At 47.6% G+C, this 230686-nt stretch carries 191 protein-coding genes, 3 tRNA genes, 1 other RNA gene and 1 pseudogene (1 of these 196 only partly in view); 114 read left to right on the top strand and 82 right to left on the bottom strand.

All coding sequences use genetic code 11. The features are described 5' to 3' along the window. The 3 genes in view from PHG53_01560 to PHG53_01550 are tightly spaced (at most 24 nt apart) and all read left to right on the top strand, a layout consistent with a single transcriptional unit that may run on beyond the window. Positions 1–1588 carry the 3' portion of a UDP binding domain-containing protein gene (locus PHG53_01560; protein MDD5380313.1) on the top strand. The gene continues 56 nt to the left of window position 1, outside the view, so the window shows 1588 of its 1644 coding nt (coding positions 57–1644); its start codon lies beyond the left edge, outside the window; its stop codon occupies positions 1586–1588. Positions 1589–1612: 24 nt separating this feature from the next. Continuing rightward, positions 1613–3850, top strand: coding sequence for a tetratricopeptide repeat protein (locus tag PHG53_01555; GenBank protein ID MDD5380312.1), 2238 nt, complete (start codon positions 1613–1615; stop codon positions 3848–3850). 8 nt (positions 3851–3858) lie between these two features. Then, positions 3859–5652 (top strand): tetratricopeptide repeat protein, encoded by a 1794-nt coding sequence (locus PHG53_01550; GenBank protein MDD5380311.1) that lies wholly within the window; start codon positions 3859–3861, stop codon positions 5650–5652. 132 nt (positions 5653–5784) lie between these two features. Here PHG53_01550 and bcmE read toward each other — a convergent pair whose 3' ends face one another. Both bcmE and PHG53_01540 read right to left on the bottom strand, forming a co-directional pair. Continuing rightward, positions 5785–7122 carry a thiamine pyridinylase gene (gene bcmE / locus PHG53_01545; GenBank protein MDD5380310.1) on the bottom strand — a complete coding sequence of 446 codons (1338 nt, stop codon included), beginning with the start codon at positions 7120–7122 and terminating at the stop codon, positions 5785–5787. A gap of 425 nt (positions 7123–7547) precedes the next feature. Further along, the gene (locus PHG53_01540; protein ID MDD5380309.1) at positions 7548–8447 is read right to left on the bottom strand and encodes an MBL fold metallo-hydrolase; all 900 of its coding nucleotides are present in this window, start codon (positions 8445–8447) and stop codon (positions 7548–7550) included. A 98-nt stretch (positions 8448–8545) separates the two neighbouring features. Here PHG53_01540 and PHG53_01535 point away from each other — a divergent pair, with 98 nt between their 5' ends. Then, a complete protein-coding gene (locus tag PHG53_01535) occupies positions 8546–9262 on the top strand; it encodes a DUF434 domain-containing protein (GenBank protein MDD5380308.1) in 717 nt (238 codons plus the stop codon). A gap of 118 nt (positions 9263–9380) precedes the next feature. Here PHG53_01535 and PHG53_01530 read toward each other — a convergent pair whose 3' ends face one another. Then, positions 9381–9638 carry a hypothetical protein gene (locus tag PHG53_01530; protein MDD5380307.1) on the bottom strand — a complete coding sequence of 86 codons (258 nt, stop codon included), beginning with the start codon at positions 9636–9638 and terminating at the stop codon, positions 9381–9383. Positions 9639–9889: 251 nt separating this feature from the next. On the opposite strand from PHG53_01530, the gene PHG53_01525 reads away from it, so the two are divergent. Beyond that, on the top strand, positions 9890–10426 hold the full coding sequence (locus tag PHG53_01525) for a sigma-70 family RNA polymerase sigma factor (protein ID MDD5380306.1): 537 nt from the start codon (positions 9890–9892) through the stop codon (positions 10424–10426). A gap of 2 nt (positions 10427–10428) precedes the next feature. Next, a complete protein-coding gene (locus PHG53_01520) occupies positions 10429–11604 on the top strand; it encodes a hypothetical protein (protein MDD5380305.1) in 1176 nt (391 codons plus the stop codon). Between the two features lie 49 nt (positions 11605–11653). Here PHG53_01520 and PHG53_01515 read toward each other — a convergent pair whose 3' ends face one another. Beyond that, the gene (locus PHG53_01515; GenBank protein ID MDD5380304.1) at positions 11654–12772 is read right to left on the bottom strand and encodes a DegT/DnrJ/EryC1/StrS family aminotransferase; all 1119 of its coding nucleotides are present in this window, start codon (positions 12770–12772) and stop codon (positions 11654–11656) included. Positions 12773–12965: 193 nt separating this feature from the next. Between PHG53_01515 and PHG53_01510 the strand changes: the two genes are divergently transcribed. Further along, positions 12966–14495, top strand: coding sequence for a YifB family Mg chelatase-like AAA ATPase (locus tag PHG53_01510; protein MDD5380303.1), 1530 nt, complete (start codon positions 12966–12968; stop codon positions 14493–14495). Between the two features lie 11 nt (positions 14496–14506). On the opposite strand, the gene PHG53_01505 is transcribed toward PHG53_01510, so the two are convergent. Then, positions 14507–15841, bottom strand: coding sequence for an MFS transporter (locus tag PHG53_01505; protein MDD5380302.1), 1335 nt, complete (start codon positions 15839–15841; stop codon positions 14507–14509). A gap of 160 nt (positions 15842–16001) precedes the next feature. On the opposite strand from PHG53_01505, the gene PHG53_01500 reads away from it, so the two are divergent. From PHG53_01500 to PHG53_01430, 15 genes are all read left to right on the top strand, one after another. After that, entirely contained in the window at positions 16002–16820 is an 819-nt protein-coding gene (locus PHG53_01500; protein ID MDD5380301.1) for an SDR family oxidoreductase, read from the top strand. 47 nt (positions 16821–16867) lie between these two features. Next, positions 16868–18142: a lactate racemase domain-containing protein gene (locus PHG53_01495; GenBank protein ID MDD5380300.1), complete on the top strand. Its 1275-nt coding sequence runs from the start codon at positions 16868–16870 to the stop codon at positions 18140–18142. A gap of 24 nt (positions 18143–18166) precedes the next feature. Continuing rightward, complete coding sequence (locus PHG53_01490; GenBank protein MDD5380299.1) at positions 18167–19249, top strand: sugar kinase; 1083 nt, start codon at positions 18167–18169, stop codon at positions 19247–19249. A 41-nt stretch (positions 19250–19290) separates the two neighbouring features. Beyond that, complete coding sequence (gene gnd, locus PHG53_01485; protein MDD5380298.1) at positions 19291–20742, top strand: decarboxylating NADP(+)-dependent phosphogluconate dehydrogenase; 1452 nt, start codon at positions 19291–19293, stop codon at positions 20740–20742. A gap of 32 nt (positions 20743–20774) precedes the next feature. After that, the gene (locus PHG53_01480) at positions 20775–21998 is read left to right on the top strand and encodes a glucuronate isomerase (protein ID MDD5380297.1); all 1224 of its coding nucleotides are present in this window, start codon (positions 20775–20777) and stop codon (positions 21996–21998) included. Between the two features lie 62 nt (positions 21999–22060). After that, positions 22061–23174 (top strand): peptide chain release factor 2 gene (prfB, locus tag PHG53_01475; protein ID MDD5380296.1). Its coding sequence is split into 2 segments (ribosomal slippage): positions 22061–22120 and positions 22122–23174, totalling 1113 coding nucleotides; the frame shifts between segments, so codons are not numbered across the junction. A gap of 5 nt (positions 23175–23179) precedes the next feature. Beyond that, positions 23180–24712 (top strand): leucyl aminopeptidase, encoded by a 1533-nt coding sequence (locus PHG53_01470; protein MDD5380295.1) that lies wholly within the window; start codon positions 23180–23182, stop codon positions 24710–24712. 12 nt (positions 24713–24724) lie between these two features. Next, on the top strand, positions 24725–25312 hold the full coding sequence (gene folE, locus PHG53_01465; GenBank protein ID MDD5380294.1) for a GTP cyclohydrolase I FolE: 588 nt from the start codon (positions 24725–24727) through the stop codon (positions 25310–25312). 13 nt (positions 25313–25325) lie between these two features. Next, positions 25326–26123 carry a 6-carboxytetrahydropterin synthase gene (locus PHG53_01460; protein MDD5380293.1) on the top strand — a complete coding sequence of 266 codons (798 nt, stop codon included), beginning with the start codon at positions 25326–25328 and terminating at the stop codon, positions 26121–26123. A gap of 48 nt (positions 26124–26171) precedes the next feature. Beyond that, positions 26172–27689, top strand: a complete 1518-nt coding sequence (locus tag PHG53_01455) for a glycosyltransferase family 39 protein (GenBank protein ID MDD5380292.1) — start codon at positions 26172–26174, stop codon at positions 27687–27689. A 354-nt stretch (positions 27690–28043) separates the two neighbouring features. Beyond that, entirely contained in the window at positions 28044–29330 is a 1287-nt protein-coding gene (locus tag PHG53_01450; GenBank protein ID MDD5380291.1) for a glycosyltransferase family 39 protein, read from the top strand. A gap of 9 nt (positions 29331–29339) precedes the next feature. Further along, complete coding sequence (locus tag PHG53_01445) at positions 29340–30248, top strand: hypothetical protein (GenBank protein MDD5380290.1); 909 nt, start codon at positions 29340–29342, stop codon at positions 30246–30248. A gap of 495 nt (positions 30249–30743) precedes the next feature. Next, positions 30744–31724, top strand: a complete 981-nt coding sequence (locus PHG53_01440) for a GDP-mannose 4,6-dehydratase (protein ID MDD5380289.1) — start codon at positions 30744–30746, stop codon at positions 31722–31724. Positions 31725–31750: 26 nt separating this feature from the next. Continuing rightward, positions 31751–32761 carry a GDP-mannose 4,6-dehydratase gene (gmd, locus tag PHG53_01435; GenBank protein ID MDD5380288.1) on the top strand — a complete coding sequence of 337 codons (1011 nt, stop codon included), beginning with the start codon at positions 31751–31753 and terminating at the stop codon, positions 32759–32761. Next, entirely contained in the window at positions 32758–33711 is a 954-nt protein-coding gene (locus tag PHG53_01430) for a GDP-L-fucose synthase (protein MDD5380287.1), read from the top strand. Before gmd ends, PHG53_01430 begins: the two co-directional genes overlap by 4 nt. A gap of 43 nt (positions 33712–33754) precedes the next feature. Here the strand turns inward: PHG53_01430 and PHG53_01425 are convergent, their stop codons facing one another. Further along, a complete protein-coding gene (locus tag PHG53_01425; protein MDD5380286.1) occupies positions 33755–34276 on the bottom strand; it encodes a DUF255 domain-containing protein in 522 nt (173 codons plus the stop codon). Positions 34277–34386: 110 nt separating this feature from the next. Here PHG53_01425 and PHG53_01420 point away from each other — a divergent pair, with 110 nt between their 5' ends. From PHG53_01420 to PHG53_01315, 22 genes are all read left to right on the top strand, one after another. Beyond that, a complete protein-coding gene (locus PHG53_01420; protein MDD5380285.1) occupies positions 34387–35415 on the top strand; it encodes a Gfo/Idh/MocA family oxidoreductase in 1029 nt (342 codons plus the stop codon). Beyond that, on the top strand, positions 35415–36080 hold the full coding sequence (locus tag PHG53_01415) for an acyltransferase (GenBank protein MDD5380284.1): 666 nt from the start codon (positions 35415–35417) through the stop codon (positions 36078–36080). Before PHG53_01420 ends, PHG53_01415 begins: the two co-directional genes overlap by 1 nt. Before the next feature lie 14 nt (positions 36081–36094). After that, complete coding sequence (locus tag PHG53_01410) at positions 36095–37195, top strand: DegT/DnrJ/EryC1/StrS family aminotransferase (GenBank protein ID MDD5380283.1); 1101 nt, start codon at positions 36095–36097, stop codon at positions 37193–37195. Between the two features lie 105 nt (positions 37196–37300). Further along, positions 37301–38695 carry a hypothetical protein gene (locus PHG53_01405; protein ID MDD5380282.1) on the top strand — a complete coding sequence of 465 codons (1395 nt, stop codon included), beginning with the start codon at positions 37301–37303 and terminating at the stop codon, positions 38693–38695. A 76-nt stretch (positions 38696–38771) separates the two neighbouring features. Further along, a complete protein-coding gene (gene wecB, locus PHG53_01400; GenBank protein MDD5380281.1) occupies positions 38772–39872 on the top strand; it encodes a UDP-N-acetylglucosamine 2-epimerase (non-hydrolyzing) in 1101 nt (366 codons plus the stop codon). Positions 39873–39915: 43 nt separating this feature from the next. Continuing rightward, positions 39916–41016, top strand: a complete 1101-nt coding sequence (gene wecB, locus PHG53_01395) for a UDP-N-acetylglucosamine 2-epimerase (non-hydrolyzing) (GenBank protein MDD5380280.1) — start codon at positions 39916–39918, stop codon at positions 41014–41016. Between the two features lie 46 nt (positions 41017–41062). Further along, complete coding sequence (locus PHG53_01390; GenBank protein MDD5380279.1) at positions 41063–42316, top strand: polysaccharide pyruvyl transferase family protein; 1254 nt, start codon at positions 41063–41065, stop codon at positions 42314–42316. A gap of 7 nt (positions 42317–42323) precedes the next feature. Next, positions 42324–43667 carry a Coenzyme F420 hydrogenase/dehydrogenase, beta subunit C-terminal domain gene (locus PHG53_01385; GenBank protein MDD5380278.1) on the top strand — a complete coding sequence of 448 codons (1344 nt, stop codon included), beginning with the start codon at positions 42324–42326 and terminating at the stop codon, positions 43665–43667. 32 nt (positions 43668–43699) lie between these two features. Then, a complete protein-coding gene (locus tag PHG53_01380; protein MDD5380277.1) occupies positions 43700–45172 on the top strand; it encodes an oligosaccharide flippase family protein in 1473 nt (490 codons plus the stop codon). Further along, complete coding sequence (locus PHG53_01375) at positions 45169–46560, top strand: glycosyltransferase (protein MDD5380276.1); 1392 nt, start codon at positions 45169–45171, stop codon at positions 46558–46560. The genes PHG53_01380 and PHG53_01375 overlap by 4 nt, the downstream gene beginning before the upstream one ends. A 73-nt stretch (positions 46561–46633) precedes the next feature. After that, the gene (locus PHG53_01370) at positions 46634–47419 is read left to right on the top strand and encodes a class I SAM-dependent methyltransferase (protein MDD5380275.1); all 786 of its coding nucleotides are present in this window, start codon (positions 46634–46636) and stop codon (positions 47417–47419) included. Between the two features lie 149 nt (positions 47420–47568). Next, positions 47569–49008 carry an O-antigen ligase family protein gene (locus PHG53_01365; GenBank protein MDD5380274.1) on the top strand — a complete coding sequence of 480 codons (1440 nt, stop codon included), beginning with the start codon at positions 47569–47571 and terminating at the stop codon, positions 49006–49008. Next, complete coding sequence (locus PHG53_01360; protein ID MDD5380273.1) at positions 48980–50191, top strand: glycosyltransferase; 1212 nt, start codon at positions 48980–48982, stop codon at positions 50189–50191. Before PHG53_01365 ends, PHG53_01360 begins: the two co-directional genes overlap by 29 nt. 76 nt (positions 50192–50267) lie before the next feature. Continuing rightward, positions 50268–51314: a D-glucuronyl C5-epimerase family protein gene (locus PHG53_01355; protein ID MDD5380272.1), complete on the top strand. Its 1047-nt coding sequence runs from the start codon at positions 50268–50270 to the stop codon at positions 51312–51314. A gap of 401 nt (positions 51315–51715) precedes the next feature. Beyond that, positions 51716–52834, top strand: a complete 1119-nt coding sequence (locus tag PHG53_01350) for a glycosyltransferase family 4 protein (protein MDD5380271.1) — start codon at positions 51716–51718, stop codon at positions 52832–52834. Beyond that, positions 52815–53780, top strand: coding sequence for a GNAT family N-acetyltransferase (locus PHG53_01345; GenBank protein MDD5380270.1), 966 nt, complete (start codon positions 52815–52817; stop codon positions 53778–53780). Before PHG53_01350 ends, PHG53_01345 begins: the two co-directional genes overlap by 20 nt. After that, positions 53780–54586, top strand: coding sequence for a hypothetical protein (locus PHG53_01340; GenBank protein MDD5380269.1), 807 nt, complete (start codon positions 53780–53782; stop codon positions 54584–54586). Before PHG53_01345 ends, PHG53_01340 begins: the two co-directional genes overlap by 1 nt. 3 nt (positions 54587–54589) lie before the next feature. Continuing rightward, a complete protein-coding gene (locus tag PHG53_01335; protein ID MDD5380268.1) occupies positions 54590–55819 on the top strand; it encodes a glycosyltransferase family 4 protein in 1230 nt (409 codons plus the stop codon). Beyond that, positions 55819–56850 carry a glycosyltransferase family 2 protein gene (locus tag PHG53_01330; protein ID MDD5380267.1) on the top strand — a complete coding sequence of 344 codons (1032 nt, stop codon included), beginning with the start codon at positions 55819–55821 and terminating at the stop codon, positions 56848–56850. Before PHG53_01335 ends, PHG53_01330 begins: the two co-directional genes overlap by 1 nt. A gap of 208 nt (positions 56851–57058) precedes the next feature. After that, on the top strand, positions 57059–58129 hold the full coding sequence (locus tag PHG53_01325) for a hypothetical protein (GenBank protein MDD5380266.1): 1071 nt from the start codon (positions 57059–57061) through the stop codon (positions 58127–58129). Positions 58130–58267: 138 nt separating this feature from the next. Beyond that, positions 58268–58885, top strand: coding sequence for a sugar transferase (locus PHG53_01320; protein MDD5380265.1), 618 nt, complete (start codon positions 58268–58270; stop codon positions 58883–58885). Positions 58886–58913: 28 nt separating this feature from the next. Then, positions 58914–60170 (top strand): TIGR03790 family protein, encoded by a 1257-nt coding sequence (locus tag PHG53_01315; protein ID MDD5380264.1) that lies wholly within the window; start codon positions 58914–58916, stop codon positions 60168–60170. Here the strand turns inward: PHG53_01315 and PHG53_01310 are convergent. Then, on the bottom strand, positions 60167–60898 hold the full coding sequence (locus PHG53_01310; GenBank protein MDD5380263.1) for a VanZ family protein: 732 nt from the start codon (positions 60896–60898) through the stop codon (positions 60167–60169). The genes PHG53_01315 and PHG53_01310 overlap by 4 nt on opposite strands. A 110-nt stretch (positions 60899–61008) precedes the next feature. Here PHG53_01310 and PHG53_01305 point away from each other — a divergent pair, with 110 nt between their 5' ends. After that, on the top strand, positions 61009–61356 hold the full coding sequence (locus PHG53_01305; GenBank protein ID MDD5380262.1) for a lipid-A-disaccharide synthase N-terminal domain-containing protein: 348 nt from the start codon (positions 61009–61011) through the stop codon (positions 61354–61356). Between the two features lie 4 nt (positions 61357–61360). Here PHG53_01305 and PHG53_01300 read toward each other — a convergent pair whose 3' ends face one another. Next, complete coding sequence (locus PHG53_01300) at positions 61361–63004, bottom strand: NAD+ synthase (protein ID MDD5380261.1); 1644 nt, start codon at positions 63002–63004, stop codon at positions 61361–61363. A gap of 665 nt (positions 63005–63669) precedes the next feature. Here PHG53_01300 and rsmH point away from each other — a divergent pair. After that, positions 63670–64761: a 16S rRNA (cytosine(1402)-N(4))-methyltransferase RsmH gene (rsmH, locus tag PHG53_01295; GenBank protein MDD5380260.1), complete on the top strand. Its 1092-nt coding sequence runs from the start codon at positions 63670–63672 to the stop codon at positions 64759–64761. Between the two features lie 25 nt (positions 64762–64786). Here rsmH and speB read toward each other — a convergent pair whose 3' ends face one another. Continuing rightward, a complete protein-coding gene (gene speB / locus PHG53_01290; GenBank protein MDD5380259.1) occupies positions 64787–65650 on the bottom strand; it encodes an agmatinase in 864 nt (287 codons plus the stop codon). 20 nt (positions 65651–65670) lie between these two features. Beyond that, complete coding sequence (locus PHG53_01285; protein MDD5380258.1) at positions 65671–66222, bottom strand: arginine decarboxylase, pyruvoyl-dependent; 552 nt, start codon at positions 66220–66222, stop codon at positions 65671–65673. Between the two features lie 485 nt (positions 66223–66707). On the opposite strand from PHG53_01285, the gene PHG53_01280 reads away from it, so the two are divergent. From PHG53_01280 to PHG53_01270, 3 genes are read left to right on the top strand one after another with little or no spacing between them, the layout of a single operon-like run. Then, positions 66708–67199: a TraR/DksA C4-type zinc finger protein gene (locus PHG53_01280; GenBank protein MDD5380257.1), complete on the top strand. Its 492-nt coding sequence runs from the start codon at positions 66708–66710 to the stop codon at positions 67197–67199. After that, positions 67156–68289: a hypothetical protein gene (locus tag PHG53_01275; protein MDD5380256.1), complete on the top strand. Its 1134-nt coding sequence runs from the start codon at positions 67156–67158 to the stop codon at positions 68287–68289. Before PHG53_01280 ends, PHG53_01275 begins: the two co-directional genes overlap by 44 nt. A 27-nt stretch (positions 68290–68316) precedes the next feature. After that, positions 68317–68547: a DUF2905 domain-containing protein gene (locus tag PHG53_01270; GenBank protein MDD5380255.1), complete on the top strand. Its 231-nt coding sequence runs from the start codon at positions 68317–68319 to the stop codon at positions 68545–68547. On the opposite strand, the gene PHG53_01265 is transcribed toward PHG53_01270, so the two are convergent. From PHG53_01265 to PHG53_01240, 6 genes are all read right to left on the bottom strand, one after another. Further along, positions 68532–72356 (bottom strand): 4Fe-4S binding protein, encoded by a 3825-nt coding sequence (locus tag PHG53_01265; protein ID MDD5380254.1) that lies wholly within the window; start codon positions 72354–72356, stop codon positions 68532–68534. The genes PHG53_01270 and PHG53_01265 overlap by 16 nt on opposite strands. Further along, positions 72353–73924 carry an AmmeMemoRadiSam system protein B gene (amrB, locus tag PHG53_01260; protein ID MDD5380253.1) on the bottom strand — a complete coding sequence of 524 codons (1572 nt, stop codon included), beginning with the start codon at positions 73922–73924 and terminating at the stop codon, positions 72353–72355. Before amrB ends, PHG53_01265 begins: the two co-directional genes overlap by 4 nt. Before the next feature lies 1 nt (position 73925). After that, positions 73926–74105 carry a hypothetical protein gene (locus tag PHG53_01255; GenBank protein MDD5380252.1) on the bottom strand — a complete coding sequence of 60 codons (180 nt, stop codon included), beginning with the start codon at positions 74103–74105 and terminating at the stop codon, positions 73926–73928. Continuing rightward, a complete protein-coding gene (gene amrS, locus PHG53_01250) occupies positions 74102–75073 on the bottom strand; it encodes an AmmeMemoRadiSam system radical SAM enzyme (protein ID MDD5380251.1) in 972 nt (323 codons plus the stop codon). Before amrS ends, PHG53_01255 begins: the two co-directional genes overlap by 4 nt. A 191-nt stretch (positions 75074–75264) precedes the next feature. Then, positions 75265–75741 carry a hypothetical protein gene (locus PHG53_01245; protein MDD5380250.1) on the bottom strand — a complete coding sequence of 159 codons (477 nt, stop codon included), beginning with the start codon at positions 75739–75741 and terminating at the stop codon, positions 75265–75267. A gap of 79 nt (positions 75742–75820) precedes the next feature. After that, positions 75821–75909, bottom strand: a tRNA-Ser gene (locus tag PHG53_01240). Positions 75910–76083: 174 nt separating this feature from the next. Between PHG53_01240 and hisA the strand changes: the two genes are divergently transcribed. From hisA to PHG53_01190, 10 genes are all read left to right on the top strand, one after another. Then, on the top strand, positions 76084–76797 hold the full coding sequence (hisA, locus tag PHG53_01235; protein ID MDD5380249.1) for a 1-(5-phosphoribosyl)-5-[(5-phosphoribosylamino)methylideneamino]imidazole-4-carboxamide isomerase: 714 nt from the start codon (positions 76084–76086) through the stop codon (positions 76795–76797). A gap of 270 nt (positions 76798–77067) precedes the next feature. Further along, entirely contained in the window at positions 77068–80505 is a 3438-nt protein-coding gene (locus PHG53_01230) for a hypothetical protein (GenBank protein MDD5380248.1), read from the top strand. Between the two features lie 34 nt (positions 80506–80539). Beyond that, positions 80540–83941, top strand: coding sequence for a hypothetical protein (locus PHG53_01225; GenBank protein ID MDD5380247.1), 3402 nt, complete (start codon positions 80540–80542; stop codon positions 83939–83941). A 39-nt stretch (positions 83942–83980) separates the two neighbouring features. Continuing rightward, positions 83981–87229 (top strand): glycoside hydrolase family 30 beta sandwich domain-containing protein, encoded by a 3249-nt coding sequence (locus PHG53_01220; GenBank protein ID MDD5380246.1) that lies wholly within the window; start codon positions 83981–83983, stop codon positions 87227–87229. Between the two features lie 39 nt (positions 87230–87268). Next, positions 87269–89413 (top strand): endo-1,4-beta-xylanase, encoded by a 2145-nt coding sequence (locus PHG53_01215; protein ID MDD5380245.1) that lies wholly within the window; start codon positions 87269–87271, stop codon positions 89411–89413. 214 nt (positions 89414–89627) lie between these two features. After that, positions 89628–91001, top strand: coding sequence for an MFS transporter (locus PHG53_01210; GenBank protein MDD5380244.1), 1374 nt, complete (start codon positions 89628–89630; stop codon positions 90999–91001). 2 nt (positions 91002–91003) lie between these two features. Continuing rightward, complete coding sequence (locus PHG53_01205; GenBank protein ID MDD5380243.1) at positions 91004–93841, top strand: endo-1,4-beta-xylanase; 2838 nt, start codon at positions 91004–91006, stop codon at positions 93839–93841. A gap of 173 nt (positions 93842–94014) precedes the next feature. Next, positions 94015–95229 carry a carbohydrate kinase family protein gene (locus PHG53_01200; protein MDD5380242.1) on the top strand — a complete coding sequence of 405 codons (1215 nt, stop codon included), beginning with the start codon at positions 94015–94017 and terminating at the stop codon, positions 95227–95229. 27 nt (positions 95230–95256) lie between these two features. Continuing rightward, complete coding sequence (locus tag PHG53_01195; GenBank protein ID MDD5380241.1) at positions 95257–97080, top strand: glycoside hydrolase family 3 N-terminal domain-containing protein; 1824 nt, start codon at positions 95257–95259, stop codon at positions 97078–97080. Positions 97081–97187: 107 nt separating this feature from the next. Beyond that, positions 97188–98318 carry a hypothetical protein gene (locus PHG53_01190; protein ID MDD5380240.1) on the top strand — a complete coding sequence of 377 codons (1131 nt, stop codon included), beginning with the start codon at positions 97188–97190 and terminating at the stop codon, positions 98316–98318. Here the strand turns inward: PHG53_01190 and PHG53_01185 are convergent. The 4 genes from PHG53_01185 to PHG53_01170 all read right to left on the bottom strand — a co-directional run bounded on the left by PHG53_01185 (position 98225) and on the right by PHG53_01170 (position 101850). Then, positions 98225–99154 (bottom strand): hypothetical protein, encoded by a 930-nt coding sequence (locus PHG53_01185; GenBank protein ID MDD5380239.1) that lies wholly within the window; start codon positions 99152–99154, stop codon positions 98225–98227. The genes PHG53_01190 and PHG53_01185 overlap by 94 nt on opposite strands. A 316-nt stretch (positions 99155–99470) precedes the next feature. Next, positions 99471–100019: a hypothetical protein gene (locus tag PHG53_01180; protein MDD5380238.1), complete on the bottom strand. Its 549-nt coding sequence runs from the start codon at positions 100017–100019 to the stop codon at positions 99471–99473. 11 nt (positions 100020–100030) lie between these two features. Next, the gene (locus tag PHG53_01175) at positions 100031–100435 is read right to left on the bottom strand and encodes a hypothetical protein (GenBank protein MDD5380237.1); all 405 of its coding nucleotides are present in this window, start codon (positions 100433–100435) and stop codon (positions 100031–100033) included. Between the two features lie 656 nt (positions 100436–101091). After that, positions 101092–101850: a DUF3313 domain-containing protein gene (locus tag PHG53_01170; GenBank protein MDD5380236.1), complete on the bottom strand. Its 759-nt coding sequence runs from the start codon at positions 101848–101850 to the stop codon at positions 101092–101094. Positions 101851–102052: 202 nt separating this feature from the next. Here PHG53_01170 and PHG53_01165 point away from each other — a divergent pair, with 202 nt between their 5' ends. From PHG53_01165 to PHG53_01155, 3 genes are all read left to right on the top strand, one after another. Beyond that, a complete protein-coding gene (locus PHG53_01165) occupies positions 102053–104647 on the top strand; it encodes a GH116 family glycosyl hydrolase (GenBank protein MDD5380235.1) in 2595 nt (864 codons plus the stop codon). Positions 104648–104743: 96 nt separating this feature from the next. Next, positions 104744–105102, top strand: a transfer-messenger RNA (tmRNA) gene (gene ssrA / locus PHG53_01160). A gap of 101 nt (positions 105103–105203) precedes the next feature. Further along, positions 105204–106556, top strand: coding sequence for a tetratricopeptide repeat protein (locus PHG53_01155; protein ID MDD5380234.1), 1353 nt, complete (start codon positions 105204–105206; stop codon positions 106554–106556). Positions 106557–106574: 18 nt separating this feature from the next. Here the strand turns inward: PHG53_01155 and PHG53_01150 are convergent, their stop codons facing one another. Continuing rightward, positions 106575–107354: a hypothetical protein gene (locus tag PHG53_01150; protein MDD5380233.1), complete on the bottom strand. Its 780-nt coding sequence runs from the start codon at positions 107352–107354 to the stop codon at positions 106575–106577. 92 nt (positions 107355–107446) lie between these two features. On the opposite strand from PHG53_01150, the gene PHG53_01145 reads away from it, so the two are divergent. Further along, the gene (locus PHG53_01145) at positions 107447–109393 is read left to right on the top strand and encodes a glycoside hydrolase family 97 catalytic domain-containing protein (protein MDD5380232.1); all 1947 of its coding nucleotides are present in this window, start codon (positions 107447–107449) and stop codon (positions 109391–109393) included. On the opposite strand, the gene hemL is transcribed toward PHG53_01145, so the two are convergent. Then, on the bottom strand, positions 109394–110680 hold the full coding sequence (hemL, locus tag PHG53_01140; GenBank protein ID MDD5380231.1) for a glutamate-1-semialdehyde 2,1-aminomutase: 1287 nt from the start codon (positions 110678–110680) through the stop codon (positions 109394–109396). Positions 110681–110895: 215 nt separating this feature from the next. On the opposite strand from hemL, the gene PHG53_01135 reads away from it, so the two are divergent. Genes PHG53_01135 through PHG53_01125 form a run of 3 tightly spaced genes read left to right on the top strand, consistent with a single transcriptional unit; the run spans position 110896 to position 113778 of the window. Then, positions 110896–113121 (top strand): hypothetical protein, encoded by a 2226-nt coding sequence (locus PHG53_01135; protein ID MDD5380230.1) that lies wholly within the window; start codon positions 110896–110898, stop codon positions 113119–113121. Continuing rightward, positions 113121–113525 (top strand): hypothetical protein, encoded by a 405-nt coding sequence (locus PHG53_01130; GenBank protein MDD5380229.1) that lies wholly within the window; start codon positions 113121–113123, stop codon positions 113523–113525. Before PHG53_01135 ends, PHG53_01130 begins: the two co-directional genes overlap by 1 nt. A gap of 1 nt (position 113526) precedes the next feature. After that, entirely contained in the window at positions 113527–113778 is a 252-nt protein-coding gene (locus PHG53_01125; protein ID MDD5380228.1) for a hypothetical protein, read from the top strand. Between the two features lie 66 nt (positions 113779–113844). On the opposite strand, the gene rnc is transcribed toward PHG53_01125, so the two are convergent. The 3 genes from rnc to PHG53_01110 form a co-directional block, all read right to left on the bottom strand. Continuing rightward, positions 113845–114555: a ribonuclease III gene (rnc, locus tag PHG53_01120; protein ID MDD5380227.1), complete on the bottom strand. Its 711-nt coding sequence runs from the start codon at positions 114553–114555 to the stop codon at positions 113845–113847. Between the two features lie 147 nt (positions 114556–114702). After that, positions 114703–115038 (bottom strand): STAS domain-containing protein, encoded by a 336-nt coding sequence (locus tag PHG53_01115; protein MDD5380226.1) that lies wholly within the window; start codon positions 115036–115038, stop codon positions 114703–114705. 257 nt (positions 115039–115295) lie between these two features. Continuing rightward, positions 115296–115610: a hypothetical protein gene (locus PHG53_01110; protein MDD5380225.1), complete on the bottom strand. Its 315-nt coding sequence runs from the start codon at positions 115608–115610 to the stop codon at positions 115296–115298. A gap of 150 nt (positions 115611–115760) precedes the next feature. On the opposite strand from PHG53_01110, the pseudogene PHG53_01105 reads away from it, so the two are divergent. Beyond that, a pseudogene (locus PHG53_01105) lies at positions 115761–115952 on the top strand (hypothetical protein). A 314-nt stretch (positions 115953–116266) separates the two neighbouring features. Beyond that, positions 116267–117958, top strand: a complete 1692-nt coding sequence (locus tag PHG53_01100) for a hypothetical protein (protein MDD5380224.1) — start codon at positions 116267–116269, stop codon at positions 117956–117958. A 630-nt stretch (positions 117959–118588) separates the two neighbouring features. On the opposite strand, the gene PHG53_01095 is transcribed toward PHG53_01100, so the two are convergent. Continuing rightward, complete coding sequence (locus PHG53_01095; protein MDD5380223.1) at positions 118589–119428, bottom strand: alpha/beta hydrolase; 840 nt, start codon at positions 119426–119428, stop codon at positions 118589–118591. Between the two features lie 158 nt (positions 119429–119586). Here PHG53_01095 and PHG53_01090 point away from each other — a divergent pair, with 158 nt between their 5' ends. The 3 genes from PHG53_01090 to PHG53_01080 are packed head-to-tail and all read left to right on the top strand — an operon-like array spanning position 119587 to position 122004. After that, positions 119587–120324: a C4-type zinc ribbon domain-containing protein gene (locus PHG53_01090; protein ID MDD5380222.1), complete on the top strand. Its 738-nt coding sequence runs from the start codon at positions 119587–119589 to the stop codon at positions 120322–120324. Positions 120325–120383: 59 nt separating this feature from the next. Further along, a complete protein-coding gene (gene purN / locus PHG53_01085) occupies positions 120384–121466 on the top strand; it encodes a phosphoribosylglycinamide formyltransferase (protein ID MDD5380221.1) in 1083 nt (360 codons plus the stop codon). 40 nt (positions 121467–121506) lie between these two features. After that, on the top strand, positions 121507–122004 hold the full coding sequence (locus PHG53_01080; GenBank protein ID MDD5380220.1) for a hypothetical protein: 498 nt from the start codon (positions 121507–121509) through the stop codon (positions 122002–122004). Positions 122005–122037: 33 nt separating this feature from the next. On the opposite strand, the gene PHG53_01075 is transcribed toward PHG53_01080, so the two are convergent. Together PHG53_01075 and PHG53_01070 are read right to left on the bottom strand one after the other, a co-directional pair. Continuing rightward, positions 122038–124554 carry an ATP-dependent Clp protease ATP-binding subunit gene (locus PHG53_01075; GenBank protein MDD5380219.1) on the bottom strand — a complete coding sequence of 839 codons (2517 nt, stop codon included), beginning with the start codon at positions 124552–124554 and terminating at the stop codon, positions 122038–122040. Positions 124555–124904: 350 nt separating this feature from the next. After that, positions 124905–125180, bottom strand: a complete 276-nt coding sequence (locus tag PHG53_01070; protein ID MDD5380218.1) for a hypothetical protein — start codon at positions 125178–125180, stop codon at positions 124905–124907. Positions 125181–125678: 498 nt separating this feature from the next. Here PHG53_01070 and PHG53_01065 point away from each other — a divergent pair, with 498 nt between their 5' ends. Continuing rightward, positions 125679–126671 carry a hypothetical protein gene (locus tag PHG53_01065; GenBank protein ID MDD5380217.1) on the top strand — a complete coding sequence of 331 codons (993 nt, stop codon included), beginning with the start codon at positions 125679–125681 and terminating at the stop codon, positions 126669–126671. Between the two features lie 41 nt (positions 126672–126712). On the opposite strand, the gene PHG53_01060 is transcribed toward PHG53_01065, so the two are convergent. Both PHG53_01060 and PHG53_01055 read right to left on the bottom strand, forming a co-directional pair. Further along, entirely contained in the window at positions 126713–127258 is a 546-nt protein-coding gene (locus tag PHG53_01060; protein MDD5380216.1) for a DUF2617 family protein, read from the bottom strand. 218 nt (positions 127259–127476) lie between these two features. Beyond that, positions 127477–128412, bottom strand: coding sequence for a CPBP family intramembrane metalloprotease (locus PHG53_01055; GenBank protein ID MDD5380215.1), 936 nt, complete (start codon positions 128410–128412; stop codon positions 127477–127479). A 120-nt stretch (positions 128413–128532) separates the two neighbouring features. On the opposite strand from PHG53_01055, the gene PHG53_01050 reads away from it, so the two are divergent. Further along, positions 128533–129198 (top strand): endonuclease III domain-containing protein, encoded by a 666-nt coding sequence (locus tag PHG53_01050; GenBank protein MDD5380214.1) that lies wholly within the window; start codon positions 128533–128535, stop codon positions 129196–129198. Between the two features lie 95 nt (positions 129199–129293). Continuing rightward, positions 129294–130835, top strand: a complete 1542-nt coding sequence (locus PHG53_01045) for a glycosyltransferase family 39 protein (GenBank protein MDD5380213.1) — start codon at positions 129294–129296, stop codon at positions 130833–130835. A gap of 6 nt (positions 130836–130841) precedes the next feature. On the opposite strand, the gene PHG53_01040 is transcribed toward PHG53_01045, so the two are convergent. The 6 genes from PHG53_01040 to PHG53_01015 all read right to left on the bottom strand — a co-directional run bounded on the left by PHG53_01040 (position 130842) and on the right by PHG53_01015 (position 140248). Next, positions 130842–131192: a hypothetical protein gene (locus PHG53_01040; GenBank protein MDD5380212.1), complete on the bottom strand. Its 351-nt coding sequence runs from the start codon at positions 131190–131192 to the stop codon at positions 130842–130844. Between the two features lie 11 nt (positions 131193–131203). Then, positions 131204–133207 (bottom strand): methionine--tRNA ligase, encoded by a 2004-nt coding sequence (gene metG / locus PHG53_01035; protein MDD5380211.1) that lies wholly within the window; start codon positions 133205–133207, stop codon positions 131204–131206. Between the two features lie 9 nt (positions 133208–133216). After that, complete coding sequence (ricT, locus tag PHG53_01030) at positions 133217–134194, bottom strand: regulatory iron-sulfur-containing complex subunit RicT (protein MDD5380210.1); 978 nt, start codon at positions 134192–134194, stop codon at positions 133217–133219. A gap of 35 nt (positions 134195–134229) precedes the next feature. After that, a complete protein-coding gene (locus tag PHG53_01025; protein ID MDD5380209.1) occupies positions 134230–135342 on the bottom strand; it encodes a DNA polymerase III subunit delta' C-terminal domain-containing protein in 1113 nt (370 codons plus the stop codon). A 6-nt stretch (positions 135343–135348) separates the two neighbouring features. Further along, positions 135349–135969: a dTMP kinase gene (tmk, locus tag PHG53_01020; GenBank protein ID MDD5380208.1), complete on the bottom strand. Its 621-nt coding sequence runs from the start codon at positions 135967–135969 to the stop codon at positions 135349–135351. A gap of 826 nt (positions 135970–136795) precedes the next feature. Further along, the gene (locus PHG53_01015; protein MDD5380207.1) at positions 136796–140248 is read right to left on the bottom strand and encodes a DNA polymerase III subunit alpha; all 3453 of its coding nucleotides are present in this window, start codon (positions 140246–140248) and stop codon (positions 136796–136798) included. 311 nt (positions 140249–140559) lie between these two features. Between PHG53_01015 and PHG53_01010 the strand changes: the two genes are divergently transcribed. Next, entirely contained in the window at positions 140560–140874 is a 315-nt protein-coding gene (locus PHG53_01010) for a hypothetical protein (protein ID MDD5380206.1), read from the top strand. Positions 140875–141413: 539 nt separating this feature from the next. Beyond that, positions 141414–141776, top strand: coding sequence for a hypothetical protein (locus tag PHG53_01005; protein MDD5380205.1), 363 nt, complete (start codon positions 141414–141416; stop codon positions 141774–141776). A 122-nt stretch (positions 141777–141898) separates the two neighbouring features. Here PHG53_01005 and PHG53_01000 read toward each other — a convergent pair whose 3' ends face one another. Together PHG53_01000 and rimO are read right to left on the bottom strand one after the other, a co-directional pair. Continuing rightward, complete coding sequence (locus tag PHG53_01000) at positions 141899–142519, bottom strand: CDP-alcohol phosphatidyltransferase family protein (GenBank protein ID MDD5380204.1); 621 nt, start codon at positions 142517–142519, stop codon at positions 141899–141901. A gap of 37 nt (positions 142520–142556) precedes the next feature. After that, the gene (rimO, locus tag PHG53_00995; protein MDD5380203.1) at positions 142557–143930 is read right to left on the bottom strand and encodes a 30S ribosomal protein S12 methylthiotransferase RimO; all 1374 of its coding nucleotides are present in this window, start codon (positions 143928–143930) and stop codon (positions 142557–142559) included. A 136-nt stretch (positions 143931–144066) separates the two neighbouring features. On the opposite strand from rimO, the gene PHG53_00990 reads away from it, so the two are divergent. Beyond that, on the top strand, positions 144067–144444 hold the full coding sequence (locus PHG53_00990) for a hypothetical protein (protein ID MDD5380202.1): 378 nt from the start codon (positions 144067–144069) through the stop codon (positions 144442–144444). A gap of 41 nt (positions 144445–144485) precedes the next feature. Here the strand turns inward: PHG53_00990 and trxA are convergent, their stop codons facing one another. The 6 genes from trxA to PHG53_00960 all read right to left on the bottom strand — a co-directional run bounded on the left by trxA (position 144486) and on the right by PHG53_00960 (position 148508). After that, entirely contained in the window at positions 144486–144812 is a 327-nt protein-coding gene (gene trxA / locus PHG53_00985) for a thioredoxin (protein MDD5380201.1), read from the bottom strand. Between the two features lie 131 nt (positions 144813–144943). Then, positions 144944–145867, bottom strand: a complete 924-nt coding sequence (locus tag PHG53_00980; protein ID MDD5380200.1) for a segregation/condensation protein A — start codon at positions 145865–145867, stop codon at positions 144944–144946. Beyond that, positions 145868–146119 carry a DUF2007 domain-containing protein gene (locus PHG53_00975; protein MDD5380199.1) on the bottom strand — a complete coding sequence of 84 codons (252 nt, stop codon included), beginning with the start codon at positions 146117–146119 and terminating at the stop codon, positions 145868–145870. Between the two features lie 2 nt (positions 146120–146121). Beyond that, the gene (trpS, locus tag PHG53_00970) at positions 146122–147087 is read right to left on the bottom strand and encodes a tryptophan--tRNA ligase (GenBank protein ID MDD5380198.1); all 966 of its coding nucleotides are present in this window, start codon (positions 147085–147087) and stop codon (positions 146122–146124) included. A 106-nt stretch (positions 147088–147193) separates the two neighbouring features. After that, a complete protein-coding gene (locus PHG53_00965; GenBank protein ID MDD5380197.1) occupies positions 147194–148189 on the bottom strand; it encodes an SDR family oxidoreductase in 996 nt (331 codons plus the stop codon). A 106-nt stretch (positions 148190–148295) separates the two neighbouring features. After that, positions 148296–148508, bottom strand: a complete 213-nt coding sequence (locus tag PHG53_00960; GenBank protein MDD5380196.1) for a hypothetical protein — start codon at positions 148506–148508, stop codon at positions 148296–148298. Between the two features lie 211 nt (positions 148509–148719). Between PHG53_00960 and PHG53_00955 the strand changes: the two genes are divergently transcribed. Continuing rightward, positions 148720–150522, top strand: coding sequence for a homoserine O-acetyltransferase (locus PHG53_00955; protein ID MDD5380195.1), 1803 nt, complete (start codon positions 148720–148722; stop codon positions 150520–150522). Positions 150523–151053: 531 nt separating this feature from the next. Continuing rightward, positions 151054–151653, top strand: a complete 600-nt coding sequence (locus PHG53_00950) for a hypothetical protein (protein MDD5380194.1) — start codon at positions 151054–151056, stop codon at positions 151651–151653. A 40-nt stretch (positions 151654–151693) separates the two neighbouring features. On the opposite strand, the gene PHG53_00945 is transcribed toward PHG53_00950, so the two are convergent. The 4 genes from PHG53_00945 to PHG53_00930 form a co-directional block, all read right to left on the bottom strand. Then, positions 151694–152419, bottom strand: a complete 726-nt coding sequence (locus tag PHG53_00945) for an ATP-binding cassette domain-containing protein (GenBank protein ID MDD5380193.1) — start codon at positions 152417–152419, stop codon at positions 151694–151696. Between the two features lie 9 nt (positions 152420–152428). Continuing rightward, complete coding sequence (gene cbiQ / locus PHG53_00940; protein ID MDD5380192.1) at positions 152429–153205, bottom strand: cobalt ECF transporter T component CbiQ; 777 nt, start codon at positions 153203–153205, stop codon at positions 152429–152431. A gap of 46 nt (positions 153206–153251) precedes the next feature. Beyond that, on the bottom strand, positions 153252–154280 hold the full coding sequence (locus PHG53_00935; protein ID MDD5380191.1) for an energy-coupling factor ABC transporter permease: 1029 nt from the start codon (positions 154278–154280) through the stop codon (positions 153252–153254). A 74-nt stretch (positions 154281–154354) separates the two neighbouring features. After that, positions 154355–155632 carry a carbohydrate porin gene (locus PHG53_00930; protein MDD5380190.1) on the bottom strand — a complete coding sequence of 426 codons (1278 nt, stop codon included), beginning with the start codon at positions 155630–155632 and terminating at the stop codon, positions 154355–154357. Positions 155633–155814: 182 nt separating this feature from the next. Between PHG53_00930 and nikR the strand changes: the two genes are divergently transcribed. Continuing rightward, a complete protein-coding gene (nikR, locus tag PHG53_00925; protein ID MDD5380189.1) occupies positions 155815–156234 on the top strand; it encodes a nickel-responsive transcriptional regulator NikR in 420 nt (139 codons plus the stop codon). Positions 156235–156279: 45 nt separating this feature from the next. Continuing rightward, positions 156280–156353, top strand: a tRNA-Val gene (locus PHG53_00920). A 22-nt stretch (positions 156354–156375) separates the two neighbouring features. On the opposite strand, the gene polX is transcribed toward PHG53_00920, so the two are convergent. After that, a complete protein-coding gene (polX, locus tag PHG53_00915; protein MDD5380188.1) occupies positions 156376–158103 on the bottom strand; it encodes a DNA polymerase/3'-5' exonuclease PolX in 1728 nt (575 codons plus the stop codon). 121 nt (positions 158104–158224) lie between these two features. Between polX and PHG53_00910 the strand changes: the two genes are divergently transcribed. Continuing rightward, positions 158225–158938, top strand: a complete 714-nt coding sequence (locus PHG53_00910) for a 2-oxo acid dehydrogenase subunit E2 (GenBank protein MDD5380187.1) — start codon at positions 158225–158227, stop codon at positions 158936–158938. A gap of 7 nt (positions 158939–158945) precedes the next feature. On the opposite strand, the gene PHG53_00905 is transcribed toward PHG53_00910, so the two are convergent. From PHG53_00905 to ribH, 3 genes are read right to left on the bottom strand one after another with little or no spacing between them, the layout of a single operon-like run. Beyond that, the gene (locus tag PHG53_00905) at positions 158946–159851 is read right to left on the bottom strand and encodes an AAA family ATPase (GenBank protein ID MDD5380186.1); all 906 of its coding nucleotides are present in this window, start codon (positions 159849–159851) and stop codon (positions 158946–158948) included. Between the two features lie 10 nt (positions 159852–159861). Then, entirely contained in the window at positions 159862–160278 is a 417-nt protein-coding gene (gene nusB / locus PHG53_00900) for a transcription antitermination factor NusB (protein ID MDD5380185.1), read from the bottom strand. Between the two features lie 55 nt (positions 160279–160333). Then, positions 160334–160798 (bottom strand): 6,7-dimethyl-8-ribityllumazine synthase, encoded by a 465-nt coding sequence (gene ribH / locus PHG53_00895; GenBank protein MDD5380184.1) that lies wholly within the window; start codon positions 160796–160798, stop codon positions 160334–160336. 332 nt (positions 160799–161130) lie between these two features. Here ribH and PHG53_00890 point away from each other — a divergent pair, with 332 nt between their 5' ends. The 6 genes from PHG53_00890 to PHG53_00865 all read left to right on the top strand — a co-directional run bounded on the left by PHG53_00890 (position 161131) and on the right by PHG53_00865 (position 168073). Next, positions 161131–162522 (top strand): tetratricopeptide repeat protein, encoded by a 1392-nt coding sequence (locus PHG53_00890; protein ID MDD5380183.1) that lies wholly within the window; start codon positions 161131–161133, stop codon positions 162520–162522. A 194-nt stretch (positions 162523–162716) separates the two neighbouring features. After that, a tRNA-Leu gene (locus PHG53_00885) sits at positions 162717–162799 on the top strand. Positions 162800–162884: 85 nt separating this feature from the next. Next, positions 162885–164216, top strand: coding sequence for a 2-isopropylmalate synthase (locus PHG53_00880; GenBank protein ID MDD5380182.1), 1332 nt, complete (start codon positions 162885–162887; stop codon positions 164214–164216). 5 nt (positions 164217–164221) lie between these two features. Then, complete coding sequence (locus PHG53_00875; GenBank protein ID MDD5380181.1) at positions 164222–165046, top strand: HAD family hydrolase; 825 nt, start codon at positions 164222–164224, stop codon at positions 165044–165046. Beyond that, positions 165043–166395, top strand: a complete 1353-nt coding sequence (gene thrC / locus PHG53_00870) for a threonine synthase (GenBank protein MDD5380180.1) — start codon at positions 165043–165045, stop codon at positions 166393–166395. Before PHG53_00875 ends, thrC begins: the two co-directional genes overlap by 4 nt. A gap of 34 nt (positions 166396–166429) precedes the next feature. Further along, complete coding sequence (locus PHG53_00865) at positions 166430–168073, top strand: glycosyltransferase family 39 protein (GenBank protein MDD5380179.1); 1644 nt, start codon at positions 166430–166432, stop codon at positions 168071–168073. Positions 168074–168083: 10 nt separating this feature from the next. On the opposite strand, the gene PHG53_00860 is transcribed toward PHG53_00865, so the two are convergent. Genes PHG53_00860 through menA form a run of 4 tightly spaced genes read right to left on the bottom strand, consistent with a single transcriptional unit; the run spans position 168084 to position 171438 of the window. Further along, the gene (locus PHG53_00860) at positions 168084–168632 is read right to left on the bottom strand and encodes a hypothetical protein (GenBank protein MDD5380178.1); all 549 of its coding nucleotides are present in this window, start codon (positions 168630–168632) and stop codon (positions 168084–168086) included. A 2-nt stretch (positions 168633–168634) separates the two neighbouring features. Beyond that, positions 168635–169633, bottom strand: a complete 999-nt coding sequence (locus PHG53_00855) for a glycosyltransferase family 2 protein (protein MDD5380177.1) — start codon at positions 169631–169633, stop codon at positions 168635–168637. Then, positions 169620–170465, bottom strand: coding sequence for a ChbG/HpnK family deacetylase (locus PHG53_00850; protein ID MDD5380176.1), 846 nt, complete (start codon positions 170463–170465; stop codon positions 169620–169622). The genes PHG53_00855 and PHG53_00850 overlap by 14 nt, the downstream gene beginning before the upstream one ends. A gap of 37 nt (positions 170466–170502) precedes the next feature. Beyond that, positions 170503–171438, bottom strand: coding sequence for a 1,4-dihydroxy-2-naphthoate octaprenyltransferase (gene menA, locus PHG53_00845; protein ID MDD5380175.1), 936 nt, complete (start codon positions 171436–171438; stop codon positions 170503–170505). Positions 171439–172855: 1417 nt separating this feature from the next. On the opposite strand from menA, the gene PHG53_00840 reads away from it, so the two are divergent. Both PHG53_00840 and PHG53_00835 read left to right on the top strand, forming a co-directional pair. Next, positions 172856–174040, top strand: coding sequence for a protein kinase family protein (locus PHG53_00840; GenBank protein ID MDD5380174.1), 1185 nt, complete (start codon positions 172856–172858; stop codon positions 174038–174040). A 177-nt stretch (positions 174041–174217) separates the two neighbouring features. Then, positions 174218–174412, top strand: coding sequence for a hypothetical protein (locus PHG53_00835; protein ID MDD5380173.1), 195 nt, complete (start codon positions 174218–174220; stop codon positions 174410–174412). 525 nt (positions 174413–174937) lie between these two features. On the opposite strand, the gene PHG53_00830 is transcribed toward PHG53_00835, so the two are convergent. After that, positions 174938–176371, bottom strand: a complete 1434-nt coding sequence (locus PHG53_00830; GenBank protein ID MDD5380172.1) for a catalase — start codon at positions 176369–176371, stop codon at positions 174938–174940. Between the two features lie 416 nt (positions 176372–176787). On the opposite strand from PHG53_00830, the gene PHG53_00825 reads away from it, so the two are divergent. The 7 genes from PHG53_00825 (at position 176788) to PHG53_00795 (ending at position 182804) form a co-directional block, all read left to right on the top strand. Beyond that, the gene (locus PHG53_00825) at positions 176788–177462 is read left to right on the top strand and encodes a DUF5752 family protein (protein ID MDD5380171.1); all 675 of its coding nucleotides are present in this window, start codon (positions 176788–176790) and stop codon (positions 177460–177462) included. Between the two features lies 1 nt (position 177463). After that, a complete protein-coding gene (locus PHG53_00820; protein MDD5380170.1) occupies positions 177464–178675 on the top strand; it encodes a glycosyltransferase in 1212 nt (403 codons plus the stop codon). A gap of 9 nt (positions 178676–178684) precedes the next feature. Next, positions 178685–179821, top strand: coding sequence for a DUF4922 domain-containing protein (locus PHG53_00815; protein ID MDD5380169.1), 1137 nt, complete (start codon positions 178685–178687; stop codon positions 179819–179821). A 192-nt stretch (positions 179822–180013) separates the two neighbouring features. Then, the gene (locus tag PHG53_00810; GenBank protein MDD5380168.1) at positions 180014–180424 is read left to right on the top strand and encodes a response regulator; all 411 of its coding nucleotides are present in this window, start codon (positions 180014–180016) and stop codon (positions 180422–180424) included. A gap of 74 nt (positions 180425–180498) precedes the next feature. Continuing rightward, entirely contained in the window at positions 180499–180789 is a 291-nt protein-coding gene (gene groES / locus PHG53_00805; protein ID MDD5380167.1) for a co-chaperone GroES, read from the top strand. 44 nt (positions 180790–180833) lie between these two features. Next, positions 180834–182456 (top strand): chaperonin GroEL, encoded by a 1623-nt coding sequence (gene groL / locus PHG53_00800; GenBank protein MDD5380166.1) that lies wholly within the window; start codon positions 180834–180836, stop codon positions 182454–182456. Positions 182457–182519: 63 nt separating this feature from the next. Then, a complete protein-coding gene (locus PHG53_00795; GenBank protein ID MDD5380165.1) occupies positions 182520–182804 on the top strand; it encodes a hypothetical protein in 285 nt (94 codons plus the stop codon). A 3-nt stretch (positions 182805–182807) separates the two neighbouring features. On the opposite strand, the gene PHG53_00790 is transcribed toward PHG53_00795, so the two are convergent. The 5 genes from PHG53_00790 to PHG53_00770 form a co-directional block, all read right to left on the bottom strand. Continuing rightward, positions 182808–183329, bottom strand: coding sequence for a GDYXXLXY domain-containing protein (locus PHG53_00790; protein MDD5380164.1), 522 nt, complete (start codon positions 183327–183329; stop codon positions 182808–182810). Further along, complete coding sequence (locus PHG53_00785; protein MDD5380163.1) at positions 183322–184671, bottom strand: DUF2157 domain-containing protein; 1350 nt, start codon at positions 184669–184671, stop codon at positions 183322–183324. The genes PHG53_00790 and PHG53_00785 overlap by 8 nt, the downstream gene beginning before the upstream one ends. An 83-nt stretch (positions 184672–184754) precedes the next feature. Continuing rightward, on the bottom strand, positions 184755–185894 hold the full coding sequence (mraY, locus tag PHG53_00780) for a phospho-N-acetylmuramoyl-pentapeptide-transferase (protein ID MDD5380162.1): 1140 nt from the start codon (positions 185892–185894) through the stop codon (positions 184755–184757). A 55-nt stretch (positions 185895–185949) separates the two neighbouring features. Beyond that, on the bottom strand, positions 185950–187329 hold the full coding sequence (locus PHG53_00775; protein MDD5380161.1) for a UDP-N-acetylmuramoyl-tripeptide--D-alanyl-D-alanine ligase: 1380 nt from the start codon (positions 187327–187329) through the stop codon (positions 185950–185952). Beyond that, a complete protein-coding gene (locus tag PHG53_00770) occupies positions 187326–188759 on the bottom strand; it encodes a UDP-N-acetylmuramoyl-L-alanyl-D-glutamate--2,6-diaminopimelate ligase (protein ID MDD5380160.1) in 1434 nt (477 codons plus the stop codon). Before PHG53_00770 ends, PHG53_00775 begins: the two co-directional genes overlap by 4 nt. A gap of 133 nt (positions 188760–188892) precedes the next feature. On the opposite strand from PHG53_00770, the gene PHG53_00765 reads away from it, so the two are divergent. Further along, the gene (locus PHG53_00765; GenBank protein ID MDD5380159.1) at positions 188893–190386 is read left to right on the top strand and encodes a transglutaminase-like domain-containing protein; all 1494 of its coding nucleotides are present in this window, start codon (positions 188893–188895) and stop codon (positions 190384–190386) included. 23 nt (positions 190387–190409) lie between these two features. Here the strand turns inward: PHG53_00765 and recJ are convergent, their stop codons facing one another. The 5 genes from recJ to PHG53_00740 all read right to left on the bottom strand — a co-directional run bounded on the left by recJ (position 190410) and on the right by PHG53_00740 (position 196411). Continuing rightward, a complete protein-coding gene (recJ, locus tag PHG53_00760) occupies positions 190410–192245 on the bottom strand; it encodes a single-stranded-DNA-specific exonuclease RecJ (protein MDD5380158.1) in 1836 nt (611 codons plus the stop codon). Positions 192246–192334: 89 nt separating this feature from the next. Then, a complete protein-coding gene (locus PHG53_00755; protein ID MDD5380157.1) occupies positions 192335–193126 on the bottom strand; it encodes an SDR family NAD(P)-dependent oxidoreductase in 792 nt (263 codons plus the stop codon). After that, positions 193111–194508, bottom strand: a complete 1398-nt coding sequence (locus PHG53_00750; GenBank protein MDD5380156.1) for a hypothetical protein — start codon at positions 194506–194508, stop codon at positions 193111–193113. The genes PHG53_00755 and PHG53_00750 overlap by 16 nt, the downstream gene beginning before the upstream one ends. A 333-nt stretch (positions 194509–194841) precedes the next feature. Further along, the gene (locus tag PHG53_00745; protein ID MDD5380155.1) at positions 194842–195387 is read right to left on the bottom strand and encodes a TlpA disulfide reductase family protein; all 546 of its coding nucleotides are present in this window, start codon (positions 195385–195387) and stop codon (positions 194842–194844) included. Further along, positions 195377–196411: a DNA recombination protein RmuC gene (locus PHG53_00740; GenBank protein MDD5380154.1), complete on the bottom strand. Its 1035-nt coding sequence runs from the start codon at positions 196409–196411 to the stop codon at positions 195377–195379. Before PHG53_00740 ends, PHG53_00745 begins: the two co-directional genes overlap by 11 nt. Here PHG53_00740 and PHG53_00735 point away from each other — a divergent pair. Next, positions 196411–196953, top strand: coding sequence for an ASCH domain-containing protein (locus PHG53_00735; protein MDD5380153.1), 543 nt, complete (start codon positions 196411–196413; stop codon positions 196951–196953). The two genes, PHG53_00740 and PHG53_00735, sit on opposite strands and share 1 nt — an antisense overlap. A 35-nt stretch (positions 196954–196988) precedes the next feature. Here PHG53_00735 and PHG53_00730 read toward each other — a convergent pair whose 3' ends face one another. Beyond that, positions 196989–197528 (bottom strand): N-acetylmuramoyl-L-alanine amidase, encoded by a 540-nt coding sequence (locus PHG53_00730; protein ID MDD5380152.1) that lies wholly within the window; start codon positions 197526–197528, stop codon positions 196989–196991. 281 nt (positions 197529–197809) lie between these two features. Beyond that, positions 197810–199003 (bottom strand): peptidylprolyl isomerase, encoded by a 1194-nt coding sequence (locus PHG53_00725; GenBank protein ID MDD5380151.1) that lies wholly within the window; start codon positions 199001–199003, stop codon positions 197810–197812. A 196-nt stretch (positions 199004–199199) separates the two neighbouring features. Between PHG53_00725 and PHG53_00720 the strand changes: the two genes are divergently transcribed. The 5 genes from PHG53_00720 (at position 199200) to PHG53_00700 (ending at position 204861) form a co-directional block, all read left to right on the top strand. Next, a complete protein-coding gene (locus PHG53_00720) occupies positions 199200–199661 on the top strand; it encodes a thioesterase family protein (protein MDD5380150.1) in 462 nt (153 codons plus the stop codon). Positions 199662–199729: 68 nt separating this feature from the next. Continuing rightward, positions 199730–201175, top strand: a complete 1446-nt coding sequence (gene purF, locus PHG53_00715) for an amidophosphoribosyltransferase (protein MDD5380149.1) — start codon at positions 199730–199732, stop codon at positions 201173–201175. Further along, on the top strand, positions 201168–202235 hold the full coding sequence (purM, locus tag PHG53_00710; GenBank protein MDD5380148.1) for a phosphoribosylformylglycinamidine cyclo-ligase: 1068 nt from the start codon (positions 201168–201170) through the stop codon (positions 202233–202235). The genes purF and purM overlap by 8 nt, the downstream gene beginning before the upstream one ends. Positions 202236–202297: 62 nt before the next feature. Then, positions 202298–203785: an amidophosphoribosyltransferase gene (locus PHG53_00705; protein ID MDD5380147.1), complete on the top strand. Its 1488-nt coding sequence runs from the start codon at positions 202298–202300 to the stop codon at positions 203783–203785. Positions 203786–203853: 68 nt separating this feature from the next. Then, positions 203854–204861 (top strand): hypothetical protein, encoded by a 1008-nt coding sequence (locus PHG53_00700; protein MDD5380146.1) that lies wholly within the window; start codon positions 203854–203856, stop codon positions 204859–204861. Between the two features lie 6 nt (positions 204862–204867). Here the strand turns inward: PHG53_00700 and PHG53_00695 are convergent, their stop codons facing one another. Then, on the bottom strand, positions 204868–205155 hold the full coding sequence (locus tag PHG53_00695) for a DUF503 domain-containing protein (protein MDD5380145.1): 288 nt from the start codon (positions 205153–205155) through the stop codon (positions 204868–204870). 129 nt (positions 205156–205284) lie between these two features. Here PHG53_00695 and PHG53_00690 point away from each other — a divergent pair, with 129 nt between their 5' ends. Then, a complete protein-coding gene (locus tag PHG53_00690; protein ID MDD5380144.1) occupies positions 205285–205659 on the top strand; it encodes an STAS/SEC14 domain-containing protein in 375 nt (124 codons plus the stop codon). A 298-nt stretch (positions 205660–205957) separates the two neighbouring features. Here PHG53_00690 and PHG53_00685 read toward each other — a convergent pair whose 3' ends face one another. The 7 genes from PHG53_00685 to PHG53_00655 form a co-directional block, all read right to left on the bottom strand. Then, on the bottom strand, positions 205958–206767 hold the full coding sequence (locus PHG53_00685; protein ID MDD5380143.1) for a DUF4190 domain-containing protein: 810 nt from the start codon (positions 206765–206767) through the stop codon (positions 205958–205960). 179 nt (positions 206768–206946) lie between these two features. Next, positions 206947–207528: a hypothetical protein gene (locus tag PHG53_00680; GenBank protein ID MDD5380142.1), complete on the bottom strand. Its 582-nt coding sequence runs from the start codon at positions 207526–207528 to the stop codon at positions 206947–206949. A 102-nt stretch (positions 207529–207630) separates the two neighbouring features. Then, the gene (locus PHG53_00675; GenBank protein MDD5380141.1) at positions 207631–207837 is read right to left on the bottom strand and encodes a hypothetical protein; all 207 of its coding nucleotides are present in this window, start codon (positions 207835–207837) and stop codon (positions 207631–207633) included. 19 nt (positions 207838–207856) lie between these two features. Next, on the bottom strand, positions 207857–208513 hold the full coding sequence (locus tag PHG53_00670; GenBank protein MDD5380140.1) for a hypothetical protein: 657 nt from the start codon (positions 208511–208513) through the stop codon (positions 207857–207859). A 108-nt stretch (positions 208514–208621) separates the two neighbouring features. Further along, entirely contained in the window at positions 208622–209776 is a 1155-nt protein-coding gene (locus PHG53_00665; protein ID MDD5380139.1) for a DUF5309 family protein, read from the bottom strand. 55 nt (positions 209777–209831) lie between these two features. After that, positions 209832–210362 carry a hypothetical protein gene (locus PHG53_00660; GenBank protein MDD5380138.1) on the bottom strand — a complete coding sequence of 177 codons (531 nt, stop codon included), beginning with the start codon at positions 210360–210362 and terminating at the stop codon, positions 209832–209834. Between the two features lie 26 nt (positions 210363–210388). Continuing rightward, positions 210389–211906 carry a phage portal protein gene (locus PHG53_00655; GenBank protein ID MDD5380137.1) on the bottom strand — a complete coding sequence of 506 codons (1518 nt, stop codon included), beginning with the start codon at positions 211904–211906 and terminating at the stop codon, positions 210389–210391. A 530-nt stretch (positions 211907–212436) separates the two neighbouring features. On the opposite strand from PHG53_00655, the gene PHG53_00650 reads away from it, so the two are divergent. The 3 genes from PHG53_00650 (at position 212437) to PHG53_00640 (ending at position 216068) form a co-directional block, all read left to right on the top strand. Next, positions 212437–213108, top strand: a complete 672-nt coding sequence (locus PHG53_00650; GenBank protein MDD5380136.1) for a hypothetical protein — start codon at positions 212437–212439, stop codon at positions 213106–213108. A 242-nt stretch (positions 213109–213350) separates the two neighbouring features. Beyond that, positions 213351–215156, top strand: coding sequence for a cysteine peptidase family C39 domain-containing protein (locus tag PHG53_00645; GenBank protein ID MDD5380135.1), 1806 nt, complete (start codon positions 213351–213353; stop codon positions 215154–215156). A gap of 111 nt (positions 215157–215267) precedes the next feature. Beyond that, complete coding sequence (locus PHG53_00640; protein MDD5380134.1) at positions 215268–216068, top strand: prepilin-type N-terminal cleavage/methylation domain-containing protein; 801 nt, start codon at positions 215268–215270, stop codon at positions 216066–216068. Between the two features lie 12 nt (positions 216069–216080). Here the strand turns inward: PHG53_00640 and PHG53_00635 are convergent, their stop codons facing one another. The 3 genes from PHG53_00635 to PHG53_00625 all read right to left on the bottom strand — a co-directional run bounded on the left by PHG53_00635 (position 216081) and on the right by PHG53_00625 (position 219048). Further along, entirely contained in the window at positions 216081–217757 is a 1677-nt protein-coding gene (locus tag PHG53_00635) for a hypothetical protein (GenBank protein ID MDD5380133.1), read from the bottom strand. Next, a complete protein-coding gene (locus tag PHG53_00630) occupies positions 217754–218305 on the bottom strand; it encodes a sigma-70 family RNA polymerase sigma factor (GenBank protein ID MDD5380132.1) in 552 nt (183 codons plus the stop codon). The genes PHG53_00635 and PHG53_00630 overlap by 4 nt, the downstream gene beginning before the upstream one ends. 467 nt (positions 218306–218772) lie before the next feature. Then, positions 218773–219048: an acylphosphatase gene (locus tag PHG53_00625; protein MDD5380131.1), complete on the bottom strand. Its 276-nt coding sequence runs from the start codon at positions 219046–219048 to the stop codon at positions 218773–218775. Positions 219049–219175: 127 nt separating this feature from the next. Between PHG53_00625 and PHG53_00620 the strand changes: the two genes are divergently transcribed. The 6 genes from PHG53_00620 to PHG53_00595 all read left to right on the top strand — a co-directional run bounded on the left by PHG53_00620 (position 219176) and on the right by PHG53_00595 (position 226156). Continuing rightward, positions 219176–220468, top strand: coding sequence for a SpoIIE family protein phosphatase (locus PHG53_00620; GenBank protein ID MDD5380130.1), 1293 nt, complete (start codon positions 219176–219178; stop codon positions 220466–220468). Between the two features lie 17 nt (positions 220469–220485). Then, positions 220486–221799 carry a (d)CMP kinase gene (gene cmk, locus PHG53_00615; protein ID MDD5380129.1) on the top strand — a complete coding sequence of 438 codons (1314 nt, stop codon included), beginning with the start codon at positions 220486–220488 and terminating at the stop codon, positions 221797–221799. Positions 221800–221817: 18 nt separating this feature from the next. Continuing rightward, positions 221818–222669: a 4-hydroxy-3-methylbut-2-enyl diphosphate reductase gene (gene ispH, locus PHG53_00610; protein MDD5380128.1), complete on the top strand. Its 852-nt coding sequence runs from the start codon at positions 221818–221820 to the stop codon at positions 222667–222669. A gap of 106 nt (positions 222670–222775) precedes the next feature. After that, positions 222776–224572 (top strand): 30S ribosomal protein S1, encoded by a 1797-nt coding sequence (locus PHG53_00605; protein MDD5380127.1) that lies wholly within the window; start codon positions 222776–222778, stop codon positions 224570–224572. A gap of 151 nt (positions 224573–224723) precedes the next feature. Beyond that, complete coding sequence (locus tag PHG53_00600; protein ID MDD5380126.1) at positions 224724–225578, top strand: sigma-70 family RNA polymerase sigma factor; 855 nt, start codon at positions 224724–224726, stop codon at positions 225576–225578. A 65-nt stretch (positions 225579–225643) separates the two neighbouring features. Further along, on the top strand, positions 225644–226156 hold the full coding sequence (locus PHG53_00595; protein ID MDD5380125.1) for an adenine phosphoribosyltransferase: 513 nt from the start codon (positions 225644–225646) through the stop codon (positions 226154–226156). 83 nt (positions 226157–226239) lie between these two features. Here the strand turns inward: PHG53_00595 and PHG53_00590 are convergent, their stop codons facing one another. Further along, positions 226240–226860 carry a PEP-CTERM sorting domain-containing protein gene (locus PHG53_00590; GenBank protein MDD5380124.1) on the bottom strand — a complete coding sequence of 207 codons (621 nt, stop codon included), beginning with the start codon at positions 226858–226860 and terminating at the stop codon, positions 226240–226242. A 290-nt stretch (positions 226861–227150) separates the two neighbouring features. Further along, positions 227151–230686: autotransporter domain-containing protein (locus PHG53_00585; protein ID MDD5380123.1), on the bottom strand; the 3536-nt coding region annotated here is incomplete at its 5' end.

Here is a 230686-nt window from a genome sequence, read left to right as displayed (position 1 = left end):
CGAATACGTCAAAGAGTTTAAACGCATAGAGTCCATGGCAAAGGCGGCGCGCGACGAAGGCAAAGAAGTCGTCGTAGTGATGGGCGTCGGTTTTGTCGGCGCGGTGATGGCGGCAATTGTCGCCGATACCGTCGATAAGAAAAGCGGCAAGGCCTCTAAGTTTGTCATCGGCTGTCAGCGTCCCAGTCCACGAAGCTACTGGAAGATTCCGATGCTTAACAAAGGGCTGTCACCTGTGAAAGCGGAAGACCCTGAGGTCGAGCCGATGATAAAGCGCTGCGTGCTGGAGAAGAAGACGCTCGTAGCCACCTACAACGACGACTGCCTGACACTTGCGGACTGCGTGGTGGTGGACGTTCAGTGCGATTATACAAAGAACGACCTCGGCAACATGCGGACCGGCAGGACGGAAATGGCCGCGCTGGAGGCGACAATAAAAACCATCAGCGAAAAGGTGTCGGCAAAATGCCTGACACTGATTGAGACGACTGTTGCGCCCGGGACGACGGAGTTCGTGGCCTGGCCGATTATGAAGAAGGCATTTGCGGCGCGCGGCATAAAGTCGGAGCCGCTTCTGGCGCACAGCTTCGAGAGGGTGATGCCGGGCAGGAATTACGTTTCATCGATACGGGATTTCTGGCGGGTTTGTTCCGGCTGCAACGCGGAAGCGAGAAAACGCGTCGAAAAATTTCTGCGGGAAGTACTCAACACAGAGAAATTTCCGCTGACAGTTATGGACCGGCCGATCGAATCAGAGACCACAAAGATTGTCGAAAATTCCTATCGTGCGACGACACTGGCATTTCTCGACGAGTGGAGTTTGTTTGCCGAGCGCAACGGCGTTGACCTGATTAAGGTCATAAATGCAATTAAGGTCCGGCCAACACACAGCAACATGATATTTCCGGGGCCCGGCGTCGGGGGGTACTGCCTGCCGAAAGACGGCGGCTTAGGATACTGGGCATACAAACACATACTCGGCTTCAATGACGATATATTCAAGATAACACCGATGGCAATCGATATCAACGACACCCGCGGCCTTCGCGCAGCGACATTGGCGAGAGACGCGCTTCGGAATATAGGCCGGCAGGTAGCGGGAGCGCGCATACTTTTGTGCGGGGCCAGCTACCGGCAGGACGTTGCCGACACCCGCTACAGCGGGTCGGAAATAATCGTTCGTAAGCTGACCGAGATGGGAGCAGAGATGCGAGTGCACGACCCATATCTCGAACACTGGTATGAGCTGGAAAGTCAGGAGACATATCCGTCAGCAGGACACTCGCTGGCAAGATTCTTCCGCAATCAGGACGAGCTGGTTAATATCCGCGTTCAGCACGACCTTGCATCTGCGCTTAAGGGCGCCCAAGCAATTATACTTGCTGTCGGGCACGAGCCATATTTGCAGCTCGACCCGGAGAAGATAGTTAAATGGGCAGGCGCACCTTTAGCGGTGATTGACTGTTTCGGCATACTGGACGACGAGAAAATCCGGCGGTATTTTGAACTCGGCTGCGAAGTAAAAGCCTTAGGCCGGGGACATATCCAGCGAATCAAAAAAGAAGTGAGAAGAAAAGCAGTGGGCTAAACAAAAAAAACAAATCCTCTGCCGATGAAGCAAGAGCGCAACAAACTTTATGCCATTCTAATTTGCGTGGTATTAGTCCTGACCACCGTTATAGCTTATGAGCAAGTTCGATACAATGACTTCGTCGGCTATGACGACTATTCATACGTTACTGAAAACCCGAATGTTACCGGGGGAATAACCAGTGAGTCAATCCGCTGGGCATTTACCACACCTTACGCTTACAACTGGCACCCGCTGACGTGGCTTAGCCATATGCTGGACTGCCGGCTTTTCGGGCTGAATCCCACAGGGCATCACATAATTAATCTACTTTTTCACATCGCGAATACTTTGCTGCTGTTCTGGGTTTTAAAAAGGATGACGGGGGCGATTTGGCAAAGCGCCTTCGTGGCCGCGGTTTTTGCTTTGCATCCGCTGCACGTTGAATCTGTCGCGTGGGCGGCTGAACGCAAAGACGTATTGAGCAGTTTTTTCTGGATGCTCACTATGATAGCTTACGTGCGGTATGCGGAACAGCCCAGCATAAAAAGATACCTGCCGGTAGTTCTGGCATTTAGTCTGGGACTATTATCCAAGCCAATGGTGGTGACATTACCATTTGTTCTGCTTCTGCTGGACTGGTGGCCTTTAGGCCGGGGCAAGTGGGGCCGTTTGATTGCGGAAAAAATACCATTGTTTGCACTCGCGGCAGTATCAAGTTTAGTTACATACATTGTTCAACAACGGACAGGAGCTATGGCCGGGGCAGATTTATTACCTGTAACTATCCGCACAACCAACGCCCTTGTTTCTTATATCAACTACATAGGCAAGATGATTTACCCAAGCGGGCTGGCGGTTTTTTATCCCCATCCGCTTAAACTACAGATTTGGCAACCGATAGTTTCTGCCGTGATGTTAACGGTCATATCGACGATTGTGATTTATATGGGCAGGCGACGACGTTATCTCGCGGTCGGCTGGCTATGGTATCTCGGAACTTTAGTACCTGTCGTCGGCCTGGTCCAGGTCGGCTTACAAGCGATGGCCGACCGCTATACTTACCTGCCACTGATTGGAATCTTTATTATGGTGAGCTGGGGAGCAGCCGAGCTTACCGCAAAATGGCGATATCGAAATGCAGTGCTCGGAATAACAGCAAGCGTAATACTCGTTGCGATGCTGATTTGTACCCGAACGCAGATGCACTACTGGCAAAACAGTCTAACTCTATTCGGACGCGCGCTTGAGGTGACGGAAGATAATCAGGTTATGCAAACTAACTACGGGAACGCGCTGCTCGAAAAGGGGCAGTTTGAGGAATCTATCACACACCTTAAAGAAGCACTGAAGCTGAGGCCGGAAGACTTTGAAGCGCGCTATAATCTCGGCTTAGCGTTTCTCAATCTGGGAAAGATTGACGAAGCTATTGTGTGTTTTACAGAGTCACTTAAAACCAGCGATAAAGTATACAAGGTGCACAGCGATTTAGGTTTGGCTTATGCTGAAAAAGGCAATCTTGACATGGCCATCGGACACTACAAGGAGGCATTGAGACTACAGCCGGATTATGTCAAGGCCATAAATAATCTCGGCTCGGCCCTGAAAAAGCAGGGCAAAATCGATGAAGCAATAAAACAATGGGAAAGGGCGCTGCAACTGCAGCCTGATTTCGCCAACCCTCATTACAATCTGGGCGTGGCGATGGCCGAGCAGGGAAAATACGATGACGCTGTTAATCATCTTAAGGAAGCTTTGCGGATACGACCGGGGTGGGCCGAGGCACACTATGAGCTCGGCGGTGTTTATATCCGGCAAGGCAAACGCAAGCAGGCGGCTGAGCAATTCGCCGAGGCGCTAAGGTTAGACCCCAACTACGTTGAGGCACGAGTCAGTCTTGCCCGTATTCTGCTCGAAGCGGGCCAAGTTTTGCCGGCCATCGGGCACTACTACAAGATACTGCAATTAGAACCAGACAATATTGATGCGCTTAATAATCTCGGCTGGTTTTTGGCAACCACGAAAGATACGAGCATCGCGAATTCGGCTGAAGCTATAAAACTTGCTCAACATGCCTGCGAGCTTACCAAATATGAGCAAGCCGAATTGCTGGACACGTTAGCCGCTGCTTATGCTTCGGCGGGGAAATTCAACGAGGCAGCAGAAACCGCAGAGAAAGCGGTCAAGTCGGCCGAGGCCGGCGGTAAAAAAGAGCTGGCAGATGAGATTCAAAAGCGGCTGGAGCTTTATAAAGCAGGCCAGCCGTATCAGCAAAAATAAAGGGTAAAATGATTAAGCAAAAAAAGGTTTTGTTTTTTATAAGCTTAGCACTCGCTGCATCGACGCTTATTGCGTATGAGCAGGTGCGCCTAAACGGGTTTGTCAACTATGATGATGATTTATATGTTACCGAGAACCCAAATGTTAATAAGGGCATAAGTGGCAATTCAATTATCTGGGCATTTACCACCGGCTACTGCAATAACTGGCACCCATTAACGTGGCTGAGTCATATGCTGGACTGTCAGGTTTTCGGGCTGAAGCCAGCGGGGCATCACATAGTCAATCTGTTCTTTCATATAGCAAATACCTTGCTGTTATTCTGGATTTTGAAAAAGATGACAGGGGGAATTTGGCAAAGCGCATTTGTAGCAGCGGTTTTCGCTTTGCATCCGCTGCATGTTGAATCCGTCGCATGGATAGCTGAACGCAAGGACGTGTTGAGCGGGTTTTTCTGGATGCTGACTATAGCCGCTTACGTGCGATACGCAAAACGACCGGATATAAAAAAGTATTTATTGGCAGTTCTATTTCTTTGTCTGGGTCTAATGTCGAAACCAATGACAGCGACTCTGCCTTTTGTACTGCTTCTGCTTGACTGGTGGCCGCTGGACAGGTTCCAAAGCAAGGGGGGAATTTCGCCAAAATCCAAGTCAGCAAAAGCCGGCTACCAAAAGGCATCTCTCGGGAGTCTAATCAAAGAAAAGATTCCTCTGTTTGCTCTTGCAGTGATTCTGAGCGTAATTACCTTCGCTGTTCAACAAAAGGGAAAGCCGACAGAAATATCGGCAGCAGTCCCCGCGAGCATTCGCATAACGACCGCCCCTTTAAATGTCCGCATATCAAACGCCCTTGTTTCTTATGTCAGCTATATGGTTAAGACGGTTTATCCGAAGCGATTGGCGGTTTTGTATCCCCATCCGACCGACAGCCTGCCGAAGTGGGAGCCGATAGTTTGTTTTGTGTTACTGGCAGCTATAACAGCAGGAGTAATTTATCTTGCCCGACGGCAACGATATCTGGCAACGGGATGGCTGTGGTATCTCGGAACTTTAGTGCCGGTAATCGGGCTGGTCCAAGTGGGGGCACAGGCAATGGCTGACCGTTATACATATTTACCGTCGATAGGGATTTTTATTATGGCTGCGTGGGGCGCAGGTGAACTTTTGGCCAAAAGGCGATATCAGAAACTCGCGATGGGAACAGCAGCGGGGATAGTGCTTGCTATATTAATGATATGTACCCACAAACAAGTAAGCTACTGGCAGAACAGCAGCACGCTATTCGGTCATACCCTTGCGGTGACAGAAAAGAATTTCATAATGCACGACAACTATGGAGTGGAACTGCTTAACGCAGGCCAACTCGACGAAGCAGCCAAGCAGTTTGACAAGTCGCTGCAAATTAATCCGGAGTACTTAAAGGCCCTCAGCCACAAGGGAAAAGTTCTTCTCGAACAAGGGAAATTTAACGAAGCAATCACCTGGTTTACCGAGATGGTGAGGACTGTACCTGACTATCCCGATGTACAATATCTTCTGGGAGTAAGCTACGCCCGAAAGGGTGAGTATGAAAAGTCTGTCCCGCTATTCGAAGCTGCTCTGCGTCTGAAACCTAACTGGCCTGATGCATACAACGACTTGGCGCTGGCATATCTGCTAATTGGCAAATATGAGCCTGCGATTCGAAACTACAATGAGTCACTTAGGCTTAAACCTGACAATCCGGCGGCGATTAACAATCTGGGAATAGCCCTGAAGAAGCAGGCCGATATTGAAGCTGCTGGAAGAAATAAAAAATAGCCGCTGAAATCTGATTATTTGTTTCTTTTCCATAAATAGGATAATTCTATTATGCACATTTACCAGCAGCGCGGATATATCCGCGCTGCTGGTATTATGTTCAATCTTTAATACTGCGTTATTCGTAAAAGGTCAATGAAGTCCGCAGAAACAACCGCAAACAGAATGGTCGCCTATGTTAGTCCACTGACCATTCCAATTATCACTGCCGCACACTCCCGGGCAAACGGTCTGGGCCTTTGCATTATCCATAGGAGGGCCAGCCGTTTTGTCACAGTAGCATTGCAGTTCGTCGATAACCATGTGCTTAATGGGGTCTTTCATGCTGGCAAGCCAAGTTTTTGCATTCGGGCCCAAATCAAGCAGGATTGGTTCTCCTGCAGCTTCCACGGCGGCCTTTATGGAGACATACATAGGATACATAGAGGCAAGCTGCATCATAGCGGTGGCGCGAACCGGGGTGAGATACTGGGGCCCATCGGATCCCTGGGCCTTGAAGCAATTTACAATGACCGGGGCAGAGGCCATAAGATTTGCCAGCTTGACGGCAAGGTCAGTGGTTCCTCGCTGTGAGGTCTTCGGATTCACAGCAATGGCATCGCAGTAAAAGAGAGGGTGCTGCAAACCTGCTATGTTGTCGGCCCAGGGCATAACCTTCATCGCCAGGGCGGGCAATTGCCCTGAAGGGATTCGCGTCAAAGATTCGGAAAAACCTACATAGGCACGGCCGTGATTCTGGCCGTACCAAAGTCCACGCTGATAGTCATCGCCGCCGGAGAACCAGGCGTTACGCAGACTGGCTGTCGCCAAGATGGTGCGCAGGTTACGCATAGCGGTCATATTAACATCACCCGTGCCGGCCGGCAGTGGCACCGGAAAGGTATTGTTTATCACCTCCAGACTCTTCACATAACTGATGGCATTTGTCGTACCGCCGGAAAGGTCAATCATCAACCCAACTGTCGGCGGCGGTGTATCCGCGTGGTAGGTACATCTTGTAAGGGCAGCAATGACTTCGGTCATAGTAACGGAGCTGGTTAAAGACTGGTCGCTTCCTCTGTAGATCAGGTACTCTGTGCAGCCTAACTGCGGAATGGCCCAGACTTTATCCTCCTTAAGTACACCGTTCCTAGCAAAGGGCAGAAAATCGGCAAAATTGTCAACCTGAGCCTGATTCAGGCCCATAAGCCAGCCCTGATTTTTGAAATAGGTAAGGTAGGTAGCATCGAAAACAAACAGGTCGTAACTGTCCTGCGGGTTATTGTTATAGCCGCCATCCCAACCGTCGACCCAGACGATTGGCACATCGGGCTCAACCTGCTTCCAAGCATCTTCTATAACAGTTCTGAACTGTTTAATGCGCGGTACATAGGGATACAACGCCACATTCAGACTGGCAGCTATGGCTATGGATACCCACTGCGTTAAGACCGCGACAAAAACACATAGCAGAAAACGTTTCCGGAACATAATATTCTCCTGTATTAAAAAGTTTACTTTGATTTTTACTCTTCTTACGTAACCTTAGTACGGATTATGTGTTGTCATAATATCCCGAACTTTTAACAGACTACGAGGTAACAAGGACTCCTGATACCTTGGCCGCCAACGTTCAGGATATGAGCGTGTATCACTTCGACAGTTCGCGTTTTACGAATGACGGCCTTTATTGCCCTGCTAATAACAGGCACATCTGTTTGGTGTCCTCTCTGTCCGCACATTCTAAAATTTGCCCCCGGTTTTCCAGCAGAGAAATCCTCTGCAAATGCCATTTTACAGCATCACTGGCATATTCTTTCCAATACGTAAGTATTAGACGCGATTGTGCTTTTCTGTCAACCCCATGTTTACGGGGTATTTTCAACTTTTTTCCGGCGTTAACCTGAGGGACTTTATCAATTGCCGCTCTGGCGTTGCACATCAGGTTTGTACAAAAGCCTGCGAGGCTGTTTTGGCATTCTGTCCATCAGCAGAATAATCTTCCGGTATATGCCGGCGGGCAGAGTCTCCTTAAGCATCCTGCGGATTTCGCTCATAGGAGTCCGCTGCGTGGTGTGAGTGATAATAATATGCTGATTGTTGAGCTTGCTGACTAACTGGGCGAACTCGGCGATATGCATATGGCGGCCCGCCAGCGCCCTGTCGGCGTGCTCGTCGATATAGAAGGTGCACTCGGCGATAAGTATTTTGCTGTCGGCGACGTAATTGAGCTGGGAGAAATCGACGTACTGGGTGTCCCCGAGGTAAGTAACGATTGGAATCTCAAGGGGATAGTCGATTTCAACGCCCTGCTTTTTTAACTCGACGATTTGCGGGGCAGTAAGGGCGGCGTATTCTGGTTTAATTTTTTTTCGCTTTTCAATTACGCAATAGCCGACAGAACCCCTGCTGTGCTTTGTTGGAAATACCCTCGTGAAGAGATTCGGCTTTATCTGGAACTCATCGCCTGGTTTCACGCCAACAAGGTTAGCAGGTATTTTATTACCGTCCAGGCGAGACCAGGCATCTATAACTTCTCTCATCGGGCCCAGCAGATTCTCCGGGGCCAAAATCGTTCCCGGCGACTGGCCGCAAAAATTCCGGTGGGACAGATAATACGCAATGCCGGCGGCGTGGTCCATATGCCCGTGCGTGAGCAAGACATTGTTTATGGGAATAACCTGGTCAGGGGCCTTGCCGATGTCGAAGCAAACGTCCAACTGCGGCATCGCGACGACGGTCTCCTCGGCGGCGACCGAATAGCCGAGGATTTCCAGCTCATCTATTTTGATATACGCTAAGTTATGGCTCGGCATTAGTGATTGACTATTTACAATTTACGATTTACAATCGACCGTTAAGAAACAAACCAGACGTCAATAGTAAATAGTTAGTAGCAAATAGTCAATTTAATATGCCCGATAAACGAACTCACAGAGGGCCGCATCCGGCAGACGCCAAATTATTTGCCGAGGCTGTAATTTCGGATTTGCGGTCGGCCCTTGCCGATTTTTCACTTTTATTGACAAAAGATTACGCAGCAAAAAGCGCCCTTAAATTAGTCGGAGACAAGTTTTCGCTTACAGAAAGACAGAGAACAGCGATTATGCGAAGCGCCTGCTCGGACCAGCAGCTAATAAGCCGAAAGAGCCGGGAGGTTAAGTTGGCCGAGCTTGGCGGAAAGCCCATAGCCATCGACGGATACAATGTCCTGATAACCATTGAAGCAGCGATGAGCGGCGCCTTTGTTTTTAAGGGCCGTGACGGCTGCTTCCGGGATTTGGCAAGCATACACGGGACCTACCGCAAGGTTGCCGAAACGATACCGGCTGTGCGACTCATAGGTGAATTTCTGGAAGAGCACAATGCGGGCAATTGCCTGTGGCTGCTGGACAGCCCGGTCTCGAACAGCGGGCGACTGAAAACATTGATCGGCAAGCTGGCACAGAAAAACAATTGGAACTGGGAGATTGAACTTTTGCCAAGCCCTGACGCCAGACTGATAAAGACCGACTTAATCGCAGCCAGCAGTGACAGTGTCGTGCTCGATAGGTGCAAGATATGGGTCAATCTGGCGAGGGCGATTATCGAGGAGAAAGTACCCAAAGCCCGCCTGGTAGATTTGTCATAACCTTGTTAGATTTGCGCAAAGGGTGGCCGTAGGTATCCGATACCCACGGCCAATATTATATACAAGCCCCCCTCCTGTCTCCGACTTGTATCAGGTACTTTTCAGAAGCCTTTATCCGTTATCCATCATCAAACTTTTCTTTCAGGTAAGTGTTCATACGCTTAGCAGCGTCTTTGCTGTAATCAAGGCACTTGTGCATTTTAACGTTAAAAGATTTTGCGAACTCATCCGATTTTACCGCTGAATGTGCAAAGCCCCTGTTGGAAGACCGGCGGATGTGTTCATCGGAAACGGGCACAATGCAATAAATCGCGGTTGCAAAACCAGCGAAATAGACTATCAGCAAGAATATGAGCTTACCTCTCCAGCCCCACATAAAATCCCCCCCGTATAAAGGAATTATCGGCCGTTTCTCCAGCGACCGTCCTTATATCCCTCATTACTAAACTTAAGATACAAAACCACAGATGCCAAATAGAAAATGAATGAAAAAATGGGTTTTTGAGGCGGCGTTTTTCCCCTGCACTTTTTAGTGAATAAAATCAAACTTTATTTATACTAAAACAAGAAGTATAAGCGTGTTATTGGTAAACAGCAGCTGTTATCAAGTAGTTCAACCGGTGCCGGATGATAGAAGATGAAATTTTGAAATGGCGGTTCAGACAAGGCAGTAAAGAGGCGTTTTGCCGCATCTATGAGAAATACCTGGATTATCTGCTGACGCTGGCGATAGGCCTGTCGAGTGATTTCAATACTGCCGAAGACATTGTGCACGATGTCTTTGTTCGGCTCGCATCCTCGCGGGGAAATTTCAGGCAACGAGGAAACCTTAAAAGCTATTTGACAACCTGTGTTGTGAATCAGGCGCGCGACCAGATTCGCAGAGACGTGCGCCAACGGGACAGGCTGAATCAGGCCGCCATTGCTATCTCTGAACGAGACCATCCCGAAAAGGCGATAATAAGCGATGAGTTATCGCAACGGCTGAACAAGGCGGTATCCGAACTGCCATACGAGCAGCGCGAAACGGTGGTCCTGCATTTGAAAGGCGGGATGAGATTCAGAGAGATAGCAAAATTGCAGGGCGAGTCAATCAATACCGTTCAGGGCCGATATCGATACGGATTAGATAAACTGCGGTCAATGTTAAATGATGAGGTGTAAAAATGAGGCCGTCAGAGAACATAGAAAATACGATTAAGAAGATGAATTTTACAGCCGGCGCCGAACTGCGGGAGCAAATTTTAGCCGACGCATTGAAGGCACACGAGCAAACAGAAACACAACCGGCTATTGAGAAGCCGAATATATGGAGAACCATTATGAAGAACAGAACAACAAAATTAGCCGCTGCTGCGGTGATAGTTATAGCTGTAATAGCAGGCGTTAGTCAATTTTTCGGCGGGACGGTGACATTTGCGGATGTTATTAAGCCGATACTTAACGCCCGCACGGTGGTTTTCGATTTCGTTATGGGCAAAGAGGAAACTGGGATTGTCGTTCACGATATAGTTGTCGGCAACAGAATCAGAAGAACATTATCGAACATCGATACTATCATGGTAATGGACCTCGATAACGCCAAGATGCTCACATTAGACCCAAAGCACAAAGGCGCTATGTATATGGACATTGGCGGTATGATTCAGGAAGGGACAAAAAACATCATCGGGCTTGTCCGTAATATCGTTAATGACATAGAAAAACATCCCGATTGGCCGATAGAGGAACTCGGACAGCGGGAGATTGACGGTCAAAAGGCCATCGGATTTATGGTCCGCAGCAAAAATGAAGAGCTTACGATATGGGCTGACCCGGTTACGGCCAAGCCTGTCCGCATCGAAGTGCTTTTTGGCCAGTTGTCTGCCATAATCAAGAACATCGAGTTTGATGTGCCGGTCGATGAATCGCTTGTCAGTATGGAGCCGCCTGCCGGTTACACGCTGGGCAATATGGAATATAAAATGAACCAATTCACCGAGGAGGACTTCGTTGAAAGCTTGCGTACATGGGCCGAGATTCTTCGCGATGGTAGTTTCCCCGAAACCCTCACCGCAGAAGGCTACCTTAAAGTTACCTCTCTTTTCACAGAAAAACTCGATCAATTAAATCTATCCCCGGAAGAAGGGACGCACATCGGTATGACCTTTGGGAGAGGATTGATGTTCTTCCAAGTCATCGCAGGAAGCAACTGCGACCTGCACTATGCCGGTGGCGGCGTGAAACTCGGCGACGCTGAAAAGGCGATATTCTGGTATCAGCCTAAGGGAGCGGAGACTTATCGCGTTATTTACGGTGATTTGCACGTCGAAGACGTTAAAGCAGACCAACTGCCGAAGTAATCATCGCAACTAAGATACGCCGCCGGGTATTTACCCGGCGGCGTTTTTTTTATAAATGGCTGACTGCCTTGCGAAGCTCGTCGCAGACGAGGGCGATGTCGTCTTTTGTCAGGTTGTTGTAGAAAGGCAGGGCGATTGTCCTTTCGGCAACGGATTCGGTAACAGGAAAGTCGCCTTTTTTGCAGCCGAACTGTTCGGCCATAAACGGCTGGAGGTGGACGGGCGTAAAATAGACAGCGACCTGAATGCCTCCGGCTTTCATCGCTTCGATAACTTTATCGCGATGTTTCTGGGAGAAGCTGCCGGCCAACCGAACAACAAATACGAACCAGCTTATATCGCAGCCGGGCGGTTCTGTGGGGACAACCAAGCGGTCGTCGCCGGCGAGCATTTCCTGATACCATTTCGCTACGGCAGCGCGTTTGGCTTTTATTTCGTCGATTCGAGAAAGCTGGACGATGCCGAGGGCACAGTTGATGTCACTGATGCGGTAATTATAACCCAATCGTTCGTGGCTGAGCCAGGCGCCCGTTGTTCCTCTACCCTGATTGCGAAGGGAGACGCACATATCAGCCAAATCGTCGTCGTCGGTCAGAATAATACCGCCTTCGCCGGTGGTGATTTGCTTATTCGGATAAAATGCGAAGGCCGACATTTTTCCGAAGGTGCCGGCTTTTTTGCCGTTCAGTTCGGAACCAAGGGCTTCGCAGCTATCTTCGATGATAGTTAGGTTATTCTTTTTGGCGATTTGGCAGATTTTGTCGAAGTCGGCTGGGCTGCCGAATGCCTCGACCGGCATAATAGCTTTGGTCTTTTTGGTGATTGCTGGTTGGATTTTCGTAGGGTCGATATTAAGCGTCTTCGGGTCGATATCGACAAAGACAGGTTTTGCGCCGGTCATCATAATAGTATTCGCGGAGGCGATGAAGGTGAAGGGCGGGACAATGACCTCGTCGCCGGGGCCGATTCCCAGAGCGGAGGCACATAGAAACAGGCCGCTTGTGCCGCTATTGACGGCAACGGCGCGTTTTCTGCCGATGTATTTGGCGAAGGCAACTTCAAATTCCGGGACCTTGGGGCCGAGCGAAAGATTAGGGGTGCGAAGCACCTCACAAACCGCTTCGATTTCTTTTTCGGTGATATCCGGCCGGGATAAATGTACACGCATAAGAAAAACCTTACAAAAGAGCATAAGTGCATAAGAGCACAAGTGCATTTTTTCGTATTGTAATGCCTGCGGGAGGTAAATCAAAGGATTTTCTTGCAGCGGTGGCGAGTTGACCTTAAAATGCGGCTTTTTGGATTCCCGCGTAAGCGGTAATGACAGGGAAAAGCGATAATAACAAATTCAGGGTAAAGATATGTTGGCCAGATTATACAGCGTAGCACTGGTTGGGATTGACGGCGTTATTTGCGAGGTTGAGGTCGACGTCGCACGGGGCGGATTCGAGAAGTCACTAATCGTGGGGCTGCCGGATGCCGCAGTAAAAGAAAGCACCGAACGGGTAAAGAGCGCGATTATCAATTGCGGCTACAAATATCCCAAAACCCAATCGTTAATAAATCTGGCACCGGCTGATGTCAAAAAGGTGGGACCTGCATTCGATTTACCCATCGCATTAGGTATGCTTACGGGCGCGGGCGCTTTGGTCAGCACTGTATTAAAGGATTTTGTTATCGTCGGTGAATTAGCCCTGGACGGGCGCGTTCGAGAAGTCAACGGTGTATTGAGTATGGCGATGACCGCTGCTGCAAACGGTTTTAAACGAATGATTGTTCCGATGGAGAATGCTGAAGAGGCGGCGGTTGTCAGCGACGTAGAAGTTTACGGCGTCGGCTCGCTGACGCAGGCGGCGAGTTTTCTTTCGGGGCAGCTTGCACTTGAGACAACTACGGTCGATATAGACAAGCTTTTTGACGCAGCATCGAATTATGAAGTTGATTTTGCGGATGTTAAGGGACAGGAAAGCGTCAAGCGAGCGCTGACAATAGCGGCGGCAGGCGGGCATAATATAATGATGATAGGTCCGCCGGGGGCAGGCAAGACAATGCTGTCGCAAAGATTAGCAACAATCCTGCCCGGACTGAGCCTGGAGGAATCACTCGAAACGACCCGTATATATTCGTCCGTGGGCCTTTTGGGTAAAGGCAATGCGCTGCTGGCGACCCGGCCTATCCGGGCACCTCATCATACGGCCAGCGGGCCGGCATTAGTGGGCGGCGGGACAAACCCACGGCCAGGCGAATTGTCATTGGCACATTTCGGGATATTGTTTCTCGATGAGTTTGCGGAATTTCCCAGACACATTCTCGAAATGATTCGCCAGCCGCTGGAGGACGGATTCGTTGCGGTCTCACGCGCCAAAGGCACGATACGCTTTCCCGCCAAGTTTATGTTAGTCGCGGCGATGAATCCATGTCCCTGCGGTTATTTCGGCACAGATGCGCGAAGATGCAAATGCACACCCAGGCAAATCGAACGGTACCTGTCAAAAATATCCGGGCCTTTGGTGGACAGAATCGATATTCACATCGATGTGCCCGCGATAAGTTTCAGCAAGCTGCGCAGTAAATCAGGCCAGCTTGATTCGGCCACGATGAGAGAGGACGTTATCCAAGCAAGAGCTATCCAGGGGAAGCGGTTCGGCAGTGACAAGCCTATGACAAACGCAAGGATGAGCCATAAACAGGTCCGCACATTCTGCGAGCTTGACCAGGCCTGCGAGATGCTGCTCAAGCAGGCGATGACCGAGTTAGGCCTGTCCGCCCGCGCGCACGATAAGATTTGCAAGGTTGCCCGAACGATAGCGGACCTGTCACAAGCTGAAAACATTCAGGGTGAGCACATTGCAGAGGCCATAAGCTACCGGAAGTTAGACAGGAAATTATAAACGCACTTCATTTAGTCTTCCGGAGGGACACTTAATTCTGTCGCAGCCTGAATTCCTTTGGTAACCACGGGAATAATACCTTTTCTCGCATAAACCGGATGTATCATTTTTCTTAATGCCGGTATTTTTATCGCAAATAGGACAGAACCCAGCATGCAAAAAGCACCGTTTACCAACAACGTATTCGCGGCCCCTATCCTGTGCGCCAAACCGCCGGCCAACAGGCTGCCAAACGGCATTACTCCTATAAAAGCCATTATATAAAAGCTCATAACCCGACCACGGACGTCATCATCCACCATTGTCTGCAAAACAGTGTTGCACGACGCCATTTGCACCATCATTCCAAGACCTGCCAACAGCATAAAAAACATAGAAGTCCATATCGAGGCGGAGAGGGAAAAGCAAATAAGCCCGATTCCAAAAAGCCCTGATGATATTGCTATTATTTTTTCCAGGCCTAAAACGGTTTTTCTTCCCGCAAGATACACGACGCCTGTTAAAGCACCGATGCCCGAAGCACCCAAAAGAAACCCCATGGTGCGAGGCCCTCCATGAAGAATATCTTTGGCGAAAACGGGCATAAGAACTATGTAAGACATTCCAGTCAAGCTGACTAACACCAGAAGCGCTATAATGTATTTGATAGGCGCAAAACCAAAGGCATAAACAAATCCGCCCTTCAATTGCTGCCAGGCGGTGGTAGAGCTTGATTGGGTTTTAACTTTGTTCACTTTCATTAAAAACAGAGAGGCAATCACCGCCAAGTAACTGACGGCGTTAAGAAGAAAGCACATACCTTCGCCGACTGCGGCGATGAGGATTCCGGCTATCGAGGGACCCAACATCTTGGCAGTATTTACCATAGACGAGTTCAAGGCAATGGCATTGCCTAAATCCTCCCTTTTTTCAATCATTTCAACAACGAAGGCCTGACGTACCGGCATATCAAAGGCATTTATCGTACCGAGAAAAATATTCAGGAAAACCAGGTGCCAAATAGCGACACTATCGGTTAAAACAAGCAGCGACAAGATGGCGGCCTGTATCAGCGACAGAATTTGAGTGATAATAAGCAGTTTATGCCTGTTATACCTGTCAGCTGCCACGCCGCCAAACGGAGTTAAAAGAAAACCCGGGATTTGACCTGCAAATGCGACAACACCCAAGACCAATACAGAATTGCTCAGACGATACACCAGCCAGCCTATGGCAACTCTCTGCATCCATGTGCCAATCAATGAGATGCTCTGGCCGCCAAAAAACAGCCGGTAATTTTTGTGTTTTAACGAACGAAAAATATCATTCGCCCCCCTGCCTGCCAGCAGAGACGAAAGCAAACCCATTTTTTTGACTTTCTTTTTAATCAAATGACTCCGAATTATAAAGCTTACAATAGTACTGAGTTAGCTATAATAATCAATGATTTGCCGGAAAGGGCAACTTGACATACGAGCATTGACAAAGTATTTTAATTGCATATTAAACTGATTATTAAGGTGAAATATGAAAGAGCTATTTGATTTGACAGGAAAAATCGGGGCGATTACAGGTGCGGGCGGGGTGCTTTGCGGAACGATGGCAAAAGCGCTGGCCAAAGCCGGGGCAAAAATCGCCGTGCTGGATTTGGGAAAAGAAGCAGCTGAGAAAGTAGTCAATGAAATCAAGGCCGGCGGAGGTGAAGCAATTGCCATCAAATGCAATGTGCTCAAGAAAGACGACCTGGAAGCCGCCAAAAAAGAAGTGAATGACAAATTCGGCAAAATAGATTTTTTGATCAACGGCGCAGGCGGGAATAAGAAGGAAGCGACGACTTCGCCTGAGATGCCGTTTTTTGATTTGCCGGCGGAGGCTATCCGGTTTGTTTTCGAGCTGAATTTCATCGGCACTTTGCTGCCGTCGCAAGTCTTCGGCAAAGAAATGGCGGAGAACAACAACGGCATCATATTGAATATCTCCAGTATGAATGCTTTTCGGCCATTGACTAAAATAGCCGCGTATTCAGCAGCAAAGGCGGCCGTGAGTAATTTTACACAATGGCTTGCGGTGCATATGTGCCAGAACTTTTCGAAGGACATCCGTGTCAACGCGATTGCGCCTGGGTTTTTCCTGACAGAGCAAAACCGATTCCTATTGACTGAGGAAAAAAGCGGCCAACTGACCGCCCGCGGCAAAACAATAATCGAACATACGCCGATGGGTAAGTTCGGCCAGCCGGATGAATTGGTTGGAACGGCATTGTGGCTGTTAAGTGACGCGGCGAAATTCGTTACCGGCATAGTTGTCCCCGTCGATGGCGGGTTCTCTGCCTTCAGTGGTGTATAGCCACAAAGACACCAAGGTTTTTTAAGTCAAAAGATAAAAACAAAAAGATGCTGTATTTCAAACGAGGACATAAAGGAGACAGTTTATCGGCGCAAGACCTGCGGGAGGGGCTGTTTGCCGCCTTTGAGAAGCTCGGGGCGAGAAAGAAGGTCTTAGCGGTCCCGCCTGATATTACCCGATTTCATTCGCGGGCCGGGGAGATTACAAACCTGGCGTGGAAATACTACAAAGATAAGCTTACGGACATTCTGCCTGCAACGGGCACACATTACCCGATGACGGATGATGAAATCAACGTGATGTTTTCAGATACGCCACACGGTCTTTTTAGAAATCACAATTTCCGGGGCGATTTAACGGTACTCGGCAGAGTTCCGGCTGATTATGTTAAAGAGGTAAGCGGCGGATTGGTAGATTACGACTGGCCCGCCGCGACAAATAAGCTGATTGCGCAAGGCGGATTCGACCTGATACTATCCATAGGGCAGGTAGTCCCGCACGAAGTCATCGGGATGGCCAGTTATAACAAAAATATTTTTGTCGGGGCAGGCGGAGCAGAGGGAATAAACAAGAGCCATTTTTTAGGCGCGGTATATGGGATGGAAAATATAATGGGCAGAGCTGATTCGCCTGTGAGAAGAGTTATAAATTATGCCTGCGACCATTTCGCAAAGGACTTACCTGTTGTTTATGTTCACACAGTCGTCGGCACATCGGATAACGGACAGCTCGCGATACGCGGGCTATTTGTAGGAGATGATATCGAGTGCTTCAATTTGGCGGCGAAGCTGTCTCTCGAAGTTAATTTCCAGATGCTGGATAAGCCGCTTAAAAAAGTTGTGGTCTATCTAAGCCCAAAAGAGTATAAAAGCACGTGGCTCGGAAACAAAAGTATATACCGGACACGAATGGCGATAGCCGACGGCGGCGAACTGATTGTTCTGGCGCCGGGGCTGGCCGAGTTCGGAGAAGACCCGCAAATTGACAGGCTTATAAGAAAATACGGCTACGTGGGAACGCCGAGGGTGCTTGAACTTACAAAGGAGAATGATGACCTGAAAGAAAATCTTAGCGCCGCGGCACACTTAATTCACGGCTCGTCGGAAGGACGGTTTTCGGTCACGTATTGTCCGGGCAAAGTTTCAAAACAGGAAATCGAATCTGTTAATTTCAAATACGCAGATATGAAAAAGATGATGGAAAAATACAACCTGCAAAAATTAAAAGACGGGTTTAATCCCGTCGGCGGCGAAGAGATATTTTTTATTTCCAATCCCGGCCTTGGATTATGGTCGTGGAGAGAAAAATTTAAACAGTCATAATTTATACGCAGAAAGGAAGATGTAATGAAGTACGGACTTAATATTCCGCAGAAGGGCGAGCTGGATATCGTATCGCTGGGCGCGATGGTAAACCGGCTCGACCCAGGGATTGTGCCATTTCGAAAAGCGACGAGATTTGATATTCACGTCAGCGGCGGAGAATTTAATGTCGCGGCGAACCTGTCGGACTGCTTCGGGATGCGCACCGGTATAGCAACAGCGATGGTAGATTATCCACTCGGCGATTTGATTGCACAGCGGGTGCGAATGATGGGCGTTAAGCCTTTTTATAAACATTTCAAACATGACGGCGTTCAGGGGCCTAATATGGCGACTGTTTACAGCGACCGCGGCGGCGGAGTGCGGGCGCCGGTGGTATTTTATAACCGCTGCAACGAAGCGGCAGCACAACTTAAAAGCGGCGATTTCGACTGGAAGGCCGTTTTTGCCGGCGGCGTGCGATGGTTCCACAGCGGCGGAATCTTTGCTGCGCTTTCGCCGACGACGAGCGACGTGATAATCGAAGGAATGCAGGCCGCGAAGAAAGCAGGCGCTATTGTATCGTTCGACCTTAATTACAGGGCGAAACTGTGGAACATATCCGGCGGTCACGAGCGGGCAGTCGCGGTTCTCGACCGCATCGTGAAAAACGTCGATGTGCTCGTCGGCAACGAAGAAGATTTGCAAATGGGGCTGGGTATGCCTGGGCCGGAAGTAGCGGCTAAATCCAAACTGGACCCAAGCGCATTTATCAGTATGATAGACAAAGTCATCAAGAAACATCCGCAGATTAAAGTTCTGGCGACTACGCTGCGTCAGGTCCATTCGAGCAACCGGCACAGCTGGAGCGCGGTCGCGTGGATAGACGGGAAAACACATCAGGCGCCGACGGCAGAGCTTGACGTATATGACCGGGTCGGCGGCGGGGACGGTTTCGCTTCCGGTTTCTTCTATGGCCTTCTGGCAGGTCTCGAACCGGAAGAAGCGGTGAAAATGGGCTGGGCGCACGGAGCGCTTTTAACAACCACACCCGGCGATACTACGATGGTTACGTTAGACCAGGTAAAGGCATTTGCCGGCGGCGGTTCGGCGCGAATACAGAGATAATCAGAAAATCAAAGGCAATTTAAGAATCGAGGAAAAACACAATGGCACAAGCAGATATTGGTCTGGTGGGTCTGGCGGTGATGGGTGAAAACCTGATACTTAATATGGAAAGCAAAGGATTTACGGTCGCGTGTTTCAATCGCACCGTTTCAAAAGTTGACGATTTTATAAACGGCCGTGCTAAGGGCAAAAAAATCATCGGCTGCAAGACAATCGAAGAGTTTGTCGCATCGTTAAAGACGCCTCGCAAGATAATGCTGATGGTCAAAGCCGGGCAGGCGGTAGATGACTTTATCGAACTGCTCTTGCCTCATCTTGGAAACGGGGACATCATAATCGACGGCGGCAACAGTCATTTCCCCGATACCATTCGGCGGACACAGTATGTCGAGAGTAAAGGCAAGCTATATATCGGCACGGGAGTCTCCGGCGGAGAAGAAGGCGCGCTGCGAGGGCCATCGATTATGCCGGGCGGTTCGCCGGCGGCGTGGCCACATGTCAAGCCGATATTCCAGGCGATATGCGCCAAGACAGACGACGGCAGCCCGTGCTGTGACTGGGTCGGTGAAAACGGGGCAGGACATTTTGTGAAAATGGTGCATAACGGCATAGAATACGGCGATATGCAGATGATATGCGAAGTCTACAGTATGATGAGAGAGGGATTGGGCCTATCTAATCAGGAAATGCACCAGATTTTCGCAGAATGGAACGAAGGCGAGCTGAAATCATACCTTATCGAGATTACAAGGGACATCCTCGCATACAAGGATGAACAGGGCAACGAGGTTATTGATACTATTCTTGATACAGCCGGCCAGAAAGGCACGGGCAAGTGGACGGTTGTCGCAGCCCTTGATGCAGGCCAGCCGTTGACGCTTGTGGGCGAGGCGGTTTTCGCGAGATGTCTTTCGGCCATAAAGGAAGAGCGCGTCGAAGCGTCGAAAATTCTCAAAGGGCCGAAGGCGAAATTCAAAGGGGATAAGAAAAAATTCATCAACGACCTGCGAAGCGCCCTTTACGCGTCGAAGATTGTAAGTTACGCACAGGGCTATCAGCTGATGCGTGCGGCGGCGAAGGAATACAAGTGGAACTTAAATAACGGCGGCATCGCGCTTATGTGGCGAGGCGGGTGCATTATACGCTCGGTATTCCTCGGCGATATAAAGAAGGCCTTCGACAAAAATCCAAACCTCGTCAATTTACTGATTGACCCGTTCTTCAAGAGAGCGGTAACGAAGACACTGCCAAGCTGGCGACGGGTTGTTTCCGCGGCGGTCAAATTCGGCGTCCCGATGCCGGCCATCAGCTCGGCCCTTGCATATTATGACGGTTATCGCCACGAGCGACTGCCGGCAAATCTGCTGCAGGCACAGCGGGATTATTTCGGCGCACACACATACGAACGAGTCGATAAGCCAAGGGGCCAGGTCTTCCACACGAACTGGACCGGACGAGGCGGCCAGACAGCGGCGTCAACTTATACGGTTTAAAAGAAACAATTAAAAAGTCAGAGGAGACGATAATGGAACTAAAAAATGTCAAAGAACAGGTAGCTAAAATCATCAAAGAAACCCAGATAGCCGACATTCATACGCATACATACAGCGAGGCCTTCGGCGATTTACTTTTATGGGGCATCGATGAACTTCTAACATATCACTACCTCATCGCGGAGCTGTTCAGGTATAAGCCGGAGCTGGATTACAATGAATTCTGGAATATGCCGAAGCAGAAACAGGCGGAGCTTATATGGGAAGAGATGTTTATAAAAAATTCTCCGATAAGCGAAGCCGCACGCGGGGTGGTGACAGTACTGAACTCGCTCGGGCTGGACGTGAAAGATAAAAACCTCAGCAAAATACGCAAGTATTTCGCAGGGATTCCGACCGGTGAATATGTCGATAAAGTTTTCGAACTCGCCAATCTTAAGTATGTCGTTATGACAAACGACCCGTTCGATAAAACAGAGCAGAAGGTATGGAACAACGGCGGCAATCCGGACAGCAGATTTAAGGCGGCGTTGAGAATAGACAACATACTCAATAATTTCAAACAGTACGGTAAAGAAATAAACGGGCAAATAACAGGCGACAAGGCGGACGCAAAAACGGTAAGCCTGGTTAAAGATTTCCTCAAGAAGTGGATTGAGAAGATGAATCCGATGTATATGGCGGTTTCGCTGCCGCCTGATTTCCGCATAGATGACGGCGGGACAAGGGCGAAACTGATTCTCGAATGCGTGCTTCCGATTGCGCGTGAACATAAGCTGCCATTTGCAATGATGATAGGGGTCAAGAGGTCGGTAAACCCGGCATTGAGGGTCGCAGGCGACGGCGTAGCGAAGGCGGACGTCGAGCAGGTAGAGAAGATTGCGCGTGACTGGCCGGACGTGAGACTGCTGGTGACGATGCTGTCTCGTGAAAACCAGCACGAGCTTTGCATTGTCGGCCGCAAGTTTAAGAACTTGATGATATTCGGGTGCTGGTGGTATTTGAATAATCCGAGCATTATCAAAGAGATGACGTACGAACGCATCGAAACTCTGGGACTGACGATGATACCGCAGCACAGCGACGCCCGCGTGCTCGACCAGGTCATATATAAATGGTCGCACTCGCGGAAGGTCATTGCCGAGGTTTTGGGCGAGAAGTATTCGGACATTGCCGGGGCGGGATGGCCTGTTACGGAAGCGGACATTAAAAGAGACGTGAACCGGATTCTCGGCGGTCAGCTTCTGACTCAATAAACTTGTCCGGACGGCCAAACAATCGGTTGCATAACGCGAGGGAATGTGGTATAGACGGGTGCGTGGAAACCGCAGAATTAAAATCTACGATAGCAGAATTGTTGGCCCGGGTGGCAAAAATCCGGGACTGGCTTTGATTTGCCCGGCAAGAAGGCGCAACGGGGGCAATTAGAAGAGAAGATGAGCAAGCCGGGGTTTTGGGACAATTCTGATTCGGCACAATCGGTAGTCACACAATTAAGCGCACTTAAATCAATCATCGAGCCGGTGGAGGAGCTTGCCCGCGAGGTCAAAGATCTGGCGGAGCTGTTCGAGCTGGCGGCGGCGGAGTCGGACAAAGAAGAGCTGGCACAGGTAGAAGATGATTTAGCGGCACTGGTAAAGCGATGCGAACAAATCGAGCTGCAGGGGCTATTATGCGGGCCTGATGACGCGAAGAACTGCTTTTTCAGCATTCACGCTGGGGCGGGCGGGACAGAAAGCTGCGACTGGGTCAGTATGCTGCTGCGGATGTACGGGCGATATTTCGAAGCAAAAAAATACAAGGTCGAGGAGCTGGATATTTCGCCGGGCGAAGAGGCGGGGCTGCGGTCGGTGACGCTAAAGGTAAGCGGGCCGTTCGCGTTCGGCAATCTTTCATGCGAACTGGGCGTTCACAGGCTGGTGCGAATAAGCCCATTTGACTCCAACAAAAGACGGCATACGAGCTTCGCAGCGGTCGATGTCGTGCCTGAAACCGATGATATTGATATTGACATAAACGAAGAAGACCTCAAAATAGATTTCTATCGCGCGGGCGGGGCAGGCGGCCAGCACGTCAATAAGGTAAGCTCGGCAGTAAGAATTGTGCATATACCCACAGGGGTCGCGGTGCAGTGCCAGAACGATCGGAGCCAGCACCGCAACAAGGCGGAGGCAATGAAGATGCTGAAGAGCAAGCTGTATATGCTTGAACAGCAGAAACGCGACGCAGAGCTTGCGAAAGTGTACGGCAATAAAGGCGAAATAGCGTGGGGAAACCAGATACGAAGCTATGTGCTGCAGCCCTACCAAATGGTCAAGGACCATCGAACTGATATTCAGACGGGCAATGTGGATTCGGTGCTGGACGGAGACATCGACATCTTTGTTGAGGGCTATTTAAGATACAGGGTCAAAAACAAAAATAAGGATTAACAAAAATGAAGGAAATTATCGAGATCGAACTAAAAACACGCAAGATTGATTTCAGCAAATGTAAAACAGATTTGCTCGCAACAGGACTATTCAGCGACGTTAAAGGGCTGGACAAATTAAACGCAGAACTGGATGAAAAGCTCGGCGGCGCAATTGAGCAAGTAATGAAACTCGGGGATTTCAAAGGCAAAGCAGGGACAAGTGCCGTCGTTTACGGAAACGACAATATAGGAGCCAAGAGGGTACTGCTGGTCGGCTTAGGCGAGAAAAAGAAGGCGACGCTTGATACGGTCCGCAAGGCGGCGGCCAACGCGGCAAAGAAATCGGTGGAACTAAAAGCAGAAAATCTAAGCTTAGCACTGCATCGGGCATTCGACGGCAAATTTGATTTGGCAGCGGTGGGCAGAGCGATGGCTGAGGGGACATATCTCGGCAGCTACCGGTATGATGAGTTCGTTACTGGTAGCGAAAACGGACGATTGAAATCGCTGAGCGTTGAGGTAATCGATTCGGATTCAGGTAAGGAGGCGAAATTAAAGAAAGGCCTTTCGATGGGTATCATCATCGGCAAGGCACAAAGTTACGCGAGGACGCTGGCGAATAGGCCGGCCAATGTAATAAATCCTGAGACACTTGCGGCGGAAGCAAAGAAAACAGCAAAGGTAACGGCGGGACTGACGTGCACAATTTTAGATGAAAAGCAAATGGCCGCGAAGGGGATGGGCGGAATTCTCGCGGTAGGTTCGGGGTCGAAGAATCCTCCGAGATTTATCGTTTTGAAATACAGCCCAGCAGGTAAAGCGGCGAAAAATAAGCCTACAATCGCACTTGTCGGCAAAGCTATAACTTTCGATTCCGGCGGGATTTGCATTAAACCATCGGCCAATATGGATGAGATGAAATTCGACAAAAGCGGCGGAATCGCAGTGCTGGGAACAATGAAGGCGGCGGCGGAACTGAAGCTGCCGATTAACATTTACGGGATAATACCGGCGGCGGAAAATATGCCCAGCGGGACAAGCTACCGGCCGGGGGACATTATTACCACGTTCAGCGGCAAAACCGTCGAGGTGCTGAACACCGACGCCGAGGGCAGAATGATACTCTGCGACGCCCTTGCATACGCCGTGAAACAAGACTGCGATGTTATCATTGACATAGCGACGTTAACAGGGGCATGCGTGGTCGCTTTAGGAAAATATATGGCGGGGCTGATGGGAAACGACGAGAAACTAATGAAACAATTACAAACAGCGGCGGAAGAAAGCGGAGAAAAAGTCTGGCTTATGCCGAGCGGCGATGAATACGCGGAAGAAATGAAGAGCAAGATAGCCGACCTGAAAAATACCGGCAGCAAATGGGGCGGGGCATGCACGGCGGCGGCTTTCCTGCGGCAGTTTACAGGTGATGCGAAATGGGCCCATGTGGACATCGCAGGAATGGATATGTTCGAGGCGGCCACGGAGCATACGACGCAAGGCTCAAGCGGGTTCGGCGTGCGGCTGCTGACTACTTATCTTATGAACATTGCCAAATAACAAGGTAAAAATATGAACTCGAAAGATAAAACGAAAGTAGATATCGAACGGATTGAGAAAGCGGTCAAAGAAATACTCTTGGCTGTAGGCGAAGACGTTGAGCGTGAGGGACTAAAGAAGACGCCGACGCGCGTAGCAAAAATGTACGCCGAGCTGCTGGCCGGGATGAATGAGGACCTCAAACAGCATATCCAAAGTGTTTTTAGCGAAGATTACGACGAGATAGTTCTGCTGCGTGACATACCTTTTTACAGTGTTTGCGAACATCATTTAATGCCGTTTATAGGCTCGGCCCATGTTGCATACCTGCCTGCAGGCGCGGTGCTTGGAGTCAGCAAACTAGCCCGTATTGTTGATTGTTTTGCCCGCCGGCTGCAGGTGCAAGAGCGGCTTACGAGCCAAATAGCTGATTTTATAATGAAAGAGCTAAAGCCGCGGGGTGTTGCGGTGGTGCTGGAGGCGTCACACAGCTGTATGACTATCCGCGGCATAAAAAAGCCCGGGTCGGTAATGGTAACTTCTGCGCTTCGCGGGATATTCAGAAGAGACCCAAAGAGCAGAAGCGAGATTATGAGTCTGATGCACCAGGGTAATAAGTAGAAGATTTTTATTTATGCATAATCTATCAAGACTTGTGCGGTTTTCGATAAATCCTTTTCTGCCGGAGGACAGTATCGGTTTTAACTCGTTCGCATCAAAACCGGCAGGCGAAGGGCTGTCAATATTTTTCGAATTGACTGTTGCGCTGGCGGGTGAGGTCGAGCCGACTACGGGATTTGTCGTCAACGTAAGTGATGTTGACAAGAAAGTGCAGGAATACGTTGTGCCGATTTTTGCCCGGCAGATAAGAGAAGACTTTCGGCAGGGCAGACATATAGGGTTTGCCGGAATAACAAAACTTTTAAACTCGGCGTGGGGACAATTAGCCGACAAATTCGGGACGGCAAGATTGAAAGAATTGAGCCTGGCGATGAATCCTTTCAGAAAGGCAGCGATTGACTGCGAAGACTGCAAGATGAGCTATTTTAGCGAGAAATTTGAATTTGCGGCGACACATAAGCTTTGGAACTACGATTTTTCAGATGAACGCAACCGGAAGGTCTTCGGCAAATGCGCAAACCCGGCCGGTCACGGGCATAATTATGTTGTCGAGGTTACGATAAAGAGGCCGACAGGAAAAAATGATTTTTGTATCAGTGATTTTGAAAAAGCAGTGGATGACGAGCTTATAAAAGTGGTTGACCACAAAAATCTGAACGCAGATGTGCCGTATTTTGCCAAAGCGATTCCGACCGTAGAGAATATCGCAGCTTTTGCGTGGGAGAAGCTGGCGGGCAAATTCGGCGAAGCGGCGCTGCATTGCGTAACAGTCTGGGAAACCGATAAGACATCCTGCTCATACTGCGGATAGCGATTATAAAGAAAAACCACGCTTAGAGAGGAGATGCCGAGGCAAGTTATGTTCGGTAGTAAGCGAAACTTAGCTATTCTTGTTGTTTTACAAATTGTTCTGGGGCTGGTGTATCTTAACTCTGTTCCCCGTACTCACATAGATGAAGTGTGGGATTCATCACTGGGCTATAACTTGGCCCATCAAGGCAGCCTTAAACATCCATTTATTGAAGGCTTCGGCGGGATGGATATACACTTTATCCAAAGTCGTGTTGTGCTGCCGCTGGTTAACGCCGCAATTTTTAAGATTGTTGATTACAGCATTGCAACCAGTCGCATAGGTTCGGTGCTATTTGGAGCACTTGCTGTTGTTAGTATCTATGCGGTTACGCGTCGCTGGTTCGGAGAAAAGCAGGCTTTCTGGATTGGCCTGGCAACCATTATTCATCCATGGTTCTTTGACGCCAGCCGGCGTGCCCGACCTGAAATTTATTACACTGCCTTGGCATTAGTGTTCTTATGGCTAATGGTAGTTTTTTTTGATTCCGGCTCAAGACGAAGCGCTTTGTTTGCAGGAGTCTTCGCCGGTTTATCCAGTCTGGCACATCCAACCGGTTTAATCATAGTTTTCATAATTGGCTGCGTTATTATCGTCCGGCAAAGAGGCAAGTTAATTGGGCGTCTGATTCCATGGGCAGCCGTTGGGTTTGTTGTAACTATTCTGCCGTATGTCATCTATGTTTTCTGGGCTATACGAAACCCGCAAGTCAGTTTCACGGAACAAATGCAGATTGGCATGTTACATAAATTGCTTTTACGCGGTGAAATCAATCGCTGGAAAAGTTTTTTACAGTGGCCCGAGGGGGCTCCGCTTGCAATCATTATGTTAGCTTCATGGGTCCTGGCGTGGTATCGGTCAACTGCTGCAGATAAAATTCTCGCTTCTATCATTGTCTTACTCGCACTGATTCTACCTTTTGCTACTGTCAGCCCTACTGCACGGTATCTGGTAGTGATTACTCCTTTGCTCTGCGCTCTGGTAGTTCGCCTGATATGGCGAGTTATAGAAGATAAGGGTGTAATTCTGCAGAACTGGTATAAATTGCGTTTCGCGATTAGTGTTGGTACTGCGGTTATCTATTTGTCAACAGGCGCTGTGTTCATTGGACTAATGTTTTATTGTCTGCACGGAGCTGATTTTAACAAGGTAATAAATCATGTGGCATCGGCAGTCGGCCGGGAAAGCCGCATCTACGGCAACCCGATTTTCTGGGTGGGTCATGACAAATACAAGTATGGTCCTTATCCAGTAATCTATAAAGACTTTCTACTAAAAGATGGTCTCAAGATGGCCCGCAAACATCATTTTGATTATGCAGTAAGAACCGCCTGGTTAGTAGCCCCCCCTGACGCGTTTGGTCGGCCATCTGAAGTAATGCCAATGTTCCGGGACGATTGCCTCGGCGACTGGATTTGCCGCAGATTCGGCACCAAAATAGATGAGTTCTATGACCCTTATTACGGACCGATTGAGATATACAAGCTTAATTGGGAAAGTTCTCCTAAAATTCTGAAAGTGAAATAATGACAGAAAGACCTTTCGTAAATTTAGCCGGAACCACATGTTGTGTTACTATTCTGAAAGCCGATGAAGCATTCTATTCCCATTAGGGGTAACATTCAGATAACTGATATACTCAAAAGGCAAATATAGGGACAAAGAATGTTGGGTTGGAAGCGTAATATAATTTTTCTGGTTCTACTGCAACTTTTGTTGGGGTTGGCCTATCTGGAAAGAATCCCGCGTATTTATATAGACGAAATTTGGGATTCCTCGCTGGGTTATAGTTTGGCAAATGAGGGGTCGTTAAGGCACCCCTCTATCGAAGGTTTTGGCGGGTCGGATATTCACTATGTTCCGCCTAGAGTAGTTTTGCCTGTGGTTTGTGCTGCAATTTTTAAGGTGACCGGCTACAGTATTACAGCCAGTCGGATTGGCTCGGTACTATTCGGGACATTAGCAACGGTAAGCTTTTACGCAGTTATGCGTCGTTGGTTTGGCGAGAAGCAGGGGTTCTTTATTGTATTGGCATTCATTATTCATCCGTGGTTTTTCGAAGTTAACAGGTGTTCCCGGCCTGAAATTTATTGCACGGCGCTGGCATTAGTGTTCTTATGGCTAATGGTGGTTTTTTTTGATTCCGGTTCACGACGAAGCGCTTTCTTCGCAGGAGTCTTTGCCGGTTTGTCCAGCTTATCGCATCCAAACGGTTTAATTCTTGTTTTTGCGATTAGCTGCGTTTTAATTGTTTGGCAGAGAGGCAAACTGTTACTGCATCTAATTCCCTGGGCAATTATGGGCTTGGCGATAACAGTTTTGCCGTATGTCATTTATGTTCTTCGAGCTATACAGGACCCACAAGTTAGTTTCACAGGGCAGATGCTAATCAACGCATTACATAAATCTCTTGTTCAAGCTGAAATAACTCGCTGGAAGATTTTTCTGCAATTGCCAGAGGGAATTCCCCTTGCAATTATTATGTTAGTTTCGTGGATTATGGCGTGTTACCGGTCAACTGCTGCGGATAAAGCTATTGCTGCTATCGTTGTTATTTTCGTTTTAATACTGCCTTTTGCTACTGTTAATTATATAGGACGGTATCTTTTTGCGACAATTCCATTCTTTAGTGCTTTGATAGTCCGTTTGATTTGGCGGTTAACAGCAGACAGGAATTTACTTTTACAGAATTGGTGTAAATTACGTTATGCAATTAGCACGGGTATAGCGGCAATCTATTTGTTAACGTGCCTTACGTTCATCGGATTAATGTTTTATTGTTTGCGAGGAGCTGATTTTACCAGAGTAATAAATCGCGTTGCATCAGTTGTTGGTTCCAAGAGTAGTGTTTACGGCAACCCGATTTTCTGGCTTGGTCATGACCAATATAAGTATGGTCCTTATCTAATAACCCACGAAGATCTTCTCTTACAAGATGCTATTAAGATGGTCAGCAAACATCGTTTTGATTATGCAGTAAGAACCGCCTGGTTTGGGGCGCCACCTGTAGGGATTGCTCGACCGCCTCTTGCAATGCCTGGCTTTAGAGATAATTCCATTGATGACTGGGTGTGCCGTAAATTTGGCACCAAAATAGATGAATTTCAGGACCCTTATTACGGACCGATCGAGATATATAAGCTTAATTGGGAAAAGGGACCGCATTGAGATAACGCAATGACAAAAGCACACGAACTATCCAATATAAAAAATGATGCTGTAAAGAAACGTCCGGTTCTTCGTAAAACGGTCATAATTGTTCTTGTTCTGATTGTTCTCACAGCCATCATTGGTGTCGCGGCGTTAATTCATAATAATGTATCTTTCACCAGTGATGAGGTCTTTGCTGAACAGATGGACACAGCGATAGCATCGGCAGAGAAATGGGTAAGCAGCAACAAGATGGATATACTGGAGAGGAGAAATATAGGGCTGCTGAAAATGCTTCGTGAATGCGATGCGATGAAACCTAATCCGGTATTCGAGGAAATAGTCAAAAGCTTTTTGGCAGCAAGGTGCCAACCAGAATGCTGGAAGCGTTTGATAGACCCAAACTGGCCTGTGAACGAGATGGAATTGAATCAAACAATTAAGAATGAGAACACAGATAATAAGTGGGTTTTGTACGCGATGGCGCCAGATAAAGCAAAGATTACCCCCGAAGAGATGCACTTGTTTGAGCCGGAGCGATGGAGGGGACGGAAGCTTGCACATCAACTCGACGCATTGACTGCCTTGAGAAAAACCAAGGGCGCGACCAAACAGCTGGATGAGCTCATTGAGCATCTCTCCAATAGGGTAAGCAACGAGCTTTTTTTTGACGTGCTGAAGATAGATATTGGGCAGGTTGCGTTTGTTCTAAGGGCGGGCTTCCCGGAGAAAATTAACAGGCGATGGGTTGAGAGGATAGTCGCCAGCCAACTGCCTGACGGCGGCTGGAACAACAGGTGGTGTTATTTTGTTTCAGAGAGGAGGTCTGTCTTTGATTTTAGCATCCCACCAAGTAACCAACACGATACACTTCTAGCGCTTACAGTGTTGTACCTGGCAAGATACGAGTATCCGGAACACTTCGGCTTGAAATAAAGCTCATCAATTATGTCCATGTAAACCAGCTAAACGGCTTTTGGCCACAGCTCCTCCCGAAAAACATTCTCCTAATATCGTCCATTTTGCGTGCGTTTTTGTTGCATGGAACACGGTGGCCGGTATAATTCAATAGCAAAGGTGATTTCTAAGTAAAGACCTATAAAAACGGCCTTTTTAGCATTACAAAGAGGGGTCGCAGCGGCACTTTGCCCAAGGGAAATAGATGTGAACCCATATGATGTTAAACACGTATAATTTTTGCCGCAAAACTCGGCTGATAATACTTGTTGGAGGAGTGTCTTACTAAAGCTATCTCCTTTATTTGCCGATACTTATGTTATAAGAAGACCGGCGTGCAAAGTTGCATGCTCTGCCTTCCATAAGAGGCCGTCCCAAAGAAGGTTGCCCCAGCACTAAGGGAGTACTTGCTGTTACAGCGCAACCGACAGGGACGGAGTCTATAAAAGCTGATTACATACCATTGAGGCCTATATGAAAGCACTTATTACAGGAGGGGCGGGATTTATAGGCTCCCATCTGGCAGAACGGTTACTAAAAGACGGGCACAAGGTCGCGGTTATTGATAACCTCAGTACCGGCAGTTTAAAAAATATTGCCCCCCTGCTTTCCTGCGAAGGCAAGAATGGGGGCAATTTTAATTTTGTAGAAGGCGATATCCGCAATGCCGAATTGATGGAGCCACTAACAGAGCAATGCGACGTAGTCTATCATTTAGCTGCGGCCGTCGGCGTCAAGTTGATAGCTGACAGACCGGTCCATACGATAGAAACCAATATCGGCGGCACCGAGGTGGTGTTAGAGACAGCCAATAAGTTCGGCAAAAAAATTCTGATTGCCTCAAGCAGCGAAGTTTACGGAAAAAATGAAACAGTGCCCTTCAGCGAAGATGACGACATTGTTCTGGGCAGCACACGAATGTCACGATGGTCATACGCCTGCAGCAAGGCGATAGATGAATTCCTGGGTCTGGCTTTCCACCAGCAGTATAAACTGGACGTGATAATCGGCAGGTTCTTTAACACAATCGGGCCCAGACAAACAGGTCAATATGGAATGGTGGTGCCCCGTTTTGTTCAAAGAGCATTAAAGAACGAGCCAATTTCGATATACGGCACAGGCCAGCAAAGGCGCTGCTTTTGTTACGTGGAAGACCTTATCGACGCTGTCACGGGTTTGATGAACTGCAAGGAGGCGGCGGGACAAGTGTATAACATCGGCTCAAGTGAAGAAATTACCATCGAAAGTCTTGCTGATAAAATCATCGAGATGACGAACAGCAAAAGCAAAAAGGAATTTGTATCATACGAAAAAGCCTACGGCAGGCCCATCGAAGACATGATGCGGCGCGTACCCAACCTCGAGCGGATAAAAAATATGACCGGCTGGGAGCCCAAAACAAGTCTGGACGAGGGGCTGCGGGCGATTATAGAAAATTTTAAACAGGCAAAATAGAAGAATTGTCAGAGAGGCAAGATATCATGAAGAAAGCACTGGTTACCGGTATTACAGGACAGGACGGCTCATATCTTGCGGAACTACTGCTGCAAAAAGGATATCAGGTTTGGGGGATTGTTCGTCGAAGCTCCTCGTTCAACACGGACAGAATAGACCATCTTTACAAAGACCCACACAATCAGCCGGACCTTCGGCTGATTTATGGAGACCTGACCGACGGCAGCAATCTTCATTCGATATTAAATGATATTAATCCTAATGAGGTTTATAATCTCGGCGCACAAAGTCATGTCCGAGTAAGTTTCGATACGCCTATTTATACAGTCGATACAGACGCAGTTGGTACGCTTCGGATGCTTGAGGCGATTCGTGCCACCAAAAAGCAGGTGAAGTTTTACCAGGCCTCCAGCAGCGAGATGTACGGCAAGGTTGTCGAAACGCCGCAAACAGAAAAGACGCCGTTTTATCCGCGGAGTCCCTACGGCTGCGCAAAGGTGTACAGTTTCTGGCAAACGGTGAATTATCGCGAGGCTTACGGCCTGTTTGCATGTAACGGAATCCTGTTCAATCACGAATCGCCGAGGCGCGGCGAAACGTTCGTTACAAGAAAAATCACACGAGCGGCGACGCGAATCAAACTGGGTTTACAAGACAAGCTGTATTTAGGCAACCTGGACGCAAAACGTGACTGGGGATTTGCAGGCGATTACGTCGAGACGATGTGGCTGATGCTACAACAAGACAAACCCGACGATTATGTTATCGCCACAGGCGAGACACATTCAGTAAGAGAATTCTTAGATGAAGTGTTCGGCCATCTTGATTTGGACTGGCAGAAATATGTTGAGATTGACCCGCGATATTACAGGCCAAGCGAAGTTGATTTTCTGCAAGGCGACTCGAGCAAAGCCAGAAAGGTTCTAAAGTGGGAACCAAAGGTAACATTTAAGAAATTGGCAAAAATGATGACCGATGCTGATATGAAGCTCGCCGAGAATGAAAAGATTTTGAAAGACCACGGCAAGAGACAATGAGTGAATTTTTCGAAGACAAACGAATTGTTGTTACCGGCGGAGCAGGTTTTCTCGGCGGGTATGTTGTCGAAGGGCTTCAAAAACGGGGCTGTAAGAATATTTTAGTGCCGAAAATCGAAGACTATGACCTAGTTAAGATGGACGACATCGTTCGGATGTACGACGATATGAGACCTGACATTGTTATCCATCTTGCAGCGGTTGTCGGCGGCATCGGAGCCAACCGCGAGCATCCAGGCGAGTTTTTTTATAAGAACCTGATGATGGGTACCCAACTAATAGAGCAGGGACGAATTCATAACGTCAAAAAATTTGCGGCACTTGGGACGGTTTGCGCATACCCGAAATTTACGCCGGTGCCGTTTAAGGAAGAGGACCTCTGGAACGGATACCCGGAGGAGAGCAACGCGCCATACGGATTAGCTAAAAAGATGCTATTGGTGCAATCACAAGCCTACCGGGCCGAATACGGTTTTAATTCGATATTCTTATTGCCTGTAAATCTATACGGTCCCGGCGACAATTTCGATCCTAAAAGCAGTCACGTAATACCGGCGCTAATAAAAAAATGCGTCGATGCAATCGAATCTGGCGCCGACCATATTGATTGCTGGGGCACCGGCAAGAGCTCCCGAGAATTTATCTACGTTGCTGATGCTGCTGAGGGAATCCTGCTGGCGACAGAGTATTATAATGGAGATGAGCCGGTCAATATCGGGGCCGGATTCGAAATAACAATAAAGGAACTGGCGGAAAAAATCGCAAAAATAACGGGCTTTAAGGGAGAGATTCGCTGGGACAGCTCTAAGCCGGACGGTCAACCAAGGCGATGTTTGGATATTTCAAGAGCCAAAGAATATTTTGGTTTCGAAGCCAAAACCAGCTTCGAAGAGGGTCTTAAGAAAACAATTAAATGGTACAGGGAAAACCGCCCGCGAAAGATGGCTTAAAGATGGCTAAGCGTTTGGAAAAAACAAAAGGGAACTATTTCTTTCACTGTAGCGAACTGTTTTGGGAGGTGAAATTTCGAGGTCTTTTGATGAACTCGACCAAGCGGTGCGCACCAATGAAAGGGCCATCTGTTTGATTGGTGTTTGGGTTTTCAACATAATGAGTAGGATAATAAGTAACGTTGTAGCGTTTGGCAAGTTCGGGCTGTTTATCGACGTCAATAAGAATTGGAATAAAATTGGCCACGACATATTTTTGGACGTCGGGTTTGTTGTAGACCCCCTGCCACATATCTGAACTAAAGCGCGTACCTTGTCTAAAAAAGCAAATCAAAGCAGGTTTGTTTTGTTGTTTCGCCAGCTTGATGCCGGTGTGATAATCTTTTTCCCACCAACTAGTCGGGTCTCCCTTGTTTTCGGTCAAAAAGACAGCTACTACGAATATGGCAAAAACCAGAATAATTATCCATAAAGATCGAGAATGTTTTTGGCCGACGGGAGACGAAGATTGGTTCGGCGTCAAGCCTGTCGAGTCATCGTGATTACCGGCCTGTGTCTGTGCCACATAGACCTCCATATAAGACTGTTAGAATAAGTGTTTATTATAGGTAAAGCTGTCGACCAGTCAAGCTTTGCCGGCGTATTTTTTTCTTTAGTTTCAGAGGAGATAATAGTATGAGTGAGAATGTTTTAACTGTTGCAGTTGTCGGCGCCGGATATTGGGGCAAGAACCTGGTCCGCAATTTTGCCACAGCCAAAAGATGCAATTTGAAGTACGTCTGCGACCTCAACAAGAAAGTTCTGGCTTCCCAAAAGAAAAGTTTTCCTGCCGTTACAACCACATCCGAGCTGGATGAGATTTTAAACGATGCCGAAGTTAATGCGGTGATAATTGCTACTGAAGTGCCCACGCACTTTGAGATTGCGCGAAAGTCTTTGGAGGCCGGCAAACATACTTATGTTGAAAAGCCAATGACGTTAAAAGCTGCTGATGCGAAGGTGCTGGTTGAACTTGCAAAAGACAAGAAATTGAAATTGATGGTTGGCCACCTGCTGGAATATCATCCTGCGGTCAATTACCTCAAAGATATGATAGACAAAGGCCAGGTGGGTCAGCCTTATTATATGTATACTCAGCGGGTTAATTTGGGTATTGTTCGTAAAAATGAAAATGCCTGGTGGTCGCTGGCACCACATGATATTTCGATTATCTGCTACTTGCTCGGCTCCGAGCCGGTATCGGTGACAGCACACGGACAGTGCTATTTACAGAAGGACATTGAAGACGTGGTATTTGCCACGATTAAATTTGCAGACGGCAAAGTGGCAAACGTCCACTGCAGCTGGCTCGACCCTCACAAAATCAGGAAGATGACGGTTGTCGGCTCCGAAAAGATGGTAAGCTTTGACGATATGGAAGCGACGGAAAAAATACGAATTTATGATAAGGGTGCGGCAATAAAGCATGATATAACTACATCATACGCAGAAGTAATATCGCTCCGGTTCGGCGACATAGTGATGCCGAAGGTGCCGGGCGGCGAACCGCTCTCGCTGGAATGCAAGCACTTCGTAGATTGTGTACTTGACGGAACACCGATACGAAGTGACGGCATCGAAGGTTTAAGAGTTGTCAGGGTATTAGAGGCCGGGCAGAAGTCGTTAAAGAATAACGGCGAGCCCATTAATCCGGAGGATTTCTAATGAGCAAAGAAAAAGATTATTTCGTTCACGAGTCAGCGTATGTTGATGAACCTTGCGAGATAGGCAAAGGGACAAAGATATGGCATTTTTCACACATAATGAAAGACGTCAAAATTGGTGAAAGATGTATATTCGGCCAGAATGTCAATGTGGCCAATGAAGTTGTAATCGGCAGTAATGTGAAGGTCCAGAACAACATTTCAATTTATACAGGCACAATCATTGAAGACGATGTGTTTCTCGGCCCTTCGTGCGTCCTGACAAATGTTACGAACCCCCGCTCGCAGGTTATTCGGCACAGCATTTATGAAAAGACAATCTTTCGCCGCGGAGCAACTGTAGGTGCGAACGCAACTATTGTCTGTGGAATCGAGCTCGGACGTTACTGCTTTATAGCTGCCGGCGCCGTGGTGGCCAAGGACGTTCCGGATTATGCGCTGATGATGGGCAATCCAGCCAAGCAAAAGGGATGGATGAGCCGACATGGAATCCGTCTGCCAAAGCCGGATTCGGACGGCATTATGGTCTGTCCGGAGAGCGGCTATCATTACAAAGAAGTTACCCCCGGGGTGGTCAGGTGTCTCGATTTGGATGAGGAAGCACCCCTGCCACCAGAAAAAGCAATCGGCAAAATACCGTATGATGATTTTAAAAAACCTAATTAGCAGGAGACAATACAATGAACGTACCACTTTTGGATTTAAAGGCACAGTATGCAACAATTAAAGACGAAGTTTTAGCAGCTGTTTCGGAAGTGCTGGAAACTCAAATATGTATAGGCGGTCCGAAAGTTGCTGAACTGGAAAAGCAAGTAGCAGAAATAAGCGGATGTAAATTCGCAGTAGGAGCCTCCAGCGGCACCGATGCTATTTTGAACAGCTTAATGAGCCTGGATATCGGCCCCGGTGATGAGGTTATAACCACACCGTTTACTTTTTTCGCGACCATCGGCTGTATCTCCCGCACTGGCGCAACGCCGGTGTTCGTAGATATCGACCCGCAGACTTACAATATCGATGCCGAGCTCATCGCTTCGGCTGTTACAGAGAAAACCAAGGCGATTATGCCCGTCCATCTGTACGGGCAGATGGCGGATATGGATCCTATTATGGAAGTTGCCAGGAAACATAATCTTGCAGTGATAGAGGACGCCGCCCAGTCGATCACGAGCGTCTATAAAGGTAAAAAGGCAGGCAGTATTGGGACCGTGGGGTGCTTTAGTTTTTTCCCGAGCAAGAACCTCGGCGGCGTCGGGGACGGCGGTATGATAGTTACCAATGACGAGCAGCTTTATAACCGCCTGGTTATTATGCGTAATCACGGCAGCAAGCCGAAGTATTACCATAAATACATCGGCGGTAATTTCCGCCTTGACCCAGTACAGGCGGCGGTGCTTTTGGTCAAGTTGCCGCATCTGGACGACTGGTCTGAGGCCCGACGGCGCAATGCAGCCTATTACGATAAAAAATTCAAAGGAACCGTTGTAAAGACTCCTTATATCAGTCCTGACTGCGTGACCATTTATAACCAATACTGCATCCGGGTACCGAAACGCGATGAGCTGCTGGCGCATCTTCAAAATAATAAAATCGGCCGCGAAGTCTATTATCCCGTGCCAATGCATGTTCAGGAGTGCTTCAAGCACCTTGGTTACAAAAAGGGAGACCTGCCGGAATCTGAAAAGGCAGCCAATGAGATTATGGCTATTCCGATATATCCCGAGCTTACGGATGAAATGAAGGATTTTGTGGCAGAGACAATACTGGCATTTCTGGGATAGAAGCAGCAGATTTTAAGCAAATTGATTGTCGAAGAATAAATTTCGCAGATGACCAGGAGCCGGTAAGAGTAATATGTTGACCGGCTGGGAAATGGTGGGGTGATTATGACAAAGAAATCAGCAAAAATTTTGCGGGATGTTAGAATTACAGCAACGATAACGCTTATTTCTGTTATTCTTTTGAAGTCCGCCGCAGGGACAAGCACCGATTCTTCAGTGAATGATGTCGCGGACAAGACTTCCACAGATAAAGTTTCAGATTCGCAGACGGCCAACTCGCCCCCCAACCTGCCTTCGCCGAATCCTGGCTATCTATCGCCGGATGACCAGAACAAGGTCGCCCGGCTTTACCGCTTAACTACGGCATTTGACCAATACTATCAGGACAACTTCGATTCATCACGCAACTTTGCGAAGGACAACAAAGTTTATGGTTTACGCCGGGAACTCCAAGCCCTTCTCGATATGTACCGTGCAACAAACAAGCTCGACTATCTTGAAACCGCTAAAGGGCTGGTTTTAAAAGCAATAGCAGATGCCAAATCAAACCAGCGTACATTACTATGGTATGGCCAGGAGAGAGGAACTTGGCCCTGCTTCTATGTTAAGGAGGTTGCTGGCATGGGTGGTCACAACCAACTTAACGATTTCCAAGGTTCACACGGCTTTATGATGGTTGCCTCTGTACTTAAACAGGCAAATGTGAGCGGCTGGCAGGAGATTGCTGATTTTGTTGAACAGAAAATCATCAAAAAATGGTGGTACTACAATCCAAATTTAACTTTTGAAAAGCTCACTGGTTCCCAATCCAATATATACCTGCTTGCGAACATAGCGAGAAGTCGCGACGTACGAGAACAGTTCGCCGGCATCTGCCTTGACTTGAGTGAACTGGGATATCAAAAATACCCCTACCGCAACTGGTCAAAGTTATTGTTTGACATTTATCTTACAGAAAAAACCAGTTTGGATGAACCTTACCCAGATGCTCTTTACCGCAGTAAAGTGCCTAGCGACTGGGGGCTTTATCATCAGGCAGATGGTACTCTTATATGGTCATGGGGGGCAAGCGATTTAGTAAAATACGGTACTTTAGATACCTCACATGCCAATCGAACCATCTGGGCAGCCTGCCAAGCCTTTGAAAAGGGGCTGTTGCCCCAAAAAATAACCTTAAATAATCTGATTGTATCCTTTAAGAAAAACATCTGGGTTGCCCAGAAAGAGCCCCTGTTTTACTTTAACAACATGATAGATGGAACAGACCCCACACTAAGTATGGGGCCGGGCCGACAAGGTAATGTGTGGTTTGGATGGCATCGGCTCGCTGCTTATGATGAAAGCTTAAAGGCACTGTTTATCTCACTGGGGGAGGACCTAGCCAATGGCGGCCTAAATGTCATCGGTCAGAACAAAGGGATGAAAGAAGCACCTATCTGCCTAATCGCCTGGGCCGCAAGACTGATTTCTTCGCAGGGCAAACCAGAAGTATTCCCGTAAATAGCTTCAAGTTGCGACCAATATTTGAAAAAGTCATTGTAGCAACGAGAAAATATTTTGGCGGATTAACTAAATGATGAAAATTATCTGTGTATGTGGCGCCAGACCTCAGTTCGTAAAGGCGGCGGCTGTCAGCCGAGCTATCGTCAAATATAATACCGAAAATCCCAATTGTATAATTGACGAAAAGATTGTGCATACCGGCCAACATTACGATGAGAACATGTCGAAAGTATTTTTCGATGAATTAAAAATTCCCAGACCATATGTTAATCTTGAAGTTGGCTCAGGGCTACACGGAAGGCAAACGGGGCTTATGCTGGAAAAGGTCGAAGAAGTCCTTCTGGAGTTAAAACCTGATATTGTTTTAGTTTATGGCGACACGAACTCGACCCTGGCAGGCGCTTTGGCGGCAGCCAAGCTTCATATTCCGATTGCTCATGTCGAAGCCGGTTTAAGGTCATTTAACCGCAAAATGCCGGAAGAGATTAATCGTCTTGTAGCAGACCATTTGTCGAGTATTTTGTTTTGCCCGACAGATACTGCGGTTGAAAATCTGCAAAAAGAAGGCATCACCGATGGTGTGCATCAAGTAGGTGATGTTATGTATGACTCGGTACTGTTCAATGTCAATCTTGCGGAACAGTCCAGCCAAATAATGTCGAGGCTTGAACTGCCGTCCAAAGGTTATTATGTTGCCACAATTCACCGAGCAGAAAATACCAATGACACCAAACGTATGGATGACATCTTATCCGCATTCGGTCAAATCGATTTCCCCGTTGTCCTGCCGATGCATCCCCGAACCCGCAAGATATTGGGCAAAAAATTGACCAATATCAGTAAAAACGTCCGTGTCATTGATCCGGTTGCATATTTTGACATGCTGATGCTCGAAAAGAACTCTCGGCTGATACTGACCGATTCCGGAGGCATCCAGAAAGAAGCCTACTGGTTTAGCGTTCCCTGCGTTACTTTGCGTGACGAGACTGAATGGGTTGAAACTGTCGAGGCCGGCTGTAATATTTTAGCCGGGGCGGAGCGGCAAAGAATCGTAGATGCGGTCAAGCAAAATGAAAACAAGTCAACCGCTTATAACAGTATGCTTTATGGAGATGGACACTCAGCAGAACGAATCTGCAGGATTCTCCTTGAATCACAGGTAAATCAGATCTAAGGCCGTCCGGGCCGTTAATCACTCACTTGAGAAACAAGACCAAATGATAAAAATTATCTGCGTATGTGGCGCCAGACCCAATTTCATGAAGATTGCGCCGATTATACGGGCGTTTGAGGCAGCAGGCAATTTTGAGACACTGCTGTTACATACAGGCCAGCATTACGATAAGAATATGAGCAGGTTGTTTTTTGATGAGCTCCGGATTCCCAAACCGGATATAAATCTGGAGGTAGGCTCAGCAAGTCACGCCATTCAGACGGCCGAAATTATGAAGCATTTTGAGCCCGTTGTTCTGGATTTCAAGCCGGATTATGTGTTGGTGGTCGGTGATGTAAACAGCACGATTGCGTGCGGACTTGTTGCGGTAAAGCTCGGAGTCAAGTTAATTCATGTAGAGGCAGGATTGCGAAGTTTTGACCGAACGATGCCCGAGGAAATTAATCGTCTCCTTACTGACTCCATCTGTGATTTGCTCTTTGTAACCGAGCAGGCAGGTCTTGATAACCTCGCCAGAGAAGGAATTGATTCGAACAAGGTGCACTTTGTCGGCAATGTTATGATCGACACCCTGATGGAAAATCGTGAAAGGGCAAAGAAATCAGATATTCTGAGCAGGCTTGGGCTTATGAAAAAAGGTTATGCAGCAATTACGCTTCACAGGCCAAGCAACGTCGATGACTTCGATAAATTTGCTGAGATTATAGCCGCATTTGAAGAAATCCAGAAGGATTTAAAGCTGGTTTTTCCGATGCACCCTCGCACACGAAATAATATCAGACGTGGTAAGCTTGAGAAGCGGATAGAAGCAATAACAAACCTTATTCTGCTTGAGCCGATTGGCTACGTGGATTTTCTGCATCTGATGAGCAACGCTGCTTTGGTCATAACCGATTCCGGCGGCATTCAGGAAGAAACCACAATACTCCAAATACCGTGCATGACACTGCGTGAAAATACGGAACGGCCTGTAACTGTAACCGAAGGCACAAATTGCCTTGTACATATCGAGACTGAAGACATACTTAAACATTACAATGAAATAAAAGCTAACAACTTCGAAGCAAAAGGCAGAATTCCGAAATTCTGGGATGGCAAAGCAGCTGAAAGAATTGCGGATATACTTCAGCGGTTCTCCCTTTGATTTTTTGAAATCGTCTTTGGCCCCATAAGCATCTCGGGGTGAAATTGTGGATACAAATAAAATTATCAATATTATGATCGTTGGCGGTAATTATATCGGCAAAGGTGCCGAGGCAATGATGCTTGTTGTCAGGGATCAGGTAAAAAAGGTATTTCCGAATGTAAAGTTTTGGACGACACCAATTAATGAATCCGAAGCTGAAAAACTAAAAAAAGACGGGTTCAATCTTATATACCCAGAGCGCAGAAGCCGCTTGAACAAGGTGTTGAAATTGGCTGCAGCTGTACTCGGAATGAAACAACGTAAGAAATATGGAACTATCGAGTCCCGAGATAAGCTCGATAATATCTTTCGGACAACCGATTTTGTAATCGATATTGCCGGTTTCGTCTCAAGTGACCAGTTCGGTCCGCGTGCGTCCTTCCAGCGATGGTTAAATTACATGTGGGCTTATTATGCAGACAATAAGGTTATTTTTATGCCACAGTCTTGGGGACCGTTTAGAAATATATGGGTTAGGGTGTTTACCCGCTGGACTCTGAAAAAAGCAAGCTTTATCTGTGCAAGAGAAAAGGTTAGCTACGACTATCTTGTCAATGCACAATGTGCAAAAGCATCGGATGTTCATTACTGCAATGATATTGCCTTTCTCTTTGAAGTAGATAATACCCAAGCTGTTAGTCGTCAGTTATTAAATGGGATAGGCCTGCGAAGTAGCGAGTTGCCGGTAATTACTATAACACCTAATATGCGAATTTATGAGAGAGTCGAAGGGGAAGATGCAAACAATCGCTATGTGCGAATCCTCCTGGAAGTCATTCATTATTTCCTGGAAAATACCGACTGTAATGTCGTGTTGATTCCCCACGAGGCATCATATAATCGCCGCAATGATCCGCAGTTATGTGAATTACTGCTGAAATTGATGGGACCTAATACCCGTTTGGGAATGTTTTCCGGCAGTGAATCTGCACGACAGGTCAAATCGGTGATAGGAAATTCTGAACTGTTGATTGCAAGCCGGTATCACAGTCTCGTAGCTGCCCTCTCCATGCGTACGCCGGTTGCTGTTATAGGCTGGTCTCACAAATATGACGAGTTGATGGAACAGGTTGAATTATCTGATTTTATAGCCGATCCAGTCAGAAAAAAAGATGACGGGAAAACTCTTGAAATGATAATAAGAGCTTGGAAGCAGCGGGAACAAATCCAAAAAAAGCTCCAAGAGAAAGTTCCTGAGATAGAAAACAGCATGCAAAATACTTTTAAAAAAGTCATTAATATCATAAAACAGAAATAAGCTATCAGTGTCAAAAAATATCTTAACAGTTGTAAATAATCATATTTGCACTGGTTGTGGAACTTGTGTAGGGGTGTGTAGTAATGTTGCTCTTCGTATGGTAGAAACTCCACAGGGTTCGCTGGTTCCGCAAATAACAAAAGAGCTTTGTAATGAGTGTGGTCTTTGCAGCAAGGTATGTCCGCAACTTCATACTCTCAATAAAATGCGTGAAAACATCGGATGTCCCTATGTTGGTCAATTTAACTATGCCTGTCTGGCTAAGAGTCAAGACCAGACGTTTATTTCCAAAGGGCAAACCGGCGGATTTGTCAGGAGCATGCTTGTTTATTGCCTTGAAACGGGTTTTGCCAAAGCTGCCTTGTGTGTGTTGGATAACCCCGAAAAGCCATTGAGGCCGATGGCTCAAATAATTACAACACCTCAGATGGCAATGAACGTCTCGCAAAGTAAATACTGTCCTGTTCCAGTAAATCAACTCATCGCTCAAGTCCGCGAAACTGAAGGCCCTATTGTTTTTGTAGGTCTTGGCTGCCATATGCAGGGACTCGAACTCGCGACAGAAGTAATCAAACCGCTTGGCCGTAAAATTATTTTGAAAATAGGTTTGTTTTGTGATCGTGTTTTGACGTATGCGGCCGCCGATTATTTAGTTCGAGCCGCAAGAATCCGCAGCGAAAATGTTAAAACCTTTGACTATCGAAACAAGCAATGGAAAGGATGGCCCGGCGATATTCGTATAGAAGATAATACCGGTCATATCTTCAATGTTCCAAGAAACAGACGAACTAGTGCAAGAGAATTTTTTACACCTATCCATTGCCGTTTGTGCCTTGATAAACTAAATGCTCTCAGCGATATGTCTGTAGGTGACCCTTATGGACTTGTTGCCGACAAAACTGTGCCAAGTGCGGTTATTGTTCGCTCGCAAACCGCTCATGAAATATTGTTGCAAGCAGAGAAAGCTGGTAAAATTCACATTGAAAAGGCCGATGCTGATTTAATAATACGGGGCCAGCGACTAGATTTGAACACAAGCCAAGCATTTTCTTTCGCCAATGAAATGCAACGTCGTAACTTTATTTTGCCAAATTATTTCAAGCTCAAAGAATTTCGGTCCTTTAAGAATCATAGATCTCTCAAAGTCCGTTTTTTATTTGCTTTTACCTTATTTACCGATAAACCTCTTGGTTCCAAACTAATCCCAAGAGTCCCCCTCTGGCTGCCTCTTGGGATATCGCATTTTCGTAACTTTATCCGGTTGTTTCCACGGGCTATTTGGAAGATATACCGGATGCTGAGGGGAAGGAAAAAAATTTGTTCGAAATTTCAAAATGAGGGTTTGAATTAAACGTGCGAATTAGAACACGCAGTATTCTTATAATGTTGTTTCAGGGTCTTACCCAAGCCACTCAGTTGATAATAGGCATTGTTCTTGTCCGTCTTATCAGCAAGGAAACGCTCGGAAGTTACCGACAGGTACTGCTTGTGTATGGTCTGCTAACGGGCATATTAACCATACAAATTGAAAGCAGCCTTTACTACTTTCTTCCAAAGTATGGGCCAGAAAAGCGGCGAAATCTTGTAGCCCAGACTCTTCTGATAACAGGTATCATTTCTTTGTTGACCGGACTAGCAATGTTCTTTTCAGCAGGTCTATTTGCAAAACAGTTTAATAATCCTGAGATAGCGCCGCTGATAAAGATTTTTGCCTGTTTTCCATTTTTCGATAGAATTGTTCAGTTGATACCTTCCTTCCTTATTAGTTTGGATAAAGCGCTATTCTCCGGTCTTTACAGCATGTTTAACTCCATCTTAATGATTCTTACTGTCGTTATGATTTTTGCTTTGGGGTATGGGATAGCCGAAGCTCTTTGGAGTAAAATACTGATTGGAGCAATATTTGCGGTTATCGGTACCCTGATGATGATATACTTTTCGCCGTTCGGGCAGTGGCATATCAATAAGAGTCTATTGCTTGAACAGTTGAACTATTGCTGGCCGTTGATGGCTACGACGACCATTGGGATTGTGAACCTTAAATTAGACGGTATATTGATTTCATACTATTTCTCAAAAGAAGTTTATGCGGTTTATTCCACAGGCGCATTAGAGCTGCCGCTTATTGCACTGTTTACCGCCAGTCTCAGCTCGGCGATTATGCCCAATATGGTTGTGGAAGCAGAAAAGGGTCGGCTCCTGAATTCTCTTAATCTTTGGCATGAGGCTACTCGCAAGAGCAGTCTTCTGATTTTCCCGACCTTTGCTTTTTTTCTGGTCTGCGGCTACGATTTCATCGTTTTAATGTACACACAAGCTTACTCTCAGGCAGCCTGGCCGTTTTTGATTTATTTGGCAAGATTGCCGATTAGAGTGGCGATTTACGGGGCTATTTTTCGGGCAATCGGATACACAAAACCAATTGCTATTGCCGCATTGTTATCTTTTATTGTGAATGCGTTCGTTAGTGTAATTCTTCTGTTCGCAGGCAGGCACGGATTTCTTTCCTATATCGGCCCAAGCATTGGCACTTTTTGCGGTTCTTTAGCTGCTGTCTTGTTTATGCTCGTTGTTTTGCGCAGGAAAATTAATGTGGGATTTGGAAACGTAATGCGATGGAAAGACCTGGGGCGCATACTTGGGCTAAGCCTTTTTTGCGGCGTGCTTTTATGGCTGATTCCTGTTCCCGTGTCAAATTTGCTTATTAAGCTTATAATTAGATTTATTATTTATGTGGGATTATTTTTTACTTCTTTAGCGCTGACGAAAAGCATCCACGCGGACGAATGGGAACTATTGCGGATGCCACTGGCTATGATACGAAAAACCATAGGCAGAAAAAAACCTTTAAAATGAAGAAAAACAGGGATTACCTACAAAAAAGAGTTCTGATGATTTGTTATTATCTCCCACCGGCTCCGACTGTAGGGGCACTGAGGTCGGGGAAGTTTGTTAAGTACTTAGGTCGGTTTGGATGGCACAGTGAAGTCTTAACCGCTTACAGGGGAGGGACAAAAGAATACGAAGGTAATCAGGGTGTAAAAATACGTCCTACAATCCGAATCAATTTAGATGAAGTGATATCGAAATTAGCTTCGGCATTTTACTTATGTCGAAATCTTCTGGTAAAATATGTCCATCTTTTTAAGAGCGGTAAACGTGCGGACAAAAATATATCTACTCGAAGCAACTTGCAGCCAGAAAATACCTTGGGGATAGCCACTTATATACAACGGTGGCTGCTGTTGCCTGATGGTCAGGCTATCTGGATACTTTTGGCTCTACCAAAGGCGTTGTGGCTAGCGCGTAAATGTGATGTTATCTACAGCTCTTTGGTGCCGTATTCTGCACATATTTTGGGGCTTTTAATCAAGAAACTGACGCATAAGCCGTGGGTGGCCGATTATCGGGATGAGTGGACGATGAATACCCAGTGGTTTCCGCCGACGCGGTTTCATCGTTGGCTGGGTGAAAAACTCGACGCCACCTGTGTCCGCAATGCTCGATTTGTCGTCAATACCACCGAAGTCCGTACCCAAAATTTTATTGATAAGTTTGGCGGCAACCCTGACAAGTATCTGACGATTCACAACGGCTATGACGAGCAGGACGTTGCGCCGTACCGTAAGCTTCGTCCACCGACCGAGACGTTGGTTATGACGAGTATCGGCTCTCTTTACGGCGGGCGCGATGCCAAGCCATTCCTGCGTGCTGTGGCTCGACTGGTCAAGGGTGGTGTTATAGAAAGGCAAAAGTTGAACATAAAACTGATAGGCGGACAGAATCCTGACTTGATAAAGGAAGTGGAGAAGCTTGAAATCAACGATATAGTTCAGATTGTACCCAGGATACCACAGGAGGATGCATTTATGACACTTGCCCAAAGTCATATTGCGGTTTTGGTTGGCTCGGGTATGGAAAAAGCGGCGATGACGACAAAAGTTTATGAATACGCGGGTATGGGCAAACCTATTTTGGCTCTGGTTCCGCAGGGCCCGGTACATGATTTTGTGAGCAAGTGCGGCGGGTGGTGTGTTGATGGTTCGAATGAAGAAGAGATTCTAAAGATGATTATGGCCGCTTTCGAGCAATATAAGCGCGGTGAGTTACAGAGTTATAATTTGCCCGAGTTTATCAAGAAGTATGAGCGTTCTGCTTTAACAGGGCAATTGGCCTATTGTTTTGATGGTTGTATCAAGCGGGGTAGTAACCCAAGAGAAAAGAGTAATCTATTTGGAGGTTGAAACCTCATTATGTATACCGGATATGCAAATGAAATAAGCACAGAGGGCTTGCTTTACGACAGGAGGTTTTGGGATGGATCCTACAAACAAACTCATCAGTAATTTGTATTCAGAAGATGAATACATCGCCAAGAATCCGTTGCTTCACAAAGAGGATTCCTCTTGGAAAGTCAGCAAAATTATTCCTTTTATCGATATATTTGCTGCTGCAATTGGTAAAAAAGAAATTAATTTACTGGATGTGGGAGGGGGAGCAGGCTTAATTCTGAATGCAGTTGCAAGGTATATTAAAGAAAAGCATCAAATTAAAGTTAATAAATTCGCTTTGGATCTGAGCCCTGGTATGCTCGAACTTCAAAAGAAAGAGAACCCTGATCTTCAGCAAGCTTTAAATGAAAATATTAACAAAACCTCTTTCCATGATAAACAAATAGACCTCACTCTAATGATTGACGTACTCGAACACGTCCTCGACCCGGAAAAAGCTCTCGAAGAGTTAAGGAGGATCTCCGCGTTTGTTTTGTTTAAAGTTCCTTTAGAAAATAATCTTTTCCTTGAAACATTAAATCTGTGCAGACGAGGCGAACAAAGGAAAAAAGGAATGAGCTCATCAGGGCATATCAACTTTTACAACTTTCGCAAGCTTAAATGCCAAATCGAACAGCATATGGGGCAGGTGACAGATTTCTGCTTTACAAATGTATTCGACTATTATCTAAAATCAGATGACTACAAAAATAAGTTAAGCAGAAAAATGAAGCTGTTGCATACAATTGCATCGAACATGTTTAAAATATCCCCAAAATTGTGCTCTTTATTCTTCACTGATTTCGCAATGATGCTGGCCAAATGTGATTAAACTAACTTTTAATCCAAAGTTTGTCTAGTCCTGTATCTTTTGCCTTGAAAGGTTAAAAGAAAAATAATTCTTTTCAAGATAACCTTAAGTTAAATAATGACATTATTTATACTGGTGAATGGCAATCTATTCAGAGGTTTGAGGTAATTATGTATACCGCATATACAAACGAAACAAGCAAAGAAGACTTGCTTTATGAGCCGTCTGAGCGGACTTCGGATATCCAATTGCCGCCGATAATAAATACACTGCTTCTTGTGACTTGGACTGTAATATCTTTGTTCGGGCTCGCGATAATTTACTTTACTAAAAGTCCTTTGCTGGGAGCATTGATTATAGCGATACCGACTTTTATCGGAATGGTGATAAAGCCCACGTTTGCGCTGTGTATGATGATGCTGGTGCTGCCGACTGGGGCTGGAGTCGGTTATGCAACAACATTCAGTCTTGACCGAGGAGTTGGTATAGCTCTTGCTGTTAGTTTTTTGTTAAACCTAATGATAAGTCAACCCTCCCTGCATGTTCGAAATAAAGCGTTATGGGTGTTAGTCATATACACAATCTGGATATTTTTCTCATCGCTGGCAGCACCCTACATTGGCTTGGAATTACAGCGTGCCTTTACCCAGTTCCAGTCTCTGACACTTGTATTTATTGTATATTGGATACTACAAACAAATGGTGAAAAAACCTTTCACTGGGCACTAAGAGCATACATTGTTGGGACATTAGGCACGATTATAATAGCATACAAAAGCGGCGCAGCGATGATAGCAATGGAAGAAGAAAGCGGAAGATATTCAGCGACCGCTGGGGAAGCAATTGGTGCGAATCTGATGGCAGTCTTGCTTAGCATGGCCTTTTTTGCTACGCTCTATCTGCTCATTCGTGACAAACATATATTCTGGCGAATTATATATCTCATCGCACTGGTATCTCTGCCGATTATGGTAATAAGAACCGGTTCTCGCGGCGGTTTAATTTCCCTGGTTTTTACGATTTCGTCGCCGCTATTATTCATCAGGCAGGTATTGCGCAGGCCTGCACTGGCGGCACTACTATTAGTGATTATTTTGATAGCTTCCGCCTCTACGTCGCTGCTGATTAAGAAAAAAGGACTAGAAACAACGGTTGCTACCCGATTAACAGATATTTCATACGCAGAGCAAAGTCTTGGTTACAGAATCAATCTTATAAAGAAAGCGATTGAAGCTGCTGGAAAATACCCAACAGGAACAGGTAGTGTAGGATGGTTTGAACGAACGGGCGAAAATCACATTCCACACAATGATTTCTTTTATGCCCTCGGAATTTATGGAATACCTGCCGCTATGCTTTTTACGGTTTTTGCAGTTATAATGATGCTAACTGTAAAGCGTATGCCGCTTGGAATAGAAAAACTATATGCCAGAGCGGTATTAACGTTTTTGTTAGTAATGGGTTTGGATATGGTGCAGTTGTACCAGAAGGACCTTTGGATATTCCTGGCAATCATTATGGGCATTGAACATATAAGTAGGCTTAAAAGCAATGTAACCAAATATATAGATGAGCAAATAGATGAAGAAGCTGCGGATATTAACTATTAGTCATATGTTTCCGAGTCAGCAGTTAAAACAGCACGGGATCTTTATATGTCGCGAGGCCCAGCAACTGGCTAAATACAATATTGAATGTGACTTCCTAGTCCCGAGACCCTGGATACCCTGGCCTTTGTATCGCTTGTCCAGATGGGAAAAATACGGTCCTGCAAATCCGCTATCCGGTCCAAAAGAACTCCAGGCCAAGCTGGTCGGATACATCCGGCCACCAGGGATGTGGTTTCGCAGATTTGAAGGTCTTTCAATGGGCACAGCTTTAAGAGCTACAGTCCGAGACTGGCATAAGCAAAATCCTTTTGATGTTATCTTAGGTGTTTCTATGATACCAGATGCCGAAGCAGCGGTAATTCTCGGCAAGAAATTGAATCTACCGGTAGTCAGCTTGGCTATTGGCAGTGACATAATGATGTATCCGGAACAGTTGCCGGCGTTGTGGCGGAAGCTCGGGGATATTTTGGAAAGAGTTGATCTGCCTATCGGCGTCAGCGAATCAACTTGCAAAAAACTGACCGAAATAGGAAAGTGTAAGCGAAAGCCACTATGCGTGTATCTTAGCAGAGATAGCGAGAAATTTTCACCGCCCAAGAACAAAAGAAAACTTCGCCAGGAGCTAGGTTGGGCAGATGGTGACATTGTTGCAGTGTATGTTGGTTCTATTGCACGTACAAAGGGTATAAACGAATTGACGACGGTTGCAGGGAGACTCTTTGAGAAATATCATGATTTCAGATTGGTCTGTGTCGGGGCGGGTCCTGCAATGGAAAAACTTGTTCAGCTTAGGACAAGGGCAGACAAAGATGGAGCGGTAGTACTCCCGGGACTGCTTTCGCCGGAGGAGGTGCCGAAGTATTTGCAAGCATCAGATTTTATGGTTTTCCCATCGCACAGCGAAGGTATGCCCCAATCAGTTCTTGAGGCGATGAACTGTGGTTTGCCCGTTGTGGCTACACGGGTCGGCGGTACTCCAGAGGCTGTGGTTGATGGAGAAACAGGTTTGCTTATTGACGCAAAGGATACCGGTCAGCTTCGGCAGGCAATGGAGAAGATGATTACTGATAAAGAGTTTCGATTATCATCCGGACAAAACGGCCTTGCTTATGTACGTAAGCTCTTTGATGCTGAACAAAATGCGGAGAAACTTGCAAAGGCCTTGTGGTCATTAGTGGCGTAATATAAGGTGCTATACACTTTAGCAAATCTCATACCGTGGTCGGCTTTTTAACGAAAGAAATGGAGGTATCAGACGAATGAAAAAATGGAAAGGTGTCTTAAAGAGGATAATATTAGCAACCTTTGTTTTTCTAATTCTTTTTACCGCTCTTGTCTTATGCATCGAAATCAAGCGTATACCTATACCGAAGCCATGGGCACTCAATGAAGAATTTCATCTACAAAACTCTTCTTTAGGGCGTTATTTCATTGACCTCAGCGAGAGAAAATACCTGATAGGAACAATACCCTTAGACAGAAACGGTGTGCCGCTACATAGAGGCTGCTATCATCCGGTATACATCAGTCAGTATGCCCTGGGGGCTTTCGATTACTATCTTAACACAGGGAACAAGGAAGCTAAACAGGCCTTTCTAACGTGCGCGGCGTGGTTGAGAGATAACTTAGTCAAACGAAATGGTTTCTTCTATTGGGAATACACATTCGAAATTGACTATCCTGGTGGATTATATAAAAATCCATGGTACTCCGCTATGGCCCAAGGAGAAGGGGTTTCGGTTTTATTGAGGGCATTTTGTGAAACGAGACAGCGAGAGTATCTAAGTGCAGCCAAAAAGGCAATAGAGCCGATTTTCCATGACCTTTCCGAGGGGGGGATTAGCGTTGTGAAACAAGATGGCTATGTTTTCCCACAGGAATATCCGACAACTCCCATCTCTTCTGATATCCTTAACGGAGCAATATTCGCATACATCGGTGTTTACGAATATCACAAAGTTACAAAAGAACCAAAAACGAAACAATTTTGTGACAGAATTGCCAAAACATTCTTGTCCGTTGTAGATGAGTATGATGCCGGCTATTGGTCGTTGTATTCCCGCTGGCCCAGAAAACATTTAGCATCTCCCAGCTATAATTCTCTGCACATAGCTCAACTGAGAGCACTATATTTGATCACTGGAGAGGAAAAATTTCTGGAATATTCGAAAAAATTTGAAAGCTATCAAAGCAATTGGACTGATAAAGCAAAGTATGTCTTTCTAACCAACTGGAGACAAACAAAAGAGTTCGGATTAAAAGATGTTAGAAAAATACCTACGTTTTTAAAAAAAATATTATTTTAAGATTAAGTTGATACAGAGAGATTTGCTAAAGTCTTGTTGTCCTTAGCAAAACAAGCTTGATAACTTTCAAATAGAGATTCAACAGGTAATTTTGGTGAAGATTAGAGCGTAAGGTAAAGTGAACTTATGGGAACCTTTGTGGTTGACCATTGGGTGAAAGTAGCCTTGCCGCCCATGCAAAAAGGCACAGCGGTGCACTTTCCATTGTTTTGTTCTGGGCACCCTTGGGTATATTGGGACCGTCATTAGTCAAATCATACGCAAGAGAAATAAAGAGGCTTTTCATAGCCTGCTTAATCTCCTGCTTAAAAGCCTGCTTATGAAACACGGATAGTAAGGCTACACCACATACAGTTTAAATATTATGCGATATAATGTCGAGTTGGTTCTTACAGGATAAAATGCAAATTAAAGTTTGTCATCTCAGTTCCGCCCATTCAGCTTTTGATGATAGAGTTTTTCACAAAGAAGCAAAAACTTTATCGCGGGCAGGATATAATGTCACTATTATTGTCCAGCATAACAAAAAGGAAACTATTGATGGCGTAGAGATTGTTCCGTTACCCATGCCCACGAGCAGATTTGAGAGGATGACAAAAATAGTATGGAAATCATTTAGACTGGCGTCGAAGCAGAAAGCGGTGATTTATCACTTTCACGACCCTGAGCTTATACCTATTGGATTAGCATTAAAACTTTTTGGCAGAAAAGTTATTTACGATGTACACGAGGACTATCCTGAACAGATATTGAATAAGGAATGGATTGGCAGCTATACACTCAGGAAAATTATGTCCGTGCTTTTCAACATATTTGAAAAACTCTCTGTTAAGATATTTGATGGCGTTGCAACAGTAACACCTGATATAACAGCAAAATTTCCTGAAAATAAAACCATAACATTGAGAAATTTACCTATTTTGGAATTGATAGATAAAGCTAAGCCCTCTAATCGGAAGAAAAATAAGCCAACTGTTATATATAGCGGAGGATTAAGCAGGATAAGAGGAATTAAAGAAATTATCCAAGCGATGGATTTCATTGAAAATAAAGCGAATTTGTGGCTTTTGGGGGAATGGGAAAGCGAAAAATTTAAGCAGGAATGTGAAAATCTCACAGAATGGAATTATGCCACTTATTTGGGCCAAATTCCTTACGGGCAGCATTATTCTCTGATAAAGACAGCGGATGTAGGACTGATTAACTTTTTCCCAGTACCTAACCAAGAAAGAGCGATGCCTAACAAACCTTTTGAATATATGGCTTGCTCCTTACCAATGGTTATGTCGAATTTCCCATACTGGCAGGAACTTTTTGGGGAATGCGCCCTGTTTGTAAATCCTTATGACGCTAAGGATATTGCGGAAAAGATTCTACATCTTTTGGACAATTCTAATGAAGCAAAAAAGTTAGGTGATAAGGGCCGAGAGTTAATTGAAGAAGAGTACAATTGGGAAGCAGAAAGTCAAAAACTAATCGATTTATACAAAGGCCTTCTTAATGGAAATAAACCTTCTTAGCAATAGTGGAAAGTCCAGATACGATGAACTGGCGGAAAAACATGGAACGGTTTTTAGCCGCCTTGATTGGCTGAAGATATTCGCGGATAAGGTGCGTATATACGGCATCTACGACAAAAACGGCGGCATAATCGGAGGTTTTCATATATATACAGAGAGAAGATTGGGTTTTAAACTATCCCGTAACCCGCTTTTTACACCCATGATAGGACCATTTCTTGAGGTAAAAGCCAAAAATCCCGTGGCGATTATGGATTACTGGAAAGAAACCTTGTCTTTGCTGGCGGATTTTCTGGATAAGCTGCCCTGTTCGATTGTTTCGGTTTCTCTGAGTAAAGAGATTGTGGATACTCAGCCTTTTGTGTGGAAAAAATTCAAAGTGGTTCCGGGATACACCTATGTGCTGGATTTGGAGAGCTCTGTCGACGATATTCGCAGTGATATGTCTGCCGAAAGGAGAAACGATATAAACAAAGCTTCGCGAGACGGTCTGGTCGTCAGACAGGTTAATGACTTTAAGATAGTCAAATCTTTGGTGTTTAAGACTCTATCAAGACAGGACCTGGCTGTTGATGAGGTTTATCTGGACAGGGTGCTTTTTGAGTTTGCAAACAAGAATAACTGTTTTGCCTTTGCCGCCTTCAGAGAAAATATTCCCATAGCGGTCTCTTTTTGCATCCGCGACAGCAGGACCGCTTACTATCTGCTTGGCGGCTATGACGATAAAAATAAGCATCACGGAGCAGGTGCTCTGGCTGTGTGGGAGGCGATAAAGCATGCTCAAAGCTTAGGATTGAAACAATTCGACTTTGAAGGCTCTATGGTACCGCAGATTGAAAGGTACTTTAGAGGATTTGGCGGGAAATTGACACCATATTACCGGGTAAACAAGGCAAAATTACCCTTAGAAATTCTGTTAAAGTTATTCAAGCGAGAGCTGTTCTGATGAAGATTATAATATCTCATGATGTTGACCACATTACAGCATGGGAGCACAAAAAGGACTTAATAGTCCCTAAATTCATAATTAGAAACTCTATAGAATTAGTTATCGGCAAAATAAATTTTACGGAGTATTTTTTAAGATTCAAGGAACTCACAAAAAACAAGTTCCATAATTTGGAGGAATTAATGGGATTTGACAAGGAAAACAAGGTGTCTTCTGCTTTTTTTGTTGGAGTAAATAATGGTTTAGGTCTTTCCTATTCACTTGAGGACGCTGACTACTGGATAAAAAAGATTAAAGAGAAAGGATTTGATGTAGGTGTGCACGGGATAGAATCTGACAATTTTGACGGAATAAATAGGGAACATGAAATTTTTAAAAATTTATCAGGCTTGAAAAAATTCGGTATAAGAATGCATTACCTGCGGAATTCCAGAGATACACTCAAATTTCTAAATGAGGCCGGGTATATATTTGACAGCAGTCTGTATAAGCTTGAAAATCCCTACAAAGTTGGCAACCTATGGGAGTTTCCGCTGCATATTATGGATGGGCATCTGTTTTGCAACAATAGCCGCTGGCAAAACCAGAACCTCGGACAGATTAAAGATAAAACAAAAAGAATTACAGAAGAGGCCTATACAAAAGGCATAAAGTACTTCACCGTTTTATTTCACGACAGATATTTTAATAACAGCTTCAAAAGTTGGAAAGATTGGTATGTTTGGATAGTTGACTATTTGAAAAGCAGCAGATTTGAATTTATAAGTTACAGAGAAGCTATCCGGGAGTTAGAGAAAAAATAGTATATGCACATACTCTATATTCACCAGTATTTTGCAACACCTTTTGGCGCCACTGGTACCCGTTCATATGAATTTGCCAAGCGATGGGTTAAAGCCGGGCATAAAGTTACAGTCATAACCGGGTATTATGATATAGGCGGTTTAGAGATGGGGAAGGGAATCTTACAAAAACAAACTATAGAAGGAATAAATGTGGTCGTTGTTGGAACCAAGTACAGCAATAAGCAATCGTATTTTCGGAGAATAATATCATTTCTGTCCTTTTGTTTTTTCAGTATTTACACGGGCCTGAGAATTAAAAAAATAGACGTAATATACGTAACGAGTACTCCGCTGACAGTGGGAATTCCCGCTATAGCGCTAAAATGTCTGAAACGTGTCCCCTTTGTTTTTGAAGTTCGTGACCAGTGGCCGGAGACACCAATAGAAATGGGCATAATCAAGAACAGGGTTCTCATAAAGATTCTTCTATGGCTTGAAAAGACCATATACAAACAAAGCTCGGCGATTGTGGCTTTATCAGTGCCTATGGCCGAAGATATAAGGAATATACTAACTCAAAACAAAAGCATAACAGTGATTCCGAACAGTTGTGACGCAGAACTGTTCCGACCCGATATCGATGGCAGCGCAATTCGGCATCAAAAAGGTTGGGTGGATAAACTTGTACTGCTACATGCCGGCGCAATGGGGAAGATTACTGGCCTCGAATTTATCATTGAGGCTGCCGACAAACTTAGAGGTTATCAGGACATTCTGTTTGTATTGGTAGGAGACGGCTTTAGAAAAGGTGCCCTGCAAGACAGTGTCCAAAAGCTTGGTTTGAAAAATGTGGAAATTTTACCTTCTGTGCCGAAACAGCAGCTCCCTCCGATTATAGCGGCAGCGGACGTCATTATGGCTGTGATTGGGAAATTCCCTATTATAGAAAGGCACGCCTCGCTTAATAAATTTTACGATGGTCTATCAGCAGGTAAGCCGCTGCTCCTGAACTATTCAGGCTGGCAGAGAGAGCTGATTGAAAAACACCAGGCTGGATTCGGATGTAAACTTTGTGATGTGGATGAATTTGTTGAGAAGGTGTTGTATCTTAAATCATATAGAAATAGATTAGCTGAAATGGGACAGAATGCCCGACTAATCGCCGAGGAGCTGTTTGACCGAGATAAATTAGCCGACCGTCTCAAAGCCGTTTTGTTAATCGCGGCAAAACAGGGTGAGGTTATAAGCTGATGCTTGTATCTATCATTATCCCTACACGGAACGAAGAGAAATTCATCGGTAAGTGTCTCGACTCTTTTCTCGCCCAGACGGGAAACAAAAAAGATCATGAAGTTTTGTGTGTCGACGGTATGAGCACCGACAGAACTGTTGAGATAATTAAGGAGCATTCAACTCGTGACAATAGAATCAAATTAATAACAAATACCGCAAAGATTACTCCTGTTGCTATGAATCTTGGGGTAAAACAGGCAAAAGGTGATTTCATAATGGTCGTTAGCTGTCACGCTGAATATGCACCAGATTATATTGATAAATGTCTTGAGGTGGCTCAACGTACTGGAGCAGACCAGGTTGGCGGCTATATGATTACACGTCCTGCTGAAAATACGGCGGTTGGTACGGCTATCGCCGCGGCCACCAGTTGTCGATTTGGGGTGGGAAATTCTGCGTTTAGAACCGGAGGACCCGAACAGGAAGTTGATATTGTTCCGTTCGGAATGTATCGCAGAGAAGTGTTTGAAAAAATCGGTCTTTATGATGAAAGACTGGTACGCAATCAGGACCTTGAACTTAACAAACGCCTGCTTAAGGCTGGCGGCAAAACTATTATCTCCCCCGAAATTAAACTGAAGTATTACAATCGTTCCACTTATATGGGGCTTTGGCAGCAGGCTTTTAATAATGGTTTATGGATCCCCTACACCATCTGGCTCTCCGGCTCAGGATTCAATCTGCGACATCTAATACCTATGTTTTTTGTTTCAGGCCTGATCACTTTTGCTATAGGAGCCTTTTGGGTGCGGTTTCTTGGCTGGATACTGCTCGGATACATCATGTTGTATCTTTCCACTGCTTCTGTAGTTACAATTCAAATCGCCAGGCAGACAAAAACATCCGCCATTCTTGTTTTGTGGTCATTTGTCGTGTTGCATTTAGCTTATGGCCTCGGGTCAATATGGGCAATTATAACGATACCATTCAAGTTTCCTAACCCTCGCAGAGGAATTACAGGCCAACCTCCGGCGTATCGAAAAACGTAGGCTGTAGACTGTCGCACAAAGTGACAATAACAACGTACGCAGTAATATCTGCGTGGCTAAAAAAGATTTTTGTCTGCGGTTGAGAACTCTTTGAGAATATCCCTATTTAAGGAAAAATATCATGTGCTCTGAATCCAATCTCAAGCAACCTTCCAATATTTTTTCTGAGAACCAGTTTTTTGGAAAAAGCAACAGGTGCACCCTTTGCGTGCTTCCACAATCTTTGAAGTCTATTACTTTTTCCAAAGATGGCGTATGCAATGTATGCACTGCCGCCAAACAATCTGCTCAAAAAAGTGGCGAAACAGAGCCGTCCGAAGATGAACTCAATAAAATCATCGAAAATATACGAGCCCGAGGACGAGGAAGCGATTTTGATTGTCTTGTCGGTCTAAGCGGCGGGCGAGACAGCTCCTATCTGATGTACCTCTTAACACAGAAGCACAAGTTGAGAGTTCTCGCAACTTACTATCGAACGCCATTTACCCCAGATGTGATTGAAGAAAATGTCAGAAGAATTGTCAAACAATTAAACGTGAAGCTGGTAGAAATCAAACTTCCTTGGGATCTCCACTTAAAAGTAGCTAAGAAGTATTTTCTTTTATGGCAGAAAAAACCGCTGCCGGAGATAGCTAATCTTACCTGCGTAGTCTGCAAATTAGTGAATAGGGAAGTTTTTCGAATCGCAAAGGCGCATAATATCAAATCCATTGTCTGCGGCGGCAACAGATATGAAGAGCTCCAAATCCTGCCTGCTTTTCGTGATGAAGACCTGACAGATAAGGCTCATTCCTTTAGGAATCAATTACTAAAGATGCTGCAAACTTTCAAAAAGGGATTATCTTTGCTCTCCAAATGCCCTTCTGTTATCAGATACTTGCCTATTTCCGTCAAGGTTTCCTTGCTATACATTACCCTCCACACTCCCTATTTACGCCTTCGTTACCATGACATATATTGTGTGGATTACTTTTTTAACGCTGAATGGAATGAAGCCGAGTGTATCGAAACAATTCAATCGAAACTTGGATGGCAGCCTCCGCCTGGCAGCCTCGGTACCTGGAAGGCCGATTGCGACTTTGCTGATATAAAAAATTATATGTTCCAGAAAACGACCGGTGCAACATATGCAGAGGCGATGCTAAGCAACCTGATTCGCGATGGGCAAATAACCAGGGAAGAAGCACTGAAACGATTAGGAGACACCTGCGGTATTTCAAAGATAAAAATCCAGCGCGCATTAGACAAATTGGGCCTGCCGCCAATTGATAAGGCATAAAGGCATAACAGCCCTGTTTATTAATAACACATAAATCCGACATTGAAAGATTAGTGTTTTTGGGCCTGTCAGGTTGATTTGAGTATCGCAAGGCTATCAGCAATATTTGTGATGCTAAAGCAGATACAAAGTGAATTAATGAAGAAAGTTTTTAAACAGGTTCTTGATATATCAATTTCTCTGCCGGCGATAGTATTACTGTTGCCGGTTTTCGCTGTTATAGCAATAGCTATAAAACTGAATAGCCGTGGACCCGTTGTTTTTAAACAGGAAAGAGCAGGCAAAAATGGCAAGCCGTTTATATTCTACAAGTTTCGCACGATGAGAGTTGATGCCGACTCGTTTGGGCCAAGTCCAAAGGCAGGCGATGACCCACGCCTGACAAAAACAGGAAAACTCCTTCGCGAATATTCACTTGATGAACTGCCTCAATTGTTCAACGTATTAAAAGGAGATATGAGTATTGTTGGACCTCGACCGCTGTATGTTTCACAGATGGCCGAGTGGAACGAAAGGCAAAAAAAACGGCTGCTTGTCAAACCAGGACTGACAGGCTTGGCGCAGATTTCCGGCAGGGGTGAACTTACACGTGAAGAAAAACTTGAGCTTGATGTAAAGTATGTTGAAACAGCCGGTCTATGGCTCGACTTAAAGATAATTCTCACAACTGCCGCACAGGTGTTTAGTCGAAAGAATATATACGAAAAAAAATATTCACAGGCGGAATTTACAAGAGGAGAGCAGAATAAAAAATAAACCGATGTTAGGATATCTGACACAGCAAATGAAAACCATCCTGCGCAAGCTAATCACGGGATGGTTTTTGGTTTATATCCTGTGCAGTGCTTCGGCTTTTGCGCTTGAGCCGGATGAGATTCTGGTAATAGCAAACAGCGACATTGAAGCATCTGTACAGCTTGCCCAATATTACTGCGCAAAACGAGGCGTACCGGCAGAAAATATTCTCACCTTGCCTTTAGGAGCATCCCTTAACGACACAATCGACAGAAATAATTATAAAAAACAGCTTGTTGAGCCTATTTGCAAAAAATTAGCTGACTTTGACTTTGCCATTAAAATCAAATGCCTCCTGACAACCTACGGCGTGCCAATAAAGGTAGGAAAACGCGGGCAGTTAAAGAACCAGCAGGATAATCTAACGCAATTGAAAAATCTGGCTGAGCAGGAAAAAACCAGGATTGAACAATTAAAGCACAATGGCACAGTCGACACTCCCAAGAAGATGAAAGATGCCAAACTCAAACTGGCTCAGTTGCAAGTAGAAATTGACCATATCATCGGCAAAGAAACAGATGCGTCAGTGGATAGTGAGTTGTCAATGGTTCTGTTCAGCGATTACGAACTGTATCGCTGGCAGCCTAACAGACTAAAGGATAATTCGCTTGGTCTTTATACTAACACGCTTATGGTTTCCCGCCTTGATGGGCCGAGTTTCGAGATTGCAAAAGGCCTTATCGATAAAGCAATAATGGCAGAAAAAACCGGCTTAAGAGGCATTGTTTACATCGATTCACGGGGCAGGAAAGATAACAAAAATCCTTATTCGTACGGCCATTTTGACCAATCTTTGCGGGATTTAGCAGCACTTACAAGACTGCAAACAGGAATGACCGTTGAAGAGGAGCGAACAGAAAAACTTTTCGAACCAAATTCATGTCCGCAGACGGCCATTTATTGCGGCTGGTATAGCCTGGGCAAGTATGTTGACGCTTTCGACTTCGTTCCTGGCGCCATAGGGTATCACGTTTCGAGTTGGGAAGCTGTTGACCTTCGCGACCCGAACAGCAGCCAATGGTGCCCGGCTATGCTCAAAGACGGAGCAACCGTCACGCTCGGACCGGTGGCCGAGCCGTATCTTCATACATTTCCGCCGCCAAAAGATTTTTTCCAGGAGCTATTCAATGGCCGCTGTCTTGTCGAGGCATACTATCGCACAAACCCCTTTAATTCCTGGCAAATGGTTTTAATAGGCGACCCCCTCTACAAACCTTTCAAAAACCGCCAAAGTCGTTCTGGCTAAGCCGCCCGCGAAACCCCTTTACGGCATAAAGCAATTAGATAAGTTGTGGCAACAACTGCTGTTATCCCTGCGACAGCGACGATTATATCTTTCACCCCGAAATCCTTGCCGAAAATTACAGAAAATAATCTCACCGTTAATAAAAAACATAAGGGCAGGGCTAACGCTGTTATTATCCATTTAAACTTCGGAGCTTTCATCCGCAGGAAAATAGATATATTTTGAATCCACAGCATAGTAAAAAATCCGTAGCCAAAAAGATTAAACATCGCATTTGTAATCGGAACCAGGTCAGCCAGATTCGCCCGTGTAAAATTCGTTACAGTAAAGATAGTAGTGCCCGCTACTACAAGTGCCACCGGCCAAAAAGTGAAAAATGAAAACAAGACCAGTCCCGCAAGTGTGCCCGTCAAATCTGCTATAAAATCCATAACGTCACAACTGCGTCCGACATACTTCTGAAGCACCTCGTCGACAACCCCATACCAAACCACCACAAAAAGCACCCACCAAACAGCAGCTCTGCGCCAGTTCACTTTTTTGTCGGGACTGATTGCGAACCACAGTAGAAATACAAGAATAAGATATACAAGAAAATGAAGGCTTTTGTCGGACACGCCGGCCCTGTAAACCACTTGCGGAATAGGTATATGTGCGAGGATAAAAATACCTGGCCAATAAAGCAGCAGCGAGATTATAGTCAGCTTTGGTCGACGAATTAAAGCCATTTACAATTATCAATCATCAATATATCAATTAAAACCCATCTGGTTCTTTAATTTTACCAGAGATTGGTTTATGATGTAACTGGTAACTTATTAAAAACTGGAGAAAAGTTATGTTACATTCAGTAATTGAATTTTTGAAAAGCGCGATAGCCGAGCAAATCGTGGGCGACCCCGTTTGGGCGTCCGTGGCCCTGGTAGGACAAGTGGTGTTCGGCGGAAGATTTGTACTTCAGTGGATAGTCAGCGAATACAAAAAAAAATCCCACGTGCCGACCTCTTTCTGGTTCGTATCGCTAGTAGGCAGTCTCATCCTGCTTAGTTACTCCATCCACATAAAAAATCCCATATTCATGCTGGGCTTTTCACTAAATACCCTAATATACATCCGCAATCTTCATTTGATTTATAACCATTCCAAAAAAGGCGTGGTAACCGTCGTAGAAAAAAATGGGGATTGAATAGCTACATTGCATCATCACAGCAGCTGTAACGATTCGTAATCGGCAGTCTTCTGTCTTTACCAAAGGCCTTTGGCGTAATTTTTACCCCCGGCGGCGATTGTCTCCTCTTGTATTCGTTCCGGTCAACCATACGAATAACTCTGTGCACGTCCTTGGCCGGTAGCCCTCCTTTGATAAGTTCGCCAGCGGACTTATCTTCTTCCACGTACCCTTTGAGGATCTTATCGAGCAAATCATAATCAGGCAGACTATCGCTGTCCTTTTGCCCCGGCCTCAGCTCGGCGCTCGGAATCCTGGTTATTATGCTGGCTGGTATTACCTGCTGGCCTGCTATTTTGTTTATATGGTCGGCCAGCTTGTAAACAAAAGTTTTCGGCACGTCTTTTATTACCGCGAAGCCCCCTGCTGTGTCACCATATAAAGTGGCATAGCCGACCGCTGTTTCGCTTTTGTTGCCGCTCGTCAGCACCAATGAGCCGGTGCTGTTGCTAAGCGACATCAGGATACTGCCGCGGATTCTGGCCTGCAGATTCTCATAAGCAATGCCTTTGCTGTCCCAGCCGGGGGCCTGTTTTAATGCCAAGTCAAACTGTGCCAGCGCCGGCCCAATAGGAATGTTCAGAAGCTCGATGCCCAGATTTTTCGCAACTTTCCCGGCATCAGCTATTGTCTCGAGGCTGTTGAATTCCGACGGCATCGTAATGCCGACAACATTTTCAGCGCCAAGCGCGGCTGCGGCAATAGCAGCGGTAACGGAAGAATCTACTCCTCCGCTAAGGCCCAGCAGGACCTTCGCAAAATCGTTCTTGCGGGTATAATCTCTTACCCCGAGCACAAGCGCACGGTAAATCTCATCAATCGAATCAGCCGGCTGAGGCGAGGGGGCCGTTTGGGGCTTCACCTGCACAGCTTTACCAGCGGCGGTGACATCTACAATCAGCAAATCCTCATCGAATGCCTTAGCGCAGGCAACAATTTTGCCGCTCGAATCGGCGAACATACTCCGGCCGTCAAAAACTATTTCATCCTGACCGCCGACAAGGTTGCAGTAACAGGCAGCGCAATTAAATTCTTTTGCGCACCGGCTGAGAATCGCCTGCCTCTGTTCGGTCTTGCCCATATAAAAAGGTGATGCCGAGATGTTTAGAACAATTTGGATTTTACCGGCATCACCGAGGAAATCGGCCAGCCAATCAATGTTCCACACGTCCGCACAAATGGTGACCGCAATATTTAGTCCCGCAACCTCGATTACCATTGGCTCGGTACCGGCGCGGAAATACCTTCGCTCATCGAAAATGCCGTAATTCGGCAGCAGCACCTTTCGATAAATTTTGCTCACTTTCCCGTTTTGCAGGATAGCGGCGGAATTGTAACAGTCGCCTTCGTATGTATCCGCGAAGCCGACTATTATGGTCCCTTTCGGGCAGTCGGCGGCCAGCTTTTCGACAGCCGAATGGCAGTCTTCTAAAAAATGCTTCTTATGCAGCAAATCCTCCGGCGGATAGCCGCAAACAGCCAGTTCCGGAAAGATAAGCAAATCCACATTCGAGGCAAGAGCCTCGGCATACATACTGCGCATCTTCTCGGCGTTTCCCGCCAAATCCCCAACCACCGCGTTAAATTGTCCTAAAGCTATACGCACCGAATAAATGTCTCCAAACTACCGATTGGCAATTACCAATTACCATCCACCATTTAACCAATTGTCCTCTGTACTATCAATGACTTTTCATTAGGGGCGATTTTGAGTTACGCGGTGTCGCCGGAGGGTATTGGTAAAAATCAATCAAATGCGCAGGGGTTTATGAACAAAAATCCATTTTCTCAAAATTTTTCTATCCCTTTTCGTATAACTACTTACAAATTCATTGCCTCCAAAAACGCTGGAATTTTCGCATCAATAGCGCATGTTCTTCCAATTGTAGAGAGGCAGTCTCTCTTGAAAGGAATAACTAATGAGTGGTTCCCAATAACTAATTAATACTTACAATTTGTTTTTCTTTTTTCTCTGCCTGTCTTAGACAGATGCGGAGATTTTCTATTTATAAGGGAAAAATCAATCAAAATGAATAAATTATGCAAAACGAACCCAATTTACGAAATGCCTAAAATGATTGTAACTGTAGTTTTCACAACAACTAACAACTACGAACAACGAACTATGAACTACTTAAAACGAACCCAAACGAACCCAATCTCATAAGTCTCACCCACTCAAGGCCGGCAGGACAAACTTGTTGGGATTTGGCTGTAATTGCGTATAATGCCTGCGCAATTAGAAAATAATGCAAAGAGGGATAACGGACAATGCGTTTTAACGAAACCGGTAATGGCGGTCCGCCGCCGAAGAAGCATCAACGGCGGCGGAGATACAGCGGAACTCACCCTAAAAACTTCGGGGAAAAATACAAGGAGCACAACATCTCGGCCTACCCGGAGATAAAGGAGTATCTGCGAGCAAAAGGCAGGACGCCGGCAGGCAGTCATATTCCCATCCTGACAAAAGAAGTTATAGCGTGCCTGAAGCCAAAGAGAGGCGAGGTAATAGTTGACTGCACCGTCGGCTACGGGGGGCATACATCGGAGTTTATCAAGCACATAGGGCAAAGCGGGAAATTGATTGCCTTGGATGTCGATAACGCCGAACTGGAGCGCACCCGCAACCGGCTAAGCAAAGAGAACGTGCCTGTTAGTTTCCATCGGAGCAACTTTGCAGGGATAGGCAAGGTGCTAAAAAAAGAAAATCTCGACGGCTGTGACATTATCTTTGCCGACCTTGGGGTTTCGAGTATGCAAATAGACAATCCAGAGCGTGGGATGAGCTATAAGAACGATGGGCCGCTGGATATGCGTATGGACGACCGGCTGAAGCGAACCGGAGTGGATTTGCTCAATAGTCTTTCAGAAAAGGATTTGTCCGAGGCATTTTTGAAGCTGGCGGATGAACCTGACCATCGGAAAATCGCCCATGAGATAATTACGCAGCGAGCCGAGCAGGCGATTACGCAGACTTCACAGTTAGTTGATTTGATTTTTGACGCAAAGGGGATTGATAAGAAAATCTGGCGCCAGGAACGCCGCAGCTCAAAATCCAATTCGCTGCATCCTGCTGCGCTGGTCTTTCAGGCGCTGCGGATATTAGTCAATGATGAGCTGGGCTGTTTAAGGGAGCTTTTAAGAGTTGCGCCATACTGCCTGCGTCCGGGCGGGCGAATCGGGATAATAAGTTTTCACAGCGGCGAAGACCGCCTTGTAAAGCAATCGTTTCGCGATGGCGTCAGAAACGGCATATACCAAACGGCGGCTGAGGAGGCAATAGTGCCGCAATTCGAAGAAATTCACTCAAATCCCCGCAGCGCATCGGCCAAGTTTCGCTGGGCCGCAATAAAATCTCTATAGAAACAAAATCCTGCTGTTGAAGAGTTTATTTATTACCAGATTCAAACTTATAGCTTAGGAGCTTGTAGATGAGCTTGGCGGCGAGGAAGTCGGGGGCCTTGTTCTCTTCGCCGGGGCATAACTCGACGACATCGAAGCCGACGATATTTTTCTTGCCGGCAACTGCCTTCAATAAAGCAAGCACATCATACCATAATAATCCGCCCGGCTCAGGGGTGCCGGTGGAAGGCATTATGGAAGGATCGAACACGTCGAGGTCGATTGTTATGTACACATTATCGGAGAGTTTGGAAATAACTTTCTTAATCCAGTCGGTGTTGTCGTATATGTCCTTTGCAAAAAATACCTTTGACGTATCCATAGATTTTTTTTCGGAGTAATCCATACTCCTGATACCAACCTGAACAACCGGGCAAAGCTCTTTGGCGCGGGCCATAACGCAGGCGTGGTTAAATTTTGAGCCGTTGTATTCCTCTCTTAAATCGGAGTGAGCATCCAGCTGCAAGATGGTCAAGTTATCATATTGTTCCGCATAGGCTCTAATCGGGCCGATGCTGACCGAGTGCTCCCCGCCTATGACCACCGTGAACTTGCCTTTTTCGAGATAATACTTTGTTATTTCCGTAGCTACTTCAACCATCTCCTTAGTAGAGATTTCTCCGCCTATAATGTCTTCGGTAAATATGCCTTTTTTGTAAACCTCCGAATCGGTCTCTATATCGTAAAGCTCCATGTTGGCAGAGGCTTCCATTATCGCCGCCGGCCCTTCGTCTGCGCCTTTGAGCCAGGTGCTTGTTCCGTCGTAGGCGACGGGAATAATAACAATGCCTGCATTTTCCGGATTAGAATGTTCTTCAGGCAGAAACCCGAAGTTAATCGCTTCTTTCATAGTAAATCCTATCGACGTGTTTAATCAAACAAAAACATTGCTATTGCCACTGTTGTCGTCCACAGCCCTTCCTGTCCTTTTGCGGTCTGTGTAATATTGGTGGTTTTAACAAACAGGCCGCTGGATTTGTAAGCCTGTTCTTTTTCCGACCAGGCCTGGTCAGGGTCAAGCTCCAGTCCTAAAGTTGTTCCCAGCATACCAGCTGCCAAGTCTTCAGCGAGGTCTCCGGCCTGCTGGCTGTTCTTACCGTGGCCGTGCACCTCGCTGAGGTATCCCCACTGGTCTTCATCTTTGGGCAGTGCGACTCCTATCGAAGAAGCTATTAAACGTCCGTGCTCATCGGTATCGGCCCTTGCCAGCACGCAGTAGGATATTTGTCCCGGAATCAGTTTTTTCAATCCGTTCTCCAGACTGATAACCTTGCACCTCGGCGGCAGAATTGAAGATACCTGCACTAAATTCTGCTGTGCTACGCCGGCTTGTCTTAACGCCACCTCGAAGGACTTCAACTGGTATTTATGCTGTCCGACTCCTTTGGTCAGGAATATCTGTGTAGGAACAGGGTTGTTCATTTAATACTCCTTCTATTTTAATTTAACTTTATAAAAATGGTTGATAAAAAAAAACAATTGCCAAACATTGCTCCTCTTGCCGATACTAAATCCAAACGTCGGAATCTGCTGGCCGATTACAACATCCGCCACCAGCTTTGTTTGAACTGAAGTAACGATAATAATTTCCGAGTGAAAGTCAATTTTTTTCCTTGACCATTTGTCCTGTTTTGACTAAATAGTCAAAACCTATGAAAATCAGGACAGAAAACCCAGGAAAAGCAGGTCGCAGAAAAGAGCCAAAATGACCCTTAAAGAGTTGAAAAAGGCTGTTTTGGACGCTTTTAGCGAAAAAAGCATCAACGCTGCAACGGCCCGGAGCATATTCGGCCGCCAAGACAAGTTTTTTGTAAGGAGTTTATGGACATTTCCCGTGCGATGACTTTTATCTGAAAGTTACGCTATAAAAAAAATAACACAACGCACTTTTGGACGGCGAAACCGCTATGAGCAAAGAACGAAAAAGCAAAACCAATCTGACACCAGATGAAATAAAAAAATTCAAGGCACTGCTGCTGGCAAAACGAGACGAAATACTGAACAACGTAACTCATATGGAAGATGAGACGCTGCGGAAACAAAGAAGCGACTTGTCAAATATGCCCATTCACCTGGCCGACGCAGGAAGTGACACTTTCGAGCTGGAAAACACTTTAGGGCTTGTCGGCAGTGAACGGAAACTCCTTCAAGAAATTCATGATGCGCTGGATCGGATTGAAAACAAAACATACGGGATTTGTGAGGGTGAGGGAGGGCCCATCGCGAAGGTTCGATTAAAAGCGATTCCTTGGGCTCGATACTGCGTAAAGTGCGCGAGTTTGTCGGAAAAAGGTCTTCTGGCCAGAGAAGAACCCCAGCGAGACTCAGACTACGGCCGAATCAGCGAGGAGCAAGATGACAATTTTGACAATATCACCGACGAGCAAAATAACGACTAAGAAAATAAGCAAAGGGTTTATTTTCCCAAGCGCTGCGCTCACGATAAAACCAAGCCAAATCAAATACTACCGGCTTTTTGATAAGCCGCCGCAGGCAGGAGACCTCGTTTACGGAATAATCAACTGTATCGGGCAGCACTCGTCCATGGAAAACGCCTTGGGGCGCATACATATGATTCACGACGGCACAAAAGCAATTTTTGTGTTTGGAAACAGGTATGCCCCCGATTACTACGAGGGTTTAGTGCCTAGCGAGATGACAGAGGAGGTTGACCTCATTGCCCGCTCGGGAGTGGTCGGCGTCGTCAAAACCAAAAATTCGATGATAAAAGACCCGACAAAAGTGAGACTTTTAGGATACGTTTGTGATGAAAAAGGCGATGTTTTAAACACGCGGGATTTTCCCCTTATAAAGCCCAGAAAGACGATAAAAAAAGAGCCTCGGTCGCGAATGATTTTAGTATGCGGGACATCGATGAACAGCGGTAAAAGTATGGCAGCGGCGGCCTGCTGCTGGGCATTGACAGCCATCGGCTACAATGTAAGGGCCTCCAAGATTACCGGGACAGCCAGCCTTAAAGATATTCTTCATATGAACGACGCCGGCGCCAGTCGCTATGCCGATTTCACACATCTGGGTTATCCATCGACATATCTGACGACAAGGGAGGAACTGTTAGGCATTTTCAACCAGCTTGACCTGAAGTATGCAAACAATCCCAAGAATTTCTGGGTCGTTGAGATTGCTGATGGTGTCATTCAGCGCGAGACCGCAATGCTGCTCAGTTCGCCGGAGGTAACGTCGAGGATTCACAGACTGATTTTCTGCGCCAATGACGCGTTCGGGGCAATCGGCGGACTGCGGACCTTGAAGGAAAAATTCAATTTAACGCCCGATGCCATATCGGGTATATGCTCAAGCTCTCCTTTGCATATAAGGGAGCTGTCAGAATTTACAAATATCCCCGTATTCAACAGCGCACCTGATACAAGCCGATTAAAGGATATTTTAGTCAACGCCCGCAAGCCATCTCCGCAAATCATCACGGCAGCCCTGAGTATCAAGTGCAATAAAAAGAAAACAATGTAATTTGCCGGTCTTTAAGGCGGGGGAATAATGGAATTTGGTCCGCAACAAATCGGTAAATGGCTAATACTGATGGGAATTACCATAGCGCTGGCCGGGGGGGTGGTAATGATATTAGGCCGGACGGGATTATTCAAATTGCCCGGCGATTTGGATTTCGGCGGCAAAAACTGGCGGATTTATCTACCCATAGCGAGTTGTATAATAATCTCGATTGTCCTGACGGTTATTTTATGGCTTATCAATTATTTCCGCCGTTGATTATCCTCAGCCTTTTTATAAAATTCAGCTTCTTTGTCGGATAGTTTTCTCTGCTGAATCATTGTGCGGACGCGCTGCAAATCGACATCCCTCGGCTGGCCGGCGCCTGATATTGAAACAACAGGCTGGCTGATGCCGGCGGGAATGACATCCCGGAATCTATTCAATGAAGCCATTGATACAAAAATTCCCACCACGATAACAATCACTACGAGATAACGAGACAGAAAAGACGCAGAACCGGAAGCAGAGGCAACCTCCTGGGTCTGATAGCGGCACCTGTCACAATATAAACAATCAGTGTCTTTTGCAGTAAGGCCGAACTCGCATCTGCCGAACCTTTTTACGGGTAAAAACCGATTCAGTAGAGCTACCTTGTTGAGCAGAGACAGGAAAGCTCCCACCGGACACAAATACCGGCACCAGAAGCGGGTATAAAAAACCGAGCCGACTAAAGCTATCGCTATTATCAAGCCTGCGACGGCCGTATATAACATGGAACTACCTGAAAAGGCAGCGATAAGCGGGTCTGCCGCCAGCGTCGCCCGATTTCTGGAGACAAAGAACATCATTATCAAAACAAAAAGGATAACATATTTGACGAAACCTGCCTTTTGTATCGATTCGACGGAGAGGGCAGGTTTAAATCTGCGAGGAATAATATAACAGAGCAGTTCCTGCGCAGCGCCGAAAGGACAGACGTAGCCGCAATAGATATTACCAAAGATTATCACCAAAAGCGGGACTCCCACAACCAGCAAAAAGGTTCCCGATAATCCTATTGGAGGAACGTGCAAAGACAACAGTGTCACTATCTGGTCGCTTGAATACTGGGCGTTCAGGATAATGCCGCCGACGATAAGATTGAAGCAAAGGACGGTAAGGCGACCCCAGAACCCGCCACGGTAGATTACAATAATGGCGAGGATGAAAGCGGTTATCAAATATAATCCTGCGGCGCCGGGCCATCTCGCCTGTTGCGCAAGCGGCAACGCGGGCGGGGTATTGCCGAGGATTTCGCCGGCGAACCTGACACCGGATTTTTCCAACGCAGAGAGAATCGCCTTAGAGCTAAAGGTTGCACCGGTTGTCGCATTAATACCGGTGAAAGGTCCCGGCTGGAAAAGCTGACGGCCTGTGAGAAACTGCCGCCAATTGGTAAGAAGCTCAAGATACGAAGGAGTTTCATTGGACAATGTTATATCGAACTTAATTAACCTGCCAGCGGTATCCACGTAAATGGCCAGATTAATCTTTCCGCCGAAACCTGTAACCTCCGGCGCCAAATCTGCGGAGCTGAAAATATAGCCGTTTAGTTTTTCATCAGCATCATAAACTCTAAAATAATTAATCTTGCGGGCATTATCGCCGATGGTCGCCGAGACCAGTTCAAGGTGTGCCCGGCCGACCAGCGCATGGGCAACATCCTGCGGCAGAGATGACCTTAGCTGACCACTTGTTTTATTAAGCAGATTCGAGCAGATGGTAACAGACAGTCCAATACCAAACAGGATGTAGCCGAGCCTGCGCAGCTTAAAAACGGCTGCAGCCGAATAGCGAACTTTTTCCGGCGCATATAGTCTCAGGACGACAGTGGGAATATTAGCCAGAACGAGCAGAATAAATATAAATAACGTGACCTTCGTCCCAAGCACAGGAACAAGAGCAAGGCTTGTCAGTAATCCTCCTACTGAAGCACCAATGTGGTCGGCAGTTTCCAATTTGCTGCCGATCTCGCCCGTTTCAAAAGCGGAATCAGCAAGCTGTCTTGCAGCAAGCGGGAAGAAACAGCCTGCGCACAGGCCGCAAAGAACAAACGCAACGGCAAAGTACGGATGCGTCCATTGCTGCCCCGGCCAAAAGATGATTGCGGTCAAAACTGCCGTATAAACAAATATTGATGCGAATAACAGGATTTGCGGTTTTAACCTCCATTTGCCCGAAAGTAAATACCTAACCAGAACAGCCCCCACGCTCAAGCCTGCCATAAACAAGGAAGAAATAACACCGATATAAAGGTAAAGCGAACCGAAGTAAGTTTGATATAAATACATCAGAACAATCACGACACCGATGCCGACCCAGCCGGCTGAGAAAACCAAAAACGAACTATCGAAACTCGAGGGACTACCTCGCTGAGCTGTTTTCAAAATGTAAATAAGACGCAAAACTATAAAAATCAGGATGGGGACAACAAATACGAGGGAGCCTGCCAGCACAAGGTATTTAATAAATTTTGTTCCCGGCGCTCCTGATTGTTTGGCCGCGAGCAACAAACTGTATAAATACGTCAGCGGTCTGGAATCGCGATTAATAAGCAGTCTATCAGGCAAATCCGCACCCGAATAATTCTCCATCGCAATTGAGGCCCTATCCGGCAGATAAACAGAAAGCAGAGCCCGCGGCGGGAAAATATCTGGGCCGCCCTTTATGGCCGCAAAGCGGTCCCGTAAGCTGCCGGGGTCGCCGGTGAGTTTTCCGGAGTCAGATGCGATAAACCATGTATCATCGCCGGGCGCCAAGACAAGCTGTGAGAAAACCTTCTGAAGCGTCAATTTCGTCGAGGCGCCGAGGTTAATCAGCTCGGTACCCATAATGTTTTCCCCGCCCGCTATTCGGACTGCCAGCACACCATCTGGGCGCATCGCATTTTTAATCTGACGATAAAATTCGAGAGTGTAATACCGGTTTAGAACTGAGCTGGTCGCATCCGGCAGATTAAGAATCACCAAGTCGTAATATTGTTTCTCTCCGGCAAGCGACGAGCGAATGTCACCGCTTAGCAGATTTAACCGCTGGTCATCAATTCTAAATTTTAGTGGTATAAAATCGCTGACCTTCTGAACATATTCGCTGTCACTATTTGCCCAAGTCACTTTTTCTATTTGTCTCAAATTCAGAAACTGGTAACACAACCCCAGCCCGGAACCGACGACCAAAACCCTTTTAGCATCAGGATTTTGACAGAGGCCGATGGCCGCTATTCGGCCGGCGTTAGTTTTGTCAGGCAAGACCTCGCAAGTGCTGCCTTCGCGGACAGCCACCCACTGATCATGATAGACACCATATAAATACTCCGCCTGGGCTGTTTGAAAGGAACCTTGCAGAGTATCTTTCGGAAGCAGCTTTTCCCACTTTATAATCTGGAGCTGTCGTGACAGTTTATTGTCAACACCGGCGAATAGGCAAACGAAGATACACGCCGGCACCAAAGCCCACGTCATGTTCTTCGACTTCGCAAAACGTACTAAAAAGAATGAAAGAGAAATAATAAAAGCAAGTATGAAGAAAATCCTTGCCGAGCTTACACCGAAAGCCAAGAGCAAAGTTGTCCCCAGCCCGCCGAGAAAACTTCCCGCCGCTTCGAGAATATACACTCGTGAAACGGCGAGCTCATCCTCACTTCGAACCCAGCGGCAGGCAATTGGAAACAGCATTCCCGTAATGATGCTGACCGGCGCATTAACAGCGATTGATAAAAGCACGATTGCCTTTATGGGTATCAGCACATAAGGCGCGATGCCCGCAAGCTGGCGCGCATGAATAATCAAAACAAGCTCCGCGATAAAGGCAGGCAGGTAACATAAAAACAGGAATTCAATATTTTTAAGGAGCTTGCCGGCAAAGGTCGTGTTTTTATATACGAGCAGCGCCCCCATGCCGACCCATAAAAACCACGAACTGAAGAATACACCGACGCTTATGTCACTGCCTTCGAAGGCGGTTGTGAATTCTCGAAAAAGCAAAGACTGGGCGGCGATAGTAAACAACCCGTAACTGAAAACAAGCAGGCCTCGGGCAGATTTCATTTCTCATCCTCGCCAAAAACATCCGCCTGAAAAACAAGAAAGCTCGCGCCTTCCTTCCAAGCGTCTGAGGGCAGCCCCGCTTTGAGAGACAACTGTGTGAGCATCTGGCTTATATTCCAGCCCTGTTCGGGCGCAACTTGAGGCAGGAACACGGCCCCGTAACCATTTTTATTCAGCACCACGCCGTCTATACCAATTCTGATTTCATCCGATGAAGCAATTGGTTTAGGCGCTGTCAGCGCCGATATCTCGATTTTAATATCGTTACATTCGGCTTCCGTTACCGGGCGGAAACGTCTGTCATTGACGCCGGCGTTAATGGCGTTGGAGATGACCGATTTATACAAAGGCTGTCGCGGAAAGATATCGCCTATACAGCCTCTAAGCTGAGAATTTTCTTCAAGCGTTACAAACGCCGCCCGCCGAAGTTTCATTGCGTCACTGGCCGTGACATTCAGCTCCGATACATCGGGGACCTTTCGGTTACGCAAAAAATAAACCAACGATTTGCGGGCCAGGGTCAAAAGCTGCTTTTTGTCTTCTTTGCTCAATTCACTGACATTCGCCTCCGGTTTAATTTGGGAAGAGTGTCCCCACTTACCCGAAAAAGCAATCGAAAAGTAGCTGACCGAGTTGGAGAAATCTCCCGTCAGTTCGCCGGAAGTCGTATATTTAATCAATTTAGTCTCAACGGTTTCGTCTAACATCGAAAGCAATATCGATATCGGCACAAACCCGCATATTGTTGCACCGGTTTTACTACGATATTCCAAAAAGCCTTTGTAATCCAGGGCCTTGATATACTCGAACGCACCCATATCGAGCTTTTTTAGCTGTTCAGGTATCTTTTCCCTGAATGGGACGTAGCCATAGTTCGGACCATAATGGGTAAAATCGGAGCTTGCAATAACGAGCGTGTCATCATCAACCAAACTCTTCAAGATAGCGCCGGCCTGTGCAATTGTTTCCACCGAGCAGTCGCCGGCCACAATCAGCACAAGCTTAAAATCTTTCTGCACATATTGCAGCAGCGGCACCTCTATCTGGGTGCTGTGTTCATATTCGTCCGCCTGCGGTATGTTCTGAAATATCGGATGCTCCAAAAGCTTATTTATAAATTCCACATCAAGCGGCACCTGTCCGAGCGGCGTTTCGTAATGCGTCGCCATGGGGACACTGAGCACATCTTCCATAGGGACACGATGACTGGGGCCAATTACAATCACCCTTTTATATTGCCTGCCGGCAGACTTCAATCCAAAAGCGGCGGTCCGGCCGGAGTACTGGTAGCCGGCGTGCGGAAGGATAAGGGCGATAACATTATTTATCGGCTCAACATCGGCTTTTTCGAAAATCCCCTCGATTTGTTCACTCAGTGTTTTAGCGTCGGCAGAATACCAGCTACCCGAAAGTGTTGACCTGAAAACAACCTTGGCATGGGCCGCAGGTTCATCTGCTTTAGCTCTCGCTATTTCTTTAACCGGAGCGACAGGTTTTGGATCGCACCCTCCCAATAAAAATATGCCAAGCATAAAACCCGGTAAAAAAAATTTTGAGTATCTATCCATATTAACCACTCCATTTACCCTGTTCGTGAATATCCTTTAAGGGCCTTAAGACGCCGGGATACTTCCCAAATCTCGCTCGAATAAACTTGCGGGGTGAAGCTTTTTCTGCCAGCCAGTAAACGCCGACAGCAACAGCCGCCCCGGCTTTTAGAAATTGCTGAATGAATTTTCTTCGCGTCATTTCCAAACTCCGTAAATTTCCCTGCCGCAATCAGGACAGGAACCGTCTTTCAAACGGTTTTGGATAACAGTATAACCAACACGTTCGATGAGTACTTTTTTGCAGCCGGGACAATATGTGTTCTGGCCATTTTCACTCTGAACATTTCCTATATAAGCAAAGTCAAGCCCTTCTTCCATAGCGATGTTACGAGCCATATCCAGTGTTTCCGCCGATGTCGGCGGCAGATGCCGCATCTTGTACTGCGGATAAAATCCTGAAAAATGCAGGGGGATTTCGCTGCCGAGGTTTGCCCTGACCCAGCGCGAAAGCTCGCGCAATTGTTCGGGCTTATCGTTCAGCGTTGGGATAACGAGGTGTATCACTTCAAGATGAACGCCGCTTGCTCTTGTCTGAATGATGGCATCTTGCACCGGCTTTAGTGTCGCGGAGCAAACATCCCGATAAAAATCATCCGACATTGACTTCAAATCAATTCTGGCGGCATCCACAACGTTCAGTAACCGCTGCCACGGCTGGCGGTTTATATAGCCGGCCGTTATCAGCAGATTTCGTATTCCATTTACCCTCGCAAGCTCGGCAGAATCATAAGTATATTCGTAATAAACAACCGGGTCTGTATAGGTATATGCCAGCGACTGGCAATCATAGCTTCTGGTCAGCTCGACAAGTTTTTCAGGCGGGCATAATGACGCAACGCTGTCTTCGGGATTGGCCTGTGATATTTCCCAGTTCTGGCAGTTTTTGCAGTGAAGGTTGCAGCCGACGGTCGCAAGTGAAAACGTTTTGCTGCCGGGCAGGAAATGGAAAAATGGTTTCTTCTCGACAGGGTCAACGTGCGCTGAGCACGGGTAGCCGTATACTACCGTCCGTAATACGCCGTCGATATTAATTCTGACCCGGCACTCGCCGCTCTGGCCGGGCTCAATCAGACAGCTTTTCGGGCATAGCTCGCACTGAACTTTCAATCTGGGCCTCGCTTTTTAACAGCTATAGCAGGTTTCCTTATAATTATAACAAATTATTATACCCCCGCTATTGTCTGAAAGTTCTATTGAGATGCAAGAGCTTATATTGTCTTTATCTGATATAGCAAAACTAAGGACGGCGTGTATTCGAAAAATCCAAACTGACTTACCTTTTTATCGGCAAATTACCTTCACGCAACCTGGTCGATAATCACAACGTAATTCTTCCCGTACTTTTTAGCGCACTTTGGACAAGTGGTATACCACATATACCACTTTTTTATTTCCAGTCCCTTGCTTTTGGCGAGGCCCTCAAAATCTTTGCACCACTTTCCTGTCTCTTTAAAATTTCCCTCATAAACTTTGCTGAAAAACTTGCCGGAAAGCGTAACATTTTCCGAATCCGGAATTTCTCCGTCCACTGCCAAATAAATATCCATATTCCACCTGGAGGTATGATCCGACAGGGCCAGCGAACCCGGCATCCGAGCTCCGGCTTTTTTTACTTTTTCGTCGAGCCTTCTCATGACCGAACCAAAATTCATTGGTATGTAGAACAGAGTAAAAACTTTGTCTTTAATGAATCTTTTATTCTCCCAATAAAAAATCTTATCATCCCATGGTACGGGGGCAAATTCGGGGCAGCATTCTGCGCTTTTGTCACTCATATATCTCTCCCTTTCAGCGTATAGTTTTACTCTCTCTTTTAGGGTTCGAATCCAGCCTGCCCCAAAGTAAGCAACATAACGGAGAGGGCGGGATTCGAACCCGCGGTACTCAATAAAGAGCACACCGGTTTTCGAAACCGGCTCGATCAGCCGCTCCGACACCTCTCCGTAACGACTTTTCTATCCTATACACTCAAAAAACCGAAATTGCAAGCTTTCGAATAATCCGGCATATTTATTTTTTGGCAGAGCGTCCTGTTCCCAAAGGCCGCAGCGCCAAATCTTTTCTTTACAAGTTCGGTATACACGCTTAAAATCCGGGCACATATTAAGGGTTTAAAAATGTATATCATACCGGCTATTGATTTACGAGACGGCAAATGCGTCAGACTTATCCAAGGTCAGTACCGCCGACAGATAACCTACAACGATGACCCCGTCAAGCAGGCCGAGGAGTTCATCTCGGCCGGAGCAGAGTGGCTGCATATCGTCGATTTGGACGGAGCCAAAGCAGGCAAGCCCGTCAATACCGATACAATATCAGCCATAGCAGCTCTGGGGAAACTGAAAATCGAGGTCGGCGGCGGATTGCGCGATGAGGTATCCATAAAACAACTGCTCGATATGGGAGTAGGGCGGGTAATAACAGGCACTAAAGCCGTAAGCGATTTCGAGTGGTTTAGTGAAATGGCTGAAAAATTCAGTGGTAAAATTGTGCTCGGCCTCGATGCGCGGGACGATAAGGTAGCCACTGATGGCTGGACAAAAAATGCTTCCGAACCGTTATTGGAGTTTGCGGCCAAGGCGGCGAAATTACCAATAGCGGCGATAATATATACCGACATTGCCAAAGACGGTATGATGGAAGGTCCTAATTTTGAACGAACAGAAGCGGTGGCTGCGGCGGTTGGGGTTGCCGTTATAGCTTCGGGCGGGGTAAGCACGATAAGCGATATCAGAAAACTATCCGAAACGGGGGTTAAAGCTGTAATAATCGGCAGGGCTTTATACGAAGGCACGCTAAGCCTCGCGGATGCGATAAAGGCAGCAAAATAACTTTTGGCGGTGTTTTCCAACCTTTATCACGAAAATCCGCCTTTGGAGAGCCAAAATGCCTATTTTAATCCCCAAAAAGGGCGAAAATTGGTTGAAAATCCGAAGCAAATGTGGTATAATTGGAAGAAATTGGAATTTTGCGCTTAAAATATACCCATTGTTTCAAGGTACGATTCATTGGGCTTGGGCGGTTTGCTCCTGGCAGAGTAAGAGGGCGAGGATGATTAGAACCGGTAAAACCCTCAGAGTTTTACCCTGATAAGGAGGCGTATGAAGATGTCTGTTAGATATTTTCCCCTGTATTTGCTTTTGATTTCAGCCCTTGTTTTATCACCCTGTTACGGCGCAGATACCACTGCTCCAAGGCCGGTCCCGGCGAAGTGGCGGATTGTCCCGATAACACTTGGGCCAAATTCAATTCAGATGGCTGCAATAACTGCTCTGGATCAAGCCGGTAGTGTTCCCATACAGTACTTGTTTGAGTGCTCCGATAACCCCGCAGCCAGCAGCACATGGCAAACAGACACCAATTACATTGCTACAGGCCTTACCCCGAGTACTGTGCATACATTCAGGGTTAGGGCACGTGATAGCGCTTTGAATATGACCAGCTGGGCGCTTGCTCGCTCCGCAACCACCGACGCTGTAACTACACCACCAGTACTGCGGCTGGACCTTAACTACTCCCAAGACAATAACGAACCAAACACACAGACCAGTTTTGTTCAGTTTAGCACTACAAACACCGGCAGCGAGGTAAATGGTATTATAATTGACCTAAGCGGCAGCATTAACACAGTCAGACGTGATGACCCCTGCGGCGGATGGTCGAGATACGCCGGCACTCCCGTGATGCCTGGCGACCCGTGCTATTATTCCCCGCGGGCAGGCGAAAAAATATATCGCGATTTTGTCTACGGTGTTAATCCGAGCGGAGTTACAATCACGCTATGGGGACTTGGCATCAACCGGGACTGCAACATAACCATATGGTCATGGGACAGCCAAAGCACCGGAGATGCCAATCGGGTCGCTGAATGGTATGCCAACGGCACACATCTTTTTGATGCCGATTTCATCGGCGGAGCGGCAAATCAGCCTCTGCAGGACAACTATTCTTCCAGCTCCTCTAATGATTTCTGGAAGTGGGCCTTTAGCGGAAGAGCCACATCGGATGATTTAGGCAGAATTATCCTGACGAGCGAAAGGGGCCCAAGCAGTCCGGAAGACCAGCCCTTTGCTTTTGTCAACGCCTTACAGGTAGAGCCGAACGCCCTGATACCGTTCATCCCTACAAAATATGCCCAGCGTCCGGTGCCGTTTAACGAAGCAGAAGACGCACCAATAGATGCGGCCCTTAACTGGTTAAAGGGCGGACTTGCTGAAACACACGATGTATATTTCGGAACAAATGAAACAGCAGTAACCAACGCTAACAGAAGTAATCCGCTGGGCGTACTGGTTAGTCAAGACCAGGAACCTAATACTTATGATCCTTATGGCGCTGCGGGTTTTTTCCAATTAAACACAACCTACTACTGGCGTATTGATGAGGTCAATTCCGCACCAGACAACACAATCTTTAAAGGCGAAACCTGGAGTTTTAGGACATCGCCGACTGCCGTTGTGGAGGATTTTGATTCGTATGAGGACCACGCAGCCCTGCGGAACATATGGCAAAACAGCGGCACCGGCGCGGAAGTTTCTGTCAAGACTTCTATCGCCCGCAGCGGCAACTCGATGAGGTATCTTTATAATAATAATCTCCCGCCATACTATTCCGAAGTTAGCACGGATGTTGCTGATTTGGGAATAAATGACCCCAACTGGCTTGGCCTCGGCGCTAACACATTAGTGTTGTATTTCTACGGCAAACCATCCAACCCCATAGATGAGCAGATGTATGTTAAGCTGACCGACGGTGACAATCCTCCGCATACCGCAACCGTAACATACAGCAATATGAACGATGTCAGGCTGAAACAATGGAACAACTGGAGCATTGAGTTGACGGAATTTACCGGCGTAAATCTGTCAAATGTTGCGAAGATTACCATCGGCTTCGGCAACGGCAGCCCCGGAGATGCAGGGACCGTGTACTTCGAAGATATCACGCTGGATAGTAGATTCGATAGATACCAGAGTGCTGCTGGCGAGGTATATGCTAACACCGTTTACCAGGAACTCGAAGGTTTCGGAGCCGCCGCCAGCTGGCATGAATACGAGGTACTGGATACTCTGTCCCAGACCGAGAGAGAGAAGCTCTATGATGCTGTGTTTGATGAGCTTGGTCTTGACATTTACAGAGTACGGAATAGTTACGGTTACGACAGTGGTTACCTAAACCGTTCGGCCCAAATCATCGCAGGCGGGAAGGCACGTAATCCATCGTTAAAGGTTATGATTTCCTCATGGTCACCGCCGACCTCTTTCAAAAGTAACGGCATATTGGAAAACGGCGGCACCCTTATAAAAGACGCTACTGACCCCAATAACAGCGCCCCCCACTATTATATATACAAAAGGTTTGCAGAATGGTGGGCGGACAGTCTGGAAGAATGGGGCAATCAAGGCGTAGTTGCCGACTATATAAATATACAAAACGAACTTGACTATGTAGCAAGCTGGGCATCCTGCAGATTCGAACCTTCAGAAAACGCGGACTTTGCCGGTTATCGTCAGGCCTTCGAAAAAGTTTACGAAGAGCTGTATTCGCGAATGGGACCGAATATGCCGAAGATGCTTGCTCCCGAAACCGCCGGTTTTTATAGACTCTACCAATATATCGATAGTCTTGCAAATCTGAGTCATGTTTACGGTTATGCTCACCACCTTTACAACGGCGGCGGCAGCTACTACAACCCCGACGGCTACATCACCTCTATGCAATATTACCGCGATTATTACAATAATAAGCCACGGATGATGACAGAGTTCTCGAAGGGTGACGACGACGGAGATGTAACTACTTTCCCTGAGGCAATGAACCTGGCACAGCTGATGCACAATACCCTGGTTTTCGAGAACGCATCGGCGTATGTTTATTGGGAGCTATTCTGGACACCGCCTAAAGGCCTCATAAATTACGTGGGAAGCCCCACGGGAGGAGCTACCTTCGCCCCTAATCCTATTTATTATGCCTTCAAGCAATATGCGGCATTTACCGACCCAGGATGGCATCGCGTCAGAACCTGGACTGATTTGGGCGACCGGGGCGACTTACGTATTTCAGCCTACAAAAGCCCAGATGGCCAGCAGCTATCTATTGTGCTGATAAACCTCTCCTATGACAATATGGGCTTAACGCTTAATTTGAATGGTTTCCCGCTAAATAATTCCGGAATATACCGCACCAGCGAAACAGAGAATACCGTATATATCGGTCCTTTCGATGAAAACAGTGTGCTGATTCTACCGAGGCGGTCAATCACCACTATAAGCAATGCCTCTTGCTCAAACTGTGATAGTGTCCTCGCTGCAGGCCATGGCCTGACCTCAGACATCAGCGGTGATTGCTACGTTAATTACGAAGACCTTGAAATAATAACCGATAACTGGCTGGACGACTGCACCGAGCCGGAAAACTGTGAAGGTGCTGATTTTGCACCAACGGACGGCTATGTTAACTTTTTTGACTTAGCACGTTTCGCCGAGCAGTGGCTGCTGTGTAACGATCCTGCTGACACGGCCTGTATAGAAAACTGGTAAAATTCCAAATACGCTCTTAAGGAGGAACATGAAGATGTCTGTTAAATATTTTCCCCTGTATTTGCTTTTGATTTCAGCCCTTGTTTTATCACCCTGTTACGGCGCAGATACCACTGCTCCAAGGCCGGTCCCGGCAAAGTGGCGGATTGTCCCGATAACACTTGGGCCAAACTCAATTCAGATGGCTGCAGTAACTGCTTTGGATCAAGCCGGTAGTGTTCCCATACAGTACTTGTTTGAGTGCTCCAATATCCCCTCAGCCAGCAGCACATGGCAAACAGACACCAATTACATTGCTACAGGCCTTACTGAGAGTACTGTGTACACATTCAGGGTCAGGGCACGTGACAGCGCTTTGAATATGACCAGCTGGGCGCTTGCTCGCTCGGCAACCACCGATGCTGTAACTACACCACCAGTACTGCGGCTGGACCTTAACCACACAATAAACAATGATGAACCCAATACTCAGGCCGGCTTTATGCCGCTTAGCATTGCAACCAGCGGCAGTGAAGTAAATGGTATTATAATTGACCTCAGCGGCACCATTAACTCAGCCAGACGCGACGACCCTTGCGGAGGATGGGCGAGATATGCCGGCACACCCTTGCTCCCGGGCGACCCATGCTATTATTCCCCGCGGGCAGGCGAGAGGATTTATCGCGATTTTGTCTACGGTGTTAATCCGAGCGGAGTTACAATCACGCTATGGGGACTTGGCACCAACCGGGACTGCAACATAACCATATGGTCATGGGACAGTCAAGTCACAGATGTCAATCGAGTCGCTCAATGGTATGCCAACGGCACACATCTTTTTGATGCCGATTTCATCGGCGGAGTGATAAATCAGCCTCTGCCTGATAACTATTCTTCCAGCTCCTCTAATGATTTCTGGAAGTGGGCCTTTAGCGCAAGAGCCACATCGGATGATTTTGGCAGAATTATCCTGACGAGCGAAAGGGGCCCAAGCAGTCCAGAAAACCAGCCTTTTGCCTTTGTCAACGCCATACAGGTGGAGCCGAACGCATCGATAGCATTTGCCGAGACACCATATGCCCAGCGTCCGGTGCCGTTTAACGGAGCGGAAGACGCACCGATAGATGCTGTCCTTAGCTGGTTACAGGGCGGACTTGCTGAAACACACGATATATACTTCGGAACAAATGAAACCGCAGTAACTGACGCTAACAGGAGTAATACGCTGGGCGTACTGGTTAGTCAAGGCCAGGAATCCAACACTTATGACCCTTATGGCGCTGCGGGTCTTCTCAAATTAAACACAACCTACTATTGGCGGGTTGACGAAGTCAATGCTGCGCCTGACTACACAATCTTCAAAAGCGAAACCTGGAGCTTTAGAACATTACCGGATTTTGTTGTGGAAGATTTTGACTCGTATGAGGATAACTCTGCCCTGCGGAATGTATGGCAAAACAGCGGCACCAGCGCGGAAGTTTCTGTCGAGACTGCTATCGTTCGCAATGGTAACTCAATGAGGTATCTTTATAAAAATAACCTCCCGCCATACTACTCCGAGGTCTGCGCAGACATCGCTGATTTGGGAATGGACGACCCTGACTGGCTCGGCACCGGTGCTAAAGCACTGGTAGTGCGATTCCACGTTGAACCAAATAATCCTTTTAGTGAACAACTGTACGTGAAGCTGACCGACGGTGACAGCCCTCCGCATACCGCGACTGTAATATACAGCAATATGAACACTGTCTGGCTGAAACAATGGAACGAGTGGAGCATTTCGCTGACAGAATTCGCCGATGCGAACCTTGCCAATGTTGCGAAGATTACCATCGGCTTCGGCGACGGCAACCCAGGAGATGCAGATACCGTGTACTTCGAAGACATCATGCTGGATAGTATAGAAGCCGAGGAATTGCCTGAGATTAGAGGTGAGGCGAATGTTAACATCGTTTATCAGCAGCTCGAAGGTTTCGGCGGTTCCGCTTGCTATGAATCAGGAACTCTTGCAAACTACTCGAGCAGGGAAGCAGTTTACGACCTTCTGTTCAGAGACCTCGGTCTCGACGTTTTAAGGATAAAAAACACATATGAAATCAATTACTACGAAATAAACGCCACAGGGCAAATCGTCGCAGCAGCAAGGCAGGCGACGCGTAACCCGAATTTAAAGCTTCTACTGGTTCCCTGGTCGCCCGCGGCTTATCTTAAAAGCAGCGGAGATTTAGGAACACTGAACTCAACCCTCGCAGGCGGTCCAAGTAATTATGTGTATGCCGACTATGCGACGTGGTGGCTCAACAGTTTGACAGGTTTATACGGCTGGAACAGCGTCGGTATTTACCCCGATTACATAAGTATTCAAAACGAGCCGGATTGGGGGCAGCAGGATCAGGTCTGTAGATTCAACCCGGTAGAAGATGCAAACTACGCCGGCTACGACCAGGCGTTTGAGGCGGTCTATAACAGGCTAAATGGAAGCGTTTCGCCTATGCCGAAGATGCTCGCCCCGGAAGCAATGGGCTTCGGCAGTTCGCGGGCATATATCAATGCGTTAGTCAATAGAGGTCAGATAGACCACGTCTATGGATTCTCACACCATCTTTACAGCGACGGCAGCTACTACAGCCCTGACGGCATGATTCAGGGAATGCTAAATTATAACGCCCTCTATGGCTATAAGCCGTTGTTCCAAACGGAATATTCCGCCGACGCGGTTCCATCATTCGGCGATGCCGTATTGCTCGCACAGCACATTTACAATTGCCTGGTATATGAAGGTGTAACTTCGTATTATCACTGGTCCTTGTTCAGAGGCTGGGGCGAAGGCGGTATGATTAATATTACCAACCCTTCTACGTATATAGTTCGTGACCTCTACTGGTTCTTCAAGCATTACGCATACTTTACCGACCCCGGCTGGTATATGGTTGATGTATTTCTTGAGGGGACAGGTTCGGACGACCTGCGAATAACCGCCTTTAAGAGCCCTGAGAACGACCAATTGACGATAGTGATGCTCAACACATCCGCAGCCGGTGCAGACTTGATGTTTACGCTGAAGGGATTTATACCGAGCAGTTCGGAGATTTACCGAAGCAGCGAGACGGAACATTGGTTATATCTCGGACCGTACAGTCCCGGGTTGACGCTGCCGGCGTATTCAATCACCACCATCCACCTGACGGGCACAACCTCGCCTGATTGCGACGCAATCCTGGACGCAGGCTATGGCCTGACCTCGGACATCAGCGGTGATTGCTACGTTAACTACGAAGACCTCAAAATCATAGCCGACAACTGGCTGCATACCGATTGCGCCGAGGAGGAAAACTGCGAAGGTGCTGACTTTACGCCGACGGACGGCAATGTTGACCTCTTCGATTTCGCCCGTTTTGCTGAGCAGTGGCTGCTGTGTAATGACCCGGAGGACACGGGTTGTATGGAAAATTGGTAAAGCTTAAATAGTTTACTAAGATAAGGAGGAATACAAAAAATGACTGCTAAGCATTTTTCCTTGTATTTACTTTTTATTTCAGCCCTTGCTTTATCACCCTGTTACGGCGATACCACTGCTCCAAGGCCGAGCCCGGCGAAGTGGCGGATTGTCCCGATAACACTTGGGCCAAACTCAATTCAGATGGCTGCAGTAACTGCTTTGGATCAAGCCGGTAGTGTTCCCATACAGTACTTGTTTGAGTGCTCCAATATCCCCTCAGCCAGCAGCACATGGCAAACAGACACCAATTACATTGCTACAGGCCTTACTGAGAGTACTGTGTACACATTCAGGGTCAGGGCACGTGACAGCGCTTTGAATCAGACCAGCTGGGCGCTTGCTCGCTCGGCAACCACCGATGCTGTAACTACACCACCAGTACTGCGGCTGGACCTTAACTACTCGCAAGACAATAACGAACCAAACACACAGACCAGTTTTGTTCAGTTTAGCACTACAAACACCGGCAGCGAGGTAAATGGTATTATAATTGACCTAAGCGGCAGCATTAACACAGTCAGACGCGACGACCCTTGCGGTTCATGGTCGAGATACGCCGGCACTCCCGTGATGCCTGGCGACCCATGCTATTATTCCCAGCGGGCAGGCGAGAGGATTTATCGTGATTTTGTCTATGGGGTAAGCCCAAGCGGAGTTACTATCACGCTGTGGGGACTTGGGACCAACCGGGACTGCAACATAACCATATGGGCTTGGGACGCCCGAGTCACCGGAGATGTCAATCGGGTCGCTAAATGGTATGCCAACGGCACACATCTTTTTGATGCCGATTTCATCGGCGGAGTGATAAATCAGCCTCTGCCTGATAACTATTCTTCCAGCTCCTCTAATGATTTCTGGAAGTGGGCCTTTAGCGGAAGAGCCACATCAGATGATTTTGGCAGGATTATCCTGACGAGCGAAAGGGGCCCAAGCAGTCCAGAAAACCAGCCTTTTGCCTTTGTCAACGCCATACAGGTGGAGCCGAACGCATCGATAGCATTTGCCGAGACACCATATGCCCAGCGTCCGGTGCCGTTTAACGGAGCGGAAGACGCACCGATAGATGCTGTCCTTAGCTGGTTACAGGGCGGACTTGCTGAAACACACGATATATACTTCGGAACAAATGAAACCGCAGTAACTGATGCTAACAGGAGTAATACGCTGGGCGTACTGGTCAGTCAAGACCATTCAACTACGAGTTATGACTCGCTCGGCCTTCTTAACTTGAATACAACCTACTACTGGCGTATCGATGAGGTCAATGACGCGCCCGACTACACAATCTTTAAAGGCGAAGTCTGGAGCTTTACGACATCATCGTACTTCGTAATGGAGGATTTTGATTCTTATGGTGATGATTCAGAATTAGAAGCAGTATGGGATACTGACAGTACCGCAGCTGAGATTTCCGTTGAGACAACCATTTCTATCGACGGCAACTCAATGAAGTACTCGTATGACAACAATCTGCCGCCCTATTATTCTGAGGTCTACGCGGATATCGCTGATTTGGGGATAAACAACCACGACTGGCTCGGCCTGGGCGCGAATGCATTGGTACTGAACCTCCATGGGCAGATGACCAACCCGATTGGTGAGCAGATGTATGTGAGACTGACAGACGGTGACAACCCCGCGGGGACCAAGACCGTGTACGACAATATCAACTATGCCAAATATGAACAATGGAATGGGTGGAATATAGCGCTAACGAAATTTAATGATGTGAACCTGGCCAACATTGCGAGCATTACTATCGGCTTCGGTGATGGCCGCCCCGGAGACACAGGCACGGTGTATCTTGATGATATAACACTTGATACAGAGGTGGTGACGGTTGAGCCAAAAACCGTAAACATTGATTTAAACACTACGCACCAGACTATCAGGGGCTTTGGCGGCATGCATTTTCCCAGATGGAGCCATGGTTTATTAAATGATGCCGATGTTGATACGGCTTTTGGCAACGGTCCCGGACAAATCGGCATGACCATTATGCGCATCGATGTTCCACCGAACGATACCGACTGGAGCGGCCAAGTTTGGGCTCCATATAGAGCTATAAACACCCACGGGGCGATTGTGTTCGCATCACCATGGTCACCCCCGGCATCTATGAAAACTAACAATAATCTCGTCGGAGGTCAATTGAGTACAGGTTCATATGGTGCTTATGCTACTTATTTAAGTGATTTTGCTGATTATATGTCAGATAATAATGCCCCTCTGTATGCCGTCTCCCTTCAAAACGAGCCCGATGTCACTGTAAGCTACGAGTCATGTGACTGGACGTCGACACAAATGAGAAATTTTCTTGTAAATAATGCGTCAGTAATTCCAACCCGGGTGATGGTTGCTGAGTCGTATCGTTTCGCTCGTAGTTTTACTGACCCGATACTAAACGACCCATCTGCCGAAGCGCAGACAGATATCATCGCCGGCCATATTTATGGAGGAGGCCTCGCTGATTATCCTTTGGCAAGAAGCAAAGGTAAAGAGATATGGATGACCGAGCATTATACTGAGAGTGCACATGATGCGGACGAGTGGCCCCTTGCTTTGGGTGTGGGCAAAGAGATTCATGATTGTATGGCTGCTAACATGAATGCATACATATGGTGGTATATAAAAAGATACTACGGCTTAATGGAAGAAAATGGCGGAAATATCACCAAGCGCGGTTACTGTATGAGCCATTTCGCTAAATTCGTCCGGCCGGGATACGTCAGGGTAAGTGCGACAGCCAACCCCGCTTCTGGTGTTTATATAACTGCGTATAAAAGCGACGACACTGTGGTTATTGTTGCTGTAAATCAGAACTCCTCTTCCCAGACCGTGACTTTTTCGCTCTCTGGGGGCAGCGTGGATAGTTATACAAAGTATGTAACCTCAAGCAGTAATAACGTAGATAACATGAGCGCTGTAGGCCGTATTAATTTTTTGGCTGGGAACAGCATAAACACTTTCGTTGGCACCATCATCTCCAACTGCGCTGACGTTCTGTCTGCAGGCTATGGCCTGACCTCGGACATCAGCGGTGATTGCCATGTTGATTATGAAGACCTTAAAATTATGTCCGATAATTGGCTGCGTATCGATTGCGCCGAGGAGGAAAACTGCGAAGGTGCTGACTTTACGCCGACGGACGGTAATGTTAATTTCTTTGATTTCGCCCGTTTTGCCGAACAGTGGCTGCTGTGCAATGACCCCGAAGATGCGGGATGTATGGAAAATTGGTAAAACCTGAGTGTTTTACACCAATTAAGAAGGAGTATAGAGATGGCTGTTAAGCATTATTGGCTGTATTTAGTTTTTATTGCAGTCCTCGGCTGGTCGCCCTGTTACGGCGACTGGGAATCCGATGCAAATGCCAGAATTGAGCAGATACGCAAGAGGAACGCAGAGATTACGGTGGTCGACTCATTAGGTGCACCAGTACCCGGCATTAACGTGCAAATAGAGCAGATTGGACATCGCTTCGCATTCGGCACGTGCATCACCAACACGAAAATGACAGACGCCAGCTATAAGGATTTCATTCTGGACCATTTCGAGTGGGCGGTGTGCGAAAATGAGACAAAATGGCCTGACAATGAGCCATCGCGGGACAGCGAAACATATACATACGCAGATAATATCTACCAATGGGCTAACTCCAACGGACTCAATTTCCGGGGTCATTGTCTTTTCTGGGAACAGCCAAGTAAGGTGCAGGATTGGGTACAGCTTCTGGGATACGCAACATATCCGACTCCGAGCGACCTGCTTGGCGAAGTTGACGAGCGGATTGACAGCGCGGTAAACAAATACAAAAATAAATTCCGTCACTGGGACGTTGATAACGAAATGCTTACCGACTCATTCTACGACCGCCTCGGCGAGGGGGGAAGGGTCCATATGTATGAGCGGGCCAAGCTGAGAGACCCTAACTGCTTAATGTTTATGAACGAATATAACGGCAATTCATTCGGCGGCTATAACTCCACCCCTTATGCGGCCCGCGCCACCAGCCTGATTGGGATGGGAGCGCCGATAGATGCTCTCGGCATTCAGGGCCACTTAGGGGCAAATTTAACCTTTGACCCCGCATTATATTACAGTGATGTCCTCCAGCCGCTGGCGGCGCTGGACCTGCCTATATGGGCCACTGAATTCGACGCCAGGCACACCGACGAAAATATATCGGCCGACAATATCGAGAACTACTTCCGTATATGCTTCAGCCATCCTTCCGTTGAAGGCATAATAATGTGGGGCTTCTTGGAGGGTTCAATGTGGCGCGCCGACGCGTACCTTGTAGATGCTAGCTGGAACCTCACCGTAAGGGGCGAAAGATACGAGGACCTGATGGACGAATGGACAACAAATGACTCCGACACCACAGACGCATCAGGCAAGGTATCTTTCAGAGGATTTCACGGCACTTATCAGATAACGCTTTCCAAAACCGGCCAGCCCACCGAAATATACACAATAGAGCTGGAACCGGGCCAGACGCCTGCGCAATTCGTGCTCAAAAGATATGCTTCAGACGTCGGAATCCTCGGCTCATGGGTATCAGGCACAAGCCATACGAAAGAGTCAGGCACCAACCGCGCCCTGGTCTTTATTGCGCACGCCAGGCATAATTCCACTTCCGCTACAAGTTTGAACTCTGTAACTTATGGCGGAAGAGCGATGACGAAAGTCGTTGAAAAAATCACATCAAGCGCAAGCAATCCGCGAATATACACCGCGGCATTTATCCTTAACGATGCGAACATTATCGCCGCAAGCAATACTACCTTTGTACCCACGTGGAGCGGCACACCTACATATACTGCATACGGCAGTGCATTCCTTCAAAATGTAAATCAGTCATCTCTTACCGGAGCGACAGCCGGCGATGAAATAACAACCGGCTATATGCTGACAACTCCGATGCTCGCCACGAGCGCCGGAGATATGGTTATCGACGCTGCGACCTCCAGCGGTACAGGCGCATATACAACAAATAACGCTTTTACCGAAGCTCTCGATTTCACATTTACCAGCAGCCGTGCTGTGGAGGGTTATAAACAAGCGAATGGGGCCAGTGAAATACCAAGCTTCACAAATCTTACCAGCAACACCCACCAGACAGCCATCGGATTTGTGGTCAAGGCCCCGGCAAACGAGTTCATTCTTTCAAACTGCGGTAACGTCCTTGCCGCCGACTACGGCCTGACCTCGGACATAAGCAGCGATTGCCATGTCAATTATGCGGACCTCAAAATCATAGCCGACCACTGGCTGGATACCAATTGCATCGAGCCGGGCAACTGTGAAGGCGCAGATTTTGAGCCGACGGACGGCATAGTTGACCTGTTCGACTTCACCGACTTTGCCGTGCAGTGGATGATGTGCAACGACCCGACAGACCCGAACTGTACGCCGAACTGGTAGGATAAAATATATAAAAACCGCTGCCAATATCACTGCGTAACCGGACATAATCTGCAGAAAAAAAGGTTGCGTGAACCCTGTCTTTGCTGTATATCTGTCTTCCTAATGGAAAAGCTCATAATGTCACAGTTATTATGGGTCGGCAATAAGGCCATTCAGGGCAGAACAAACTGCCCTGCGGGGTAAACTTCAACTTAAATAGAAGGAGCCATTTATGCAGGAAGGAACGCAAAAACTCTCCATAGTGGAGAAAATAGGCTACAGTCTCGGCGACAGCGCCGCCAATTTCATCTTCCAGACGGTGATGATGTTTTTGATGATATTCTACACTGACGTGCTTGGAATATCAGGGGTAGCTGCCGGTTGGATATTTCTGGCAACAAGAATTTTCGACGCAGTCAACGACCCGATGATGGGGGCAATAGCCGACAGGACAAAAACCCGCTGGGGCAAGTTTAGGCCTTGGGTATTAATTACCGCGATTCCCTTCGGAATAATCGGCGTTCTTATGTTTACGGCGCCGGATTTCAGCCCGACGGGCAAAGTCATATACGCTTTCATAACATATAACCTTATGATGATAATGTACACTATCAACAACGTCCCGTACTGCGCAATGACCGGCGTTCTTACCGGCGACTCGGTAGAACGGACGGGATTGTCGCAATATCGCTTCATTTTCGCAATGCTGGCAACACTTGTTGTGCAGAGTTTTGCGCTGGACCTGGTCAAATTTTTCGGTAACGGCAATCAGGCCAAAGGGTTCCAGATGACAATGACGGTTTTCTGCTCATTTGCAGTGTTATTCTTCATAATCACATTCTTTACAACCAAGGAACGCGTCAAGCCGGACCCCAAACAGAAAACTTCCCTGAAAATGGATATCAAAGACCTTGCTTTAAATCCAGCGTGGCTTGCTATAGCATTTTTGACTGTTTCTATATTTATTACCCTTGCGTTGCGAGGAGCAATGATACCTTATTATTTTAAATATTACGTAAAACGGGAAGACCTTCTGGGCTGGTTTAATATGCTTGGTATGATTGTCACGCTCGCATGCATCCTTTTAGCCAAGCCTCTTTCGATTCGATTCGGGAAGCGCAATACCTTTCTTGTGTGTCTATTTCTTACGGCTGTTTTCGCTGCCGCATTCATCTTCCTGCCGCGGGACGCGATTGTTCTTATGTTCGTTTTCAATATTTTGTATTCGGCCTTTTATGCCCCGACAATACCGATGCTGTGGGCGATGATGGCTGACGTGGCCGATTACGGCGAATGGAAGACAGGACGTCGGGCCACGGGTATGACTTTCTCAGCGACGACCTTCGGGCTGAAAATGGGTCTTGCTTTAGGCGGGGCGATAACAGGATGGCTGCTGTCCTACTATGGATACATTCCGAACCAGGAGCAAACGGAGTTTGCCCTTAAGGGAATTCGCTGGATGATGAGTATTTATCCGGCGATACCGTTCTTCATTGGGGTTGGTTTACTGCTCTTCTATAAAATTACAAAACATACGGAACTGCAGATGACGCAGGAGCTAATCGAACGCCGCAAGCATTACGAACCCGAAACCCAAGGAGCATAAGCGTGAAGTTACAGAGACCGGCAATAAACGTCGCAGCATGTTTGGCTGTATTGATATTTGCTTCTGTTGCGGGCTGCAGCACTCAGCAGCCCGCCTTGAAAGATGCATTCAAGAATGATTTTTTCATCGGCGGCGCATTGAATGATGACGTGGTCAACGGCAAAGACCCAAAAGCCGCCGCCATCGCCGCGAAACAATTCAGCACCATCACGGCTGAAAACACTATGAAGTGGATGCATATCCACCCGGAGCCGAACAGATACGACTTCTCGGCTTCCGACCGCTTCGTGGACTTCGGCCTCAAAAACAATATGTTCATCATCGGCCATACGCTGGTCTGGCACTGGCAGACACCCAAATGGGTGTTTGTGGACGACGCCAACAAGCCGGTGACGCGTGATGTATTGCTTGCGCGTATGAAAGAGCACATCTTTACCGTTGTCGGCCATTACAAAGGCAAAGTCAACGGCTGGGATGTCGTCAACGAGGCGCTCGATGATAACGGACAGTTGCGAAAGAGCAAATGGCTGGAAATCATCGGTGAAGACTTCATCGCCAAGGCATTCGAATACGCTCACGAAGCCGACCCCAACGCCGAGCTGTATTACAATGATTTCTCCCTTGAACTGCCGGCTAAACGTGACGGCTGCGTGCGACTCGTAAAAGACCTCAAGGCAAAAGGCGTCCCCATCAACGGCGTTGGCATACAGGCTCAGGCCTGGCGACTGCCTCCTGATTACCCTTCGCTCGAAAACGTTGAGGATTTTATCAATGCCGTCTCAGCAACCGGCGTAAAGATTATGGTAACAGAGATGTGTATTGACGTCCTGCCGGCGGCCCTTGACCAAAGGGGTGCAGACATCGGTTCACATACAGAATTACATAAAAAGCTTAATCCTTATCCCGACGGCCTGCCCGAAGATATGCAGAAAAAGCTTGCGGACCGTTATGCCGAGCTTTTCTCGCTTTACCTTAAACACGCCGACAAAATCAGCAGGGTAACTCTCTGGGGCGTTTACGATAAAACAAGCTGGCTCAACAACTGGCCTGTAAGGGGACGCACCAACTACCCGCTTCTGTTCGACCGCAACTACAAACCCAAGCCGGCATTTTTCGCCGTTATTAAAACTGCCACGGGCAAAAAGCGGGATTGTATAGTGCGCAATTTATTCTCCACAGTTTTGGAATCCGGCTGTTTTGTAACAAACACTTTATATTCCGCAGCTTTGAAATCTGGTCGTTTTGCAGCAGATACTTTACTCTCAACCGCAGACACTTTATTATCCGTTTTAATGCCTAAGCAGCAGGCCAAAACATTCCAGAATCCTGTTATTCCGGGATTCTTTCCCGACCCGAGCATCTGCCGGGTAGGCGATGATTATTACACCGTGCACAGCACGTTCGAGTACTTCCCGGGCGTCCCGGTTATGCACAGCAAAGACCTCGTTCACTGGCAGCTAATCGGATATTGCCTTACGCGCAAAGGCCAGCTCCCGCTTGACAAGATGAGGGCTTCCGGCGGTATTTATGCCCCCACGATTCGCTATCATAACGGCACGTTCTATATGATAACGACCAACGTCGATGCCGGCGGCAATTTCTACGTCACCGCCAAAAACCCCGCAGGCCCATGGTCTGAGCCGGTCTGGCTCGACAATCAGGGAATGGACCCGTCACTATTCTTCGATGATGACGGCAAGGTTTATTACATCCGCCACGAAGGTCAGGCCGATGGCTACATCGGTCAAACCACGATTGACCTCAAAGCAGGCAAACTCGAAGGCCCGTTGAAAAAAATATGGGGCGGCACCGGCGGCATCTGGGCCGAAGGGCCGCATATGTATAAAATTAACGGCAAATACTACCTGATGGTTTCAGAAGGCGGAACAAGCTATGGTCACTGTGTAACCATCGCCCGAAGCGATTCGCCATGGGGACCGTTCGAATCGAATCCAAACAATCCTATCCTTACTCATCGTAATCTCGATGGCAATCCAATCCGCGCCGTCGGACACGCAGACCTTGTTAATACGCCCGATGGCTGGTGGCTGGTTTGCCTGGCCATCAGGCCCAAAGGTGGCTACTATCATCACATCGGAAGAGAAACTTTCCTCGCGCCCGTCGCCTTCGAAGACGGCTGGCCCGTCGTCAATAAAACCGGAACGATTAGTTTAGTAATGTCGGCGCCGAAACTAAAGCAGCATACCTGGCCGAAAGACCCTGCAAGGGACAACTTCGATAGTAAACAACTTGCGCTGAAATGGAATTATCTCAGAAATCCTGTTGAGAGTAATTATTCCCTTACTGAACGGCAGGGATTCCTGCGTCTTCACGGTTCCGGCGTTACTATGAGCGATAAGGATACGCCGACCTTCGTGGGACAAAGGCAAACTGACTTCAATTGTGTCGCCTCAACCCTGATTGAATTCGACCCTGCCAGTGAAAACGAAGAGGCCGGCCTTGTGGCCCGGCAGGATGACAGGCATCATTACGAAATCGCGGTAACGACGAAGGATGGTTCGCGCAAGGTTCTTCTCAGAAAAACCGTCGGCGGCAAATTGGTCGAACCAGTCAAATACGTGGATATTCAGCCTGGACCGGTCATATTATCGGTCAAAGCAATGCCGCTGACGTATGAATTTTTCTATCAACCAAAAGACGGAAAATCCGTAAGTCTCGGCACAGCCCCGACGAAAGACTTGTCCGTCGAAACGATAGGTTTTGACTATGGGATGTGCTTCACCGGCGTGTATTTCGGTATGTATGCCGCCGGCAACGGTCAAAAATGCACAAAACCGGCCGATTTCGACTGGTTCGAGTACAGCCTAGATACAAAGTGAAGGCCAATTAAGAGGATTAAAGCCGCAGATACGCAAAACACGAATCTCCGGCCGGCCTCGATTAGGGCATATTGATAAATCAGGGTGATACTTCGCTTTATCAATTTTTCTTGACATAGAGAAATTATAAGGTATATTTCCCTTTCTTGTTTTTTTTGTAAGGAGCTCAAAAAGTGGCAAAAAATAAAGATATTGACATCGTGGCCGCAGGACATACCTGCCTTGACCTGATACCGGCTTTTACAATTGATGGTAAAGTTGACAAAATGACCGACGTCCTTGTGCCCGGCAAAATGATTAATATGGGCAATTGCGTCGTTGTGGGTGGCGGGCCGGTAACAAATGCCGGCGTATCCATTCGCCGATTGGGCGTAAAAACAGAGCTTATCGGCAAGGTCGGCGACGACGACTTCGGCAACCAGATTATGCAATGGTATGAGGAGCACGAGGGGCACTTCAAAGGCATCCATCAGGTTAAAGGCGAATCAACCTCATATACAATCGCTATTTGCATCCCAGGCATAGACCGTTTTTATCTGCATCATTGCGGGGCAAACGATACATTCATCTATGATGATATGGACTGGGACATTGTGGAACGCTCCAAACTGATGCTTTTCGGCTATCCGCCGTGGATGAGAAAGATTTACGAAAACACCGGCGCGGAACTGACAAAAATCCTCAAAAAGACCAAGGAATTAGGAACAACAACCGCGCTCGACCTGTCACTTCCCGATGTTAATAGCTACGCGGGCCAGGTTGACTGGAAGGCGATCCTAAAGGACTGGATTCCGCTTTCTGATATTATGGTGCCGAGCGCAGAAGAGATACTCTACTTCCTCCATAAGGACATTTTCCTGCAGAAAAAAGCTAAACTCGGCCCCAAAGAGAGCGTTCTTGACCATATGACCGTTAAAGAAATTTCCAACCTGGGCAAAGATATGATTAATATGGGAACGCCCATCGCTATGGTCAAATGCGGCCACAGGGGCTTATACATCAGGACAGGCGACAAAAACCTGCTCAAGAGATTGGGCGCGGCCGGCTGCAAGGACCTCGACAACTGGGCGAACCGCGAGCTGTGGTTCCCGGTTTATCAGGAAGACAAATTCGTCGGAGCGCTTGGCTCAGGCGATTCGGCAATTGCCGGATTCCTTTCGGCTTTCGTCCGCGGGCTTTCAATCGAGGATTGCTTACGATACGCGAACGCCGCGGGCAGTATGAATGTTACCGTGCCAGACGGGTTATCGTGGAATAAGGGATTCAATGAGCTGACAAAACGGATTAAGGCGGGATGGAAAACAAAAGATTTGAAAATTGACGAGGCCGGCTGGAAAAAAGAGCGTGAATTCTGGGTCGGGCCTGATAATAAAGGTAAATGGGAATAAACCGTAGCATAAAACAGGAGATGAAAAATGGCGAAGAAAAGCAATGCAAAAAGAGATGCATTTGTCAGTAAAAAATTGGCAAAGATGACGCTGGACGAAAAAGTCGGCCAGCTTCTGACCTTTACCCGGCGAGGCGCAATGCTCACCCCCAGCGGTATCGAGCAAATCACAAGACTGCAATGCGGCGGACTTTGCCTCGAACCATACGCGGTCGAGACCTGCAAAAACCTCTACTGGGGCAATTCTCAGGTTGACAAGACCTTTAAACCCCCGAAAGGTTATTTCAAAATATCGAGCACCTATTTCGCCGGCAAAAACTTCGGCATCAGCATAACGCCCGGCGATTACACCAAGGACCTCAACAAACTGCAGAAAATCGCCTTGGGAAGGTCGTCCAAAATTCCTCTTCATATGACCATCGATTTCGAAGGCGACTTCAAGAACGATTATATGTCCGGCGGAATAAGGCAGTTCCCGCCTCCGATGGGTATGGCAGCTATCGGTGACCCCAAAATGACTTACAAAATCAATAACACCATCGCCAAGCAGCTCAGCAATATCGGCGTGACACAGATGTATTCGCCCGTCTGCGACGTGAACATCAATCCCAAGAACCCGGAAATCGGCGTCAGGTCTTTCGGCGACGACCCGGAGGTTTGCGCTAAACACGCCGTCGCATTCGTAAAAGGTCTGCAGGATGGCGGAATCGCCGCGACAGCAAAGCACTTCCCCGGAAGAGGCGACTCCGCGACCGACGCTCACGATGTCCTCGATATCATCAGGGCTGAGAAAAAGAGAATGTGGGAAGTAGAGCTTGTCCCCTTCAAAGCCGCTATCGAAGCGGGTGTAATGGCAATTATGACAGGCCATTCGGTTTATCCCGCCTTCGACGATAAATACCCGACGACACTGTCGGAAAAACTGCTCACAGGCCTCCTGAGAAAAGAGCTTGGCTTCGATGGCGTCATTGTTTCCGACGCTATCGGAATGGCCGCAATCCTCAAGCAATGGCCGCTTCCGCAGGCCTGCGCAATGGCAATAAAGGCCGGCTGCGACACAATCCTTCTCAAAGCAGACGACGAGTCCCGCTCGCAGTGCTTCTTCGGAATCAAGCAGGCCGTTGAAACAGGCTTCCTCTCTATGGAGCGACTCGATGAGGCCGTTACGCATCTTCTTAGAATGAAATATGAACAGGGCCTGTTTGAATCGGCTGGCAAGAAAAACCCCGACAAAGCTCAGAAATTCGCTATGAGCAAGCCCGTCGTCGATTTCTGCTGGGACGTATCCAAGAAAGCCCTGATGACAATGCGAAACAACAACAGGATACTGCCCTTGAGCCCCAAAGAGAAACTGCTCGTAATCGAACAGCGTATTCCTTACGAGTTCTGCGGCAAAGACCCCTATATGCATCAGCATATGTTCTGCGAGGATATGATTGAATACACGCAGAATATGATTCTGGTCGATACCGGCTTCGCGGCCGATGAAGAAGAATTCGCCGAATGCCTCAAATTGGCCGAGCAGGTTGACACCGTTGTTATGACCAACTATTACGCTCGAATCGTAAAGACGGGCAATAACCGGCTGCTTGTCAAGAAGCTCAAGGAAATGGGCAAGAAAGTGGTCGTTATGACCAACTTCCCGTACGTGGAAGGCACGACCGCCGAGGCCGACGCCGTCGTCTGCAACTTCTCCGGCACGCCCGATTCCATAAAAGCCGCCGTTGGAATGCTCTTCGGCAAGATTAAACAAAACCCGAAGACTAAGCTCCCCATCAAGCTCGTCGGCCAGAAAGAATCAGCCGTATCGGCCCCGCCGAAGAAAGCGCCTGTCGGCCTGTCTTATTGCTGATAGCGAATTAAACAGATAACTTAAATTACCGCCGATGCTGAAAAACAGCATCGGCGGTTTTGTTTTCAGTTTTGACAATTACACAACACATACGGTATCATACCATTATGAGATTATTCAGTACCGATCTCGCAGAGGGACTGGAAATCGCCGAAAAAGTCAACACGAAATACAAACCCGTGTTCGATAAGCTTCCGCCGGCACAGCGAGCGGCTTTGGCGCGGTATTTCCTGCCGCACAAGTCGAATAAGCAGGTCGTCGACGTTACAAGGCCCGGCGTTGTCAAATGGTACTGTCCATTCGCCGACCAGAAAGATTTCCCCAGCGGCCATCGCTATTGCATCAATGTTTACGCCGGCTGCAGCCACGGGTGCAAATACTGCTACGCGCAGGGCTACGAGCCAAGCCAGGCCAGGTGCAAAGACGACTTCAAAAAGAAATTGCTCAAAGACCTTGCCGATATCGAAGAGTTTAACCTGCCGCCCGCTCCGCTGCATTTGTCCAACAGCACAGACGCGTTTCAGCCCCTCGAACTGCGGCAAAGATTCGCGCTTTATACTCTTCAGCAATTGCGGCAATACCGCCGATACTTTACCAGCATTACCATCCTGACAAAAAATCCAGCGGTACTTACAGAGCCTGAATATCTCGAATCGCTCAAGCAGCTTGCGTCTTTGCCGGCGGACCACCCGCGGAAAGACCTGTTTAATAGCGAAGCAATCCCCGCCTTGCGCGTAGAGGTCTCGCTCGCTTTTTGGGATGAGGATAGCGCAAAGTTTTACGACCCCGGCGCACCTGCTGTTGAACAGAGAGTAGCCGCGATAAAGAGACTTCGACAAAACGATATACCTGTCGTGCTGCGTATTGACCCGCTGCTGCCGCGTAATCCGCTGCCGGGCGGTAAATTCCTGGCCGATTTCCAACTGCCGGATGCGCAAAGTCTGGCGGATATGGAAAAACTTATAAGCTTTGCCGCGGACACCGGCGTGCTGCATATCGTTTATTCCGTCGCAAAAATTGTCGCCCCAAGATACAAACCGATGACCGAAGCAATACAGCGGCTTAAACAGGTTTATGAGTATGCCGCTGCCCCTGATAAACTCACTTTCCGCAGCGGCGCCTGGCGGCTGCCGGACAATATCGCTCAAGAACATATTGTTAAGCCGTTCCTCGAAATCTGCGACAGCTTCGGAATGAAAGCATGCCTCTGCAAACAGAACCTGCTCTCAACGCCGTAACATTTCTGGTTGGGGAAAATTGCCATTCTGAAATAATCGTAAGAATATTCATCGCAGGAATTAGTGCTGTCATAAACTTTCTGGCGCAAATTAAGTTTATTAACAGAAGTTTTTAATAAACATCCAATGCGACGAGCGAAGCTTTCTCTGAACTTATCCTGAAGATTTAGAATGAAACCTGTTGGCTTGCAAAGCCCTGCGAGTAGTTCAAGCTGTTGGCATATGTTTTCATAGGAATAATCTTCCTTTACGTGGTCAAGCACATATGGCAAAAAGCATATGTCATACGGGCCAAGCATCCTTGATATTCTGCGAAGCTGAACCATGCTGCCTGGAAATGGTGTATCTAACGCCAAAACATTTAACCTGTTTATGCCGTATAAATGTTTTGCGTAAGTCTCCAGCATTTTCCTTCCAACGGCTAAAGCTTCAATACATATGTCATTTAAGGCTATATTGACGCAAATGTTTTTATTAAGCTTGCAACATACCTTCGACACAATATTAAGGACTGCTGTGCTGGCCACAGCAGGGCCACAACCGATGTCAGCTATAGTAATATTTCTACGTTGCACCGCAGAGACAAGCCTTTCAAAAGTGTCTTGCTGTAAGATAGCATTTTGAATTTGAAAGAAGTGCCTTGCGAAAAGCCTGTCAAGAAAACCGCGTAAGCTTGGTTTGTCTATGGGATATGTGCATTCAGCTTCGGATGAACTACTGGGAGATGGCAAAGAGCTAATTTGTCGCTTCAGTATCTCTTCAAGTTTGTCGTCGAGCGTCCAAATGTTGTCAGGTACAATTTCTTCTCTTATTTCAGCTAACATTGGATATGTCATTCATAACCTCCGTTAAATAGTATGGCCCAATATCCCCCCTATAATTGAACGAACATGCGCGATTGATGCGAAAATTCTGATATTTTCGGAGGAGAGATTTTTGCTAACCCGTTGCGCTTAAAGAATTAAAAAAAACTTACAAAATCTCAGGATTTGCCGCTGGCTACCTGCGCTTTTGATTGAAAATTCTGCAAGCCATAGATTGCCTAAATTGATAGTTTTTTTGGACATTGACGAGTGGTAAAAATGAGGCAAAAGGGGTTGAAATTGCCGTATAATCACACTGCACACTGAAAGAAAAAAGACATTCCGTAGGTTACGCCTGCCCTAGTGTTAGTGCCGCAGAATCAATAGGTGGATTAGTAAAGTTTTTCAATCGTTCTACAATAATCTTCATAAATAACAAAAGCAGCAATGGCACCACAATAGTCAAAATCAGTCCAGGCGCTGTGGCAATAAGATGTTTGAAAATGGCAAAGTGCGCTTTTAAGCGATAACTATCTAACTGCTCCTTCACAGATGGCATAAGGTCGCTAGTCACTTTTTTCCATTTCTCCTCAAAGGAAGATTTGGTAGCAAAGTCTTCTTTTCGTGCTAAGAATAAAAATATTAGAATCTGCCAAAGAGATAATTGATGACCGAATCTAATGAAACCATTCATAAACTCTCGAAGCATTCCATAAGCCGGGTGGTTAAATGATATCAGTCCTTCTTGGGCCTCGTCGAACAGCGCATCTCGCAAATCAAAGATGTCTTGTCGAAAAGCGTCTAGCTTATATGCCCTATACCGCCAAAACACAATATATGCTATTGCCATAATAGCCAACAAACTCCAGGCGGCATTAAATAATGTATCATTTGTCATCTTATCACCTCTTAAGAGCGGTCTTTTGGATTTGTGTCTCCATCTGCTCCAAGTTTACTTGAACTACGATTGGGATCGAGCTGTTGTTCGTATTTTTGAATTCTTCCTTCCAGCCGTCCTATCGTTCTTTTTCGTAATCTTCGTTCACCCATGCCATAAAGAAGACCACAACCACCAAAAATATAAGCAACACCGTTATTTGCCTTTAGGCTTCCGAAGAATTTCACAAGGATATTGGCGTCAGTTATCTTCCCTGAAAGAGAGTCAACGCAACAGTAAAGCATCCAGAACACGAAACATACAGTTCCATACTTCATAAGATTGTTGAGTACAGAAGCAACTACGCTCGATATATTGAACTGACGAAGTAACCGGTTTTCCGCTTTCAATTCAGACGAAGTTTTCTTTTTCGACATCGTTCTGTCTATTTTTCCTCTATGATCCGGCTTCTTAGATCGACTATATCCACTCTTCGGCAATTATATAGTTAGTGCATAAATTTGTAAATAGGGAAAAACCTGTTTTTTTTGGCCTATTATGCGTATGGCAAATATAATACCAGAGCATCCTGCTGCAAAAATCAGTCTTTTCGGCCTTTGCTGGGCCTGAAATGGGGTAAAATTGAGTAAGCAGTGGCGGTGGTTTTTGATTTTGACCCTACGACTTTGTTCAGGGTAGAATTTTTTGTTTTAAATTATTAGAGGATTTTGGCGTCAGTTGCCATGATAAGCTCCACTTAGTTTTGAGTTTTTAGTTAATCCCTTAAAGGGTTTTCATTTCAAGAGAAAATCCCGATGGGATAGCAAAAGGCGCATCCCACAGGGCAGGCTTTCTCTCTACCCCCGCTGCTTCGCAAAAGCGAAGCAAAACGACGGGGGCTACGGGAATACATCCCTTCGTAATTGGAGGGACATGCGCGTTTGATGCGAAAAATACAGGGTTTTGGATGGTGCGATTTATGCTAAGTCGTTGCCATTAAAGGGATAAAAACTTTTTGAAAAAATGGATTTTAGGTGTGCAACTACCAACGATTTTGATTGATTTTTTCAGCCGCAGGGTGAATCTGCGTAATTTACCACACGAGGAGCTCAAAGGCGGGGGAATCCTTCACCGTGGCGCCGGGCTGCGCATTGGCGGCCTCGACTAACTGCTTACTCCAGTCGTCGATGATTACTTTGGCGGGGGCCCACCAGTTGAGGGCCTTCAAATCGAGAATAGCCGATTTCGGGTGCTCGCAGTCGGCGAACATGCCGATGATTTCGCCGGTCTTGCCGTCCCTGAAGCGGCCTTCGATAGCGACCACGCCTTTGCCGACGTCCTGTGATTTCGATGCCACACCGCTGGTCATGCCGACCACTGCCGGGATACTTGGAAAAACACAGCCGACGGCGGCAAATACCGCCCTTGACGGCACCAACTGCACGAGGGCCATCTCGAGTATCAGCGTATCGGGACCGGCGACATTTACTACTATGAAGCGACGGCTCGGGTCTTTCATGAAAGCCCGCGTGAATGAGTGCTGCGTATAGTCTGCCATCGACGTGACGTCTTCTTGAAGCCTTTCCTTATCGAGGTTGGCGAGGTTCATCTGCTCCCAGAATTTCTGGGCCATAACGTGGTCAGTATTAACAGGGGCGATGAAGATTTTATGGTAGGCCCTGGGGTCGAATTTGTCGTTCCAGTAGGTGCGCTGGAAGGGCACATTGGCATCTTTGGACATCCGTTCGGGGTTAGGATTGAAGCCGGAGTCGGGCACCTCGCCTGCTTTGCAGCCAGTTAAAATAAAGAGCCCTGCGAAAAGACATATATTCGTTATAAGCGCCTTTGCCATATTATCTTGCTCCCATTAAAAACAGATATAGACAACCTCACTCTATTTTCTCTCCAATGTGCTTAACTGTCAAGGCCCTGTTTATCCGCGTCAAAAAACGCTTGAAAGGCAGGGTGGTATATGGTATTATTTTGTGTTTTACCGCTGTTTAACCGCTAAAAATGCGGAAACCGCGGAAATTAAACCTAACAGGAGACGTTAAATGGCTAAAGCGAGCAGCTTAAAGATGAGCGATTTGTTCACAATATCGGGGGCACAGATACCCGCGATTTACGTTAAAAACAAGATGTCGGTGCATTTTCAGGGAATGTCAAAGACAATGGACTTCCCTCTGACTATTTTTCTTCAAGGCGCTCCAACCTGCTCGGCAGGCATATCTCCCGATGGTTTATACAACCGCATCAATGACGCGGGACGGCTGGTATATATAAATCAAAAGGCGATGCAGTTCGCTTCCGCTCCGATTGTCCGCATTTCCGCCGCGGGCTGCCTTCCGCCAAACGACGAGAAGCCGGTAATGCTCACGACAAAAAAGCCGCAGGTATCGGAAAGCCACGATGATATACCCGTATCGGAACGCTATTATTATGCTCCGGTAGATGTAAAGTGTGTTACGATTTCTCTGGCAACGCCAATGACGGATATGTCTTACAAATTGGGCAAGGCCACAGTTACGAGAAGATTAATCAGCCCATTCCTTTCCGGCAACGAACAAACTCTGATGCCTATCGGCGTCGAAGAGTATGAGGTCGAGAACACTTCGAAGCAGGCACAGCAGATTACGTTAGTGATACCGCGGCCGAGTTTGGCAAACCTGCAGGAGAAGAAATACCGGCCGATTGACCAGGACACCGCCTTTATATGCTCGGCGCAATTGAAAGGCCACGTCCACGAGGATTTCAGCTCTGCCGGGGTAAGAGGCGTGATAATGGGCAGTACGGAAAGCTCGTGTTTCGATTCTAAACAAGCTGGGCCGAGTCCGGAGAAAATGGTTATAGCGGTGCCAGAGATGGACGGGGTAACGATAGACACGCAACCGTATTTCAGATTAAACAGCTTAAGGCAGGATTTGCTACTGAAGGGCGACGGCGGCTTTTATGAAAAGTTCGGGCCTAAAGTCAATCACGATTACGGCGCAGCGGTCAGCATTACCTTCACGTTAAAGCCGAAAGAGACAAAGAAGATACCGGTCGCAATCGTTTTCGACTTCCCGCAGCAGTGGTATGCGGACGGGACGGCATTTGACCGCAAATACGTCAAAAGCTTCAAGAACGCAGACACCAGAGCGCAGGATATGGCCAAATTAGCGCTCGATAAATATCCCGAATGGCTAAGCAAGACAATCGCAATTCAAAACAAGATGTTAGAGCTGATACAGCAGAGTCCTTCCTATAAAGGAGACGCCAAGGGCGCGTTAATGCTGCTGAGACTGATTGTCAACGAATTCCATTTCCCGCTGTCGAACGCGGCGGCGTGGATTGTGGATAAGGACGGCAACGACGTGGCAAGATTCCTTGAATGTTTCGATTATCCTTATGTCAACTCGCAGGACGTTGACTGGTTTTCGATGATACTGCTGATGCTGTTCCCGGATGTTGAGAGGGAAATCTGCCAGCAGTTCGTCGACTCGATACTGGACGAAAATCTTACGGAGCGGTTCTATCATACCCACGCATCTTTCGCCGAGGCCCGGCAGCATTTCACGGATCATCCGGATGAGTACGAAGGCACATCGCTGACCCACGTAAAAGCGCCTACGAAAATAAAGGGCAGTCTGTATCACGATTTGACCGCTTTGACCTTCGGCAATCCGATGCGGAATAAAAGCGAATACACCTGGTATAACACAAATTACTGGATAGACCTGTTTCCCAAAATCGCGCTGCGGGTGCTGCGCAACGTTAAATACACAGGCGATACGGATTTCCTTAAGAAGAACTGGGAGACGCTTAAATTCGGATTCGAATATTTAGAAAAGCTCGACCTGGACGGTGACGGCATCCCCGAAGGTAATCCCGATGAGGTAAAGAACACCTTCGATAATATCACTTTGTTCGGGATAGACTCCTACTGCACAAATGGTTTTTTAGCTGTCTGCAAGGCAATGAGCAAGATGGCGGATATGATGGGAGACAAAAAAGCCAAAAAGGAATACGAAGAGATTTTCGAAAAGAGCTTTGCCGTTTACGAGAAGTTGTGGATAGACAAGAAAGTTAAAGGCAAGCGGATGCAGTATTACGCTACCTGTGTTGACTTTGCCACGGGAAAGACAAACGCGGACGTCTGGACTAACCAGCTCGATGGCTTGTGGTATTTGATACTAATCGGGGAAGAGCCGTTTATCCCCGCCGAGAAGGCAAGAGTGATTCTGAAAACGATTTACACAAATAACCGCAATCCTCTCGGCTGGGCCACCGCCCGGACACAAACCGGCAAACCCGTTGAATCGGACCAGGGGAAGGACGTCTGGGTAGCGTCGAATTATGTGCTCGCCCAGCTTCTCGATTATTACGGATTAGTCAAAGAGAGCAAAGAAGTCTATAAGGTAATGGACAAGGTCGTGTTCCAGCACGCCAATTCCCTTATTACCCCTGAAAGCGTCAGGCCGACGTTTGAGAAGGAAGCCGGCGAATCGAAGCCGGGGCCGCATTATATCGTATGCGGCTATACCAGGCCCGGCGCGATATTCTCGCAACTGGCAATGATGTATATTAAAGAGCTTCAGCAAAAGACTGGTTCTACAACCATAGACTCTCCGCAGTTGAAATCTTTCCTCGCCGGCTTATTTAAACAGTAACCTGTCTTGCAAATCACAGCAATAAACGATATAATACATCGTACGATTGCGGATGCGCCATCGAACCACAAAGCGGAATTTTTGAAAAGTTAATACGGGGGCGAAAGGCTTCGACCGGATGACGGAGAGCCAAGACGCATGTCCAGGACGCCGGTTGGCCTGGCTAATCATTCCGGCAACAACTTTAATTGGCAACTACCAGTTGCAAATGGCTGCTTAATTTAGCGGCTCGTCCTGTCTGACTTTGCCTGTGGGTTAGGCAAGGGCGTAAAAAAGCAGGCTGGCCAAGTCGGTTTTTCGGGCCGGTGCGGTGAGACTTAATCCCGAAATAGCTGAATTTTGAGCCTGTCGTTTGGCGCTTAATAAGGCGAAAATAGTAAATAAAGCGACTAAACATGTAGATGCTTGTCTTGAAGCATCTCGGGACGGGGGTTCGAATCCCCCCGCCTCCAGTCTTCGTTCGCCGCTTGTCGGCGGACGAAGGGTGTCACGGCATAGTCCCTAAGTGGGATGAAGTCGGACTTTTTATTAACACATTACGGGAATTTTGCAAAAGATGAAGAAACAAATATTCTTGTATCTATGCTGCGCATTTCTGTTTCCTGCAAATACTTTTGCTGAAGATTACAAAAGCGACCACTTTATAATCTCCAGCGATTTAGACCCCTGTTTCGTGGAATTTGTCCAGGTAAACGCCGATGCGTATTACGAGAATCTGCTGGGACAGTATTTTCAAACGGGCTGGCAGAAACCTCTGACAATCTACTACTCCAAAACACAGTCCGACACTCAGCATCTCCTCGACAAAAACGGCAAGAAGACGGAAGTCGATTACGGCTTCTATGACCCCGATATGCCGGCGATATACACGCATCGGTATATGAACGACGGAGAGCTTAGCGGCTGGGGCACGCTTTTTCACGAAATCGCGCATCACTTCATTCGGCTGAATTATCGAAACTCTCCCACGTGGTTTAATGAAGGGCTTGCCTGTTTTTTGGGCGAACAGAATCGAATCGTCAAAGGCAAACTAAACGTCGGCAGGCCGAACCCATGGCGGGAACAAATATTGAGAAAAGAAATGGAGGAGGGACGCAGGCCCAATATAAAACGCCTGTTCGCATCCTCAACAGAACAATTTAATGAGTGGAATTTGGGCTGTCATTTTGCAAGAGCGCTTTTTTACTGGCTGCACGAAACGGGCCAGATCGAGCAATACTTAAAAGCCGTCCAGGAAAAAGGTTATGAGCTTCCGGTCCTCGAAGAAACAGTGGGCGCCACTTATGGAAAGATAAATATAGAGCTTAAAAAGTTCATCGAAACGAATTGTTATGCCGGGGCATATTTGAAGGACGGCCAGCAAGCTAGTGACCAGGCCCAAAAGATTCAGGCATTTTCAAGTGCCCTCGAATTGAAACCGGATTATCCCGCAGCCCGGCTGGAATTAGCTGAATGTTATTACCGAAGCAAGGATTACGAAAAATGCAGGGAGAATCTCAAGCCAATTCTCGAAGACCCGGAAAGCGTTGAGTATCCGCAGGCAGCCGGCCTGATGGCTAACATATATTATAACGAGAAGGACTACCAAAAAGCGATTGAGTATTACAACAAAGCATGGGAATACGCAGATTATTACGAATACAAACATCGAACGGCCTACCATATTGGAAACTGTTACTATCACCTGAAAGACCCGAAAAACGCCAAGTGCTGGTATGAGAAGTTTCTGAAATGCAACTGGGAAAAGGAAGATATGAAGACCAGCGCCGATTACGCGAGAAAATACCTCGCATCTACAACAACTGCTGACGCAAACCGTGTCAAATCCGAAAAAAACACTAAAGCCGATGCCAACAGCGTCAGCAATACGGCCTCACCCCAAAAATCTGCGCACCGGCAACAGCAATAATATTCTCGCTCCCCGCCTCTATATTACCTCAAGCCGGCGAAGAATGGTCTTTGCCCAGCGGCAGCTGCGGATATATGAGAAGATAAGCAGCAACAGCACAATCAGCCAGTAGCCGCTGAATCGTAAATAGTAAAAAGTTTTATAGAAGATTCCGCTGTCTTTGAGGGCCGCAAAGGAACTCTGTAACTGGCCCGGGGTGTACATTGCTCCAAAAAGCCCGCCGGCAAAAAACTCCCGCCAGGGTATCTGCCAGGGCAGGAGAAAAACAATAAAAACCAGCGAAAGGAAAAACGCCCGGCTGATGTGGTTTATTCCGCCGAGTCTCCCGAGCAGTGAGACTTTCAGGCTGAACAGCATCGTAAGACAGTAAAGTATCGCCGCAAATATAAGCGCAAAATTGACAAGACTGATAAGCCAGGTGAGGTGTTTGAATTCTATCTTAAAGTGAAAATTGGCAAGTTTGGATTGCGGCTTCTCTGTCGCCGTTTTGGCCGGCTCGTTCGGCGCAGCCACTTGTTCCGCAGCTTTCTTAATATCTTCCTTCTTAACATCTTCCTTCGCTTTCGCATCCTCCACAACCGGCTCTGTGATAACGGCGGCGGCAACGGCCTTATCGCAGCTTATCTCTCCTGTTGGAACATAGCCGGTATTTACAAGCCAGAAAGACGCCTGTAATAAGAGCAGGCAAAGTATTACAACTACGAACAAAAAGTTTTTCCATCCCCTGAAGACATTGATAGCTTCGAGACAATCGGTAGTGTCGATTAGATTTTTTTGCTGCTCCTGTTCAAAATCCATTTTTGTATCTCCTGACAATCCGTGTTTAATATTGCTTATAATATCGGCTGTTATTATGCTTTGCAGTAAATACAAGTGCAAGGAATTTATTTATGGCAGGAAAAACGTTCGCTTTGCTGCTTTCTATACTCTGTATGAATCCCTGTTCGGCAAAAGAAAACGAGTACTCGTTAAGCAGTCCCGACAAGAGAATCTCCGTATATTTTCGGGTATCCGATAATAAGAACGCCTGTTACCGTATTGAATTTGCCGGCAAAGCCGTTATTGGAGAGTCCAAATTAGGGTTAATCAGAGAGGACGAGGACTTTTCCAAAAACATGTCGCTGGAATCGGTATCGGATGTTGAGATCATCAAAGCCGATTACGAAATGGCGCAAGGTAAAAAACGTCATTATTCATACACAGCCAACAAAAGAATCTTTCGTTTGAAAACCGCTTCCGGTGAAAAAATCGATGTCATTTTCCAGGTCTCCGATGACAGCGTCGCTTTCAGATACCATTTCCCGGAAAAATCAGAAGCAGTCAAAAAAATCAAAGAAGAAACCACATCGTTTAATTTCCTCCCCGGCACAAAGGCGTGGATTCAGCCGATTGCGGAGGCAAAATCAGGCTGGTGCCAGACCCAACCTTCGTATGAAGAATATTACAAGCAGGGCATTGAAGCAGACAAATTACCTCGCAACGATGCGGGCTGGGTCTTCCCGGCGCTTTTTAACTGCGACAAATACTGGATGCTGATTAGTGAAACTGCGCCAGACAGAAACTACTGCGGCTGCAGGTTAAAACAAGATTCGGCAGGCAACGAATTTGTCATTGGCTTCCCTCAGTCTGCGGAAGTTTTTCCCGGCGGGCCGGTAAACCCGGAATCGAAACTGCCCTGGTACACCCCATGGCGGATTATTGTTATCGGCGACAGCTTGAAAACAATTGCAGAATCGACATTGGGAACCGACTTGGCCAATCCTACTAAAATGAAAGATATTTCATTCGTAAAGCCGGGCAGGGCTTCGTGGAGCTGGATTATGCTCAAGGATGATTCGGTAGTTTATGATGTGCAGAAAAGATTCGTTGATTTTGCCGCTGATATGGGGTGGGAATACTGTCTGATTGACGCAAACTGGGATACGCAAATCGGCTACGAAAAAATAAAAGCCCTTACTAAATACGCCAAAGGCAAAAAGGTAGGCCTTGTTTTGTGGTACAACTCAGCGGGAAACTGGAATACCGTTACATATCATCCTAAAGATAAGCTGCTGACCCACGAGACCCGCGTTAAGGAATTCAGCAAGCTGAAAGAAATGGGCATAAAGGGAATCAAAGTAGATTTCTTCGGCGGAGACGGCCAATCAGTGATGACATATTATCAGGATATTTTTGAAGATGCGGCTGACTTCGACCTGTCCGTAAATTGTCACGGAGCAACCCTGCCGAGGGGCTGGCAGAGGACTTATCCGAATTTGTTAACCTTCGAGGCGGTAAAGGGCTTCGAGTATGTAACCTTTGACCAGAATAATGCCGACCTCCAGCCCAATCATTGCTGCGTCCTGCCCTTCACGCGGAATGTTTTTGACCCGATGGATTTCACACCGGTCTGCTTCACCGAAGTGCCAAACATAAAGCGAGTGACAACCAACGGCTTCGAACTGGCCCTGTCGGTGATTTTTACTTCCGGCATACAGCACTTCGCCCAAACGCCCGAAGGTATGGCCGCCGTTCCGGATTACGTTAAAGATTTTATAAAAGAAGTCCCCTCGCGTTGGGATGATACCCGCTTCATAGATGGCTACCCAGGAAAGCTCGTTGTTATCGCACGGAAATTCAACAATAGCTGGTTCATTGCCGGTATAAACGGCGAAGATACAGAAAAAAGTATCGACCTCGACCTCACCTTTATTAAAAATTTCAAAACAGGAGTATTAATAACCGATGGCTCCAGAAATCGTTCATTCGATATGAAGAAAATTACGCTTACCACCGGCAAACCACTCAAAATTAAACTCAAAGGTAACGGCGGTTTCATTATAAAGGTTGAAAATTAGTTACCACACATTTCGCGCAGCTTTGATGGTCTTTTCGATGTCTTGTTTTGTATGGGCCAAGGAAACGAACATCGCCTCGTAAGCGCTGGGGGCAAGGTAAATACCCTGCTTTAGCATTTCCGCAAAGAATCTTTTGAATTGTTTTATATCAGTTGATTGAACATCGGTAAAATTTTTCACCGGTTTGTCCGTGAAAAAGCAGCTCATAATAGAGCCGACGCGGTCGATTGTAACAGCTACGCCGGCGTCTTTGGCGACGTCATTCAAGCCTGCCTCCAGCATTGCTGATTTGGTTTCGAGTTTATTGTAGCAGTCGCCTTTTGCGAGAATATCCAGCGTCGCGTTAGCCGCCGCGGTTGCGATTGGGTTGCCGCTAAGCGTCCCCGCCTGATAGACAGATCCAGCCGGTGCGAGCATATCCATAATATCTGCCCTGCTCCCCAAAGCCGCCAGAGGCAAGCCCCCGCCTATTATTTTGCCCAGACAGGTAATATCCGCTTTTACCCCAAAAAGCTCCTGTGCCCCGCCGAAGGCGACGCGAAAGCCGGTTATCACCTCATCGAAGACAAGCAGTGCCTTGTTGGTATTGCACAAATTCCGAAGTTCCTCAAGATAACCTTCAACCGGCGGCACCACGCCCATATTGGCAGCGACCGGCTCGACTAAAATCGCTGCGATTTTCCCCCTGTGTTTCCGAAAAGCTGTTTCGGCAGCATCAATATCATTATATGGTATCACAATGGTCTGTTTGGCGATTGACTCCGGAACGCCTGCGCTTAAAGGCCTGCCGGCCTCGGCAAGGCCTGAGCCGGCGGCGACGAGCATCGAATCGCTGTGGCCGTGATAGCAGCCTGCCATTTTGATTATCAAATCTTTTTTCGTATAACCCCTCGCCAATCGAACCGCGGTCATTACTGCCTCGGTGCCGCTGTTAAGCAGACGCACTTTTTCGATGGAATCGAAGGCGTTGGCTATCTTTTCGGCCAGCGCGGTTTCGGCCAGTGTCGGCGCACCGAAAGATGTCCCTTTTTTCGCAGCGGCCCGTATAGCCTCTATTACCTTCGGATGGGCGTGCCCGAGTATCATCGGCCCCCATGAGCCAACGTAATCGATGTATTCATTGCCGTCGATATCATAGATTTTCGAGCCTTTCGCGGCGGCAATAAAAAGCGGCTTGATATTCACACCGCCGAAGGCCCTTACCGGCGAATTGACACCTCCCGGCAGCAAACTTTCAGCCTTGGCAAATGCCCGGGCTGATTTCGCGTTTTTTTGTGATTCTTCCATTATCCGTATTGCCTCGTGCGTATTCGTGTATCGTATAGTGTGCTGCGTATATTGTAAATCCCTGGTTTTTAACAAACCGCTATTTTCCTTGCAAAACCGAGGCGGCTGAATATACTTATAGGGTTTCAGAAAAGGACACCATTTTGCGATAAACTGCATAATGGAAATCTTCTCGATATGAACCGGCAATTTTAGTACGAATTCGGAGCATAGTTATGAATTTAATCAAAAAGATTCGAAAAAATAGAAATAAAGTGATAGCTGTTGTGGTCATCGTCGTATTCGTCGGCTTTGTAGGCCAGCAATTCTTCGCCGAGCTCGGCCGAAGAAGAACAAACCGGCGCGAAACCATTGCCCACTTCGCAGACAACAGGGAAATCACAAACTACGACCTGGCTCTGGCCCGGCAGGAACTGGAAATTCTAAAACTCCTGCAGGCAGATAAACTCCTGAGAAATATAAACGTGCCGGTATTTGGCTCCATCGACTTACATGGAGTCCTGCTGGCCGAACTGCTGTTTCCCGACAGGACAGTTTCGCCTACGATAATCGCCTATATAAGACAGACGATAGTAGCAAACCGGTACAGAATCAGCGAGGCACAAATTAATGATATTTACAAACACTCGATGCCGAACGAGATATACTGGCTGCTGTTGAAGAACGAAGCGCATCTGGCCGGTATAAAAGCATCGAACGAGATTTCGGGTATGCAGCTTGTTCAAGTAATACCGCAGCTTTTCGAGGGCGCTTCATATCCCCAAATAATCGGGTCAATAACAAACCGAACAGGCGCTCCGGAAGAAGAAATACTGACAGCGTTCAGCGAATTGACGGCGATATTGACGTATGCCAGGACGATTTGCTCGAGCGAAGATATTACAACCTCACAGATAATGTGTAACGTAAGCTGGGAAGAGGAGACAATCGACGTTGAATTTGTAAAAATTGATCCCGCCTTGTTTGCCAAAAACCAGAAAGAACCTGATGAAAAGGAAATAATTGAGCAATTCGACAAATACAAAAGTTTCTTTGCCGGTGACGTAACCGACCAAAATCCTTACGGCTTTGGGTATAAGTTAGACGACAGGGTCCAGCTTGAATACATCGCCGTCAAGCTTGACGAGGTTTCAGCGATAATAACGCCTCCCACAGAGGAAGATGCGGAAGAATTTTACCAAAAACATAGAGTAGAATTCGCCGTATCGACTCCTTCGGACCCAAACGACCCGAATTCGACACCTGTCAGACGAATCAGAAGCTACGGCGAGGTGGCAGGTATCATTTCAAGAAGCCTGCTGCAAAACAAAATAAACACCGAGGCGGAAAAAATCCTCCAAGAAGCCAGGACTCTTACCGAGGCCGGCCTGCAGGCGACAGATATCGAGTTCGAGAAAATCACCGACGAGCAGCTTAGGCAAATGGCCGGCGATTATGCAGCTGCTGCCGAAAAATTAAGCGAAAAATACAAAATCAAGGTATATACGGGCAAGACTGGGCTGCTTAATGTGTCAGACCTTCTCACGGACAAATACCTTGGGATGCTGTTCCTCAAAGGCTATGGATACAATCCGTTGTCATTGACTCGGGTCGTCTTTGCAATCAACGAACTTGCAACAGGCGAGCTTGGCCCGTTTGATATACCAAAGCCGAGATTATATGAAAATATCGGACCGGCGATGGATATGCGCACACAAATAATGACGATTATGCGAGCGACAGAAGCTAAAAAGGCCTCCGAACCGGAAAGCGTAAATCAAACCATCGCCAAAGGGTCGATTAAATTCGACGAAGGCCAAACGCCGGCGGATGCAAATGTTTATTCGGTAAGAAAAGCAGTGGCCGAAGACCTAAAAAAACTTTCGGCAATGGATACCGCCAAAAACAAAGCCGAAGAGTTCCTCCGCCTGGCAGCGAAGAATGGCTGGGAGAGTGCGGTTGACAAGTTCAATAAGCTCTATGGGCAGCAGGACAAGCAAGACCTAAAAGATGCCAATGCATTCGAGCTGCAAAGCTTTACCAATCTCCAGAGGGCCTCAAGCGTGGCTCTGGAAACGGCGATTCTGCAAAGCCGGGGCAATCCAGCTAGACAGCTGTTAATCAATAAGTCTAAAAAGGAAGACCTGTTCATAAATCAGTTGTATTCGCTTGTCCCGCAGGATAGTAACACCATCGACACCCTGCCCATGGTTGTGGAATTCAAGCCGGATGTGTCCTACTACTGCTTGAAGAATATTTCGGTTAAACGCCTCAACCAGGAACAATACGATAGAGTCAAAGCATTACATGACTACAAAGAAGACTTTATTCAATCCCAGTCTCTGGCGCCGGTGCACCTTAACCCCGATAACATACTAAAGCGCCTGAAATTTAAACTGGTCGAGCAAGATAATGGACCGGTAGATTCTGATACGCCGTCGGAACCCGAAGGAGATTTTTAATGGCACGGCTTTCGAACCAAAACCGCACGCAGCTTTTGCTGATTGTCGGACTGTTGAGCTGGCTGATACCGGGCGCTGGGTATTTCGTACTCGAAGAAAAAAAACGGGCAATAATTATATTCGTTACTATCTGCTTAACTCTCTGCCTGGGATTATACGTCGGTTCTATCGGCGTAATTGACTTCAAGGGACCATCGCCGTCGTATGTTAAGGCTGCACAAATTATGAATCCGCCGATTGTTTTACTCATATCACATCGCACCGCCGGAGGAACGTATCCTGTCTACGGCTGGCCGAACGAAATCGGTCAGATATATACGATGGTCTCGGGGCTGCTTAACCTCTTGTGCATTATCAACGCCGTCTCTTTGGCCCATCTCGGAAAAATACGAACGGGAGAATAATATGTCGGCAATAGATATTTTCGTGTTAGCGACCTTTACAGCGCCGGAGCAAATCCATGCAAATCCGCAGGCTATGTTCTGGCTGCTGCCCTTATCAGCAGCGATAGCAACTGTTTACAAAGCAACGAAGCTGCCGACTATTACAACCGACAATTTCTTAAAAGAGACGGTGATTTTATTCGGATCCATCGTTGGTTTCTCTGTTATAACCGCATTGGCTTTGTTCGCCCTGGTATGGCTGATTTCCCTGTGATGCTTCGACTGTGCTCACCATCCTGAGCGGAGAGTCGAAAGATTGCCAAACCCGCAGCATGCGGATTTAGATTTCGACATCCGGCAAAGTGCCTTCAAGAACACCCAACTCGACCAGTGCATTGAAAGCGGCTTTTTGCTCCGCTTCTTTTTTGTTTGTCCCCCAGGCGCTTGGGAAATGACGCTCGTCTATAACAACTTCCGATTCGAAACATTTGTCGTGGTCAGGCCCTTTTTCATCGAGCAGTACATAATTAGGTGTGGTATTAAACTGCTGCTGGGCGTGCTGCTGAAGCAATGATTTGAAATTGCCGTGAGATTGTTTTGAATCGGTCCTGTCGATTTCCGGTGCGAAAATTCTTAAAACGAAATCATCGGCGGCGCCAAATCCGCCGTCAATATATATTGCAGCGATAACGGCCTCTAATAAGCCGGCGGCAAGAGAGCTGGTCAAAGCCCGGCTGGAGGCCATCCCTTTGCCGATTTTCAGAAACTCCTGCAGGCCAAGACGCTTCGTAATGCGGGCACACGTCCTGCGGGATACAAGCATGCTCTTTATCTTCGTCAGGTCACCTTCCATATAACCGGGGAACCGCTCGAACAAGGCGCGGCAAATGACCGCCCCTAATATGGAGTCGCCCAGAAACTCGAGCCGTTCATTGCTGAAAAGACGGTCGTCAACTGCGGAGGAATGCGAGAATGCTTTGGATAGGAGTTCTCGGTTGGAAAATTTATAACCTATTACCTGCTCGATTTGCTGGAGAGTTCCTTCGTCCATTATACTGTCCCGCTTTTGCACAAACCTTGCGAGCAGATTACGAACACCGCCGCCTTAAGTGGTTTTCGTAGCCAGCTCAACAATGATTAATCCTTGCTGTATTATGCGAAAAACCAAACTGCCTGTCAATCCCCCGTTAGTCTCCGGTTATATGACAATCTGCAAACTTGCCAGGGCAACGAACTTGTCGTCCGCAAGTTCAAAAATCCCATCAAGACCGGTTACCGTAAAAATGCCTTTGGTTGCAGGAGCAACGTTGCAGAAAATAAGCCTGTGCCCGCAATCAACCATCAGCTTGCGCAGCTTCAGCAGCTTCGAGAGGCTTGAAGAGGTCACTATATCGACCTCGGAAAAATCAACTACCACATCACAGTCGCCTCTGTCTCGCGCCATTTCAGTAACGGTCTTAAGCTCTTCGCCCATACCCGGTTCCTGGGGCAAATCCACCAGAATAATGTCCTCCGACCAGTTTTGTATCCCCATTTTAACACTCCTTTTTTTAAGAACTCAACACAGTTTTCACAACTTCCAATAACTGTATCGGCACAAGTTCAAACCAGGTTAAGTAGAAATCAAGCCCGCTTTGCGGTATCGCCCTATAAAAACAGCGGTTTTGCCTCCTGAAGCCTGTCTTTGATGCAAACTATCAGTAAAAGGCAAAAATTTTTATCTGACGGCCATTTTTCCCCAGTAAAAACCACGTAATGTAATGCTCATCGCCTGCGGTGGTTTTGTCTTAACTAATATCCCCCACCCGCTTTTTGGGCCTGGCTTGGGCTGGTTAAGTAAAAAGGCTTACCTTTAGATTCCCTGCGATCCGCAGGTTCGGCTCTTGTGACGGCATGCAAAACTCTTACCGCCATGCCGCTTTTTGCACTAACGATGAAGAGGCCGTCGTCTGCCGTCCTTACAAGTGCTGCACCGTCACCTATATTCGAAGGTATGGCAATACCGAAATCGGTTTTGTCCGCACTGCCGGCTCCTACCACTGCGGTAGCTACAACTCCAATCGCAATCCCTATCACAAGTGTCTTAACATCAAGTTTTAGTTCCATTTTATTTCCCTTTCAAATTAATGGATTAATCAGCTTTACACCCTCATCTTTACCTATTTCCCCAATTTCCGCAAGGGTTTTTGCCTCGCCAGAACGTTTTCGTTGAGCTAACTTAAAAACCTCAGTTCGAGAGAGAGAGTAACCCTCAAAAAATGGGGCGGGCTGGCAATGCTCGTATTAAACAACTGGAACATAAAAACAACTCGCGACTTCGGCGAAATTGTCTATCTGATGATAAAGCACGGCTGGATGAGCGCCCAGCCGACTGATTCTATCGACGATTTCAACGACGTTTACGACTTCAAAACCGCCTTCACGCCTAAGGCGGATTCTCCCGCCTGATTTCCGCCTTTTCTGTACCCGTAATACTACTGGATTTGGGCTTATAAGGCACCGTTTCGTCTTTTTCCCCTCGGCCTCGGTGCGGTAATGTTGAGAAGAAAACGCTGAAATAACTGCCTCATATTTTCGTTGCTTTTCAGCCAGCGAAATGTATAATAGTGTCGGCTTTTGCAGTGGTTTATAGCAAGAGCGGAAGAGAAGAGGTAGGAAGATGAGGATAAGCAATTCTTCGAGTTTCCATAAGTTTCACTGTGGTATTTCTGCGCAGCAGGTGCGATAAAAATATTAACAACTTTTGGAAGGAGGAGAAGAAAATGAAAAAACAAGTATTTGCATTAGCGATGCTGGCAATGGTTCTGGTGCTGGCCCCGACACAGGCACAGGCGTGGAGCTATAACATAGAGGAGTTTACCGTCAATACGTGGGGTGATGCAGACTCATCCACTGTTTCCAATAACGGCAACTATGTCGTCTGGAGAAATATGGGGGGCATTCCCAGGCTTCAAGGCTATGACCTGTCATCCAGAGAAGAATTTGTCATCTCTCGAAACGACGTATACTCGGACTCGATAAATCTTTCGCCGGATAGTAACTACGTCGTCTGGAAGGATATGTCCGCAACTTACCAACTCTATGGCTATGACCTGTCAGCCAGAGGTGGGTTTATAATCTGTCCAAATGATGTGGACACGATGAGTATTGCCATTAGCGGCAACTATGTCGTCTGGGAAAATATATCCCCACCTGACGCTGGTCTCCATGGCTATAACCTGTTAACAAAAGAAGGGTTTATCGTCTGTCCAAATAATGTGGAACCACAGAGTGTTTCCAATAACGGCAGCTATGTCGTCTGGAAAAAAATGCCCCTTGACAATAAATTTTATGGCTATGACCTGTCATCCAGAGAAGAATTTGTCATCTCTCAAAACGACTTATACTCGGACTCGATAAATCTTTCGCCGGATAGTAACTACGTCGTCTGGAAGGATATGTCCGCCACTTCCCAACTCCATGGCTATGACCTGTCAGCCAGAGGTGAGTTTATAATCTGTCCAAATGATGTGGACACGATGAGTATTGCCATTAGCGGCAACTATGTTGTCTGGAAGGATTACAGCGAAGACCTTCATGGTTATAACCTGTTGACGAGAGAAGGGTTTAGCATCCCTACATATGGATATGGTGTAGGCCCGGCAACTATTTCCAATAACAGCAGCTATGTCGTCTGGGGAGAGATGGTTGGACTCTGGGGTTATGACCTGTCAATGGGAGAAGGGTTTGATATTCCTCCCGGCTGTACGCCCGTAAAAGCACATCTTTCGCCAAACAGTAACTATGTCGTCTTTGAAGATTCGCCGTGTGGTGGCTTTTGTGGGTATGACCTGGCTACCAGAGATGGTTTTATAGTTTCTCCGAATGACGTGGACACGATGAGTATTGCCATTAGCGGCAATTATGTCGTCTGGAAAGATATGATGAATAGGGTACTCTATGGTGCGAGTATTTACAGCATAATTAATGACGAGTGCCTCGATGCCGTTGAAGTCGTAGATGACACGCCTTACAACGGTTCCACCACAGGAGCGACAGGCACCGATGTAAGCAGTTGTGCGGATAATGACACCATTGATACGTGGCATTTCTATAAGCCAAATGCCGGCGGCCAGGTTACAATTACAACCGACGGCAGCAATTTTGATACCACGCTGGCTGTTTATAGCACCTGCGGCGGTACAGAGCTTGCCTGCAACGATGACTACTGCTCTGACAACCTGCAATCTAAAGTTGTTACCAGTGTGGTCAAGGGCAAAACGTATTTTATCCGTGTGGCTGGATTCAATGGCGATACTGGTGATTATCAACTGCTTGTCACCAGAGGCGAGTGCACCGAGCCGATAAAAGGCGACTTGAATGACGATTGCAAGGTGAATATGCTGGACTTTGCGATTATGGCTTTCCACTGGTTTGATTGTAACCTTGACCCACCAGAAGCCTGCTTAGAATAAATCAGACACGTTTTTACTGCTCGGCCTCGGTGCGGTGTTTTTAAAAAAACGCACAAAATAATAAGCATTTATTCTCTAACTCCTAACGGCCTGCGAATAACTTGTCTCCGCGACAAGCAGAGTTATTTTTCAATCAAAATCGCAGATAGATGTTTGCTCAATTCTGAAAATTCATAAATTTTTTTACTTCTTTAATTGCAACGACTTAGCCAAAACATCACCGTCGAAATGGGCACAATTTTCGCATCAATCGCGCAAGTCCCTCCAATTACGAGGGGATGTATTCCCCTCGCCCCCGTCGTTTTACTTCGCCAAAGCGAAGTAGCGGGGGTAGAAAGGCAGTTTCTCTATAAAGGAATTACTAATGAGTGGTTAATAATAACCAATTAATGTTGTTTACAATTTACTTTTCTTTTTTTTCTCTGTGGCTGAAATTTCGGCAACGGAGATTGTCTATTTATAGGGGAAAAATCAATCAAAACATATTAATTATGCAAAACAAACCCAATTTTCAAAACCCCAAAAATGCTTGTAACTTTAGTAACAGCAATGACTAATAACAATGAACAACGAACTATGAACTACTTAAAACAAACCCAAACAAAGCCAATTTTAAAACAGGTGACTTACTCAAAATTTCCGCCTGTTTGCCCGGATAATACCCGTGAACTCGCCAATCACATCCCAGTAACTATCGCCTGCTACCCAAAACAAATCATTATGTCCCGCCCCATCGACCCAGAATTTAAGTTTTGGCTCATTTGCCGTTTCGAAAAGTCTTTCCCCGTGCCAGAATGGAACCACCTCGTCATCTCTGCCGTGAATTATAAGGATAGGGCACTGCACTTCTTTAATCTTGTCGATATTCCTGAATTTGTCGAAAGGAAGAAGTGGAACGTGCGTTACCACGCGAAACGCCGAAACAAACGAGCTTTCAAGTATCAACCCTGCCAATTTCTCCCTGCAGGCAAGGTGCATCGCAATCGCTCCGCCCAGCGACCTGCCCAGTGCAATAATTCGGTCAGGGGGACATCCAAGTTTGCCAACCAGATACTCATAAACTGTTTCGACATCTTCATAGGCGTTTTTTCCCGAAGCCCTGCCGCCGCTCGTGCCGTAACCGCGGTAGTCATAAGCAAGCACAGAAAAGTCCTTGTCCCGAAACGCCTCCAAAACTCCGCGGATGTCCCCGATATCCTCCGAGTTGCCGTGACTATAGAGTATGGTGAATTCCGAGTTCGGCGCAGCGAGATAAAGCGCGGAGATTTCCGCCCCGTCTTTGGTTTTAATCTTGAGAATTTCAGGTCCGTCTCCATAACTCGATGGCTGGCTTTGCCCCCAGAAAATCATCCGGTCGGAAAAGAAGTATACAAAAAGCAGCAGGCAGGCACATACAAAAACGACCGACCGAACCAGTCTTTTTATTGTGAAATCGCCTACCAGTATCTTTTTTATCCTGCGCTTATCCATAAAGAAGCCCTTAGGGCTGCCATTATACACTCCGTCCCGCCCGCTTCGCCAGCGAGACGAGCGAAAATAAAAAAAGAGAAAAATTTTTGTTGCAGATTAAAACACAAATGGACATAATGCAGGGCTTAAGTACGAAAGACGAAGGACGAAAGACGTAAATGGGACCTATATTAAATGCCCTTATAAAACTTCAGAGTGTTGAAAATCAGCTGCGGGCGGCAAAAGCAAAGCTTGCAAGATGCAGAAGAAACGTAATCATTGCGGAAAACCAGGTCAGAAGTCTTCAAAACGCATACGAGGCCAAAAAAGAAGAGGTTCAATTAACCAAGGTACAGTCTGACCGCCTCGAACTGGAGCTGAAAACCAGAGAAGAAGAGGTCGCCAAATTAAGGGCCCACCTTAACGCCGCAAAAACAAACAAGGAATACGCCGCGGTTCTGACTCAGCTTAACACAACCAAGGCCGACAACTCCAAAATTGAAGCCCAAGTTCTTGAACTGCTGAAAGACATTGAAGCAGACGAAGCCGAACGCCAAAATATACAGAACCAGATAGATGAACGTAAACAGGCGCTCGAGCAGACCCGAAAAGACGCTGAACAGATGGCGGCTAAATACGAGGCCGAAATCGAAGAAATCCAGGCTGAATGGGACAAGAAAATGCAAGATATACCTGCCGAACCGCTGCAGGTTTTCAATCGCGTCGCAGAAACATACGACGGCGAAGCATTGGCGGTGGTTGATAAACAGGAGAACAAAACAGATGCCTATAGCTGCGGCGGCTGCTTTATGGGTATCACCGCTGAGTCCGTCAACCTGCTCCTCTCCAAGGACGAAATAATCCGCTGCCCAAGCTGCACGAGGATACTCGTACTTAGCGATTCGCATGATAGTTAAATGGTAACCGGTAATTACCAATTACCAATTACCAGTCACCGGTTTTAAGGAGTGAATAATTGCCGAAGCAAATAGAGCAAATCACCGTTTACACAGACGGCGGCAGCAGAGGCAACCCAGGCCCGGCCGCTGCCGGCTTCATATTGGCCGACCTTAATGGAAACCAAATACAATCCAAAGCTTTATTTCTCGGCCAGACCACAAACAACGTGGCCGAATACACTGCCCTTGTAAAAGCGCTCGAAGCCGCAAAGCAACTCGGCGCAAAACGGCTGACGATTTTCAGTGACAGCGAACTGCTCGTAAAACAGATTAACGGCCAATACAAGGTAAAAAGCGAGCAACTCAGACCGCTTTTCCGGCAAGCCGTAGATTTAATTAACGAATTCGAGGGCTGCAAAGTCAAACACATCACCAGAAACAAAAACCAGCAGGCCGATGACCTCGTTAACCAGGCATTAAACCTCGAACAGGATATCGAAGACGAACCCGGCGACCAGCAAAAATCGACTGTAAAAAACAAAAAGCCGATTCGGCTCGGTGTTCTGATTAGCGGCGGCGGAACAACATTAATGAATATTCTCGAATATATAAATAAAGGCCTACTGAACGTTGAAGTCGCCGTCGTAATAAGTTCGCTATCGAAAGCGGCCGGCGTCGAAAAAGCAAAAGCCGCCGGACTAAACGTAAAAATCATTCGCAAAAAAGACTATCCGGACATCGACGAATTCAGCAAACACCTCGAAGGTGAGCTTGTTGCCGCAAACGTTGACCTCGTCGTCCAGGGCGGCTGGCTGTGCCTGTGGAAAATACCGCCCCGATACGAAAGCCGCGTAATGAACATACACCCGGCCCTGCTGCCGAGCTTCGGCGGAGAAGGCATGTGGGGACATCATGTCCACGAGGCCGTCCTCGCGGCAGGGTGCAAAATCAGCGGCTGCACCGTGCATTTTTGCACGAATGAGTACGACAAAGGACCAATAATCCTCCAGCAGAGCTGCCCGGTCAAAAATGACGACAGCCCCGAAACGCTTGCCGCAAGGGTCTTTGAGCAGGAATGCGTCGCATATCCGCAGGCCATAAAACTGTTCGCAGAAGATAAGCTGCTCGTTCAAAACGGCAGGGTAAAAATAAAATCATGAAGCATTAATCATCAACCGTACCCCAGCCGAAATACAAGATATGAACAGACGGCAAAAAGCCATATTAACAAACACCGCAACTGTAATGGTTGTTACAGCCGTTGCCGTCACAGCAATGATTAACCTTAAAAACTGGGTAAACCGTTCAGAGTCAATGCGGGCAATGGAGCATCTCAGCCGAATAGTCCTGCAGCACCGTGAAAAATACGGCTCTGTCCCTCCTGAATCTTATATCGATAGAATCAAAGAAGAATTGGAAGGGAACGTCAGGCTCGGCAAATTGATTTACAGGGCTCAATGGATAAATTACGAGTCAAAGCCGGATGATATTCTGGCTTACACCGAAAACTACCACAGTTCATGGCTGTTAGGCAAAAAATATCTTATCCTTCGTCTTGACGGCCGCGTGGAGTGGATAGCTAAACAAAAGCTCGAGTCCCTGTTAGCTAAACAGCAAAGCTCTCAAGAACTTGAAATGCTGCACAAAAAGTTGAAGCAAGCTTCACCCCCGTCTTCTAATCCTTTTTTCGGTCCGTAGATATCTTTTCCAGTCGTAAAACGCTGCTCAAAATCAGCTTCCGTCCCCACTATTCTGTTGTGCGACCGGCTGTTCGCTCTCCTCAGCATCATCTGTCTTCAAACCGTCAAACTTCAAGTGCTCTTCGTCCTGCACGTCAATCTTTATCAGCTTCTCTCGCTTGAATCGTCCCTGTAGCAAACTCTCCGAGAGCGGATCCTCTATGTAGTGCTCAATCGCTCTTCGCAGCGGCCTTGCGCCAAATTCCGGATTGTAACCTTTGTCAATAAGAAATTCCTTTGCCTGCTCTGTGAGCTCCAGTTTCAAGCCGTGCTCAATCAGCCGCTTGAACACCTTTACAAGCTCGAATTCTACGATAGTCTGCAGGTTCTCCCTGGACAGCGGCTTGAGCACTATCACATCATCGAGTCTGTTCAGAAACTCAGGTCTGAAATGCCGCTCGACCTCTTTATGCAGCATGTCTTTCATTTTCTCGTAGTTGGCCTCAGGGGTTTTCTTCCCGAAGCCGAAACCGGAGCTGTTCTTAATCAGGTCGGCGCCGATATTGCTGGTCATAATCAGCACGATATTCTTAAAATCAACGTGCCGGCCGAAACTGTCTGTCAACCTGCCCTCGTCCATAATTTGCAGCAGTATATTATAAACGTCCGGATGCGCCTTTTCGATTTCATCCAACAGCAGGACGGCATAAGGTCTGCGTCTGATTCTTTCGGTTAACTGTCCGCCTTCTTCGTATCCGACATATCCCGGAGGAGCCCCGACTAATCTGCTGACGTTGTGCTTCTCCATAAATTCGGACATATCGATTTGGATGAGCGCGTTTTCATCGCCGAACATAAACTCAGCGAGCGATTTGGCAAGCAGAGTTTTCCCGACGCCGCTCGGTCCGAGGAAGATGAAAGAGCCCATCGGTCGATTCGGATCTTTTATTCCGCTTCTGGCACGTCTTACAGCTTTAGCAATAGCGTTAATGGCCTCGTCCTGCGAAACCACCCGCTTATGCAGCTCGATTTCGAGTTCCAAAAGCCGTTGGGTTTCCTTCTTTTCCAGTCTCGTCAAAGGAACACCTGTCATCTTGCTTACGACCTCTGCAATAATCTCGGTGTCAACTACACCGGTAGTTTCTTTGTTCTCTTCGTACCATTTTTTATGCAGGGCTGTCTTCTCGCTCAAAAGCTGCTGGGCCTCATCCCTCAATGCAGCCGCCCGTTCATAGTCGGCGCTTTTGACTGCTTCATCTTTTTCCCTCTGCAGCTTGACAATCTTTTCTTCTATTTCCGTCAAATCCGGCGGCACAGCCATATTCTTCAGTCTCACTCGAGCGCCGGCCTCATCGACCACGTCTATGGCCTTATCCGGCAGACACCGGCCGGTTATATATCTGGTCGACAGTTCGACAGCCTGATACAGAGACTCATCGCTGAATCGCACTCTATGGTGCGCTTCGTATCTGTCCTGCAGTCCCCGCAGTATTTCTAACGTTTCATCTTTTGTCGGCGGCTCGACAATTATCGTTTGGAAACGTCTCTCCAAGGCGCCGTCTTTTTCGATATGTTTTCTATACTCATCCAGAGTAGTGGCCCCGATACATTGCACCTCGCCGCGAGCCAAGGCAGGCTTGAGGACATTAGCCGCATCAATAGCCCCCTCAGCGCCGCCCGCACCTACGAGCGTATGCAGCTCATCGATAAAGAGCACTACATTTTTAGCCCTGACCACCTCGGTAATGACCGCCTTAATTCTCTCCTCGAATTGGCCCCTGTATTTCGTACCCGCGACCATCATGGCCAAATCGAGCACAACTATACGTTTGTCTTTGAGAATTTCCGGGACTTGCTTATTAATAATCTGCTGGCTGAGTCCCTCGACGATGGCAGTCTTACCGACGCCTGCTTCACCGAGCAGAACGGGATTGTTTTTCGTTCTCCTGCAGAGAATCTGTATAAGCCGCTCGATTTCATCTTTCCTGCCGATAACCGGGTCGAGCTCATCGTTGGTTGCCAATTCGGTCAGGTCTCTGCCGAAAGAATCGAGCGCCGGGGTTTTGCTCTTTGGCTTACGGCCGATAGCCGGCCCGAGCTTCATATCGAGGGCCGCAGGCCCGCTGTCTGTGCTGGCGCCGAGTAAATTCAGGATTTCCTGGCGAACTTCTTCGAGTTTCAAACCGAGCCCGACAAGAACCTGAGCGGCAATACCTTCGCTCTCTCTCAGCAGCCCAAGCAAAATATGCTCAGTGCCGACATAATTATGGTTCAGTGCTCTGGCCTCTTCAATGGCATACTCAATAACCTTCTTTGCGCGCGGACTCTGGGGAAGCTTGCCCATGGTGACCATATCAGGACCGCTTTTGACGTGCTTTTCCACCTCCAGCCGAAGTTTCTTTATATCGACATCAAAGTTCTTAAGGACGGTAGCGCCGACTCCGCTGCCTTCTTTAACCAGTCCCAGCAGAATATGTTCTGTGCCTATAACGTCGTGATTAAACCGCTGAGCTTCCTGATTAGCCAGGGCCATAACCTTGCGTGCACGGTCTGTAAAACGCTCAAACATCTTTAGTTACCTCAAAAACTTTTAGTTTCCCGCAAAACGTTTACTATACTATACCTCAACCCGCCTGTCAAACCGCCGAAAAACAATCTCGTTCTGACGGCCGCGAGCATCTCTACTTTATATGTTCCAAACCAGATTGATGTTCGTTTACCGGACTATCGTTTTACTTCAACACCAATTTTATCGACAAAAATGCAGGCAGACTTTCCTTTTGGTTGCCTAAAAACCCCTTTAGGCGCAAAAAAATCCGCATAATAATATTTTGGCAAAATAGAACTGATATACGGGCTTTTACCCGGGATTCACCCGAACCCCCGTATTTAGTGTGTATGTCTGGTACTTTCCGAGTTCTACGCCGGCCCCTGGTCGTTGTTATTATCCCCGAGCATTTTTCTCAGGTATTCATTTTCCCGGCGAGTGGCTTCCAAGTCGAAAAGCTGGTACTTAATGCACACCCGCAAATAGTCCAGCGATTCCTGCAGACTGTTGACGCTCTTTTCGAGCTTCTTCTGGCTTTCGCCGGCCTGCTGGGCCAGCATAGCTAACTTTCTATATTGCGAGTCAGCCGTTCCCCCGAATTCCTTGACCAGTTCTTTAAGCTTGTTTTCCAGTTGCGCCTCGTCCATCACAGTGCTCCTCACGTAACAAACCTTCCTTCTCCTCTTATTTTTACAGGGCCTCCCTGCCTCTTGTTCTAAATAAAATAATGCAAAATTCATACCAATATGCTGCTAAAAGTCCATGCCGAAAAATCCTTCTTTCCAACCCCATTAGAAGTCTCCCAAGGCAACTTGAAGTAACACCTTTAAGCATTATCCCGATGCATTGGGACATAACCCCTGTACGGATTAAAACTGTGCGTAGCAAAAAAGCGACGCCGTGTATTTGCCTGTTTTTTCCAACCATCCGTAACAGCTTTGGTCACAGTTACTTACATCAGCGTTGCTTATTATAAACGCCCGGCCGCACAAACAGCGCTCGGTCGCCATAGCTTTGGAGCATCGGCGACTTTTTTAGTTGCAGTTTCCCTGTTAAAACGACTATAATATCTGAAGACTCGTCTCGGCGAAGACCGAGCCGCAGCCGGATTGGTTGCATAAAATCCTTTTTGAAAAGGGCTGATTATGAACCTAGGAAAAGATAGACCCTTAGGACGGTTTAAGCCGTATTTCATCATTATCCCTGTCGCATTACTCGCTGTGGTCCTGCTCGTGGTCCTTGCCGACACATTCCTGCCCCCTCAGTTAGGAAGCAGGATATTACATCTCGCATGGCTCCTCGTCGCTCTGGTGCTTTTGGCAGCGGTCATATTGATACTCACAAAAACATTTAAACTCTTCGACTCACTTGCGGAAAACAACACGAAGCTCGAAAGAATAGCCGAGCTGCTGGAAAAGAACCGCTCCGTTCTGACTCAAATCAGCCAAAACACCCGCCTCAGCGAAGCGGCAAAGGCGATTGCATTCCGCGACGCTGATATACAGGCGCTAAGGGAGGCTGTGTTTGATAAGCTCCAGCAGCAGGATTTCGAGGCTACTTATGAAATAATTGATGAGGTTGCCCGTCACATAGAATACGCGAGTCTGGCTGAGCAGTTACGGACACAGGCAAACGATTACCGCGATGCAACCGATGCGGAAAGGGTAAACCAGGTCATATCGCATATCGAGAAGCTCTTCGACAGCTCTCAGTGGGCCAAAGCAAGCACCCAGATTGAAAGATTAATCAGAGATTTCCCCAAAGCCGAAAATGCAAGAGCAATGCGGCAGAGACTGCTCGATAAAAAAGAGGAGCGAAAAAAGATATTGCTCAACGCCTGGGACGATGCCATAAAACGCCAAGCCACCGACCGAAGCCTGGAGATTCTAAGAGAGCTGGACCTCTACCTCACTCCGAATGAAGGGCTGGCTTTGCAGGAAGCTGCAAAGGACGTTTTCAGGAACAAGCTGCACAACCTCGGCGTCCAATTCTCCCTGGCTGTGTCTGGAAAACAATGGGAAAAAGCTATTGCGGCCGGCGAGCAGATTATCCGTGACTTCCCGAACAGCAGAATGGCCGAGGAAATCCACGAAAAGTGGGATATTTTAAGACAGAAAGTCGGCCAGCAGAATAGTTAACGCGGATAACGAAACGGGGGCGATTAAAAACTCGCTTTTCACTACTGAAAGTCGAATAGTGACTGCGTCTTAATCATCGTTACCTGGTCTGGATAAGCAGCGAACGTGTGTATGTGCAGCTCGGTTTGTCTGGCCTCGAAGTCAACATAACAGAAAGGCTGCAGGCCTCCGATTTCCAGATCCGGAAATTTAACAAACACGCCGCGATTTCGGGCAAAACCCTCAAGGTCAATATGGCTCTGCCGATACAGATTGGGACTCATCTTCTCAATCTGAAAATCGGTCATATAGCTCACACCTCTGCTCAAAGTGCACTTGTGAGAGCGCGGGCCATGAAATTGAAAACGCTCAATCAGCCCTCGGCGCGGAAGCATCTGTCCCGGCGAGCTTATTACTTCGCTCAGACAAACGTCCCCGGCATAAACGCTGATAACGTGGGTGCATCCTGTAATCCAGATATCAGCTTCGTATTTGCCGGTTCTCAGCTGCCGCTTTGCGTAAATCTGGAAAAGCTCCGGGTGCAGCGGTCTCTGAAAAAGACTGAGTGTCAGCTCTTCAATTGCCACATTGATTTGCGGTAATTCCATAGTTAAAATTTCCCCGCTCTCTATACTAAAGGCGTTCTGCTTATTCTGAACGCTATTATACAAAAAATCCCCTCTTTATTCAAGCGCAATATCAGTATTGATAACGCTTGTTCTCTCGCTTATAGGACGATGATTTCACAAGTTACGCAAATCAAAAGAGTAATGATGGCAAGGTTTTTTTGAAAAAAATCAAGAAAGACAAACTATCTTATAATTTTTCAGGGCTGTGTAAAAAAGGCATTCATAAAAACCGCGATAATATCGTAAAAGGCGTGAGCGCCTGCTGTAATTCCGAAGCCGCGAATAGCAAAAAGAACGGCAAAATAAATACCGGCGATTGTCCTGAAACTAAACTCCGCCCAGTTGAACGGACTGCTCTGGATAAATTGACCTCCCAGAAATACTATATGATGATACGCGCCGAACAGTGCCGCTGAAATAAAAACTGAAAGTATAATTGAAACCTTGTGGCCAAGCTGAAAAGCGTCCTGAAACAATATCATCAATGCAACAATCAAAATCAGCCGGAAAACAAGCTCCTCATAAATTCCCGCTCCTATGCCGGTAACAACGTTGGCCAGCAGCTCCTGCCATTTCCCGTCACCGCCGCCGTCTTCCTCCGCCGTAGGCAGGCCCCAGTCGCCGTCTTCGGCAGAAGGCGCGGGGGCGACCGAATAGCACCTTAAAATCGCGGCCGTTTGTGTTCTTGCCGCGCTGCTTGCGAATTGGTCGGCATCGCTCTGCCGCTGAATCGAACCGCTCAAAAACATGCTCAAAACAATCAAGGGCACCGCAAGCAAAATACACTCAATTGCCATCGGGAAAATATCACCGAACCAAAACCGCCATCCTTTGCGCGACGCCACCTGTAATGCCAGCAAAATCACCACGACCGCCAAGGGGGTTGCCGCCCACCCGAACTTGCTGCCAAACCCCAGATATGTGAGAAAATCCTGCAGCCAGGAAAATGCCACCACTCTACCAAGCCAGTAACGCCGCAGTAAATCGGTATTGATAAGAATCGTGCCTAGCTCATAAAATGCGATGAACGGCAGCAGAAAAACTATGGCGTAAATTGGCCGGCTCGTCCGTTCGAAATAGGAATCCTGCGCGAAGTTAAATAATTGGCTGACGCTGTATCTCTTCTCTTTCATTTTGCCTTCGAATGCCAAAAATCAGTTGACTGCACGGCTCAAATTTCGGAGAGTTTACTTTAAGTGAATCGAAATTACAATAGCCAAAAATAACCTTGTTACATGGGAAAAACTGCCGCAATGCTAACTGAGCAACTGACTGAAATTTATCAACTGCTCCTCGACCGCTTCGGCCCTCAGCGCTGGTGGCCGGGCGAAACGGCCTTCGAGATAATCACAGGCGCCATACTGACCCAGAACACGAACTGGGCAAATGTCGAAAAAGCGATAGCAAATCTGAAATCCGCTAATCTGCTGACCGCCGAAAAACTCTACCATCTCGATGTCTCTAAGCTGGCCGAGCTTATCCGGCCGGCCGGTTATTACAATATAAAAGCAAAACGGCTCAAAAACTTCCTGACCTGGCTCTTTCAGAATTACGATGGCCGGCTGGAAAATCTTGAAAACCTCGACACCGGTCGTTTAAGGGCTGAGCTGTTGGCCGTAAAGGGCATCGGCCCCGAAACCGCCGATTCTATTCTGCTTTACGCTTTCGGAAGACTCTCATTTGTCGTAGATGCCTACACCGCCCGGGTGGCTGTTCGCCACGGATTAATCGAGCCGGATGCCGATTACGAACAACTGCGGGATTTATTCCAATCTAATCTGCCGCAGGAACCGCAGCTTTTCAACGAATACCATGCACTATTGGTAAGAATCGGCAAAGAATTTTGCAGACCCAGCGCCAAATGCCCCCGCTGCCCGCTGGAAAAACTGTCGCATAACCCCGGCGACGAATACCTTTAGATGAGGCGGGTAATATATATTTGATTCGAAATGCTCTTTGCTCGAACGGGATTAAACCGTATGATATTGCTCTTGCAGACAAGAGGTAAGCCAGAATGAAGCCAGAAATTCTAAACGTAATTTCCCGGTTATCTAAATACGCTTTACTGGCGATTGCCGCCCTGTATGTTATTGTCTATCTCGTCCTTGTTTTCTTCCGGATTCAATACCCCTTCGAATTAGAATGGATGGAAGGCGGCTCGCTGCATCAGGTGACAAGAATACTCGCCGGGCAAAAGTTATACGTTAGCCCGTCACTCGAATTTGTGCCGTATATATATACCCCTCTTTACTTTTACGCTTCGGCTCTTGTATCAAAAGCCCTCGGCGGCGGTTTCGTCCCGCTAAGACTCCTCTCTTTCATCGCCTCTTTAGGGTGCTTCCTTATTATCTTTCTTATCGTTAAACTGGAAACAAAAAACAGCTTCTTCGCCGTTCTCGCCTCCTGCCTGTTTTCAGCCGTTTTTAAAATAAGCGGCGCTTTCTTCGACATCGCCAGGGTAGATTCACTGTTTCTTTTTTTTCTGCTGGCAGCGCTATACTTAATCAAATTCAAAGATTCGCCAAAATCGCTCATCTTAGCCGGGGTACTCGTTTCGCTTTCTTTCCTGACCAAGCAGACGGCGATGTTGCTTGCCGCGCCAATAATGCTCTATTGCGTTCTCATAAACTGGCGCCGCTCTCTTTTCTTCATCGGTACCATATGTGTAATAGCAGTGGCAAGCACGCTGGTCCTCGATTACATTCATGATGGATGGTTCAGCTATTTCGTTTTCACGCTGCCTGCTCGGCACACTGCAAACCTCCGGATGTTTGCCCGCTTCTGGTTTGAAGATTTAATACGACCGCTGCCAATCGCGCTTGTGGCATCAATATTTTACATATACGTCCAGTTCTTAAAATCGAACAAAAAGAACTTACTCTTTTACTCCGTAATAGCCGTCGGCGCCCTCGGGTTGTCTTTCATGGCAAGATTAAATAGAGGAGGTTATCCCAATGCGCTGCTGCCCGCCTACGCAGTCATATCTATCCTGTTCGGGTTGGCGGCACATACCGCCTTTCAATCTGCTCTGCCTAAACCTGACGGCAGAAGAAATTTAGAGGAAATATCTGTTTGTCTCGTCTGCATCGTGCAATTTTTTCTGCTTTTTTACAACCCCTTTAAGCAAATTCCGACCCGCAATGATTTAGAGGCAGGCAAAAAGCTTGTCAGCACCATACAGCAAACAAAAGGCGATGTATTTGTTCCCTGTAACGCATATTTGCCTGTCCTCGCCGGTAAAGACTGGTATGCCGACGAATCGGCTTTCGCTGAGCTTGTCGGCATATTCGGAGGAGGCTCGACAGAGCAGGGCGAAAAGTTTATGAATGAGCTGCGCCGGGCAGTAAAAGAAAAAAGATTTGACGCAATTATCATTAATGCCCCCGGCGACACCTGGCTTATGCAGTTCCGTAAAGAGGTGGAAAACCATTACGCCTTAAAGCGCTTCGTCTTCGATAATAAAACCGTCTTTTGGCCGGTTACAGGCAGACGTATAAGGCCGGAATACCTGTATGTTCCAAAGACCTATGGCATAAATCGGCTACCTGCATTGTAAGCCGCCTTAGGCGGACAGGTCTGTGAAGGCGGTTTTGAAGTCGTAGACGTCGTTGAAATCGTCGATAGAGTCGGTCGGCTGGGCGCTCATCCACCCGTGTTTTATCATCAGATAGACAATTTCGCCGAAGTCGCGAGTTGTTTTTATGTTCCAGTTGTTCAATACGAGCAATGCCAGTCCGCCCCATTTTTCGACAGCTAATTTCCTTAGTCCCTCGCAAAGGTCGCTTCCTGTGATATGGCTGGGTTCGGTGGCAGTTTTTTTCGCGGTGTAGCCAAGCCCCTCATAAACGAACTTCAGCGCCCCAGCGCTGAATCGGCCGTCTTCTTTGGCAATTTCCTCCAACTTCTTTTTCATGATTTGTTTTTTTAGTGCACGGTCTGTCCGGGTTCTGCGCCGGGGTCAACAGTGAGCATAAAAATTTCTTTTCCGCCTGCCCCCGAAGCGAGAATCATTCCTTCCGATACGCCGAATTTCATTTTGCGCGGCTGTAGATTGGCGACGCAAACAACGAGTTTACCCACAAGCTGCTCGGGGGTATATGCCTGTGCTATACCGGCAAAGACATTTTTGGTTATCCCGTCAATATCGAGTTCGAGATGCAGGAGTTTATCTGCGCCTTCGACCTTTTCGGCCTTTATGACTTTGGCGATTCGCAAATCGATTTTTGCGAAGTCGTCAATAGAACATTCCGGTTTAATCGGCTCGGCGGGGACTGCCGCGGGCGCCTGAGGGGCTTTGGATTCTTTGCTTTCTTCTATCATAGCTTTGACCTTTTCTTCGTCAACTCTTTCAACTAATCGCGGGTAATCGTTTATTTTGTGGTTTTCCAATACCATCTCAACGTCGGAAAATTTCAGTTCTGCGACATTTAGAAATTCCTGCACCTTTTTGGCATAAGCGGGCAGGACCGGCTTTAGATAAATCGTCAGAATTTTCACAGCGTTTATTATTGCCGTGAGAGTTGTTTGCGTTTTTTCCAAATCGGTTTTTACGGTCGCCCACGGCTGGTTCTGCTCGACGTAACGGTTTGCCTCGTCGGCCAGAGAAGTAATTATCCGGATGACGGCGGCGTAGTTGAGGTTTTCGTAGTTTTCTATGATTTCCGCTTTGGCCTCGGCGAGCTTTTTTATTAATTCCTTGCCTTGGCTATCTAATCGGCCGAGTTGACCGTCGAATTTTTTTGTAATCATCGGGACCGAACGCGAGGCGAGGTTGGCGAGTTTTCCGACCAAATCAGAATTGATTTTGTTTATAAAATCTTCCGTGCTCAAATCTATATCTTCGACGCCGCCGACCAGCTTGCTCGCGTAGTAGTATCGCAGGTATTCGGGATTGAGATACTTCAGATAGGTGCTTGCCTTGATAAATGTCCCGCGGGATTTTGACATCTTCTCGCCGTTTACCGTCAGGAAGCCGTGTATGAAGAGCTTGTTTGCGGTCCTGAAGCCCGCGCCCATCAGCATTGCCGGCCAGAAAAGGGCGTGAAAATAGGTAATATCCTTGCCGATAAAGTGATAAAGCTCGTATTCGGGGCCATTCCAGAGCTTGTCGAAGTCAAGGCCGTTCCTGTCGCAATAGTTTTTTGCCGAGGCCATATACCCGATGGGGGCATCCAGCCAGACGTAGAAGAATTTATTTTCTTCGCCTGGTATTTTGAATCCGAAATATGGGCCGTCTCTGGAGATGTCCCAGTCTTTCAGGCCTGTCTTGAACCACTCTTCGAGTTTGTTTGCGACCGATTTCTGGATATGTTCCGCAGCAATGAGGTCTCTGAGGCGCTCTTCGTAATCAGCCAGTTTAAAGAAGTAGTGCTCGGACGTCTTCAGGGCAGGTTTGCTTCCGCAGGTTGCACAGTGGGGATTAATCAGCTCGGTCGGGTGATGTGTTCCTCCGCAGACTTCACAGGAGTCTCCATACTGGTCTTCGGCCTTACACTTTGGGCAGGCGCCTCGAATGAATCTGTCAGGAAGAAACATCCTGCAGCTTTCGCAATATGCCTGTTCGATGCTGCGTTTTACGATTGAGCCGGCTTTGTTGAGCGAATCAAAAAAAAGCTCGCTGAAGCGTTTATTTTCCGGCGAATGTGTTGTGTAATAGTTGTCGAATTCAACGAGGAAGCCGTCGAAATCCGCTTTGTGCGCTATGTGCATTTGTTCGATTAGCTGTTCGGGGGTTATCCCGGCAGCTCGTGCGCTTATCATAATTGGGGTGCCGTGAGTGTCATCGGCGCAAAAGTAGAGACATTCGTTACCGCACATCTTTTGAAACCGAACCCAGATATCGGTTTGGAGATATTCAACGAGGTGTCCTATGTGTATGGGGCCGTTTGCATAAGGCAGGGCTGACGTTACAAGAATTTTGCGAGGCATAGCGTTTCCTTACTGCTTTGTATCTTCCTTGTCGTCCCGGCCTTCGCCATTTGCAGAATCGCTTTGCTCTTCCTTTTCGATTGGCGTCGAGGAAATTTCCTCAAGCTCATCGACGGGGACGGCGGTTTTCGTGCCGTCGGCGTGTTCTATCATAACAAGCTGAGTTAGTATCTGGGTATCGACGACTCTCCCCTGGCCATCTTTGGTTTTTACAATGGTGTTCTTTCTCGGCAGGCTCCTTTTAAGGTCGGTGTATGTTTTGTCCTCGTATCGCAGGCAGCATTTAAGTCTTCCGCAGTATCCGGAGATTTTCGAAGGGTCAAGCGTCGCCTTCTGCATTTTGGCCATTCGCATATTCACCGGCTTCAGCGCCTTGAGAAACCTTATGCAGCAGCATTCCTGTCCGCAGCTTTCTATGTCACCGAGCAGGCGGGCTTCGTCGCGCGAGCCGATTTGACGCATTTCGATTCTTGTCTGCTGTTCGCGCGCGATTTTCTTTACAAGGTCGCGGAAATCCACACGGCCGTCGGACATAAAGTAGAAGATGAGGCGCTCTCCGCCAAATATGTGTTCTGCCTCGACTATTTTCATCGGCAGCCCTAATTCTTTGGCAAAACGCTGGCAACATTTGAGCTCTTCTTCTGATATTTTCCGCAGATGCTTTTCTTCGCTTATATCCTCAGGAGTTGCGTAACGGATGAATTTGCCCGCCTCTTCGACAACAATGTCGATCTCGCTGTCGTAAAAATATTTTTTAGTTTGCTCCGGACTTAATCTGAATTGCCCTGCCCTGTAAGGGCAGGATTGACCTACGATACGGCCCAGCTCGAGGCCCCTCTCGGTTTTTACGACGACGCGGCAGGGCAGTTTGGGTATGTTGACTTCGTGGTGCTCGAACCAGCCGAGAGTGTTCATTCGGCCGTAACTGACCAGCATGTATTTTTTATTTTTTGCCTGCTTGGGCTTTATTACCGTGATTTCTGTCATATCAAAGCCTATTTTTAGCGTTCTCGCCGCTATTCTTAAACTCTCATTGTATCAGAAACTACGAGGTTTAACAATAGCTGTTCGAAAATAAGCTTTTCGTTGACGCTGGATTCAATCCAGTGCATCGTTGTATAGGCATCGGCGATTTTTTCGGCTGACTGCTCAGGGCGGAAGTGTTCGGCTATGCTTTTTATTTGCTCCGGCTGGTCGGAATTGATAAGCCCCTGCGGCCCAGTAATAGTTAGTTTCATTGCATCGTGCAAGGCCGATATGATTATCTGCACAATGGTTTTCTGTGCCCTGCGATTTATATCTGTTTTGCTGACGGCCTCGTCGAGTTCTCCCCAGGCCTCGGCGATTTTCTTGGCTTTGCCCAAAAGCTGTTCAGCCAAGTCTAAACTATCGGCTAATTTATATGTTGAAAGAGAATTGAGCAGCTCTTTTTTGATTTGGTAAAGATTTGCGCCGGCCAGCTCGAGCTGTGCCCACCGGCAGCCCTGCCCTAAACTGCCACCGGCCAGATGCGCGAAGTATTCGGCCTTTTTGCTGTCCAGCCCCACCGCTTTCAGCCGGTCAAATATCCTCTCTGTGTCGATGCGCGAGAAGCGTATTGTCCGGCACCTTGATCTTGTAGTGGGAAGAAGTCTTTCCATTCGTGTGCACAGCAGGATGATTGTGCAGGCCTCGGGCGGTTCTTCGAGGACTTTCAGCATTGCGTTTTGCGATGAGGCATTTAGCCGTTCAGCTTCACTGATGACGTAAACCTTCCTTTGTGACAAGGTCGGCCTGGTCGATACTTTTTCGATTAGAAATTCGCGGATGACAATAATTGCCAAATCGACGGGTGTTTTTTTGTCTTTATTACCTTCTGTAAACTCGAGCAGCTCTTTGTAGATATGATTGAAGTCTGGATGCGAGCCGGCCTCGAATGACAGGCAGGATTGACAGGCGCCACAGCTATCAGCGAAGCCGTCTTCCGCAACAGGATTTTTACAAAGCAGCACCTTGGCCCATTCGCGTGCGGTCTTGAATTTGCCGACGCCTTCGGCGCCGGCGAAAATGTACGCGTGGGGCATCTTGTCCGCGGCTAAGCCGCGCTGCAGAATTGAAATCGCCTTATCCTGACAGAAAATTTCTTTAAGTGACATTGTGGGTTAAAACTTTTTCTCAATGGTGGTTATTATTTGCTTGTGGACTGTTTCAATATCATCGGCAGCATCAATTACGGCAAAATTGCTTAAGTCTTCGGCAAGCTTGAGAAAACCTTCGCGGACTTTTTTGTGGTAACTGTCGCCTTTTTGCTCCATCCTGTCCAGATTTTTCTTGAGCCGCGTCGCTGCCGTTTCCGAATCGACATCGAGGATTATTGTCAAATCAGGCCAGGGCCTTTCGAGGCAGTCTTTTGCAATTTTTATGATGCGCTCGACGCCGAATCCGCCGGCAAAGCCCTGATACGCGCAGGTGCTCGAGAGCCATCTGTCGATAACGACGCATTTATTTTGTTTTAAGGCCGGCGCTATCTTTTCCCGCCAGAGCTGAACCCTTGCCGCCATATAGAGCATTACTTCTGCTTCTGTGCTCATCGCGACATGCTCGGGCTTGAGCAGGATTTGGCGGATTTTCTCGCCGATGGCTGTTCCGCCGGGCTCGCGGAAGATTTCAACCACAACACCCTGTTTTTTCAGCCAGTCGGCCAGCAGTTTTGCTTGCGTGGTCTTTCCGCAACCGTCGGGACCATCGATAACTATGAATTTGCCTGCGAATTTTTCGTTCAACGTTTATTCCTTGTAGTTTCTATTTGTGTACTTTTGTAAATCTTCAAAATTTAAATCGTTAGAAGGTTCGTGGTTATCAAACACTAAATTCTGAGAGGCCACAAATCTAACAGCCATGACGGCTATCATCAAGTTGATAAAATATGTTACCAGAAAAAAACCGGTTCTCAAAATATATTGTGATTGTGCCGTTGAACAGGTAGCGCCCCAAAAACAGTGCGACAATATTGACCCCAAAAGGCCAATAGCAATGTTAGCAAAGTACAAAAGGACTAATTCTTTTGCATCCGATAACTTGTACCGCCTGAACAATTTGAAGCTATCAAAAACTGTGCAGCCTAATACGATTATTAAAGCCGGTATTAACAGTATTAGTTTAATTAGGGCTAAACTTATACAAACAGGATATAATGTATTAAACAAAAAAACAATATGTGGGGACATCGTATTGCTTGGGATAATATATTTATAGACCAATTTGGAAAGCAATAGAAATGAGAGCATAAAAGGTAGCGAATAAATCAGATGCAACACGAACATTCTCCAGAGAAAACGCATGCCTGTCCGCAGCAGAACCAACAGTGATTGTCGTTTTGAGCATTCTAAATAAACTGTCCTGAGAAAGCCGCAGCGAAGCAATGTTTGAATTAATAAAAACAGTACTGATAAAAATGGAATTACTAAACTGACAGTTCGTATTGATTTTGGTCTTAATGCCGTGAGAAGTCTACTTGATATTATAATCAAAAGACCAGCACCAATAATAAGCACTACCTCCGGCCAGCGGACTTTGAGGATAGCGAGTGTTTTTTTGATTTCGGTCATTTTATTTAGCCAGTTGGAAGTTTTCTTCACCGACCAGCTGGCGCATCTTTCTGCAGAATTCGAGGTCGGGATTGACGGAAAGGCCTTTGTTGGCGGCCGCGTAAACTTTGCCTTTTTCAGTTCTTACCGCTACATAAACAGGGCTTTGTCCTCTGTGGTGCTGGCAGATGGTTTTTATCGCCGCCACCTTTTCTTTGGTGACGTCTTCAGCGTTCAGTCTTATCTTTACTTTCGCTGCCAGATTTTCCCTGACCCGCTCGAGCGGTATCAGTTCAATGGCGATGATGTTGGGTTTCTCCCTTCTGTAATCGAGTTTTCCCTTTACAAAGACAATAGCATCTTTGAGCAGCATTTCCGCGAATTTAGTGAGCACGTCCGGGAACATGACAACTTCGACCTGTCCCTGCAAATCTTCGAGCGTAAAGACGGCCATTTTTGCCCCGGCGTTTCGCCCTTTTTGCGTGATGTGGTATCTGATTTTGTCTATCAGGCCGCCGATGACGACCTGTTTATCCTGCGTGTGGCCGGCCAATTGCGAGGTGTCAAGCGTGGAATAAAGGTTTATTATCTCGGCGTGATGGCTCAAGGGGTTGCTGGTTACATAGAAGCCGAGGACCTCTTTTTCATAAGCTAACATCTGCGGCTCCGGCCAAGGGGTGGCATTGGGCAGGCGTTCGTGGTCTTTCGAGTAATCGGACTGGCCAGATTTCCCGAAGAAATTCATCTGGCCGTTTTGTTTGTCGGCCTGGAGCGTGGTGCCGATTTGCATCGCCTTTTCCATGCCGGCCAGCATTTGTGCCCGGCTTCCTCCGAGCTTGTCGCAGGCGCCGGCTTTTATCAGGGCCTCGATCACCTGTTTGTTGGCTGCCCTTAAATCAACGTTTTCGCAGAAATGGAACAAGCTCTGGAACCGGCCTACTCTTTCGCGTGCGGCAATGATTTGCTCGACCGCCTTTTCGCCGATGCCCTTGACCGCGGCAAGGCCGAAACGTATTACGCCTTTTTTCTCTTCGCCGTGACCTTTGTAAAGCGGCGTGAAATCGACGCCGCTTTCGTTGATGTCCGGCGCCAAGACCTCGACATTCATTTTCCTGCACTCGGTGATATAGCTGACGACCTTATCGGTGTCGCCCATTTCATAAGTCAATAGCGCCGCCATATACTCGACAGGCCAATAGGTTTTCATATAGGCCGTCTGATATGCGATGACTGCGTAGCGGGTCGAATGGCTCTTGTTGAAGCCGTAGCCGGCGAAGCGCTCGATGAATTCGAAAATCTGCTGCGCCTGACTTTTCGTCAAACCTTTATTGGTGCAGCCTGCCACGAACCTTTCTTTTTCCTTGGCGATGGTTTTGGCCTTCTTTTTGCTTATCGCCTTGATTAGGCCGTAGGCTTCCCGCAACGGTATATCGCCTAAGCGGTTGCAAATCCGCATCACCTGTTCCTGATAGACCATAATGCCATAGGTCTCATCGAGGATTTCATTCATAATCGGATGCGGCAAACGCCATTTTGCCCCGTGCTTTCGGTCGACGTAATCCGGGATTAATATCATAGGGCCCGGGCGGTATAGCGCGTTTGCGGCGATGAGGTCTTCGATTCTGTCAGGCTTCATTTTCATCAGTAAGTCCTGCATGCCTCCGGACTCGAACTGGAAAACGCCTTTTGTTTTGCCGCTGGAGAATAGTTCAAAAACCTTCTGGTCGCAGAAATCGATTTTTTCCAGGTCGATGTCCCGCTTGTGAAGATTAGCAGCCAATTGACGGGAACGCTCCAGGACGCTAAGGGTCTTCAGTCCCAGAAAGTCCATCTTCAGCAGCCCGACTTTTTCAACCATCGGCCCTTCGAACTGGGTCACGACGTCGTCGGAATCGGACGCCTTATAGAGGGGTATAAAATTTGTCAATGGCTCATCGGCAATGACAACCCCGGCAGCATGAACGGACGCGTGGCGGGTGAGGCCTTCGAGCCTTTTGCAGATGTCGATTACCCTTCTGGTTTGGTCGCTTTGCTCGTAGGCTTGTTTTAATTTCGGCTCAGTGTCCAAGGCCTTATCGAGAGTCATGCCGAGAGAATCAGGGACAAGCTTGGCTAATGTATCGGCCTCGCTAAGCGGCACGCCGAGCACCCTGCAGATATCACGGATAACAGCCCGCGCCTTCATTGTTCCGAAAGTTATGATTTGTGCGACATGGCCGTATTTCCGGCGGACATAGTCGATGATTTTGGCCCTGCCGACCTGGCAGATGTCGATGTCGATATCCGGCAGCTCGTTGCGCTGCGGGTCCATAAATCGCTCGAAAAGCAGGTCGTATCGAATCGGGTCAACATCGCACAATCCCAGGCAGTAACCCACCAGTGTCCCCACGCCGCTGCCCCTTGCACCGACAGGGATATTGTTTTCGTGGGCGAAATTACAGAAGTCCCAGACGATAAGGAAATAGCTGGCGAAGCCTTTCGATTCGATTACCTCCAGCTCTCTGTCGAGCCGTTCTTTTATCTTGTCCGTAATTTGGCCGTATATTCGCTCGGCACGTTCGTAGCATAATTTAGTGAGAAACTTTTCGGCGGTTGTGCCGTCGGGAGGTTTGAAACGGGGGGCGTGGCGCGTTTTTAAATCAAGCTCCACATTGCATCGCTCAGCGATGGCCAGGGTATTGTCGCAGGCCTCGGCGGCCGGCCCTGTGAAGAGCGACCGCATTTGCTCGGCATCTTTTAAGAAAATATCTTTCGGATAAATCATTCTGTTGGGGTCGGCGGCGTTTCTGCCTGTGCTTATACAGCATAAACAATTGTGCGCCTCCCAATCATCTTCCTGCAGGAAATGCACGTCATTGGTTGCGACCAGACCCAGCCCCATTTTTTTTGCAAGGTTTATCAGCGCCTCGCGGATATGCGGGTCGTCGTTTTCGTGGCTTTGGATTTCAATGAAGAATCTGTCGGGGCCGAATATCTTCAAATAGCTTTCTGCGGCGGCTTCGGCCGCCCCTTCATCGCCTCGCGCCAGCAGCGCAGCAAGCTCGCCTTTCAGACAGGCTGATGTAGCTATCAGTCCGGCGCTTAACTCGGCGAGGATTTCCTTGTCAATTCTGGGACGATAGTAAAATCCTTCAGTAAATCCGGCACTTGCCAGCTTCAGAAGATTTTGATAGCCGGTGTTATTTTCAGCCAGAAGGATTAGATGAAAAGCAACGTCGGTGATACTGCTTTTTTGTTTGTTGAATCTGCTGTTCGGGGCGATATATGCTTCTATACCAAGTATCGGCTTGATGTGGCAGGCAAGGGCTTTTGTATAGAATTCGACGGCGCCGAACATATTGCCGTGGTCGGTAACGGCTGCGGCATCCATTTCCAGTTTTTTGCAGCGCTTGAGCAATTCGTCGGGAGATATTGCGCCATCGAGCAGCGAATATTGGCTGTGCAGGTGAAGGTGCGTAAATCCTTTATTTGGCATAAGTTAAGCAATTCCTTAAGAGTAAAACTGTATGCTTATAATAGAGGCTGGATTTGGCTGTGTCAAGGGTGTGTAGATTTTGAAGCGGTTTGTGAAAACAAGGGCTGTAATTTGAAGTCCCCGGGCGGTTAAAAATCGGTCATCTGCGGTGTATTTTAGTTGACATTTAACAGGTAAGCAGCTATATTTTGATGTTTTAGATAACGAGAGTGTCATACAGTTGAACCTATTATTATGATATATGATTCCCCGCTGTGAAGCGCGTTGCTTAGCGGTTGAGGAATTAACCATATTTACAGGAGAAGATAAAAATGTTCGTGAAAACACAAAGAATGAGCATTGCGTTGTTGGCAATACTTGTGGCAGCGCTTTTCGGTTCAGTCTGCTTTGCGGATGAAGGCGAAGATGCCATAGCGGGCGGTGTTGTCATCGCCACCAAAGATGCTAATGGTGTTATAACAGCAGTGCAGTTGGCTTCAGACATAGGCGATCTTAATGTTGAGCTCGATGCGACGGGTTTGGAGCTCGGTGCAATGGACGGCCAGAATGTCGAAGTCACCGGCGTGCTAACCGAAAAAGACGGCCAGAAGTGGATTAAAGTGACATCTTTCGAAGTTCCTGAGTAAGAAGAAAAATAAACCCGCGATAATTTAGCGGGACTGGACATCAGTCCGGAGCAGCTTGAGGCATTACGCCGCCGCAGTTAAGACAGTATTAGCTGCGGCGGTTTTTTTACGTGCCGGCTACTTTGTTGAGAATGCACAAGCTGTTTGCGGCATTTAAATCAGGCATCGATGGGTAATCGCACGGCAGGCAAACGGCGGTTGTGCAAGCAAAAAATGCGCAAGTCATTTGTTTGCAGCATGTTATCATATTTCCGCCCGCCCCCTCCAGAGTTCGCCAGAAGTGAATTTTCTGGTTTTAAAGAACAGAAAAAATTGCGAAAAATTCCACATTTTTCTTGAGTTTAAAAAAAAATCCTGTATATTGTACACTCTGTACAAAGCGGGACACACGCACTGATAGGTGCTTTCCTGTTGTCCTAAGTACCATCTCTTACGGTATTTTCCCAATGTTACTGAAATGTAGCGGTTCTCTTGTGGAAGATGTGTATGCTTCTTGAGAAAACTGCAAATATGTAAGATATATTTGGAGGTAAAGAAACATGTTGACGAAGAAGAATTTGGTAAAGCTTGCGGTTGTGTTAATCGCAGGGACTGCACTTTTGAACACAGTATGCTTTGCTGCTGAGCCAGCCCCAGGGGCGGAGCAGCCGAAGATGGTCAAAGTGCAGGGTATGGTAAATGTTACCATGGACGTAAATGAAATCACTAAGGTGACTTTGGTAACAAAAGATAAAGTCGTTTACGACGTAAAACTGGACGTAAAAGGCATGGAGCTTGGCAAAACAATGGCCGACAAGGAAGTTGAGGTCGAGGGGCTCGTTTCAAAGAAAGGCGTACACGAGTGGATAAAGGTACAAAGTTATAAAGCAGTTGAAAAAACACCGGCCGCCAAGACCAAGTAAACAGTAAAGAAACTACGGGTAAGAATTAAACCGCTATGAAGATTTGTTTCTTCATAGCGGTTTTTTATTTTAACAGCATAAAACAGACCCGGAATTTTACGCGGCGGCAGCGCCGCCTGATTTTAACCTGATACCTTTTTCCAGGCGCTTCTTTGAGTGGCCCTTAACCCGGAGACAATAGTAACTATCAGTGTAATCGCGAATGTTATGGTTGTGAACCAGTATCCCCAAGTGGCGGTCTGGACGTGTGCTATTTTTATTACCACTGTTCCTATTGCAAAGGACTGTAAAAACATTTTGATTTTTCCGGATGCTGTGGCGGCAAAATTGATGCCGCGAGCTTCGGCAATATGACGCAGTGCGGTAACGTAAACTTCTCTTAAAATGATAACCCCCGTTATCGACCATTGTATAGCGGCCATTGCAGCCGGCGCGAAACCGAAAAGTTTCGGCTCGCCGATTATCACAAAGCATATAAATGCCCCGCATACCAGGACTTTATCTATTAATGGGTCAAGCATCCGCCCGAACTTGCTGGCGACATTTAGCTTTCGGGCTATGGGGCCGTCTATCACGTCGGTAAGGCCGGCTATGACAAAAATTATGAATGCGTAGTCGAGAAAATCCGGAAAAGGGCGTTCGCCATCAGTATAATACCGCGGCGACATCAAAAGCATAACCAGAAAAATGACGGTTAAAACAAGCCGTCCGAAGGTCAGAATATTGGGTAAATGTTTAATCATACCGGTAATTTTAGTTTTTTTTCATCGCAATACAATGCTAAATTTGCTCGACGACCAAATCATAGTTTTTTGTGCCGATGACTTTCGTTTCAATGAATCGGCCGAGGCTTGCCGAGCAGCTTTTTATAAAGCAAACGCTGTCGATGTCGGGCGCCTGGCCGTAAAAGCGTCCCTTTGCGGCGCCTTTTGCTTTAACAGAGTCGACAAGGCAGGTAAGCTTGCTGCCGATTCGGTTTTTGTTCTTCGCGAAAGCGATTTTCTGCTGGGTCAGCATCAGCTCTTTGAGACGCTGACGTTTCACCCTGTCCGGGACCTGGCCAGGCATCTCTGCGGCGTCTGTGCCTGATTCGGGATAGTACTTAAAGGCGCCAAGCGCATCGAATTCAGCCGATTTGACGAAATCCAGCAGCTCGTTAAATTCCAGATCGGTCTCGCCGGGAAAACCGACGATGAGAGTGGTTCGCAGCACAGCATCCGGCATATTTGCCCGCAGTTTCTCAATAAGACGGCAGATGCGCTCCTTTGTGTCTGGCCGGCGCATATCCTTTAAGATTTTATCGTTTATGTGCTGGATTGGAATGTCGAAATAGTGGACAATTTTTTTGCTTTCCGCGACTGTTTCAATCAGCTGGTCCGTTATCCGCCCCGGGTATAGATACATCAATCTAATCCACGACAGTCCCGCGATTTTTTCAATCTCTTTTACCAGCTCCGCCAGCCCATTTTTTATTTTCAAGTCCATGCCGTAGTTAGTGGTGTCCTGCGCTATGATGTTTAATTCGACCGCACCTGAGGAAACCAGCTCCGCGGCTTCATCGAGGATAAGTTCTTTGGGCTTGCTCCTGAACGGGCCTCTTATTGCCGGTACTGTGCAAAAAGAGCAGCGGTGATTGCAGCCATCGCTGATTCGCAGATACGCCCAGTGGCGCGGAGTAATAAGCAATCTGGTTCTGTCGTCATTGATTTCGTCCGGCAAATGACCGAGAAAAGAGGCCGGCTTTTTCGAGCGTATGGTTTTTTTGATTATCTGTGCTATCGAATCCCGCCGGCCGAGGCCGACTATGGCGTCGATGCCATTTGCATCCTTGAACAGCTCCGGTCCCGACCTTTGCGGCAGACATCCTGCGACAATCACTTTCCTGACGGTGCCGCTGCGTTTGCACTTTATAGCGTGCCTTATTGCTTTGAGCGCTTCGGTCCTGGCAGGAGCGATAAAGCCGCAGGTATTGACGACAACGACATCAGCCCGCCATACGTTTGACGGGTCTGGCTCGGTTATTATCAGGAAACCCGCTTTTGCGATTTCGGCCAGCATCCTTTCGCTGTCAACCATGTTTTTAGGACAGCCAAGAGCTATAAAGCCGACAGTTCCTCGGCTCTGCCCGGATTTTTGGTGTTTTTTCTTTCTCATGGCAGGGTAAAAGTAGCAGAAAAACGCCGCCTGGTCTAATATTTTAATTCAATTTAGGCGCTTTACACTTTAAGAAAGTGGAGGTATACTGGGTATCACTATATGCAATTTAGAGTTTTTAGTTGAGGGACCGTATATGGAAAATTTTGACGTCAACAAAAGCTCCTCCGATCGTAACCTCGATAAACCAATTCCTTTTGACAATAGTGTTTCCCATGCGCCATTGGATTTAGGCGGCGGAGGTGCTGCGGCGCCTAAGATTGAAAGGCCTGCTATGCCGCCATCGGCCATGATAAAGCCTGCGGAGAAGGCATTGGCTTCCACAGAACGAATTACCGGTGTTAAGACTTTCTTTACAAAACTGCACGGCGGCGCTATTGAGTTCCTCGATGAGATGATCTCCAAATGGCTCAAAGACAACCCGGGCATCTCCATCAGACATACCAATGTAATTACCGGTGAGATTCAGGGAAAAAAGACCGAGCCAAATCTTATCGTTATGGTTTGGTATTGAAAATCGCCCCATCGGCGGTAAAGGGTCTGTCGTCGTCGTTCTCAGAGCAGCTCGTCGATGGCCTCAGCTAAGATTTTTTTACTGGTTAAGCCGACCCACTTCTTTTGAACCTCGCCGTTCTTGAATAAAATAATAGTCGGTATCGCATTTATACCGAATTCCATAGCGCTGTCACGGGCATCGTCCGTATTAAGTTTGCAGATTTTGGCCTTGTCCGCATAATCGTCCGCAACTTCTTTGAGGATCGGAGCCATCATCTTGCACGGTCCGCACCACGGTGCCCAGAAATCGACCAGCACCGGCACATCAGAACTGTGAACAACCTCGTCAAAATCAGCGTCAGTTAGCTCAGTTATGTTACCAGCCATTATTTTATCCTTTCCGATGCGACCATTTTGCAAAAAAAATACAAAACAGGTCGGCTAATTATTTTCCGATGAATGAAAACATTTTAGTGATGAAAAGAGGCCCTGTCAAATGTTAATCCGGCCGCTGCAGATTAATTTTCCGCCTGTTGTTTGTCGGCGGATTCTACTTTTTCGTATTCTGCTGCCGAGGCCCCGTGCCGGCTTTCAGGCGGTATTTCGGATATCGGAATAGGCGGTTTTTCAGGTTGTTTCACCTCAACGGATTGTTCGTTATTGGCCTCAGTAAGGGTAAAAATGGCCTTTTGCACCGCCTGTTCGGCGTTTTCCTCCGTCAATGGCCGCAAATATATTGAACTATCCTGCTGCTCGGCGCCGACCAGCTTCTCCCGAACTAATTCGAGAGTCGCCAGAAATAATCCAATCATTACTATCCGTCTGGTTCGTCCCTCAAATATTCGTTCGAAACTCATCGCGCCTTCTGTTTGCAAACGGTGCAGAATTTCTATCTGATACAAATCAATCGGCGTATCGTCCTTGATATGACTCACATCGAAACTGGCCCCGCTGGTGGCCTCGACGATTGAGCCGAATGCTTCGAGCAGGTCCCAGATGCTCAACTGTTCGATATCAACCTCCGGCTCGTCGCCTGGCTTTAGCTGCTCGATAATTGTCCCCGGCCGTACGAACCGCTTGTTCGTCTCATCCGCTGCGGCGCTAAGCAGATTCGCAGCGTCCTTGAACTTCTTATATTCCAGCAATTGCCGTATCAGCTCCGCCCGCGGGTCTGCTAAATCCTCGCTGCCGACTGTCGCATCTATCTCCGTTTTCGGCAGCAGCATCGCAGATTTTATCTGTAGCAATGTCGATGCCATTACTAAAAAATCGCCCGCTAAATCAATATCCAGATTTTGCAGCATCTCGATATAGCGGACGTATTGGTCGGTTATCTCCGCGATGGGGATATCATAAATATCTACTTCCTCCCTGCGGACAAGATACAGCAGTAAATCCATCGGCCCTGCAAATATATCCAGATTTACGCGATAATCAGCCATTTATTGTTCCTCTTCCTCTTCAAATTCCAATTCCTGTCCCTTGCTGGATTCCAGAATTTCCAGTGCCTCTTTGGCCCTGCTTTCGAGCACCTGCAGCTCAGGCCCTTCAATAGATGGAAGCCCGCCATACATATTTGAAGCATTTGCGCCTGTCACAATGGCCTCAACTCCGGAATCTGCCAGTTGTTGTTTTGCCAGCTCCGCTTCGATGTAGTTTCCGAACTGTGCTATTTTAACGAGTCTATCACCCATTATTACTTTCTTAATCCAACGGCTTGTCTCGCCTGTTCGAGGACCTTTGAGGCTACCGCTTTTGCCCGCGCAGCCCCGTCAGCAAGCACTTCCTTGACGTAGCCGATATTATTTTCAAGCTCGGTTCTTTTCTGCCTGAACGGGGCAAAATATTCTGTTATCAGCTCTACTAAGCGTTTCTTCGCTTCACCGTATCCCATCCCGCCGTTGCGATACCTTTTTTCCCACTCCGCCAATTCATCCGGCGAGGCGACCAGCTTCAAAAGCGCAAAGACGTTGCACTTGTCCGGATTTTTGGGGTCTTCGACAGGCGTGGAGTCGGTAACAATGCTCATAATCTTTTTCTTAACGGCCTTCTCCGGCTCGAATATCCCAATCGTATTATTATAGCTTTTGCTCATCTTTCGTCCGTCGATGCCCGGCACGACAGCTACCGATTCGATGATATATTCCTTCGGCACAGTGAACACTTCGCCGTATGCGTTGTTGAATCGGATTGCGATGTCGCGGGTTACCTCGATATGCTGCTTCTGGTCTGCCCCTACCGGCACTAAATCGCTTTTGAAAATCAGGATGTCCGCCGCCTGCAGCACCGGGTATGCGAACAGGCCGTGGTTTGGGCTTATGCCCTGTGCGACCTTGTCCTTGAAGCTTGTGCATCGCTGCAAAAGTCCCATCGGCGTTACGCACGATAGCAGCCACGCAAGCTCCAGCACCTCCGGCACGTCCGATTGCCGCCAGAAGACGGTTTTCTTCGTATCAAGGCCCAAGGCGAGATAATCTATTGTAACATCGAGGCTATGCTGGGCGACATCCGCCGGCTTTGGATTGCTGGTCAGGGCGTGGTAGTCAGCGATGAAATAAAAGCCATCGTGCTCGGATTGGAGCTTGATATGCTGACGCATTGCGCCAAAGAAATTACCTATATGCAACCTGCCGCTCGGCTGTATCCCCGATAGAACTCTCAATTCAAACTCCCTTCTTGTAGTGAGTTTTGTAAAAAGCGAAATATCCCGAAGATTCTACGTAAAAACACCGTAAATGTCAATGTTTTTGCGGGTTAAAATGAAGATGTTAAGATAAACAGGGGCGGATTGATTCGCAGGCGGCGATGATTTTATCAATCATTTGGTCGGTTTGCTCATTTACAGTCTGCTGCCGCGGATTGGAATCGAACCAGGATATTATTTCCTTTGCGCCTTCGGCAAAGGGAATGGTCGCGGCGTAGTCCGGAACGAAACTTTTGATTTTGGAATTGTCGAAAATCACGCTGTGGGCCTTATCGCCGAGCAGGCCTGCCCCCCAATTCGGGTCAAAAGAAGCAATTATATCCGAAGATACGTGGACTATACGGGGTTTTGCACCGGCGGCTTCGGCGAGTATTTCAAAAATCTGGTTCCATGTGAGAAGCTCATCGGATGTTATATGAAAGACCTGGCCGATGGCACTGCTATTGCCCAATAAAGGAACAAATCCTTTGGCGAAATCACGATGATTGGTCAAAGTCCATAGAGAAGAACCGTCGCCGTGAACGATTACTTTCTTGCCCTGCCGCATACGGTTCAATACAGTATACCCGCCGTCAACAGGCAGACTGGTGCGGTCGTAGGTATGCGAAGGACGAACAATTGTTACCGGGAAGCCGTCGCGGTCGAGGGCGCGCATCAGCAATTGCTCGCAGGCGATTTTGTCCTGTGAATATTTCCAAAAGGGGTTGCTTAGGGCGGTTGTTTCCGTGATGGGTAGAGTTGCCAGCGGTTTTTGATAGGCAGAGGCGGAACTGATGAAAATATATTGCTTCGTCCGCTGCCGGAACAGCTCTAAGTCTATCTCGATATGGGCCGGCGTGAAAGCGACCCAGTCAACGACCGCGTCGAAAGTCATTTTGTCCAGGACTCGATTAGCCGAGTCTTTGTCACGAATATCTCCGTGCAGGACCCTGGCCGATGGCGGGACAGGACGCTCGGATTGTCCGCGATTAAGCAGGTAAAGGTCAATGCCGCGTTCCACGGCCAATTGCGAGCAAGCGGAACTAATTACTCCTGTGCCGCCAATAAATAGAACTTTCAAGAATTACTCCTAATAGCTCTGCTGCGGGGGGACCGCTGTTTGTAGTTTCAAGAACCTTTTCCGGGGCGGCCCCCATCTCCAATGAATCTGGTGCGGTCCGGCCGGTTTAGGCCTTGCCGAGAGATTTCAGGTATTTCTTTGACTTTGAAAGACCCATTCTGGAGGCTTTTTTCTTTACCGCGTCGATTTTGCGTTTGAGCTTTTTAGCTATCTTGGAGGTCGGATTGGTCGGGAAAAGCTTCTTTAGCAGATTGACGTCACGGGTTGACCACATCGGTACAGCTTTTTTTCTTTTTGCGGCTTTTCTTTTCTTTGCCATATTACAGTTCCTTTCGCTAAATATATTCCCGCCGGAGGCGGACAAGTGTTTGGGTAGGCCCCTGTGTTTTAGTAATTCTAAAACAATTGAAATACAATTTATAGTCAATGTCAAGGATTTTTAGAAATTTCAATGCAGAAAATATCATCCCCCCTGCCGGGCTGCTGTTGTGCTTTACAGAGGAAAGTTTTAGTATATACTTAAACCAGCTATGGCAGAAACAAGGGAAAATTCGGTCGGCGTCGTAAAAACGCAGACAATGCGCGTCGTAGAGCAGGATAGGCCCCTCGAATTGGAGAGCGGCAAGCGATTGGGCCCTATCGATGTGGCATACGAGACATACGGCAGGCTCAACGAGGCGGGCGATAACGCTGTTTTGATTTGCCACGCCCTCAGCGGCAACGCGCATGTTGCGGGTATCCACAGTATCGATGACAAAAAGCCGGGCTGGTGGGACGTTATGGTCGGGCCCGGCAAGGGTATCGATACGAATAAATATTTTGTAATTTGCTCGAATTTTCTCGGCGGGTGCAGCGGAACGACCGGGCCTCGCGATACTAATCCGCAGACGGGTAAGCCATACGGGCTGGATTTTCCGATTATAACCATCGCCGATATGGTGAAGGTGCAGAAGCTGCTGGCCGATAAACTCGGAATAAAAAAACTTCTTAGCGTAATCGGCGGCTCCATCGGCGGAATGCAGGCCCTGCAGTGGGCGATTGCGTATCCTGATTTTGTCGAATCGGCGATAGCGATTGCGACGGCTACACACCTAAGCGCACAGTCGATAGCGTTCGACGCGGTCGGGCGAAACGCGATACTGGCCGACTCCAACTTTGCCGGCGGGCAGTATCACGATGGCGCCGGGCCCGACAGAGGTCTGGCCATCGCGCGGATGATTGGGCATATAACGTATCTGTCGGAGCAGGGTATGCGTGCCAAGTTCGGGCGCGAGCTGCGAAGTGCTGACAGCTACAGTTATGATTTCAACAGCGAGTTCTCGGTCGAGACGTATCTCGACCATCAGGGGCAAAGCTTCGTTGAAAGATTCGACGCCGACAGTTACCTTTATATAACCAAGGCGGCGGATTACTTCGACCTTCACAGAGAATATGGCTCTCTGGAGAAAGCGTTTGCGAAAACCAAATCCCGGTTCCTTGTAATCAGTTTCGCCAGCGACTGGCTCTTTACGCCCGCACAATCCAAGACGATGGTGGACGCCCTTGCCGCTGCGGGCAAAGACGTCAGCTATTGCGATATCGCTTCGCCATACGGCCACGATGCGTTTCTGCTGGAGCCGGAGATACTGGGCAGATACCTCTGCTGCTTTTTGCAGGCTACATACAGGCCGGTGACCGACCAGCAGACGTGCTCCTGTTACGCGAGAAGTATGCGCAAGCTCGACGAGTTCGAGCACGCGCACAGGGCACGCGTTGATTATGAGCGAATACAATCTCTCATTGAGCCGGATAGCTCCGTCCTCGACGTCGGCTGCGGCGATGGACAATTGCTGGTCAATCTCGTGCGCGATAAGAACATAAAAGGCAATGGCATCGAAATTGACCAGGAGCTTGTGCTGGATTGCGTTTGCAGGCGTCTGCCGATTATTCAGCAGAACGTCGGCGAGGGGCTTAGGTTTTATGGCGATAAGAGCTTCGATTACGTAATCCTGTCGCAGACATTGCAGACGATAAAAGAGCCGGAGAAAGTTTTCAGAGAATTGCTTCGGGTCGGCAAAAAAGTAATCGTCAGCTTTCCAAATTTCGCGAACTGGCGGTGCAGGGCACAGCTTATATTTACCGGCAAAGCGCCTGTTACAAAACAACTGCCTTTGAATTGGTATGATTCGCCGAACATACACTTTTTGTCGCTGAAGGATTTTGACGAGTTTTGCGAGAAACTGGGGGTAAAAGTGGAAAAGCGGATTCCAATGGGCAAGGCCAAAATCGCCCCCGTGCGCTTTGCCCCGAACCTGCTCGCTGAGCAGGTAATCTACGTAACCAGTAAAGATTAAAATTGGCTTTGTTTGGGTTCGTTTTGACCAAGTGTCCAATTCGCATTTTTCGTTGTAATTGGTTGTATTAATTACGGTTATAAGCATTTGACTTTTTGAAAAATTGGGTTCGTTTTGCATAATTTAGTTGTTTTGATTGATTGACTTCCAACCACGGATTACACGGATTAACACTGATTACTAAATATAAGTTGCCTAAATTAACTATGTTTTGCTGCTTCATGTCTTTTGTAATATTTAGAATATGTCCCTTCTACAATTGGGCGGACTTGCGCGTTTGATGCGAAAATTACGGAGTTTTCAGAGGTGAGGTTTTGGCTAAGTACTTACGGCTAAAGAGATAGAAAAAATTTTGAAAAAATGGATTTTTACTCTTAAACCACCGCGCATTTGATTGATTTTTCTCCTTCCCTCCGGAATCGCCGCATATAGGGATGTTTAGCATCTGACCGAGGAGGTTGGAGAAACAAGACTTGAAATTGCATCAACTTGTTTTTATAATTTCAGAGGGAGATTTTAGGAGAGAATAAAATGGATATGGAGCCGCCGGCGGGGACGAATATCAAAGTTGACAGGGACATGTATTCCATGACTTACTCATGGAAGAACGGGGAGAAAAGTATCGGTCAATACGGTGCTGCGGCATTCATGTTATTTTGGCTTTGCGGGTGGACAGTAGGCGGTTTTGTGGCAGCAAGAGAAGTTTTTTCCGGCAAGGACATGCCTCTTTTTGGACGTTTATTTATGCTTTTCTGGCTGGGCGGCTGGGCATGCGGCGAAGCGGCTGTAATTTACGTTTTATACAACACCTTCAAACCAATCAAGCCCTCGAAGTTAACTTTAGCTTCGACGTATTTCGAATATGAAACTGGCACGAAACCTTATAATTTTAATTATTACAAATACGACCGTTCTCAGGGGAAACCAAATTTCTTTCAGAGTTTCCGCAATAAAAATAAAAATTACCGGGTCGAACTGAAACAACCTGTTAATCTCCACCTTGAACGTATCGGTGAAAGACAAAGACTTACTTTTGATGTGGGCGCCGAGAGGGTCGAGATTGGGGATACCCTTACAGAGCCGGAAAGAGAATGGCTCCACGAAGTCCTACGAGGACACATCGGAGGGTAAATTTGCGGAATGGAATTCAGTTGGAGTAGCGGTTTAATTTTCATATCCCGAATTTTGCGGGTACTTCGAGGCCGTGGGTGGTCATCAGTTCGGGGTCGGACATTATTTTTTGGGTGGGGCCGTCAGCTATGATTCGGCCGTTGTCGAGAAGGACGACGCGCTCGGCGACGGCGGCGGCAAAATCCATATTGGCGGTCGTGATGATAAGGGTCTGGGATAGATTCGCGAGCAGCTTTATAAGATTATTTCGGTTTCTCGGGTCGAGCGAACCATCGGGCTCGTCGAGGGTGATTATTTTCGGGGACATCGCGAGGACGGTCGCAATCGCGGCGGCCCTTTTTTGGCCTGCGGAGAGATGGTGCGGCGCTTTGTCGGCCATATCGGCCAAGCCAACGGTTTTCAGCACATCAGTGACGCGGGCCTTTACTTCTTCAGCATCGAGGCCCATATTCAGCGGGCCGAACGCGACGTCGTCGAACAAGGTCGGCATAAATAGCTGGTCGTCGGGGTCTTCAAGGCAGGAGCCAATTAGGGCGCGAATCTTTTTTGTGTTTTGTCTATTGATTTGCAGGCCGTCAATGAGCACGTTTCCAGTTCCTTTTACGAAGCCGGCCATTGCGAGCAGCAGGGTCGATTTGCCTGCGCCGTTTGGGCCGATGAGGGCGAGCGATTGGCCATGCTCAACAGCGAGGGTAATATTATCGAGAGCGGCTGTGCCGTCGGGATATTTGTATGAAAAACTTATTATCTCAATTGCGTTCGGCATTAAAGAATCCTATTGCAAAAACGGTCTTACTAAAAAATGCAGTCCGAACAGGAAAATCGCGGTGATTGCGGCGAAGACTAAATCGCGGCCGCGAACCTGCAATTTGGAAATTGTTCGCCATTTCCTGTCGAAGCCGCGAGCCTGCATCGCGATATTTATCTGCTCTGCGGTGTCGATACTGCGAATGAACAGCGAGCCGAGCATAGCGGCGGCGGTTTTCAATTCGATTTTGGCGTCGAGATTTTTGAGTTTTCTGCCTGCCCTTGCCTGCAGGATATGCTGGGCTCTATCTATAAGGATGAATATGTATCGGTATAGAAAGCCGAGCTGGATAGTCAGCAGTTTCGGCAATCCCAATTGCTGCAGGCCGGCGAGCAGGTCGTTGAAGCGGGTGGTGGAGACGAGAGCTATCAGGGCAAGCATTGTAACGATGAATTTACCGAGAATTGTGAAGCAGCGCATCCAGCCAGCCGAGGTTTGCCATGTGAATGGGCCGAAGGCAGCGGTGAACGAGGTCTTATCGTAGAGGGGACAGCTCAAGGCGAGCACCAGCACAAACGGGCTGACGACCAATATATGTTTTAGTGCGAACCTTATCGGGATTCGGCCCAGCACAAGTATCGCGAATGGGCCGACGGCGTAGCAGGTCAAAATAGCCGGCGAGGTTACAGGTAGAGAAATGACGACGGCGGTAAAGATGAGCACAATAATAAATTTTATTCTGCTATCCAGCCGATGGACGAGCGAATCCTGATAAGCGAATTTATCTATATGCGCGTGGTGCATTTTTCGTCGTTCGTTACTTGTGCCTCGTATCTTGTTTAAGGGATGATTATACCACTTTAGCTGATTGTTTTCTCCTCAAAAGCCAAGCAACCAGCCAGATGAGTATCATTGTTAAAACGGAGCCGATGACTCCCGCGAAGCTTGTCCAGCCGGCGGCGGCCTCGATTTCCTGTGCGGGTGTTTGTCCCAGCTTTGAGGACCTTACGGAATAATCGGGCAGCGGCGAATATTGTGATTGGAAGTCATCGACGGCGGCGATTCTCGGGTCTGGGTTTTCCACGGCGGATTTGAAGTCCGGCTGGTCCGGCCTTTCGGCGTAGCTCCACTCGAGACCGTCGGGAAAGCCGCAGGCGAACAGAGAAAGTCCTGCGCCGATGATGATAGTGAAAATGAGCAGGGTTACGAGCACAGCCTTTTTACTTAACCTGACTTGGCCGGGCAGAGAGTCTATAACGATGTCGGGCCTGACCTGCTGGAGGTAACCCAATACGGCGACGGTGACGAAGCCTTCGACGAGGCCGACCAGCAAATGGACGCCGAGCATTGTTACGAGGAAGGTCGCGAACGGCACAGCGAGGACGCCTGAGAGAGCGGCTTCAATCGGGACAAGGACGGCACCGGCTTCAATCGCAATCACGCAGGCGAGTAAAGTGGCGATGTAAATCCACAAACTGCTTGTGCGGTTCTTTGTAATGGTTTTGTATAAGAAGTAACCGAGATAGCTGGGGACGAGCGCCATATTGATAAGGTTGCAGCCCAAAGCGAGCAGGCCGCCATCCTGGAAGATGAGACACTGGACAATAACGACGGAGGAGATAACCAGCGCGCCGATGTGCGGGCCGAGGATTATTGCCAAAAGGACCGCTCCGACCAGATGTCCGCTTGTACCGGGCATCGCGGGGAGCTGGAAATTTACCATTTGCGCGGCGAAAACAAACGCACCCAAGATACCCATCAGGGCGAGCTTTTCAGATGTAATAATCCGCCTTAGCTTTCGGCAGACAATACTCAGGCCTGCGGCGGCTATTGTGAGCGTTCCAGCGGCGACCGGAACAGACAGTAACTCATTGGCCATATGCATAGTTAAGTACTCCTATTCTTATTAGTTAACGTTATTGTTTTTTGTTTTGCCATACAAAATTGCGGCGTTTAAAAAATCATTTGTGCCCTTACGCCCAGCACCACGGCGTTGTCAGCGGCTTTGTTGCCGCCGGGGTTTGCAATGTATTGTATAGATGGACTTATATTCAGCCAGGGGGTTATCCGGGCATTGTAGTAAAGCTCGAGGGCACTTTCGTAATCGTCGGTGTAGGTTGTGGATGCGTAGTTACTGAAGAAGCCCTGTGCGAAACCTAAGCCGAGGGTATCGTCGTCACGGCCATCAAATATACCCTGATACTGAAAACCAAAACTCCAGAAATCAACGATATCGTTTCTTTTGCTGTCGGCATGGCCGTATCTGAAAAAAGTACCGAGTCCCTGGCTGTCCTGAGGGTCGTCGTTTTCCCTAATCAGCATCTGGTCGCAGGTGGCATAGAAGCCGACATCGTCCCTGCCTGCGTTGGCGCTGTCGGAGTTTGCTTTCGGCTGGGGGTCATACCAGAGGCCAAGACGATACGCGCCCTGCAGGGGGCCTTTAGCTGATTCGAACTGCGGGGTTATGCCTGTTTCAAAGATATAAAAGAAGTAAGCGGGGCCGCAGAATGTTGTTCTGAATCCGGTTTCCCTTAAGTCGGCCTGCGCATCAGCTACGGCTGCTGACACATACCAGGAGCCGGCCGGGACATAGTGGATAGATGCGCCAAGGCCGTAATCAGGGAAGGGTATAGTCGGGTTGTTGATAAGAGCTCCGTTAAGGAACTGAGAGGTTTCGTCGTTGGCGAAATTACTGCAATCGAATGAGACGGGGCAATTGTGATGTTCAAATCCGCAGGTAAGGTCCATTTTGCCGAGGCGAACACGTAGAGTTTCATCTAAAAGTGATTGTTCATACCATAATTCGGTAACGTCTATTGTGCGTCTGTCGCGGGCGTCACCATTTACGCCGAATGCGCTGCCTACGGAAGGCCCATCAATACCGGCAGATTTAGACCATACACCTTCGGTATGCACAAAAACTCTGCCGCCTTTAATTCCCAGCAGTTTTTCAGAGTCAGCCGATAGTTCGAGATCGTAGCTTCCGGAGAAGCGACCGGCCCGCCGGTGCGTGCTGATTCCGCCGCGAAGATTTTGCTGATAAATATTTGTAACGCCAATGGCCATTTCCAGGCCTTTATCGGCCAGTTTGTCGTTCAGGCCGAAGAAACCACTCGACAGTGTCTCTCTTTCCCAGATGCTGTCAGGGCAGTTTGGTTCAATGTCAGCAGAGGACAGTTGTGCGAATGCCAGCAGTGTAGTGACGCTAAAAACGATACACATTTTTTTCATATCCTTCCTTTCTTTGCGCATAAAAATCATAAAAACGTGTTACTGAAGCATAAAAATACAAAAATCATGCTACCGCGCCAACAAGAAAATTTAATTATTTCAAAAAAAATTTTATCAGGTAAAATAGCTTTCAGCCGGTCAACAGCCGGCAAGTTTGTGTTATTGTCACGGGAGAACAAAGAATGAGCCAGATTGAGCGCATAGGGGTGTCGCTGGAGAAGGAATTGCTTGCGAAGTTCGACAAACTGATTGCCAAACAGGGTTATCAGAGCCGGTCGGAGGCCATACGTGACCTTGTGCGCCAACGGCTAAGCGACAAACAGGTTGGCGACCCGAAGGCCGAAGCGGTAGCTGCGGTGATTTTAGTTTACGACCATCATTCGACAAAGGTGATGGAGAAAATAACCGATTTGCAGCATTCACATCTTCTGCAAACGATTTCCGCGATGCACATTCATCTGGACGAGCACGACTGTTTAGAGGTAATTGCGCTGCGTGGGCGCGTGAGTGAAATCAAGAAGACGGCGGAGAGTATAATCAGTATAAAAGGCGTCAAGCTCGGCAGGATTAACTTCGTCGCCGCGGGGAGAGACAGCGATTAGAACTTGAAAATAACTGCGTAAAGTGTTTTAATATAGCTGAACTTTGGGCGATTAGTTCAGCTGGTTAGAACGCACGGATCACACCCGTGAGGTCACAGGTTCGAATCCTGTATCGCCCATTATTAAGCACATCGGGAAAATCTACGGCCTTTTCGCTTTTACCCAACTCTTTATCTTAGCTGCGGATAGCGTATTTAAAACATCGCTTTTCGTTACCCAGCCCCGTGCAGCAGTCGCCACGCCGAGACCGATGGCGCCGAAGCCGGTTGTTCGGTGAGAGTCGGTTCCGATGACAAGCACAGCTTTTGCCTTGATAGCCATTTTGCAGTGGACGTCTTTAAGGTCGAGGCGGTAGGGGTTTGCGTTTACTTCCAGCGCAGTGCGGGTTTGGACGGCGTGTTTGATTACAGCAGCCATATCGATATCCATCGGCCCGCGCTCGCCGAGAAGGCGGCCTGTGGGGTGAGCGATGCAATTAACGTAAGGATTGTCCATTGCTTTTAATGTGCGGGCGGTTACCTTTTCGCGGGGACCGGTCATACCTGAATGTATTGAAGCAATTACAAAATCGAGGTCAGCAAGCAGCTTATTGTCGAAATCCAGAGAGCCGTCGGCAAGGATTTCGACTTCGGTTCCTGCCAGGATGGTTATGCCTTTTATTTTTTCGTTTAGTTTGCGGATTTGTTTGATTTGAGCGGCCAATTGTTTGCCCGATAAGCCATTGGCGATTGCGGCGGACTTTGAGTGATCTGTGATGCAGATATATTTGTAGCCGAAATCTTTTGCCGCCAGAACCATTTCTGAAATACCGGCGTGGCCGTCGGAAGCATTTGTATGGACGTGGAGGTCGCCTTTGATATCTTTGAAATCAATCAGCTCAGGCAAGGCGTGTGACTTCGCCGCTTCGATTTCGCCGCGGTCTTCGCGCAATAGCGGGTCGATAAAATCCATGCCGAGCTTTTTATAGATTTCTTCTTCAGCTGCTCCGGCAATTCTTTTATTTGCTTTGAATAAGCCGTACTCGTTCAGTTTTAATTTTGCTTTTACGGCGATTTCTCTTAATCGCACGTTGTGCTGCTTCGAGCCGGTGAAATACTGCAGCGCGGCACCGAAGCTTTCTTTGGGCACGACGCGCACATCAACGTGGACGGGAGTTGTCTCTGTCCGGATAATCGCGGAGCCCTTTGTCGGCCCTGCGGCGAGGACCTGCTGGACGAATGCCGCTTTAGTAAACGCGTCTATTATCTTTTTGCCATTTTTAGAGGCTACGAGGACGTCAACATCGCCGATGGTTTCGGCCCTGCGGCGCAGTGAGCCGGCGGTTTGGATTTTGCCGATGCTGGGAAGCTTTTTGAGAAAGCCGGTAACAATATCCGCGGCGACAAGGGCCTGGTCGAGCCGAATCCGGCCGGTGGATTTTTCAAGAAATCCGATGCCTTTTGCAATCGCGGCAGCTTTTTTATCACCAAAGCCGGGCAGTTTGGCTAAGGAGCCGGAGGAAATCGCTTTTTTCAGTCCGGCGATGGTTTTGATGTTCAGCTTTTCGTAGACGGCTTTTACGCTTTTTGGTCCTACGCCGGGGACAGTGAGCAGGTCCAGCAGAGTCGGCGGGATTTTCTTGAGCAGTTGTTTGTGGGCGGTTATTTTGCCGGTTTTTACGAACTCTTCAATCCTGGCAAGACTTGATTTGCCGATGCCTGGCGTTTTTGCCAAATCGCCGCTTGCTAAAAGTGTTTCTATGTCGGTTGTCATATCGGCAATAATCCGGCTTACCCTGCGGCAGGAATTGATGCGGAACCGGTCGTCGCCGAGGATTTCCATAATATCAGCCATCTGGCCGAAGAGTTCACTGATAGCAGCGTTTTTCATAGAGATGATTATATCTGGACGGTGATGGAATTAAAGTGATAAGTCTTAACGGCCGGCTGGCAGACTTGACGAACCAAGCAGGATTACTATAATTTCACTTTGTTCAATTAAGGATTTTATTTTGTTCCACGAAGAGACAAAGCCATTTTCAGAAAACCCGGAAAGCTCTTCTATTGCCCTGACGCGAATCCAGAAGCTCATCGGCGACAGGATGCTGCAGTCAAAGCTGAGCAAGCCCTGTTTTTATATCGAGATAAAAGCGGATGTAACCGAGCTGATGGGACTTCGGCCGAAGCTGCGGAAGACACTGGGCGTCAAAATAACGACGGATGCTTTTTATATTCGCGCTTTAGCGCTGGCGGCGAAGCGGAATCCACTTGTGCTCGGCAAAATCGATGGCGACAACATCAAAATACCCGATTCAATCAATGTCGGCTTTGCAGTCAACGCCCCGCAGGGCCTTGTTGTGCCGGTGATAAAAGATGCGGACGAAAAAACGCTGGCTGAGATTGCCGGGCTCGGACAAGTGCTCATTGATAAGGCGCGAGATAATAAGCTGACGCTCGAGGAGATGGAAGGCGAGACGATAGCGTTAAGCAATCTCGGCGCTTACGGCATCGATTCTTTTTTGGCAATCGTACCGCCGCCGACAAGCACCGTTTTAGCTGTAGGTAATGTAAATAGAGAGATTGTTCCTATAGACGGCAAACCTGTGGAGCGAAAAATAGTAAGTTTGTCGCTTGCGGTTGACCGCAGGGTCACAGACGAGGTTTACGCGGCGAAATTTCTGAACACAATCGGCGAGCAGCTGCAAAATCCACAAGAGCTGGTTTGACAGAGGGCTATTTGGGTTCGGATGCGGGGTTGGAAGCTGTTGTTTGTGCGGCTTCGGCAGACGTTTGAATGTTCAGCGGAGCTATCTCAACAATCTTTATCGGGTTAGGGTCGGCAGTCGACGGCTGCATTTGATTATGAATTAGTTCGGCGACTTTTTTGTAATCCTCTGCGCCGTGACAGGCGGGTTCGTATTCGAAGATTGTTTTGCCGTAGCTTGGGGCCTCGGCGAGCTTGATGTTTCTGCGGATATAGACAGGCAAGACCTGAGCATCGGCCCAGGCACAATTGGTTGTGCGGGCATTTTTTAAGAATTGTTCTATGTCGGCCTTGACCTCATTGGGAAGCGAGGCACGGCTGTCGAACATGCACAGTAAAATCCATTTAACTTTAAGGTTAGGATTTATTCTTTTATTTACAAGCTCGACGGTTTGCAGCAGTTTTCCGAAACCCTGCAGGGCGAGGAAATGCGGCTGGAGCGGAATCATAACCTCCTGGGCGGCAGCGAGGGCGTTCAAGGTCAACAGTCCCAGTGAAGGGGGACAATCGATAAAAGCGTAATCGAATCTATCCGCAACAGAAGCGAGGGCTTCCCGCAGGATGGTTTCTCTTCCGACGACGCTTACGAGCTCACTTTCGGCACCGACAAGATTAATATTTGCAGGCAACAGCCAAAGGTTTGGACGAACAAGCAGGATTTCGTCTTCGAATTTTGTCGATTGCGTGAGAAGTCTGTATGAGCCTGATTCGATGCTTTCAGGTTCTGCGCCGAGATGTATCGTCAGATGCGCCTGAGGGTCGAAATCGAGAACAGCCACCTTCAGACCTGCGGCGGCAAGAGCAGCGGCGGTATTTACCACCGTTGTGGTTTTGCCAACGCCACCCTTCTGGTTTAATACCGCTATTACCTTCAATCCATTAACCTCAATCGCTTTCGGTTTTTATTTTCTTCAAGACGGCGTCCAGCACGCCGTTAACGAACGCCGAGGACTTATCGGTGCTGAACTTCTTGGCAAGCTCGATAGCCTCGTTTATCACGACTCTTGGCGGGATATCGGGACAGAATTTCAACTGGTAAACCGCCAGCCGCAAAATGCTTTTGTCAACAGCTGAAAGCCGGGACAACTGCCATTTTATTGCCGAAGCGGTTATAAGCTCATCACATACAGCCAGATTTTCCCACGCTCCCTTTGTCCATTCCGAGGCGAGCTTGCATACTAAAGAATCCGGGTCGTTTTCAGTGAAGAACTCGGCTAATTGCGGGAGCAGGTGTGAACCCTGTATGTCGAGCTGATATAGTCCCTGTATCGCCAGCTCTCTGGCCCTTGTTCTTTTGTCCACCTTCAGGCCTCTTATCAATTGATTGTTGGGTATTGTTAAATTGTCAATGAACGACTCAAATCTGTTCGAGCACGTTCGCAGTTTCCATAGCTGTCAATGCCGCGTCGGTTCCTGCGTTACCCATTTTAGCTCCGGCCCTTTCGACGGCCTGCTCGATGGTATCACAGGTCAGGACGGCGAAGACCGCCGGGGTCGCTGAATCATAGCTGATTTGTCCGACGCCCCTCGCTACCATCTGAGCGATATAATCGCAGTGAGATGTTTGGCCGCGTATTACAGCGCCGAGGCAAAGGACCGCAACGTATTTGCCGCTTTGCGCAAGTTTTTTTGCAGCTATGGTGATTTCCAAGGCGCCTGGTACCCAGACTACCGATATCTGTTCGTCAGCGGCACCGTGCCGTTTGAGACAATCTATGGCGCCGGCAAGCAGCTTAGCGGTTATAAATTCGTTGAACCTGCTGATTACAATGGCGTAATTTCCTTTGCCGGCCGTTAGCCGACCTTTTATTTCTTTAATCATAGTTTTGCTTCTCCCAAAACAATCAGAACTATAGTTTCCCCCGTTCTTGCTTTCGCAAGAAAGCACGGGGGCGGTCACACATTATAAGACTAATAGCGGCTGGTTTCCAGAAAAAGACCTGTTGCGGCTTTGTCGGGCAGTTTGGACGGCCTGTCTTTATTGAGTTAACTTTCGCAGCAGCAAGTGGTTATAGGCCTAATTTCCGACGAAATTTTTAATTGGTTCAAAAAGAAATCAGGCCTGCAAAAACCGTTAATTCGGCCTGAGTTTATTGCCGAAACGGTTTGGGGTGATGTATTACTTTTTGGGTTAAAACAAGCAATCGGAGTTTTATGCTGTTCGACGATATGGAATATGACTGCTTTTCTGAAGCCGAACATAAGGCCAAGAAGGCCTACGAGCTTTACGAAGACGGCGAAATAACTCAGGCTCTTACCGAACTGGACGCGGCGCTTGAGATAAATCCGTCCAACAGCGCCTGGCATTTTGACAAGGCCCTTACCCTTGACACCAAGGGTGAGTTCGAGAAAGCAATAACCGAATACGAAACCGCCCTGGAGCTGGTGCCGGATGATTTGGAGGTGTTAAATTCGTTAGCGGTCGATTATACCCGCACCGGCAAATACGACCTGGCCATCGAGACTTTCGAGCATATCCAGCAGTTAGATGCCGGGTTTGAACCATGCTATTGCAACCGGATAATTACCTATACCGAGATGGGGCAACACGACCTTGCAGAGCAGATGTTTTACCTTGCCCAGCAGATAAATCCGGACTGTGCATTATGTTACTATAATATTGGCAACAGTCTTTTCGTTCGGGGCGAGTATAAGAAAGCAATTCATTGCTGGCTGAAGACAGCCAAGCTTGAACCGAGTCATCCGCAAATTAACTATCGTATTGCTCAAGCATATTGGGCCATGGGCGATTACGAGTGCGGGCGTGAGTATTTCTTAGTTGAGCTTCGCATTAACCCGGGCGATGTTGATGTCATCCTTGATTTCGGCCTGTTTCTCCTCGAGGTTGGTGATGTAGAATCGGCGAAGGAAAAGTTTAACAGGATACTTGAGCTTAAGCCGGGTTCTGCCGCCGCCATGTTTTATTTGGGGGAGATTGTTTTTAAAAGCGGTGATTATCTAAGAGCAGTAACACTGTTCAAAGAGGCGTTACAAAGGGACAATCGACTCACTGGGCCGCAGTATCGGCTGGCTGAGTTTGCGTTAATGTGCGGAAATAAAGAAGAGGCGAGAAGCCATCTGGTTTCGGAGACGAAGCTGGCTTCGGAGGACACTGACATACTGGTTTCGATGGGGTCGATGTTTTTGGGAATTGGCGATTTGGATTATGCAATGCATTGCCTGCTGAAGGTCACCGACATAGACAGCTCCAACGCGGACGCCTATTATTACCTCGGTCTTGTCAGCGCTATAAAAGGTCGATTTGAGGATGCGATGGAGTTCTTCGGTAATGCTCTCGACATAAGGCCTACGGACGTTTGTGCCTTGCGGGATTCCGCCCTTGTTTGTTTGGGGATGGGCAGATTAACCGAGGCTGCGGAGAGAATTAAGAGGGCGCTGGAATTTGCAGATGATGATTCACGGTTAAAGGCCCTTAGTCGCAGAGTCCGGCTGGCCCAGGCAGCAAGCCGAATAGCAGATTTTCTTTGGCGGCCCCACCCTCGATTTGTTTCGTATTTGATGAGCTGGATTTTATTTGGCCGCTGAGCCCTCATTGGCCGCAGAGTTTAAATTTTCTCTGCGCACCTTACGTTCTTCGCGATTAACCCCATTTCCTGCTACTCTGACACATTTCTAAAGGCCTGCGGGGCCGGTAAATTAAGAAACAATTTGCAAATCGGCGTAAAATTCATTAGTCTATGGGGCTGACGCTTCATAGCCTTGGCGACGGAGCGAAACCGGGCCGAGTGGCGGAATGGCAGACGCTGGGGACTTAAAATCCCCTGTCCTCACGGGCGTATGGGTTCGACTCCCATCTCGGCCACTATCCGTATCTTAAACGAGATGCGTGATGGCGGGCTGGAATGCCAAGACTGCGCCGAAAGCGCAGAGAAAAGCTGGAGAAAAGAATGGCTAAAGAAAAGCCTAAACTTGTAGAAGTAGAAAAACCCAATTTGTATCGGGAGATATTTCCGTATGTGGAATTTCCCAAGGTAATATTCGACGAGCAAAAAGTTGCTCGTGATATTCCGGAGAATATATGGATAACCGATACGACTTTCCGTGACGGTCAGCAGTCCAGGCCCCCTTATACCCCCGAGCAAGTGCTGCGGATATACGATTTACTGCATGAAATAGACGGCGGAACAGGTTTGATTCGGCAGTGTGAATTCTTTCTATACTCAGAGCGAGACAGAAAGGCGGTAGAGCTGTGCAGGGCCCGTGGGTACAAGTTTCCTGAGATTACCGGCTGGATAAGGGCTGTGGAGGCCGATTTCAAGCTGGTTGCGAAAATGGGGCTCGCTGAGACCGGTATTTTGACCTCAGTAAGTGATTATCATATATTTCTGAAACTGCGAAAGACACGTTCACAGATAATGAGCGCTTACCTTGATATCGCCAAAGCGGCCCTGGATAACGGGGTCATACCGCGATGTCACTTCGAAGACATAACCCGTGCCGATTATGAAGGTTTCGTGCTGCCCTTTGCATCTGAGCTGATGAAGCTGGCAGAGGAGAGAAAACAGCCGATAAAGATTCGTCTTTGTGATACACTTGGATTTGGCCTGCCCTGGCCCGAGGTTGCCCTGCCGAGAAGCGTTCCGAGACTTGTCCGAGGCCTTCGAGAAATTGGTGTTCCCCCTGAGCGGCTCGAATGGCACGGTCATAACGATTTCCACAAGGCCTTGGTAAACGCAACGGCGGCGTGGTTCTACGGCTGTAGTTCCGCCAACGCTTCGATATTCGGTGTCGGCGAGCGAACAGGTAATTCACCTTTGGAAATGCTTGTTGTCGAACATGCCCAGCTGAAAGGGATGACGGCTGGTGTTAACTACGCTGCGATAACCGAGCTGGCTGAGTATGCCAGAAAGGAGCTTGGCTTTGAAATTCCGCACAATTATCCGCTGGTCGGCAGGGATTTCAATGTTACGCGGGCCGGCATTCACGCCGACGGTTTGCTAAAGGACGAACAGATTTACAATTGCTTCGATACGAAGAATCTGTTTAACAGACCAGTCAGCGTGGCGATTACCGACAAGAGCGGTGCTGCCGGCATCAAGCACTGGATAGAGTCTATGTTCGATATTGAAATATCCAAGCACAACCCTCATATAACCAAGATAAAGGATAAAATTGACGCTGAGTATTCAGCCAATCGTGCGTCGGCGATATCGGATGAGGAAATGTTCGAATGGGTGCGGGAAACTTTTGGTGATGATATTCCGCCGCTGAGAAAATAAAGAATATGCCTGGTAAAAAAATCAAAGCGATATTGTTTGACCTCGGCGAAACTCTGCTGAACTTCGGCAGAGTAAATACGACAGAGATTTTTCGCCAAAGCGCAAAAGCGACCTATGAATTCCTGCGAAGCTGTAAGCAGCCGCTCGGCAGCTTCACGTGGTATTTCCTGCACAGCATGACAGCTTTCAGATTCCGCTGCCTGGTTTCCATGCTGACGGGGAAAGATTTCGACACCATTTTATTATTGAAGACAATCGGTACAAAGAAAGGCCTTACCCTAAGTGAGGACCAGTGGCGTCAGTTGGGCTGGCTCTGGTATGAGCCGCTGGCGAAACAGGCGCGAATCGAACCTAAGCTGAAGGAGACTCTGTCTTGCCTTAAACAGATGGGCCTTAAACTGGGCATAGTTTCCAACACTTTTATAAGCGAGGGTTCTTTAGACAGGCACCTTGCCCAGTTCGGCATACTTGATTTTTTCACGCTTCGAATTTATTCATATCAGGTTGCTTTCAGGAAGCCGGACATCCGAATTTTCCAGACAGCCGCTCAGCAAATAGGCGAACCGCCGGGGAACATATTATTTGTCGGCGACCGGATTAACAAGGACGTCTCTCCAGCCTTAAGAGCCGGTATGCAGGCCGTTCTGAAAGAGGCATATACTAATATCGGAAAGACGATTCCGGAAGGCGTTTTGAAAATAAGCCGGCTTGCCGAGCTGCCGAAATTAATAGAAAAAATCAACGGCAATTGTCCGGCTGCGGTCCGGGCCGAAAACGATGGGCCGCGAAACACTATAAACAACAAAACCCAAAAGGAGTTTTGTGTATGAGTAAAACTGATGCAGCTTATCTGAAGTGCATTAATCCGGATTGTGCAGCCCAGTTCGACTGCACGTTTGCCGCGGGCGGATTTAAGTGTCCGAAGTGCGGCGAGCTTCTGGATACGCAGTATAACTGGGACAGGATAAAAGTGCCGAAGAAGCTCAGCGAGTTCGGCAAACGCTGGGCAAACAGAAACAGTCCCCTGGATTTTTCGGGGGTGTGGCGGTTTCGGGAGCTGCTTAACTTCTGCGATGACAAATATAAAGTCACGATAGGTGAGGGGCAGACAATTTTGCAGCAGAATGATGCGGTTGCCAAGTACGCTGATATGAAGCCGGGGTGTTTATATTTGCAATACGAAGGGCTGAATCCATCGGGTTCATTCAAAGATAACGGTATGACCGCGGCATTCAGTCACGCCAGGATGGTTGGGGCGAGTTCGTGCGTATGCGCATCGACTGGAAATACTTCAGCAGCAATGGCGCTGTATGCACACAGCTGCGGTCTGAAAGCCACCGTTTTCATCGGCTCCGGCAGGATTGCTTTCGGCAAGCTCAGCCAGTCTATGGATTATGGCGCTCAAACGATTCAAATAAAAGGAGACTTCGACGACTGTATGCGGCAGGTTCAGGATGTCAGCACGAAGCTGGGATTGTATCTGCTCAATTCACTGAACCCATTCCGGCTGGAAGGCCAAAAGACGATAATGTATAGAATTATCGAAGGGTTAAACTGGGAGGTGCCGGACTGGATTGTGGTGCCCGGCGGCAATCTCGGCAATTCGAGCGCCTTCGGTAAGGCGTTTTCAGAATTAAAACAGCTCGGGCTGATTAAACGAGTACCGCGGATGGCGATTGTTAATGCCGCCGGCGCCGATACATTGACCGAACTGGTCAATAACAAGAAACTTGTCTGGAATAATGGTTATGTTAATCAGAAAATAATAGATAATTATTATGCTGATTTGACGGCACGTAATTTCTCACCGCACACCTGTGCCTCGGCGATAGAGATTTCACGGCCGGTCAATCTGAAAAAGTGTCTCCGGGCGATTGATGTATGTAATGGTGTTGTTTGTGCAGTAACCGACGAGCAGATTGTCGATGCAAAGGCGATTGTAGGCAAATACGGGCTAGGCTGCGAGCCGGCTTCGGCGGCAACGATTGCAGGATTAAAGCAGTTGCGGGCCAATGGCAAAATTTCGGCTAACGAACGGGTTGCCTGTGTGCTGACGGGGCACGCACTTAAAGACCCTAATGTAACAGTTAACTACCATAAAGAAAATCAGGGCAAGTTTAGCAATCCGCCCATAGAAGCGCCTAACAATCTTAATGAGATAATTAAACTAATCAGTTGATTCTTCAGACGCTTGGTGACACAATACCCCACCAATGGCTAACGACTATAAAAACGGTAAAAATACAAAAGTTCTAATAGTATGTGGAGTGCTGCTTCTTTCGGCGGTAAACGCAGCATGGATGCTTTCTGAAGAAGCTCTGGACAATCACGAAAGTTTTGTTTCTGTTGCTGCTCGCGAGATGCTCGCAAGCGGCGACTGGGCTTGGCCTACCTGTAACGGAGAGCCTCGTCTTCAAAAAACACCACTGTCCTATTGGCTTGTGGCGGGCCTGGCTAAAATAACCGGCAGGGTTGATGAGTTCGCCGCACGGATGCCAAGCGTTATCTTTGCGGTGCTTTCTGTTGTCGCCATTCTGTACTTTGTAAATCTGTGGCTATCTTTTCGCATTGCAGTAATTTCGGGGGCTGTTTGGGCAACATCGCTGTGCTATCTCCGCTATTCCCACAGTGCCCGACCGGAGATGGCTCTGATGTTTTTTGTTTTGCTGTGCTTTCTAAGTTTCTACTCGGCAGTTATTGCAAAAGACCGGAATAAGCAGATTGTATATATGCTTGTCTTCTGGATAAGTTTTGCTCTTGGTAACCTGGCCAAAGGGCCTGCTCCGCTGCCGCTTGTCCTGATTCCACTGTTTTTCTACGTTGCCATATTCCGGCAATGGAGGAAACTATTTAACTGGGTATCAGTGGCAGGGGTGATTATTTTTCTGGCCATCGTATTGCCGTGGCCGCTGGCTATCGCTCACAAAGTAAACTGGGACTTAATGGTATGGAAGCATGAATTTGTCGACCGTTTCTTCGGAACTTATGCAAAAGGAGATTATCCGCCTTATTTCTATTTTCTCATAATGTTCAGATACATAGCGCCTTGGGCCGCTTTCTTACCGCTGGCGCTGGCCGCTCCTTTCTACAAGGTTTGGAACAAGAAGCGGCCTGTGATGCTGTTTTTGTGGTTGTGGTTCGTTGTGAACCTGGTGTTTCTTACTATCAATGCAGGCAAACGCCAGCATTATATTCTGCCTTCAATGCCTGCCATGGCAATTTTGATTGGCATTCTTCTTGAGGATATGGTCTTCAGTCAAAAAGCATACGAGCACAAATTTGCCGTAAAAATGTTCCAGGGACATCTTGCAGTTGTAGTTGTCGGCATTATCATAGCGACCATTTGCGTAGCCAAAATAAGCCCTGTGAATCTTCACAAGATGTTAATACTTGCGTCGGCAACGATAGTAGCTGCTGCCATAATAGCTGCGTTGTTCGCCAAAGGGAAAAACGGCTGGGGTTGTACGGCGGTTTTCGCCGGTGTTCTTGTCGTGAGTATGATTTCATACGCGAGCTTTGCAGCTTCTACGGACGAGTTTAGATATTCGCGAGACTTCTCCAAAAAAGTGGCGCAGATAGTCCCGCCGACTGAAAACATCGTCGTTTATAAACACGTATCGAGCAACTTTGTACACTATTTCGGCACAACTGTTCCGGTAGTATCGGATGCGGATGAATTATACAACTGTTATCAAAGGGGGTACTGGATTGCAGCAGCCTCAGGTTACATGAAAGAATTGACTCAGGATAACCGTTTCAGAGAGGTGTATCGCAAAGAAAATTCGGGCTGGCGAGAGGTAAGCGGAGCATTATTTCACAAATCAGCCCCGCTGATAAAAAAGGACAGCGACACTTAGCGGGGTATTTTCATTCTGTTAGAGAACGGATATATTCCGTCTCAGCTTTTGTCAGTTCGCGCCGGTTTACAATTTTTTTTACTATCGATGTGATTTCCCCGGCGGTATATTTTTGACTTTTACTCAGCCACACCGCTGTGAGCATAGCAACCCTCTCATCATCTCCGCTTCCGTGCAGGAGAACCGGCAGGTTGGTTTTGTCAGACATTGTGTTAAAAAACCTGTCGATAGTTTGCCAGTCAGGAAAAGGGTTATTCTTATCCATAGGCAATTCGATATATTTAACGCCATTGTTCCTGACCCAGGTTACTTCTTCGTTATACCAGTTTCTGTTGCGGTGCTCTGCCTGGGAGCGCAGGTTGATAATTGTGGCGATATGATATCTATAGAGCAGGCGGGTATAGTCCATTCCCCGCGGCTGGCCGCTGGTATAAAGGATATCCGGCTCTATGATACAAAAATTCTTGATATGAAAATGCCTGACTAATAAAATTACCACCGCTGTTGCGATTAAAATAATATACAGTGCAGCCAGAGATTGTTTTTTCTTCTTTGCCACTTTTAACCTGCCGTTAAATTTTCCCTGTGATGGACCTTACGAACTGAATATATCTTTTTGTTTGTTGATTCAAAATATACCCTGCTTATCATCTCGCCTATCAGTCCTGTGGTTACAAATATGGCGCCAATCAGCAGGAGCATCGCCGCCAAGGCCGTCAACGGTGCGTGTGCAACAGTAATCGGCACCTTATAAACGAATTTATCATACAGTATATATGCAAACAGTGCGAAAGATAACAGGATAGAATAAACAGCAGGCCGGCCGAAAAAATGCAGCGGTTTGGTGGCGTATCCGAGCAGGAACCGCAGCGTTATCAAATCGAAGACGACTCTAACCGTTCTGGAGATTCCATAATTGCTGGTTCCGTAGGGCCGGTTGATATGCTTTACCGGTATCTCGATGATTTTGATGCCGCTGCGAGACAGCAGTGCCGGGATGAATCTGTGCATCTCGCTGTACAAGTTCAATTCTTCAATGACTTCGCGTTTGTAAGCTTTGAAGGTGTTGCCGAAATCGTGGATATCAACGCCGCTTACTTTTGAGGCAATCCAATTGGCTGTCACACTCGGTATTTTTCTCATTATAAAACCATGTGCTCTGTTTTTGCGCCAGCCGCTGACAACGTCGTAGCCGGCGTTAATCTTTTCGATAAAGTTCGGTATTTCCTCCGGAAAGTTTTCCAGGTCGCCGTCCATCGATATTATTATTTGTCCCTTTGCGACATCGAAGCCTGCGGCAAGAGCAGGCGTCTGGCCGAAATTTCGGCGAAGCTCAACGCCGACAACCTTGCTGTCTTTGCCGGCGATGTCTTTTATCAGCTCCAGGGTATTGTCGCTGCTTCCATCGTCGATAAAGACCAGTTCATAATACAGGCCGGTTTCGCTCATTGTTTTGGTCAGCCGGCTGTAAAGCTCTTTGACCGCCGGTGCTTCATTGTAAAGCGGCACTATAATCGAGCAATCAATGGGATTTTTATTAAGCTGGTTAGAGCTGTCCATAATGCACTAATTTCATTCCTGCGTTTTTGAGATACTGTTTTGTTCTTTCACTGCAAAGAGCTTCAAGCTCACCCTTTCGCTGATGCAGGCTGGATTGCTTGTGTTTCGAGTCGTTGTCAAGCCCGGGATGAGTCATTACTTCTGCGGTTGCCGCCGAGCTGTATAAAGCGACTGCCTTGAAGAAATTCACATCTATTTTCCCTATATGCGCAACGCCGAGAATACAATCGGTTTTCAGTAAAGCCGAGTTTTGGATACGGTTAATCTTGGCCATAATCCGGATCGCTTTTGCTCTTTTTCTCCCGCCTTCGCTCGGCAGCGGCCAGGGCATTGCCAAAAGCTGTTTCGGCTCAAGGGTAAAACGTATGGCGGGAATTTCAAACCGCCTGGCCAGGCCGCACACTATTGGGAAAATAACGGGAAAGCTGTGAATATGTTTATGTGAGTCTAAGTGGGTCGGCTTTAAGCCGTTGTCAATTACCCATTGAATTTGAGCGGCCAGCTCTGTTTGTATGGCAGTTCGAATCTTACGTCTGTATACGGATAGAAGAGACAACTTGGCAGGTGTTAAAGCGAAGTCGCCATCGGTGTTAAGTAAACAGTTGACGCTCTGGTCTTTCGACAGGGGCCGGCCTTTGAACAGGTTAAGGTGAACACCTAAGCCGAGGTTTGGCAACTGTTTAGCTATTTTGACGGCTTCGTCGGCGGCAGGCATATTGGCCATAATCGTCGTGCTGGTCAGCACGCCGTCAGTGTGTGCCTGTGCCACAGCCTTATTTACTCCGCTGCACAGGCCGAAATCGTCTGCGTTTATTATAATACGCCTATTCATTTGTAATAAGTCTAAACGGCATAAGCAATTCGGTCAATTAGATTCTGCGCAGCCAGGAGAGGCCGAAAATGATAAAGCCGGCAATGAGGGCCAGCGAACCAAGGGCGTGTAGAAATACTGTCAACTTGCTGGCGCGGTATTGGCCGGGTTTGAGCAAATTGTTTTTATTTGCGACTTTTATCGCGACTATAGCTGCCGGTAACGTAAGAATATAAAGCAATCCTGCACAAGTAAAAGGGCGATAAAGCAGTATTGCTACTGCCGCAATAAGATAGCTTGAGGCGAGCGCTATTCGATAAATCCATATAGAAGCGGGGACGCCGAAACGGACTACAAGGGTCCTTTTATTTACGGCGGCATCGGCGGCGACATCCTGGAATTCGTTTATCAAAATCACCAAGAAAATCAATATTCCGACAATGACAGATGGTATAAGTGGAATAATACCAATGGTTTGTGTTTGCAGGTAGTATGAGCCATAGACCGGCAGAAGGCCAAATAACAGCGCAATGGCGGGTTCGCCGATGGAGCGATAGCCGAGGCGAAGAGGCGGAGCTGTGTAGAAGAAACCGCCGAGCAGGCCGATAAGGCCGAGGGCTAAAATAAAGACGCTTTGGGTAAGTAAAAAGATAATGGTGCCGAGGATTGCCCCTGTCGTAAATACAAGCAGGGAAAGGAGTAATGTCGCTTTAGGGGAGAGGATTCCGTCCTGAATAAAACGTCTGCCGCCGGAGAAAGGGGTTGGGTTTTGATTGAGCCAGTCGTTGCGGGAGATATGGTCGAAATAATCGTTGGCTACGTTGGCGCCGGCGTGCAGGGCCATTATCGCAAGTAGCGCGAGGATAAAGAGATGCAGCGAGAAGGAGCCGGAGATTGCGAAGCCGAGGGCGGAGCCAACGAGAACCGGGGCGATGGATGCGGTCAAAAACTTCGGGCGGGTGGCGAGGAAAAGAATTAATAATTTAGATTTCATAAGTTTAGTATTTTACAAGGATTAAAGAAAAAAGAGAAATTGAAATTGGTGAGATTTTGGGAAAAATAAGTTAATTATCAAAATAGAAAAGATAGGGAAAGTGGGGTAGCACCAAACGCGCAAGTTGGTGGTTTAAAGCTGCTAAAAAGTGGTAAAAAATGCTAAAAATTGGTAAAAATGCGCGCAAAAGTGAGAGAAAATGCGCGGAAAATGGTTGAAAATGTCGGTGAATTTTTTACCCCCCTGCGCGAATTGTTCGAAGCGAACAAGTCGCGGAAAATTTCAAAAAACAAGCGACAAAATTCAAATAAATCCCAATCACCAAGATACGAAATTCAAAACAAAATCTTAGCCACAGAGAACGCAGAGTTCACAGAGAATTTTAGTTCGTAGTTCATAGAAAAATTGGGTACAGGTACCTAAGGCTTAAATTGCCTAAGTTAACACGAGTTTTTAAGTTGCGAATTTGGGCTGGAGATGTGGTATTTTTTTCAGTAGGTGGCAATGCCATATAGCGCGGATAATCACGGAGGGATTTTTGTTGCGGTGGATTTGGGAAATGCAGTTCACTATGTGGCAATGCCATATAGTGAGGATAGACGCATAGATTTTTTGATGGACGGATTGGGGGATTCGCGTTTAGAATACGGGTCTTCGACAGAAGACCAAGTTAGCAACAATCAAGGATCTGTGCTGCGCTTCGAGATTTTTTTAAGATGATTTTTCAACGATGGCGATTTCGTCGGGGGTCAGGGCGAGAAGGCAATACCTAAGATAGTTAGGTATTCTTTTTTTGTCTGCGGGGTTTTAAGAATTGGGGATTTTTATGCCCGCCCTCATAGAGATGGCGAGGTAAACTACGCTTCGAGGGTCAGGCCGGGGCGGGGAAAGTATATTAGTATATGCATACATGCTAATATACTGATTTTAGAGTCATGGTTTTCAAAGTGAGGGATTTGAGAATTGGGGTTTTTAGGATGCGGACTTTAATGTTTGCGGGGGTTTGAGTTTGTGGGTAAAATGGGGAAAATTTCTAACCACAAATTAACACGAATAAGCACGAATTTTTTTATCACAGAGAGCACGGATTTCGCGGGAAAATATAGCTGTTATAAATGCTTTCCTTTAACAAAATTTGCGGGTAAAATGGGGTGAGCAACGGCGGAGAAAAAGCATCGCGGGGGTAGTCTTTGGTATTGTGTGGTTTGGGTAGAATTGTAAAACAAGAAAAAAGCGGAATTATGACATGATTAAAAACGGCGACAGGCTCTAATTTTGCCCCATGAATTCAAAAGGAAAATCAAAGCATGGTTTGCCACAAAAAGGCACAAAAAGAATGAGTTGCTTACAACGAAGATGTTTAGTGATGGAGCAAGGTGGTGTATTAGCAGAAATTAAAAATTAAGGATATAAGAATATGGATTACCAACAAAAATGGCAAATTATTGCAGAACATGATGGCGGTGGACAAGGCAAGGTGTATCGCGTATGTCGAAAAGATGAATACATCGAGGTTAAGAACAGTGTTCGTAAAATCCTAAAAGCCATAACGTCAAATTTTGATTACGGGGCGCAAAGACAACTTGATGATCATAAGGAATTGTGCAAATGGCTGCCAAAAATGTTGCAGATGGAAGACCCTGCGAATCAATTTGCATTGAAGGTTCTGCACAAGCCGAAAGATGCAAGAGATCCGAATTTAGCAAAAGAGAGGATAAAGCGTGAGATTGGTGTAATGTCGAGAAATTTGCACTCTAATTTGCTTGAATTGGTGAATTCTGACCCCGACGGCGAATGGTTCGTTTCAAGATTTTATTCCGGAGGTACGTTAGCACAGAAAATGGATGAGTACAAAGGCGATTTTTTATCTGTTTTGAAAGCGATTCGGCCTATAGTAGAAGGAGTCGCAAAATTGCACAAAGAAGGATACGTCCATAGGGATATAAAACTTGAAAACATATTTGTTGGAACGAAGAACGATCTAGTGCTGGGAGATTTCGGACTCGTGTTTTTTGATGACCCACAGCATACAAGAATTTCTGAAAAATATCAAAATGTTGGTAGCCATGATTGGATGCCAGGATGGGCAATAGGAATGCGAATTGAGGAAGTAAAGCCAACATTTGACGTGTTCTCTTTAGGTAAAGTGCTATGGTCAATGACAAGTGGGCGACGCTTACTACGGTTGTGGTATTTCAGGGACGATGAATTTAATGTTGAAAAGATGTTCCCAGATTCTCCAGGGATTAATTTAGCAAATCAATTGTTTGATAAATGTATAGTTGAAAGAGAAAGAAATTGCTTACCAGACGCAGGGGCATTGCTTAAGAAGATTGACAGAACTATAGGTCTGATCAAATGCGGCGCGGATGGTATTGATCTAACGCAGAAAAGAAAATGTAAGGTGTGTGGGATAGGAGAATATGATCTGGTTGCCGATGGGAACGCAACAAAAATCCATAACTTAGGCTTCAATCTTGTTGGAGGCCGCACGATGAAGATATTTACCTGTACTAACTGCGGGAATGTGCAACTGTTTTCTTACGATAAGGTTGTCCCGCCACCGGCATGGCAAAAATCAGAAAGTGAGACACAAGCATAGGCATGGAGATACCCGATAGAGACGTAACAACAATCCGCGATTTAATTTATTATCAATACGCCAACCCCGGTTAGATAGTACACAACACATCTCACAGGGCAGGGATAATTGTGCGGCGGGCGGATGGGCAATAAAGTAAACAATGACGGGCAGGAATTCTACGAAAGTTGAGTGCGTATGAGGTATGCAGGACTTACGGATGAGCCGGAAAAAAGAAAGAGGGAACATACCAACCCTCGCGATTTCAAAGTAATGCAGCAATTCACTTGCGAGACGGCAGCCCGGCAATGGGAAAGGAGAATGACGGCGCAGGGATATGGGGAAGATACCAGCGGCAAAGGGTGGAAATACGGCTATACCTTTTCAATCTGAAGTTAGTTCGTTGTTCATAGTTCGGCAGTTAAATCTGGGGGGCACCATAATAATTTTTCAACATTAACTCTCTCGAACTAAGTTTCCCAAGTTAGCACACCGAAAGCGTTCTGGCCCCCGACAGAAGACCGAGTGAGCAACCCCCGACTACGACATTCGAGGGCAGGCGAGGCAAGGGTTTTGTTAAAGACAAGCCTTAATGTTAGTCTCTTGCACCGGCAAGCCAGCTGATATCTCCGCCGGCGCCTTGTACTGTTTGACAACCAACCGCAGAAAGTATGACGAGAAGCAACAGGATAATTAAGAGGGCTTTTTTGAACATTTCATTGGACTCCGAGACAATTTCTTTTTATTTCTTATATAGTTATCGTCCTATCGCCAGCTAAAAATGAACTTATTAATTGGGATTTCCGCCATCGCTTCAGCAGAGGGCGGAGAACGGACGAAGTAATCCTCGCGCCTGCAACGGAGCTGGGGGCTAAATATAAACGAAGACCCTGCCATAGTGATGGCAGGGCTAAACGATTATAAAGCTTTTTGGACGCCTTCGCCGTATTGTTTGTCAGCCTTTGTAAAATGCTCGAGCATTTTTTTCTGGATTTCCTTCGAGACTTTACGGAGCGAACGCGCGATGTTCTGAACCAGTCTTTTCTGCTGGTCAGGCGGCATTAAACGATAAAGGTTTCCCGGCTGGATGTAATCGTCATCGACGCCGCGCTTCTGCTCATACCAATCGGCATCGCCGGAGATTTTCAGAGGGGGTTCTTTATATGCGGGGTCTGCCTTTGGGCCGCCGAAGCTGTTCGGCTCGTAATTTGGGGAGGAGCCGCCGTTATCGTCGAACCTCATTTTTCCGTCGCGCTGATAATTATCGGCTTTTGCGGCGTGGGGACAATTTATAGGTAGCCGTTCAAAGTTGACGCCGAGGCGATACCTGTGAGCATCGGCATAAGAGAAGATTCGGGCCTGAAGCATTTTGCAAGGTGAGAAGGAGATTCCGGGAGGCGCGTTTGCGGGCGAGAAGGCAGCCTGTTCGACTTCGGCAAAATAGTTTTCGGGATTTTTGTTCATCTCAAGTACGCCGACCTCAATGAGGGGGTAATCGCCGTGGGGCCATACTTTGGTCAGGTCGAAGGGATTCCATCGGTAGTTCTCGGCCTCTTTTTCGGGCATAATCTGGACGGAAAGTGTCCATTTTGGGAAGTCACCTTTTTCTATCGCGTTGAAGAGCTGCTTGACGTGATAGTCGGGGTCCTCTCCCGCAATCTTATCCGCTTCTTCCTGCATAAAGCACTGTATTCCCTGCTGAGTCTTGAAATGGAACTTGACCCAGAATCGCTCGTTTTTGGCGTTGATGAAACTATATGTGTGACTGCCGTAGCCATTCATGAAAGGGATGCCTTTGGGAATGCCCCTGTCAGAAAAGAGGATAGTCACCTGATGGAGAGATTCTGGGACCTGTGACCAGAAATCCCACTGCATTGTGTCATTCTTGGCATTTGTCTTCGGGTCTCTTTTCTGGGTATGAATAAAATCAGGGAACTTGATTGCGTCTCTGATGAAGAAGGTCGGGGTGTTGTTGCCTACCATATCCCAGTTACCTTGTTCGGTATAGAACTTAAGCGCAAAGCCCCTGACATCTCGCACGGTGTCAGCGGAGCCCTTTTCTCCTGCGACGGTAGAGAACCTGCCGAAGACTTCCGTTTTCTTTCCGACTTTGGAGAAAACGGCAGCCTTAGTGTATTTTGTGATGTCGCTGGTAACGGTGAACGTGCCGTGCGCGCCAGCAGCCTTTGCATGCACAACGCGCTCAGGGATACGTTCGCGGTTAAAATGGGACAGTTTTTCAAGCAGATGATGGTCCTGGAGCAATGTCGGACCTCTTTGGCCTGCGGTTAGAGATGTTTGATTGTCGGATACAGGAATTCCTGCTGCGGTAGTTAGTTTTTTTTCAGTCATTTTTCTTCTCCCTATTTTGGTTGTCAGCGAGAATAAATACGTCACCTTTTTATTTCATCTGAAGCCCAGATGAATTTCGAGCCTATAAATCTGTGCGTTTCAAAGAGGCACCCCGATATCAGCGTGATTTCCGATTATAGCGGTTCCTGACGGGGTTTCAATAGAAATAAGTTAAATAACTTATAGCGGGTGAAGTAAAACGGAATCGCAATAAAGATTGCGAGGTATTTATTCTTTAACTCGAGTTACGTAGAGGCCTGGTCTGATAGGCCGCGCCGAGCTTGACGTGTTCGAAATCAACGATAGTGTAGAGCTTGCCGTCGACAAGCAGGTCAGGAGGCCAAGCGAGAAGGAAGCTGTTGACATTATCAGATTTATCATTTAAGAATATAATTGGATTTTTGTCAGAGAGATGAATGATGGCAGAATTAATAAAAGCGTCTGAGCCGTTCAGGTTATGCACGAGACTGCATTTATCGGAATTGACGGGGCTGAAGGCGTCAACACTTAGCAAGCTGTTAGAACTGATAAGGACGGTATCAGGGGCGTGCATATATCAGCATACGCACCGTTTTCTTCAGCAGCATCAGCATTTATCCCCAGAGCCGCCTAATGATTTTGCATACTGGGTATCCAACGTTCTTGGCGAAGACGAACTGGGGGAGAAGCTTGCGAGCATCGATATAATCCGATACTCGAGCGTGCGAAGTCTGCGGGAGAAAATAATCCTTGTAATCGAGGAGTATCTTCAAAAGCATCCGAAGGCAAAGAAGAAATTTGTTAATCCGGGGGCGGAGTTCCATTTCATAAAATCGATAAGTTTTATTTTTCCTACGAACCATGTCGCCAACGATTTGAAGGAGCTGGCGGACATTCTGAGGCAGATAACAATCGACTCGATATACTTTCACGTTTTCGAGTCGCGGTTGCGTCTCGAGAAGGGCAAGAACGACCTGTCGCTATGGATAGAGAGGGCAATAGGGGACAAGGAGCTGGCGGACAAAATTTCACGGCTTGACCCATATACTTTTACACTGGAGGATTTGAGGAAGAAAATCATCGATTTGATAGAGAGAAGGATACGTTCGTGATATGGGCACATTAGAAGATTACATTCCGATTGCCAAGCGTGGAGTTGTAGACGACCTGATGCTGGTGGCGGAGAAGCTGAAAGGACGCAGCGTCCAGATGGTAAACTCGACGGCGGTCGGCGGAGGAGTAGCAGAGATATTGAACAGGATGGTCCCGCTATTCAATGAGCTGGGCATCAACACAAAATGGGACGTTATACGAGGCGGAGGGGATTTTTTTTCGGTCACCAAGAAGTTTCATAACGCCATTCACGGAAAGCAGGAGGAGATAACGCAACATGACTTCGATATTTTTATGGACACGAGTGAGAAGAACATCGAGCAGGTTGCAACTGACAGTGACATAGTTTTTATTCACGACCCCCAGCCGATAGGTCTTATAGATAAAAAAGCCGACAACAAATGGATTTGGCGGTGTCACATAGACGCATCCAAGCCCGACCGGAAGGTCTGGCGGTTTTTGAGGCATTTCATTGACAGGTACGATTCTGTCGTGTTCTCGGCGCCCAGCTTTGCGCAGAAGCTGGCGATGAGACAATTCCTGATAGCTCCTTCGATAGACCCATTGAGCGACAAGAACAAGGAACTGCCAGCGGAGATGGTTGAGTCGGTGCTGCAGAAATACGGCATCGACAGGGAGAAGCCCGTTATCACACAGATATCGCGGTTCGACCGTCTGAAGGACCCGGTCGGAGTCATCGAGGCGTATCTGCTGGTGAAGAGGCACATAGACTGTCAGCTTATTCTGGCAGGCGGGACGGCGGTCGACGACCCGGAATCGGTGCAGGTTTTTGAGGAAGTGAAGGAGAAAGCGCAGCAGGACAGTGACATACATATTCTTTTGCTGCCACAAGACGACCTCGAAATCAACGCGCTGCAGAGGGCGTCAACGATAATAATACAAAAATCAATCGGAGAAGGTTTCGGTTTGACGGTATCGGAGGCATTGTGGAAAGGCAAGCCTGTGGTTGCCTCGGCAGTCGGCGGTATCCCGCTGCAGATAACTCATAATTATTCCGGTTTGCTTGTTCATTCGATTGAAGGCGCCGCCTTTGCTATTAAGCAGCTGCTGAATACTCCGGAGTACGCCAAGAAGCTCGGCGAGAACGGGCGGGAACATATCCGAAATAATTTTCTGCTGACACGTCACGTTCGTGATTATATGCTGCTGTTCCTTTCGCTGTATCACGAAGATAACGTGGTCTTATTTTAGGGCCGCTCAATGTCGACGGAGCAAAAGTATCTGAATAAGATTCACCGACACTTCCGGGCAAGTCCTGACGATAAAGAGCTGTTTTCGCGGATTGCAGGAGCTTCATCTGGGCAGCGGGAGCAAATCCTGCAAGACGTGAGCGAACTGACCGGACGGCAGGGGTTAGCTTACGGTCTGCTTGCGTTGTACCGTCAGCAGGTCAATTGCGGATTTGTTCTGGCAGAGCCTTTAGGCCGGGGTGGGAAGGAACCCAAGCAATTCAAAGATGAAACTACCGGCGTTAAGTTTCGCCTGTTGTGGAATCCCGACAGAGAACTGCGAAAGAATCATTCGCTGCTGATTGAGCGAGGAGTAATCAATGGGGACGCGGATAAAACGAAACTTATCAACATAGATGAAGATGGGAAGCCTTGCTACCTATGCAGTGAAAACATAGCAGAGCTAAATCCGGCGGAAATACTGCTTGGGTTACGACTTGACGGGGAAGATTATTTCGCCGGCGCCAACTTCGCATATATTGAAAACAACCATTTCACGATTATGAGCTCCGAGCACCGCGACCAAGCGTATGAAAAGGGCGTTCTGGCGGCGATGAATGATTTCATTGAACAGACAGACGGATATTTTCGCGCTATCTTCAACGGCCGTGCCGGCGCGACAATCCTCAGGCATGAGCACCTTCAGGCCACAACTGAGCCATTTCCTATTGAGGATATACGGATACGCAAAGACGATGTGGTATTCGAGAAGGAATCTTTACGCGTAGCCAGGCCTTTTTATTATACACCGCTGTGGGTTATTGAAGGCGCGGACAAGGACGCGGTAATCGATGCGGCAGAGAACATCATTGTCCGATGGCACAAACTAAACGAGATAGAACATACGGAAAACGTTATAGCCGTAAAGGCAAACGGCCTTTTCAGAATGTTTGTCTTTCTAAGGGACAGGAGGCGTTTGGCCGGAGAAGGTAAATCAGGCGATATGGCGTGCTTCGAATGCGGCGGCAGCATTGTGCTTTCGTATCAGCCACCCCCAGAAAAAACAGGCGAAACCGACGAGAGAAAGACTTTTGATATCGCAGATCTTGCGACAGTGAAGAAGCTGCTGGGGGATATAGCTCCTGTCGCTGCCGGTATGGATTTCTGATTTCGTGCTGTTCATCAGCCGGGGGCGGATTATTGATGCCAAGCTCTGTCGAATTGGCAGGATAGTGCGGAGTTGGCAGGTTAGAAGCAAGCATACCTTTAGGGTGTAAGTCTGCTTGGAATAAGCGGTTGCGGAAATAGGGGTTTTGGGGGAGGGATTTGGCACGATATTTGCAATTATAGATGGGAAGCTATGGTTTTGAATGAGTCCAAATTAGACGAGGTGAATGTATTGGCCAGCGGGGCCGGCTGGGGGTGGCCTGATGCGCTGCGCCATATATTTCAGCCGAGAGGGGTTAACCTGTTAGTGGCGGAAAGCACAGGCGAGTTTGTCGAGATTATCAAGCGGAGGCGAATACAGGCGACAATAGTGGATACGGATTCTGAGGGCAGTGGTTTGGCGACGATAAAGATTATCCGGATGGATTATCCGAGGCTGCCGTGCATACTGCTGTCGAACGAGCCGGGGGAGGCGGTGCTGAGGGCGGCACTGGGGCTGGATGTTTTCAGCGTTATTGACAAGCCGGTGAATATGGGTATTCTGCGGGAACAGTTGAACAGGTTATTTATAAAGAAATATAATAATGGCAATTTTGCGGAATAAGTGTATATTACAGCCCCCCGTTTAGAGTGTTTCGGGGCGAGAATTAAGGATTTTTTTGAAAGGAGTAAGGTCAAATGAAGATTCGGCCATTAGCAGATAAGGTGCTTGTAGAGCGATTAGAGGCGGAGACCAAGACGGCGGGCGGGATAGTTCTGCCGGACACCGCCAAAGAAAAACCGCAAAGAGGGAAAGTCATAAGCGTCGGCGAAGGCAAAACGCTCGATGACGGGACGGTGCGGAAGCTGGAAGTGAAAAAGGGAGATATGGTGCTCTTTACAAGCTATGCCGGCAGCGAGATAAAGATAGACGGCAAAGAGTACCTGATTATGAGCGAGTCGGACATAATGGCTGTAATTGAGAAGTAGATAATTGATTATTGATAGAAAGCTAAAGAAGGAGAAATAAAGAGATGGCAGCTAAAAAGATAGCTTACGGCACTGACGCACGCGCAGCGATACAGGCAGGCGTAAAGAAACTCGCGAAAGCGGTGAAGATAACATTAGGGCCTTGCGGCAGAAACGTGGTTTTGGAAAAATCGTTCGGCTCACCAACCGTTACCAAAGACGGAGTGACGGTGGCGAAAGAGATAGAGCTGGAAGACGCATACGAGAACTTAGGCGCTCAAATGGTAAAGGAAGTGGCCTCGAAGACCTCGACAGTAGCCGGCGACGGGACAACGACCGCAACGATTCTGGCGGAGAGCATCTTCAATGAAGGCCTGAAGAACATCACGGCAGGAGCCAACCCGATGCAGGTGAAGCGCGGCATCGAAAAAGCAGTCGAGAAGATAATAGAAGAGCTGCAAAAGATGAGCATACAGGTCGATTCGAACAAGCAAATCGAACAGGTGGCGACCTGCTCGGCAAACCAGGACGCCGAAATCGGCAAGAAGATGGCAGAAGCGATGGACAAGGTCGGCAAAGACGGCGTCATTACCGTCGAAGAGGGCCAATCGCTGGAAACGACGGTGGAACTGGTTGAGGGTATGCAGTTCGACAAGGGATATTTAAGCCCGCACTTTATCAACAAGTTAGAGAATATGACTGTTGTGCTGGATAAGCCGTATGTACTGATTCATGAAAAGAAAATAAGCTCGGTAAAATCGCTTGTTCCTTTGCTGGAGAAAGTGGCCAAGCAAGGCAGAGCGCTTTTGATTATAGCCGAGGACATCGAGGGCGAGGCGCTGGCGACACTGGTTGTCAATAAGCTTCGCGGTGTGCTGCAAGTGGCGGCGGTGAAGGCGCCGGGCTTCGGCGACAGGCGGAAGGCGATGCTTAGTGACATTGCCGTCCTGACCGGCGGAGAGGCGATTTTCGAAGACCTGGGGCTGCAACTGGAAAACATCGAACTGGCGCAGCTTGGCAGGGCGAAACAAGTTACCATCGACAAAGACAACACGACCATTATCGAGGGAGCGGGCAGCTCTACGGAAATAAAAGGAAGAATCGAACAGATTAAGACCGAGATTGAAAACTCCACGAGCGATTACGATATTGAAAAACTGCAGGAGAGACTGGCGAAGCTGGCGGGCGGGGTCGCACAAATCAATGTCGGGGCAGCAACTGAGGCGGAAATGAAGGAGAAGAAGGCCCGCGTGGAAGACGCGCTGCATGCGTGCAGGGCGGCGGTAGAGGAAGGCATTCTGCCCGGCGGCGGGGTAGCGATGCTGCGGGCATTGCCGGGGTTAGATAAAATCAAGACCAGCGGCGATGAGAAAATCGGCATTGATATTGTTCGCAGGGCAGTGGTGGCACCGATTAAGCAAATTGCCGAGAACGCAGGGCTGGACGGTTCGATTGTCGCACAGAAGGTTATGGAAAGCAAAGAGAAGAATTTCGGCTACGACGCATTACACAAGGAATACGGCGATATGATTGGGTTCGGCGTGATTGTGCCGACGAAGGTCGAGCGGGCTGCGCTGCAGAACGGAGCGTCAATTGCATCGCTGTTATTAACGACCGATGCGGTAGTGAGCGAGATTCCTGAGAAGAAAGAGGCACCGGCGATGCCACCCGGCGGCGGGATGTATTAAAAAGAAAGAGACTCTAAGCGGGCTCCACCAAGGAGCCCGTTTTTCTTTAATTAAGGAAAAGAAATGTTCAGCTTTTACACGAATGCAATCTCTCAAGCATCGAAAGGTATAGCAAAAGGGATTTTTACGGTTGGGCTGCTTTTGGTAGGATTCGGCATTTTAATTCTTGTGCTGCCGGCCCTTTTCGCGATGTTAGCGGCGGCGGTATTTTTTATTGCAGGGGCCGGTTGTGTTGGGACGGCGGCCAAGATATTTTTAGCACAGAGGCGATTGAACAAAATCAATCCGGATGATTCAGAAGGTTACAGAGAAAACGTCCGAATCCACATCGAAGACCATTACGAGTAGAGTTTAATATTTATAAACTCTATCCTGTATCAGCAAACTTACCAAAGCCGCACGGCCTAAAGAATCTATTTTGACTTTAACCCTCGCCTCGTTGGAGTTTGTCCGGAGGTCACTTTCTACCGTATTACGTGCATCTTCGGGGATAAAATACGATTCGATTCCATATACTATTCTATGGTTTTCTTTTTTGCCTTTTATAATCACGCAATCAGCCGGCACGGATTTGGGGCGAGAATTGTGCACGGAGACGGCGTTCCAGATTTCACCGTCACCTTTTTTTAGCACTACCCATACCCGCTGTCCACCGGGCCAATTCTGCCATTCGTTCGTGATTTGCGGGTGAGAGATTTCGTGGCTGAGATTGACGTAGTAGCCGCTCATTATCGTGTAGGGGTCATAGGGGGCTGTTTTCAGGATAACGGTTTTTCCTGTGCACAACGCACAGATTTTCCCGGCAGGAACAGCACCAAGAATGAGAAGCTGGACAGCAACTGCTATAATAAAATAGGACAGGCGTTTATTCATTTATAAGCCTCCTTTTTTTCAGGTAGTTTTCAAAACTGACTCCCGCCAAGATTAAGCCGATACCGCAACCGGTGAAGACCGCCGCTTTTAGGAGCAGGTCTGTTTCATATTCGAGAAATCTGCTGGTAATAATCAGGGCGGTTAGGAGTATTCCGGCCCAGAAGATGCCTCTGTTTTCCGCGCGGTAGCTATTGATAATCAGGCCGACACATAAGGCCAAGCAGGCGATATTGGCGGTGATTATGAGCGAAAAATAATCGTTATCAGCCCGGCTGCCCTGTGGGAAAATCTTGATGATTATCCCTGAGAGCAATAATATTGTCGATACAAGCATCGAGATGGAAATGGGGCGGAGCCGGCGATCAGACAGCATCGACTTAAAAACGTATATCCACATAAGCACAGCGATGATATAGACAACCGCGACCAGAATTGTCCATGGTTCTGCTTTGATTGAAGCGAGTTTGACTTCCCTGGCCGATTCTTCGAAGGACAACATATACGCGTTCATTGCAGCTAAGGGGACGGCGAACACCATTGCCGGCGGCGCGAAGATTTTAAAGCTGTTCGTACGATTAGACAACAGGCCATAAGCGAAGCAGAACAAGCCAACACCTGCGGCAGCGATTGAGAACCCGAAGAGGCCGCTGCTATCCCATGCGGCATATACCATAACAGAAATTGCTACGGCAAGAAGAGAAAAGGCAAAGGTGATTACTGAGCGATGAAGGTAAGCAAACGGCAGTACGACAGCAGCAGCAACAAATGGATAGTAGCAGAAGGAATGAGAATCGTCGGCAATCCAGCCGCAAAAAGCTATGAACGATACAATTACAGCAATTATAATATTCGGCTCGCTTTCGAGGGCGTAGGCCATTACGAGGGCGCCTATTGCCCATGCATACATTCCATTGTAGAAGTTGGCTTCGATGTGAAAGATTTGGGCAAGCAGGCCGATGTTAGCGCCGAAGACCAATGTTCCAAGGGTTATAAGCGCATGACCGAGCCGGGGACTTTTGCCGGAGATTTTCCAAAGATAAAACCCTGAGAGGTGACAGGCGAGCATAAAGCTGATAATTACGGCGATTTTGACAGAAGGAGTAATTTTATCCCAATGGGCAGCTACGAAACTGATAACTCCAGCGGCGACCAGGACAGCTCCAATTATGTATATGGCAGACAGCACTATATTTCTGGATTCTCCTGCTGTCTGGTCGAGCATGTATCTTTGATTTATTGCTGTCGACTGGCCAGGGGTGATGATGCCATCGGACTGCCATATTTGAAGTTCCTGCTTAAGCTCTTTTCTGAAATGATTGGAAACTTTGATGCTGTCTTTCATTTTCAGCCTCCGGCATAGAAACACTTGTTTTATCAATGAGCGCATTATAAGAGTGAAGAATAAATTTTGTCAACAGCTGCTTTTTAGCGGATTTTCAGAGTTGCGAGTGCGATTGCGGCGAAGGCAGCGGCGAGGAGCCAAAATCGGACAACGACCTGCGGCTCGGACCAGCCGGAGAGGTGAAAATGGTGGTGGATTGGGGCGCATCTGAAGATACGTTTTCCGCCGGTGTATTTGAAGTAACCAACCTGAAGAATGACGCTGACCAATTCGAGCACAAACACGCCGCCGATAATCAGGAGGAGAATTTCATTTCTCGTCACGAGAGCGCCGTAGCCCATTGCTGCGCCAAGCGGCAGAGAGCCGACATCACCCATAAAGGTCTGGGCAGGGTGACAATTGTACCACAAGAAGCCGAGCACAGCTCCCAAGATTGCCGAATAGAAGATACTCAGTTCGCCGGCCTGCGGGATTGCGGGGAGCAGGAGGTAGCTGGACCAGGTGACAGAGGTTGTTCTTGTCATTGTTTCGGAAGCGACGTAACAAAGCAGGGCCAAAACGAGGCTGACCATTCCGACGCAGCCAGCAGCGAGGCCATCCATACCATCGGTCAGATTGACGGCATTGCTGGTAGCGGACAGATAAAAAATGGCAATAAGGACAAACATCCAGTTGGCCAGCGGCAGGCCGTGCTTATAGAACGGCAGCCAGAACAGTTTACCGTCCGGGATGTTAGTAAAGTCTCTATACAAGAAGAGGCCTATTAGGACGGCGAAGCCGAATTGGAAGAGGATTTTTTCCCAGGGTTTCAAACCGTCTCTGCTTCGGTGCCTGATGTCCGCAGTGAGTTTCAGCCAGTCGTCGATGCCGCCGAGGGCGCCAAACATTATCACTAAAATGATTGCTTTTTGGACGAAGGGGTTATTTAGCTTTGCCCAGAGCAAAGTTGTCGCTAAACCGGCGATGATGATAATCAGGCCGCCCATTGTAGGGGTGTTGGCCTTTTCCCTGGTCAATTCGTTAAGTGCGGCGTGATGAAACTCCGGGCGGTCGCCGATTTTTTTGCGCATCAGGAAGCGGATTATGGAAGGGCCAAGGAAAATCGCGACAAGAAAACTTGTCAAGACGGCGGCTACCGAGCGAAACAGGACATCCTGATAGGCATAGAAGCCCAGTTTATGAGTGAAGACGTCGCGGAAATGCCACAACAAATGGTATATCATACTATATCTCGTATCTCGTAATTGCGTGTTTTGCTAAAGGCCTGGCAAGACAGCTTTACGAGAAAAGTTCTTTTAATTTTTCGACGGCCACTTCCAGCCTGTTAATTCTGGAGCCCTTGACCAATATTATATCGTAATCTTTTATGAATTTTTTGAGATTATTGCAAGCTGAAAGGACATCTGCGAAAGAATTTGTTTGCAAACCGTATTTTGCGGCGTTTTTTGCGGAGTCTGCGGCGATTTTCGCTGAATCTCCGACGGTCAGCAGGAGCTGAACTTCGGCCCCGGCGATGTCGTTGCCCAGGCCGGTGTGCAAATCCTCCGTTTGCCGTCCCAACTCAGCCATGTCACCGCAGATAAAAACCGCCCGGCGTTTTTCTTTTGAGACAAGGCCTGCCAATATGTCGAGGGCATTTTTCATCGAGGCTGGGTTTGCATTGTAACAATCGTTTAATACCGTCAGCGTTCCGATTTGCAGGAATTCGGCCCGCATAGGAACGGTCGACAAGGTCTTTACCGCCTGTGCGAAATCATCAATAGTTATGCCGAATTGGCTGCAGACAGCCCAGGCGGCAAGGGCGTTTTCGACATTGCCGGGGCCGGCAAGCGGCAGGAGAACCTCTGCCCCATCGATGGTGAACCGACTGGCTGGGCCGTCGAAGGAGATGTTTTGGGCGCGGAAGTCGCAGTTACCTATTTTTCCGAAGGTCAGGATTTTGGCTGAGAGTTCCGCGGGCGGTGTGACGGCGGAGTTGATTATCAAGACACCATCGGACGGGAGGCCTTGTGAGATGGACAGTTTTTCTTTCGCGATAGCATCGACGCTGCCGAAGCCCTCCAGGTGGGCGGGGTAAACATTGGTTACAACCGCGATGTTCGGCTGGGCAATGGCAGTAAGATATGCGATTTCGCCAGGGTGGTTTGTTCCCAGTTCGGTGACGACGATTTCGTGTTTCGGGTCGGCGCCGAGAAGTGTCAGAGGGAGGCCGATTTGATTATTGAAATTTTTCTGGGATTGAAAGACACGGTGGTTCTGACTTAAAATGTGATGGACGATTTGCCGGACGGTGGTTTTGCCGACCGAGCCGGTGACGGCAACGACCTTGAAATTCATCAACCGGCGAAATTCGGCGGCGAAGTCGCCGAGGGCTTTTATGGTATCATCGACCTTCAGCAGGCAAAAGCCCGGGGAATCGATATCTCTGCTGACGACGGCGCAGACGGCGCCTTTGGCGAAGGCGTCGTCAATATAGTCGTGGCCGTCGAAGTTATCGCCTGAGATGGCGAAGAAGCAATCGCCGGTCTTGATGGTTCTCGAATCGGTATTGACGCGTATGAAGGAGCCGTGACTGACGGCCCGCAGAGCACGGCCCGAATCCTCAAGAGGCTGCGATTTGATTATCTGGGCGAGGTCTTTGATAAGGAATTTTTTCATTTTCTTTTTGTTAAGCACTCCAAAGCGACCGCATTGTCTGAGAAGCCGAATTTTTGTTTGCCGATTATTTGATAATCTTCGTGGCCTTTACCGGCGATGAGGACAATATCGTTTTTGCCGGCAGTATTCATCGCCATTGCGATTGCCTTTTTTCGGTCGGGCTCGATGGTAATTTTCTGTGAGCCAGGATTTTTGAAGCCGGCGGCGATTTCGTTAATAATACCCTGCGGATTTTCGGTGCGGGGATTATCGCTTGTTACAATTGCAAAGTCAGCTAATTGTTCGACGACCTTAGCCATTCTCGGGCGTTTGGTCCTGTCTCTGTCCCCGCCGCAGCCAAAGATGACCCTTAGATTGCCTTTGCAGAGAGGTTTTAATGTCGAGAGGACATTTTTCAGGGCGTCGTCGGTATGCGCATAATCAACCAGGACGGCAAAATCGCCATTCCAATCGACTTTTTCCAATCGGCCCGGCACACCCTTGAGGGCTGAAAGGCCGGCGGCTACTGTTTTTAAGTCCAGGCCTGCGGCAAGGCATATTCCAGCCGCGGCGAGGTGATTGCTGACATTGTGCAGACCCAGCAGAGGAGTTCTTACGATGGATGACTGGCCGACATATTCCAGCGAGAAAACTGTTCCATTTATGTCCATTGATTCGATATGGGTTGTGATATCAGCAGGGGCATCGACGGCATACCATAGAATTTTTGCTTTTGTTTTTTTGGCGATTTTTTCCGCTTCTGGTGATTGTTTATTTAATATAGCTGTGGCCTGGGGTGAAAGGCCTGCAAAAAGATTTGTTTTGGCTGCGAGATATTCTTCTTTGGTTTTGTGGTAATCGAGATGGTCGCCTGTGAGGTTGGTAAACGCGGCGGCTTTGAAGCTGACAGCGGCGAGGCGGTTTTGAGCGAGTGCGTGGCTACTGGCTTCGATGACCATATATTTTGCGCCGGCCTTTAACATTTGCGATTGTCTCTCGGCGATTGTCAGGCAGTCGGGCGTTGTCAGGGGCGCTTCGAAGGTTTCCGACCCCGTATCGTAGATAATTGTGCCGACAAGTCCGCACTTTTGGCCGGCGATTTGTATGCAGGAGCGGACGAGAAAAGCGACTGTGGTTTTGCCGTTTGTTCCGGTGACGGCGAGATTGGTCAGTTTAGAGGCAGGGTTACCCGAACGAGCCTGCGCCAGAACCGCTGCTGCTTTTGCGGAATCATCGACGAGGATTGTTTCCAGACCTTTATGAAGACAAGGCCTCTGGCAAACGATGTATTTGGCGCCATTTGTTACGGCCTGGCTGATGAAGTCGTGGCCGTCGCATACTGCACCAACGACAGCCACGAAGATATCGCCGGCTTTGACAAGGCGCGAATCAATACGAATAACAGGGGCCTTATTCGAAGAAACGAGTTTTAAGAGTTCATCAAAAACCATAACGTTACGCTACAAGGGAATTAGGCATATTTTAGTCGACAAATAGAAAATTTGCGATGAAAATTCGAATCTTTGCGTTTATAATGGTCAGGAGAGTTTTTTGGAAATCGAGAAGAGCAAAAGGGGTTGAATTATGAAAATCCGGTGTATTTTTGGCGTTTGCCTGGTGTTAGCAGCAGCCGGCGTGAGCAGTGCCAAGTCGGAGGAAACCGAGTATTACGCCGTGTTTACGGGGAGCAAGAAAATGGGTTATGTAATCCGAAGCCGTGTAGAGGCCAATGATAAAGTGACCACTACCGAAACAATGAGGATTCTTGTCAAGCGGGTCAATGAACCTGTGCAGATGACTACGACGGAAACGAATATTGAGACGACTGACGGCAAGCCGCTGGGTTTTAAGCTTACGCAGAACTTTGGCGCTGCGACGACGACCGTTTCTGGTAAGGTGGATGAACTATGGATAGTAGATATTACAGCTATTTCAATGGGGAGGGAGCAGAGGAAGTCGATAGGATGGCCGAGCGGCGCAGTGCTGAATGAAGGCCTGCGTTTGCTGCAACTCGAGAAAGGTCTCGAGGAAGGTTTGGAATACAGCACCAAGATATTCGAGATTGGCAGCCTGCGGGGGCTCGAAACTAAAATACGTATCGGGCCGAAAAAGAATGTTGACCTTCTGGGACGCGTCGCGGCTTTGACGGAGGTAAAGACAACTATTAAGACACCGGCAGGCAGTGAGATTGTTCAAACCAGCTATGTTGACGAAAACTTTCGTTCTAAAAAGAGTATAACGCCCATGATGGGGACGCAGGAAATGGAAATCATTGCCTGCGCCAAGGAGTTTGCATTAGGCAAGAACGACGTTGTGGAACTGGTTGACAAGATGTTTTTGGCCAGTCCTGAGCCGTTAAATAATATTGAATCAGCCAAGTCGGCCGCCTATTACCTTGAGCCGAACAGCCAATCAACGAAGCTGGTGATACCATCCAGCGACAACCAAAGTGTGGAGCAGAAAGAAGGCAAAATAATCGTGACCGTTAAGCCTGTCGCTGCGCCGGCAGGGGCGAAATTTCCATACGAAGGCAAGGACAGCAATACAGTAGAGGCGATGAAGCCCACAAGCTATGTGCAGAGCGACAACAATGACATAATTGAACTTGCCAAGCGGGCTGTCGGAGACACCAAAGACGCGACAGAGGCCGTAAAAAAAATCGAAACGTTTGTATCCGGATACATTGAGAACAAAAGTTTGTCGGTTGGTTACGCATCGGCGGCGGAGGTTGCAGTGAGTAAGGTCGGCGACTGCACCGAGTTTGCGGTGCTGACGGCGGCGATGTGCCGTGCAATCGGAATACCAGCGAAGGTGGTTTTCGGTCTTGTTTACACAAAGTCATTTGCGGGGCGGGAGAATGTTTTCGGCGGTCATGCGTGGGTAGAGGCATACGTTGGCGACAAGTGGGTTGGGCTCGATGCGACGAGAGCACCAAAGGGTTTCGATGCGGGCCATATTGCGCTTGCCATAGGCAATGGTGAGCCGGCGGACTTTCTCAATTTGGCGGCTACTCTTGGCCAGTTCAAAATCGACAAGGTGACAATCGACACGGGGAAAACCCAAGACCCGAATCTTTAAAGGTATGTTTTGATTACTGCAGTTTATTCCAGCCTGATGTCGGCGAGGACGAACTCGACGTTACAGTTGCCATTGTAGGTATTGAGCTGGGGCTGATAGGCGACATCGAAGAACTCGTGTTCAAGCAGTTTTTTTTCTAATTTTCCCATCCCGAAACCGATGCAGCGGATAGCGTTTGTATTGTCCGTTATTGCAAGCTGCAGGTGACTGCCCTTTGAGCCGCAGATTTTCGGCGGAGAGGCAAGACGCACGCCTTTTGTAGTGAAGAGCGGGCTTGGATTTCCCCTGCCGTAGGGGCTGAGCATCTGGAGTTCGGAAACGGTTTCTTTTCTGAATTCGCTCAATGGCGCTGCGGCATCGATATGGAGTTTTGCAGCACAATCATTTTTGGCGAGGTGCTGTTTCACGTAGGCCTCGAAATCAGCAGCGAACCGGTCGATTTTTTCGGTTTCGATGGTTATTCCGGCAGCCATTTTGTGTCCGCCGAAACTGACCAGATGGTGCGAACAGGCCTTGATTGCGCTGAGCAAACAAAAACCGTCTATCGAGCGTGCGGAACCCTGGGCGATGCCGTTTTCGGCGCTGCCTATGTTAATCATAATCGTCGGGCGATTATAAAGGTCTACAATTCTCGAAGCTACTATTCCTATTACGCCGGAGTGCCAGGTTTGGCCTGCGAGGACGAAGCTGGTCCTGTCGGAGCTGTCCAAGCCTTCCTTGACTATTTTTTCGCGGGCCTGCTCAAATATCTTTCGCTCGCACTTGCGCCGCTGGTCGTTTTGCTCTTTGAGATATTGCGCTATTTCCGTCGAGCGAACGGGGCTGTCATTTATTAACAGCTCCACGGCCAATCTTGCGTGTCCCATCCGGCCGGCGGCGTTAAGCATTGGAGCAAGGTGAAAACCGATGCGGAAACTATCAAGCCCTTGTCCCGTAAATCCAGCCGATTCGATTAGGGCCTGGACGCCGGCGAGTTTGCACTGCGGCAGGGATTTGAGTCCATAGCTTGTCAGGATTCTGTTTTCTCCCCTCAGGTCCACGATGTCAGCGATGGTGCCCATAGCTGCCAGAGAAGTTGCGTTAAGCATAAATTCGCGAAGTTTCGGTTCGAGCCTCCCGCTCCCACCGGCAGTGAATTCATTGGCTATTGCCCAGGCCAGCTTGTAGGCGACCATTGAGCCGGACGAGTCTTGGTTCGGGTAGGATTTATCCATTGCAGGGTGGACAATAGCGACGGCCTTCGGCAATTCGTGGTCGGGCGCGTGATGGTCGGTTATTATCAGGTCGAGTCCCAATTGCCCGGCGAGTTCTGCTGATTTGACCGCGGAGATACCGCAATCAACGGTGATTAAAAGTTTTGTTCCGGCCTGCGCCAGAATCTGGACAGCTTCTTCATTCAGGCCGTAACCTTCGTCGATACGATGCGGGATATAGAAATTTACATCAGCATTGAGCAGCGTCAGAACCTGCCAGAGAATTGCGGCGCCGGTAATACCATCCACGTCATAGTCGCCGTAAATGGTGATTCTTTCCCTGGCTTTGACGGCCTTTTTTATTCGTTCGACGGCCGGCTTGACGCCCGGCATCAGTTCCGGGCTGATAAGCTCGTTCAGTTTCGGCCTTAGAAAAACGGAACCGGTGTGGACATCAGTTATTCCGCGATTGAGTAAGACTTGCGCCAAAAGAGGCGAAACCTTCAGTGATTTGGCAAGTTCGCCGGCGTCTGGATGCGGCGGATGGATTACCCATTGTTTTTGCGGGGCAGCGGAGCGCGCCTTACTGCTTTTTATGAGTGTCTCGATTCGCGATTTTTCGCGAGTTCGGCCGGGGCTTGTATGCATCCGTGCGTGAGATTGCATTTAGAATCCGTTTCGTTCTTTATTTTTCTGATTTGTCGTAAAGCAAAAATGCACTTATAGCATAAACGAGCGCGAAATGCAAGATGTTTTTAAGCCCTCATATATAAGCCGCCGTTGACGGCGATATATTCGCCTGTGATGAAGGAGGCGGCATCGCTTGCGAGGAACAGAATCGCTTTGGCGACGTCTTCGGCAGTGCCGTTTCTGCCGAGCGGGGTTTGCTGAGCAACTGCTTTTCTGCGTTCGGGTGTGCTGAACCTTTCGTGGAACCTTGTTTCGATGAGGCCGGGAATGACGCTATTTACGCGGATTCCGTATTTGGCGAATTCTTTGGCCATAGCGATGGTTTCGGTGGCAACGGCGGCCTTTGCGCCTGCGTAGATGCCGGAGCCGTCTGCGCCGCCGTGGTGGCCTGCGATTGAGCCGATGTTTACGATACTGCCTTTGGTCTTTTTCAAATACGGCAAAGCCGCCCTTGTCGCCAGAAAGATGCTGCGGACATTGGTGGCGAATACGTCTTCGTGATAATCGAGGGTCGCGGTTTCGAAGGGCTGGCGGTCGATGAGTGAGCCGGCGTTATTGATGAGGATGTCGATGCCGCCGGCGGCTTCGATGAATTGTTCGACCATTTGGTTTACCTGTTCCTCGTCCCGCATATCCGCGCAAAAGAGGACTCCGTCGCTGAATTTTTTGACCTGTTGGAGGGTTTCTTCGCCGCCTTTTTTTGTCTGGAAATAATGGACGCCGATGAAGCCGCCCTGCTGACTGAACATAACAGCCGCTGCCTGACCGATGCCGCTGCTGGAGCCGGTGACTAAAACCTTTTTGTCTTTGAGGTCTTCGTAAATCATCTTATTTTGTCTTATTATTTTTTGCTCCATTCAACAGGCCAGAAGACATAATCGCCATTACCATCTTTTGAGTCGCGGATTCCGTTATCATCGTCGCAATCCGCCGCGAAACTGTATAGTATAAAATCACTGTTGGTGAGTTTATAAACCAGCGGGCCGTCGCTAAACGGATCTATCGGCAATTCATTCAGATATCCAGAAGCCACAAGCCCATCAAGACTTTGCGGATATTCGCCTTTATCGGCTTTGTATCGTAAAAGAGCGATGGTGGTCAACAGGCCATTAGTATATGCCTGCAAGCGATAGGATGTTTTTAGGATTTGTCCCCAAGCGGGGGCAAATGTCTCCAAGAGATAGTTGCCTTTTACCATTTCTGCAGCTATTTTATCTGGGTCTTCGTGTTCCTTGTTCAATTCTGCCGGCAACTTACCGCTTGCCCGGTCGAAATAATCATACATCTTATCGGCAAGTTCAACAGTTTCTTTTCTGGTTATTTTTGGCTGTCTGCTCAACTCCGGCTTAAACGCTCGCTGAACATAAAATACAGGATCTTCTAAAAAAGCCGTTCCATACAAGCGGCCATCACCTTGGCCGTCGTCAGTAAAAAGCCTCTGCACTTTGTCATAGAACATCATCCTTTCGGCAGTAAAGTCGATTATGGGGTTTCTTGTATGTGATGATTCTTCAATTTGATGCTGGAAGTTTTCCAATAATTGCGGACTTATATCTGTTTTATCGAGAATCTGAAGACCAGTATTTAATGCGAGTTGGCCAACGCCTATTCCTACCAATTGTTCTATCAAAGTCTTTCGTTGGCCAAAATGCGTTCCTATTCTGTAGATTACATTTACAAGTTGCAGGGCTGATTCTGTCTGGCCTTGATATGCCTTTAATTTTGTCTGTAAGCTGAGCACCTTTATGCAAAACCTGATATTCTTAAGGTCCGGCAACATTATCTCTAACAAGTTATTATCCTTAGCCCGGTGTTCAATCCAATAGTATGGTTTTTGAGAAGCTTCTGTTAAATATTCGATTATTTGGGAGCTTGATTCTGTTAAATCTTCAGCTTTTTTGAGTTCAACATCATTCATATCGCCGGGCCATTTTTGGGAAAGGTCTTTTATGTCGGGAACGACCGTAATCAGGTCAAAGGCCTTCTGATAATACGGGGCGGCGTTGTTATTAGGGTCATAGCCGGCGGGTTTTGAAATTTCATTGTACTTGGCCACATAGTTGATTTTAACATTGATTCTGTCTTTCGTGTTTGGGGTGAAATGACTTATAATACATAAGATCATGACAATAGAGATGACGGCAATAGATTTAAGGCTGAATTTCAGATTAGGTTTGTTAGATGAGATAATTTTGGAATAGCCAAACTTAAAACTTAAGTAGAATGCAGGTAAGAGCACCGCCACCCCAAAAAGTGTTGCCAGGACGGTTTCTGATAATGGGTATTCCGGTTTGGGGTAGAGTATAAATTCCCAGTACCAAGAAAGAACAACAAAAGCTATCAGCAAGAAAGGAATGATTTTCCAAAGCCAAGTAAAAGATTTAGGCCTATAAGACAGACCGTGAAGGAAAATGGAAATAGCTACCAGACCGAATGAAAAAATTCCCAAGGTTGCGAGCCAAAGCGGAGAGTCCGGTTCGGGGTGACTTGAGGTCGCAAGTGGAATAAAGACAGTGATGAAAAAAACAAGATAACAAAATGTCAGTGTCCTCTTCATGTGAGATTGCTCTGTTTATTTTGTATTTGTTTCCGGTTTTGGCGGCGGGGCATTTAAGGCGTTGACGAGGGCGGGTTCGAAATCGGATTGCCTCGGGTGTCCCTGCCAAACGACTTTACCGCTTTGGCCTATAATGAAAGTTGACGGGATGCTTCTGACGGAATATTTTGCGGATAGGCCATTATCCATTCCGACATAATAATTTATGTTTCTATCTTTCACCGTTTTTTTTACCGGTTCTGAAGAACGGTCTACGGAAAGGGCTATAAAGGGGACAGATTTGTCTTTATATTTATCCGCCAGCTCAATCATATGTGGAATCGACTGTATGCAGGGCGGACACCAAGTTGCCCAAAACTCAAGGACATAGACCCGGCCGTTGAGGTCAGGCGGCGGAGATGTAATCCATTGGTCAATTTGAATCTGCGGGGCATTAACGTCAACGAGACTGGCGCCGCGGCTTTTGAAAAGATGAGCGCCGATGGCAGCGAAAACTATTACCGCCAACACCATAGCTAAAAATGAAAGAACAGGTTTTTTATTTGGTTTTTCAGTTTCCATTAGATGTCTCACTTTCATCCTGTATCTGGCCTAATTGCAGGCCGAAGCGGTCGAGTTTTTTCTGGCCATCTTCGTATTGGCCGAAGGCATTGCGCAGGTGTCTGCCGAGGACTTCCCAGCAGCCGCCGAAGTCAGCAAAAGAGGCGTTCAATCTTTTTAAGTTCTGGCGGATTTCGGCGGCCTGTTTTTCGATTTGCAGGCCGTGCAGACCCATCGCGACCGTCATAAGATACACATATAGAAGGTTCGGTGATACGGGGATTACTTTTTTATCCAGACAGTATTGCATAATATCCTGCGTTTCGTCTGCGTATTTGACAATTGTTTCGTAATAGACATTCTCAGCAGGTATATACATCAACGCAAAATCCAGCGTGCCTTCGGCAGGTCTGATGTAGCCGGCCGCAATTTTGTCGATGTGTGCGGTTACATCTTTGAGAAATTGTCTGCGGAGTTTTGTTTTTTCGCTGTCGGTTTCCGCTTTTACTACTTTTTCAAAGCTCGGCAGCGGAAATTTCGCATCAACGGGAACCATGAAGTTCTGTAATTGAATAGCGGCATCGACCACCCTGCCGTCTTTGAAGGTATATTGGAGTTTGTAACTGTCTTTCGGCAGGATTTGAGCGAGGAGGTTTTCGAGCGACCACTCGCCCATCTGACCTCGCAGCTTTGGCGAGCTTAAAATATCCTCAAGCCGTCTGACATCAACTCCAAGCTGGAGCATTTGTTTGTTAGTTCCATGCAGCTCGCCGATTTGAGTATTCAGCCGGCTTAACAGCTGCTGACTTGACTGGAGGTTCTGGTTGAGATTGGTTTGGCCTGTCTGGAGGGATTTTTGCAGATTCTCTGAGGTTTTGTCCTGAGCGGCTTTTAGCGATTCGAGCTGCTGGGCGAGGAGTGTGATATTAGTAGCGTGGACGGCTGTTTCTTCTTTGCTCTTGAAGATAGTGCTGAGTAGCCAAACCAAAAGGCCCAATACAGCTATAATCAAAACTATAACTACGGCGAGCAGGACTGATTCCATTGTTTTATCCTCAGAAAACCGTTTTTATTATAGGGATTATACGGGCGTTCGTCAAAGTAGTTGCCATTTATCAGATTGGTTTTTATGATAAATCCTTGATTTTTATGACTAATCACCTGGTAATCCTGAAAAAGCCGTATTTGGATGCGATTTTAGACGGCAGAAAGCTCATCGAATCGCGCCTAAGCGCAGTAAAGCCCTGTGCTTTCGAACGGCTTTTGTCCGGCGACAAGTTATTTTTGAAGCAAAGCAGCGGGCCGGTCTGTGCGACAGCAAAGGTTAAGGCGGTCAAGAATTTTGAGAATCTGACGCCAAGGCGAATAATCGAAATAAAACAGCAATATAACCGCCATATTCTCGGCAGCGATGAATACTGGCGTAGCAGAAGGGACAGCAGATTCGGCTTTTTGGCCTGGCTGGAAGAGGTAAAATCAATCGAGCCGGTACGAATTAACAAGAAAGACTGGCGTGCGTGGGTGGTGTTAACAGAGAAAGAAGACTTCGGTCTGCTGAAACCAGATATTGTGAAAGAAGCCCGATAGAATTATTTTGGCTGGCTTTTTATAGGGCCTTGCCGCTACTTCCAATTGCTTGGGTAGTAGATGTAGGCAGGCTGAATGTTAAATTTTCTGGACAGCGCCTCTACAAGCGCTTCTACCCTTTTTATCTGGAGGTTCGTTGGGTATTCCTCCGTTATAACGCAGATGCGGATAGTTTGACTGCTGCCGTACCAAGTTTGCCCCGGTACGATAGACCACTGTTTTTGCCATTTTTCGGTTGGCTGGACCTCGCCGTCATCACCACCGAGGCCGTTACAAATAACGAAGTGATAGTTGATGTCCTCCGGACTGGACAGGCCGCTGAGCGAAGCGAGCTGTTCAATATTTCCGGCTTTGGTGTTGCTGTAGTAGATTTCGATGCAGTTCCAGCGATAATGGGATTGGACCGCCTGGGAAGAAATGGTTTTTTCGATTGGGTCGAGACGATAATAGCTGGAGAGGCAAAATGGGCCGGAAGAAGGAGGATTGTTGCCGAGAGCCATTAAAACTATTGCTCCGAGGGTCATTGAAACCAGGAGGGCTGCTAATACCTTTGCTACTCGTGGTTGATTTGACATAATTTCGTCCCTGAAAGGCGCCTGACGTCCTTAAAAAATCTGCCGGAAACTATCTACAGAAAGCACAACGTCTAATTTATATGATGAACATCGGCGTTTGCCAGCTAATTAATCAAAATTTTGTTAAAATTTTGCAAATTTTACCTGCGGGCTCTATGCTTGCCTTTTGCAGCTTGCCGCAGAAGGTGTTTAACGTCCCTTTTTGTGCACGAGGCCTCCGAGTACCGCCATTAGGCGGATGCAATAACACGCAACGTTACAGTGCTCAGCCGAGAAAGTTATTATTTGGCGGAGGTTTTCTTTTTGCCTGAGGTCTTCTCTTCTGGCTCGGTAGCCGGCTTGCTGCTATCAGGACGAGACGGAGCTGCTGCCGGGCTGAAAGCCGGAGTGTTCGGTTCTTTGCCGGGGGGATAAACGATTTTCGCATCAGCCTTGAGCGATTCGATGTATTTCTCGGCAAACTCGGCTTTTTTGGTTTGTGTCAGCATCTCCACTATGTCTTTTTCGGCCTCATCAAACGGTATAGTATTGGCGTCTTTGTGTTCGGTAAGCTTTATTATGTGATAACCGAATTGGGTTTCCACGATATCGCTGACCTGTCCGGGTTTCAGTGCGAAAGCTGCTTTTTCAAAAGCAGGAACCATTTGGCTTCTACCGAAGAAGCCCAAGTCGCCTCCTTGTACCGCCGAATATGTATCGTCCGAATTGACCTTGGCTAATTCGGCAAAATCAGCTCCGCCTTTGATTTGTTTAAGTAAACCCTCGGTTTTCGCCTTGGCTTTTGCTTTTGCCTGGTTCGGGTCGGTATTGGGGTCACCGGTAACAGGTTTTACGAGGATATGACTTGCACGGATCTGTTCGGGCGTTTCAAAATTGGTTTTATTTTCATCATAATACTTTTGGGCATCGCCTTCCGGAACGTCTATCTTTCCGGCCCACTGGGCTTCCATAAACTTCTGATAGGCAAGCCCTTTCTGGATTCGGAGTTTTACATCGTCGAAACTTTGACCGTAGGCCTCTACCATGGTCTTGAAATCTTCGAGTGATAACGGCGGCTGCTGCTGCGAGGATATTTCTTTGATACGTTCCATTACTTCTTCTTCGGAGATTGTTATTTTGGCTGCTTTTACTTTTTCATCCAGCAGCTGTTCGATGATCATTTTCTCAAGGATCTGCCGTCTGAGTTGTTTTTTGTATTGCTCAGGCAGCTGCGTGCCTATTTTCTGGAGCTGCGGCTGGAGCTGGGCATCTATCTTGCTTTCGTTAATAGCAACGCCATTGACGGTCACGGCAACACTGTCAGCGGCTGTTTCGGCGGGTTTATTCGGTTCTGCTGCTACAGCAATTGCGGGGGCATTTGGTTCAGATTTCGCCTTGGCTTTTGCCTTGGCAGAAAGCACGGTGGCAAAAAGCATTACAAAACAAGTTGCGGCAGCCGCAATTTGGAGGATTCGACGAGAAATGCTGGTTTTCATAACTTTATCCTTTCCTGAGTTCTAAATATTAAGAGTTTTTTGCGAACGGGTAATTATCCAATCCGCGAGTGAATAAGTCAATACTTTTATCCTTCAGGGGCGTGATTTTTACAAGACGGAAGCTGTAAATTTACTGCTTGCAAATGCCGGTTTTTGTGCTATTTTGGGTTGTTGGTTTTTAACCTGAGATTGAGATATGGGTTTTCCCAATCGCACAACTATTCAAAAACATACGATAACTATTGTGCCCCGGTATAATGAGACTGACCAGGGCGGGGTGGTTCACCACAGCGTCTATCCGGTGTGGTTTGAGATGGGGCGAACAGAGCTTTTACGGGTTAACAACGTAGCTTATAAGGATTTAGAAAAAGCAGGGGTGTTTTTTGTTGTTGCGGAGCTGCGGGTGAAATATCGCCGGCCTGCCATGTACGACGAGAAACTACAGATGGAAACAAGCTGCTCAAAAGTCAGTGCAAGCAGGGTTGAGCACGTTTACAAGCTGACCCGCAGCAGCGAGATTCTGGCGGAGGGTTCGAGCGTGCTTGCCTGTGTCGATGCCAAGGGCAAAATTTGCCGAGTGCCTGAATTTATGTATCCCGAGTCCGCTTTTGGGCGAGACTTTGCTGAAGGTAAGCCGGAAGAAACAACAATTATTTGACTTAGTAGGGCGGATTGGCTAAACTACATTTTCCGCTTACGGCGGATAATTTTTCGAGGTTGCTGTTCGTGTTTGAAAAAAAAGAAAGTTGCGGTCTTTTCGGTGTTTTCGGGGACCCTGATGCGGTTCAAAAAACCTATCTGGGTTTATACGGCCTTCAACATCGCGGTCAGGAGTCAGCGGGGATTGCCTCAAGTAACGGTGAATCTATCCAATGCTACAAGGGGATGGGGACTGTCGGCAGGGTTTTCCGCAGCGGTACTGGTGTTTTAAAAGACATTGCTAATCCTATAGCTATCGGTCATGTGCGATATTCGACTACCGGCTCCAGTAAGGAGATAAATAGCCAGCCGCTTTTGAGTGAGTACTCGCGCGGGCAAGTGGCGGTGGCGCATAACGGCAATCTCATAAATGCCGCACTATTGCGGGACGAATACGAAGCATACGGCAGTATCTTCAAGTCAACTTCCGATACTGAAGTAATTATTCATCTGCTTGCCAAGCCGACGCACGTCGGCAAACCTGACCCTCTGGCCCATGTGTTAAATCATCTGCAGGGTGCATACTGTCTGCTGTTTTTGTATGCCGACCGGATTGAGGCAGCGAGAGACCCTTACGGCGTAAGGCCTTTGTGTCTGGGTCAAACGGAAAAGGGCGCATACGTCGTCGCCAGCGAGAGCTGCGCTTTTGATGCGGCCGGGGTGAAGTTTCTTCGCGAGATTATGCCGGGCGAGATTATCCGGCTGGACAAGAAAGGTCTCTCGAGCAGATTTTTCGTTAAGCCGGGTACTGTCAGGCCTGCCCACTGCATCTTCGAGCATATTTATTTTGCCAAACAAAACAGCACTATTTTCGGCGAAAATGTGCATGAGTTTAGAAAAAAGCTCGGAAGACGACTGGCAATAGAACAGCCTGCCGAGGCTGATGTTGTAATACCCGTGCCGGACTCAGGGACATCATCTGCAATCGGCTACGCGGAGCAAAGCAAAATACCCTTCGATATGGGAATGGTCAGGAGCCACTATATAGGCAGGACATTTATCTCGCCGGACCAGAAGATGCGGGAGGCGGAGGTCAAACTTAAGCTTGCAGTGGTAAAAGAGGTCGTGGAAGGCAAAAGCGTCGTAGTGGTGGACGATTCGATAGTCCGCGGCACGACCACAAGAGGAAAGATTAGAACACTGCGCCAGGCAGGCGCAAAGCAAATCCATATGCGGGTGAGCTGTCCGCCAATCAGGCATCCCTGTTTTTACGGCGTGGATTTTCCGACAAAAGAGGAGCTGCTGGCGAACAACCGCGACCTGAAACAGATTAAAGATTTTCTCGAAGTGGACAGTGTCGGTTATATTTCTCTGGAAGGGCTGCTGGCCTGTGCGGCTTCGCCGGCAGAGAATTACTGCACCGCCTGCTGGAGCGGCAAATATCCGATACCGGTCGATACCGCGGTGAACAAGTTCTCTTTGGAACATTATCAAATGCATATGTTTGATGATCGGTCCCAGACAAATGAGTAAATACATCAGCTATGAACAGTCCGGCGTAGACATCGATGCCAACGACGAGATGGTCGATAAAATCTATGGGCACGTATCGAGCACTTTCGGGCCGAGGGTAATGGGCGAAAAATGGGCGTTTGCGGGGATGTTCCGGCTCGACTACGACGAAAAGCTTTTCAAAAAAAATTATAAAAGTCCTGTTTTGGTCGCCTGCACTGATGGGGTTGGCAGCAAGATCCAGTTAGCAAGCAAAATAAAAAAGTTCGATACGGTGGGGATAGATTTAGTGGCGATGAGCGTCAATGATATGCTGGTGCACGGCGCCGAGCCTTTGTTTTTTCTGGATTATATTGCCGTTCATAAGCTGGAGCCGGCGCTGATAGCCGAAATGGTGAAAGGTGTCACGGCCGGCTGCCGGCAGGCCGATTGCGCATTATTAGGAGGGGAAACCGCTGAAATGCCCGATACATACCGTGAAAATGATTTTGATATGGCAGGGTTTGCTGTCGGAGTGGTTGAGCGAAAAAAAATCATCAGCGGCAGGGGTGTGAGGAAGGGCGACTGCATTCTCGGCCTGGCGTCGAGCGGGCTGCACAGTAACGGCTACGCCCTTGCCCGTAATATATGCTTTAAAAAAGGCGGCTTTAAAATGACCGACACGCCTGATGAACTCGGCGGCGCCGTGCTTGGCGATTGCTTACTGGAGCCGACGCGGATTTATGTTCGGCCGATAGTTAAGCTGCTGTCCAATTACAAAGTCAAAAAAGTTGTTCACGCAATGGCCCATATCACCGGCGGCGGGCTGCCGGGAAATGTTTCGCGAGTGCTGCCGAAATCCTGTGACGCGGTCCTTAAAAAAGAAAGCTGGCCCAGGCAGAAGATATTCACCTTTCTGCAGGAAAAAGGCCCGGTCGAAGAAGCCGAGATGTATAACGTCTTCAATATGGGAATCGGGTTTGTTCTGGTGGTCGCTGAGGAATTCGCGGATTCGATAGCTAAAAAGCTCTTGCACTATGGAGAGAAAGTTTACAAGATAGGCAGGATAACAAGCGGCACAGGTAATGTGCTTCTCAAATGAGAATTGGGAACCGCTTTTTGTAATAAGGATATTATCATTAAGTTACACAATGGAGGTGGAATATGAGCGGCATTTTCGGGGTCGCCCTGAAGGGCAATTGTTCGGAAACACTTTTCTACGGGACGGATTATCATTCACATCTTGGGACCGAATACGGCGGGATGGCGGTGCTTGGAGAAGGTTTCACCAGGCAAATACATAATCTTGAGCACAGCCAGTTCAAGGCGAAATTCTGTGATGATGCCAAGTCTATGGCCGGCAGCAAAGGCATCGGCGTTATCAGCGACGCTGATGAGCAGCCGATTTATCTGAATTCCCGATTTGGGCCGTTCTGCATTGTTACCAGCGGCTTTATAGAAAACGCCGAACAGTTAGCCGAGAAGCTGCTGAGTGAAGGCGTTTCATTCAGCGAGATGAGCAGCAAAAAAGCCGTCAATACGCCTGAACTGATAGCGAAGCTGATCAATCAGGGGAGAAGTCTGACAAACGGCATAGAGAAAATGTTCGATGTTATAGAAGGTTCCTGCTCATTGTTATTACTGCATAAGGATGGGATATACGCGGCAAGGGACAGGTTTGGATATACGCCTCTTGTTATCGGCAAACGGGAAGACGGCTGGGCAGTAACCGCCGAGACAACCGCTTTTCCGAATACAGATTTCAAAGCCGTAAAAAGCGTTGAGCCGGGGGAGATTGTCCTGATAAATGAGTTCGGCATAGTTCAGAAAAGACCCGGCAGGTGCACTAATCAGATATGCGCGTTTCTCTGGATATATACCGGCTTTCCCGCGTCGAGCTACGAGGGGATAAATGTGGAAGCCGTAAGAGAAAGGTGCGGCCGCTGCCTTGCGAAACACGATAAAGATATCGAGGTTGATGTGGTTTCGGGGGTCCCTGATTCAGGATTGGCTCACGGATTGGGATACGCAATGGAGTCGGGCAAACCGTTCAGGCGACCTCTTGTCAAATATACATCCGGTTACGGAAGAAGCTATACGCCGCCCTCCCAGCAGAAACGCGATCTCATCGCGAAGATGAAACTTGTCCCTATTAAAGAGATAATCGACGGCAACAGCGTTGTTGTGTGTGAGGATTCTATCGTCAGGGGGACACAGCTTAAGAACTTTGCCATAAAGAAGCTCTGGGATTGCGGCGCAAAGCAGGTGCATATAAGACCTGCATGTCCCCCGCTGATGTTTCCCTGCAGATTCAATCTTTCCACCCGCTCGATTCACGAACTTGCCGCCCGCAGAGCCATTCGCAGCTTAGAAGGTCATGACGTAAAGGATGTCTCGGAATATATAGACTGCAATGGCGAAAAATACAAAAAGATGGTGCAATGGATTGCTGAGGATTTAAGAGTAACGACGCTTAAATATCAGACTGTGGATGATATGGTTGGGGCCATCGGTCTGCCGAAAGAGCAGCTTTGCCTATACTGCTGGACAGGCGAATGCCCAGGGTCGGCGTCTCCGAAAACAACAATAGACATAATCGAAACGAAAAAACCATCATCGAGGAAGATGGCGGAAACAAAGGCCGCACTCTAACCAGACAAAGCACGGCCTGCGCCTTAGAATTATTTCTAAAATCGTCACCACTTTCGCGGGAGTAGCGGATGAGTAAAACCTTCGGCAGGTTTACCGCAGCGGCGGTTGTTTACCTCAGCTTTGCAATCTATTTGTATTGGCCGCATTTTAACACCTTCACAAAACTGCAATTTCTCATCCTTGTAAATGTTTGTCTGGCCTCTTTGGGATGTTTCTCGCTAAGTCGGCGGTGGGTGCCGGGTTTTCTCGGTTCGTTTTTTGCGGGAGCCATTTACGGCTTCGGGCCTTTTGCGCTCGGACTGGCTGGTTACCACCCGACGGCGGGCTTCTTGGCGGCGATGATGCCATGGCTGTTTTTGCCGGCTGCGTTCGGACCTAAAGGCAAATGGCAGTGGCTGAGAGTGCCGTTAGCAATCCTGCCGTTTCTGGCAATACTGCTGTTTTTTGGCGCATCTTCTCACTATCGGTTGTTTGCTGTCCCGATGCAGACCAGCCTGCGTTTCGCCGACCTTATGGGATTGGCGGCTCCGCTTGTTACAGCTAAGCATGGGTTGACTTCGGTTGGGTTCTATCATGTCCCCGTAGCTGCGCTTGTGATGGGGTTCGCAATGCTCTTTGCCGCCCGGCGGTGGAGCGTGCTTATAATTTTCTGTCTCGGAGTGATTCTGGCGTCCTGCCAGCCGCTGTTTGGAGTAAGCCCGATTATCTGGCTGAGCTTTTCCGTGTTATGCTGCTCGATTCTTATCGGCGCAGGCCTGCAGGGGCTTTGCTCGGCTGGTCTGTCCGACAGAAGATGGATATTGCTTAGCATGGCATTTATGGCCGGCCTTGCCATCGTGACACTCCTGCAGGCGACAAAATACTTTCAGGTCTTCGCCGGTTTAGGCGATGAATACGCAAATCTCTTCCTGATGGATGCGAAACTATACATAGCCGGCACAGTTGCGCTTTTAGCCGTTTTTTTTATAGCACGCGCAAAGCTGCGGCTGGCCTGGCTGCGATGGGCGCTTCTCGGCTCGGCGATGGCGGTTGACATATTCTTCGGCGCAAGGTTTGCGGTCGATATGATGTTTTAGGAGCGGTTACGAACCGAATGTTTCGCGATCAACTGTCCCCAGATAGAACCTGCCGTCACCTCGCATAAAGTCGATGATGCTGTCGAACTGCTGATTTATAAAACGTGTGTCATTCGAAATCAGCGCAATTCCTACAATTGCGGATGTCTTTTCATCCTGATGGTCGACTTCGGAAATGGAGATATTAAATCTGCTTTTGAGCCTGCCGATGAGACTCTTGACGATGCTTCGCTTTTCTTTCAGCGAATTTATTCCGTGCAAATGCAGTTGAGCTGTCAATACGCCGACTATCATAACCCCACATTGTAGGCTTTGTGGTAAGTCTTTCAACAGTTTGAATTTTTTTAAATTTATGTTGAAAACTACAAAAACGGTTGATTTACTGAATGTGTAAGCCCATAACACTTTACCGAGGGATAGGCAATGGACTGGACGATTGATTATCTGGAAAAAGACCGGATTGTGAGCGTGAAGGCGTCCGGCGTTATGGACTGGGATGAGCACAAAAGGTTTGCCGAGGAACTGTATCCTTTTGCAAAAGAGCACGGCTCGCACAAGATTCTTATCGATTTTCGGCAGATGCAGCCCAAGTTTACCATATCGCAAATAGATGACCTGCCCGATATGCTTATGAAAATCGGCGTAGGACCGGAATTCAAAATAGCTGCTGTTTCTGACCCGGCATCACCCCACGGTCACGAGTTTAAGTTCTTTAATAATGTGGCAACCATTCTGGGCATAAGAGTCAAGCAGTTCGCTGACCCCGACGAGGCGCTCACCTGGCTGAAATCGGGTTAGCGGGTCCGAGGTTTGTCGGGCGGCTATGCTTTAGATGTCGAGCAGATTTCTTGAACCTTCCGGTTTGAATCGACCCAATTTTTAATTTTCGATTTATTAATTATGATTTATGATTTGTTGTTCTTGCCAATCGGCGACGAAATGTAAATAGAAAGTAATAAATAGAAAATAATAAATCTATCAACGCGCCCTGCCGTCCATACAATTCATAGCCATATAGAAAGTTTCTTTCATCATCTATACTACAACCCAAGTTTTTATACGCAGCTTTATAAACTCTCATAATTCCCCTTGTTTTTCACTTTAATTTCAAATCATTCTTTTTCTCTTTTTGTCGGCTATCTCCCCAGCCGTACATATATACAACAACCTCTCCGGAGTTTGCTACTTCAACAAAAATGGTATCAAGTAGGCCTATATCATTCTTGCATAACAAAAAGCTTTCATAAGTCTTGCCTCTAGGAATTTTTTCACTACACCATTGCGGAGCGTTTCTGGACCAGGAGCCACTCTTATCACGTATGTTATCGCCTTCTTTTAAGGTTATTTCTTCCGACCAACCACCTATTTGAGAAAAAGAATCTCTTAATTCAACAAAACCGGTTTTATCAGTGGTAAAATTAATTACAAAAACATAGGGCCGGTCTATTCCGCCAGCGAATTTGTCTGCAGCTTTTAAAGACTCTATTTTTGCAGGAAATTTAAAACCGCAGTTGTTTTCGATTTTAGCTACAATAGCTTTCGGATTAGAATCATCGTATGGCGTTTCATAACAAAGCACATAACAAGAAATACAGACTACAGAGGCTAATAAAAGGAGAAGAATCACAGAGATAATTATCCCGCCTATTGCAAATCCTTTTCCACTTAACGCCCCTTTACTCCTTCTAATTAACACCAATGCTATAACACTCAAAATAAGACCTGCAGGTGCGGCAATTATTATTAGAGTAATCCCAACCAATTCTAATTCTAACTTTAAACGAGCAATGAATATCTCGCTTAATATCCCGCCCATGAAAAGTACAACGGGCAGTATTAGGGAAGCAATAGCCAGTTTTGATATTTTCCGCTTCTGATATTGAGTGTTAATTTCTATTTCGCTCATTTATTCCCTTAATCCTTACATTGATTCTACCAAAGCTGATACCGGTTTGCACTCGTTTATTTTTTCACCACTGTAGGGCCGCAAGTTGTGACGGCGGTTTTGTAAAAATGAAATAATAAAAAAAGGACTGTGTTTTTTCACAGCCCTTTGTTTTACGAAACAGACTTTGACGCATCATTTTATGATTTCATTTCAGCGACGATTTGGCGGGTCTCGGGCGACTGGTTCTGCTGGGCCTGCTTGAAAGCTTCCACAGAAGACTGGTTCTGCTTTTTAAATAGCTCATTGCCTTCGACAATTTCCTTCAAGGCCTTCGATTTAATTTGAGCATCCCTTAAGAATCTCACCGCCCTTGTCCCAAACACGCCGCCGAATAATGCGCATACGCCGATAGCCAATTCGAGCACCGAATCAGCCGCCTGCCACGTATCAGGCCTTTCGGCTGATTGAGCCAAAGCCGTTTGTGTGAGTTGCCGGTTCGACTGAGCGAGACAATCTTCCGCCGTTTCCGCCTGTGGAAACTCCTTTGGCAGGCCATTGTAAGATACAAACGCCCTGCTTTGCAGTTCAGCCAGTTTCGTTAAGGCCTGAAGCTGCTCCGAGGTATTTTCACTCTTTGCTGTTTCCGTGGTTATCGCCGCCGTCCGATTATGCAGCCATGCGTTTTGTTTCTGCGTCTCTGATGGCGCAAAACGCAGACTCTCACAGCCGGCCGACAAAAAGCAAAATCCTAACAACATACTTGCTAAAATTTTTCTCATAATATTTCTCCTTTACATTTAATAAGACTTGTCCTCTGCGGTTGCTTCCGGAAATTGTTTCTCTAACATTCGCAGGCGATACTCATACGAAATGTTTTTTGCCTAAAGTGATTCGAGCTTCTGCTCAAAGCTCTTTTGGCTGGCGAGCAGTGCTGTTACATCGTGCTGCAGCAAATTAAGCTGGTTTTGCAGATTGACCCAGCTTCCCATAATCAGCGAGGCCAAAAACGCCAGTTGAATCAGCACAGAAAGGTTTACCCTGCGGTCAAACCGCCAGGTGCGCTGATTTTGGTTTTTCGCGTCGCTCATTTTGCCTGCCCCCTGTGGATTAATCACGTACCAGTTTTCTGGATGCTCCCGATTTAGTGGTATCGGCTGTGCCATCACCATCAGTATCTATGCTTAGCCGGCACCGTTCCCTCACCTTCTCAAAAAGCTTTTGGTAATGCAGGCTTTTCTTCCAGAAATTCTCATCCTCAGCATTATTGGCTAACATCGTATAGATGCTTGATATGACCGCAAAGACTGATGCTGTTCTTAGCACATCGGCATCTAAAATATCCTCCGCGTCTATATCGCTTGCAGGATTACCCGGCCGGATGCCGAAGTATTCCGTCAACTGAAAACCGGCTTCACCGGCCTGCGGCCCGAACGTGCTGATGCGGTAGGTTATATCAGTGGCCGCTGGCGGAGCTATTGGTTCATCGCCCGAATCTGTTCTGACTACCGAGACTGTAAGCTCTGTCGCCGAGTTGACCGAAACTATCTCATACGCACCATCTAGGGAATCATCTGCGGAATGCAGATGTATAACCTGGCCTGCTGTTATCTGAGCGTTTACGAAATCTGCACCGCTTGCTGTAAATGTCGTCCCGCTGAGCACCCCGCCGCTCCCTGCCGCCAATACCTGCCATGGCAGATGCAATTCTCCAAACAGTGCCGGTTCGTACTTCAAAATGTCCACATCGTTTGCAAATTTAACCATTGTTTATAGCTCCAATTTCATCTGACCGGCAGGATTGAGTGCCCAAAGACCATATGAAGTCTCTGGGCACCCCCTTGCCAATACGTGTGATGGGTAGCCCCCCAGTTGTTAGTCGGTGCTCAAATCACGAATAAGGCCGTGTGCCGCCTCATTCTTTAGTTCCAGCGTGTATTCGCCGATCACCTCTCCGCACTCATAGTCACCGCTGCTTGCCAATGGCTTGAAGTAAAAGCTCCGCCCCGCTAGTGGCAGCACGCTGATGCGCGAAGAATCCAGCAGCAGCGCCGCATCCTGCGGCATCCACCGCGTTGTAACAATCCTGCAAACACCGAAATCGCTTTCATAAATACTAACCATATCGGTGAATGTGGTATCGTTTGCTGCGTAGCTACGGCTGTCGGCACAGAAAGCGTTTATCTTCCGCTTCTGGAAACCGCCGACGACAATCAGGTCCACGTTGCCGCTGCTGCTTTCCCAAATCTTGCGCAGCACATAGTTAATCTTTGCTTCGTCAAGGTCGCTGCCGATTGGGAAATCGCTGTCGCCGGTATGGAAAACATTTGTCGCCAGGTGCTTAATAATGCCTTTCATCGACCTCCGCGCCGAGTCGCTGCCCTCTGGGTTGCTCGCCGGCTGACCGCCGTTGATGACCGTGTTCTCTAGGTCCCGAATCAGTTCGCGCAGCCGTTCCTGCTTTTGATAATCCATCTCGTCTGATAGGCCCAGATGGCTGGCAGCTATGTCCGTTCCGCTTACTTCCACCGCGGCAGTGAATATCTGTGTATAGTTGCCGCACCTGGTGCGTGTGGTAAATCTGTTGCCGGGTTTGTCCCCGCCTTCTAGAGCCGCATTGCCGAGGATGTTAATTATCTTATTGTCGGCGAGCGCCTCTGCAGCGGTGCCGGCGTAGCCGCGAATCACCGTCAGCGTGTCGCTGTTGACGGCTGTCACCAGCATCAATTCCTCTGACCCTTCAACCTGAATTTGGTCGCCCGCCCGGAATCTGCTGCCGTGGTCAACCACAAAGTCGGTATCGGAAGTCGGGTTGGTGTAGGTGCTGTCGTTGATTGCGTCTTTGTTTGGTAAAAGTTCGTCTTCGAGCCATTCGTGGTGCGTACTGCTTGCCTCTTTCATTGGGTCACCTAAGGCGTTCAGCAAAGGTGTTTCATAAGGCGAAATTATTCCAATCAAATCCGACACATCTTCCGCCAGTTCCGGCAGAGTCGTGCCCGCTGAATATGTTGCTTTTCCTGTAAAAGCCATCTGTTTTTCTCCTTTTATTTATGCCCGCTTGTGATGGGCTGGTTTTTCATTACAATCAAACAAAATTTCTTCGCAGTTTCAGATACTCCTGCAAATCTGTTCTATTACCGGTTGTTGCCGCTTTTTTAGCTGCTCTTTCGAGTATTGTCTGGCTGTTTTGCGTCCGGTCCTTGGCTCCTGCGGTCTTTTTCGCTGTCACAGCAGATCCGGTGCCGGAGAACAAATATTGCTTTTCTTTTTTTAACTGCCCAATTACGCCGTCCAAATCCGCTTCTGTATCTTCTCCTATTTTGGCTTTGGCAATTAATGCCGCTGCTTCCACATCAATAGCCCCCGCAGCGGCCAGTTTGTGTATCAGCTTTTGTTCCAGCTTGACACTGCTCAATTCCTTGGTCATTTCGGAGGTTTGCGACTTTGCCTCGGCTAATTCCTCAGTCAGAGTTTCGATTTTCTTCTCGGCACTCTGTGCTCTCTTGCGATAGCGAATCGACTCTGCTACCGGAACAAGTTTCAGACTGTTTCCGGCCTCTTCCTGTCCCGCTTCTGTCTCTGACAAAATATTTTCATCTGTGTCGATCTGACTCATTTGGATTTTGACTCCTGCATTATGATTTAATAACCTAACTCTTTGAGCACCTGCTCAGTTGGTACGCCCAACTCTTTTTTAATCTCTGCTTCCTTTAGCTTTTCCATCGTATCTTCGGGTAGAGGGTTGGAGAAAATAATATCTATCTCTCTATCAGCAGCATCGGTCCTGTAAATATTAGCCCCGTCGAGTATATCCAGAACCATCTTGCAGATTCTTTTGAGGCCGTCGCTGTAACTGAATCTCTTTCGTTCGTTCTTTGAGAGCATCCCCATAAGCGTAAGTTTAAGGGCCACTGCACTTGTAAGGTTGCCGAGCTTATTCTTCAAAACCCCGGCTACCACTGGCGTCACCCCGCTGGCTTTGTCCATCGCTTCTCTAATTTCCGCAATGTGCAGGTCTTCACTCGGTGTTGTTGCGTCTCCGCCGAACTCTTCGATAGTTGCCTCCGGATTATCGGTGTACCACATCATGCCCGGCGAGACGGGTCTGTCCTCGAAGCCTTCTATCCCTTTGCCTAAATACATCTTAAACGACTGGAACGTAATCCTGCTTGCCCTGTCACTCAATCTTGTATTAAGCTCATCCTGCAGCGGTATTAACGGCTCAACATCGCTTAGGCCTTCGTAGTAATATGGCTGAGCGATATTTTGGATATGCACCACCGGCAAAAATCCCCAGGGCAATTCGCCTTCTCCCGCAAGTTGTTTGTTCTCATACCTCTGCCACCCTGTTGCCGAAATAATTTCCGTCACTGCAATCGTCTCCCGGCTGTCACCGCTCCGTTTGCCTTGCAGCAATAGCCTTGCCAGAAAAGAGCTTTTCTTGTTGATCGCGTTTCTCTTCTGGTAGAAATGCTGAACGTAATATCTGATTTTTTTATAGTCGTTTTCTTCCAGAACAGGCAGTGCTCTTGGCGCCTCGATAAGTTCTAAGCCGATTGTTTGTGCTAATTGCAGCACATTGTTGAACGGGAGAGTTTGGGAGGAAGAAGAAGTGAATTGCTCTAAAATCTCACTGCCAGGCCTGACAATACAATCGACAAAACCATAGACGCTTCCAAGCACCGCCATATCCTGAAAAAAGCCGATAGCGCCATTGGCCTCAAACACAGCCTTCAATATAGATTCAATTTCTGCTCGTTTAAGGCCGTCCGGCGCCCGGCTTATAAAACTTATTGGTTTGCCGAACAAAAAATCCACCGCCGCATTTATTCGCCACGCGATATCGTTTTCTATCACCACTTCTTTCCGCTGCACGTCTTTGATTGACCGTGCGCCGAAAATTCCTGCATTTACTGAGTGTACAACCCCTGTTATCCTCGGAGGCAGCCCGTGTTCTTGTGCCTGAACGTAGCACCGTCCCGATTCGCTTGCTCGTTTGTCAGAAATCCCCGAGCTATCGCTCTCTATCATCCGGTTTGCATAGTATTCCCACAGTTTTGAAAAGTGCGTCTGAATATCTGCCGATTGCTCATCAACGAGCCACTCGACATAATCGCTCTCAAATTGTGGGTCTTTGAAAATGCTGAGGTCGAATCCCATATTAAGCTCCAATTTTCCGAGATATCGCTTTTTTTGCTGTCTCTGCAATTGGAGGGACTTGCGCGTTTGATGCGAAAAAAATGCTTGTCTGATTTGTGCTTTTTGAGCTAACTTATTACGACAAAAGCAGTAAAAATCTTTTCGAAATTTCCGGTTTTGCTGTCTGCCTACCCTCGCTTTTGATTGAAATTTACTCTCAATTTTCCCCCGCACCTCCTTGTACGATTTCGCTCCGCTTACGAATGAGTGTCTTCGTAATACGTATACGTAATAATATTACATTAATTCGTATACGAATACGTAATAGCAAATACCATACCAGCTTAAAAAGCGATTTTTAAGTCTGTGAGCACCATAGTTTTTTTATTCCATTGATTTATGTGAAAGAGTTGTGCAGAATGTTGTCACATTTGCATGAGGGGCTGATGATGGATGACAATTAGGCGTTTTGTACTTTTCTCGGCAGTAGCATTTTAGTTTTATACTGTGTTCGCTTTGACAAGAACAACTTTTTTGTGGGAGAATAAATTATGAAAAAGATAATAGCCTTTATGTTATTTTTTGGCATTACCTCAATGGCGGCAGGAGAGGTTTCGACAAGAGTATGCCTTTCTGATGGCAGCACACCCCTTGAATTAGCCGATCCCTGTATCCCCTTCGTATACCGGGATGTTATGGTTGAGACCAAACTGACGATTATTGTCAGTTCGGATGTTGCTGAGGAGTGGTATGGCGGCGCTCTGGTCACGGAAGATACAAATATTTTATACGGAAGAGATTGTAATGGATATGAGTGTCCCGGCTCTTGTTTGCCTGCTGCCGGTGACTTTGCTTATGTGGTGAAAATCGAATATCCCGGTTTCGGGTTTGATTTCTATGGAGGTGAAGACCCGGATGCGGGTGACTGGTTCATTATTGATTATAATGCTGTAGATACAGGTTACTGCAACGTTGAATTCTATAATTACGACGTGAGTACAACCGAGCCGCTTTATACTCTTATCTTTAACCATGTCCGACCAGACTTAGATCAAGACACCAAAGTTGATTTTAATGATTATGCAATACTCGCCTCCCACTGGCTGCAAACAGGCTGTAACGAGCCCGGCTGGTGTCAGGGAGCAGACCTTGATATTGACGGGAACGTCGACTTCAATGACTTAAGACTATTTTGCGAATTCTGGCTTGAAAAGGCCGAATAACAGGACTCGTCTGTAATACTTTTGTTGCAGGTGCCCTCCAAATCGCATGGCAACGGTGCTGCATTCCACCTGAATGTTTGTTTTTTTGCAGGTTAATTTCGATAAACTTGGCGGAAAGCAATCCACATCTCCTGTTTCACAATCGCCTTCTCTACAGAAAGACTTTTAGCAATTGTCCCGACAACAAGAGTCTGGTTGCTAAATAAATTTTACCAGCCTGAATTTAAGAGAAGGAGATAATCATGAAGACAAGAAATTTTATGTCGATAGCAGTTTTTTTATTGTTTGTTAGTGGTGCTGCTTTTGCAGACAGGCCCTTGGAAAGAAAGGAAATTTTACAAATCTTTCAAAAAATAACAAACCAGCCAAGAAAGACCTGGATACCCGCAGGGACGATTGAGGCAGCACACGAAGAATACAGAGCCCCGAAAATGATGGACGCAGATATGGTCAATGACCAAATCAACAAAGATATTCAGCAATATCAGGACAGCCCGAACAAAAGAGAGCTTACGGAAGAGTTGCAAAAAATGAGACTTGATGCCGAGCCGTTTAATACTCGATACAGATTGTCCAACGAATATACGATGAGTTCGAAAGTCATTGTAAAGTTCGATGGAGACAGATTTTACTGGGAAATCAACGTAAATTCGCGCACAGATTCAGTAAGGCCCGGCAAAGAACTGGCCGGTAATTATATGACCGAGCAGTTTAACTTGGACTGGAATGCCAGACGTATATTCGCTTGGGACGGTGAAAAATATACCACTTATTTTCTGCCCGGCAATCACGCCATCGTTGATACGACAGGCCGTATCCCCCATGTTGTCAACGGGTCGCTGACAGCAGGTTTGATTCCTTGGGGATACGGCTTTTATTCATACGATAATCTCGCCGCTGCGGACGCTGTTGCGATAGAAAAGCAAATTAATGGCCAAACACAAATAAGTCTAACGCTTAATAATCCTGATGGCCTGCAAATGGAGTTTGTAATGGACCCGCAAAAGGATTACGCCGTAATATCCTGTCTAACAAGCAGGGATGGTGTTGTCATTTCCTCCAAACAATACTCCAACTATCAGTTGACAGCCGGCGGTTGGATTCCATTCACCATTTTGCTGGAGCAGTACGAAACCGGGTCAAAAAGATTATTGGCTCGTGACTTGTGGGATATTACCAGTATAGATTCGAATGCTCCTGAAAGTTACGATTTCGAGGTCATCTATGAAGCCGATGCATTGATAGAGCGTTTTTCTCTTAGCGGCGGTAAGTCGGAAACGTATCGTTACTCACAGGGAGTCGATACAAATCTGCTCTTAACCGAAAGATTGGCTTATGCAGCTTCTGAAAGTGCACAACCCAGGAACTGCGCAACGGCAGCATTAAAATATATTACTTCGCAGTTGGGTAAAAATATCACAGACCAACAGTTCGCTCAGCTGGTAAATGGGCCGGATAAATCCACAAATCTTTATGAAATGAAGCAATTTGCACAAGGCATGGGCCTTCACTGCAGGGCTGTCAAGACCGATGTCCAGACGCTGAAGAAGTTGCACGATTGCAAGGCAATCCTGCATATACCCGGCAGAAAACATTTTGTTGCTCTTGAGACAATTGATGCTAAATATGTCTGGACGGTGGATTTGGCCAGCAACCAATTCTACTGTCGGACAGATATTGACTCCTTTCCGGAGGATTGGATCGGTGGCATAGCGATTTTGATTTCCAATACTGAAGACGCTATAAAAGGCGAGTTTGCCGAAATCGACGAAAGCGAGCTTCGTAATATCATAGGGGCCTCCGGCTATAAATGCAACCTGCTAAAACAGGAATGGTATATTATATACTGCGTCTATGCTGGCGGATGTGGTGGCGAATGCAGGGAGTTCTTCACGCGACTGGGCTGTGGAGTTGCCGCGAGCGGAAACTGCTACCAGTACCCAATGCCCAGGTACCGAAAGTCACCCTGTATGGAAGTTCCTGGAGAACCAGGCAACTGTACAGATACGGGCGAATGGACGTATTATTATATGCAGGCATGTGCCTGAGATTAGCGGCCTCGTAGAAATATCAAAAGCAGGCGGGATAATTCCCCATCTGCTTTTTTTGCAGGTGCTTTAAGTTGACGCATCAGACGAGCGGCAATAGAATAGCCGGTTATGAGGCGTTCCGCTTTTACAATCATTGAAGTGCTTGTGACAATTGCGATAATTGCGATGCTTGCGGCTCTATTATTGCCGGCGTTGCGGCTTTCCAGGAAGCAGGCTGAAGTAGCCGTTTGCGGCTCGAATATTAGTCAGTTACTGAAGGGCATGTTTAGTTACGAACTGGAAAATCAAAACCTTCCTTACGGCCTCGACAGCTCGCCTAAAGACCCGCCAACGGGCGGCTACCCGGGATACAGGTCATATGATAGACCGGGATGGTGGTGGTTTAACCAGTTGGAAGATTATTACAGCAATGCCAACAAGGCCAGAACGGTGGCATTATGCCCGTCCAAACGTCTGAGAGGTACCAAGTTCAAAAACAATGTCCTTTGCGGCAATTATGGCGTGAACCGTTCTATATGCAAGGGTACTGATGACAAACAAAGCCGTATGGCGGAATTTGTTGGAACGCCCTTGCGAAGCAGTGATATGCCGCGTCCCGCCAGCACCCTGCTTATCGTTGACAGCGGCTATAGTATAATAAGCTGGTGGAATGCGGTAGATGAGCCTCCTGTGGTTCTTAGCAAAGGTGCAATCGAAGATACTGCTTATGTACCCGGTCTTTGGATTAATGAAAGAAAAGATTTATGGCCCGACCAAAAACCCGATGCCATAGACGGCCGGCATCCGCGTAAAACCGTGAATGTCGGATTTGCGGATGGTCATGTCAGTTTAACAAAAGCTAAAGACTTGTTTGTTGAGAAGACGGGCGTTGACTATAAAAACAAAAAGCCCCTTTGGGTGCCGAAATAAAATGCCGCTGTTCTAAAAAGACGCGTCTTTAATAACTTTCTGCATTTCACTATTGCTTAAATATTCAACTGTTGTCACGGATGTTGCAATATAATCACTGTCAGCGGCCGATTTTACATACCACTCTATTCTCCGGGGAAGATTTGTCTCGGAATCCGCAAATATCCGCCACTTCCTGAGCACGACAGGGCCGCCGGAAGCTCTGTCGGTCCACGTCAAATCATATACTTCGATGCTTTTAGTAATGTCTGCTAAGTCAGCGACGTGGCTCCATACGGCGTCTTCAGGAACGTCGGATATGGCATAAGGCATTAACCCTAAAGAGCCGGTTATTTTTTCCTCGATGTCAGCGGCCGAAGCTGTAGTTAATGGGGTTGTCTCGGTTACGGCAGTGTCCGCTTGTTTGCCTTTTCTTACCTTATTGGGAATATCCAATAGAACAAGCTCTTTTCCAGACTTCCACAGATAAATATTTAACGTAAGCGACACCCATGTTTCTTGTATTATTTTTGTCTTATCAGGGGCAAAATTTGTAGTGTGGACATTTCTGGCTTTTTTGATGGCCTTGTAGATTCTTTCCAGCGTAACTGCTTTGGCTGTTGGTATATTGAGCAGCATCGCAGCTGCTATGGATATCACTGCTGCTGTAGCAATGGCAGTTTTAAGCAACGGCTTTAATTTTTTTACTGAGACCTTTTGTTTTAGGGCGGCGGCAAAATCAACATTTGGAACCGGCTGCTCAGTCTTCATTTCTTCGCGTTGCTTTACGTCTACTCTTATGGGAAAACCGGCATAAAGCTCCTCGGTTCCACTGGCCGCTTGGGTTTTAGCGGATTCATCTATCTGGTATATAGTAACGACGTCAGATTCAGCCCGTTCGGGAATTCTATATATGGCCTTGTGCAGCTCTTGCGTTTTAGCCAGACATTTTGGGCAATTGGTTACATGTGAGCTGAACGATTCCCTGAATTTAGAGTATTGCTCCTTGGCCGGATCAATTCCGTATGGTATGACATAATCGAAAAAATCGCTTGCCGAAACTGACTCGCAGGGAAGTCCCGGAGATGGAACGTACTCCGGCAAACTGTCGCAGAATTTTTGTCGCTCTTTATAAACCAGTTTTCGGCAGACTGGGCACGTGCACAAGTGTTTTAAGACTTCCGAATCGGTTTCACTAAAAGCCATTGATATAATCGAAGGGATAGCATTTTGGGCTTCTGTGCAGCTGATATTACTCCCGGCAGATTTATCTGCAAAAAGCCGGCTTAACCGGCATAATTGTTCATGCCTGAGATTGAGACATCGAATTACATCTAAATCTTCAGAGCACTGTTGACAATCGCACACATGCGCTACTATCGGTGTTGGTATATGTATCCCCAAGACTTGGTCTGGCAGGGTCGGCAGAAAAGGTTTTGCAATATTGCAGGTCACAGGCTTGCCGGTATAAGCAAAATGAAGTTCCAGCATTGTGGCAACCGCAGGACTGACTCGTACACGCCCCGATTCAAGACCATCGGCTTGCAATAACGCCGCTTCAAGATGGTTTATCTGTTCCCGGCAAGGCAAGCATTGCTCAATGTGGCTAATGATAGGTTCTGGAATAAGTCTGCGGCTTTCATCATAGAGAAAATCATAGTAATACAACTCAGCTTCCTTGCATAACGATTTAGGACTGTGAGTAATCATTCTAAATCACCTTGTTTTACTATTAAAAACTGACGGACTTTATTTAACCCTGTGGAGATATATCTGCTGATGGTTCTATTATTAACATTCATCTTTTTTGCTGCCTCTTCGATATTATAACTGTTTTTGTATCGCAAAGTAATCGCCTGAGCTTCACTATATCGTAAACACCCCTTGATGAGTCTGAACATCTCATTTGTTTGCTCTATTTCAATTAAGGCGTTTTCCGGCTCGTTGTTGTTGACCGAATAATTAAAACATTCAGCATATTTGCCCATTCGAGTTTTGTACTTCTCTACCCGGCGAACGGCGTCAACGATATCGTTGGTTATCGCCTTATAAAGATAGCCTTTGACATTATGAATATTTGCGGGGATGGGCTTGGAAACAAGAGAAAGGAAGAAATCCTGGAGCAAATCATCCGCCTGGGCATCATTTTTGACATGGTAACAAATAACCGTACGGATAAAATCTTCATATTTCGAGAAGATTTCTGCCGCGCGGGCTACATTGGCCGGCGGCACAGATTCCGTTTTTACCCTCTCCACAAGCACTTTGGCGATACTCCAAAAAAGTTGTAAGTTCAGTCATTATACCCAACAACCTGTTTATTGACAAGGGGGGAGATTAGAGAATGGCGGACGGGGGAAATTATTGCCTTGTTAAATGCCGGATTTGGCGGTTTTAAGCAAAAAAATCCATCTTTTGTAACCTCCGGAGTTTTCTCGTTCCTAGCTAAATCAGGCCAGATATCCTAAAGTGCTTTGGCGAGGCATTTTTCCCAAAAAATCAGAATTTCCATCAACATTTCACCAACCTGCTTCGCTTCATATATGAATGTGGTATTTCTCCGCTGAGATAGGCGGGAAGGAAAAAGCGAGGCGAGGTTTAGCCGCCAGCAGGAAGTTGGCGGCTATTACTCTCGTCGAGATGGCTTATGCCGCATTAAAATTGACGTTTCAAACATCGAACACATCAGATTAGACCTTAATCACCGTATATCCTTGCTGTCGTATTAAAAAGTGATTTTGAAGTCTGCGTACTGAGGGTTGGGAGGGGTTTCTTCGGCTTTGGTTTCTCTGATGTATCCGCTGAATTCTTCAACAATATCCCGGATGCAATCATCGACCGCTCCGGCTGTGCCTTGAGCAAGCATCTCTACGGCGCCATCAGGTAAATTGCGGACAAAACCGACCAGCTCATAGCGATTGGCTATGTTAAACGCAGTAAAGCGGAAGCCCACGCCCTGGACTTGGCCGCTGAAAATTATACGCTTGGCTATCTCGTCCATTACGGGTTTTACATTAACTCAAAATGGCCTCTAATACAAGCGGCCAATTATGAAAAACAGATTAAAAAAGTTCACTAAGAGGCATAATTTCAGTATAATTCGTTGGTCTTAGTGATAACAATTGATTATGGCAGAAAAAACTCAAGAACAAATTGATAGAGACGAGCCACGCCACTCCGAGGGGCGGGACGAGCAGATTTATCAGCTCACTACCCTTGTGGCGGGAACTTTTTCCCTGCAGGAGGTTCTCGACAGACTCGCTGAAGCGGCGGTTAAAATTATGCCCGGAGTCAAAGCGTGCTCCATTCGGCTGCTGGATGAAGAAGCCGGCGACCTGAAGATGCGAAGCTCCTACGGACTCAGCGATGAGTATCAGAGCAAAGGACCGGTCTCAAAACACGACACGGTTATTGAACAGGCATTTGCGGGGGAGGCGGTGGTGTTGGATGATGTGCGCGTTGATGGCCGTGTAAAGTATAAAGAGGCGGCAATAAAAGAAGGACTCGTAAGCCAGCTTACCGTCGCGATGAAATTTAGACGTAAACCAATCGGCGTGCTTCGGCTGTATAGCCCCAAGCCCAGACAGTTTTACGAAGATGATATTGCGCTTGCCAGGGTCGTTGCCTCCCAGTGCGCCGTGGCAATAACCAACGCCAAGCTTTATGCCGAGGCGATTGAAGGGCAGCGCATGGCTGAACAGATACGTTTGGCGGGTGTCATTCAGCGAAGGATGATTCCGGAAAAAGCGCCCTCGATGCCGGGTCTGGATATAGCGGCTACGTATATACCATGTTTCGATGTCGGCGGTGACTTTTATGACTTCATCCGGTTAAGCAGTGATCGTGTCGCTGTGGCAATCGCTGATGTTATGGGCAAGGGAATTCCTGCCGCGATTATGATGAGTCTGTTTCGAGGCGCGGTACGAGCCTATGTCGATACCGAATGCGACAAAGGCGCCGTAGAAAAAATCGTCAATAAACTCAACAAAATGGCCTGCGGCGAATGCAAAGATGGCGAGTTTGTCGCCCTCTTTTACGCTGTCCTTGATGTTAAAGAAAAGACCATCACATATTGCAACTGCGGGCACGAGCCGGCCGTGCTGATAAGAGACGGCAAAATCGTGGAATTGAACAAGGGCGGATTTGTGCTCGGAGTGGAAGCCGGCGCCGAATATGAGATTGAAACCTTAAAGCTTCGAGATGGCGACAGCCTGCTGTTCTATACCGATGGACTGATTGACGCTGCTAACTTTGATGGTGAATTCTGGGGCTGCGAAAGAATGCTCGAAACCGCAAAGCAGTTCACCTCATTAGAGGCAGGGCAGATGGTTAATAATATCCTCGGGTACAGAAGACGATTTGTCGGACTTGCCAGCCAGGTCGATGATACGAGCGTTATCGTTATCAAAGTTGGAAAATAGCGTTATCTTAAATTAAAATGGCGAACCTGATTATTACTATCGACGGCCCCGCGGCAAGCGGTAAAAGCACCGTTGCGCGGCTGCTGGCTGAAAGGCTCGGCGCGAGCTTTCTCGATACCGGCGCAATGTATCGCGCTGTCACGCTGGCGGCGATGCAGGCCGGCATCGATATGAGCGACGAGATAGAACTGCTCGATGTCTTAAATCATAAAAAATTCCAGTTCGCAGCGAAGAACGATAAGATGACGGCCTCCATCGACGGCGTTGATGTCACCGATAGAATACGCTCGCCGGAAGTTACCGCCAGCGCAAAATATATCGCTTCAGCCCCGAAGCTGCGCGAAAAGCTTGTGGAAATGCAAAGGCAATTCGCCGCTGATGAAGAAAAAATCGTTACCGAAGGAAGAGACCAGGGGACGGTAGCGTTTCCGAACGCTTGTCTGAAATTTTACCTCACCGCAACGCCCGCGGAGAGAGCAAAAAGAAGGGCGGCAGAGCAAGGACTAACGGCCAAAGACCAAATCGAGCAAATACAAAGAGAAATCGAGGAAAGGGACACCCGCGACCAAAGCAGGTCAGTCGGGCCGATGAAACCCGCAGACGATGCAGTTATCATCGATACCACCGATTTATCAATCGAAGAAGTCGTTGAGGAAATTCTGAAATATGCGGAAAGCCATATTTATCGGCTGCCGAAAATGCTATGGCCCCGCTTCGCGAGATTGCTGTGCAAGATTTTCTGCAAGACCTTTTTCCGTCTGCAACCGCAAGACCGCGAGAATGTCCCCGACTACGGTCCGCTTGTGCTTATCTGCAATCATCAAAGCTTTCTGGACCCCCTCTTTTGCGGCATATTCATCAAAAGGCCTTTGTATTTTCTCGCCCGCGATACGCTATTCCGCGGCCTGTTCGGCAAACTGCTGGTCTCTATCCAGACAATACCGGTCAAAAGGGGCGAAGCGGACCTCGCCGCGATGAGGAACGTCATCGACAAGCTGAAAGCCGGTCACGGCGTATGCCTCTTTCCGGAAGCCACCCGCACCAGCGACGGGAAAATCACCGCCTTTAAGCCCGGCTTCGGCCTGTTGTGCAGAAGGGGCAACGCCTCGGTTGTGCCCGTGCTTATCGACGGCGCGTTCGAGGCCTGGCCGAGACATAAAAAGCTGTTTACCCCCGGCCGGTCTATCGCCGTTCAATACGGAAAGTGTATCCCATCTGCCGAGGTCAAAAAAATGGACGATAGAGAGATGGCCGAGCGGCTGACGGAGGCCCTGCGTAAAATGCAGAGCGACTGCCGGATAAAACAGGGAAAACAGCCGTATGATTATTAATAGGCAGGGTGAATATTTATGAAAGTTATAGTTGCTGAAAACTGCGGGTTTTGTCCGGGCGTCAAGAACGCCATCAGTATCGCCGAAGAAATACTCGCCAAAAAAGTCGCTCCGGTATATAGTCTCGGCCCGATTATTCACAACGCCGATGTTGTCCGCCAGCTGGCTGAAGAGGGGCTTAAAACCGTCGGCAATGCGGACAAAATTAAATCGGGAACAGTCATTATCCGCTCGCACGGCGCAGCGCCTAAGCAGATAGTCAAGCTCAAGGAAAAAGGAATCAACATCGTCGATGCCACCTGCGTCCTCGTCAAGAGGGTTCAGCAAATCGCAAAAAAGCTCGAAAAAGACGGCTCCAAAGTCGTCGTCATCGGCGATGAAAATCATCCCGAGGTGCAGGCGGTCGTCGGCTCTGCCAAAGACGTCGTTGTCATTGCCGACGAATCCGATTTACATAAGCTCCCTAAAAACGCCAAATTGGGCATTGTCTGCCAGACCACGCAGAGCCAGGAGCACTTCAGCAGGATGCTCGGGGCCATTGCCCGGCACGGGTTTGGCGAAATGAAGGTAATCAATACTTTGTGCAGGGAAGCCATAAAAAGGCAGGAATCCGCCGTGCAATTGTGCAAGCGGGTCGATATAATGTTCGTCCTCGGAGGCCTGGAAAGCGCAAATACCTGCCGGCTGGCGGAGCTTTGCAAAAAATATAATAACAAAACGTTTCACTTGCAAAATTGGAGCGAATTTGATAAAGTTGTTCTCTTTGGCAAAAAACGGGCTTTGCCCAGCGTAGCAGGCGTTACTGCGGGGGCTTCTACGCCCGAATGGATAATTGCAGAGTTTGTTGAAAATTTAGCGAAAATTAAGTAAATCCAGCCCCTACAAGGGGCGGGATGAATATGCGGCCCTTGATATCCTGTCGCCGACAGGAGGGGGACGCTGAAACAATAACTTTTTTATTTTAGAAATTGAATTTATGGTTGATAGAAATATAGCTAACAAATTAGGCCTGTCGCAGGAAGTCATCGACCAGCAGGTCGGCAAAATGTTCAGTGATAAAGAAACCGCGTTTTTGGAAGAAGTACTCCAGACAAAGGTCGATTCGCGATTGCCGGGGACTATTATTAAAGGCACTATCGTTTCGCAAATAGGAAATGATGTTATCGTCGAGGTCGGCCTCAAAAGCGAAGGCGTCGTCGATGCCAGTGAATTTGACAGTCCGGATGAAGTAGCTCCGGGCAGAGAAATCGAAGTCCTGCTTGAAGATACGGATTCCGAGGGCGGCCTTATCCTGCTCTCAAAACGTAAAGCCGACCGAATCAGGGGCTGGGAAACAATTGTCGATACCAAAAAGGAAGGCGATATTGTTGACGGCAGAGTTGTAAGACGCATCAAGGGTGGCTTGCTTATTGATATTGGCGTACCTGTGTTTTTGCCTGCTTCGCAGGTTGACATCAGAAAGCCGGGCGATATCAGCAGGTTTATCGGCAAGGAACTTAGGTGCAAGATTCTCAAGATAGATATTGAAGGCCGAAACATCGTCGTATCGAGACGAAAGCTTATTGAGGAAGAACGCAAGAGCAGCAAGGAAAAAGTCCTGTCAGAAATCGAGGTTGATCAGGTGCGAAAAGGCGTTGTGAAAAACATCGCTGATTTCGGCGTGTTCGTGGATTTGGGCGGCGTCGATGGCCTGCTGCATATCTCTGATTTGAGCTGGGGCAGGATATCACATCCTTCAGAAGTCGTTCAGCTCGACCAGGAAATCGAGGTCGTTGTTATTGGGGTGGATAAGGAAGGCGAGAGGATTTCTTTGGGCTTGAAACAAAAAACCTCCAGCCCCTGGGAAAATGTTGAGCAGCGCTATCCGATTGGAGCAAGGGTCAAGGGGAAAGTAGTAAATGTAATGAATTATGGCGTGTTTATCCGGCTTGAAGATGGAATTGAAGGATTAGTGCATATTAGTGAGATGAGCTGGACCAAACGCCTGACACATCCCTCCGAGATGCTCAATTTGGGTGACGAAGTTGAGGTGGTTGTGTTGAGTGTTAACAGGCAGAAACAGGAAATTTCGCTGGGGCTGAAGCAAACCGAAACCAATCCCTGGACAATTGCTTCGCAGAAATATCCGGTTGGAACCATTGTTACCACCACTGTGCACAGTCTGACTAATTTCGGCGCATTCGTGGAGATAGAAAAGGGTATTGATGGGATGATACACATTTCTGATATGAGTTGGACAAAGAAATATAGCCATCCCAGCGAGGTATTGCAAAAGGGGCAGGAAGTTAAATGTGTTGTTTTGGAAGTCGATGAGGAAAAACGGCGAATATCTCTGGGAATAAAGCAGATGTCCGAAGATCCGTGGGCTCATGCGATCCCTGAGAAGTATATACCGGGACAGATTATTAAAGGAACAGTAACAAAGCTTACCAATTTTGGCGCATTTGTTGAGCTTGAGCCCGACTTGGAAGGACTGTTGCACATTTCTGAACTTGCCGACCATAAGATTGAAAAAACACAGGATATTGTTAAGCTGGGTGAAGAGATTGAGGTTAAGATTCTAAGAGTTGATACTGAAGCGCGTAAAATCGGGTTGAGTTTGCGCAGGGTGCAGTGGGCTGCTGAAGAACAAGCGTCCGAATCTACCCAGAAGCCTGCCTCAACAGGCGCTCAAACCGTTCTTTCGGATCTGAATATCGCACCGCTGGAAGAAACAGATAAGTCCGAACAGACCAGCGGCGATGATAACACAGAGCAGACGCCCGATAATTAAGGCCTGATGGTAGGTATCGACCCGCTGCATTTGATCGCCTAAACCTGCAGGCTTATTTGACCGATACTTCAAACAGGTTTGTCTATGGCAAAGTGTCGATTGTCTTATAAAAGTGTTGAGGTCGAAACCGAATCTAACCTTATAGTTGGAATTGAAGGGCTTTGGAGGGACGGAGGAGCTAACCATAGCATTTGATATCACCATAAAAGATTACCTTAAGGAAATTGACGAGGCTTCGCTGCTGACTGTGGAGCAGGAGCATTCGTTAGGAAAATTGGTCGTTGAAGAAAACGATCCGCAGGCTAGGGAGCTGTTGGTGCGAAGCAATCTCCGGCTGGTCGTTAATATCGCAAAAAAATATGCGGGCAGGGGGATGAGCCTGGGCGACCTGATTGAGGAGGGCAATCTCGGCCTTATAAAAGCTGTCGATTACTTTGACCCTGACTATGGAACCCGTTTTAGCACCTATGCGGCGTGGTGGATAAAGCAGAGTATCAAACGTGCGTTGCTGGCTAATGTTCAGCCGGTGCATATCCCAACCTATATGGTTGCGCTGATGAACCACTGGCGGCATACTGCGGCGGAGCTCCAAAGCAGGCTCGGCAGAACGCTGGATGCCGAAGAGATGGCAGAGATAATGCACCTGCCGGTACGCCAGGCAAAAATCATACATCACATTGTCAAAATCCTTGGCTCTGTGAGAGATACCTCCGGCAGTGACGGAACGGAAGACAATCAAATAATCGAGGAAACATTGCAGGATCAAAATGCGGGCAAGCCGGAGGATACTTTGGTTGCCGATGAAGAACGGACAAAGGTCTTGAGTTTGCTCAATGAAATCGAACCAAGGGAAGCCGATGTTTTGAGGTCGCATTACGGGCTTGATGGACGCAAGCCGATGACATTAAAGCAGATAGGTAAGCAGGTAGGTCTGACACGAGAGAGAATTCGCCAGATTCAACGCAGCGCTCTTACTAAACTTTACGAATATATGAACGAACGGTAATGGGCACCTGCTTAACGGTACCCGCGACAATACCATGGATGGGAAAATAAATGTCGACTAATGAAATCAATCTCGAAAGTTACATTCGCAGCATACCCGATTGGCCCAAAAAGGGAATTTTATTTCGCGACATCACGCCGTTATTAGCCGACCCTAAGGCATTTGCAGCAGCGATAGATGCTTTATGCGCCGCCTTTATAGACGCGGATATCGACTATGTTGCCGCTGTTGAGGCAAGGGGATTTATATTCGGTTCGGCCGTCGCGAGAAAACTCGGTGCTGGCTTTGTACCAATACGCAAAAAAGGCAAGCTGCCGTCCAAAACCGAAAGCATAACCTACGATTTGGAATACGGCACAGACACATTGCAGGTGCATTGTGATGCCGTAAGCAAAAGCGCGAAAGTCTTAATGGTCGATGACCTGCTGGCTACCGGCGGAACAATGGCCGCCGCCTGCAAACTCATAGAAAAAATCGGCGGTCAAATCGCCGCAATATCTTTTCTCATAGAACTGTCAGGACTGCACGGCCGGGAAAAACTCCAAGGCTATGTTATTAAAACGGTAATATCTTACTAACCTTTGGCCGATAGCGGTTGCCTGTAAATAAAAAAAGGGCTCAGATTTCTTCTGAGCCCTTTTGCATAGTAGTCGAATAGATACTATTTTCTCTTCCTTAGAAGCGCCAACGCTCCGAGTCCCAGCAAACCAATTGTTGCCGGCTCAGGCGTAGGATACTGCTCTGTGCAGAACGAAGTGCTTCCGAGGAACGATACTTTAAAGCCGAAAGTACCGGTATCGTCAATGCCAATATCGTATGCAGAACCCGTAACATTAACATAGTCGATTGTTCCTACATAACCACTGCCGCCATTTGGTATCGTTCCGGCTGTCACAGCGCTGAGTGTCGCCGTCCAACCATTCGGTACGAGCAGACCTGAAGTCACAAATGAGAAGGTATGACTCATGCCCATGGTGATATGGTAATCAGTCCATGCGAAGCCCGTGTCGTTTTCCACGTCCTCGATGATACGAACAGTCGGGTCTTCGGGTGTATCGGTCGTGAAATCGCCCTCTATATGCCCCGGCTCCCAAAGAACATGTGTGCAGTCCATCGCGAGTTCATACTCGTCATCTACCGGTGTCAGGCTTACCGAACCCATGACTATCACGCCGTCTCCGTCGTCGTCACAGCTCCAGCCGGTAATGGAAGCACTTACTAAAGAAGTTGTGCCAAAAAGTAAAAGAAATGCTACTACAAAAAACTTGACTTTTTTCATCATATACTCCTCCTTATAACGCTTATACCTTCCTTCTCATCTTCTGAATTTCCCCAGCATAGTACGTAAACCGGAGGCATCCACCGCAACAGGCATAATACAGTAGCTGCTGCTATTTGTCAATAAATTTTCCGGTTTTTTGAGAAAAAAAGCGCGTTTTTCCCCAACTGCCTATCCAACAAGAAGTTAAAGTCCTTAAATAACCCCGTTTTTTGCGAAAAAGTGCCCTCTTCGGCCTTTCTATTTCTTTTTTGCAATTACAATTCGGTTTTTATATTGGCGAAGACGCTTATCTAAAACAGAACGGTAATCCCGAAGTTCAATGCATTTATGCCATTGCCTGAAGAATATTCGCCTTCATATCGTACGAAGGCCGAGACATTTTTCTTCAACAAAGCCGAGAGGCCGGCTCCAAAATATACACTGTCGTCCCATTCATCATCAACACCGGTCGTGAATTTTGCGGTTCCATCTACAAATCTGGCTTGGATATTCTCGTCATCCATAAATTCATGCGCCCACCCGGCAAATACTTCCGGAATAACTTTGGTCCCGTGTAATTCGAGGACCTTTGATAGTGTCACGCCCAGCTTGCTCCGAAGGGATTCCGATGTCGTTGAGTTCACCTTCAGGCCGGCCGCACCTGCTCCTGTCTCCCGGAAACCTTCGCTGTGATAGGTGATATATTGCATGGATGCGGTTGGAGTAACCGTCAAAGCTTTGAGATGGAAATCGTAACCGGTCCCGGCATATACGGATAAATCGTAGGCTCTGTAATCACCTCTGGCGGTTCGGTTAATAGTGCCGAACCTTATATTGCGCTTATTCTTATTCTCGTGGAAACCTAAGCTTACCGATGTGTCGACGAAGAAGTTCTTTTTGCTGTAAGATGCGTAAGGCCCGACTCTGAAACTGTCCGACTCTCCTTCGCCGCGGTTTCCCTTAAAGTGAAGCGAGGAACGGGTATATCCGCCGCCGACACCGGCTATCCAGTTGGACCCGTAATTCCTGTCAACACCGAACAGGGCGCCGACCGCTTTGGCATCGAAACCCGTCATACCAGAAGTCGTGTCGTGGTCGTAAAAAACTCCGAATGGCCGGAAAAAACCTTTGATGCCGTTATCTGTTGCTGCTTCTTGTTGCATTTCCTCTATCTTCTTGTTTTCATTGATGACATAGGCAAGCATTCGAGGGTCGTTCGATGCGTCTGCTATCAGCGTTTGGCGCTCGTATGTCTGAGAGTCGAACATCATGGCCCTTTCGGTACCTGAACGCCGTGCGCTTAGATAATTCGCCAGATTGCCGGTCATTTGTTGAGTGTTTCTGATAGATACTATTGTTGATGAAGCATGAGGCAGCGGGTCAAGTTGTTCTTCTGCGTCGCGGAGCTGGGCCGTATTCAGCTCGGTAAGAGCGTTGATTAACGTTATATAGTCGCCGGTTGCGTTAGCCATATCAGAATCAATCGCCCCTAATGGACCACCGCCGCCTCCGCCGATGGCAGAGGCAAATGTCCGCCGTGCCGCTGTCAACTGATAGAAAGCGCCGCTGACCCCGCCGGTAAAGCTCAGCACGGCGGAATTATCGGTAATGGTCGGACCGCCATCGGTAATAGCTCCGCCTGCTTGAATGATATTAAAAGTGTCCCCCGTTACAATTATCGAACCGGCAGGACTGACATCAACTACGTCAATAGTGCTGCCGGCTGCGAGATTTACTGTGCCAGTTACATCCAGAAGATCACTGGTTAGTACCCCGCCCGAGTTTGAAACTTCTACTTCGAGTGTGCTTCCTGCATTCTGAGTATAAGGTCCAACAATAACGACAGTTCCGATACTGTTACCTGGCCGGAAGGTTCCGCCGCCAAGTGTAAGTCCGCCGGCACCATTAAGAGAAAAAGCACCTGTTAAAGTACCGGCTGTTAATGTAGTAAGGCCAACATGGGTATTGACACCGGTAAGTGTAAGAGTACCGGTACCTGTCTTTGTCAAAGTACTGCCGGCACCGGCACCGCTGATCACCCCGCTGAGGGTCAGATTGCTTGCGCCCGAAACCGTCAAAGCGTTGCCGCCAAGTGCGATTGCATTACTCACCGCCCGGGCGTCATCATTTGATTGAATAGTGCCGGCGCCGCCAAGGGTCAACGTTCCAGTACCAAGTGCAGCATCATCGCCGAGGATTATTGTGCCGGCGTTAAATGTCGTCCCGCCGGTATAGGTATTTGTTCCGCCAAGGCTCAGAGTTCCCGTATCTGCTTTCGTCAGGGCGCTTGCTCCGGCAACGATGCCGTTATATGTTAGTGTCGTACCTGCGTCTACATCTATCGTGCCTGCTCCGGTCATTGCTATACCCCTGTTGGCGGCAAGGGTGAAGCTGCCTGATGACTCCAGTATGCCTCCACCGAAGACTATCTGCCCTGCTGTCGCTGCACCAGGCGCTGTTCCTAATCCGGAGTCGGCGCCGATGCTTAGAGTACCGGCATTGATTGTCGTTATCCCGCTATATGTGTTTATTCCGGACAGTGTTACCGTGCCTGCATCGGCCTTGGTCAGTCCGCCTGTATTGCTGATTACTCCGCTCAATGTTGCGTCGCTTGCTCCGCCTACGGTCAGTAAGTTCCCGCCGTTATCTATTGTCCCGGATGCCGTCAGTGTCCCTGCCGTTGAACCTATCTTGCTTGCTGTTGCAAGGGTTATGTTGCCTGCAAAGGTATTGTCGTTGATGATGTTATCCAACGCTCCGGACCTGCCGGCTGCTCCAGTGCCGTTTAACGTTAATGCTTCTGCAGTCGCATAGTTTGTGGTTCCTGAAATGCCTAATGTCGCTCCATTGGCCACTGTCGTGGCTCCTGCAGCCGTGCCAAGTGCCTGGTCCGCTGCCACTGTCAGCGTACCTGTATTTATATTCGTTGCACCGGTATAGCTGTTCGTACCATCAAGCGTAAGGGTTCCTGCTCCCTCTTTGGTCAATATGCCGCCGGCGCCGCTGATAACGCCGGAATAAGTAGTATTAGTGGCATCGCCGGTGGTAAGAGTCGTGGCATTGAGGTTGACATTACCGCCGAGGGCGCCGCCGCCGGCAAGTGAGCCTATCGTCTCGCTGGTTGATAATTCGAAACTTGCACCCGCGACGTTCGCAAGGCTTACTGCCCCTCCGTCCGCGATAGCAGAGCCGCCTGAAACTGTCAATGTGCCGGCGTTTATCGTCGTCGTGCCGGCGTATGTATTTGTTCCCGATAGCGTTAACGTGCCTCCATCGGCCTTGGTCAATGCGCCTGCACCGGAGATCGCGCTTGATACCGTGGTATTGCCGGCTCCGCCGATTGTCAAAGTACCGGCGTTAACGATCCCGGTCGTATCGATAGTAAGTGTCTGGCCGCCTGTCGTTACATCGATTTCGCCGCCGGTGGCATTGACAGTGAAACCGCGGTCCGTACTGGCAGTGGTTCCGGTGTATGAGACAGTGCCGCCGTCAAGAACGAGGTTCCCTACGGCATTGGTGGCTTGGCCGAGGTTGCCGGCTACGCCGCCGTTACCGATAGTACCAACGCTCACGGTACCCCCGGCACCAATAGTAGTTACGCCCGTATAAGTGTTGTCTCCCGAAAGTGTAAGGGTCCCTGCGCCGGCCTTGGTCAATGCGCCTGCACCGGAGATCACGCTTGATACCGTGGTATTGCCGGCTCCGCCGATTGTCAAAGTGCCGGCGTTAACGATCCCGGTCGTATCGATAGTAAGTGTCTGGCCGCCTGTCGTTACATCGATTTCGCCGCCGGTGGCATTGACAGTGAAACCGCGGTCCGTACTGGCAGTGGTTCCGGTGTATGAGA

The organism is Phycisphaerae bacterium (assembly GCA_028714855.1).
Taxonomy (GTDB): domain Bacteria; phylum Planctomycetota; class Phycisphaerae; order Sedimentisphaerales; family Anaerobacaceae; genus CAIYOL01.
This window is presented reverse-complemented; position numbering and strand designations above follow the sequence as displayed.

Coding starts and splice junctions, on each gene's coding strand:
- PHG53_01095 (MDD5380223.1), bottom strand. CDS start 119,428: ATGGATAAGCGCAGGATAAAAAAGATACTGGTAGGCGATTTCACAATA.
- PHG53_01090 (MDD5380222.1), top strand. CDS start 119,587: ATGGGACCTATATTAAATGCCCTTATAAAACTTCAGAGTGTTGAAAAT.
- PHG53_01180 (MDD5380238.1), bottom strand. CDS start 100,019: ATGACAAATGATACATTATTTAATGCCGCCTGGAGTTTGTTGGCTATT.
- PHG53_00945 (MDD5380193.1), bottom strand. CDS start 152,419: ATGCCGAACGCAATTGAGATAATAAGTTTTTCATACAAATATCCCGAC.
- PHG53_00725 (MDD5380151.1), bottom strand. CDS start 199,003: ATGAAAACCAGCATTTCTCGTCGAATCCTCCAAATTGCGGCTGCCGCA.
- PHG53_00990 (MDD5380202.1), top strand. CDS start 144,067: ATGGAAAATTTTGACGTCAACAAAAGCTCCTCCGATCGTAACCTCGAT.
- PHG53_01305 (MDD5380262.1), top strand. CDS start 61,009: ATGTTACATTCAGTAATTGAATTTTTGAAAAGCGCGATAGCCGAGCAA.
- PHG53_00865 (MDD5380179.1), top strand. CDS start 166,430: ATGGCTAACGACTATAAAAACGGTAAAAATACAAAAGTTCTAATAGTA.
- PHG53_01195 (MDD5380241.1), top strand. CDS start 95,257: ATGGCGAAGAAAAGCAATGCAAAAAGAGATGCATTTGTCAGTAAAAAA.
- PHG53_01335 (MDD5380268.1), top strand. CDS start 54,590: ATGCACATACTCTATATTCACCAGTATTTTGCAACACCTTTTGGCGCC.
- PHG53_00980 (MDD5380200.1), bottom strand. CDS start 145,867: ATGGCTGATTATCGCGTAAATCTGGATATATTTGCAGGGCCGATGGAT.
- PHG53_01010 (MDD5380206.1), top strand. CDS start 140,560: ATGTTCGTGAAAACACAAAGAATGAGCATTGCGTTGTTGGCAATACTT.
- PHG53_00695 (MDD5380145.1), bottom strand. CDS start 205,155: ATGATAGTCGGCGTATTGACAGCTCAACTGCATTTGCACGGAATAAAT.
- PHG53_01430 (MDD5380287.1), top strand. CDS start 32,758: ATGAGTGAATTTTTCGAAGACAAACGAATTGTTGTTACCGGCGGAGCA.
- PHG53_00605 (MDD5380127.1), top strand. CDS start 222,776: ATGGTTGATAGAAATATAGCTAACAAATTAGGCCTGTCGCAGGAAGTC.
- PHG53_01075 (MDD5380219.1), bottom strand. CDS start 124,554: ATGTTTGAGCGTTTTACAGACCGTGCACGCAAGGTTATGGCCCTGGCT.
- PHG53_01245 (MDD5380250.1), bottom strand. CDS start 75,741: ATGAGTGACAAAAGCGCAGAATGCTGCCCCGAATTTGCCCCCGTACCA.
- speB (MDD5380259.1), bottom strand. CDS start 65,650: ATGAAAGAAGCGATTAACTTCGGGTTTCTGCCTGAAGAACATTCTAAT.
- PHG53_01000 (MDD5380204.1), bottom strand. CDS start 142,519: ATGATTAAACATTTACCCAATATTCTGACCTTCGGACGGCTTGTTTTA.
- PHG53_00975 (MDD5380199.1), bottom strand. CDS start 146,119: ATGGGTGATAGACTCGTTAAAATAGCACAGTTCGGAAACTACATCGAA.
- PHG53_01320 (MDD5380265.1), top strand. CDS start 58,268: ATGAAGAAAGTTTTTAAACAGGTTCTTGATATATCAATTTCTCTGCCG.
- PHG53_00790 (MDD5380164.1), bottom strand. CDS start 183,329: ATGAATAAACGCCTGTCCTATTTTATTATAGCAGTTGCTGTCCAGCTT.
- PHG53_01280 (MDD5380257.1), top strand. CDS start 66,708: ATGAGCAAAGAACGAAAAAGCAAAACCAATCTGACACCAGATGAAATA.
- PHG53_00640 (MDD5380134.1), top strand. CDS start 215,268: ATGAGGCGTTCCGCTTTTACAATCATTGAAGTGCTTGTGACAATTGCG.
- PHG53_00840 (MDD5380174.1), top strand. CDS start 172,856: ATGGATTACCAACAAAAATGGCAAATTATTGCAGAACATGATGGCGGT.
- PHG53_00930 (MDD5380190.1), bottom strand. CDS start 155,632: ATGAAAAAAATGTGTATCGTTTTTAGCGTCACTACACTGCTGGCATTC.
- PHG53_01055 (MDD5380215.1), bottom strand. CDS start 128,412: ATGAAAGAGAAGAGATACAGCGTCAGCCAATTATTTAACTTCGCGCAG.
- PHG53_00680 (MDD5380142.1), bottom strand. CDS start 207,528: ATGAGAAAAATTTTAGCAAGTATGTTGTTAGGATTTTGCTTTTTGTCG.
- PHG53_01080 (MDD5380220.1), top strand. CDS start 121,507: ATGAACAGACGGCAAAAAGCCATATTAACAAACACCGCAACTGTAATG.
- PHG53_00635 (MDD5380133.1), bottom strand. CDS start 217,757: ATGATTACTCACAGTCCTAAATCGTTATGCAAGGAAGCTGAGTTGTAT.
- groES (MDD5380167.1), top strand. CDS start 180,499: ATGAAGATTCGGCCATTAGCAGATAAGGTGCTTGTAGAGCGATTAGAG.
- menA (MDD5380175.1), bottom strand. CDS start 171,438: ATGAAATCTAAATTATTAATTCTTTTCCTCGCCACCCGCCCGAAGTTT.
- PHG53_00830 (MDD5380172.1), bottom strand. CDS start 176,371: ATGACTGAAAAAAAACTAACTACCGCAGCAGGAATTCCTGTATCCGAC.
- PHG53_01375 (MDD5380276.1), top strand. CDS start 45,169: ATGAAGAAAAACAGGGATTACCTACAAAAAAGAGTTCTGATGATTTGT.
- PHG53_00690 (MDD5380144.1), top strand. CDS start 205,285: ATGGACTGGACGATTGATTATCTGGAAAAAGACCGGATTGTGAGCGTG.
- PHG53_00660 (MDD5380138.1), bottom strand. CDS start 210,362: ATGAGTCAGATCGACACAGATGAAAATATTTTGTCAGAGACAGAAGCG.
- purM (MDD5380148.1), top strand. CDS start 201,168: ATGAGTAAATACATCAGCTATGAACAGTCCGGCGTAGACATCGATGCC.
- PHG53_01255 (MDD5380252.1), bottom strand. CDS start 74,105: ATGACGCGAAGAAAATTCATTCAGCAATTTCTAAAAGCCGGGGCGGCT.
- PHG53_01370 (MDD5380275.1), top strand. CDS start 46,634: ATGGATCCTACAAACAAACTCATCAGTAATTTGTATTCAGAAGATGAA.
- PHG53_01365 (MDD5380274.1), top strand. CDS start 47,569: ATGTATACCGCATATACAAACGAAACAAGCAAAGAAGACTTGCTTTAT.
- PHG53_01540 (MDD5380309.1), bottom strand. CDS start 8,447: ATGCCGAGCCATAACTTAGCGTATATCAAAATAGATGAGCTGGAAATC.
- ribH (MDD5380184.1), bottom strand. CDS start 160,798: ATGATTAAAGAAATAAAAGGTCGGCTAACGGCCGGCAAAGGAAATTAC.
- PHG53_00770 (MDD5380160.1), bottom strand. CDS start 188,759: ATGGTTTTTGATGAACTCTTAAAACTCGTTTCTTCGAATAAGGCCCCT.
- PHG53_00765 (MDD5380159.1), top strand. CDS start 188,893: ATGAAAATCCGGTGTATTTTTGGCGTTTGCCTGGTGTTAGCAGCAGCC.
- bcmE (MDD5380310.1), bottom strand. CDS start 7,122: ATGTTCCGGAAACGTTTTCTGCTATGTGTTTTTGTCGCGGTCTTAACG.
- PHG53_00670 (MDD5380140.1), bottom strand. CDS start 208,513: ATGGTTAAATTTGCAAACGATGTGGACATTTTGAAGTACGAACCGGCA.
- PHG53_01340 (MDD5380269.1), top strand. CDS start 53,780: ATGAAGATTATAATATCTCATGATGTTGACCACATTACAGCATGGGAG.
- PHG53_01025 (MDD5380209.1), bottom strand. CDS start 135,342: ATGTCACTTAAAGAAATTTTCTGTCAGGATAAGGCGATTTCAATTCTG.
- PHG53_01490 (MDD5380299.1), top strand. CDS start 18,167: ATGAAGTACGGACTTAATATTCCGCAGAAGGGCGAGCTGGATATCGTA.
- PHG53_00650 (MDD5380136.1), top strand. CDS start 212,437: ATGAAAAAGATAATAGCCTTTATGTTATTTTTTGGCATTACCTCAATG.
- PHG53_01270 (MDD5380255.1), top strand. CDS start 68,317: ATGGAATTTGGTCCGCAACAAATCGGTAAATGGCTAATACTGATGGGA.
- PHG53_01420 (MDD5380285.1), top strand. CDS start 34,387: ATGAGTGAGAATGTTTTAACTGTTGCAGTTGTCGGCGCCGGATATTGG.
- PHG53_01110 (MDD5380225.1), bottom strand. CDS start 115,610: ATGGAACTAAAACTTGATGTTAAGACACTTGTGATAGGGATTGCGATT.
- PHG53_01480 (MDD5380297.1), top strand. CDS start 20,775: ATGGAACTAAAAAATGTCAAAGAACAGGTAGCTAAAATCATCAAAGAA.
- PHG53_00755 (MDD5380157.1), bottom strand. CDS start 193,126: ATGGAGCAAAAAATAATAAGACAAAATAAGATGATTTACGAAGACCTC.
- PHG53_01530 (MDD5380307.1), bottom strand. CDS start 9,638: ATGTGGGGCTGGAGAGGTAAGCTCATATTCTTGCTGATAGTCTATTTC.
- PHG53_01215 (MDD5380245.1), top strand. CDS start 87,269: ATGGCTGTTAAGCATTATTGGCTGTATTTAGTTTTTATTGCAGTCCTC.
- PHG53_00785 (MDD5380163.1), bottom strand. CDS start 184,671: ATGAAAGACAGCATCAAAGTTTCCAATCATTTCAGAAAAGAGCTTAAG.
- PHG53_01410 (MDD5380283.1), top strand. CDS start 36,095: ATGAACGTACCACTTTTGGATTTAAAGGCACAGTATGCAACAATTAAA.
- PHG53_01495 (MDD5380300.1), top strand. CDS start 16,868: ATGCTGTATTTCAAACGAGGACATAAAGGAGACAGTTTATCGGCGCAA.
- amrB (MDD5380253.1), bottom strand. CDS start 73,924: ATGGATAGATACTCAAAATTTTTTTTACCGGGTTTTATGCTTGGCATA.
- cbiQ (MDD5380192.1), bottom strand. CDS start 153,205: ATGCACCACGCGCATATAGATAAATTCGCTTATCAGGATTCGCTCGTC.
- gmd (MDD5380288.1), top strand. CDS start 31,751: ATGAAGAAAGCACTGGTTACCGGTATTACAGGACAGGACGGCTCATAT.
- PHG53_00685 (MDD5380143.1), bottom strand. CDS start 206,767: ATGAGCGAAATAGAAATTAACACTCAATATCAGAAGCGGAAAATATCA.
- gnd (MDD5380298.1), top strand. CDS start 19,291: ATGGCACAAGCAGATATTGGTCTGGTGGGTCTGGCGGTGATGGGTGAA.
- polX (MDD5380188.1), bottom strand. CDS start 158,103: ATGAAAAACGCTGCTATCAGTGAACTCTTCGGCCAGATGGCTGATATT.
- PHG53_01355 (MDD5380272.1), top strand. CDS start 50,268: ATGAAAAAATGGAAAGGTGTCTTAAAGAGGATAATATTAGCAACCTTT.
- nikR (MDD5380189.1), top strand. CDS start 155,815: ATGAGCCAGATTGAGCGCATAGGGGTGTCGCTGGAGAAGGAATTGCTT.
- PHG53_00590 (MDD5380124.1), bottom strand. CDS start 226,860: ATGATGAAAAAAGTCAAGTTTTTTGTAGTAGCATTTCTTTTACTTTTT.
- PHG53_01440 (MDD5380289.1), top strand. CDS start 30,744: ATGAAAGCACTTATTACAGGAGGGGCGGGATTTATAGGCTCCCATCTG.
- PHG53_01510 (MDD5380303.1), top strand. CDS start 12,966: ATGTTGGCCAGATTATACAGCGTAGCACTGGTTGGGATTGACGGCGTT.
- PHG53_01185 (MDD5380239.1), bottom strand. CDS start 99,154: ATGACATATCCAATGTTAGCTGAAATAAGAGAAGAAATTGTACCTGAC.
- PHG53_00705 (MDD5380147.1), top strand. CDS start 202,298: ATGAGCGGCATTTTCGGGGTCGCCCTGAAGGGCAATTGTTCGGAAACA.
- recJ (MDD5380158.1), bottom strand. CDS start 192,245: ATGCAATCTCACGCACGGATGCATACAAGCCCCGGCCGAACTCGCGAA.
- PHG53_00815 (MDD5380169.1), top strand. CDS start 178,685: ATGTCGACGGAGCAAAAGTATCTGAATAAGATTCACCGACACTTCCGG.
- PHG53_00665 (MDD5380139.1), bottom strand. CDS start 209,776: ATGGCTTTTACAGGAAAAGCAACATATTCAGCGGGCACGACTCTGCCG.
- PHG53_01225 (MDD5380247.1), top strand. CDS start 80,540: ATGTCTGTTAAATATTTTCCCCTGTATTTGCTTTTGATTTCAGCCCTT.
- PHG53_00955 (MDD5380195.1), top strand. CDS start 148,720: ATGGCAGAAACAAGGGAAAATTCGGTCGGCGTCGTAAAAACGCAGACA.
- PHG53_01170 (MDD5380236.1), bottom strand. CDS start 101,850: ATGGCAAAGGCGCTTATAACGAATATATGTCTTTTCGCAGGGCTCTTT.
- rimO (MDD5380203.1), bottom strand. CDS start 143,930: ATGAGAAAGAAAAAACACCAAAAATCCGGGCAGAGCCGAGGAACTGTC.
- PHG53_00890 (MDD5380183.1), top strand. CDS start 161,131: ATGCTGTTCGACGATATGGAATATGACTGCTTTTCTGAAGCCGAACAT.
- PHG53_00675 (MDD5380141.1), bottom strand. CDS start 207,837: ATGAGCGACGCGAAAAACCAAAATCAGCGCACCTGGCGGTTTGACCGC.
- metG (MDD5380211.1), bottom strand. CDS start 133,207: ATGCCTCGCAAAATTCTTGTAACGTCAGCCCTGCCTTATGCAAACGGC.
- PHG53_01100 (MDD5380224.1), top strand. CDS start 116,267: ATGAAAAAACAAGTATTTGCATTAGCGATGCTGGCAATGGTTCTGGTG.
- PHG53_01175 (MDD5380237.1), bottom strand. CDS start 100,435: ATGTCGAAAAAGAAAACTTCGTCTGAATTGAAAGCGGAAAACCGGTTA.
- ispH (MDD5380128.1), top strand. CDS start 221,818: ATGAAAGTTATAGTTGCTGAAAACTGCGGGTTTTGTCCGGGCGTCAAG.
- PHG53_00850 (MDD5380176.1), bottom strand. CDS start 170,465: ATGAATAGGCGTATTATAATAAACGCAGACGATTTCGGCCTGTGCAGC.
- ricT (MDD5380210.1), bottom strand. CDS start 134,194: ATGACAGAAATCACGGTAATAAAGCCCAAGCAGGCAAAAAATAAAAAA.
- PHG53_01345 (MDD5380270.1), top strand. CDS start 52,815: ATGGAAATAAACCTTCTTAGCAATAGTGGAAAGTCCAGATACGATGAA.
- PHG53_01165 (MDD5380235.1), top strand. CDS start 102,053: ATGGCTAAAGCGAGCAGCTTAAAGATGAGCGATTTGTTCACAATATCG.
- trxA (MDD5380201.1), bottom strand. CDS start 144,812: ATGGCTGGTAACATAACTGAGCTAACTGACGCTGATTTTGACGAGGTT.
- PHG53_01525 (MDD5380306.1), top strand. CDS start 9,890: ATGATAGAAGATGAAATTTTGAAATGGCGGTTCAGACAAGGCAGTAAA.
- PHG53_01045 (MDD5380213.1), top strand. CDS start 129,294: ATGAAGCCAGAAATTCTAAACGTAATTTCCCGGTTATCTAAATACGCT.
- PHG53_00645 (MDD5380135.1), top strand. CDS start 213,351: ATGAAGACAAGAAATTTTATGTCGATAGCAGTTTTTTTATTGTTTGTT.
- PHG53_00835 (MDD5380173.1), top strand. CDS start 174,218: ATGAGGTATGCAGGACTTACGGATGAGCCGGAAAAAAGAAAGAGGGAA.
- PHG53_01500 (MDD5380301.1), top strand. CDS start 16,002: ATGAAAGAGCTATTTGATTTGACAGGAAAAATCGGGGCGATTACAGGT.
- PHG53_00810 (MDD5380168.1), top strand. CDS start 180,014: ATGGTTTTGAATGAGTCCAAATTAGACGAGGTGAATGTATTGGCCAGC.
- PHG53_01315 (MDD5380264.1), top strand. CDS start 58,914: ATGAAAACCATCCTGCGCAAGCTAATCACGGGATGGTTTTTGGTTTAT.
- PHG53_01015 (MDD5380207.1), bottom strand. CDS start 140,248: ATGCCAAATAAAGGATTTACGCACCTTCACCTGCACAGCCAATATTCG.
- PHG53_01220 (MDD5380246.1), top strand. CDS start 83,981: ATGACTGCTAAGCATTTTTCCTTGTATTTACTTTTTATTTCAGCCCTT.
- PHG53_01520 (MDD5380305.1), top strand. CDS start 10,429: ATGAGGCCGTCAGAGAACATAGAAAATACGATTAAGAAGATGAATTTT.
- cmk (MDD5380129.1), top strand. CDS start 220,486: ATGGCGAACCTGATTATTACTATCGACGGCCCCGCGGCAAGCGGTAAA.
- PHG53_00960 (MDD5380196.1), bottom strand. CDS start 148,508: ATGGCAAAGAAAAGAAAAGCCGCAAAAAGAAAAAAAGCTGTACCGATG.
- PHG53_01065 (MDD5380217.1), top strand. CDS start 125,679: ATGAACCTAGGAAAAGATAGACCCTTAGGACGGTTTAAGCCGTATTTC.
- PHG53_01285 (MDD5380258.1), bottom strand. CDS start 66,222: ATGAACAACCCTGTTCCTACACAGATATTCCTGACCAAAGGAGTCGGA.
- PHG53_01555 (MDD5380312.1), top strand. CDS start 1,613: ATGAAGCAAGAGCGCAACAAACTTTATGCCATTCTAATTTGCGTGGTA.
- PHG53_01230 (MDD5380248.1), top strand. CDS start 77,068: ATGAAGATGTCTGTTAGATATTTTCCCCTGTATTTGCTTTTGATTTCA.
- thrC (MDD5380180.1), top strand. CDS start 165,043: ATGAGTAAAACTGATGCAGCTTATCTGAAGTGCATTAATCCGGATTGT.
- PHG53_00730 (MDD5380152.1), bottom strand. CDS start 197,528: ATGTCAAATCAACCACGAGTAGCAAAGGTATTAGCAGCCCTCCTGGTT.
- hisA (MDD5380249.1), top strand. CDS start 76,084: ATGTATATCATACCGGCTATTGATTTACGAGACGGCAAATGCGTCAGA.
- PHG53_00875 (MDD5380181.1), top strand. CDS start 164,222: ATGCCTGGTAAAAAAATCAAAGCGATATTGTTTGACCTCGGCGAAACT.
- PHG53_01415 (MDD5380284.1), top strand. CDS start 35,415: ATGAGCAAAGAAAAAGATTATTTCGTTCACGAGTCAGCGTATGTTGAT.
- PHG53_01535 (MDD5380308.1), top strand. CDS start 8,546: ATGCCCGATAAACGAACTCACAGAGGGCCGCATCCGGCAGACGCCAAA.
- wecB (MDD5380281.1), top strand. CDS start 38,772: ATGAAAATTATCTGTGTATGTGGCGCCAGACCTCAGTTCGTAAAGGCG.
- PHG53_00720 (MDD5380150.1), top strand. CDS start 199,200: ATGGGTTTTCCCAATCGCACAACTATTCAAAAACATACGATAACTATT.
- PHG53_01210 (MDD5380244.1), top strand. CDS start 89,628: ATGCAGGAAGGAACGCAAAAACTCTCCATAGTGGAGAAAATAGGCTAC.
- PHG53_00795 (MDD5380165.1), top strand. CDS start 182,520: ATGTTCAGCTTTTACACGAATGCAATCTCTCAAGCATCGAAAGGTATA.
- PHG53_01330 (MDD5380267.1), top strand. CDS start 55,819: ATGCTTGTATCTATCATTATCCCTACACGGAACGAAGAGAAATTCATC.
- PHG53_00625 (MDD5380131.1), bottom strand. CDS start 219,048: ATGGACGAGATAGCCAAGCGTATAATTTTCAGCGGCCAAGTCCAGGGC.
- PHG53_00620 (MDD5380130.1), top strand. CDS start 219,176: ATGGCAGAAAAAACTCAAGAACAAATTGATAGAGACGAGCCACGCCAC.
- PHG53_01265 (MDD5380254.1), bottom strand. CDS start 72,356: ATGAAATCTGCCCGAGGCCTGCTTGTTTTCAGTTACGGGTTGTTTACT.
- PHG53_00700 (MDD5380146.1), top strand. CDS start 203,854: ATGAGTAAAACCTTCGGCAGGTTTACCGCAGCGGCGGTTGTTTACCTC.
- PHG53_01050 (MDD5380214.1), top strand. CDS start 128,533: ATGCTAACTGAGCAACTGACTGAAATTTATCAACTGCTCCTCGACCGC.
- PHG53_01005 (MDD5380205.1), top strand. CDS start 141,414: ATGTTGACGAAGAAGAATTTGGTAAAGCTTGCGGTTGTGTTAATCGCA.
- PHG53_01155 (MDD5380234.1), top strand. CDS start 105,204: ATGAAGAAACAAATATTCTTGTATCTATGCTGCGCATTTCTGTTTCCT.
- PHG53_01445 (MDD5380290.1), top strand. CDS start 29,340: ATGACAAAAGCACACGAACTATCCAATATAAAAAATGATGCTGTAAAG.
- wecB (MDD5380280.1), top strand. CDS start 39,916: ATGATAAAAATTATCTGCGTATGTGGCGCCAGACCCAATTTCATGAAG.
- PHG53_01130 (MDD5380229.1), top strand. CDS start 113,121: ATGGCACGGCTTTCGAACCAAAACCGCACGCAGCTTTTGCTGATTGTC.
- PHG53_00880 (MDD5380182.1), top strand. CDS start 162,885: ATGGCTAAAGAAAAGCCTAAACTTGTAGAAGTAGAAAAACCCAATTTG.
- hemL (MDD5380231.1), bottom strand. CDS start 110,680: ATGGAAGAATCACAAAAAAACGCGAAATCAGCCCGGGCATTTGCCAAG.
- PHG53_01350 (MDD5380271.1), top strand. CDS start 51,716: ATGCAAATTAAAGTTTGTCATCTCAGTTCCGCCCATTCAGCTTTTGAT.
- PHG53_00855 (MDD5380177.1), bottom strand. CDS start 169,633: ATGGACAGCTCTAACCAGCTTAATAAAAATCCCATTGATTGCTCGATT.
- rsmH (MDD5380260.1), top strand. CDS start 63,670: ATGCGTTTTAACGAAACCGGTAATGGCGGTCCGCCGCCGAAGAAGCAT.
- PHG53_00775 (MDD5380161.1), bottom strand. CDS start 187,329: ATGAAAAAATTCCTTATCAAAGACCTCGCCCAGATAATCAAATCGCAG.
- PHG53_01405 (MDD5380282.1), top strand. CDS start 37,301: ATGACAAAGAAATCAGCAAAAATTTTGCGGGATGTTAGAATTACAGCA.
- PHG53_01515 (MDD5380304.1), bottom strand. CDS start 12,772: ATGCGTGTACATTTATCCCGGCCGGATATCACCGAAAAAGAAATCGAA.
- PHG53_00745 (MDD5380155.1), bottom strand. CDS start 195,387: ATGGAAACTGAAAAACCAAATAAAAAACCTGTTCTTTCATTTTTAGCT.
- PHG53_01505 (MDD5380302.1), bottom strand. CDS start 15,841: ATGGGTTTGCTTTCGTCTCTGCTGGCAGGCAGGGGGGCGAATGATATT.
- PHG53_01550 (MDD5380311.1), top strand. CDS start 3,859: ATGATTAAGCAAAAAAAGGTTTTGTTTTTTATAAGCTTAGCACTCGCT.
- PHG53_01275 (MDD5380256.1), top strand. CDS start 67,156: ATGACAATTTTGACAATATCACCGACGAGCAAAATAACGACTAAGAAA.
- PHG53_01145 (MDD5380232.1), top strand. CDS start 107,447: ATGGCAGGAAAAACGTTCGCTTTGCTGCTTTCTATACTCTGTATGAAT.
- PHG53_01070 (MDD5380218.1), bottom strand. CDS start 125,180: ATGGACGAGGCGCAACTGGAAAACAAGCTTAAAGAACTGGTCAAGGAA.
- PHG53_00740 (MDD5380154.1), bottom strand. CDS start 196,411: ATGGAATCAGTCCTGCTCGCCGTAGTTATAGTTTTGATTATAGCTGTA.
- PHG53_01380 (MDD5380277.1), top strand. CDS start 43,700: ATGTTGTTTCAGGGTCTTACCCAAGCCACTCAGTTGATAATAGGCATT.
- groL (MDD5380166.1), top strand. CDS start 180,834: ATGGCAGCTAAAAAGATAGCTTACGGCACTGACGCACGCGCAGCGATA.
- PHG53_01135 (MDD5380230.1), top strand. CDS start 110,896: ATGAATTTAATCAAAAAGATTCGAAAAAATAGAAATAAAGTGATAGCT.
- PHG53_01360 (MDD5380273.1), top strand. CDS start 48,980: ATGAAGAAGCTGCGGATATTAACTATTAGTCATATGTTTCCGAGTCAG.
- PHG53_01455 (MDD5380292.1), top strand. CDS start 26,172: ATGTTCGGTAGTAAGCGAAACTTAGCTATTCTTGTTGTTTTACAAATT.
- PHG53_01310 (MDD5380263.1), bottom strand. CDS start 60,898: ATGGCTTTAATTCGTCGACCAAAGCTGACTATAATCTCGCTGCTGCTT.
- mraY (MDD5380162.1), bottom strand. CDS start 185,894: ATGATATACCATTTGTTGTGGCATTTCCGCGACGTCTTCACTCATAAA.
- PHG53_01190 (MDD5380240.1), top strand. CDS start 97,188: ATGAGATTATTCAGTACCGATCTCGCAGAGGGACTGGAAATCGCCGAA.
- PHG53_01115 (MDD5380226.1), bottom strand. CDS start 115,038: ATGGGGATACAAAACTGGTCGGAGGACATTATTCTGGTGGATTTGCCC.
- PHG53_00935 (MDD5380191.1), bottom strand. CDS start 154,280: ATGGCCAATGAGTTACTGTCTGTTCCGGTCGCCGCTGGAACGCTCACA.
- PHG53_01060 (MDD5380216.1), bottom strand. CDS start 127,258: ATGGAATTACCGCAAATCAATGTGGCAATTGAAGAGCTGACACTCAGT.
- rnc (MDD5380227.1), bottom strand. CDS start 114,555: ATGGACGAAGGAACTCTCCAGCAAATCGAGCAGGTAATAGGTTATAAA.
- PHG53_01470 (MDD5380295.1), top strand. CDS start 23,180: ATGAAGGAAATTATCGAGATCGAACTAAAAACACGCAAGATTGATTTC.
- PHG53_00950 (MDD5380194.1), top strand. CDS start 151,054: ATGGATATGGAGCCGCCGGCGGGGACGAATATCAAAGTTGACAGGGAC.
- PHG53_00820 (MDD5380170.1), top strand. CDS start 177,464: ATGGGCACATTAGAAGATTACATTCCGATTGCCAAGCGTGGAGTTGTA.
- folE (MDD5380294.1), top strand. CDS start 24,725: ATGAACTCGAAAGATAAAACGAAAGTAGATATCGAACGGATTGAGAAA.
- PHG53_00655 (MDD5380137.1), bottom strand. CDS start 211,906: ATGGGATTCGACCTCAGCATTTTCAAAGACCCACAATTTGAGAGCGAT.
- PHG53_01150 (MDD5380233.1), bottom strand. CDS start 107,354: ATGGATTTTGAACAGGAGCAGCAAAAAAATCTAATCGACACTACCGAT.
- PHG53_01040 (MDD5380212.1), bottom strand. CDS start 131,192: ATGAAAAAGAAGTTGGAGGAAATTGCCAAAGAAGACGGCCGATTCAGC.
- PHG53_00825 (MDD5380171.1), top strand. CDS start 176,788: ATGATGGCAGAATTAATAAAAGCGTCTGAGCCGTTCAGGTTATGCACG.
- PHG53_01125 (MDD5380228.1), top strand. CDS start 113,527: ATGTCGGCAATAGATATTTTCGTGTTAGCGACCTTTACAGCGCCGGAG.
- PHG53_01460 (MDD5380293.1), top strand. CDS start 25,326: ATGCATAATCTATCAAGACTTGTGCGGTTTTCGATAAATCCTTTTCTG.